The sequence below is a fragment of the Paenibacillus sp. SRL342 genome (assembly GCF_984798905.1).
In genome coordinates this window covers 1,730,144-1,960,829 of the sequence record NZ_OZ481790.1, presented here as the reverse complement: position 1 = coordinate 1,960,829, position 230,686 = coordinate 1,730,144, and the positions used below count along the sequence as shown (strand labels likewise).

General features: G+C 44.8%; 247 protein-coding genes, 1 tRNA gene and 1 pseudogene (2 of these 249 cut by a window edge). 39 read left to right on the top strand and 210 right to left on the bottom strand.

Features of this window, described 5'->3' with window-relative positions:
* The 7 genes from AC4E8D_RS09010 to AC4E8D_RS08980 form a co-directional block, all read right to left on the bottom strand.
* Positions 1–464: the 5' portion of an ROK family protein gene (locus tag AC4E8D_RS09010; RefSeq protein ID WP_215076947.1), read on the bottom strand. 415 nt of this gene lie to the left of the window's left edge; only the first 464 of its 879 coding nucleotides appear in the window; it begins with the start codon at positions 462–464; its stop codon lies off the left edge, out of view.
* Positions 465–537: 73 nt separating this feature from the next.
* Entirely contained in the window at positions 538–1,224 is a 687-nt protein-coding gene (locus AC4E8D_RS09005) for an MOSC domain-containing protein (protein ID WP_490206103.1), read from the bottom strand.
* A 31-nt stretch (positions 1,225–1,255) separates the two neighbouring features.
* A complete protein-coding gene (locus tag AC4E8D_RS09000) occupies positions 1,256–2,362 on the bottom strand; it encodes a phosphodiester glycosidase family protein (protein WP_152417041.1) in 1,107 nt (368 codons plus the stop codon).
* A 5-nt stretch (positions 2,363–2,367) separates the two neighbouring features.
* The gene (locus AC4E8D_RS08995) at positions 2,368–3,261 is read right to left on the bottom strand and encodes a 5'-3' exonuclease (RefSeq protein WP_017689620.1); all 894 of its coding nucleotides are present in this window, start codon (positions 3,259–3,261) and stop codon (positions 2,368–2,370) included.
* 138 nt (positions 3,262–3,399) lie between these two features.
* Positions 3,400–3,765, bottom strand: a complete 366-nt coding sequence (locus tag AC4E8D_RS08990) for an arsenate reductase family protein (protein ID WP_221822951.1) — start codon at positions 3,763–3,765, stop codon at positions 3,400–3,402.
* A 353-nt stretch (positions 3,766–4,118) separates the two neighbouring features.
* Positions 4,119–5,102, bottom strand: coding sequence for an RluA family pseudouridine synthase (locus AC4E8D_RS08985; RefSeq protein WP_490206102.1), 984 nt, complete (start codon positions 5,100–5,102; stop codon positions 4,119–4,121).
* Positions 5,099–5,674 carry a cob(I)yrinic acid a,c-diamide adenosyltransferase gene (locus AC4E8D_RS08980; protein WP_036610088.1) on the bottom strand — a complete coding sequence of 192 codons (576 nt, stop codon included), beginning with the start codon at positions 5,672–5,674 and terminating at the stop codon, positions 5,099–5,101. Before AC4E8D_RS08980 ends, AC4E8D_RS08985 begins: the two co-directional genes overlap by 4 nt.
* Before the next feature lie 149 nt (positions 5,675–5,823).
* Between AC4E8D_RS08980 and AC4E8D_RS08975 the strand changes: the two genes are divergently transcribed.
* The gene (locus tag AC4E8D_RS08975; RefSeq protein ID WP_074094303.1) at positions 5,824–6,435 is read left to right on the top strand and encodes a DedA family protein; all 612 of its coding nucleotides are present in this window, start codon (positions 5,824–5,826) and stop codon (positions 6,433–6,435) included.
* 85 nt (positions 6,436–6,520) lie between these two features.
* Here AC4E8D_RS08975 and AC4E8D_RS08970 read toward each other — a convergent pair whose 3' ends face one another.
* The 7 genes from AC4E8D_RS08970 to AC4E8D_RS08940 form a co-directional block, all read right to left on the bottom strand.
* Positions 6,521–7,063, bottom strand: coding sequence for a bifunctional adenosylcobinamide kinase/adenosylcobinamide-phosphate guanylyltransferase (locus AC4E8D_RS08970; protein ID WP_076209196.1), 543 nt, complete (start codon positions 7,061–7,063; stop codon positions 6,521–6,523).
* 37 nt (positions 7,064–7,100) lie between these two features.
* Positions 7,101–7,652, bottom strand: coding sequence for a type 2 periplasmic-binding domain-containing protein (locus tag AC4E8D_RS08965; RefSeq protein WP_221822945.1), 552 nt, complete (start codon positions 7,650–7,652; stop codon positions 7,101–7,103).
* Between the two features lie 168 nt (positions 7,653–7,820).
* Entirely contained in the window at positions 7,821–8,042 is a 222-nt protein-coding gene (locus tag AC4E8D_RS08960) for an aspartyl-phosphate phosphatase Spo0E family protein (RefSeq protein WP_176872852.1), read from the bottom strand.
* Between the two features lie 187 nt (positions 8,043–8,229).
* On the bottom strand, positions 8,230–9,438 hold the full coding sequence (locus AC4E8D_RS08955) for an aminotransferase class I/II-fold pyridoxal phosphate-dependent enzyme (RefSeq protein ID WP_036610094.1): 1,209 nt from the start codon (positions 9,436–9,438) through the stop codon (positions 8,230–8,232).
* Between the two features lie 13 nt (positions 9,439–9,451).
* Complete coding sequence (locus AC4E8D_RS08950; RefSeq protein ID WP_024628343.1) at positions 9,452–9,952, bottom strand: Lrp/AsnC family transcriptional regulator; 501 nt, start codon at positions 9,950–9,952, stop codon at positions 9,452–9,454.
* Positions 9,953–10,112: 160 nt separating this feature from the next.
* Positions 10,113–10,508, bottom strand: coding sequence for a spore coat protein (locus AC4E8D_RS08945; protein WP_490206101.1), 396 nt, complete (start codon positions 10,506–10,508; stop codon positions 10,113–10,115).
* Positions 10,509–10,553: 45 nt separating this feature from the next.
* Positions 10,554–10,787 carry a hypothetical protein gene (locus tag AC4E8D_RS08940; RefSeq protein WP_047842262.1) on the bottom strand — a complete coding sequence of 78 codons (234 nt, stop codon included), beginning with the start codon at positions 10,785–10,787 and terminating at the stop codon, positions 10,554–10,556.
* A gap of 97 nt (positions 10,788–10,884) precedes the next feature.
* Here AC4E8D_RS08940 and AC4E8D_RS08935 point away from each other — a divergent pair, with 97 nt between their 5' ends.
* Positions 10,885–12,105: an NAD(P)/FAD-dependent oxidoreductase gene (locus AC4E8D_RS08935; protein WP_490206100.1), complete on the top strand. Its 1,221-nt coding sequence runs from the start codon at positions 10,885–10,887 to the stop codon at positions 12,103–12,105.
* A gap of 95 nt (positions 12,106–12,200) precedes the next feature.
* Here AC4E8D_RS08935 and AC4E8D_RS08930 read toward each other — a convergent pair whose 3' ends face one another.
* The 4 genes from AC4E8D_RS08930 to AC4E8D_RS08915 form a co-directional block, all read right to left on the bottom strand.
* The gene (locus tag AC4E8D_RS08930; RefSeq protein WP_490206099.1) at positions 12,201–13,415 is read right to left on the bottom strand and encodes an MFS transporter; all 1,215 of its coding nucleotides are present in this window, start codon (positions 13,413–13,415) and stop codon (positions 12,201–12,203) included.
* Between the two features lie 129 nt (positions 13,416–13,544).
* Positions 13,545–14,111 (bottom strand): hypothetical protein, encoded by a 567-nt coding sequence (locus tag AC4E8D_RS08925; protein ID WP_490206098.1) that lies wholly within the window; start codon positions 14,109–14,111, stop codon positions 13,545–13,547.
* A gap of 120 nt (positions 14,112–14,231) precedes the next feature.
* The gene (locus tag AC4E8D_RS08920) at positions 14,232–14,672 is read right to left on the bottom strand and encodes a DUF350 domain-containing protein (protein ID WP_083656925.1); all 441 of its coding nucleotides are present in this window, start codon (positions 14,670–14,672) and stop codon (positions 14,232–14,234) included.
* 50 nt (positions 14,673–14,722) lie between these two features.
* A complete protein-coding gene (locus tag AC4E8D_RS08915) occupies positions 14,723–17,089 on the bottom strand; it encodes an endonuclease MutS2 (protein ID WP_124113694.1) in 2,367 nt (788 codons plus the stop codon).
* A gap of 188 nt (positions 17,090–17,277) precedes the next feature.
* Here AC4E8D_RS08915 and AC4E8D_RS08910 point away from each other — a divergent pair, with 188 nt between their 5' ends.
* Both AC4E8D_RS08910 and AC4E8D_RS08905 read left to right on the top strand, forming a co-directional pair.
* Entirely contained in the window at positions 17,278–17,637 is a 360-nt protein-coding gene (locus AC4E8D_RS08910; protein ID WP_017689637.1) for a phage holin family protein, read from the top strand.
* Positions 17,638–17,857: 220 nt separating this feature from the next.
* A complete protein-coding gene (locus AC4E8D_RS08905) occupies positions 17,858–18,244 on the top strand; it encodes a cupredoxin domain-containing protein (RefSeq protein WP_237176224.1) in 387 nt (128 codons plus the stop codon).
* A 104-nt stretch (positions 18,245–18,348) separates the two neighbouring features.
* On the opposite strand, the gene AC4E8D_RS08900 is transcribed toward AC4E8D_RS08905, so the two are convergent.
* From AC4E8D_RS08900 to leuB, 14 genes are all read right to left on the bottom strand, one after another.
* The gene (locus AC4E8D_RS08900; RefSeq protein ID WP_490206097.1) at positions 18,349–21,057 is read right to left on the bottom strand and encodes a hypothetical protein; all 2,709 of its coding nucleotides are present in this window, start codon (positions 21,055–21,057) and stop codon (positions 18,349–18,351) included.
* Between the two features lie 138 nt (positions 21,058–21,195).
* Positions 21,196–23,649, bottom strand: a complete 2,454-nt coding sequence (gene pheT, locus AC4E8D_RS08895) for a phenylalanine--tRNA ligase subunit beta (RefSeq protein ID WP_490206096.1) — start codon at positions 23,647–23,649, stop codon at positions 21,196–21,198.
* Positions 23,650–23,731: 82 nt separating this feature from the next.
* On the bottom strand, positions 23,732–24,766 hold the full coding sequence (gene pheS / locus AC4E8D_RS08890; protein ID WP_017689641.1) for a phenylalanine--tRNA ligase subunit alpha: 1,035 nt from the start codon (positions 24,764–24,766) through the stop codon (positions 23,732–23,734).
* A gap of 633 nt (positions 24,767–25,399) precedes the next feature.
* Positions 25,400–27,292, bottom strand: a complete 1,893-nt coding sequence (gene abc-f / locus AC4E8D_RS08885; RefSeq protein ID WP_490206095.1) for a ribosomal protection-like ABC-F family protein — start codon at positions 27,290–27,292, stop codon at positions 25,400–25,402.
* A gap of 554 nt (positions 27,293–27,846) precedes the next feature.
* A tRNA-Gly gene (locus tag AC4E8D_RS08880) sits at positions 27,847–27,917 on the bottom strand.
* 160 nt (positions 27,918–28,077) lie between these two features.
* Positions 28,078–30,204, bottom strand: coding sequence for a bifunctional diguanylate cyclase/phosphodiesterase (locus tag AC4E8D_RS08875; protein ID WP_490206094.1), 2,127 nt, complete (start codon positions 30,202–30,204; stop codon positions 28,078–28,080).
* A gap of 289 nt (positions 30,205–30,493) precedes the next feature.
* A complete protein-coding gene (locus tag AC4E8D_RS08870; protein ID WP_047842252.1) occupies positions 30,494–31,450 on the bottom strand; it encodes an aldolase catalytic domain-containing protein in 957 nt (318 codons plus the stop codon).
* Between the two features lie 83 nt (positions 31,451–31,533).
* Complete coding sequence (locus tag AC4E8D_RS08865) at positions 31,534–32,847, bottom strand: DUF4129 domain-containing protein (protein ID WP_490206093.1); 1,314 nt, start codon at positions 32,845–32,847, stop codon at positions 31,534–31,536.
* Positions 32,844–33,959, bottom strand: a complete 1,116-nt coding sequence (locus AC4E8D_RS08860; protein WP_047842250.1) for a DUF58 domain-containing protein — start codon at positions 33,957–33,959, stop codon at positions 32,844–32,846. The genes AC4E8D_RS08865 and AC4E8D_RS08860 overlap by 4 nt, the downstream gene beginning before the upstream one ends.
* Before the next feature lie 4 nt (positions 33,960–33,963).
* The gene (locus AC4E8D_RS08855; protein WP_490206092.1) at positions 33,964–34,929 is read right to left on the bottom strand and encodes an AAA family ATPase; all 966 of its coding nucleotides are present in this window, start codon (positions 34,927–34,929) and stop codon (positions 33,964–33,966) included.
* A 121-nt stretch (positions 34,930–35,050) separates the two neighbouring features.
* Positions 35,051–36,157, bottom strand: coding sequence for a PAS domain-containing sensor histidine kinase (locus AC4E8D_RS08850; protein WP_076209212.1), 1,107 nt, complete (start codon positions 36,155–36,157; stop codon positions 35,051–35,053).
* Between the two features lie 448 nt (positions 36,158–36,605).
* A complete protein-coding gene (locus AC4E8D_RS08845; protein WP_017689649.1) occupies positions 36,606–37,022 on the bottom strand; it encodes a hypothetical protein in 417 nt (138 codons plus the stop codon).
* 356 nt (positions 37,023–37,378) lie between these two features.
* Positions 37,379–37,918 carry a peroxiredoxin gene (locus AC4E8D_RS08840; RefSeq protein ID WP_036610146.1) on the bottom strand — a complete coding sequence of 180 codons (540 nt, stop codon included), beginning with the start codon at positions 37,916–37,918 and terminating at the stop codon, positions 37,379–37,381.
* 277 nt (positions 37,919–38,195) lie between these two features.
* On the bottom strand, positions 38,196–39,281 hold the full coding sequence (gene leuB, locus AC4E8D_RS08835; RefSeq protein ID WP_036610148.1) for a 3-isopropylmalate dehydrogenase: 1,086 nt from the start codon (positions 39,279–39,281) through the stop codon (positions 38,196–38,198).
* A 233-nt stretch (positions 39,282–39,514) separates the two neighbouring features.
* Here leuB and AC4E8D_RS08830 point away from each other — a divergent pair, with 233 nt between their 5' ends.
* Positions 39,515–40,495, top strand: a complete 981-nt coding sequence (locus AC4E8D_RS08830) for an aldo/keto reductase (protein WP_221822893.1) — start codon at positions 39,515–39,517, stop codon at positions 40,493–40,495.
* Between the two features lie 259 nt (positions 40,496–40,754).
* Here the strand turns inward: AC4E8D_RS08830 and AC4E8D_RS08825 are convergent, their stop codons facing one another.
* The 4 genes from AC4E8D_RS08825 to ilvB form a co-directional block, all read right to left on the bottom strand.
* Positions 40,755–42,296, bottom strand: coding sequence for a 2-isopropylmalate synthase (locus tag AC4E8D_RS08825; protein WP_076209215.1), 1,542 nt, complete (start codon positions 42,294–42,296; stop codon positions 40,755–40,757).
* A gap of 140 nt (positions 42,297–42,436) precedes the next feature.
* Entirely contained in the window at positions 42,437–43,429 is a 993-nt protein-coding gene (ilvC, locus tag AC4E8D_RS08820) for a ketol-acid reductoisomerase (protein WP_036669754.1), read from the bottom strand.
* Between the two features lie 261 nt (positions 43,430–43,690).
* On the bottom strand, positions 43,691–44,173 hold the full coding sequence (gene ilvN, locus AC4E8D_RS08815; protein WP_024628317.1) for an acetolactate synthase small subunit: 483 nt from the start codon (positions 44,171–44,173) through the stop codon (positions 43,691–43,693).
* On the bottom strand, positions 44,170–45,921 hold the full coding sequence (ilvB, locus tag AC4E8D_RS08810; protein ID WP_490206091.1) for a biosynthetic-type acetolactate synthase large subunit: 1,752 nt from the start codon (positions 45,919–45,921) through the stop codon (positions 44,170–44,172). Before ilvB ends, ilvN begins: the two co-directional genes overlap by 4 nt.
* 604 nt (positions 45,922–46,525) lie before the next feature.
* Here ilvB and AC4E8D_RS08805 point away from each other — a divergent pair.
* Positions 46,526–46,969, top strand: a complete 444-nt coding sequence (locus AC4E8D_RS08805; RefSeq protein ID WP_237176231.1) for a GNAT family N-acetyltransferase — start codon at positions 46,526–46,528, stop codon at positions 46,967–46,969.
* A gap of 6 nt (positions 46,970–46,975) precedes the next feature.
* Here AC4E8D_RS08805 and AC4E8D_RS08800 read toward each other — a convergent pair whose 3' ends face one another.
* From AC4E8D_RS08800 to AC4E8D_RS08760, 9 genes are all read right to left on the bottom strand, one after another.
* Positions 46,976–47,365 carry a hypothetical protein gene (locus AC4E8D_RS08800; protein ID WP_047842246.1) on the bottom strand — a complete coding sequence of 130 codons (390 nt, stop codon included), beginning with the start codon at positions 47,363–47,365 and terminating at the stop codon, positions 46,976–46,978.
* Positions 47,366–47,580: 215 nt separating this feature from the next.
* Positions 47,581–48,543 carry an ABC transporter permease gene (locus AC4E8D_RS08795; protein WP_062833426.1) on the bottom strand — a complete coding sequence of 321 codons (963 nt, stop codon included), beginning with the start codon at positions 48,541–48,543 and terminating at the stop codon, positions 47,581–47,583.
* A complete protein-coding gene (locus tag AC4E8D_RS08790; protein ID WP_074094292.1) occupies positions 48,544–49,623 on the bottom strand; it encodes an ABC transporter permease in 1,080 nt (359 codons plus the stop codon).
* Positions 49,616–51,154 carry an ABC transporter ATP-binding protein gene (locus AC4E8D_RS08785; RefSeq protein ID WP_036610171.1) on the bottom strand — a complete coding sequence of 513 codons (1,539 nt, stop codon included), beginning with the start codon at positions 51,152–51,154 and terminating at the stop codon, positions 49,616–49,618. The genes AC4E8D_RS08790 and AC4E8D_RS08785 overlap by 8 nt, the downstream gene beginning before the upstream one ends.
* Before the next feature lie 298 nt (positions 51,155–51,452).
* Positions 51,453–52,493 carry a BMP family lipoprotein gene (locus AC4E8D_RS08780; RefSeq protein WP_221822889.1) on the bottom strand — a complete coding sequence of 347 codons (1,041 nt, stop codon included), beginning with the start codon at positions 52,491–52,493 and terminating at the stop codon, positions 51,453–51,455.
* A gap of 579 nt (positions 52,494–53,072) precedes the next feature.
* Positions 53,073–53,432: a 50S ribosomal protein L20 gene (gene rplT, locus AC4E8D_RS08775; protein WP_017689664.1), complete on the bottom strand. Its 360-nt coding sequence runs from the start codon at positions 53,430–53,432 to the stop codon at positions 53,073–53,075.
* A gap of 88 nt (positions 53,433–53,520) precedes the next feature.
* Positions 53,521–53,724 carry a 50S ribosomal protein L35 gene (rpmI, locus tag AC4E8D_RS08770; protein ID WP_017689665.1) on the bottom strand — a complete coding sequence of 68 codons (204 nt, stop codon included), beginning with the start codon at positions 53,722–53,724 and terminating at the stop codon, positions 53,521–53,523.
* Between the two features lie 24 nt (positions 53,725–53,748).
* The gene (infC, locus tag AC4E8D_RS08765) at positions 53,749–54,243 is read right to left on the bottom strand and encodes a translation initiation factor IF-3 (RefSeq protein ID WP_017689666.1); all 495 of its coding nucleotides are present in this window, start codon (positions 54,241–54,243) and stop codon (positions 53,749–53,751) included.
* 336 nt (positions 54,244–54,579) lie between these two features.
* The gene (locus tag AC4E8D_RS08760; protein WP_339307616.1) at positions 54,580–55,818 is read right to left on the bottom strand and encodes a glycosyltransferase family 2 protein; all 1,239 of its coding nucleotides are present in this window, start codon (positions 55,816–55,818) and stop codon (positions 54,580–54,582) included.
* 711 nt (positions 55,819–56,529) lie between these two features.
* Between AC4E8D_RS08760 and AC4E8D_RS08755 the strand changes: the two genes are divergently transcribed.
* Both AC4E8D_RS08755 and AC4E8D_RS08750 read left to right on the top strand, forming a co-directional pair.
* Positions 56,530–57,057, top strand: a complete 528-nt coding sequence (locus AC4E8D_RS08755) for a phosphatase PAP2 family protein (RefSeq protein ID WP_017689668.1) — start codon at positions 56,530–56,532, stop codon at positions 57,055–57,057.
* 50 nt (positions 57,058–57,107) lie between these two features.
* Positions 57,108–58,259, top strand: coding sequence for an MGDG synthase family glycosyltransferase (locus AC4E8D_RS08750; protein ID WP_221822887.1), 1,152 nt, complete (start codon positions 57,108–57,110; stop codon positions 58,257–58,259).
* Positions 58,260–58,399: 140 nt separating this feature from the next.
* Here AC4E8D_RS08750 and AC4E8D_RS08745 read toward each other — a convergent pair whose 3' ends face one another.
* From AC4E8D_RS08745 to AC4E8D_RS08735, 3 genes are all read right to left on the bottom strand, one after another.
* The gene (locus AC4E8D_RS08745; protein WP_490206090.1) at positions 58,400–59,953 is read right to left on the bottom strand and encodes an ABC transporter substrate-binding protein; all 1,554 of its coding nucleotides are present in this window, start codon (positions 59,951–59,953) and stop codon (positions 58,400–58,402) included.
* 100 nt (positions 59,954–60,053) lie between these two features.
* On the bottom strand, positions 60,054–60,917 hold the full coding sequence (locus AC4E8D_RS08740) for a carbohydrate ABC transporter permease (protein WP_405132409.1): 864 nt from the start codon (positions 60,915–60,917) through the stop codon (positions 60,054–60,056).
* A 96-nt stretch (positions 60,918–61,013) separates the two neighbouring features.
* On the bottom strand, positions 61,014–61,919 hold the full coding sequence (locus tag AC4E8D_RS08735) for an ABC transporter permease (RefSeq protein WP_017689672.1): 906 nt from the start codon (positions 61,917–61,919) through the stop codon (positions 61,014–61,016).
* 408 nt (positions 61,920–62,327) lie between these two features.
* Here AC4E8D_RS08735 and AC4E8D_RS08730 point away from each other — a divergent pair, with 408 nt between their 5' ends.
* Positions 62,328–64,580 carry an AraC family transcriptional regulator gene (locus tag AC4E8D_RS08730; RefSeq protein ID WP_490206089.1) on the top strand — a complete coding sequence of 751 codons (2,253 nt, stop codon included), beginning with the start codon at positions 62,328–62,330 and terminating at the stop codon, positions 64,578–64,580.
* Positions 64,581–64,712: 132 nt separating this feature from the next.
* Here the strand turns inward: AC4E8D_RS08730 and trmB are convergent, their stop codons facing one another.
* On the bottom strand, positions 64,713–65,468 hold the full coding sequence (gene trmB / locus AC4E8D_RS08725; protein ID WP_076252463.1) for a tRNA (guanosine(46)-N7)-methyltransferase TrmB: 756 nt from the start codon (positions 65,466–65,468) through the stop codon (positions 64,713–64,715).
* Between the two features lie 152 nt (positions 65,469–65,620).
* The gene (locus tag AC4E8D_RS08720) at positions 65,621–65,821 is read right to left on the bottom strand and encodes a hypothetical protein (protein ID WP_017689675.1); all 201 of its coding nucleotides are present in this window, start codon (positions 65,819–65,821) and stop codon (positions 65,621–65,623) included.
* A gap of 318 nt (positions 65,822–66,139) precedes the next feature.
* On the opposite strand from AC4E8D_RS08720, the gene mnmL reads away from it, so the two are divergent.
* The 4 genes from mnmL to AC4E8D_RS08700 all read left to right on the top strand — a co-directional run bounded on the left by mnmL (position 66,140) and on the right by AC4E8D_RS08700 (position 69,867).
* Positions 66,140–67,093 (top strand): tRNA modification radical SAM protein MnmL/YtqA, encoded by a 954-nt coding sequence (mnmL, locus tag AC4E8D_RS08715; RefSeq protein ID WP_036610193.1) that lies wholly within the window; start codon positions 66,140–66,142, stop codon positions 67,091–67,093.
* A complete protein-coding gene (gene mnmM / locus AC4E8D_RS08710; protein ID WP_339307607.1) occupies positions 67,094–67,678 on the top strand; it encodes a tRNA 5-(aminomethyl)-2-thiouridylate-methyltransferase MnmM in 585 nt (194 codons plus the stop codon).
* Between the two features lie 189 nt (positions 67,679–67,867).
* Complete coding sequence (locus tag AC4E8D_RS08705; RefSeq protein ID WP_339307605.1) at positions 67,868–68,845, top strand: type I phosphomannose isomerase catalytic subunit; 978 nt, start codon at positions 67,868–67,870, stop codon at positions 68,843–68,845.
* Positions 68,846–68,886: 41 nt separating this feature from the next.
* Positions 68,887–69,867, top strand: a complete 981-nt coding sequence (locus AC4E8D_RS08700; protein ID WP_339183447.1) for an alpha/beta fold hydrolase — start codon at positions 68,887–68,889, stop codon at positions 69,865–69,867.
* Between the two features lie 130 nt (positions 69,868–69,997).
* Here the strand turns inward: AC4E8D_RS08700 and odhB are convergent, their stop codons facing one another.
* The 6 genes from odhB to AC4E8D_RS08670 form a co-directional block, all read right to left on the bottom strand.
* Positions 69,998–71,269, bottom strand: a complete 1,272-nt coding sequence (gene odhB, locus AC4E8D_RS08695) for a 2-oxoglutarate dehydrogenase complex dihydrolipoyllysine-residue succinyltransferase (protein ID WP_405131784.1) — start codon at positions 71,267–71,269, stop codon at positions 69,998–70,000.
* A gap of 5 nt (positions 71,270–71,274) precedes the next feature.
* Positions 71,275–74,148 (bottom strand): 2-oxoglutarate dehydrogenase E1 component, encoded by a 2,874-nt coding sequence (locus AC4E8D_RS08690; RefSeq protein WP_339183443.1) that lies wholly within the window; start codon positions 74,146–74,148, stop codon positions 71,275–71,277.
* A 634-nt stretch (positions 74,149–74,782) separates the two neighbouring features.
* On the bottom strand, positions 74,783–75,217 hold the full coding sequence (locus AC4E8D_RS08685) for an NUDIX domain-containing protein (protein WP_339183441.1): 435 nt from the start codon (positions 75,215–75,217) through the stop codon (positions 74,783–74,785).
* Between the two features lie 52 nt (positions 75,218–75,269).
* Positions 75,270–75,755: a GNAT family N-acetyltransferase gene (locus AC4E8D_RS08680; RefSeq protein ID WP_490206088.1), complete on the bottom strand. Its 486-nt coding sequence runs from the start codon at positions 75,753–75,755 to the stop codon at positions 75,270–75,272.
* Positions 75,756–76,141: 386 nt separating this feature from the next.
* Positions 76,142–76,624 carry an 8-oxo-dGTP diphosphatase gene (locus tag AC4E8D_RS08675; RefSeq protein WP_490206087.1) on the bottom strand — a complete coding sequence of 161 codons (483 nt, stop codon included), beginning with the start codon at positions 76,622–76,624 and terminating at the stop codon, positions 76,142–76,144.
* A 238-nt stretch (positions 76,625–76,862) separates the two neighbouring features.
* A complete protein-coding gene (locus tag AC4E8D_RS08670; protein ID WP_339183435.1) occupies positions 76,863–77,651 on the bottom strand; it encodes a DUF3891 family protein in 789 nt (262 codons plus the stop codon).
* A gap of 192 nt (positions 77,652–77,843) precedes the next feature.
* Here AC4E8D_RS08670 and coaA point away from each other — a divergent pair, with 192 nt between their 5' ends.
* Complete coding sequence (gene coaA, locus AC4E8D_RS08665; RefSeq protein WP_036610217.1) at positions 77,844–78,773, top strand: type I pantothenate kinase; 930 nt, start codon at positions 77,844–77,846, stop codon at positions 78,771–78,773.
* A 64-nt stretch (positions 78,774–78,837) separates the two neighbouring features.
* Positions 78,838–79,200 (top strand): DUF423 domain-containing protein, encoded by a 363-nt coding sequence (locus AC4E8D_RS08660; protein ID WP_076252477.1) that lies wholly within the window; start codon positions 78,838–78,840, stop codon positions 79,198–79,200.
* Between the two features lie 69 nt (positions 79,201–79,269).
* Here AC4E8D_RS08660 and AC4E8D_RS08655 read toward each other — a convergent pair whose 3' ends face one another.
* The 17 genes from AC4E8D_RS08655 to AC4E8D_RS08575 form a co-directional block, all read right to left on the bottom strand.
* Entirely contained in the window at positions 79,270–79,821 is a 552-nt protein-coding gene (locus tag AC4E8D_RS08655; protein WP_405131782.1) for a histidine phosphatase family protein, read from the bottom strand.
* A 24-nt stretch (positions 79,822–79,845) separates the two neighbouring features.
* Positions 79,846–80,628, bottom strand: a complete 783-nt coding sequence (gene murI / locus AC4E8D_RS08650; RefSeq protein WP_405131781.1) for a glutamate racemase — start codon at positions 80,626–80,628, stop codon at positions 79,846–79,848.
* A 115-nt stretch (positions 80,629–80,743) separates the two neighbouring features.
* Positions 80,744–81,130 carry a hypothetical protein gene (locus AC4E8D_RS08645; RefSeq protein WP_490206086.1) on the bottom strand — a complete coding sequence of 129 codons (387 nt, stop codon included), beginning with the start codon at positions 81,128–81,130 and terminating at the stop codon, positions 80,744–80,746.
* Between the two features lie 66 nt (positions 81,131–81,196).
* Positions 81,197–81,337: a hypothetical protein gene (locus tag AC4E8D_RS08640; RefSeq protein WP_221822843.1), complete on the bottom strand. Its 141-nt coding sequence runs from the start codon at positions 81,335–81,337 to the stop codon at positions 81,197–81,199.
* A 78-nt stretch (positions 81,338–81,415) separates the two neighbouring features.
* Positions 81,416–82,132 carry a GNAT family N-acetyltransferase gene (locus tag AC4E8D_RS08635; RefSeq protein ID WP_490206085.1) on the bottom strand — a complete coding sequence of 239 codons (717 nt, stop codon included), beginning with the start codon at positions 82,130–82,132 and terminating at the stop codon, positions 81,416–81,418.
* A 2-nt stretch (positions 82,133–82,134) separates the two neighbouring features.
* Complete coding sequence (locus AC4E8D_RS08630) at positions 82,135–82,347, bottom strand: hypothetical protein (protein ID WP_490206084.1); 213 nt, start codon at positions 82,345–82,347, stop codon at positions 82,135–82,137.
* Between the two features lie 248 nt (positions 82,348–82,595).
* On the bottom strand, positions 82,596–83,480 hold the full coding sequence (locus tag AC4E8D_RS08625) for a serine/threonine-protein kinase (RefSeq protein ID WP_490206083.1): 885 nt from the start codon (positions 83,478–83,480) through the stop codon (positions 82,596–82,598).
* Positions 83,477–84,055 (bottom strand): GNAT family N-acetyltransferase, encoded by a 579-nt coding sequence (locus AC4E8D_RS08620; protein WP_339183417.1) that lies wholly within the window; start codon positions 84,053–84,055, stop codon positions 83,477–83,479. The genes AC4E8D_RS08625 and AC4E8D_RS08620 overlap by 4 nt, the downstream gene beginning before the upstream one ends.
* Complete coding sequence (locus AC4E8D_RS08615; protein WP_237176254.1) at positions 84,052–84,633, bottom strand: DJ-1/PfpI family protein; 582 nt, start codon at positions 84,631–84,633, stop codon at positions 84,052–84,054. The genes AC4E8D_RS08620 and AC4E8D_RS08615 overlap by 4 nt, the downstream gene beginning before the upstream one ends.
* A 214-nt stretch (positions 84,634–84,847) precedes the next feature.
* Positions 84,848–85,768: an SDR family oxidoreductase gene (locus tag AC4E8D_RS08610; protein ID WP_339183414.1), complete on the bottom strand. Its 921-nt coding sequence runs from the start codon at positions 85,766–85,768 to the stop codon at positions 84,848–84,850.
* A 69-nt stretch (positions 85,769–85,837) separates the two neighbouring features.
* Positions 85,838–87,166, bottom strand: a complete 1,329-nt coding sequence (locus AC4E8D_RS08605) for a F390 synthetase-related protein (RefSeq protein WP_339183412.1) — start codon at positions 87,164–87,166, stop codon at positions 85,838–85,840.
* Complete coding sequence (locus AC4E8D_RS08600) at positions 87,163–88,023, bottom strand: MBL fold metallo-hydrolase (RefSeq protein ID WP_449004155.1); 861 nt, start codon at positions 88,021–88,023, stop codon at positions 87,163–87,165. The genes AC4E8D_RS08605 and AC4E8D_RS08600 overlap by 4 nt, the downstream gene beginning before the upstream one ends.
* Positions 88,017–89,012, bottom strand: a complete 996-nt coding sequence (locus tag AC4E8D_RS08595; protein ID WP_221822829.1) for an NAD-dependent epimerase/dehydratase family protein — start codon at positions 89,010–89,012, stop codon at positions 88,017–88,019. The genes AC4E8D_RS08600 and AC4E8D_RS08595 overlap by 7 nt, the downstream gene beginning before the upstream one ends.
* Positions 89,009–90,301: an ATP-grasp domain-containing protein gene (locus tag AC4E8D_RS08590; RefSeq protein WP_221822826.1), complete on the bottom strand. Its 1,293-nt coding sequence runs from the start codon at positions 90,299–90,301 to the stop codon at positions 89,009–89,011. Before AC4E8D_RS08590 ends, AC4E8D_RS08595 begins: the two co-directional genes overlap by 4 nt.
* A complete protein-coding gene (locus tag AC4E8D_RS08585) occupies positions 90,291–91,292 on the bottom strand; it encodes a beta-ketoacyl-ACP synthase III (protein ID WP_221822824.1) in 1,002 nt (333 codons plus the stop codon). The genes AC4E8D_RS08590 and AC4E8D_RS08585 overlap by 11 nt, the downstream gene beginning before the upstream one ends.
* Positions 91,293–91,609: 317 nt before the next feature.
* Complete coding sequence (locus AC4E8D_RS08580) at positions 91,610–92,500, bottom strand: TIGR01777 family oxidoreductase (protein WP_221822821.1); 891 nt, start codon at positions 92,498–92,500, stop codon at positions 91,610–91,612.
* A gap of 116 nt (positions 92,501–92,616) precedes the next feature.
* Positions 92,617–93,138, bottom strand: coding sequence for a hypothetical protein (locus AC4E8D_RS08575; RefSeq protein WP_221822819.1), 522 nt, complete (start codon positions 93,136–93,138; stop codon positions 92,617–92,619).
* Positions 93,139–93,305: 167 nt separating this feature from the next.
* Here AC4E8D_RS08575 and AC4E8D_RS08570 point away from each other — a divergent pair, with 167 nt between their 5' ends.
* Both AC4E8D_RS08570 and AC4E8D_RS08565 read left to right on the top strand, forming a co-directional pair.
* Entirely contained in the window at positions 93,306–93,680 is a 375-nt protein-coding gene (locus AC4E8D_RS08570) for a BlaI/MecI/CopY family transcriptional regulator (RefSeq protein WP_221822817.1), read from the top strand.
* Between the two features lie 6 nt (positions 93,681–93,686).
* On the top strand, positions 93,687–95,024 hold the full coding sequence (locus AC4E8D_RS08565) for a M56 family metallopeptidase (RefSeq protein WP_260632885.1): 1,338 nt from the start codon (positions 93,687–93,689) through the stop codon (positions 95,022–95,024).
* 93 nt (positions 95,025–95,117) lie between these two features.
* Here AC4E8D_RS08565 and AC4E8D_RS08560 read toward each other — a convergent pair whose 3' ends face one another.
* The 3 genes from AC4E8D_RS08560 to AC4E8D_RS08550 all read right to left on the bottom strand — a co-directional run bounded on the left by AC4E8D_RS08560 (position 95,118) and on the right by AC4E8D_RS08550 (position 97,514).
* Positions 95,118–95,852, bottom strand: a complete 735-nt coding sequence (locus tag AC4E8D_RS08560) for a YdcF family protein (RefSeq protein ID WP_221822812.1) — start codon at positions 95,850–95,852, stop codon at positions 95,118–95,120.
* 50 nt (positions 95,853–95,902) lie between these two features.
* The gene (locus AC4E8D_RS08555) at positions 95,903–96,454 is read right to left on the bottom strand and encodes a nucleotidyltransferase family protein (RefSeq protein WP_221822802.1); all 552 of its coding nucleotides are present in this window, start codon (positions 96,452–96,454) and stop codon (positions 95,903–95,905) included.
* Between the two features lie 214 nt (positions 96,455–96,668).
* Entirely contained in the window at positions 96,669–97,514 is an 846-nt protein-coding gene (locus tag AC4E8D_RS08550) for an AraC family transcriptional regulator (protein WP_221822799.1), read from the bottom strand.
* Positions 97,515–97,716: 202 nt separating this feature from the next.
* Here AC4E8D_RS08550 and AC4E8D_RS08545 point away from each other — a divergent pair, with 202 nt between their 5' ends.
* Positions 97,717–98,247 (top strand): TetR/AcrR family transcriptional regulator, encoded by a 531-nt coding sequence (locus AC4E8D_RS08545; protein WP_221822797.1) that lies wholly within the window; start codon positions 97,717–97,719, stop codon positions 98,245–98,247.
* An 88-nt stretch (positions 98,248–98,335) separates the two neighbouring features.
* Positions 98,336–99,442, top strand: a complete 1,107-nt coding sequence (locus tag AC4E8D_RS08540) for an MFS transporter (RefSeq protein ID WP_490206082.1) — start codon at positions 98,336–98,338, stop codon at positions 99,440–99,442.
* A 25-nt stretch (positions 99,443–99,467) separates the two neighbouring features.
* On the opposite strand, the gene AC4E8D_RS08535 is transcribed toward AC4E8D_RS08540, so the two are convergent.
* Together AC4E8D_RS08535 and AC4E8D_RS08530 are read right to left on the bottom strand one after the other, a co-directional pair.
* Positions 99,468–100,076, bottom strand: coding sequence for a DUF1349 domain-containing protein (locus AC4E8D_RS08535; RefSeq protein ID WP_490206081.1), 609 nt, complete (start codon positions 100,074–100,076; stop codon positions 99,468–99,470).
* A 133-nt stretch (positions 100,077–100,209) separates the two neighbouring features.
* Positions 100,210–100,797: a hypothetical protein gene (locus AC4E8D_RS08530; protein ID WP_490206080.1), complete on the bottom strand. Its 588-nt coding sequence runs from the start codon at positions 100,795–100,797 to the stop codon at positions 100,210–100,212.
* A gap of 157 nt (positions 100,798–100,954) precedes the next feature.
* Here AC4E8D_RS08530 and AC4E8D_RS08525 point away from each other — a divergent pair, with 157 nt between their 5' ends.
* Entirely contained in the window at positions 100,955–101,221 is a 267-nt protein-coding gene (locus tag AC4E8D_RS08525) for a SunI/YnzG family protein (protein ID WP_490206079.1), read from the top strand.
* 148 nt (positions 101,222–101,369) lie between these two features.
* Here the strand turns inward: AC4E8D_RS08525 and AC4E8D_RS08520 are convergent, their stop codons facing one another.
* From AC4E8D_RS08520 to AC4E8D_RS08475, 10 genes are all read right to left on the bottom strand, one after another.
* On the bottom strand, positions 101,370–102,332 hold the full coding sequence (locus AC4E8D_RS08520) for a glycosyl hydrolase (protein WP_490206078.1): 963 nt from the start codon (positions 102,330–102,332) through the stop codon (positions 101,370–101,372).
* 28 nt (positions 102,333–102,360) lie between these two features.
* Entirely contained in the window at positions 102,361–103,371 is a 1,011-nt protein-coding gene (locus AC4E8D_RS08515) for a carbohydrate ABC transporter permease (protein WP_339307558.1), read from the bottom strand.
* Between the two features lie 28 nt (positions 103,372–103,399).
* Complete coding sequence (locus AC4E8D_RS08510; protein WP_339307556.1) at positions 103,400–104,299, bottom strand: carbohydrate ABC transporter permease; 900 nt, start codon at positions 104,297–104,299, stop codon at positions 103,400–103,402.
* Complete coding sequence (locus AC4E8D_RS08505; protein WP_339307553.1) at positions 104,296–106,881, bottom strand: DUF5696 domain-containing protein; 2,586 nt, start codon at positions 106,879–106,881, stop codon at positions 104,296–104,298. Before AC4E8D_RS08505 ends, AC4E8D_RS08510 begins: the two co-directional genes overlap by 4 nt.
* A gap of 14 nt (positions 106,882–106,895) precedes the next feature.
* Complete coding sequence (locus AC4E8D_RS08500) at positions 106,896–107,516, bottom strand: YIP1 family protein (protein WP_221822782.1); 621 nt, start codon at positions 107,514–107,516, stop codon at positions 106,896–106,898.
* Entirely contained in the window at positions 107,497–108,963 is a 1,467-nt protein-coding gene (locus AC4E8D_RS08495) for an NHL repeat-containing protein (protein ID WP_221822780.1), read from the bottom strand. Before AC4E8D_RS08495 ends, AC4E8D_RS08500 begins: the two co-directional genes overlap by 20 nt.
* Positions 108,964–108,974: 11 nt before the next feature.
* The gene (locus AC4E8D_RS08490) at positions 108,975–109,838 is read right to left on the bottom strand and encodes a carbohydrate ABC transporter permease (RefSeq protein WP_017689719.1); all 864 of its coding nucleotides are present in this window, start codon (positions 109,836–109,838) and stop codon (positions 108,975–108,977) included.
* Positions 109,839–109,840: 2 nt separating this feature from the next.
* On the bottom strand, positions 109,841–110,752 hold the full coding sequence (locus tag AC4E8D_RS08485; protein ID WP_047842211.1) for a carbohydrate ABC transporter permease: 912 nt from the start codon (positions 110,750–110,752) through the stop codon (positions 109,841–109,843).
* 75 nt (positions 110,753–110,827) lie between these two features.
* The gene (locus tag AC4E8D_RS08480; protein WP_490206077.1) at positions 110,828–113,755 is read right to left on the bottom strand and encodes an extracellular solute-binding protein; all 2,928 of its coding nucleotides are present in this window, start codon (positions 113,753–113,755) and stop codon (positions 110,828–110,830) included.
* Positions 113,756–113,880: 125 nt separating this feature from the next.
* Positions 113,881–115,263, bottom strand: coding sequence for an ABC transporter substrate-binding protein (locus AC4E8D_RS08475; protein ID WP_445253544.1), 1,383 nt, complete (start codon positions 115,261–115,263; stop codon positions 113,881–113,883).
* Positions 115,264–115,789: 526 nt separating this feature from the next.
* Between AC4E8D_RS08475 and AC4E8D_RS08470 the strand changes: the two genes are divergently transcribed.
* Positions 115,790–116,827, top strand: a complete 1,038-nt coding sequence (locus AC4E8D_RS08470; protein ID WP_221823514.1) for a LacI family DNA-binding transcriptional regulator — start codon at positions 115,790–115,792, stop codon at positions 116,825–116,827.
* Positions 116,828–116,987: 160 nt separating this feature from the next.
* Here the strand turns inward: AC4E8D_RS08470 and AC4E8D_RS08465 are convergent, their stop codons facing one another.
* Positions 116,988–118,166, bottom strand: coding sequence for a DUF4272 domain-containing protein (locus AC4E8D_RS08465; RefSeq protein ID WP_221822775.1), 1,179 nt, complete (start codon positions 118,164–118,166; stop codon positions 116,988–116,990).
* 249 nt (positions 118,167–118,415) lie between these two features.
* On the bottom strand, positions 118,416–119,636 hold the full coding sequence (locus tag AC4E8D_RS08460) for an RtcB family protein (protein WP_221822774.1): 1,221 nt from the start codon (positions 119,634–119,636) through the stop codon (positions 118,416–118,418).
* Positions 119,637–119,934: 298 nt separating this feature from the next.
* Here AC4E8D_RS08460 and AC4E8D_RS08455 point away from each other — a divergent pair, with 298 nt between their 5' ends.
* The 3 genes from AC4E8D_RS08455 to AC4E8D_RS08445 are packed head-to-tail and all read left to right on the top strand — an operon-like array spanning position 119,935 to position 122,186.
* Positions 119,935–120,441 carry a DUF6773 family protein gene (locus AC4E8D_RS08455; protein ID WP_221822770.1) on the top strand — a complete coding sequence of 169 codons (507 nt, stop codon included), beginning with the start codon at positions 119,935–119,937 and terminating at the stop codon, positions 120,439–120,441.
* Between the two features lie 23 nt (positions 120,442–120,464).
* A complete protein-coding gene (locus AC4E8D_RS08450) occupies positions 120,465–120,668 on the top strand; it encodes a helix-turn-helix transcriptional regulator (protein WP_175399435.1) in 204 nt (67 codons plus the stop codon).
* A 60-nt stretch (positions 120,669–120,728) separates the two neighbouring features.
* A complete protein-coding gene (locus AC4E8D_RS08445) occupies positions 120,729–122,186 on the top strand; it encodes an erythromycin esterase family protein (protein ID WP_260632881.1) in 1,458 nt (485 codons plus the stop codon).
* A 145-nt stretch (positions 122,187–122,331) separates the two neighbouring features.
* On the opposite strand, the gene AC4E8D_RS08440 is transcribed toward AC4E8D_RS08445, so the two are convergent.
* The 18 genes from AC4E8D_RS08440 to AC4E8D_RS08355 all read right to left on the bottom strand — a co-directional run bounded on the left by AC4E8D_RS08440 (position 122,332) and on the right by AC4E8D_RS08355 (position 135,620).
* Complete coding sequence (locus AC4E8D_RS08440; RefSeq protein ID WP_339307546.1) at positions 122,332–122,772, bottom strand: GNAT family N-acetyltransferase; 441 nt, start codon at positions 122,770–122,772, stop codon at positions 122,332–122,334.
* Positions 122,773–122,808: 36 nt separating this feature from the next.
* Entirely contained in the window at positions 122,809–123,234 is a 426-nt protein-coding gene (locus AC4E8D_RS08435; protein WP_221822766.1) for a GNAT family N-acetyltransferase, read from the bottom strand.
* 157 nt (positions 123,235–123,391) lie between these two features.
* Positions 123,392–123,985 (bottom strand): leucine-rich repeat domain-containing protein, encoded by a 594-nt coding sequence (locus AC4E8D_RS08430; protein ID WP_221822765.1) that lies wholly within the window; start codon positions 123,983–123,985, stop codon positions 123,392–123,394.
* 52 nt (positions 123,986–124,037) lie between these two features.
* Complete coding sequence (pgsA, locus tag AC4E8D_RS08425; protein WP_221822764.1) at positions 124,038–124,577, bottom strand: CDP-diacylglycerol--glycerol-3-phosphate 3-phosphatidyltransferase; 540 nt, start codon at positions 124,575–124,577, stop codon at positions 124,038–124,040.
* Positions 124,577–125,122: a ClbS/DfsB family four-helix bundle protein gene (locus AC4E8D_RS08420; RefSeq protein ID WP_221822763.1), complete on the bottom strand. Its 546-nt coding sequence runs from the start codon at positions 125,120–125,122 to the stop codon at positions 124,577–124,579. Before AC4E8D_RS08420 ends, pgsA begins: the two co-directional genes overlap by 1 nt.
* 196 nt (positions 125,123–125,318) lie before the next feature.
* The gene (locus AC4E8D_RS08415) at positions 125,319–127,244 is read right to left on the bottom strand and encodes an ABC transporter permease (RefSeq protein ID WP_221822762.1); all 1,926 of its coding nucleotides are present in this window, start codon (positions 127,242–127,244) and stop codon (positions 125,319–125,321) included.
* Positions 127,241–127,996 (bottom strand): ABC transporter ATP-binding protein, encoded by a 756-nt coding sequence (locus AC4E8D_RS08410; RefSeq protein WP_339183347.1) that lies wholly within the window; start codon positions 127,994–127,996, stop codon positions 127,241–127,243. The genes AC4E8D_RS08415 and AC4E8D_RS08410 overlap by 4 nt, the downstream gene beginning before the upstream one ends.
* A gap of 117 nt (positions 127,997–128,113) precedes the next feature.
* On the bottom strand, positions 128,114–129,118 hold the full coding sequence (locus AC4E8D_RS08405) for a sensor histidine kinase (RefSeq protein WP_221822760.1): 1,005 nt from the start codon (positions 129,116–129,118) through the stop codon (positions 128,114–128,116).
* Positions 129,115–129,804: a response regulator transcription factor gene (locus AC4E8D_RS08400; protein ID WP_221822759.1), complete on the bottom strand. Its 690-nt coding sequence runs from the start codon at positions 129,802–129,804 to the stop codon at positions 129,115–129,117. The genes AC4E8D_RS08405 and AC4E8D_RS08400 overlap by 4 nt, the downstream gene beginning before the upstream one ends.
* 191 nt (positions 129,805–129,995) lie before the next feature.
* Positions 129,996–130,760 (bottom strand): SDR family NAD(P)-dependent oxidoreductase, encoded by a 765-nt coding sequence (locus AC4E8D_RS08395; protein WP_221822758.1) that lies wholly within the window; start codon positions 130,758–130,760, stop codon positions 129,996–129,998.
* Between the two features lie 50 nt (positions 130,761–130,810).
* Positions 130,811–131,557, bottom strand: a complete 747-nt coding sequence (locus tag AC4E8D_RS08390) for a class I SAM-dependent methyltransferase (protein ID WP_339308647.1) — start codon at positions 131,555–131,557, stop codon at positions 130,811–130,813.
* Between the two features lie 192 nt (positions 131,558–131,749).
* Positions 131,750–132,133, bottom strand: coding sequence for a VOC family protein (locus AC4E8D_RS08385; RefSeq protein ID WP_339183342.1), 384 nt, complete (start codon positions 132,131–132,133; stop codon positions 131,750–131,752).
* Between the two features lie 130 nt (positions 132,134–132,263).
* Positions 132,264–132,779, bottom strand: coding sequence for a GNAT family N-acetyltransferase (locus AC4E8D_RS08380; RefSeq protein ID WP_339307540.1), 516 nt, complete (start codon positions 132,777–132,779; stop codon positions 132,264–132,266).
* A gap of 34 nt (positions 132,780–132,813) precedes the next feature.
* On the bottom strand, positions 132,814–133,338 hold the full coding sequence (locus AC4E8D_RS08375; protein WP_339183339.1) for a YfiT family bacillithiol transferase: 525 nt from the start codon (positions 133,336–133,338) through the stop codon (positions 132,814–132,816).
* Between the two features lie 48 nt (positions 133,339–133,386).
* On the bottom strand, positions 133,387–133,926 hold the full coding sequence (locus tag AC4E8D_RS08370) for a GNAT family N-acetyltransferase (RefSeq protein ID WP_449004282.1): 540 nt from the start codon (positions 133,924–133,926) through the stop codon (positions 133,387–133,389).
* An 8-nt stretch (positions 133,927–133,934) separates the two neighbouring features.
* Complete coding sequence (locus AC4E8D_RS08365; RefSeq protein WP_449004166.1) at positions 133,935–134,474, bottom strand: hypothetical protein; 540 nt, start codon at positions 134,472–134,474, stop codon at positions 133,935–133,937.
* Positions 134,475–134,495: 21 nt separating this feature from the next.
* A complete protein-coding gene (locus AC4E8D_RS08360) occupies positions 134,496–134,936 on the bottom strand; it encodes a cupin domain-containing protein (RefSeq protein WP_449004167.1) in 441 nt (146 codons plus the stop codon).
* A gap of 6 nt (positions 134,937–134,942) precedes the next feature.
* Complete coding sequence (locus tag AC4E8D_RS08355; protein ID WP_449004168.1) at positions 134,943–135,620, bottom strand: class I SAM-dependent methyltransferase; 678 nt, start codon at positions 135,618–135,620, stop codon at positions 134,943–134,945.
* Positions 135,621–135,801: 181 nt separating this feature from the next.
* Between AC4E8D_RS08355 and AC4E8D_RS08350 the strand changes: the two genes are divergently transcribed.
* Both AC4E8D_RS08350 and AC4E8D_RS08345 read left to right on the top strand, forming a co-directional pair.
* Positions 135,802–136,575: a sporulation protein gene (locus tag AC4E8D_RS08350; protein ID WP_490206076.1), complete on the top strand. Its 774-nt coding sequence runs from the start codon at positions 135,802–135,804 to the stop codon at positions 136,573–136,575.
* Between the two features lie 142 nt (positions 136,576–136,717).
* Positions 136,718–138,082, top strand: coding sequence for a hydroxysqualene dehydroxylase (locus AC4E8D_RS08345; protein ID WP_490206075.1), 1,365 nt, complete (start codon positions 136,718–136,720; stop codon positions 138,080–138,082).
* A gap of 91 nt (positions 138,083–138,173) precedes the next feature.
* Here the strand turns inward: AC4E8D_RS08345 and AC4E8D_RS08340 are convergent, their stop codons facing one another.
* Positions 138,174–138,458 (bottom strand): hypothetical protein, encoded by a 285-nt coding sequence (locus tag AC4E8D_RS08340; RefSeq protein ID WP_490206074.1) that lies wholly within the window; start codon positions 138,456–138,458, stop codon positions 138,174–138,176.
* Between the two features lie 27 nt (positions 138,459–138,485).
* Complete coding sequence (locus AC4E8D_RS08335; RefSeq protein WP_490206073.1) at positions 138,486–139,055, bottom strand: DMP19 family protein; 570 nt, start codon at positions 139,053–139,055, stop codon at positions 138,486–138,488.
* Between the two features lie 386 nt (positions 139,056–139,441).
* On the opposite strand from AC4E8D_RS08335, the gene AC4E8D_RS08330 reads away from it, so the two are divergent.
* Positions 139,442–140,596, top strand: a complete 1,155-nt coding sequence (locus AC4E8D_RS08330; protein ID WP_490206072.1) for a glycosyltransferase family 4 protein — start codon at positions 139,442–139,444, stop codon at positions 140,594–140,596.
* Between the two features lie 304 nt (positions 140,597–140,900).
* Here the strand turns inward: AC4E8D_RS08330 and AC4E8D_RS08325 are convergent, their stop codons facing one another.
* The 41 genes from AC4E8D_RS08325 to AC4E8D_RS08125 all read right to left on the bottom strand — a co-directional run bounded on the left by AC4E8D_RS08325 (position 140,901) and on the right by AC4E8D_RS08125 (position 166,945).
* Positions 140,901–141,572, bottom strand: a complete 672-nt coding sequence (locus AC4E8D_RS08325; RefSeq protein WP_490206071.1) for a DUF3298 and DUF4163 domain-containing protein — start codon at positions 141,570–141,572, stop codon at positions 140,901–140,903.
* Positions 141,559–142,098, bottom strand: a complete 540-nt coding sequence (locus AC4E8D_RS08320; RefSeq protein ID WP_490206070.1) for an NUDIX domain-containing protein — start codon at positions 142,096–142,098, stop codon at positions 141,559–141,561. The genes AC4E8D_RS08325 and AC4E8D_RS08320 overlap by 14 nt, the downstream gene beginning before the upstream one ends.
* A gap of 62 nt (positions 142,099–142,160) precedes the next feature.
* The gene (locus AC4E8D_RS08315; protein ID WP_490206069.1) at positions 142,161–142,823 is read right to left on the bottom strand and encodes an HAD family hydrolase; all 663 of its coding nucleotides are present in this window, start codon (positions 142,821–142,823) and stop codon (positions 142,161–142,163) included.
* The gene (locus AC4E8D_RS08310; RefSeq protein WP_490206068.1) at positions 142,810–143,271 is read right to left on the bottom strand and encodes a GNAT family N-acetyltransferase; all 462 of its coding nucleotides are present in this window, start codon (positions 143,269–143,271) and stop codon (positions 142,810–142,812) included. Before AC4E8D_RS08310 ends, AC4E8D_RS08315 begins: the two co-directional genes overlap by 14 nt.
* Before the next feature lie 94 nt (positions 143,272–143,365).
* Positions 143,366–143,536, bottom strand: a complete 171-nt coding sequence (locus AC4E8D_RS08305; RefSeq protein WP_094030640.1) for a YHYH domain-containing protein — start codon at positions 143,534–143,536, stop codon at positions 143,366–143,368.
* Between the two features lie 109 nt (positions 143,537–143,645).
* Positions 143,646–144,422 (bottom strand): Cof-type HAD-IIB family hydrolase, encoded by a 777-nt coding sequence (locus tag AC4E8D_RS08300; protein ID WP_490206067.1) that lies wholly within the window; start codon positions 144,420–144,422, stop codon positions 143,646–143,648.
* Positions 144,423–144,503: 81 nt separating this feature from the next.
* Entirely contained in the window at positions 144,504–146,066 is a 1,563-nt protein-coding gene (locus AC4E8D_RS08295) for a PH domain-containing protein (RefSeq protein WP_490206066.1), read from the bottom strand.
* The gene (locus AC4E8D_RS08290; RefSeq protein WP_221822741.1) at positions 146,063–146,560 is read right to left on the bottom strand and encodes a PH domain-containing protein; all 498 of its coding nucleotides are present in this window, start codon (positions 146,558–146,560) and stop codon (positions 146,063–146,065) included. Before AC4E8D_RS08290 ends, AC4E8D_RS08295 begins: the two co-directional genes overlap by 4 nt.
* 129 nt (positions 146,561–146,689) lie before the next feature.
* Positions 146,690–147,250: a GNAT family N-acetyltransferase gene (locus AC4E8D_RS08285; protein WP_221822739.1), complete on the bottom strand. Its 561-nt coding sequence runs from the start codon at positions 147,248–147,250 to the stop codon at positions 146,690–146,692.
* Positions 147,251–147,277: 27 nt separating this feature from the next.
* Positions 147,278–147,700 carry a YhfM domain-containing protein gene (locus AC4E8D_RS08280; protein WP_221822737.1) on the bottom strand — a complete coding sequence of 141 codons (423 nt, stop codon included), beginning with the start codon at positions 147,698–147,700 and terminating at the stop codon, positions 147,278–147,280.
* A 98-nt stretch (positions 147,701–147,798) separates the two neighbouring features.
* Positions 147,799–148,479 carry a protein kinase family protein gene (locus AC4E8D_RS08275; protein ID WP_221822735.1) on the bottom strand — a complete coding sequence of 227 codons (681 nt, stop codon included), beginning with the start codon at positions 148,477–148,479 and terminating at the stop codon, positions 147,799–147,801.
* A gap of 138 nt (positions 148,480–148,617) precedes the next feature.
* Positions 148,618–149,397 (bottom strand): hypothetical protein, encoded by a 780-nt coding sequence (locus tag AC4E8D_RS08270; protein ID WP_221822732.1) that lies wholly within the window; start codon positions 149,395–149,397, stop codon positions 148,618–148,620.
* A 107-nt stretch (positions 149,398–149,504) separates the two neighbouring features.
* Entirely contained in the window at positions 149,505–149,666 is a 162-nt protein-coding gene (locus AC4E8D_RS08265) for a hypothetical protein (RefSeq protein ID WP_221823555.1), read from the bottom strand.
* A gap of 171 nt (positions 149,667–149,837) precedes the next feature.
* Positions 149,838–150,170, bottom strand: coding sequence for an HIT family protein (locus tag AC4E8D_RS08260; protein WP_221822730.1), 333 nt, complete (start codon positions 150,168–150,170; stop codon positions 149,838–149,840).
* 39 nt (positions 150,171–150,209) lie between these two features.
* A complete protein-coding gene (locus AC4E8D_RS08255; RefSeq protein ID WP_339307499.1) occupies positions 150,210–150,800 on the bottom strand; it encodes an HD domain-containing protein in 591 nt (196 codons plus the stop codon).
* Positions 150,801–150,833: 33 nt separating this feature from the next.
* Positions 150,834–151,673 (bottom strand): GNAT family N-acetyltransferase, encoded by an 840-nt coding sequence (locus tag AC4E8D_RS08250; protein WP_221822725.1) that lies wholly within the window; start codon positions 151,671–151,673, stop codon positions 150,834–150,836.
* A 53-nt stretch (positions 151,674–151,726) separates the two neighbouring features.
* Entirely contained in the window at positions 151,727–152,179 is a 453-nt protein-coding gene (locus AC4E8D_RS08245; protein ID WP_260632879.1) for a GNAT family N-acetyltransferase, read from the bottom strand.
* Between the two features lie 4 nt (positions 152,180–152,183).
* The gene (locus tag AC4E8D_RS08240; RefSeq protein WP_221822722.1) at positions 152,184–152,945 is read right to left on the bottom strand and encodes an aminoglycoside adenylyltransferase domain-containing protein; all 762 of its coding nucleotides are present in this window, start codon (positions 152,943–152,945) and stop codon (positions 152,184–152,186) included.
* Positions 152,946–152,971: 26 nt separating this feature from the next.
* Positions 152,972–153,865 carry a PhzF family phenazine biosynthesis protein gene (locus AC4E8D_RS08235; RefSeq protein WP_221822721.1) on the bottom strand — a complete coding sequence of 298 codons (894 nt, stop codon included), beginning with the start codon at positions 153,863–153,865 and terminating at the stop codon, positions 152,972–152,974.
* The gene (locus AC4E8D_RS08230) at positions 153,858–154,523 is read right to left on the bottom strand and encodes a Type 1 glutamine amidotransferase-like domain-containing protein (protein WP_221822719.1); all 666 of its coding nucleotides are present in this window, start codon (positions 154,521–154,523) and stop codon (positions 153,858–153,860) included. The genes AC4E8D_RS08235 and AC4E8D_RS08230 overlap by 8 nt, the downstream gene beginning before the upstream one ends.
* Positions 154,524–154,543: 20 nt before the next feature.
* Positions 154,544–155,086 carry a GNAT family N-acetyltransferase gene (locus AC4E8D_RS08225; RefSeq protein ID WP_221822717.1) on the bottom strand — a complete coding sequence of 181 codons (543 nt, stop codon included), beginning with the start codon at positions 155,084–155,086 and terminating at the stop codon, positions 154,544–154,546.
* Between the two features lie 6 nt (positions 155,087–155,092).
* Positions 155,093–155,503, bottom strand: coding sequence for a DUF6979 family protein (locus AC4E8D_RS08220; protein WP_221822715.1), 411 nt, complete (start codon positions 155,501–155,503; stop codon positions 155,093–155,095).
* A gap of 24 nt (positions 155,504–155,527) precedes the next feature.
* Positions 155,528–156,043: a nucleoside deaminase gene (locus tag AC4E8D_RS08215; RefSeq protein WP_221822713.1), complete on the bottom strand. Its 516-nt coding sequence runs from the start codon at positions 156,041–156,043 to the stop codon at positions 155,528–155,530.
* A 94-nt stretch (positions 156,044–156,137) separates the two neighbouring features.
* A complete protein-coding gene (locus AC4E8D_RS08210) occupies positions 156,138–156,707 on the bottom strand; it encodes a histidine phosphatase family protein (RefSeq protein WP_221822711.1) in 570 nt (189 codons plus the stop codon).
* A 14-nt stretch (positions 156,708–156,721) separates the two neighbouring features.
* Positions 156,722–157,213 carry an NUDIX hydrolase gene (locus AC4E8D_RS08205; protein ID WP_221822709.1) on the bottom strand — a complete coding sequence of 164 codons (492 nt, stop codon included), beginning with the start codon at positions 157,211–157,213 and terminating at the stop codon, positions 156,722–156,724.
* 223 nt (positions 157,214–157,436) lie between these two features.
* Positions 157,437–158,276, bottom strand: a complete 840-nt coding sequence (locus AC4E8D_RS08200; RefSeq protein ID WP_260632878.1) for an adenylyl-sulfate kinase — start codon at positions 158,274–158,276, stop codon at positions 157,437–157,439.
* A 59-nt stretch (positions 158,277–158,335) separates the two neighbouring features.
* Entirely contained in the window at positions 158,336–158,800 is a 465-nt protein-coding gene (locus AC4E8D_RS08195; RefSeq protein ID WP_449004173.1) for a hypothetical protein, read from the bottom strand.
* A 458-nt stretch (positions 158,801–159,258) separates the two neighbouring features.
* On the bottom strand, positions 159,259–159,417 hold the full coding sequence (locus AC4E8D_RS08190) for a hypothetical protein (RefSeq protein WP_339183261.1): 159 nt from the start codon (positions 159,415–159,417) through the stop codon (positions 159,259–159,261).
* Positions 159,410–159,817, bottom strand: coding sequence for a hypothetical protein (locus tag AC4E8D_RS08185; RefSeq protein WP_221822702.1), 408 nt, complete (start codon positions 159,815–159,817; stop codon positions 159,410–159,412). The genes AC4E8D_RS08190 and AC4E8D_RS08185 overlap by 8 nt, the downstream gene beginning before the upstream one ends.
* Before the next feature lie 85 nt (positions 159,818–159,902).
* Positions 159,903–160,313, bottom strand: coding sequence for a hypothetical protein (locus tag AC4E8D_RS08180; protein WP_221822700.1), 411 nt, complete (start codon positions 160,311–160,313; stop codon positions 159,903–159,905).
* A complete protein-coding gene (locus tag AC4E8D_RS08175; protein ID WP_221822698.1) occupies positions 160,310–160,756 on the bottom strand; it encodes a LytTR family DNA-binding domain-containing protein in 447 nt (148 codons plus the stop codon). Before AC4E8D_RS08175 ends, AC4E8D_RS08180 begins: the two co-directional genes overlap by 4 nt.
* Positions 160,757–160,962: 206 nt before the next feature.
* Positions 160,963–161,463, bottom strand: coding sequence for a hypothetical protein (locus tag AC4E8D_RS08170; protein ID WP_221822696.1), 501 nt, complete (start codon positions 161,461–161,463; stop codon positions 160,963–160,965).
* Between the two features lie 24 nt (positions 161,464–161,487).
* Positions 161,488–161,991 (bottom strand): DUF4188 domain-containing protein, encoded by a 504-nt coding sequence (locus AC4E8D_RS08165; RefSeq protein WP_221822694.1) that lies wholly within the window; start codon positions 161,989–161,991, stop codon positions 161,488–161,490.
* Between the two features lie 33 nt (positions 161,992–162,024).
* Complete coding sequence (locus AC4E8D_RS08160; RefSeq protein WP_221822692.1) at positions 162,025–162,477, bottom strand: hypothetical protein; 453 nt, start codon at positions 162,475–162,477, stop codon at positions 162,025–162,027.
* 123 nt (positions 162,478–162,600) lie between these two features.
* Complete coding sequence (locus AC4E8D_RS08155; RefSeq protein WP_221822684.1) at positions 162,601–162,879, bottom strand: hypothetical protein; 279 nt, start codon at positions 162,877–162,879, stop codon at positions 162,601–162,603.
* 53 nt (positions 162,880–162,932) lie between these two features.
* Entirely contained in the window at positions 162,933–163,568 is a 636-nt protein-coding gene (locus AC4E8D_RS08150; RefSeq protein WP_221822682.1) for a hypothetical protein, read from the bottom strand.
* Positions 163,569–163,615: 47 nt separating this feature from the next.
* Positions 163,616–164,098: a hypothetical protein gene (locus AC4E8D_RS08145; protein WP_221822681.1), complete on the bottom strand. Its 483-nt coding sequence runs from the start codon at positions 164,096–164,098 to the stop codon at positions 163,616–163,618.
* Positions 164,099–164,247: 149 nt separating this feature from the next.
* A complete protein-coding gene (locus tag AC4E8D_RS08140; protein ID WP_221822680.1) occupies positions 164,248–164,658 on the bottom strand; it encodes a hypothetical protein in 411 nt (136 codons plus the stop codon).
* 17 nt (positions 164,659–164,675) lie between these two features.
* The gene (locus AC4E8D_RS08135; RefSeq protein WP_260632876.1) at positions 164,676–165,206 is read right to left on the bottom strand and encodes a GNAT family N-acetyltransferase; all 531 of its coding nucleotides are present in this window, start codon (positions 165,204–165,206) and stop codon (positions 164,676–164,678) included.
* Positions 165,207–165,687: 481 nt separating this feature from the next.
* Entirely contained in the window at positions 165,688–166,182 is a 495-nt protein-coding gene (locus tag AC4E8D_RS08130; protein WP_221822679.1) for a cysteine hydrolase family protein, read from the bottom strand.
* 52 nt (positions 166,183–166,234) lie between these two features.
* Entirely contained in the window at positions 166,235–166,945 is a 711-nt protein-coding gene (locus AC4E8D_RS08125; RefSeq protein ID WP_221822678.1) for an AAA family ATPase, read from the bottom strand.
* A 297-nt stretch (positions 166,946–167,242) separates the two neighbouring features.
* On the opposite strand from AC4E8D_RS08125, the gene AC4E8D_RS08120 reads away from it, so the two are divergent.
* Genes AC4E8D_RS08120 through AC4E8D_RS08110 form a run of 3 tightly spaced genes read left to right on the top strand, consistent with a single transcriptional unit; the run spans position 167,243 to position 170,115 of the window.
* Positions 167,243–168,127: a PRD domain-containing protein gene (locus AC4E8D_RS08120; RefSeq protein WP_313771479.1), complete on the top strand. Its 885-nt coding sequence runs from the start codon at positions 167,243–167,245 to the stop codon at positions 168,125–168,127.
* Positions 168,124–168,630 (top strand): PTS sugar transporter subunit IIA, encoded by a 507-nt coding sequence (locus AC4E8D_RS08115; protein WP_221822677.1) that lies wholly within the window; start codon positions 168,124–168,126, stop codon positions 168,628–168,630. The genes AC4E8D_RS08120 and AC4E8D_RS08115 overlap by 4 nt, the downstream gene beginning before the upstream one ends.
* 30 nt (positions 168,631–168,660) lie before the next feature.
* On the top strand, positions 168,661–170,115 hold the full coding sequence (locus tag AC4E8D_RS08110) for a PTS transporter subunit EIIC (protein WP_490206065.1): 1,455 nt from the start codon (positions 168,661–168,663) through the stop codon (positions 170,113–170,115).
* Between the two features lie 151 nt (positions 170,116–170,266).
* Here AC4E8D_RS08110 and AC4E8D_RS08105 read toward each other — a convergent pair whose 3' ends face one another.
* From AC4E8D_RS08105 to AC4E8D_RS08075, 7 genes are all read right to left on the bottom strand, one after another.
* Entirely contained in the window at positions 170,267–171,280 is a 1,014-nt protein-coding gene (locus AC4E8D_RS08105; RefSeq protein ID WP_221822675.1) for a bifunctional glycosyltransferase family 2/GtrA family protein, read from the bottom strand.
* Entirely contained in the window at positions 171,277–172,290 is a 1,014-nt protein-coding gene (locus AC4E8D_RS08100; RefSeq protein ID WP_221822674.1) for a phosphodiester glycosidase family protein, read from the bottom strand. The genes AC4E8D_RS08105 and AC4E8D_RS08100 overlap by 4 nt, the downstream gene beginning before the upstream one ends.
* A gap of 426 nt (positions 172,291–172,716) precedes the next feature.
* Positions 172,717–173,673 carry a radical SAM protein gene (locus tag AC4E8D_RS08095; protein ID WP_221822673.1) on the bottom strand — a complete coding sequence of 319 codons (957 nt, stop codon included), beginning with the start codon at positions 173,671–173,673 and terminating at the stop codon, positions 172,717–172,719.
* A 340-nt stretch (positions 173,674–174,013) separates the two neighbouring features.
* Positions 174,014–174,589 (bottom strand): GNAT family N-acetyltransferase, encoded by a 576-nt coding sequence (locus AC4E8D_RS08090; protein WP_221822672.1) that lies wholly within the window; start codon positions 174,587–174,589, stop codon positions 174,014–174,016.
* Positions 174,590–174,670: 81 nt separating this feature from the next.
* The gene (locus AC4E8D_RS08085; protein WP_221822671.1) at positions 174,671–175,330 is read right to left on the bottom strand and encodes a pyridoxine/pyridoxamine 5'-phosphate oxidase; all 660 of its coding nucleotides are present in this window, start codon (positions 175,328–175,330) and stop codon (positions 174,671–174,673) included.
* A gap of 38 nt (positions 175,331–175,368) precedes the next feature.
* Positions 175,369–175,983, bottom strand: a complete 615-nt coding sequence (locus tag AC4E8D_RS08080; RefSeq protein ID WP_221822670.1) for a histidine phosphatase family protein — start codon at positions 175,981–175,983, stop codon at positions 175,369–175,371.
* Between the two features lie 126 nt (positions 175,984–176,109).
* Positions 176,110–176,616 carry a DUF2569 domain-containing protein gene (locus AC4E8D_RS08075; RefSeq protein WP_221822669.1) on the bottom strand — a complete coding sequence of 169 codons (507 nt, stop codon included), beginning with the start codon at positions 176,614–176,616 and terminating at the stop codon, positions 176,110–176,112.
* Positions 176,617–176,970: 354 nt separating this feature from the next.
* Between AC4E8D_RS08075 and AC4E8D_RS08070 the strand changes: the two genes are divergently transcribed.
* A complete protein-coding gene (locus AC4E8D_RS08070) occupies positions 176,971–177,915 on the top strand; it encodes a hypothetical protein (protein WP_260632875.1) in 945 nt (314 codons plus the stop codon).
* 19 nt (positions 177,916–177,934) lie between these two features.
* On the opposite strand, the gene AC4E8D_RS08065 is transcribed toward AC4E8D_RS08070, so the two are convergent.
* The 9 genes from AC4E8D_RS08065 to AC4E8D_RS08025 all read right to left on the bottom strand — a co-directional run bounded on the left by AC4E8D_RS08065 (position 177,935) and on the right by AC4E8D_RS08025 (position 185,130).
* On the bottom strand, positions 177,935–178,228 hold the full coding sequence (locus AC4E8D_RS08065) for an RNA polymerase alpha subunit C-terminal domain-containing protein (RefSeq protein WP_221822667.1): 294 nt from the start codon (positions 178,226–178,228) through the stop codon (positions 177,935–177,937).
* Positions 178,229–178,246: 18 nt separating this feature from the next.
* Positions 178,247–179,254: a phosphotransferase gene (locus AC4E8D_RS08060; RefSeq protein WP_339183217.1), complete on the bottom strand. Its 1,008-nt coding sequence runs from the start codon at positions 179,252–179,254 to the stop codon at positions 178,247–178,249.
* Positions 179,255–179,296: 42 nt separating this feature from the next.
* Positions 179,297–179,890: a DUF4304 domain-containing protein gene (locus AC4E8D_RS08055; RefSeq protein ID WP_221822664.1), complete on the bottom strand. Its 594-nt coding sequence runs from the start codon at positions 179,888–179,890 to the stop codon at positions 179,297–179,299.
* A 60-nt stretch (positions 179,891–179,950) separates the two neighbouring features.
* Positions 179,951–180,463 carry a DUF4275 family protein gene (locus AC4E8D_RS08050; protein ID WP_260632874.1) on the bottom strand — a complete coding sequence of 171 codons (513 nt, stop codon included), beginning with the start codon at positions 180,461–180,463 and terminating at the stop codon, positions 179,951–179,953.
* A 45-nt stretch (positions 180,464–180,508) separates the two neighbouring features.
* Positions 180,509–181,045: an NUDIX hydrolase gene (locus tag AC4E8D_RS08045; protein ID WP_221822662.1), complete on the bottom strand. Its 537-nt coding sequence runs from the start codon at positions 181,043–181,045 to the stop codon at positions 180,509–180,511.
* Positions 181,046–181,207: 162 nt separating this feature from the next.
* On the bottom strand, positions 181,208–181,885 hold the full coding sequence (locus AC4E8D_RS08040) for an ABC transporter ATP-binding protein (RefSeq protein WP_339307479.1): 678 nt from the start codon (positions 181,883–181,885) through the stop codon (positions 181,208–181,210).
* Positions 181,882–183,012: an ABC transporter permease gene (locus tag AC4E8D_RS08035; RefSeq protein ID WP_339307477.1), complete on the bottom strand. Its 1,131-nt coding sequence runs from the start codon at positions 183,010–183,012 to the stop codon at positions 181,882–181,884. The genes AC4E8D_RS08040 and AC4E8D_RS08035 overlap by 4 nt, the downstream gene beginning before the upstream one ends.
* Before the next feature lie 67 nt (positions 183,013–183,079).
* Positions 183,080–184,456 (bottom strand): sensor histidine kinase, encoded by a 1,377-nt coding sequence (locus AC4E8D_RS08030; protein WP_490206064.1) that lies wholly within the window; start codon positions 184,454–184,456, stop codon positions 183,080–183,082.
* Positions 184,453–185,130 (bottom strand): response regulator transcription factor, encoded by a 678-nt coding sequence (locus AC4E8D_RS08025; RefSeq protein ID WP_336761239.1) that lies wholly within the window; start codon positions 185,128–185,130, stop codon positions 184,453–184,455. The genes AC4E8D_RS08030 and AC4E8D_RS08025 overlap by 4 nt, the downstream gene beginning before the upstream one ends.
* A gap of 290 nt (positions 185,131–185,420) precedes the next feature.
* On the opposite strand from AC4E8D_RS08025, the gene AC4E8D_RS08020 reads away from it, so the two are divergent.
* The gene (locus tag AC4E8D_RS08020) at positions 185,421–186,404 is read left to right on the top strand and encodes a cation diffusion facilitator family transporter (protein ID WP_221822653.1); all 984 of its coding nucleotides are present in this window, start codon (positions 185,421–185,423) and stop codon (positions 186,402–186,404) included.
* 197 nt (positions 186,405–186,601) lie between these two features.
* Here AC4E8D_RS08020 and AC4E8D_RS08015 read toward each other — a convergent pair whose 3' ends face one another.
* The 12 genes from AC4E8D_RS08015 to AC4E8D_RS07960 form a co-directional block, all read right to left on the bottom strand.
* Positions 186,602–187,639, bottom strand: a complete 1,038-nt coding sequence (locus tag AC4E8D_RS08015; RefSeq protein WP_339307468.1) for a glycine-rich domain-containing protein — start codon at positions 187,637–187,639, stop codon at positions 186,602–186,604.
* A 141-nt stretch (positions 187,640–187,780) separates the two neighbouring features.
* Positions 187,781–188,164, bottom strand: a complete 384-nt coding sequence (locus AC4E8D_RS08010; RefSeq protein ID WP_490206063.1) for a hypothetical protein — start codon at positions 188,162–188,164, stop codon at positions 187,781–187,783.
* Positions 188,165–188,327: 163 nt separating this feature from the next.
* A complete protein-coding gene (locus tag AC4E8D_RS08005) occupies positions 188,328–189,299 on the bottom strand; it encodes an aldo/keto reductase (RefSeq protein ID WP_490206062.1) in 972 nt (323 codons plus the stop codon).
* A gap of 25 nt (positions 189,300–189,324) precedes the next feature.
* A complete protein-coding gene (locus AC4E8D_RS08000) occupies positions 189,325–189,741 on the bottom strand; it encodes a MerR family transcriptional regulator (protein ID WP_490206061.1) in 417 nt (138 codons plus the stop codon).
* Between the two features lie 255 nt (positions 189,742–189,996).
* Complete coding sequence (locus AC4E8D_RS07995; RefSeq protein WP_490206060.1) at positions 189,997–190,560, bottom strand: MepB family protein; 564 nt, start codon at positions 190,558–190,560, stop codon at positions 189,997–189,999.
* Positions 190,561–190,631: 71 nt separating this feature from the next.
* On the bottom strand, positions 190,632–191,495 hold the full coding sequence (locus AC4E8D_RS07990; protein ID WP_490206059.1) for a phosphotransferase: 864 nt from the start codon (positions 191,493–191,495) through the stop codon (positions 190,632–190,634).
* 88 nt (positions 191,496–191,583) lie between these two features.
* Positions 191,584–192,057, bottom strand: a complete 474-nt coding sequence (locus AC4E8D_RS07985) for an NUDIX domain-containing protein (RefSeq protein WP_490206058.1) — start codon at positions 192,055–192,057, stop codon at positions 191,584–191,586.
* A 23-nt stretch (positions 192,058–192,080) separates the two neighbouring features.
* Entirely contained in the window at positions 192,081–192,296 is a 216-nt protein-coding gene (locus AC4E8D_RS07980) for a hypothetical protein (RefSeq protein ID WP_490206057.1), read from the bottom strand.
* Between the two features lie 342 nt (positions 192,297–192,638).
* On the bottom strand, positions 192,639–193,502 hold the full coding sequence (locus tag AC4E8D_RS07975; RefSeq protein ID WP_490206056.1) for a DUF4085 family protein: 864 nt from the start codon (positions 193,500–193,502) through the stop codon (positions 192,639–192,641).
* A 121-nt stretch (positions 193,503–193,623) separates the two neighbouring features.
* On the bottom strand, positions 193,624–194,013 hold the full coding sequence (locus AC4E8D_RS07970) for a hypothetical protein (protein ID WP_490206055.1): 390 nt from the start codon (positions 194,011–194,013) through the stop codon (positions 193,624–193,626).
* Between the two features lie 69 nt (positions 194,014–194,082).
* Positions 194,083–194,550, bottom strand: coding sequence for an NUDIX hydrolase (locus AC4E8D_RS07965; RefSeq protein ID WP_490206054.1), 468 nt, complete (start codon positions 194,548–194,550; stop codon positions 194,083–194,085).
* 36 nt (positions 194,551–194,586) lie between these two features.
* Positions 194,587–194,973, bottom strand: coding sequence for a winged helix-turn-helix transcriptional regulator (locus tag AC4E8D_RS07960; protein WP_076209362.1), 387 nt, complete (start codon positions 194,971–194,973; stop codon positions 194,587–194,589).
* 245 nt (positions 194,974–195,218) lie between these two features.
* Between AC4E8D_RS07960 and AC4E8D_RS07955 the strand changes: the two genes are divergently transcribed.
* Complete coding sequence (locus tag AC4E8D_RS07955) at positions 195,219–195,806, top strand: NAD(P)H oxidoreductase (protein ID WP_490206480.1); 588 nt, start codon at positions 195,219–195,221, stop codon at positions 195,804–195,806.
* Positions 195,807–195,935: 129 nt separating this feature from the next.
* On the opposite strand, the gene AC4E8D_RS07950 is transcribed toward AC4E8D_RS07955, so the two are convergent.
* The 4 genes from AC4E8D_RS07950 to AC4E8D_RS07935 all read right to left on the bottom strand — a co-directional run bounded on the left by AC4E8D_RS07950 (position 195,936) and on the right by AC4E8D_RS07935 (position 200,509).
* Positions 195,936–196,577, bottom strand: a complete 642-nt coding sequence (locus AC4E8D_RS07950; protein ID WP_490206053.1) for a FusB/FusC family EF-G-binding protein — start codon at positions 196,575–196,577, stop codon at positions 195,936–195,938.
* A gap of 301 nt (positions 196,578–196,878) precedes the next feature.
* Positions 196,879–198,003, bottom strand: coding sequence for a hypothetical protein (locus AC4E8D_RS07945; RefSeq protein ID WP_490206052.1), 1,125 nt, complete (start codon positions 198,001–198,003; stop codon positions 196,879–196,881).
* Positions 198,004–198,657: 654 nt separating this feature from the next.
* Entirely contained in the window at positions 198,658–199,530 is an 873-nt protein-coding gene (locus AC4E8D_RS07940) for a carbohydrate ABC transporter permease (protein WP_490206051.1), read from the bottom strand.
* 16 nt (positions 199,531–199,546) lie between these two features.
* Positions 199,547–200,509, bottom strand: a complete 963-nt coding sequence (locus tag AC4E8D_RS07935) for an ABC transporter permease (protein ID WP_372238352.1) — start codon at positions 200,507–200,509, stop codon at positions 199,547–199,549.
* A 169-nt stretch (positions 200,510–200,678) separates the two neighbouring features.
* Between AC4E8D_RS07935 and AC4E8D_RS07930 the strand changes: the two genes are divergently transcribed.
* The 3 genes from AC4E8D_RS07930 to AC4E8D_RS07920 all read left to right on the top strand — a co-directional run bounded on the left by AC4E8D_RS07930 (position 200,679) and on the right by AC4E8D_RS07920 (position 206,185).
* Positions 200,679–202,490 (top strand): sensor histidine kinase, encoded by a 1,812-nt coding sequence (locus AC4E8D_RS07930; RefSeq protein ID WP_490206050.1) that lies wholly within the window; start codon positions 200,679–200,681, stop codon positions 202,488–202,490.
* Positions 202,491–202,757: 267 nt separating this feature from the next.
* The gene (locus tag AC4E8D_RS07925; RefSeq protein WP_490206049.1) at positions 202,758–204,368 is read left to right on the top strand and encodes a response regulator transcription factor; all 1,611 of its coding nucleotides are present in this window, start codon (positions 202,758–202,760) and stop codon (positions 204,366–204,368) included.
* Positions 204,369–204,502: 134 nt separating this feature from the next.
* Positions 204,503–206,185: a type 2 periplasmic-binding domain-containing protein gene (locus AC4E8D_RS07920; protein WP_490206048.1), complete on the top strand. Its 1,683-nt coding sequence runs from the start codon at positions 204,503–204,505 to the stop codon at positions 206,183–206,185.
* A 105-nt stretch (positions 206,186–206,290) separates the two neighbouring features.
* Here AC4E8D_RS07920 and AC4E8D_RS07915 read toward each other — a convergent pair whose 3' ends face one another.
* The 3 genes from AC4E8D_RS07915 to AC4E8D_RS07905 all read right to left on the bottom strand — a co-directional run bounded on the left by AC4E8D_RS07915 (position 206,291) and on the right by AC4E8D_RS07905 (position 207,696).
* Positions 206,291–206,890, bottom strand: coding sequence for a hypothetical protein (locus AC4E8D_RS07915; protein WP_490206047.1), 600 nt, complete (start codon positions 206,888–206,890; stop codon positions 206,291–206,293).
* 286 nt (positions 206,891–207,176) lie between these two features.
* Positions 207,177–207,479 carry a hypothetical protein gene (locus tag AC4E8D_RS07910; RefSeq protein WP_490206046.1) on the bottom strand — a complete coding sequence of 101 codons (303 nt, stop codon included), beginning with the start codon at positions 207,477–207,479 and terminating at the stop codon, positions 207,177–207,179.
* A gap of 31 nt (positions 207,480–207,510) precedes the next feature.
* A complete protein-coding gene (locus tag AC4E8D_RS07905) occupies positions 207,511–207,696 on the bottom strand; it encodes a hypothetical protein (RefSeq protein ID WP_036610538.1) in 186 nt (61 codons plus the stop codon).
* Between the two features lie 166 nt (positions 207,697–207,862).
* Here AC4E8D_RS07905 and AC4E8D_RS07900 point away from each other — a divergent pair, with 166 nt between their 5' ends.
* A complete protein-coding gene (locus AC4E8D_RS07900; RefSeq protein WP_490206045.1) occupies positions 207,863–208,114 on the top strand; it encodes a helix-turn-helix domain-containing protein in 252 nt (83 codons plus the stop codon).
* Between the two features lie 216 nt (positions 208,115–208,330).
* On the opposite strand, the gene AC4E8D_RS07895 is transcribed toward AC4E8D_RS07900, so the two are convergent.
* The 8 genes and pseudogenes from AC4E8D_RS07895 to AC4E8D_RS07860 all read right to left on the bottom strand — a co-directional run.
* Positions 208,331–209,137, bottom strand: coding sequence for a radical SAM protein (locus tag AC4E8D_RS07895; RefSeq protein ID WP_490206044.1), 807 nt, complete (start codon positions 209,135–209,137; stop codon positions 208,331–208,333).
* Positions 209,100–209,891, bottom strand: coding sequence for a hypothetical protein (locus AC4E8D_RS07890; RefSeq protein WP_490206043.1), 792 nt, complete (start codon positions 209,889–209,891; stop codon positions 209,100–209,102). The genes AC4E8D_RS07895 and AC4E8D_RS07890 overlap by 38 nt, the downstream gene beginning before the upstream one ends.
* Before the next feature lie 179 nt (positions 209,892–210,070).
* Positions 210,071–211,399, bottom strand: a complete 1,329-nt coding sequence (locus AC4E8D_RS07885; protein WP_490206042.1) for a hypothetical protein — start codon at positions 211,397–211,399, stop codon at positions 210,071–210,073.
* Between the two features lie 140 nt (positions 211,400–211,539).
* A complete protein-coding gene (locus tag AC4E8D_RS07880) occupies positions 211,540–212,358 on the bottom strand; it encodes a hypothetical protein (RefSeq protein ID WP_490206041.1) in 819 nt (272 codons plus the stop codon).
* Between the two features lie 224 nt (positions 212,359–212,582).
* Positions 212,583–213,080: a hypothetical protein gene (locus tag AC4E8D_RS07875; RefSeq protein ID WP_100529651.1), complete on the bottom strand. Its 498-nt coding sequence runs from the start codon at positions 213,078–213,080 to the stop codon at positions 212,583–212,585.
* Between the two features lie 244 nt (positions 213,081–213,324).
* Positions 213,325–213,951 (bottom strand): hypothetical protein, encoded by a 627-nt coding sequence (locus AC4E8D_RS07870; RefSeq protein WP_490206040.1) that lies wholly within the window; start codon positions 213,949–213,951, stop codon positions 213,325–213,327.
* Between the two features lie 349 nt (positions 213,952–214,300).
* On the bottom strand, positions 214,301–215,152 hold the full coding sequence (locus AC4E8D_RS07865; RefSeq protein WP_490206039.1) for a putative phage abortive infection protein: 852 nt from the start codon (positions 215,150–215,152) through the stop codon (positions 214,301–214,303).
* 171 nt (positions 215,153–215,323) lie between these two features.
* Positions 215,324–215,503, bottom strand: a pseudogene (locus AC4E8D_RS07860) (tyrosine-type recombinase/integrase); the annotation flags it as partial.
* A gap of 183 nt (positions 215,504–215,686) precedes the next feature.
* On the opposite strand from AC4E8D_RS07860, the gene AC4E8D_RS07855 reads away from it, so the two are divergent.
* On the top strand, positions 215,687–216,067 hold the full coding sequence (locus tag AC4E8D_RS07855) for a hypothetical protein (protein WP_490206038.1): 381 nt from the start codon (positions 215,687–215,689) through the stop codon (positions 216,065–216,067).
* 193 nt (positions 216,068–216,260) lie between these two features.
* Here AC4E8D_RS07855 and AC4E8D_RS07850 read toward each other — a convergent pair whose 3' ends face one another.
* The 13 genes from AC4E8D_RS07850 to AC4E8D_RS07790 form a co-directional block, all read right to left on the bottom strand.
* Positions 216,261–217,994 (bottom strand): serine hydrolase domain-containing protein, encoded by a 1,734-nt coding sequence (locus AC4E8D_RS07850; RefSeq protein WP_490206037.1) that lies wholly within the window; start codon positions 217,992–217,994, stop codon positions 216,261–216,263.
* Between the two features lie 185 nt (positions 217,995–218,179).
* Positions 218,180–218,554 carry a hypothetical protein gene (locus tag AC4E8D_RS07845; protein ID WP_490206036.1) on the bottom strand — a complete coding sequence of 125 codons (375 nt, stop codon included), beginning with the start codon at positions 218,552–218,554 and terminating at the stop codon, positions 218,180–218,182.
* A gap of 103 nt (positions 218,555–218,657) precedes the next feature.
* Positions 218,658–219,152: a hypothetical protein gene (locus AC4E8D_RS07840; protein ID WP_490206035.1), complete on the bottom strand. Its 495-nt coding sequence runs from the start codon at positions 219,150–219,152 to the stop codon at positions 218,658–218,660.
* A 224-nt stretch (positions 219,153–219,376) separates the two neighbouring features.
* Positions 219,377–219,607, bottom strand: a complete 231-nt coding sequence (locus tag AC4E8D_RS07835) for a hypothetical protein (RefSeq protein ID WP_310333564.1) — start codon at positions 219,605–219,607, stop codon at positions 219,377–219,379.
* 172 nt (positions 219,608–219,779) lie between these two features.
* Positions 219,780–220,181: a DUF4279 domain-containing protein gene (locus tag AC4E8D_RS07830; protein WP_490206034.1), complete on the bottom strand. Its 402-nt coding sequence runs from the start codon at positions 220,179–220,181 to the stop codon at positions 219,780–219,782.
* A gap of 548 nt (positions 220,182–220,729) precedes the next feature.
* A complete protein-coding gene (locus AC4E8D_RS07825) occupies positions 220,730–221,278 on the bottom strand; it encodes an SMI1/KNR4 family protein (protein WP_339307407.1) in 549 nt (182 codons plus the stop codon).
* A gap of 575 nt (positions 221,279–221,853) precedes the next feature.
* Entirely contained in the window at positions 221,854–222,336 is a 483-nt protein-coding gene (locus AC4E8D_RS07820) for an SRPBCC family protein (protein WP_339307405.1), read from the bottom strand.
* A gap of 18 nt (positions 222,337–222,354) precedes the next feature.
* Positions 222,355–222,663 (bottom strand): hypothetical protein, encoded by a 309-nt coding sequence (locus AC4E8D_RS07815; RefSeq protein ID WP_339307403.1) that lies wholly within the window; start codon positions 222,661–222,663, stop codon positions 222,355–222,357.
* A gap of 131 nt (positions 222,664–222,794) precedes the next feature.
* Positions 222,795–223,481: a hypothetical protein gene (locus AC4E8D_RS07810; protein ID WP_339307401.1), complete on the bottom strand. Its 687-nt coding sequence runs from the start codon at positions 223,479–223,481 to the stop codon at positions 222,795–222,797.
* Positions 223,482–223,608: 127 nt separating this feature from the next.
* A complete protein-coding gene (locus tag AC4E8D_RS07805; protein ID WP_339183111.1) occupies positions 223,609–224,025 on the bottom strand; it encodes a hypothetical protein in 417 nt (138 codons plus the stop codon).
* 207 nt (positions 224,026–224,232) lie between these two features.
* Complete coding sequence (locus AC4E8D_RS07800) at positions 224,233–224,598, bottom strand: hypothetical protein (RefSeq protein ID WP_339307399.1); 366 nt, start codon at positions 224,596–224,598, stop codon at positions 224,233–224,235.
* A 401-nt stretch (positions 224,599–224,999) separates the two neighbouring features.
* The gene (locus AC4E8D_RS07795) at positions 225,000–225,305 is read right to left on the bottom strand and encodes a WXG100 family type VII secretion target (RefSeq protein ID WP_490206033.1); all 306 of its coding nucleotides are present in this window, start codon (positions 225,303–225,305) and stop codon (positions 225,000–225,002) included.
* Between the two features lies 1 nt (position 225,306).
* On the bottom strand, positions 225,307–226,695 hold the full coding sequence (locus tag AC4E8D_RS07790) for a lipase family protein (protein ID WP_339307395.1): 1,389 nt from the start codon (positions 226,693–226,695) through the stop codon (positions 225,307–225,309).
* A gap of 82 nt (positions 226,696–226,777) precedes the next feature.
* Here AC4E8D_RS07790 and AC4E8D_RS07785 point away from each other — a divergent pair, with 82 nt between their 5' ends.
* A complete protein-coding gene (locus tag AC4E8D_RS07785) occupies positions 226,778–227,119 on the top strand; it encodes a hypothetical protein (protein WP_339307393.1) in 342 nt (113 codons plus the stop codon).
* A gap of 252 nt (positions 227,120–227,371) precedes the next feature.
* Here the strand turns inward: AC4E8D_RS07785 and AC4E8D_RS07780 are convergent, their stop codons facing one another.
* The 3 genes in view from AC4E8D_RS07780 to AC4E8D_RS07770 are tightly spaced (at most 45 nt apart) and all read right to left on the bottom strand, a layout consistent with a single transcriptional unit that may run on beyond the window.
* Positions 227,372–229,093, bottom strand: coding sequence for a helix-turn-helix domain-containing protein (locus AC4E8D_RS07780; RefSeq protein WP_490206032.1), 1,722 nt, complete (start codon positions 229,091–229,093; stop codon positions 227,372–227,374).
* 45 nt (positions 229,094–229,138) lie between these two features.
* Complete coding sequence (locus tag AC4E8D_RS07775) at positions 229,139–229,915, bottom strand: IucA/IucC family C-terminal-domain containing protein (protein ID WP_221822539.1); 777 nt, start codon at positions 229,913–229,915, stop codon at positions 229,139–229,141.
* A 1-nt stretch (position 229,916) separates the two neighbouring features.
* On the bottom strand, positions 229,917–230,686 hold the 3' portion of the coding sequence (locus AC4E8D_RS07770) for an ABC transporter substrate-binding protein (protein ID WP_490206031.1). It continues 271 nt past the right edge of the window; the window shows 770 of its 1,041 coding nt (coding positions 272–1,041); its start codon lies off the right edge, out of view; it ends in the stop codon at positions 229,917–229,919.

Genomic DNA, 230,686 nt, shown 5'->3' with positions numbered 1-230,686 from the left:
TGTCCCATCTCAGGATGTGACAATCCATGGACCATTTTACCACCAACCACAGCGCCAGCACCAATGCCTGTACCCACAGTGATATACAGACAGCTCTCAAGACCTTGTGCAGCGCCCCAAGTTGCTTCTCCAAGTGCCGCACCATTCACATCCGTATCAAATGTCATCGGCACATCAAAATGCTCCTTGAGCTTGCCAATCACGTTATACTGTCCCCAATGTGGTTTTGGTGTTGTTGTGATATAGCCATATGTTGGGCTTCCTTCAATCGGATCAATCGGACCGAATGAACCTACACCCAGAGCTTCAATGCCTTTGCCTTCAAAAAATGAAATCACTTGAGCCATGGTCTCTTCCGGTGTTGTTGTTGGAAAACTTACGCGTTCCAGAACTTCTCCGTTCTCTGTGCCAATACCACATACAAATTTGGTTCCGCCTGCTTCAATTGCGCCTAAGATCGTCATGTTAGTCACACTCCCAAGTTAGTTTAAAAAAGGAATTCGGATTACTTTACTTGATGACACAATAATTACCCTGCTACTTGTTCTCCAGCTTGGACAACCGTTTCATTAACGTCTGCCTCCAGCTGTCTGACAGCGCAGGTATGGCCAGTAACGCCTGAATATCTTCCATATCTTCTTTCCCCTGATGCATAATTCGATTGGCTTCAAGAACCGTCATGGATGAAGGATCGGTGCTGATTCGTCGAAATATCGGTGAAGGCCGAACCTCCCCTTCTTGCAGTACACGAAAGTAAAAGCCGGTATGTCCACTCTCCTGAAAATAAACAGGCAACTCCTTATAGTCATACCTCGCACCCAGTTTGAAGCAAGGTTGTCTGGGCTGACTGACCTGTACTGTGGCTTCGCCCAACTCGTACACATCACCAATCCGGACATCTTCTTCGGCACAACCTTCAACTGTCAGATTTTCTCCACAAGCTCCCCAGTTCAGCTTGCGATCCATCAGCTGTTCCAGCACCGTATAACGACTGTAATCGTATACACAAACGGCTTTGTCAGGGCCGCCATGATGCACCAGATCCGCCTGCGCGTCCCCTGTCATTCCAGTGAATGACAGGAAAACCGCGTCGGATACAGGATGTTTCACAATGCCGCTCAGCACTTCACGCTTCTGCCCAGGGAGCGGCTGCGGCAACCCTACATTAATGGCCAGAACAGCTGTATTACCCTCCCCTGGCTTTCGATCAGATGTGAGTGTCATTTGCGTCATACCTCCCATTAATCACTTTCTTTTAACGCACAGAGCCGCCAAATACCAGTGTATTACTCAAGAGCCGGCCTGGAGAAGTCAGCATTTTGCCCCCGGCATACATACCCGAGGAAGCACCGCCATCCAGATTCATGGCCTGTTTGGCACCAAGCTTCTGCATCACCGCTGCCCACTCCTTGATTGTTGCTCCGGAAACGGTAGCCAGCATAACAGAACCGTCCGCCATAATCGCAATACCACTTCTGGCTCCAGAAGCATTAAGAATCTTGGCATCCTTGAAACCTTCGCTCGTCGGATTGACAGCTACCTTACCGTCTTTTACCAGACGTGGTCCTGCCCCAACAGCAGTCACTACATCTTGCCAAGGGATCTCTTTGCCTGCTGCGTTCGTATACTTATAATTCATTTCTACAGTTGAACCAACGGTGAAACGATCCGAAGAAGACTTTTGGTTGCCTGTAAAGACCAGTACCGAGCCATTCTTAGGAATCGCTACATTTGTATTGGGCACTTTTTTGGTCACGATACCTTTCTCCATGACAACCGCAGTGCCACCTTTGAACCCGACTGTGGCACCTCGTTCAGGCGTATACAGCATTGTTATGCTCGCGTTCGCTGAAGGTGTTCGATTAATAAAGGTGGCATACCAACTGCGTGATTTACCTTTTGTATCCGTTACTTTACCTGTCAAACTCACCTGAAGTGAATCCATGATCGCTGAGCCGTCTTCCTTAAATCCGATGGATGTTCCGTATCTTCCAATATGTATGACCTTACCATTTGCTATTAACATACCGTATGGATCTGGTGCTCCGTTATATGCTTCAAAAAATGCTCCGTTAATGGCTGCTTGCGCACCATAGGCTTTCACAATCGATGGCAATGTTGCCGTCTGGCCAACTTGCTTCTTCGCGAGTCCCACGGTAACCGGTGTTCCCTTTGGAATCGAAACGGTCTGTACGGTAAAATTACGTCCTGCTGCTTTTACTTTCTGTACTTTGGTGCTAATTGCTGCTTTGGCATCCACTGTCTGTGGTGCACTTACTGCTCCCGAAAGAATTACGGGCAAGGCCAGGACGAGGGCCATAGCCCCTGTCCACCACTTTTTGCCTGTTCGTACGTTCTGCATGTTGCTCACCCTATTGCCACTCCCATCCAAGAGCCAAGGCTCTTCATCTCAAGTTGTTCAAACTTGTCCATCACCATATCCGGATCAAGACGCAATTCACAGATATCCAGCGCACAGGCAACCGGAACAGCACAATGAATCTCTGCCAGTTTGCGGGACAGATGAAGCATGTCCAGATCATTCTCAATCTTGTTACGCACCGAAGGGGTCAGTTTATCCATGTTGCTCAGAATCCCTTCAATGGAGCCGTATTCCTGTACAAGCTTCAACGCTGTTTTCTCACCAATTCCCCGCACTCCAGGATAATTGTCGCTGGCATCTCCCATCAGACCCTTCATGTCAATCACTTGACGAGGTGTCAGTTGTTTCTCAGCCATGAGCGTTTCAGGGTTGTACACCATGTAGTTGCCATGGCCTTTTTTCATAATAATGATACTTGTGCGATCATTGATCAGTTGCAACATGTCGTGGTCACCCGTCAGTACCATAACATTCATATCTGTCTCTTCGGTATAATACTTCGCAAGCGTCCCGATACAATCGTCGGCTTCGAATCCTTGTGCACCTATATTCGGAATACCCAGGCTATCCATGACTTCACGAATCAGAGCAAACTGGGGAATCAGGTCGTCCGGAGCTTCGGCCCGGTTGCCTTTGTAGGCTGCATATTCTTCACCGCGGAACGTCTTACCGCCCATATCCCAACAACATACGACATGACTTGGCCCAAAAGTCTGAACCGCATCCCAGAAATAACGGATAAATCCGTAGACTGCGTTGGTAGGCAATCCTGCCTTTGTACGTCTGATATATCCGCTTGCAGATGTCGCATAAAAAGCACGGAACAACACCGCCATACCGTCTACCAGCAACAAAGTAGGTTCATTACGTTGATTCACTTGAATTTGTTCTCTCCTATCTAAATCTAGCATATAAAATACGAAACTAATTCTATCATTATAGCATAGTTCCGCCAACCATCGTTCAGCCAAAAAAGCCCTGAATTTTGAACAATTCAAGGCTGACATTCAGCGCATTTATGCGTTATTCCATTCCTGCTCGTACGTTTCTTCCTTGAATCCAACCGTCACCTTTTCTCCATCTGTAACGATCGGACGTTTGATGAGACGACCATTGGAAGCCAACAAACGAATCTGTTCATCAGCGGACATGCCGGGAAGCTTGTCCTTCAGTTGTTGTTCTTTGTACACTTCCCCACTCGTATTAAAGAACTTTTTCACTTCGAGTCCGCTCTGTTGGATGAGTTCTGTTAGTTCAGATTCGGATGGCGGTGAGTCAAAAATAGGGATTAACTCCAGCTCATGTCCTTGAGCTTCAAGCCATTTTACAGCTTTGCGGCATGTGCCGCATTTGGCATATTGATATACTTTTAAGTTACTCATGGTATGTGTTCCTCCAAATGCTCCGGTATCGACTTCTCGCTTCCCTTGGTTTGCTTCGCAAATCCAAAAGTCGCTCCAAATCGATACCATCGCCATGTAATTTTACTGACTTTTGCGAATGAGATCAAAACACATTCGCTATATTTTTTGGATCAAGACCTTAAAACTTTAAGGACTAAAGAGTCTACAACCATAATGATTAGCCTACGGCATGTTGTTCAGGTGCATTAAGCCCCCTCACATGGAATAGCCCACCAGCGTTGACCTCAACCAAGGCTTGCCGTACAGAAAGCTACGACACCTACTACACAGAGGGCGTATCTAAGGAAATCTAAGAGCCGCGTCGCAGCTTCCTACAATTCTTCTCTGGAAGCTGCCTCATCATTCAAACGCTTCTCCAGCGCAGCCATATCTGCTGGAAAAGGAGCCTCGAACGTTATGCGTTCCTGTAGAATGGGATGTTCGAACGTCAGCTCACAGGCATGCAAGGCCTGGCGTTCGATCCAGCTGTCCCGTTCATCCCGAACAGCTAAGGTCTGCTCATCGATCTCGTGCACAGGTAGTGTCTTGTACATTCGATCACCGATTAATGGACAACCGATGGACGTCATATGTACCCTGATCTGATGGGTTCTGCCACTTTCCAACTTGAGGCTTATCGCACTGGCGCTGCCCCCTGACCAACGTGTTACGGTTGTGTATAACGTTCTTGCAGCGTAGCCATCAGGTGTTACGATTCGGCGGTGTGGCTCTTCAGGATCACGATCGATCGGTCCGTCCACCGACCCTTGTTCCGGGACAGGACTGCTGTGCACAAGTGCAATATATTTCTTATCCACTGTTCCAGCGATCATCTGTTCAGAGACGTGCTGATGCACATAAGGGTTCTTGGCTATTGCGAGCACACCGGACGTTTCCTGATCAAGTCGATGAATCGGTCTAAACCGAAAGCGCTCGCCCTTGGTTTTCCAGTAATGAACAACGCCATTTGCCAAAGTACCCGTGTAATGTCCATGTGTCGGATGAACGATGATGCCCGCATCCTTGTTAACAATAAGCAAGTGCTCATCTTCATACAGAACGGTAAATGGAATAGGTTCAGGCAAAATATCATCCGATTCCTCTTGCTCCATCCGAACTTCAACGACATCACCCGCAGCTACCTTGACGCTAATATAAACGCGCTCTCCATTTAACATGACACCTTGTTCAGTCAGCTTAATTTTAGACAAAAGCTTACGCGACACCAGCAGCCGCCGCTGAAGCACGGTCTTCAGCAGCCAGCCATCTTCTTGTTCGGTCACCGTGTAGACAATTGGCGAATAATACTGGCTCATTCTTTACGGCGGAATACTTTTTTGCTCCGCACATATTCAATATCCGCCACCTGTTGTCTCGCGTTGGCCGTCCGTGCAACCACGAAGAAATAATCAGACAGTCGGTTTAGATACCTCCGTACAGACGGATTAATATCTGTATGTTGTCCAAGTGTTACCGTTCGACGCTCTGCGCGACGACATACAGTACGGCACACATGAAGAGCAGAAGACAGCTGACTGCCACCAGGAATAATGAACCGTTCCACTTTTGGATTCTCTGCATCATACTGGTCAATCCATTGTTCCAGACGTGTGACCATCTCATCTCTCACCTTATATTTGGTTTCACTAATCTTCACAAAGGCCAGATCCGATCCACAATCAAACAGTTCCTGCTGAACTTCCAGCAGATGTTCACGCAGATCTTCAAATTCGCCTTGAGCAGAGTCAATAAGGCTGATCGCCTGGCCTACAAAACAGTTCAATTCATCAATCGTGCCATATGCCTCAACTCGGTCATCATCCTTGATGACGCGTCCACCGATGACCGAAGTCTGTCCTTCGTCACCTGTTCGTGTATATATGCCCATCGTTATCCCTCCAATTGGTAATATAATCATGAATACGAGAATGCCATTTTTTTCAGAAACCCGTCTATCGCTTTACACGTATATAAGAATTGGTGTGCTCTGCCGAGTATACGACAAATCGAAGCAAACCAAAAGTAAAGGAGACGATTATGCAAAACTGGATAACCGATTTCATGGAACAATACGGCTACATAGGCATTGCACTCATTATTGCTCTTGAGAACGTATTTCCCCCGATTCCATCCGAAATCATCCTGCCGTTTGGCGGATTCATGACCACCTATACCAGTCTCACTATTCCAGGAGTTATTATCGCCGCAACTATTGGCTCTGTCCTTGGTGCTGTGATCCTGTATGGTATTGGTCTACTCATTGACGTCGAACGCCTTGAGAAAATTGTGGAACGTTGGGGACATGTTCTGCGCATCAAAAAAGAGGATATTCACCGTGTCGATGCATGGTTTGACAAATATGGCATGTGGACCGTATTATTCTGCCGAATGGTTCCCCTCGTCCGTAGTCTTATCTCCATTCCCGCAGGCATGTCCAATATGAAATTTGGTTTATTCCTTCTCTTTACAACCATTGGTACATTGATCTGGAATGTCATTCTTGTCTGCGTTGGTGCTGCGCTTGGCGCATCATGGGAGAGCATTTTGCACTTTATGGACGTCTATTCCATTGTAGTGTACGTCATTCTGGCCATCATTGTCATCGGATGTATCATCTGGTGGATCAGACGTAGCAAAAAGCAGAAATAAAAAGGATAGCTCAATAAATAAAGCCTCCTCGCCACCAATTCGTGGTTAAGGAGGCTTCTTTATGTCACCCGTTTATGTCATCTCGCTATCGTTCATCTTCATTTCGCATGCCCTGACTTTTAAGATCGATAGCCAGACCAGATACCAGCATGTACATCTTTTCAGCATGTATCTGCAGCATCCGGTTCACCGAAGCCATTCTCGCTGTAAATATTCGTTCTTCCTCGGTAGGATGCAATGTACCATGCATTTCATTGGTAATCACAAGCAACTTCCCCTGATAAGACAATAAAGCATCAAGCAAAAGCTGTGTCTCTGAACGTTGATGATCCAGATCCTCTGTTGCCCTGAAACCGGCAGCCATCCAAGAGGTCAGACTGTCTACAATTACAATTCGCTGATCCGCCAAAAACAGATTGGATTCCCGATTAATCTGGGTGATCACCTCTGTCAGATGCTGACCGTTCCCGGCATGAATGGCACGATAATGAGCGGATGGCAATTCGGGAATAACGGGATCGTGATCACCAGTGGATAAATATACACCCTCCCGGCTAATTCCGGCTGCGTACTTGAGGGCAAACCGGGTTTTACCACTACCTATGCCGCCTGTGACCGTAATCAGCAATCCGCTTCCCTCCTTCCATAGCCATTCTGAATTTTCTTTACTCTGTCAGCGCCTTCAGCACTTTTTTGGATTCTTCGACATTGGAAGATGACACTGGAATGGTGGCGAACAAATTGCTCGCAGCATATTCTACATCTTTAAACATTTTCATATCTTCGAGTGGAATGCCGTAAAGATGTGATTCTTGCTTAAGATCTGAACCTGCATCTCCTTCACCCTTCTCTACCAATACTCCACCCTCAAATACACCCCGTTCAAACTTCTTGGGATCAAAAGTATCATCCAGCGGAACATTGGAGCCATTACTTCCGTATTGTTTCATGTCGGACTCAGGCAAAATGAAGATATCATGTCCTCCAGCCGCATATTCCACCATAATTTTCTGAACATCATACATTGCACTGGTAATCACTTCCACCTTGGGTTCCTCACCCAGTTTCTGTTGCAGATTAGCCTGTAACTGCTCTGAGATTACAGATGGATTTCCTTGGTTATCAATGATGAATATGGAAAAACCATCTTTACCTCCACAACCAGCAAGCAGAAAAACGATAGAAATGATTGCAGTAAGCCCCCAAAATCTCTTCATTCCAGTTCCCCCTTTAGTCTCCTATGTCCAATATATCACAATTGTTCCACGCAAAAAAATAACCTGGCTTATCGGAGGATCACCTTGCCTTTACACACAAAAAAAGAAGACCTTCTCAGGTCTCCCTTTCTAATTCAATTAATGAAACGTTTCAATCCAGCATAAACGTTATTTTCCTTTAATCGGGTTAGCCTTCATATATTCATTAATCTTTAAATCCAGCAAACTGCTGATTTCAATTACAATATCGGATGTGAATGATTTCTCTTCGAGGAAGATCTGTTCCATCTTGCGACGAAGCATATGAATTTCATCTTCCAAGGAAATGTCATGCAAAGATGCGTTATCGGGTTTCACCGACCATCGGTCGCCATGATCGCCTTCTGCCAGATAGTGCCCACGATTCGTCGGTAAATCATATTCAACACAAAACAAAGCTAACCCCTCCTTGGAAAAATGGTTTCCAAATTTATGAAAACTTATTTCAAATTGAAATTATATCACATTATTTTGTAAAAGAAAGTTATTTTTTTCCAATATAACCATGTCACATTTGTAAAAAGATTCTATTTTAGTATTAACCCTCTTTTTGCAGTTTGTAAACAAAGTTTCCGATTCGTTCCAAAGCTTCATTTAATTGGGTTACGGAAGTAGCATAAGAGCAACGCAAGAAGCCTTCTCCCTGAGGACCAAAAACATTGCCCGGAACAGCAGCCACTTTATTCTCCGTTAACAATCGTTCAGCAAACAGGTCGGAACTCATACCCGTCTTTTGAATGCTCGGGAATGCATAGAATGCTCCCTGAGGTTCGTGACAATCAAGTCCAATATCCCTGAATCCCTGCACAATTAAACGTCTACGCTGATTATACGATTCTACCATCCGATCTTTCTCACCCAAACCATTCGTCAACGCCTCAAGTGCAGCAACCTGACCCATGGCCGGCGCACACATTACCGTATACTGATGGATTTTGAGCATGGCTGCAATAAGCTCAGGATGACCACACATGTACCCAATCCGCCAACCTGTCATTGCAAAAGCCTTTGAAAATCCGCTTACGAGAATGGTCCGCTCCTTCATGTCAGGGATAGCTGCAAAGCTAACATGTTTTTGCGTATACGTCAATTCAGCGTAAATTTCATCCGCGATAACAATCAGATCATGCTTTTTAATCACTTCAGCAATAGGCAGCCACTCTTCATACGTCATGATGGCTCCAGTGGGATTACTCGGATAACACAGAATAACCACTTTCGACTTCGGTGTGATGCCAGCTTCAAGTGCTTCGGCAGTTAACTTAAACTGATCTTTCGCGTAGGTTTCAACACCAACCGGTATACCGCCACCGATTGAAGCGATTGGTGAATAAGCCACGTACGAGGGTTCAGGAATGAGAATCTCGTCGCCAGGTACGATTAATGCTCGCAAAGCCAAGTCAATCGCTTCACTGCCACCCACGGTAACAATAATCTCATCCTTGGGATCGTATTTGGTATCAAACTGCGTATCCAGATATTCACTGATGGCTTCTCTCAACTTCGGCATACCTGCGTTGGATGTGTAGCTGGTCATGCCTCTTTCCAGCGAGTATACACAAGCTTCACGCATATGCCAAGGGGTAACAAAATCAGGCTCACCCACACCCAATGTGATAATATCCTTGTTGTCTCCAACCAGATCAAAAAATTTACGAATTCCGGATGGAGGTATCTGCTGCACGAGAGGTGCCAGATATGATGTCATTTTCTTGTTGTTCCCGGTTGTCTGTTCATTCACTATCATGACACATCTTCCTTTACGGCGAGATCATGAGACGGTTGTCTTCCTGATGGTCTTCAAAAATAATCCCGTCCTGCTTATATTTTTTAAGAATAAAATTCGTTTTGGTTGAAAGTACAGAGTCTATCGGAGACAGTTTCTCCGACACAAAATTAGCGACTTCACGCAGGTTGCCACCTTCCACTTCAACGAGCAGATCGTATGCACCGGACATGAGATATACGGACTTCACTTGCGGATAGAGATAAATACGTTCGGCAATCCCTTCAAAACCACGTCCACGCTCCGGCGTGATCTGCACCTCAATCAGGGCCGTTACTTTCTCATCATCTATTTTGCTCCAGTTCACGACGGTTGCGTATTTTACGATGACGTGGTCTTGTTCTAGCTGTGCCACGGCGTTTTTAATCTTGTCTTCCGACTCCCCCAGCAGCGTCGACAGCAGTGCGGGAGTCCTTCTCGCGTCTTCCTTTAGCAGATCCAGAACTTTTAATTGCAGATCGTTCAAATCTTTCATGGTTTTCCCTCCAGCATCATCCAGGTTCCTGAAAATGAATTAATACTTATATTACATGAATTTGACGTTGATGCATAGACAAAAGACCGCCTGCCCTGAATTCAGGCAAGCGGTGGTATGGTCCAGTAACGTTAGGTGCTTCAAACCTCTTTTGCAAAGGTTACATGTAATAAGGGTTACCGTAATTCGGTTGATGCTGAGGCACATTAGGAGCTTGGTTGTATGAACTGTTCTGCGTGTTCTTTTCTTGAATGAATTGCTGACACTTCTGTTGGGTCTGGTGTGCGGACTGGATTTGTTTGTCCACATCCTGACGAAGTGCTTTGGATGAAGCGGAATACATGTTGTTTTGTTGCATCAGGTTGAACAGTTCACCTTGCAGTCTTAATGTATCGTTCGTTAAATCATTGAACATTCTACGGGTCGTGGGGCAAGAAGATTCAGTAGTTGCCGTTGTATATTCACGTGAAGTTCGTCTTAAATCTGCAAGAATCGACTTCAACAAATCTTGCTCTTGCATAAAATTCCCACCAGATGACAAAGATTGAGTGTACACGTATTTTCCTCCTATGCTTTGAAATAACTTGTCATGTTTTGAGCTTTACTGTGATTGCGCCGGAGCAAGAGATTGATGTTGCTGTAACGCATTGACAAGCGTGTTCAGATGCTGTTCATGTGAGCGAACATAATGATTCAGCGCCTGTTGAATTTGCGGATTATGTGTGATGGAGGCTGTAGCTGCACATTGTTTGATTAACATTTCCTCATTGGAAATTGAATCCGCAATATAGTTCAGTTCCTTGGGGCTCAGTGCTTGCATTTGTGAGTTTTGCATGTATGTCTGACCTCCTTAATCTAAAGTTATTGCGAATTTATTGTTACCTTAACCTGAAAAAGTATACTTCAACTATATTCAACAGAGGTGATCAATTATGGAACTTATTAACGGAAAAACATTTTGGCCAACTACCTTTGCTTCTCCTCCCCATTATCCTGTTTTGCAAGAAAACCTGTCCTGTGATTGTCTAATCATCGGTGGTGGAATGGGAGGCGCGTTGTCTGCCAAGCTTTTGACGGATCAGGGGATTGACACCGTTGTTATTGACAAAAGAGATATCGGTCATGGCAGCAGCATGGCTAATACGGGCCTGCTCCAATATACGAATGACAAAACGCTCACCTCTTGTATCCAGACATTTGGGGAAGAAACCGGTGTTCGATTCTACGAATTATGCCGTGATGCCATGCAACATCTCGAAAAAATTTCATCGAAGCTTGAGATTGATCCTTGGTTTGTGCCTCGCACAAGTCTGTATTGCGCCAGTCACGAGGAAGATGTACCGTTGCTGGAGGAAGAATATCGTAACCTGAAACATTATGGATTTGATGTAGAGCTGTGGGATCAGGAAAAAATCAGTGCAGTGTTCCCGTTCAGCAAACGTGCTGCACTATACACAAGCGGAGATGCTGAGGTTAATCCATTTCGTTTGGTTCACTCACTATTCCATTCAGCCTCACGTCAAGGAGCAAGAGTCTACGCTCATAGTGAATTAACCCATTGTGATTATGATGAAAATGGCTTCCTATGTTACACACCTCATGGCACTGTACGTGCCAAACATGTTATTTTCTCAACAGGCTATGAAACACAAGAAATTAAAAAGGACAGAGGCGCATACCTTCAAAGCACATATGCTATCGCTACCAAGCCACTACAGGATCTGAGCAGCTGGCATAAGCGAAGCTTGATATGGGAGACCGAACGACCTTATCTATATATGCGCACAACTCCAGACGGAAGAATTATTGCTGGTGGACTTGATGAGAATCGTCCTCGAGAAGAACAACGGGCGATCAAGGCGATTCATAAAGGTGAGATTTTGTTACAGAAGATTGCCGAGTATTTCCCATTACCTGATCTCGAAGTTGATTACGCTTGGGAAGCTGTTTTTGGAAGCACCCATGATGGTCTTCCGCTAATCGGTCCACACCCAGACTATCCGAATTCGTACTTTGTTGAAGGGTATGGAGGCAACGGTACCGTGTACAGTATGATTGCCGCCTCTCTCATTGTGGATGCCATTACGGGCAAGCAGAACCCTGACATGGATCTATTCTCACTTACACGTACAAGTAAACCATCTCCTGTATAACCACCAACTGAACCAATACAACGACAAACAGGGTTACAGCACACGGAAAGTTCTCTTTTCCCGCCGCTGTACCCTGTTTATATATTTGAAAGTTGCTAAGCCGAGGGGTCTTGCCCTTCCGTTCGATTCAATAACTTGCGCATAAAGATCCATCCAATTAGCGGAAAAGCACCCAGAACGATAATAAGCCAGGTTAACATGCGCAGGGACGGACTATTCATGACCGTTATAATAAATATGATCAACCCAAAAAGTCGGCCAACCATCAGACATAACTCCCTCAATACGACAAGTTCAACCCTTTTCTCCACATTTTCGCCAGTCGTGCCCATCATGTCGAATCCCGCTGATATCATAGGTAAAATATACAATGGCATCGCAACTGCACTTCCGATCCCCATGATTAACAGCGTAACATAGGTCACTTTCCACAGAAGAGGAATCAGCACAATCAGCAGAATCAGAGCTCCGATGAACATGCCTCTGGATCTATACTGTGGTTTGGACCATTTCCCTACTGCCCAATAACTTATTAATGCCACGGCAGAAGTGATGAGTGAGAACTGTCCCAACTTATACTCCTGTGCAGTGGCCACGTATACAAGCAGTGCAATCAGAAAGGCAAAGACCCCTTCACGCGCACCCTGAGCGAACAAACCCAAAGCCAAGGTCCTCCAGGGACTATCCGGTTTGGATATCTGTATCCAAGGCTCGGACCAGCGGTATGTTCCACTTACCTTTCTCTTTTTCAGAAAAAAACTAAAGACTACCGCGATAACATAAATGACGAGTGATACCGTAAATATGAGTCGATATCCTGTATTGTCTGTCATACGAGTAATAATCAGACCAGAGAACCATGGGCCTATAATTCCGGTCATCGAGCCAAGTAATCCAACCCAGCCATTGAATAGATCCCTGTTTTCCCGATCTGTTATTTCAAAATACACAACATTAAATGCGATCCAGAACAGCCCCAGGGAACAACCCAGTAGTATACCCAGAGGCCATATCCAGTCTACAGCTTTGGAACCAGCCCAGAGGACTATCATATAAAATATGCCGGACAGCGCAGTACCTAATCGTAGTGCACTCATTTTATTGTGTTCCTTGACCCATTTGCCAGCAAGCCAGAATGTCAGTCCAATGGCAAGTTGCTGGCTGAGAGTGAACCACCCCAACATGGCATAATCCGGACGGCTTTTCCACAGAAACACATTCAAAAAGGTTCCCGACAACGCTCCGGCTAACGCAAACAATCCATTCACGCCCAAAAGCAGAATGGATTGTCGGCCTAAAGTAATCTTCATCTGCTCCTCCTTCATCCACCTGAAGTGAACTGTGTACAGGTAGGTCTTAGGGTTAACGTGCCCCAACCAAGAGGAAAACATGATGAATCTTCAGGATTGCTATGAAATTGGTTTGAATCTCCTAAATGTTTATTCCTGCGTACTCAGATTTTTAATCAGACGCAGACGATCTTCCTCAGACAGACTGTATTGAACTTGGAAACATCCCGAGCATACATAGGTCAATACCTTAAACGGTGGTGACAATAGTGACCCTGCGCCTGAAGCTGCGTTAGCAACTGGAGTAAAGTTATCCTGCGTTGCAGCTTGAGTACCAGCAAGAATCATGAATTCCCGACAATTCGGGCACTCCGGTACTTCTTCCTGATGATCAAGTTGCTTCTGGACACCTTGTTCATATTGAATCAGGTCATTACCTTCATCCGCGTATTTGGTTAACGTTCGCAACTCCGGCAATTTGAGCTCAACTTCATCCCCCCACAGATCTGAAAGATCCGTAGTCTGTTTATCATCGTTTGCATGATCCACATCATAAATGTCGTCTTCAGCTTCATCTTGCTCTTCATCTCCGATGTCAATGTTGAGCGTACGATATCCCTTCAATTCATTGTGGCAATATGGACACTCTTCTTCAGGACCGAGTTCCTCATCCCATACAATCTCCGTGTGACACCAAGGGCATACTGTTGTCTCCATATTAAATCAACCTTTCTCTTTCAAATCATCATGTATTCATCACATAGATCACACCGATGGCAAAAAACACAATTGATGCCGCAAACAGAATCCGTATCAATATCTTCATGACCGGTCCCCCTAGATAATACTCGCGCCAATAACAAACGACAATGAAACGGAAATAACCATGGATATCAATCCAACAGCTCGGTTGTCCGCTGCGATCTCCTTATCAATGGAGAACACGGGTGTCAGGAATTCGAACAAAAAATAGGCAACGAGCAGAAGGAAGAACCCAACAAACGACCACGTCATGGCTTCATACACCGAAGATTTAGCCTGTATGCAGAAACGCAGTACGTTGCATATCCCGAAGATCTTACCTCCTGTAGCCATCGCAACGGCCACATTGCCCTTTTTGATCTCCGTCCAGCATTTATACTTGGTCACCAGTTCGAAGCAAGCCAGAAATACAAGCAGCTCCATAATCGCTACCGAGAAAAAACCGAGTACCATCCCCAAGGGATGAGACAGCAATTGGTCAATGCTTTCTATCACGCACCGTTCCCCTCTCCCCATCTGCGACCTTCAAGAATAAGGTCACAGAATATCATTGATTCATGGACCGGCTATTCCAATTCTGCGACGGTCACACCGTTCCCGCCTTCTCCGTAATTGCCCAGCCGGTAGCTTTTAATATGTTTATGCTTACGCAGGTAATCCTGAATACCGGAACGTAAAATCCCCGTACCTTTACCGTGAATAATATAAACTTGGCCCAGGTTGGCAAGGAAAGCTTCATCAATGAATCGATCTGTCTCCATCAGGGCTTCTTCCAGGTTGGTACCACGCAGATCCAATTCACTTTTCACATTGTCATCACGTGTGCGTTTCATACCCGTTACCGGTTTTTGTTTCGGTTTGGCTGCAGGAGCCGATTGCTGCAGTTCCAGGTCATCCAGGGATACTTTCATTTTCATAATCCCCAGTTGTACCATAGCGTCTTTGCTGCCCGACATCTCTACAACATGGCCTTTTTGATTCAAACTGTAGACAAGCACTTCATCACCAGGACCGATGGCACGAGTCTTCGGCGCGGTTGCCGTCTTCTTGACCGTTTTTCTGCGTTTCTCCGGTTCCGCCTCGTCCAGCTGTTTGCGGGCAGCAATGAGTTTGTGCTCCTTCACGGAAGCACCTTCTTCCATAGCCAACAGGCGAAGATCGGCTATAATCTTCTCCGCTTCCGCACGAGCCTTGTCCACAATGCTGCGTGCATCTTCTTCTGCTTTTTCAATCCGGCGATCACGCTGCTGTTCCAGCTTCTCCAGTTCGGTCTGATGACGACTGCGTAATTTCTCCATATCCTGGCGCAAGCTCTCTGCCTTCTCACGCTCTTGTTCAGCCGTAAGACGGTTCTCTTCAAGAGAAGCAATCATGTGCTCAATCCGTTGATCCTCTTCCTTCACTTCGCCACGAGCGTAGTCGAGAATGTAACCCGGCAGTCCCAGTCGCTCTGCAATGGCAAATGCATTACTTCGTCCAGGTACACCCACCAGAAGGCGATAGGTTGGACTCAGTGTGTTGATATCAAATTCCATGCTGGCATTAATGACACCTTTACGCTCATATGCGTATGCTTTCAGTTCACTGTAGTGGGTAGTTGCAACCATGCGACATCCCGTCCGGTGCATATGCTCCAGCATGGAGATCGCCAGTGCGGAACCTTCAGCAGGGTCTGTCCCTGCTCCAAGTTCATCGAGCAACACCAAACTTTTCGGCGTCATGTTTTTCAGAATGCGAATGATGTTGGTCATATGACTGGAGAAAGTACTCAGATTCTGCTCGATACTCTGCTCGTCCCCAATGTCTGCATAGATCGCATCAAATACACATAACTGACTGCCATCCTCAGCCGGAACAAATAAACCGGACATTGCCATCAGGCTCAGCAATCCAATCGTTTTGAGCGTTACCGTCTTACCACCCGTATTCGGACCTGTCACGATAATGGATGTGTAATCATTGCCCAGCTCTATGTCGATTGGAACCACATTTTCGATCGCAATCAGTGGATGACGGCCTTTCTTAAGCTTCAGGAACCCGCGGTCATTCATGCGAGGCAATGTTGCTTTTAGTTCTCGAGCGAGACGTGCTTTGGCAAAGATAAAATCAAGTGATCCCAGCAAGTCGACATCATACAACAGCCACTCTCCCTGCTCACTGACAAGTGCCGTCAATTTCTGCAAAATAATTTCTATTTCGCGTTCTTCCCGAATCCGGGTTTCACGTAATTTGTTGTTCATGGCAACAATGGATTCCGGCTCAATGAACAATGTCGCACCCGAACCGGATTGATCATGCACAATCCCGCCAAAGTACGAACGATATTCAGCTTTCACCGGGATTACAAAACGGTCTCCTCTGATGGTGATGAGCTGATCCTGAAGCATCTTGGATACGGTAGAGGATCGTATCATGGAATCCAGTTTTTCGCGAATCCGTGCTTCTCCGCCTCGCAGCTCACGACGAATCTGCGCCAACGTTACGCTTGCACTGTCGGCAACCTCTGCATTATCGTCAATACAGATTTTGATGGCATCCTCAAGCGTTTTTTGCTCTGACAGTTGATCACTGATATAGAACAATGATTCGATGGGTTCATCTTCATGCAAAGTACCAATCTGACGTTTCAATCGCCGCGCCGCAAAGGTTGTATTGGATATTCCCAAAAGTTCGTGAGGGTTAAGTGTGCCTCCAATTTCAGCACGTTTGATGGAAGCCGTAATATCTACAATTCCCCCAAACGACGGCGAGCCTTTCAGGCGATCAAATGTGAAGGCTTCATCGGTTTGCTGCAACAAGCGCTTCACTTCTTCAAGTTCACTGCTTGGTTCAAGTTGCTCCGCTTTCTTTTTTCCCATGGTCGTCTGAGCAAAGCTAAGCAATGTATTTAAAATTTTGCGATATTCCAGTGTGTGTAAAATTTTCGTGTCCAAGTGTACAACTCCTTCCAAACTATTATCTGTATTATAACGAAAGAAACTTTCTTACGCTATTTAACGAATCCTTCCACACATAACTTCAACCATAGCACCACAAACTACAGGTGTCAGGATTGTGCAACCTCTCCATCCCCCTGGAGTTGCCCTGCTCAGTTCAATCCGAATAAAAGGAGGTAAACACCATGAATTTCCTGGGACATGTCGTGCGATTTATCATCGCTGCAATTGTATTAATGGTGGTCAGCTGGATCGTTCCCGGATTCGCCGTTGGTGGCTTCTGGAGCGCCCTGTTGCTTGCTCTCGTCATTGCCCTGCTCGGCTGGATCGTTGAAGGTATCTTCGGCAAAAGGGTCAACCCGTTTGGTCGCGGTATTGTCGGATTTATCGTAAGCGCACTGGTGATTTGGCTTGGTCAATATGTTGTAGATCATGTTGAAGTCAGCCTGCTCGGTGCCATTCTCGCTGCGCTGGTTATCGGGATTATCGATCTCTTCATCCCGGTATCCACCCCTTTTGATGCCGGACGAAGCTCCAAAAGTTAATCTCCACTTCACCTTAACGCCCCCATGAATTCTCCTAAACCTCTGAAGGCCCTAGGCCGGAAGGGGTTTATTTCATTCGGGCAGTACGCATGCTCTGCCGTACACGTACAATTTTCAAAAAAACGACATACGCAGCGTGTACAGGCATCCACATATTGCGGTATGATGACTGGAGCAATCATTCAAATTTTATCCATATCACGCTTTAAGGAGGCACATAATGAAGAAAGGCATAACATGGCTCACTGCCTGTATGTTAATTCTGGTCCTCACTGCATGTGGAGGAGCGAATCCGTCCGCAGACTCTGACAGCAACGGGTCGGATGCTGGCGTTACAGCCAGTGAAGAACTGGTCATCAAGGCAAGCAACTACAAATTTGATCAACCCGAGTACCATCTTAAAAAAGGTGTCCCGGTTAAGATTGTTTATGAAAATGTGAACGGAAACCACGGTATTCTTGTGCCTGAGCTGAATCTTACGCTCGACACCAGAAATAGTTCCAAAGTGATCACCCCGGACAAAGTCGGTGAATTTGAAATGTCCTGTTCGGTCTTCTGTGGTTCCGGACACAGCAGCATGATCTCCAAAATTATCGTTGAAGAATAGTATTCAAGACAAGGAGCCCCCGCAGCGACGGGAGCTCCTTCTTTAGTATAACAAATTGTACCAGAGTGCGTTGCACACGAGCCAGTTCTGCTACAATCAATCCGCTAGGTCTGGTCCTGTTCAATCAATTCAATCCATTCGTTATATTCCGTCTGCAATTTCGTATATTCATCATGCAACTGACGATATTCCGTGTTCAGCTGCTCAGCCTTCTCCTGCTCCATTTCACGTTCAACCTGTAACAATCGTAATTGGTTGGCCGCTAGTTCGTAACGCTCCCCCATCTCAAGCAGTTCAGTTTCCATGATCTCTTTCTCTTGGGTCGCTTCTGCACGTAACTTGTCCAGCTGCTGTCGTTCTTGCTCCAGCCCCTCCAGCAACTCACTACTTGCCGCACTTTCTCTCTTCCAAACCGTTAGTTCATTCTCAAGTGCAGCCCAGCGCTCCTGCCAGGATTGTTCCTGAGCCGCCCATTCGTCTGCACGGCGTTGCCACACCTGGTTGTTCTGCTCTGCTTGTTCAACGCTTGAGCGAAGTTCTTCTTCACGTCTTGTCAACTGCTCCAGACGGGATGCCAACTCGGTCTGTTTGGCTGACAGTTCTTCGTGTTTGATCTGCCACTCCAATGCTTCTTCCTCAGTCTGGGCTAGCCGGCTCTCTTGCTCCGAGTAGCGCTCGGAAAGTTTCGCTGAAGACTGTCTCGCTTCTTCAAGTGCGCTCACAATCTCTTGTTTCTCTTTGCTCAATTCATCCAGCTTGGAACTGTAATTCTCTTCCCGTTGTAACGCATCACTGTAATCATTACGGATTTGTTTATAGTTATCCTGAAGTCGGTTCAGCTCTTCCCGAACAACATTTAGCTCAACTTCAAGCTGATTGCGTTTCTCTTCCAAAAGCTCTGCATCCTTCTGGTATTGCACAGCTTCTTCATGGTTGAAACGAGATTCTTCCTTCACCACGGACAATTCGTCATGGAGGGATTGCACACCAGATTCCAACGTTTCATTTTGTTCAGCAACTTCAAGAATCTGATTCTCCAGGTCTCCGATCTCAGCCAATCGCTGCTCAGCAAGGTTCTTCCAGGACTGCTCACGTTCCGTAAGCGTACCGATCTCATTCTGCAATGTACGCACCGCAGCATGAGCCTGTTCAAGCACTTTTTGCAGTCTGCGCTGTTCCTCTTCCGACTTCACTTCAGCCTCACGAAGCTTTTGGGCTTCCTGTTCAAGCTGTGCATGTTGCTCCTGAAGTTTGCGCAGCTGTGCTGTGAGAGAGGTTTCTCTATCCACAGTTTCATTATACTTCTGCTTCCATTGTTCCTGTGAATCACGGGATTGCTGGGCAGCCTGTTCCGTCTCACGCAGAAGCTCCTGCAACTGGGAACGGTCCTCTTTCAACTGCTCCAGTTGTTGTTCCAGTTCCGTAATTCGGCGAGTCTGAACTTCCTGCTCTTGTTTACGGACCCCATGCTCATGACGTAACGATTCCAATTGACCACGCTCGTGCTGAAGCTGCTGTTCTTGCTCTGCAACCATGTCCTGTGCACTGATGAGCTGGGTCATTACTTCTTCTAATTGCTCTTCGACATCTAATAGTCGAGCCTCCGCCTGTTTACGTTGTTCCTCAAGTTGCTGTTTGAGCTTGCCCTGTTCTTCTTGCAACAAGGCCTCTGCCGCCGCTTCGGCTTCTTTCGCCTGGGACGCTGCTGCTTCCTTGGCTTGCTGTAATTGCTCCTCGAGGGCTGCTTCTTTCTCCATCCATTCGAGTTCCAACTGCTCGGATAACGCCTTGAACTCCGCATTCAACTGATTTATCTCAGTCAGGCGCTGCTGCTCCGCTTGTTCCTGCAAGTCAGCCCGTTCCCGATTCGCCTGAGCCGTGAGCTCTTGTGTCTGTTGCAACGCTTTTTCTTCAGCCTGTTGAAGACGAAGTTCCATTTGTTGCTGAAGTTCCTTATATTGCAGCGTTGCTTCTTCCTGAGCTTTCTTCAGATTGCTCTCTGCCTGCTCCAACTCGGACAAAATGGCCGACTCGGCTTCTTCCTTGGCTGTCTGAACCTGCTGCGCAGCCTTGGCTTCAATCTGCTGACGTTCTGCAACGGCACGGCTTTCGACTTCTTTTAATTGAGCTGCAGTCTTGTCCTGCAGCTCTTTATATTGTGCCGCAGCTTTGGCCTGCGCCTGCTGCAATTCGGCTGCAGAACGGTTCTGAGCTTCTTTGAGCTGGGAAGCAGCCTGTACCTGTGCATTTTTAAGCTGGTTAGCCGCTTTCTCTTCCATTTCCTTCAGCTGTTTCGTTCCCTTGGCTTCTGCTTCCTTCAGTTGTGCCGTCGCTTGCGCCTGCAATTTCTGCACTCGCTCCGTTGCTTGAGCGCGTTCTTGCTCCAACAGCGTATTCAACTTGGCTATCTCTGAATTTTTGTCCGATTCGGACTTTTGCAACGCCTGCTCGGCTTCAATCTTCAGCTTTTGCAAATCAGCAAGAGCCTGGTCACGCCGTTCCAATTCTTGTTGATGTTCATTTTGTATGGCGTTCAACCGATTCAATTCGTTTCTCAGTTCTGTACGTTCTCCAGTGAGCATCTTCAGTTCATTACGGATTTCCTGAGTCTGAAGAGACTGTTCAGCCATATGTACAGCCGCCAGTACCGCAATACGCGGAGTATCCAGACGGGAATTTTGCTTGGAGATTGCGCCCATACGCTCATCTACCAGGTTAGCTACTTGTTTCATATAGTCGGCACTGCTACCAACCAGTTTATAGGAAGTCCCGTAGATCTCTACGGTGACGCGTGTACGATCAGGTGTAGTCACAGTTGTGCCCTCCTTCAAGTCTGTATGTTGATTCTAAGCTGTAATCACAAAAAAGTCACATCGATCCTCTAATGCTAAGGATTCGATGTGACTTCAAACAATTCCTGCTAATCTTTGTTCAAAAAATCTTCTTTTGTCCTATTTACGCAATTCCGCTCCGAATTGCTCTTCCAGACGAGCCACTACACGGGCATGAACTTCAGTAACTTCCTCATCGGTGAGTGTACGTTCACGATTCCGGTATACCAGTGCCATCGCCACGCTCTTCTTGTTTTCACCCAGTTTACTGCCAGTAAACACATCGAATACCTGTACGTTTTGTAACAATTCACCCGCCGATTCACGAATGGCGCGCAGCATATCTCCAGCTTCAACATCCTCATTCACAACAACCGCGATATCACGTTCCATGGCTGGGAAACGTGGAAGCTCACGATAACGAATGTCAGCGTCTGCTTCGCTGTAGATCGATTCAAGTGCAATCTCTGCGATGTATACATCATTCAGATCATACTGCTGTTGCAGTTCCGGATGCAATTGACCCAATGTACCGATCAATGTGCCTTCCCCGCCATCCTTACCTTCCAGGTAAACCGATGCGGAACGTCCCGGATGGAATCCTTCAGGGCTGTTTGCTACCAAGCGAATGCGTTGTTCAAGCCCCACATAGGCGAACAGATGCTCAAGCGCACCTTTCAGATCGAAGAAGTCTACTTTCTCCGCTCCAACATTCCACTGCTGGCTTGCACGATTTCCGGTGAGAAGCAGCCCCAGTACTGGGATTTCATGTGGTTGCTTGGTCAACTGATCTTCTTCGGTGAAGAACACATTGCCCACTTCAAATACAGCCAGTGAATCCTGTTTACGGTTCATGTTATACACCGCTGCATCCAGCATTTGCGGCAAAATACTCGTACGAAGCACACTGCGGTCCTCACTCATAGGCATCGCGAGTTTCACAGCATTACTGCCTTGTGTCAATGCCGGGAACAATGTCGCTTTATCCGGGTGTACAAAGGAGTAACTGATCATTTCCTGCCAGCCACTGCCTGAGAGCAATCCACGAATCGTGCGACGCATCGCTTGAGAGCGTGTATATGCTCCCGGTGTCGTCGGTCCTTCAATCCATGTGGTCGGAATGTTGTCATATCCGTACAGGCGTGCAATCTCTTCAAACAAGTCTACATCAAGCGTAATATCCCCTCTGCGTGTTGGCACTTCCACATCCAGCAATCCTTGATCAGCATCACCACATGCAAAGTGCAAACGAGCGAAGATGGTTTTTACCTCAAGCAAAGACAGATCGGTTCCCAGATAACGATTCAGTCTGTCCAGCGACAATTGAATCACACGTTTCTCCGCAGCTTCTGCTCCAGCTTCCACGATTCCCTGATGCACTTCACCTTCAGCATAACGCTGAATTAGTTCAGCCGCACGATCCAAAGCTGTAATGACTGCACCCGGATCTACTTCCTTCTCAAAACGCATGCTTGCTTCGGAACGCAGCCCCAGTTGGCGCGACGTTTTCCGAACGGTTCCGCCGTCGAACTTGGCGGACTCCAGCAACAGATTCACCGTGCCCTCCGATACCTCGGAATTCTCGCCACCCATAACCCCAGCGATGGCTACAGGTTTCACGCCGTCCGTGATGAGCAACATGTGCGGCTCCAGCTTGCGCTCCTGTCCATCCAGTGTAACAATCGTTTCGCCTTCTTTAGCCATCCGCACTTCAATATGGCCCTTTTCCAGCTTATCCGCATCGAATGCATGTAGCGGTTGACCGTATTCCAGCATGACATAGTTCGTGATATCAACGATGTTATTGATTGGGCGAACACCTGCCGCCATGAGACGGTTTTGCATCCACAGCGGGGAAGCACCCAGCTTAATGCCGGTTACATAACGAGCTGCATAGTGACTGCATTGCTCCTGTGCCTTAATCTCTACAGAGATATGATTCGCGGCTGCATCACCAATTTCAACCAGTTGGTCTTTGGGACTTGGCAGCTTCACTTCACGACCCAGAATGGCACCCACTTCATAAGCCGCACCACGCATGCTGAGACAGTCGGAACGGTTCGGTGTCAGGTCCAGTTCAAGCACATGATCGTCAAGACCAAGAACCTGACTAATTGGCGTGCCAACCTCTGTTTGTTCTGGCAGAACGAGAATACCTTCCTGCTGATCTTTGGGCAACAATTTATCGTTCATGCCCAGCTCTTTGGCGGAACAGATCATGCCAAGGGAGACAACACCGCGCAGTTTGGCTTTTTTGATATCCAATCCACCAGGGAGCTTCGCTCCAACCAGGGCTACGACTACTTTTTGGCCTGCATCCACATTTTTTGCACCACACACGATCTGCAGATCTTCTTCCTGGCCAGCATCAATGACACATACATTCAGTTTGTCTGCATCGGGGTGTTTCTCCTTGCTCTTCACATAACCTACAACAACTTTATTCACGCCCTTGTTGCGGTTCTCCACTACATCAATTTCGACACCCGCACGGGTGATTTTCTCAGCCAATTCCTGTGGCGTCACACCTTCAAGGGAAATATAATCAGACAGCCAATCTGTCGATACTCTCATGGACGTTCACTTCCTTCATCTATAAATTGGTGTTCCCGGTTCATTCGCTTGCTCTATATGGTTAATCTTTCTTGACTTAAAGTTACAGCCGCCCAAATTGCTTCAGGAAGGTCAGATCACTATTGTAGAAGTGACGGATATCATCGACACCATACTTCAGCATCGCGATACGCTCTACGCCCATACCAAATGCAAAACCACTGTATTTCTCCGGATCATAACCACCCATTTCCAGTACTTTGGGGTGAACCATACCGCCGCCCAAAATTTCAAGCCAGCCTGTTTGCTTACATACCCGACAGCCACTGCCGCCACATTGTACACAAGTTACATCCACTTCCGCACTTGGCTCTGTGAACGGGAAGAAACTTGGACGCAGACGAATTTCCGTGTGGGAACCGAACATTTCGCGCACGAATTGCAGCAGGGTTCCTTTCAGATCGCTCATACGAATGTTTTCGCTGATGACCAATCCTTCAACCTGGTTGAATTGGAAAGAGTGCGTCGCATCGTCGTCATCACGGCGGTATACTTTACCTGGGCAGATGACTTTGACAGGCACTTCGCCCTTCATGCTCTGCATGGTACGTACTTGAACCGGAGATGTATGGGTACGCATCAACAAGTCTTCGGTAACATAGAAGGAATCCTGCATATCGCGCGCCGGGTGATTCTTCGGCAGATTCAATGCTTCAAAGTTGTAATAATCCATTTCGACTTCAGGACCTTCCGCAACGCGGTATCCCATACCGATGAAAATATCTTCGATCTCCTGTACCACTTTGGTCAGTGGATGCAGTCCGCCTTGACGTCCACGACGTCCTGGCAGAGTCACATCAATTTTCTCGGATTGCAGACGCTTCGCCGTCTCTTCCTTCTGGAACTGATCCTGCTTGCTGTCGATGACTTCCTCAATGGCAGCCCGAACATCATTGGCTACTTGACCAATAACTGGACGTTCCTCCGCACTAAGCGCACCCATACCACGCAAAATCTCAGTTAATGCACCCTTTTTTCCCAAATACTTTACACGCAGATCACCGAGCGTCTGCGGATCATTCACACCAGACAACTGCTCCAGCGCTTCGATCTTCAATGCCTCTAAACGTTCTTTCATGTGTAATTGCCCCCTTTTTGTGGTGTTTTTGCAACAAAAAAAGGCCTTCTCTCCCCTGAAGGGACGAAAAGACCGTGGTACCACCCTTGTTAGACATCCATTGTTGCGTGGCCCTTCTGGCCTGCAACCGATTCTGTCTCACTTTGTACGGAATAACGACCGTTAACCGTTTGCCCCTACTATTGCCTCTGTGTTTGCACACAAACAGGTTCAGGGAACCGCTTCGGAGTGAATTTCGGCAGCCTTGTTCTACAGAAACGCTCTCAATCTACGGCGCTTCCTCCCTGTCCAGAGGCACTGCTTACTTATCTCCATCATCACGTTTGCTTTTAAGTTAAACCTCTAGAGGTTGTCAAAAAGTCCGCTTATGATTACGAATGATGCCTAGCGGCATGATCAGCGTCGAATATGGCATTCAGCCGAATAAGCAGATGCTTACGAAGTATGTTTCCTTCGGAAACATTGTAGTTGCTCACGTAGTTTTCCTACGCTCCGCTACTCCATTTCTATCTTCATCCCATCTTCTTGGTACTGAAAACCGATCTTTTTAAACACTTACCTATATTGATGTAATCATCAATGATCGTTCATAATTATATGCAAAATAGATCGAAATAGCAAGCCGTCCATGTTCTAATTTATGCTTGCACCCTTATCTTTCAATTGTTTCAGGCGCTGCTGGATTTCCCAAATCTCAGCTGCCTCGACTGCTCGCTCATTCGAATGCTCGGGCTGTGTCAGACTGTCCTTTCCAGCAGTGCTTACAGGAGACAGCAACTCCGATAGGCGCATCTCCAATCGCAATCGCTCGTCATCGGATTCCCGGGTCTCCAGCGCCATCTCCCGAAGTTTGTTGGACTGCTCCCAATCGGATACCCCCCCTTCAAACAGGGTTGCTGTGCCTCCTGCCTCCAGATCGCACAATCGATTCGCGAGTGTCTTCGTTAGCATCCGGTCATGGGATACAAGCACCAAAGCACCTGAAGCCTGTTTTAATACATTTTCCATGACTTCCTGGGTATCGATGTCCAGATAGTTCGTTGGTTCGTCCAGCACCAGCAGATTCGCTCCGCCAAAATACAGTCTCAGAAATGCCACTCTGCACTTTTCCCCCATGCTCAAATCCCCAATGCGCTTGAATACATCATCCCTGGAAAATAGGAAACATCCCAGAATGGTACGTGCCGCACTTTGTGTCATGGATGGAAGGGTAAGCAAGCTGTCCAGCAGCGTCAGATTTTCGGGAAGCCCTTCCAGCTCCTGTGAAAAGTAACCGATTTTCAGCTGTGGATGCCGTGTGACCTTGCCTTGCGAAGGTTCCAGTTCACCAATCATCAACTTCAGCAGTGTTGTCTTGCCCGTTCCATTAGGACCTCGTACAGCAAGCCGATCTCCACGTTCCACAGCAATCCGAAGATCGCGCAGCAATGGTTTGTCTCCCGTATATGAAAAACTCACCTCTTCCAGCGCAAGCAGCTGGCGTGCAGCCAGTGGATTCATCTGTAATTCCATGTTCAACTTTGCGGCTTCACGAGGTTTATCCACCCGTTCCTTTTCCAACCGCTCCAGCTGTTTTTGTTTCGCATGGTAACGAGAAATATTTTTATTGGCTTTGGCCTTGTAGAAGCTCTGGGTGATCTTCACCTCCACATCGGTCGCTGAATTATGCGCTTTATGGAACCACTCCTGATAATTTCGAATCGTTTCTTCCAGCGCCTTACGCTCCAATTCCTGCCTGCGGTAGATCGTTTCCTGTTCGCGTAATTCACGCTCTTTGTGGATCTTGTAGTCGGAGTATCCGCCCTTGTATTTGGTCAGGGCATCTGGACTGAACTCAATGACTCCTGTTGCTACCTGATCAATAAACGTACGATCGTGTGATACAAATAACAGCGTACCTTCATATGAGGACAACCACTCTTCCAGCCAGCGCATGCTTCCCTCATCCAGATGATTTGTCGGTTCATCCAGGATCAGGAACTTGGGTTTGCTGACAAGCAGCCCCGCCAAACGAGCCTTTGTTTTTTGTCCACCACTCAAGGAATGATAGGGTCTATTCCAATGTTCTGCGGATAATCCAAGGCGGGTCAGTACTTTCTCTACCTCAGTCTCCCACATATAACCGTTCAACTGTTCGTATTGCTCCATCACTTGTGTATAAGCTGCAAGCAGCTCTTCATCCCCTTCAGTGCTCATGCTCAACCGTTGTTCCAGTTCTTCCAAGTTCCGTTTCACTTCATAGATCTGACCGCTCTCACGCCGGACCGCATCCAGTACATTCATCCCGGCCTCAATCTGTGAGCGCTGGCGCATGAACCCCCATTCCTGCTGAGGAATATGACGTTCAATCCGTCCACCACCATGCTCCTCACCCAAAATGATGCGTAACAATGTTGTCTTGCCGCATCCGTTGCGACCCAAAATGGCGATTCGTTCGCCCTCATTAATCTCCAAATTCAATCCTGTAAACAATTCAATACCGTTCCATTCTTTTGATACTTCATGTAAGCGTACCAATGTCATCATGAGGCCTCATCCTTCCTGCATCCTTTTTGCTGAACAAAAAAACCGCTGGCATCAGCCGGCGGTTTGGCAATTCAGGGTTGGATCAAGCATTCAAAGACAGATCTAAGGTAAGCTACGGCATGAACAAAGAAACCCCAAACACAGGGTACACGTAAACCTACAAGGCTTACTTGCTCCATACCTTTTCCCATAGCTGAATTTGGACACACGAATCCCCTCATTGCTCAGCCGCTCTGGCTGACTGCGTCATAAAACCGTCTGCAGTTAACTGGGGTTCAATTCATGTGTTTTACTTCATGGGACGTATGGTTACCTCTCATTCATGTGTAGTATCAATTTCTCCGTTATTGTACCAGATCATTGTAAAAAAGCAAAGGGTATATAAATTAAACTAAAGCATACTTACTTACTTACTTACTTACTTACTTACTTACTTACTTACTTACTCGCTACTCCGAAGACAGAACAATCTTCTGTTCGCTGTTACCACGGGATTTCCTTTAGGGCAATAGAAAAAGCCCCTGCATCGCAAGGGCTCCGGTACTGCTTCGTTAAGCGGGTGATGGGAATCGAACCCACGCTATTAGCTTGGAAGGCTAAAGTTCTACCATTGAACTACACCCGCATGATTGAAGATTTAATTGTTAAGTTCCTTAGGAATTTAACAGTGTTTTTACAAAAAATAATATACCATGATCCTCTATAGCATGCAAGTCACATTTCCCATTTTTTTCATTACACATCCATCAAAAAAAGCAGGAGCACCCTCGCGCCCCCGCTGTTTCCTATCCTGTAGGCTTATCCACATCTCTCAAAAACTGCTTTTCAAATTCAGCGGCTTTAATCGGTTTGCTGAAGAAATAACCCTGAGCCTCGTGACAATGTTGATTGCGAAGAAAGACCATCTGATCTTCGTTCTCCACGCCCTCAGCTGTGACTTTCAGTTGTAAATGATGCGCCATTGAAGTGATGGTGGATACGATCGCGGCGTTATTGCTGTCCTCCATGACTTCATTGACGAATGAACGGTCAATCTTGAGCCGATCAATCGGCAGATCCTTCAGATAGTGCAACGAGCTGTACCCCGTTCCAAAATCATCAATACTGATATGCACACCAATTTCTTTGATTTTGCGCAACTGTTCGAATGACCGGTCTTTATCAAATGTCATGCTCTCTGTAATCTCCAGTTCAAGCCATACAGGCTCTAGTCCCGTCTCTTTGAGAATGCCATTGATATTGTCCAACAAATGGGAGTGCCTGAATTGTCTCATCGACAGATTCACCGAAACACACAGTTTACGATAACCGGCTTCCTGCCACTGTTTGTTCTGTGCACATGCTTCACGAAGCACCCATTCGCCAAGCGGTACAATGAGCCCACTCTCTTCAGCCAGAGGAATAAATTCCGCCGGAGATACCGAGCCTCGCTGCGGATGCTGCCAACGCACCAAGGCTTCCATGCCAACGATTAGCCCACTTTGCAGATTAACCTGCGGCTGGTAGACCAGGTAGAACTGACCCCGATCCAACGCCTTGCGCAGATCATTCTCAAGCTGCAAACGCTCCTGTGCCTTCATCTGCATCGCATGGGCAAAACGATTCAGTTCCATTCCTTGTTCCTTGGCACTATGCAAAGCCGTGTCTGCATTCTGAATAATCTCCAGTGGTGACTCCCCATCATGTGGGAAAATGGCCATCCCGATTCCAAGTGTAAGATGGTACTCATTGCCATCAACCAAGACGGGCTTCTCAAAAAGTTGCAAGATGGATCTTGTCCGACGCAACGCTGTATCGGTTGAACTGAAATCTGTCATCGTTAATGCAAACTCATCTCTTCCCAATCCAAAGACTTCTTCTCCTGGAAGTGACGAATGTTTCAGTCGTTGACCTACCTGACGCAAAACCCGGTTAGCTGCTTGCTGTCCGAGCGAATCATTAATGGTTTTGAACCGATTAATATTCAGGACCAGTACGCCAACAAGCTGTTCTTGCACCACGGCATCATCCATCATTTTTTTCAACCGCTGTGAAAGGCGACGACGGTTTGGAAGTCCCGTTACATCATCATGATGAGCAATATAGTTCATCTTGGCTTCCGCGACCTGCTGTTGCAGGAAAGGCGTGTCCACTACGGACGTATACAGTCCTTTTTGAATGAAAAAATATGCCATACAATTACTCAGCAATCCTAATAACAGATTGAGATCGTTCACCCCAGTTGCTGAAACAAAATAACATTCACCAAAAAAGAAACACAGAATGCCACATAGAATGGTTGGTAGATCAGCATCTTTGGTTTTTTTCCATTGCACAAACATAAGAACCGCAATAATGCCATAGAGCAATCCAACCATAAGATGAACTCGGGTGAAGATACCACCCAGCACTTCCCCGTCAAGCATACTCGGCAACATGCTCCATTCCTGAATAGCCAGTATGTACAGAATAACAAAGGTACCCAATGTCCCACTGAACAGTAAGAATTTGCGTGGTAATGCAATTTCTTTCTCATTTAAGGTATACACGAGCAGTAAACCTACTGAACATACCAAAGATCCCATGGTTGACATCATTAAGGAGAACTCCGATTCCATCATGGCTCCATTTGGAATCTCTTCTGCAAATGAAACAATATGAACCAGTTCAAACAGACCAATCAATAAAAAGAGTGTTGTCAATAATGTCCTCCGAAGAGTTAGCTTCTGTGTCCGAAACAACCAGCTTTGATTGTAGATGCCGATACAAGCCGCTGCCGCAGCGAATCCACCCAAGAGTGTCAAAACCGGGTAACCCGATATGATCAGATCAGAGCTTGAAGAAGAACGAAACCATTGACTTGCGAGGAAACACAATAAGCCGCACACAGCGACCCAACTTATTTTTCTCTGATCTTGCAGATTAACCTTCATGCCGTGTTTTCCTTCCCGGGATCACCTATCCTGAATTACATTAACCAAACTTAAAAACTTACTACACGATTCGACAAAAATCATATTAACCAACGTTCAATTCACATGCATACACATGCTATCTGGTACATAATAACATTTAATTTTGTATACGTGAACTAAAAAATAGTTACTCCTAGGAATATTTATTCATAAATATAGAGAAAAACAAGGCATTAAGAACTAAAAAAACATGGATCTCCAGTTAGAGTCCATGTTTCCCTATTTTACAACTGTATTTCAGACTATATTACTTATCAAAATTCACTTCTGGTGTTGTTAATTTATCATAAAAATCAACAACCTTATCCTTGTCTTCCGATGAGCGAATCGCCATCGCTGAACGTGGATGCTCGTCCAACGCACCTGTAATCATGTAAGGCAGAATGTAACCCCATTCTTCTTTTTCTCTCAGTGGAACCATCAACTGTTCCAATACACCAAGTACTGGACGCAAGTTGTATTTTGTTCCTTTGAGATGAGCTACAAGCAATTCGGTTGGACAGTTTCCAGCAGCACGGCCCATACCATACACAGAAGCATCAAGCAGTTCAACGCCAAGTTCTGCAGCAACCAATGTGTTAGAAAACGCAAGTTGCATATTATTATGTGTGTGAACACCAAGACGCTTGTTAGGCAAGTGAGTCTTGAACTTCTCTACCAGATATTTCACATCATTATGGTCCAAGCTACCGTAGGAGTCTACAATGTAAACAACATCCACAGCGCTTTCTTTGATCAATTCAAATGCTTCCAGCAACTCATTCTCCATAACATTGGAGAGTGCCATAATATTAAGTGTAGTTTCGTATCCACGATCATGGAATGTTTGAACCAGTGCAAGTGCCTTGTCTACATCTTTGCTGTAGCAGGCAACCCGGATCAGATCCAGCATGCTCTCACTGCGAGGCAAGATATCATTTTCGTCCACACGACCTACGTCAACCAGTGCAGACAGTTTGGTATTGCCTTTTTGAGGGATAACTTTACGCAGGAAATCATCGTTCAGGAAACGCCATGGTCCTGCTTCCTCGGCGCCTTTAAGCAACTTCGGAGAGTTTTTATATCCAATTTCCATATAATCAACGCCAGCTTCATTCAATCCAGCATATAGCTGTTGAACAAAGTCCACGCTAAAGTCCCAATTATTCACCAATCCGCCATCACGGATCGTACAATCTACAATTTTACAATGATTTGTCTTCATTAATGTCTGCTCCTTTTCTGACCAACTTGTGTATTCCTCTCATGATACTTGAACGTGACAAGAAAAGTAAAGGGATTCCGGACTTATTTACTTCGATAAGATCTCCAGATTCGGTCAATCTCAACCATATCGGAACGATCGGGAGCTTTCTCTCCATAACGAACGGCATTATACGTATCTGGCAGTCTCGCAGACAGCTCATCTTCTTCTACCTTCACACCATTCTGAATAATGGTCTGTGCAGCCTCCAGCGGAGTGTGCGTCCCCTGTATTACCACGCCTCGATGAGCAGCTCTTTCAATCCAAGTCCGATAGTAATACCGAACACGTTCAGCATCCTGTGCAGGTGGCGCTTCTTTCTTTCGAAACCAATTCTTTCGGACTTTTGCTGGCGCATCAAGCGTCTCACTGACATCGATATACTCCGTCCGTGGTTCTGCCTTCTTTTCACCTGGTTGTAACATCCCCTTGAATCGATCCATAAGTCTGTTTATCGTTTTTTGTCCCAACCTCAGAAGCAGCCACAGAATTGCTCCTGCTACAGCACACATCACTACCCATCCGAGGATGTCCCAGAAGACTGATGGCTCGGATGGCGGCTCTCTCCAGTCATTCGGTATATTTAGCGGCTGATTGGGGTTGTCCATTGGTAATCGTGGCTCCTCGCCAGAAATCGGACCAAACCATCCCCTGATCCATGCAAGCAAGCGGTCACGTAGCGGTCCCAGCCAGGCAGCCAGACTTGGGAAAGCACCGATCGCAACGATAACAATAAACATCCACATGAACCGCTGATGATTCGCACGTGCAAAATCTTTTAATACCAATCTTCTCTTGCCATCATTGAGTATTGCCTGATCCAGTTGCAGCATATATCGTCCAACCAGCCAAAAGGCAAAGCTGATCACTCCCGCAATATAGATCCATAGGGTATAGGTTCTTATCGGCTGCATGAATCCCAACGAGTTCGAAGCAATCATAAGCACGATTGCACTGATTACACCCATAATCTGCAAGCGCCATAACAACACTGAATGAAAGACTGGCTGGAAGGTCAGACCTGCATAAGCCGAGATGACCCCACACAGTACCAATGTGATGATTTCCGGCAACGAGAGAATAAGGCTCATCCCAACAACGAGTGCGAAGAGAAATCCTATGACGAGTGCCGTTACTCCATGAATGAATGTATTCTTCTCGCTAAAACCTGGAATTTTATGCTGAATGAACTGTCCCAACCAACCTACAAGAACAACCAGGATGAATAATGTGAACGGCAAATGTTCCATTGCGTAGAATGAAGCAAGCGTAAATATCGGAAAAAGGTATATGCCAGCCATCAAGACGGCAAGCATTGCTATGAGTCCTTTGGTCGTCGCTACCGGTCTGTTCCTCATGCACTCACCGCCTTCGTATTACCCTTCACGTCCTCAACCGGGAGAATCGTTACACGATGTCCTTGTTCGTGCAGACGTGCAATCTCGTGCTCCATAGCGGCAGATACATAGGATGTAATCAGCAGATAGCTGCGGATTTGCTGTGCTTCTTCATTCAGACGTACTTCATCGTTCAGGAATTGCTCCATGGGCACCATGCATTTCAACTCTGTCTCTGCCATAGCTTCCAGTAACCGTTCCAGATGGGGCGTGCCATAATCCGGCTCAATCCGAAGTGTATCGCGGCCTCCACCCACATGATAACCATTATGGGCGAAGCCTGCCGGCAACCCTCTACCGATGGCATCCACTGCAGCCGTGGCAGCGTAACGGAGAGCCCGTTCAATCTTCTCCGGTCGAGTTACAACACTCCACATATCTGCCGATTCCTGAATGTTGACTACAATCCAGGATTGCGGATCAGCTGTCCATCCCTGCTTGTAGACTTGTAATTCACCTGTACGTGCACTCGCTTTCCAGTGAATACGATTCATGGGGTCCCCTGCACCATAAGGCCGAACACCCAGGATCAAGAAAGGATCTTCAACAATCCATCGTGATACTTCCACTTCTCCCTGCCATACCTGATAAATTGCAGGAAGATCCTCTGCATTCACTAATGAAGGATACACAATCATAGACATTTGCAAAGGAATCGGTTTGGTGGAACGCCACACGCCAAAGAGATCCCCACCTGTCATCGTTGCTGTATTTAATGGATAAATCCCACGCTGAGTACATGTAAAAGGATGCTTGCGCGTAATACGAGTAAACGGTTTTAACGTAAAAATACTCTTATGGTTCTGATAGATCTCGCCTTGGCTAATATCCATACCTGAGCCGGAACGAAATACAAACGACACTGGCATCATCGATTCAAGTCTGAGCCACGGTACGGAGACCCGTTTTTCATTTGATATCGTCTCCACCATCTCAAGTTCATCTCCAGCGTAACAACGCAGCTTGCTGAATTGTCTGCTGTACTTGAGCTTTCGCAGTGCAGGTCGTCCAAACCACACACCATGTATAACTACGACAATGCCTCCAACAAGGACAAGCCATAATAATGCCATAAGATTAACGCCCGCTTGTAGCGAGATTCTCCGTAGGCACTTCTGTCTGATTCAGAAGTTCCTGGATGATACGCTCCGCCAAGCCCTCTTGTTGTCTGATCCGGTTACGGAATACAAGTCGGTGGGCCAGCACAGGTTCCGCCAGAACTTTAATATCATCAGGTAAAACAAAGTCTCTGCCATGCAGCGCAGCCCAGGCCTGACTTGCCTTGAGTAATGCCTGAGCCCCTCGTGGACTTACGCCAAGCGAGAGCTCGGGATGTTGCCTTGTCGCTTCGGTTAACTGAATGATATATCGTAGCAAATCTTCGTTGATTTGCACTGTTTTATACGTATCCTGTGCCTTCAAAAGTTCTTCACGACTGATCACTGCCGAGAGATCATCAACTGAACGACTGGCTACCGTACGTCTCAAAATTTCTACACTCTCTTCACTGCTTGGATAACCCATGCGAATTTTCATCATAAAACGATCCATCTGCGCTTCAGGTAGCGGAAAAGTTCCTTGGTTATCTACAGGGTTCTGGGTGGCGATAACGATGAATGGCCGTTCCAGCTGTCTCGTTGAACCGTCGATACTGATCTGGCGCTCTTCCATACACTCCAGCAAGCTTGATTGTGTACGCGGTGTAGCCCGATTAATCTCATCGGCTAGTACAAGATTGGCAAACAAGGGGCCGGGTCGGAATTCAAAATCCCCTTCTTTTTGATTAAAAAAATGAATTCCTGTTAAGTCAGAGGGCAGCAAGTCCGGTGTAAACTGTATGCGTTGGAATGTGCAGTCCAATGAAGAGGCTACCGATTTGGCGAGCATCGTTTTCCCGGTACCCGGTACATCCTCCAGCAGCACATGTCCTGACGCTATGATCGCTGTCATCACCAGCTCTATGGTATGCTGTTTTCCCACAATCACTTTTCCCACATGATCCATCAGTTGTTGATTCATTCGTTCCATTCCTTGGATTTCCATCTGCATCTCATCCTTCCGTTATGGAGCTTATGTATTCGCATTCATTACTAACTATAACCCTTATTGGCAACATAAAACAAAGGAGTTGGCAAATGGCCAACTCCTAGACTCCCCGCTTTTCTCAATATACCAAGGGTAACATAATCATAAACCGCGTGCCTTCGCCCTTTTTGCTATCCACAGAGATGGTGCCTCCATGATTCTTGATGATTCGGTAACTCACCGAAAGTCCAAGCCCCGTTCCGCTCTCCTTGGTCGTGAAGAATGGATCAAACAGACGTACAAGCGTGTTATGGTCCATCCCATGACCGTTATCCGCGATGGAGATCTGCACGAACTTGTTTTCAGTGGCGGTAGATATTCGAATTAGACCCGTGTGTTCTTCACCGACTTCCTCAATGGCATCCATTGCGTTTTTCACCATATTCAAAATAACCTGCTTAATCTGTTTGACATCAATGGATACATTCAGCGGGGCATCCCCTTCATCCAGTACGATCTCGCATCCCTTCATCAACCCTTCGCTTTCGGTCAGCAAGACCACCTCTTTGAGCAAAGAGTCGACGGACATCACGGTCTTCTGTGGAGCTGACGGTTTGGAAGAATTCAAAAATTCGTAGATGATGTCATTCGCCCGATCAATCTCCGTCAGTATGATTCGAGCGTACTCGTCTTTGCCGAGCTGCAGCAAATGGGGCCTGAGCAGTTGGATGAACCCACGGATTGCAGTCAACGGATTACGAATTTCATGAGCAATAGATGCTGAAATTCGCCCCAGCATCGCAAGTTTGTCATTTTGATAAGCGGTCTGTTCAATTTGTTTATAATCAGATACATCTTTGACGCTGAACAAGAAGTCGCCATCCATCTGATCACCGTACGTCACAGTAACCAACCAATGCCTTCCGTATTCATCAATCAATTCATGATAGCGCTTACGGTGAAAAATAGTTTCCCGATAGATACGTAAAATTTTCTTTTTCTTGAATCGGCTCATCTGCGGATGATGCAGCATTTGCATCAGGGTGCAGCCGCTCAACAGACTTCTTGGAAGTTCCAACAACTTTGCCATCTGAACGTTAATAAACGTCAATACACCGTGACTGTCAAACAACATAATACCGCTATCCAGATGTTCCAGTACATTCTCGTACTTGTTGTTATCCAGATGCACAGGCGGGAATCCATCCGTTGGTTGAGGCACTGTATCCTGAAATTCACTAATCATGTCAGGTTCCTCCTTTTCACGTAAATGATAAACTTGCCATTCGGACATCATATCATCACAGAAACAGGAAGGGCCGATTTTATTTTTCATTACCGGTGCCCTTTCGTTGGGGGGCTGAGCCGAAAATATGGATGGCATGGCCGGAACTCATGCTGGTCTATTCCCGGTAACCAACAGTTGATCCGGAAAATCATATACGTTTGTCCCATTCTGACCTTCTCCTATTCCCAAACACGAACATTTTTTGCTCCGCCTCTTTTGCAAGTCTGTTTTTATCATAGACAAGTTTATAGAAGAGAGTCAATCGGAGAAAGTGTCGAATGGAAATTATTTTAAAAAAAACCTCGAATTAGTTCCAGAACACAGCACAAAAACGAAGCCGTTTCACCCAGTTAGGCAAATCAGCTTCGTTTTTAATATCTTTAATTTGTGATATATCCAAGTTCATCTATAGTCCGGTCTTATTATGCTGAATTTTCAGTCTGCGCTGACTCATCACAGCTAATCGACGTTTAAGTTCGCTTTCCCACTTCTCGTCTTTGGTTTCCTTCGCGAGCCTGAGCAAATCCAGAGCCATATCAATCTGGCGCTGCACAATGACCATGGCATCCTCACTCTCACGGTTTACACAGTTTTCGAAAATCGCATCTTCATCTTCTGTTACATAATCCTGAAAATCGATCTCGGATGCACCGTCTCCATGCGCATATTCAGCGAGAATTTCATATTCATTTTCCACTTTATAATGCACCTCAACCCGGTGACACACCGGGCAAAACAGCAGGGGAACATTATGAACCTGGGTGCGGTAATGCTTCAGCGTGCCCTTCGTTCCAACCATACTTGCCCCACAACAGTAACTCATTTTTGTTCACCCTCCTTATTCGTGCCGGGACTTTTTTGATAAACATTCAATCCCGTACACTTCCAGCACTTCCGAAAAGGAATAGTTCCATCAGTGTATCACATTCATGTACAGATTATAAATGCAGAGCACCGGAATATTTACCGGGTTTCCATACCCTATTCGCCTTAAAGGCCATCAATTCCTCTTTCAACAGATAAAAAGAAGACTTTCTTCTAATATATTATTAACACGCTTAGCTGCTTGTTCAAACACTTTTGATTAACTTCGTGATAACTTCCGTCAAAAGGGTGCAAAAAGCCCTCAATCCCTAACGGGATGAGGGCTTGAACAAAAACCGTTCAAGTTAATCTGGCTTACAGGTTAGTGTCGCCTGGTTTCCAGTTCATTGCACACAATCCGCCGGATTGCAGTGCTTGCAGTACGCGAAGTGTTTCTTCAACACTACGGCCTACATCGTTGTGGTTAACTACTTGATATTTCAATTCGCCTTCTGGATCGATGATGAACAGACCGCGCAATGCTACGCCTTCTTCTTCGATCAGAACGCCGTAATCTTTAGCCACTTGCTTCGTGATATCGGAAGCCAGTGGGAAGTTCAATTGACCCAGACCATTGCTGTCTACAGGTGTATTGATCCATGCTTTGTGGCTGTGTACGGAGTCTACACTCACGCCAAGGATTTCTGTATCCAAAGCTTTGAATTGCTCGGAAGCAACGCTCAAAGCTGTAATTTCAGTTGGGCACACAAATGTGAAGTCCAAAGGATAAAAGAAGAATACAAGCCATTTGCCACGATAATCGGACAGTTTAACGGAACCAAAGTCTTGTCCGTCTCCCGATACTGTTTCCATTGCGAAATCCGGTGCTGGTCTACCTACCAAACGTTCTGCCATAACTAAAAATTCCTCCTTTGGGATTATGTAAGCATCCTTGCGGATTGCTCATCATCAAGAAAAACGCGTACGCTTTTCCTGTAATTAAATTGATTTGATACTTGATAACAAGTACAAGTAAAATGTTATCATCCGGACTTCCCAAAGTCAAGATTATAAACATTATTTTTTTATAATCATTATAAATAAGGATTTTTCGTGGCAAAAATGATAAAGGAACAGCCCTCTGTACATTCCATAACTGGAAACAAAGGGCTGCCTGTAGTTGGTAATATAATTACGCCTGTTTCTGAATAGCCGCCACGATCAAATCACCCATTTCGGTCGTGCTGATCGCTGTGCTCTTGTCTACAGCAATATCACTCGTGCGGTGTCCTGCGTTCAATACATCCGATACAGCCGCTTCAATGGCATCCGCACCTTCCGTATAACCAAAGGTTGTACGGAACATCAATGCCAAAGAGAGAATGGTTGCAATCGGATTAGCGAGGCCTTGACCTGCGATATCCGGTGCAGAACCGTGTACCGGCTCATAGAGTCCGAAGCTGCCCTCTCCCAGTGATGCAGATGCGAGCATACCGATGGAACCTGTCAACATCGCTGCTTCATCACTCAAGATATCTCCAAACATGTTTTCCGTTACGATGACATCGAAGCTGGACGGACGACGCAGCAATTGCATCGCGCAGTTGTCTACCAGTACATGCTCCAGTTCAACATCTGGATAATCCGGTGCTACCCGGTTCACGACTTCACGCCATAGACGGGAAGTTTCCAATACGTTGGCTTTGTCTACAGAAGCCAGCTTTTTGCGACGTCCTTGCGCAATTTCGAACGCCTGACGAACGATCCGCTCCACTTCTGTTACATTATATGCACATGTATCCACAGCCTCTTCGCCCTGTGCACTTTCACGTCTGAACTTCTCTCCGAAGTAGATCCCACCTGTCAACTCACGTACCACCATCAGATCTGTACCTTCCAGTACTTCAGGCTTCAGCGTTGAAGCATCCTTCAAGCAATCAAATACGACAGCCGGACGCAGGTTGGAGAACAATCCAAGTGCTTTGCGAATACCCAGCAGGCCTGTTTCCGGGCGAAGCTCTTTGCTGTTGTTATCCCATTTTGGACCACCAACCGCTCCAAGCAGGACTGCATCTGCACTTTTACATACACTCAGTGTTTCTTCTGGAAGAGGTGTACCCTTCTCATCAATCGCAATTCCGCCAAACAACGCATGCTCTGTCTCAAAACGATAACCGAATACTTCCTCCGTACGTTTAAGAACTTTCTCAGCCTCAGCTACGACTTCAGGGCCGATTCCGTCACCTGCAATAACTGCAATTTTTTTTACGTCTGCCATTGGGTTGTCCACTCCTTATATTTCATTCATTAATTATTCATAAAGTAACGTCTCATATTAACTCTCTCTTTTGTATCATATTCCAAGGTCATTTGACCAAGATATACAATCTATGACTTTAATAGATTTTACCTATAAGCCAATAGAGATTGGCCTTTCCAAGTTGTTCTGACCTCCCGTCTGAGTTAAAATATAGCTGAATTCAAATCAGGTACGCAGGAGGGATAAGCAACATGCAATATTCGTATTTGGGTAAATCAGGCCTCAAGGTCAGCCGAATCTGTCTCGGTACCATGAATTTTGGGCCAGCTACAGATGAAAAAGAAGCTTTTCGCATTATGGACGCAGCACTTGATGCAGGCGTGAACTTTTTTGATACCGCTAACATCTACGGCTGGGGTGAGAATTCCGGTCTTACCGAAGAAATTATCGGACGCTGGTTCAACCAGGGTGGTGGCAGACGTGAGAAAGTGGTTCTGGCCACCAAAGTCTATGGCTCCATGCATGATGATACAGACGGCCCCAACAACGAAGCTGGCCTCTCCGCCTACAAAATCAGACGGCATCTGGAGGGTTCCCTCCGCCGCTTACAGACCGATCATATCGAGCTATACCAGATGCATCATGTAGACCCAGCCGTATCATGGAATGAACTGTGGGGTGCATTTGAGAATGCCGTTCATCAGGGTAAAATCGGTTATGTAGGATCGAGTAACTTTGCTGCATGGCAGATTGCAATCGCTCAAAGCGAAGCCAAGAATCGTCATTTCCTCGGCCTGGTTTCCGAGCAACATAAATATAGTCTCAACTGTCGTTTGCCTGAGTTGGAAGTACTGCCCGCTGCCAAAGAGCTGGGCCTCGGCGTCATTCCATGGAGTCCACTGGATGGTGGATTACTGGGACGTAACGCTCTGCAGAAGCTGGAAGGAACACGCAGCGGGGGCATCGCTGGACGGATCGAGCAGCAGCAAACTCAGCTTGAAGACTTTGCTGCACTCTGTCGTGATCTCGGTGAACCACAGGATACGGTGGCTTTGGCATGGGTTGCAGCCAATCCGGCAGTGACCGCCCCGATTATCGGACCGCGTACACTGGAGCAGTTTGAGACCGCACTCAAATGTCTGGACGTGACTTTGGATGAAGCTGTGCTCAAACGTCTGGATGAGATTTTCCCGGGTCCAGGTGGACATGCACCTAATGCATACGCGTGGTAATAGCTTAATAGTGTAAGCCAATGCAATAGGTAAGCGTTGAAAAGGTTCTGTGTTTACTGCCATAATCATATAAATATAAGCAAAAGAGTCTGACCCTCCACAGGAGAGTCAGACTTTTTACGTACCTCATTGAACGTAACAAAGTAAGCCGAACGATCTACTAAATTAATTAAATTAAAGATTAATCATTCTAGCAGCATACATGTGTCTCGGCTTATAGTTAAGTTCAAAGAAGGCTGCGTGCTTCTTGCATCGGAGCCTACAGGTTAACGTTTACACGGTTCGTATAAGTCTTGCGCTTCTCAATCAATTGATTCAGGCCGTCTACATAGGCACGTGCACTTGCACCCAATATATCTGTGCTTACGCCACGTCCTTGTACCGAAACCTGATTCTGAGTCAGCACAACATGTACTTCACCCAATGCATCCTTACCATGTGTTACCGATTTGATGGAGTAGTCAGACAACGTTACGTCTTCCCCACTCACTTGGTCAATCGCATTGTAGATTGCATCTACCGATCCGTTACCCTCTGCTTGCTTCTCAATTGTATCCCCGTCAAGCGTCGCAATGCGGACTTTGGCTGTTGGTATCGATTCATCTCCGTACGTTACGAAGATGGATTCCAGTTTATACACCTCAGGTGCATCCTGCAATTTCTCTTCAATTACGGCAAGCAGATCTTCGTCAGTAACTTCTTTTTTCTTATCAGCCAGATCTTTGAACTGGGCGAAAGCACGATTCAATGCTTCTTCTTCCAGCTCATACCCCAGATCAATCAACCGTTCACGGAAGGCATGACGACCAGAATGTTTACCCAGTACAAGTTTGCTTTCCTTCAGACCGATGGACTCTGGAGTCATAATCTCATACGTTGTTTTTTCCTTCAACATGCCATCCTGGTGAATGCCGGATTCATGTGCGAAGGCATTTGCCCCAACAATGGCTTTGTTTCCAGGTACAACCATACCTGTCAAACGGCTAACCAAACGACTGGTCCGTGCAATCTCAGACAACTGCAGCGAAGTTTTCGCCTGGAAAAATTCCTGACGTGTCTCCAGTGCCATAGCAATTTCCTCGATCGCCGTGTTCCCGGCACGTTCACCAATGCCATTGATCGTACCTTCGATCTGATCGGCTCCGTTGAGAATGGCTGCAAGTGTATTCGCCGTCGCCATACCCAAGTCATTATGACAGTGGGCACTCAGCTGTACCTTTTCAATACCGTGTACATTCTCCTTGAGGTGTTTGAAAATGTTGCCGTATTCATATGGGCTCAGGTAACCAACCGTATCCGGAATATTCACAACGGCTGCACCTTCTTCAACAGCCATATTTACCATTTCCACGAGGAAATCATACTCGGTACGACCTGCATCCTCAAGTGAGAATTCAATCTTCGAGAATGTTTTCTTGGCATAACGAATCGCGGAACGAGCTGTATCCAGTACCTGCGCTTTGTCCATGCGCAATTTATGCTGGCGGTGAATGGGTGAAGTTGCCAGGAAGACGTGAATGCATGGGTCCTGTGCACCTTTAAGTGCTTCCTTAACCGCATCAATGTCTTGTTCTCTGGAACGGGACAAGCCAATTACAGTCACATTTTTGACTGCATTTGCTACTGCATTGACAGCTGCCAGGTCACCTGGAGATGCCGCGGGGAAACCCGCTTCCATCCGGTCAATGCCAAGCCGCTCGAGCTGATGGGCAATTTCCACCTTTTCACGAGTGTTCAGATTGACTCCCGGGGATTGCTCTCCATCACGCAGCGTTGTGTCAAATACATAGATTTTACGCACGCTTCGCACCTCCTGTACTTGTTATTATATGTTTCTCTGAAACCAGCAATAGCGGCTCACGCATAAGCACGGCCGCTATTCCCAGTTAAAGCTCTAAGTTTACTTGAATACCTTTAAGTGCATGTTCTAGAAGTTAATGCTTACTTCTTGATCCAGTGCATCATCTCACGCAATTGTCCGCCAACCACTTCGATTGGGTGTTCAGCTTCGTTACGACGAGTTGCTGTCAAGAATGCACGTCCGGATTGGTTTTCCAGAATGAAGTCACGTGCGAATTTACCTTGTTGGATATCCGTCAGTACTTCTTTCATTGCTTTCTTCGTATCTTCAGTTACAACGCGAGGTCCAGTTACATAGTCACCGTACTCAGCTGTGTTACTGATGGAATCACGCATGCTTGAAAGTCCGCCTTCATACATCATGTCAACGATCAGCTTCAGTTCGTGCAGACATTCGAAGTATGCCATTTCAGGAGCGTAACCCGCTTCTGTCAATGTTTCGAATCCAGCTTTTACCAATGCACTCACACCACCACACAGAACAGCTTGCTCACCGAACAGATCTGTTTCTGTTTCTTCACGGAAGGAAGTTTCGATAACCCCTGCGCGTGTACAACCGATACCTTTAGCATAAGCCAAACCGATTTCTTTCGCTTTACCCGTTGCATCTTGCTCAATCGCGATCAGGCCTGGTACACCAAAACCTTCCACATAAGTACGACGTACCATGTGACCAGGGGACTTAGGAGCTACCAGCAATACATCGCTGTTTTTTGGAGCAACGATTTGACCGAAATGAACGTTGAAACCGTGTGAGAAGAGCAATGCAGCGCCTTCTTTCAGGTTTGGTTCGATTTCGTTTTTGTATACAGAAGCTTGAGTTTCGTCTGGCAGCAAGATTTGAACTACATCTGCGCGGCTTGTTGCTTCAGCCGGGGACAGAACTTCAAATCCGTCATTTTTTGCAGTGTCGAAGGATTTACCTTCACGAAGTCCGATGACTACGTTCAATCCACTATCACGAAGGTTTTGAGCTTGGGCGTGGCCCTGGCTACCATAACCGATTACCGCGATCGTTTTTCCTTTCAATACGTTAAGCTCTGCATCCTGTTCATAATAAGTAGTTACTGGCATGTTTATAAGTCCTCCTTTGTATTGTAAAGAACCCTTCATTAATGAGCGGGTGTCTCAAGGGACCGCCTCGCTTGGAGTGTCAAAAGCATCTCTGGTCTGATCCGATCCGTTCAGACACCCGCCCATTAATGCGGGAATGTAGCTATATTTTCAAGCGTTACATCACTAAAATGTTAAATTACAACTGTTAGGGGACTGACACTCACATAAGATCAACTGTATATGTTAGCTAACCGTCGTCCCTTTTCATTCATTATAGCTTTATACGTTGCCGCGTACCAATGCAGTGATGCCTGTACGTGACAATTCGCGAATGCCATATGGCTTGAGCAATTCAATCATAGCATCAATTTTGTCCGTATCTCCGACTACTTGCACAATCAGGCTGCCTGGACCAACATCTACAACGGATGCGCGGAATGTTTCTACCACACCCAGAATTTCAGGTCGCTCGGAAGGCTCTGCTTTCACTTTGATCAGGGCGAGTTCACGGGCTACCATCGGTTTCAGGCTGAAATCTACCACTTTAATAACATCGATGATTTTGTACAATTGTTTCTCAATCTGCTCTAGTGTTTTATCGTCACCAATGGTAACAATAACCATCCGGGAGAGTCCAGGTTCTTCCGATTGACCTACTGTAATACTCTCAATGTTAAATCCGCGTCGACCGAACAACCCTGATACCCGCTGAAGGACGCCTGGCTGATCGTTTACCAATATTGAAATCGTATGTCTAATCATTCGTCAGCATCCCCCATCAGCATTTGATCAATTGTTGCTCCCTGCGGAACCATTGGATACACATTTTCATCCTTGCGTACTACGAATTCTACAACGACTGGTCCTGGTGTATCCAAAGCTTCCTGCCAAGCACGCGCTGCTTCTTCTTTATTCGTTGCACGTAATCCTTTCACGCCATATGCTTCAGCCAGTTTTACAAAGTCCGGACTTCCTGCCAGATCAATGTGGCTGTAACGGTTCTCATAGATGAGTTCCTGCCATTGGCGAACCATTCCAAGTACCTGATTGTTAATGATCACAATTTTTACCGGTATATTGTTAATGGCACAGATTGCGAGTTCTTGGGAACACATCTGCATTCCGCCGTCACCGTTAATGGAGATAACAAGTCTGTCCGGATTGGCCATCTGAGCACCAATTGCAGAAGGGAATCCAAAGCCCATCGTTCCGAGACCACCCGAAGTTACCCATGAACGTGGTTGATTAAACTTGTAATACTGTGCTGCCCACATCTGATGTTGTCCCACATCCGTAGTTACAATTGCTTCACCTTTGGTTGTATCATTCAGCATTTCAACAACCCACTGCGGTTTCAGCACTTCGTCTGAATCCGTATAGCTGTAAGGCTTCTCTTGTTTCCACTGTTTGATCTGGTCTCTCCATGCATCTGCACGCTCTGCACGTCCAACTTCTTTGTTGGCTATTTCAAGTACGGTCTTCACATCACCAACGATTGGAATATCGGTTTCAATGTTTTTACCAATCTCAGCCGGATCAATATCGATATGGACGATTTTGGCATGTGGAGCGAATCCGTCCAGCTTACCTGTTACCCGATCATCGAATCGTGCGCCGATATTAATCAGCAGATCCGACTGTTGGATGGCCAGGTTGGATGTGTATGTTCCGTGCATTCCTGGCATCCCTGTCCATAGTTCATGCCCACTTGGGAATGCACCAAGCCCCAGAAGGGTTGTCGTAATCGGAATGCCTGTCTTCTCAACAAACTCGAACAGTTCTTCATGTCCTCCCGAGTATACCACACCGCCACCGGCCAGAATCATTGGACGTTCTGCTTCCTGAATGGCCTGAGCCAAACGGTCAACCTGCAGTTTGTTTGGTACTGTCCGTGGATTGTACCCTCTTAATGTAACAGGTTCAATACTCGGTTCAAATAAGGTTTTGTTGGCTGAGACATCTTTTGGAATGTCGATCAGTACAGGACCTTTACGGCCGGTGTTGGCAATATGGAATGCCTCATGAATGACACTCGACAAATCCTTAACATCTTTTACCAGATAGCTGTGTTTGGTGATCGGCATTGTAATCCCGGTAATATCCGCTTCCTGGAAAGCATCCGAGCCGATCAGGCTGGAATTAACATTTCCCGTAATGACAACCAGCGGCACAGAATCCATATATGCCGTGGCTATTCCAGTAACCAGATTGGTTGCTCCCGGCCCGGAGGTAGCGATACAAACACCAACTTTGCCGCTTGCACGTGCATATCCGTCAGCTGCATGAATTGCACCTTGTTCGTGACGGGTTAAGACGTGTTTGAAATCCTCGAAACCATACATTGCATCGTAAATGTACAACACTGCGCCACCCGGGTAACCAAATACGCAATCCACACCTTCAAGCAACAAGCTTCTCAGCAGAATCTCGGAACCGCTAATGACCTCCGGCTTCATCCATTTTTCACGTAATTCATCTGTTGATCGTACTTCTGGAATTTGAGCTCCCATTAGTCATCCTCCTCTCGGAATTTACACCATTCTGACATTTAAAGTTACAAAAAAAACCTTCCATCCCCTGCAAACAAGTTCATGCTTGCGAGGGACGAAAGGTTATCGCTTCCGTGGTACCACCCAACTTTGTCCGAAATTTCGCAATAACGGACCTTACCAGGTACAACAAAACGAATAGCTCAAACGAACATAGTCGTTTCCCATACCTGTTGTCTGTAACGCAGACATACGATTTTCCCTAATACGCGAAAGGAGTGACATCCAGTGCTTTTCAGGAAAACAGCTCCGAGGTGAGCTCGTATATAAGGGATAATGGTGGTGGTTTCAGCAATTCCAGCCACTCTCTGAGCAAAAGAGCCCTTAAAACTTCGTCCTCTTCATAGCCGATGAAATATTCTCGTTAAATGTTAGGAACATTATATGATTCCTCCAACCGATAAGTCAATACCTGTTTTGCATAAAAATTCAGAGAACCTTCCTTCCCCCCTCTTCAGCCTATAAGGTTGCCCTAATCCCAGCGCTTCATTCAGTCACCTTTTATCTTGCTTCGGGCATAGGATATACGAGCAGCACGACTGGTCCTGAAAGGAGGCTCCGCATGGTGATTCGGCAACGCACATCCAAGCTGGATGATGGCGCCATCATGAAGCTGATTGACACTCAACTTGTTCCTTTATCCCATATGAGCGAAAAGGAAATTAATAAAATCCGCAAAGAAATACCCCTGCGAATGAACAGGGGCATGACCTTTGTTGTCTCGCCGGAGCCAGACAAAGCTGCTGTGGCATTCATCCATTTTCTCATGCATGGGGAATTGCTCTATGTCGATATGATGGCCGTTAGTCCGAAAGAACAACGCAAACGTTATGGGCAAACTTTGTTGCTCAAAGCAGAAAGCTTTGCGGCATCCCGGGGTTGTCGAAGGTCTAAAGTTATGGTAGATGAAGGCAATACCAAAGGGCTTCAGTTTTATCAAAAAAATGGATACAGCGCGATTCGATACATCATGATAAGCCGCTGCTACGAATTGGAAAAAACATTATAGAATGTCCTAGAAAAATCCTGGTGGACGTGGACCTGGACCATAAGGGCCGAATCCAGGACCAGGTCCATATCCGCCACCAGGTCCTCCAGGTCCATATCCCGGTCCGTAGCCTGGACCATATCCAGGGCCTGGTTTTGGTCCAGGTCCATATCCGGGACCGAAGCCGGGACCACCTCCATAAGCATACGGCAGTGTGGCAATAGCAAGCAGATCAAACAATACCAGTGGCAGTATCGCTTTTGTACGTACTTTTTTGCCATTCAGACGCTTGAGTACCAGTTTGTTGCCCGATACTTTCAACAGCTTTCCCGTAACCCGAGTGCCGTCTTTTTTGATTGCAACAATATTTTTGCCTATTAATTTCATCGCTTCATCACGCGTAACTTGTTGTTTCATACTTTCCCCTCCTCCTCGGATCGTTCAAAACAGTGTATTCGTCCATCACTGAATTCGCCTGTTTCTTTGTCCCTACCTGAAAATATGGGTACTTGCACGAGAACCAATGTAAACATGAAAAACTGGCTTGGCAACGATCAAGAAAACAAAAAAAGGCCCGCACAAGGCGGACCCTTTTATCAAGCTTTTGGATAGTAAATTGACATATTGCAAGTTTACCTTTTACCCGGGTCATAAGCTTCACCGAGTGCAGACGGAGCCGAAGAACGTCCAACCGCTGCAACGAGAACGATGATGGTAAGCAGGTAAGGCAACATGAAAATAATTTCCTGGGGAATACTTTGCGACCATTCAAACAATTGTACATAGTTTCGGATCGCTTGTGAGAATCCAAAGAAGACAGCCGCACCAAAGGCACCAATCGGATTCCACTTACCAAAGATCATAGCTGCAATGGCAATATAACCTTGACCGGAAACCGTATTGTGTGAGAATGTACCCGTAGTCGTCAACGTAATCGCAGCTCCACCAATAGCGGCTAGTGCACCACTGATCATAACGCCAATATAGCGATAACGAAGCACTTTAACACCAACCGTATCCGCCGCACTTGGATGTTCACCAACAGAACGAAGGCGCAGACCAAATGGCGTTTTGAACATGATGTAATACGTCAGGAATACGAATAGAATGGCCAGATATGTCGTTGGATATACGTTCTTGAAGAAGGCTTCTCCCAGCAAAGGAATGTCTTTCAAGAATGGCACATCAAACTTGCTGAATCCTTGAACCAACGGTGAATCGCCAGAACCTTCAAACAACAGTTTAACCAAGTACAACGTACTTCCTGCTGCCAAAAAGTTAATGACGATACCACTGATAATCTGGTCTGCCTTAAATGTGATAGACGCAACGGCATGAATCAGAGATACCAGTACGCCCAATACAATCGCGAGCAAAACCCCCATCCAGGCCGATGTCGTTCCACCCATGCCCGCTTCTTGAGCATAATGCGCCCCGATTCCAGCTGCAAAGGCACCAAAGACCATAAAACCTTCAAGTCCAAGGTTGGTTACACCTGATTTTTCCGAAAAAATTCCGCCGAGTGATGCAAAAATCAATGCCGTAGCAAAGACAAGCGTCGTATTGATAATTTGCCCAATTGTCAACAAGTCCATCTACAACACCTTCTCTTTCTTACGCTTCGAATAGAACGGTTTGAGTATCCAGCGCACGATGCCTTGTGCCGCAATGAAGAAGATAATCGAACCGATCACAATCCGAATAATCTCAGGCGGAACATCTGCAGCAAAACTCATACCTGCAGATCCGTACGTGAGGGTACCAAACAACACTGCACCCAATAACACCCCAAACGGATGATTCAAACCAATCAGGGCAACCGCTATTCCGTCAAAGCCTGTACCGGGTGAACCCGACATTACGGTTTGGTAATGGAACACACCAAGAACCTGGAAGGCACCACCAAGACCAGCAAGCATACCACTGATAAACATCGCTTTTACAATATTCCGGTTAACATGCATACCTGCATATTCAGCCGCATTAGGGTTGTAACCTACCGCGCGGATTTCATAACCTTGTTTTGTTTTCCACATATAGATATAAAAGAGCACAGCCATCACAAGGGCAATCAACGTCCCCATGTGTACACGGGAATTGCCCATCAGTTCAGAGAGCCATGTCAAACTAATCGAAGCCGATTCGCTGATATCCACGGAACGATTCTCGCCCTTCAACAGCAAGAATTGGCGAACGATAAGGTTGGCCAGATACAGACCAATCCAGTTCAACATGATACTACTGATAACTTCATTGACCCCACGTGCCGCTTTTAGATAACCAGCAATAGCGGCCCACAGACCACCAAACAATGCACCGGCAATCAAAGCCAGTGGCGCATGAAGGTAGATCGGCAAACCTGCAAATTTAACACCAACAAATGTTGCAGCGGTCATACCGACGAGAAATTGACCTTCTCCCCCGATGTTAAACAACCCTGCACGTGATGCAAATGCAAATGCAAGTCCAGTCATAATTAGTGGTGTCATTTCCCGTACTGCTTCACCAAAGTTGTACATGTCGCCAAATACCTTGGTGAACAATGCACCATAGGCTTCAATTGGATTGTAGCCACCAATCAGCATGACAACTCCACCGAGAATAAGACCCATAATAATAGCTACTACAGGCAAAATAAATGAATCTCGGGTAAACCATTTCAATACGTTATTCATGCGCAGTACCTCTCTTTTGGGTGCTGCCCGCCATCATCAAGCCGAGCTCCCTATCATTGGTTTCTTCCGGCAGCACCTCGCCAACGATCTGTCCTTCATAAATAACAGCAATTCGGTCAGATACATTGATAATCTCATCAAGCTCAAATGAAATCAGCAGAACAGCCTTCCCTTGATCGCGCTGTGCAATCAATTGCTTTTGCACGAATTCAATAGCCCCTACATCCAATCCACGCGTTGGTTGCGCAGCGATAAGCAGTTCAGGGTTTTTATCAACCTCACGGGCGATAATGGCTTTTTGCTGGTTTCCTCCGGACAAGGACCGAGCCTTGGTCTCGATGCTTGGTGTACGCACGTCAAATGCCTCAACAAGCCGCTTCGCCTGCTGTTTGATGGCATCAAAGTTAAGGAACCCTTTACGGGTATATGGTGCTTTATAATACGATTCCAGAACGATATTTTCACTCACTGAAAAATCAAGTACAAGTCCGTGTTTATGGCGATCTTCCGGAATGTGGGCTACACCCGACTCCGAGATATGGCGTGGAGAATGATTGGACAGCTCCTTGCCCTCCAAAAGAATCGAACCGCTCTCTACTTTACGAAGTCCGGTAAGGGCTTCAATCAGTTCACTTTGACCGTTGCCATCCACGCCTGCGATTCCGACAATCTCTCCTGCACGTACGTTCAGGTTAAGTTGGTTCAGAACCGAAATACCTTCTTTATTCTTGGCCGTTAATTTACTGACTTCGAGCACATTGGCTCCAGGTGTAGCCGGTTTTTTGTCCACTTTGAATGTGACATTCCGCCCCACCATCTTCTCTGCCAGCTCATTTGGATTCGTTTCCGAAGTTTTGACCGAATCAATCACTTTACCCCGACGGATAATCGTTACCGTATCGGAGATTTCCATGATTTCTTTCAGTTTGTGCGTGATCAAAATAATGGACTTTCCTTCAGCTACAAGTTTCTTCATGATGATCATCAGTTCTTTGATCTCTTGAGGAGTCAATACGGCTGTAGGCTCGTCAAAAATCAGAATGTCTGCACCGCGATACAACGTTTTAACAATCTCTACACGTTGTTGCATTCCGACAGAAATATCATGAATTTTGGCATGAGGATTCACCTTAAGTCCATACTGTTCGGAAAGACGCTGAACTTCAGCCGCTGCTTTTTTATAGTTAATATTGAGACCCTTCGTTGGTTCAGATCCCAAAATAATGTTCTCTGTTACCGTGAACGGCTGTACAAGTTTAAAGTGCTGATGCACCATGCCTATGCCAAGATCGATCGCTCGGTTAGGGCTGTCGATGATGACAGGCTTGCCATTCACTTCAATGGAACCTTCATCTGGCTGATATAGACCAAATACAATATTCATCAACGTTGACTTACCAGCGCCGTTTTCGCCCAGTAGCGCATGGATCTCGCCTTTACGAAGCTGAAGGCTGATGGCGTCGTTGGCAACAATGCCTGGGAAACGCTTCGTAATTTGTTTTAACTCAACGACGGGGGTTGCTGCACCCATGTAATCACCCTTATAACTGATATAGTGTGGTTCCGCAAACGTAAAAAAAACGTCTATCGACGTACTTTCAAAGAAGACAGACCGCGCTTAGCTGAAGTTTTTCTTGCGATAATCGAATGGTTCAGCTGATTAATAACATATCAATTCCATTATCTTAAGAAAAGCTCCTACCGGAGCGTTGGTGCACAGTGACCTTGTACAATTGTTATGATGACTTGATCAAATGTTCCTGTTCTTGCAATCATAAGGCCGGTCAAGACCGGCCCCAATGATTATTCATTTGCGACTAAGATCAAAATTACTCCGTAGGAACTTTGATTTCGCCGCTGATGATTTTTTCTTTGTACTCTTCCACTTTTGCAAGTGTATCAGCAGATACATTGGCAGTAGAGGTATCAGCAATACCTACGCCGTTTTCTTTCAAAGTCAGGTTCTCGGAACCACCAGCGAATGTACCATCAACTACTTCTTTGTTAACGCGCTTAACTGCTTCGTCAACTTTTTTGATCATGGAAGTCAAAGTGATCTCATCGCCAAACTCAAGAGATTGGTCTTTGTCAACACCGATAACCCATACATCTTGACCTTGTTTCTTACGAGCACTTGCTTCGTTAAACACACCGTTACCTGTTGCGCCAGAAGCGTGGAAGATAATATCTACGCCTTCATTGTAAAGTGTTGCTGCTGCTGCTTTACCCAAGTCAGGTTTATCAAATGCACCTGTGTAGTTAGAAATGAATTGAGCATCAGGGTTAACTGCTTTAACCCCTTCTCTGAATCCTACTTCAAACTTTTTGATCAGTGGGCTTTCCATACCGCCTACAAAACCAATTTTGTTGGATTTTGTTGTCAGACCAGCCACAACACCAACCAGATAAGATCCTTCTTCTTCAGCAAATGTTACGGATTTAACGTTAGGAGAATCAACAACACTGTCGATGATCGCGAGTTTAGCATCAGGGTTTTGCTCAGCTACAGTTTTGATTGCATCAGCCAATTGGAAACCGATACCCCAAGTCAGATCATATCCGCCTTTAACGAATTCGTTCAGGTTAGGAATGTACTCTTCATCGGATTTACTTTGCAGATATTTAACAGCAGTACCTGTTTCTGTTTCAGTCGCTTGCAGAGCTTCCCAAGCGGATTGGTTAAAGGATTTGTCATTAACTCCACCTACGTCAGTAACCATACCGATTTTGAGGTCGGATTTCGCTTCAGTGGATGTGCCACCTGTATCTCCTCCGGCATTTGTTTCTTCTTTCGGTTTGCTACCGCAACCTGCGAGCATAACCGATACCGCCAGCAACATTACCAAAGACAAGCTGAGCATCTTTTTCATTTCTCTTTTTCCCCCTTAATGATATATCCCTCATTCCAATCCAGCCTACAATTTGAACGGTTAACAGATAGCAGGAATGACTTTTATGCAGAATGTATGGTTTCTTCGACATTAAAAGCGCATTCTCACCCTTGTAGCATCCTATCATCTGTCGAAAAACCGAACATTATGACATGGAGAGAAAAATCTAGGACTAGCCTACTAGAGGTGATTATACAATCAACCAGTGTTAAAATCCAGATGTTTCATCACCAAATATCACATATTTTTGTTCTTTTTTTATTGAAAACGCTTAATAATTTAGCGTTTTAACACACTAACGTTACAACGATGTGATGTTATATAACAAAAACATATCGTGAACTTTAGTGATGAGTGGGATTTACCTGTTTTTATTTGTATTATTTCACCGTTCGTATTTTATGTATTCTCATGGACCGTTATTCATCAGTTATCTGGTTTCATTGTTCCCTTCCAGACTACAGCCTATTCGCTCTACTCATTCAGAGATTCATCTCCGAATTTCTTCCAAGCCGTAAAAAAGCCGCCATATAGGTACGGCGGCTTGTATCATACAATTTAAGCGTTGATTTTGCCTTTAGCTACAGTAGCCAAAGAGTTGAACGCATTGATGTCGTTAACGGCCAGATCAGCCAACATTTTGCGGTTCATGTCTACTCCAGCAAGTTTCAAACCATGGATCAGTTTGTTGTAAGACAAACCATTCATACGTGCTGCAGCATTGATACGAACGATCCACAGTCTGCGGAAGTTACGTTTCGTGTTGCGACGGTCACGGTATGCGTATACCAGGGATTTCATTACTTGCTCGTTAGCTGTTTTAAAAATACGGTGTTTGGAACCGAAATAACCTCTTGCCAGTTTCAAAACCTTTTTATGACGACGACGTACTACAAAACCGCCTTTTACTCTTGCCATATTAAAGAACCTCCCAAATAAATATAAATGTATCCGTGGTATGTGTACGGCCGTAGCCGATCCCCCATACGGAATCTACTAATTAAAATTAGCCTTTCAAGTTAGCCAAGCCTTGTTTCAAACGTCTAACATCCCCGGCAGCCATAACTGGGTTACCGTTCAGAACGCGCTTAGCACGTTTGGATTTGTGGGAAAGCAAGTGGTTTTTGTGAGCTTTGTAACGAAGGACCTTACCGGAACCGGTAATTTTGAAGCGTCCTTTCAAACTGCTGTGTGTTTTCATTTTAGGCATTTTGTGTTTCCTCCTCCAATGTTATCAGGCTTTAGGAGCCAAAATCATGATCATACTGCGGCCTTCCAGTTTTGGTTGACGTTCAACAGTACAAAGTTCTGCAACTTCTACCTTAACGCGCTCCAAAATCCGTTGACCAATCGCGGCATGTGCAATTTCACGTCCGCGATAACGAACAGAACATTTCACTTTGTCGCCTTCGTTCAAAAACTTAACTACATTACGAAGCTTCGTTTGATAATCGTGCTCCTCAATATTGGAACGGAACCATACTTCTTTAATATCAACAATTTTCTGGTTCTTACGGGCTTCTTTATCTTTCTTTTGTTGCTCATAGCGGAATTTGCCATAGTCCATAATACGACACACCGGCGGTTTAGCCTGTGGTGCCACATTGACCAGATCCAAATTCAGGTCAATCGCCATTTGCAGTGCTTCGCGAATGGGCGTAATCCCAATTTGTTCTCCTTCAGCTCCGACAAGGCGTACTTCCTTCGCCCGAATCTCATCATTAATCATGTGATCTTTACTAATAATCGTCCACCTCCAGGTCATTTTGAATATCCATTTAAACAAAAATAAAAGGGATGCCGGTCAAGCTACCGACATCCCTGTAATCAACACAATTCTTCATGAGTATACACTTCATAAATTATTGGGATCGTTGACCAGCCAACATGTTTGTTGATCAGGTGAGAAGTCGGACTTCTGCTTGTGATTCCATTTCTATTCGTTTTAAGGCACTTGAATACTATATCACCCACAAAACACATTGTCAACATTCTACACAACTTTTTTTTCGCAAATTATACATTTGTGATATCAAATGTCAACAAGGTATCGCATGCAAGTTCCTTACCCTTGTTTGCTTTGCACCTCATCCAACCGTACAACACGTGTATGTTGAGTGTGGCTCCACTGTTTGTTGTTCTGCGTAAAGAAAGCGTAGAACGTAATCGGGTACCAAGACAGCAGGTAGATCGGGAACAAAATCAGATATAGATAAACTTTGGCAAAGGTAACCTTCTCCAGCGCCATGGACAACAGGAACGTCAGAATGTTCAAACCAATAGCCATGAACCCAACCCATAACGGGAAGTACCCATAAATATTAGCAATGTGCGGACCACTGAATATAGCCATGTCTACCCACATCACAGCCGTCATCAGGAACGTAAGCAACACCACATAGACATTGGCTCCATAGATAGCAAGGTCAAATTTCACCAGGCTTCTTTCCTTAATGGATTGCCAGAGCAGCGGGAAGAAGTATCTACGCGCAACTGTAAAGTGACCTTGCATCCAGCGCAGACGTTGTCTCGCTGAAGCTTTGAATGTTAATGGCTTCTCATCAAATACTTTGGCGTCATAGTTGAAAACAGGATACACATTACGTTGCACACTGCGCATTGTAAACTCCAGATCCTCAACCAGACTTGTTGCACCCCAACCAATTTCCTTCAACAGGTTGGTCTCAAAGCACATTCCGGTTCCTCCGAGGAAATTCGCCATATTCAAGTTATGACGAGACAACTGCCACAGACGGTTGATGTACCAGTAAGATACTCCGTAAGCTGCAGTAATCCAGGAATCCTCCGGATTTTTTGTATCAATGTATCCTTGGATAACACGTGAACCATTGTTCAAGTCATCATTCATCTCAAGCAAGAAGTTACGGTCAACCAGGTTATCCGCGTCAAACATAACAACTGCGTCATACTGACGTGGCAATTTCCACAGGTACTTAAGCATCCATTCGATGGCATACCCTTTACCTCTCAGATCGGCGTTGGTACGTACACATGCGTTTAATCCATGCTCTCTGACAATTTGAGCCGTTCCATCCGTACAGTTGTCACAGATGACAAACACATCGTACAGATCTTCCGGATAGTCAAGTTGTTTCAAGTTCTCCATCAAGGCACCAATGACTTGTTCCTCATTGTGTGCTGCGACGAGTACAGCGAATGATTTTGTCGCCGGATAATGTTTCTTTTTCTTTTTCTTAATCAGACCGAACAGCGAAAACGTGAATTGGTACACGGCTAGCAGTGCCAGAATGACCTGCATCGTGACGAATATAGCGTCCAACATCGTTCTCTGTTACCCCCTTTTTTTCAAAACCCAGTTTACTCAAGCATTTCTCTTCCTGATTCTGCAATTTATTTTTTTTTGATCTGCAGAATATGACCCTGTTCTTTTGTGTACTACGTGAATATATCAGGCAATGTTTCAAAGCTTGGTTGCTATCAGTTGGCTGCTTTATCGATTCTGTATCCTTTTCAGTCATTTGTCAAAACCCCAATTCCACTTTCTGAAGCAGAAATGTGATCTTTAAACGCTGAATAGACACTTCGTGATACCGCAACCTCGCATTCATGCCTGTTATATCTTATTTTCAGCCGTTTACTTGATTTTTATTTCTAAAGTCCCTGCTTTTTTCATCAGCATGTTATTCTTCGTCAGAGGCTCTATAACAAATAACGCAAACAGACCTCAAAAAGTTTGAAACAGAACTCACATTTTTTTTACCTCATTTCAGCCATGTTGAATCATTGTATCTTTTTTGGCTGGCCCAAGTCAAAAAGTTAAGATGGGTATATATCCACTCTTTAACATGAATTTTACGTTCTTTACATGGGTTCTTCTTGAAAAGGACAACATTTAAAAATATGATAAACATATACCTGAAATAACCTCAAGTTCATGAAAAACGGTTATATACTAATCAGGACGAAACCGGATGTAGAAAATCACCGGAAATAATGCCGCCATTACGGGCGGCCTGACTGGCAGGAGGCCAATATGAGCCGTTTATTCTTAAAGTTTCAAGATTATGATCGAAATGTTTTTATGTGGATCAACGGCCGGCTTCATAATCGTTTTATGAATTTTTGGCTGTATTATTTCACCCATCTGGGTGGAGCAACTTCTTCTATTGCAATATCACTGTTAATCTGGCTGCTTGCTCCAGCTCCATGGAGCACAACAGGACTCCAGGCTTGTATCGCTCTTGCGGTCAGCCACATTCCTGTAGCCATCGCGAAAAAATTGTATCCCCGCATTCGACCTTATCTGGCCTTGCCGGATACAATTACGTTCCGTAATCCCCTGACGGATCACTCGTTTCCTTCAGGACACACAACTGCCATTTTTTCGGTCACGGTTCCCTTTATGACCACTGATCCGATCTTATTGCTAATATTGTTGCCTGTGGCCCTTATTGTCGGATTCTCTCGAATTTATCTGGGATTACACTATCCTTCCGATGTTCTGGCAGGTGCCACAATAGGTACTTTAGTCGCACTTGCAACAGTTGCATTCTGGTCTTAAAGCCGATATGTTAGACTCAGAAAAACCTAGCAGGAACAGGTGAAGCAAGCGTGGAGAAAAAAAGAGTATTACTATTATCTGAAGGCTTTGGTACGGGTCATACTCAAGCCGCCTATGCACTGTCCAGCAATTTGCGAAAGCTCTCGCCAGACGTGCAGACAAAAGTGCTTGAACTGGGAAGTTTCTTAAATCCCAAGGTTGCACCTCTGATTATAACAGCATACAAAAAAACGGTTACCAATCAACCCAAACTTGTCGGATACGTATACAGACACCAATATAAAAAATCATTGAACAGGCTGACAACACTGGCGCTGCATAAACTGTTCTATACACATACACGCAGCGTTGTGCGCCAGTTACGTCCCGATGCGATCGTCTGTACACATCCGATTCCAAGTGCTGTCATATCCAGACTGAAACGTCTGGGTGTACAGGTTCCCCTATGCACAGTCATCACCGACTATGATGCACATGGGACGTGGATTAACCGTGAAGTAGACCTTTATCTGGTTTCTTCAGATGAGGTTAAGTCCAAACTAATGCTACGCGGCGTACCTACAGACAACATTCGAGTCACGGGCATTCCGGTGCATCCGAATTTCTGGGAGCATCCCGGGCGAGAAGAGATTAGAAGCAGATTCAACCTCAAGAACATGCCCACTGTACTGGTGATGGGCGGCGGTTGGGGAATGCTCAGCGACAAGCTGGTCCATCCGTTGCTGACACGCTGGCATGAAGATATTCAGATCATTTTTTGTCTGGGTCGCAATGATAAAGCACGGATCAGCATGGAACAGAACCCCATGTATCGCAAAGAAAACATTCATATTTTGGGATACACCAACGAAGTGGACAAATTGATGGAAGTATCCGACCTGCTGATCACCAAACCTGGGGGAATGACATGCAGCGAAGGCTTGGCCAAAGGAATTCCAATGTTGTTCCACAACCCTATACCTGGTCAGGAAGAAGAAAACGTCCACTATTTTACCGCAAGAGGGTTGGGAGAACCCATAACATCGCTCGACGTAGTGGTCAAATGGATGAACAAGTTATTGCATCACTACCCGGATGTTGTACGTAAACGCAAACGTCATCTGGCGGAAATCGCCAAGGTTCATCCGCTGCAGAGTGCTCAAAGTATTATCGATCTGCTGGAGGACGTTCGTCCTTCATCCGCAGAAGAGGCCCGTTTATGAATTTATCCCATTAGGATGTCGCTTCCCGTATTCTTCGTCTAATCAAGCCTCTAACCAACGGCTTCAAACAAGACTGCAACCACATTGAAAAGGTGCCTTCGAATCCGAAGGCACCTTTTCTTTATGAAGGAAAGTACAAACTATTGTATGCCTGTAGACTTCAAGTACTCCTGCCACTGCTTGGTGTAATCTGCCTGAATTTTTTCCAATCCTGCTTGTTTAGCCTTCTCCATAAATGTGTTCAATCCAGCCTCTACGTCTGCCACCAAACCTACATTAAGCGGATACAAATATTGTTTTTCCACTTGCTCCAATGCAGCCTTCTCGGCTTGGTACGGAGTCCAGTCTTCAGCAAATCCTGTAAAGATATCCGGCTTTTTGATTTTGTCGAGATCTTCAAACATGGTCAGGACATCATCAAAGGTTTTATCATAGAGCATGAATTCCGGATTACGCCAAGCCCAGCCATTCATGCCCTCACGCGGGAAGCCGTTTGTTTGTGCATCTCCGACCATTTTGTAATATCCATTATCTACCTCGAAGTTTTTGCCTTCAATACCGTATTCAGTCAACCAATTATATCGTTTGTCTGTCACAAGTTTCTCATAAAATGCCAATGCTTTTTCCGGGTTTTTACTGCTACGCGGAATCGCAAAACCATTGTGGATCGGGTGAACCGGTTGTGCAAACCCTTTCGCATTCGGGTAAGGGAAATAAGCCAGTTTCCAATCTGGATGCGTAGACTGTACCTTGATTACATCTGCATTAAATTTGTTAGGGTTTTCCCCGGACAGAACAACGGCCGCTTTTCCATTTTGCAGCAACGAGTTGGATGTATCTTTTACATTCAGTACGTTTTTCGGGAAAAATCCTTTGTCCATCCAACGTTTGTATGTTTTCAGGTCTTCCAGGTGTTGCGCGGATCCCCAATAGGACGTCACAGTTGATGGTGTGTCATACATAATATCCAGTCCATATGGAAGTTGACCTGCTGTATTAACCAGCTTGGATGTCAATTGACGAATACCATGGGTATGGTTGGCATTGCTATCCGCAATCGGAATCATATTGGGTTCGTTGGCTTTGATGCCCTCCAGATATGCTTCAAGCGTTTCCAAGGATTCCGGTTTTGGAAGATTGTACTTCTCGCGCAAGTCCTCACGGTACGCAATTCCCTCCGTTACATACTCAATCCAAGTGGATGGAACAGTATAGATTTTGTCATTGATTTTGACAGCATCCCACATATCATCAGGGACATGAGCTTTCAGTGCTGGCGCTGCTGTAGGCAACATTTCATCCAGTGGCAGAAACGCGCCCTTCTTGGCATAGGACTGGTAGAATGTCCAATCCGCTGTGAAAATCAGATCGATCGGCTGTCCGGAAGACAGCAGCAGTTTATATTTTTGATCCCAGTCGGTCCATGAGGTGTAGTTGAATTTCACATTGACGTTCAGATCAGCCTCCGCCAGCTTATTGATCTCGGATTCAATAACAGGCAGATCTTTCGGAGCATCCCCAAGCATGTAAAACTGAAGCGTGACTTTCTCGCCTTTGTTCCCGGATGTTCCTCCCTGCTCGCTTCCTTGCGTCGATCCCCCCGAACCGTTATTACATGCGGCAAGTACCCCGGCGAACAACATCAGAGCAAGTACCAGAGACAGGTGCCGAATTGTTTTGTTACGCATACGCATCCTCCCTTTTTGTGGTGAACCTTTATATGTTAGCGCACACTCGCCATGTTTCAGACCTGAAATGATATCAGTGGCCTGACGCCCACAGCGCGTTCACGTTCTAACCTTTCACTGCACCAATGGTGAGTCCTTTAACAAAATAACGTTGTACAAACGGATACAGGAACAAAATCGGTCCCGTTACAACGATAGCCATTGCCATCTTGGTTGATTCGGTAGGCACATCCTGACTGAGTGTGATCCCTGTGCCAATCGCCATCTGGTCAATGAATGTTATCGTGTTCATCGTGTTGTAGAGATAAAATTGAAGTTGGTACATATCCGGGTTGTTAATGAAGAGGGATGAGGTAAACCAGTCATTCCAGTAACCCAGTGCCAGAAACAGACCTACGGTGGCGATACCAGGCATCGCCAGTTTCAACACAATGCTGACATAGATGCGGAAGTCATTCGCTCCATCAATTTTGGCGGACTCAATCAATTCATCCGGCACTGCCGAGCGAATGAAGTTTTTCATCAAGATAATGAGGAATGGCGTCATCAACCCCGGGAAAATCAGTACGGTGTACGTATCTGTGAGATTGAAGTAGTTCGCCAGCATAATGTACCAAGGTACAAGTCCCCCACCAAACAGGGTTGTGAAGTAGATAAAAAACGAGAATGTGTTCCGATATTTAAAATCCTTACGCTGGAGCACAAATCCGGCCATCGTGATGAGGAACAGCCCTAGCGTAGTTCCCACCACCGTTGTAAAGACCGTTACCCCATAAGCCTTGAGTACCTGAGTCGGGAATTTGAACACCATTTTGTAACCTTCTAGGGAAAAGTCCGTTGGAAAGAGGTGATAACCATCCCTCACAATGGACTCGTTGCTGCTGAATGAACCGGATAGAATCAGCAGAAACGGTAGCAAGCACATGATTGATAAAATGATGATGAAGCTGTAGGAAATCAGTTGAAACATGAAAGTGAATTCCGAATCTCTGAGACGCGTATTCGTACGAGTGTGAGTATTCATTGGCGTGTTCATGATCGTTCTCCCTCCTGCCCTGCGGGCGTTCTAGAACAAGGCGTAGTCCTCATTTACTTTGCGGATAATATAGTTGACGGTCATGATCAAAATGAATCCAAACAAGGACTGATACAGACCCGCAGCCGTTGCCATCCCGATATCAAACGTTACTTTCAGTGAACGATACACATACGTATCTATAATATCTGTAGCGTTGTACAGTACCCCGTTATTACCGATCAGTTGATAGAACAGGTCAAACTGCCCCTTCATAATGCTGCCGAGTGAGAACAACAACAGGATGACAAAGGTTGGCTTCAGCATTGGTACCGTAATGTACCAGATCCGCTGAAATATATTCGCCCCGTCGATTCGGGCAGCTTCATAATACTCGTCACTGATACCCGTTATGGCGGCCAGATAGATGACCATGCTGTATCCAAGATTTTTCCATAGATAAAAGATGATGATCAGGAACACCCAGATCCAGGGTGTGTTATAAATGTCGACCGGGCCGGCCTCAAAACGTTTGAGCACCGTGTTCACAAAACCCGACTCGTAGTTAAACATGTTGTAAGCGATTACACTTAATAGTACAAATGAGATGAAATACGGCAAGAACATGACGGATTGCGTAATTTTTTTGAATAACCTGCCCCGGATCTCGCTAAGCATAATCGCACAGAAGATCGCAAGACCGTTTCCTAATATAATGAAGGCGAGATTGTAACCCACGGTATTGGTTGTGAGCTTGAGCAACATTCCGGATTGCCATAGGAACTTAAAGTTCTCCAGACCGACAAATGGACTGCCAAATAATCCGCCTTCAAAATCATACCGGGTGAACGCATAATAGATGCCGACCATCGGAAAATACGAGTTAATCAGAAAAAAGATCAGCGTGGGCAACAGCATCAGAAACATGATTTTGTTTTTGTTCAATTCTTTGAGCATGGCTCGATCCCTCCCGAATTTCTTGCGGTGCTGCGTGGTGGAGCTCTCTTTTTATTGTAGATGCTCTCTTCACTCACGGATACTGAAGCTTCCCTTCAGAAAATGAACGATTCTGCGAAATGAACTATGAACAAAATGAACGAACCATGAAATGAACAGACATCCACACACATCCGTTCACAAATGTTGATATCGTGCATAGGCTACACCTAGTGAACAATTCAGCGAAAGTTGAACTTTATGTAGACAAAACAGGCAAAATGGCTTGTCCACCATTGATGTAAACGCATACATAATATATAATTCAAGTTACTCTTGCTCTTCTGCTCATCCATATATGAAGCCTCACGTATGTACATGAATTTCTATGTTATTCACCCAAAACAGGAGGTCCGAGGGGGAAGATGAATGCGTAAACGTTCAGAGGACAGTCAGAAAGTCTTCACACGGATTCTGATCGGCATTATTATCAGTACCGTCGCTACCTTACTTGTGGCTTCTTCTATTTTGTACGTCAACTATAATCGGATTGCTCTTCGCCAGGTGTATCGTACAGATATGAACAGTCTTACTCAAACCAGCCGTGAAGTGGCCAAAATGACCGAGACTGCGAAATCATTGTCATATCAGATTTATCAGGACTACACCATCTCTTCATTACTGCTCTATTCCAAACCAAATATCTATGAGATTACATCGGCGATGGAGCAGCTAGACAACTACCGTATGTCCCTTCCCTTTATCGAATCCATCTATGTATATAACTCCAAAAGTAAAGAATTCTTTATCAGTTCCAACATGCGCAATGGGCAGCAGTCCATCTCGGAGATCGATGATCAGGGGATTACAAGCATCCTTCAACGCTTCCATGACTATAAACCTTTTGTGCCCATCCCTCGTACATATCAGGTCGGCTCTACCGAAGCAACAGAGGTTAACAGCTACACCTATCTCTGTTATGACACGATTAATGATAACGCGAAGCTAAACTATGCTGTCATCGTTAATATCAAAGATGATTGGCTCAGTCCGAATATGAATGCTGTGGATCAACCCGGCAAAACCTTTATCGTGAATGAGAATGGAGACCTTTTATCTGACTTTGGCGACCGTGCATTGATGAGAAATCTCTCCAGTGAAGCTTTTATGAAGCCAATTATGCAGGATACGGAGCAGTCAGCTTACTTTACCGAGAAGGTTGACGGAGAAAAATCCCTCATCACCTATACCGCTCCCGATGACCTGGGTTGGCGTTATGTGAGAATAACACCTTATGATCTGATCACCTCAGATATACGGAGCATGCGCACACATACCGTTCTGTTTTGTGTTGGACTTCTCTTCGCAGGGTTACTGCTCTCTTACCTTGTGTCCCGAAAATTATATCACCCTATTGATAAGGTGATTGTTCGTTTACGTGTGATGGAAGCAGAGCGCCGTGGCAGTCTTCATTTGTTACGGCAGGATTTTCTGCGGGGGGCTCTGCAGGGCCGTGAAACAGTAACTGGAGGTATGCTGGAAGAACGGATGAAGTTCTACGGCTCCTCCATTGATGTTCGGCGTGCATCCAGACTGGTATTGCTACGTATTGACCATTTTACCGAATTCAACGAAACGTATCGTGATGAGACCCAGCTTGTAAAATACGCCATGATGAACATCTGCACCGAGACAGCCGATCTTCACTACAATGCGGAAGCTGTCGACATGGGCGGTGATCTGATCACACTCATCTTCAATGAAAAAACGGAAAGCCATGAACTTGGGCAACCTGCTCATAACCGGATCGAAGAGCTGCTACGTATGATGCAGGCAGCTGTAATGACCCATTTGAAATGCTCCATCTCCTGTACAATCGGCACGGAAGAAGATTCATTGGAAGACAGTATTGCATCCTATACCAGATCAGCCGAAGCCTCACTGCATCGTTTGTTCATGGGACCGGGCTGTCTGATCTATACCTCTGACATCATGGCGTATCACGCCAAGGAGTACGCATTCCCAGCCGGTAAGGAAAGACAACTTGTCGATCACCTAATGACAGGTAAGACACGCGAAGCAAAACAAGTCTATGCAGACATCGTCGGCGAGACAGCCGCATATCCATTTACCGTCTTCCAGCTAGCCTTATCCCATCTGACGATGACACTGAACCATGTACGAAATACCCTCAAGAAGAATAATCAACTCACGCTTGATTCAGTCTCGGATGGTCTAATGCTGCCTGTCAAAGACGCGGAAGACATCAGTGAAGTACATGAACACTTCTATCGGATGTTTGATGAGCTTGGCTCCAAAGTGGAGGAGAAACGTACACTGAAACATGAAGAATTGATTCGTAAAATCAATGGCATTATTGAGCGGGACTATGCGGACCCCAATCTATGTCTAACTTCTATCGCAGATGAGTTGGGCATGTCGCCCATCTATGTAAGCAGGCTCTACAAACAGCTTACCTTGAAAGGACTTACGGACGTGATTAATGAAACCCGCATAGCCAAGGCCCAGCATCTGCTGGTAGAGACAGAGAACTCTGTTGCCGATATTGCCGAGAGAACGGGATTCACCAACAGTTCATACTTCTATCGCATGTTCAAAAAGTTCAACGGGGTTACACCAAACGATTATCGCCGCAAAGAGTTTCATTCAGAGAACTTTTGAAATCATCCCAGACTTGAGTTTATGGAGCATGGCATATTGATTGTTCATGCAAAAAAAGAGCGACCTATGAGAATGAAACCATTCACCTCATGTGTCGCTCTACCTAATTGAGTTTAAGTTAGATTTTTCGAATTATTCCTGTTCCTGATCTTCACCAGACTCATCAGAAGCTTCACGAACTTTATACTTGTCCAGACGTGTCTGCTGATACTCACGCAAGGCCTCTTCACCCACAATCACTTCAACCCGGTGAATGTTCATACCTTTACCCATGAATTTCTGCTCGTACTCCGTCATCACATGTTCTTCATTCAAACCATCACGATGCAGATTCAAAGAAATATTGGTCATTTGCAGGCCGAAGTCGGCAATGGCGTTGAGTGAGAAATCAAACAGCGTCTCCGAATCGGTTTTGAAATGAATCTGACCTTTGGGATTAAGCAATTCTGTGTATTTCTTCAGGAAGCGCGGATGCGTCAACCGACGACGTGCATGCTTTGCTTTTGGCCAAGGATCACTGAAGTTCAAATAAATGCGCTCCAGTTCTTCCGGTTCAAAAACTTCTTCGATCTGTTCGATATTTGCCAGCGCAAGCTTCAGGTTCGGAGGTGTCTCCACATCAGCCTGGCTCCACGCATTACGAGCTTTCTCACTGGCACGACGCACCAGTTCATCATACATATCAATACCGATGAAATTAAATTCCGGATATTTATAACTCATTTGGCTGATAAATTGACCTTTACCCATACCAAATTCCACGAAGATCGGGTGATCATTGCCAAACAGTTCAGACCATTTTCCTTTATGTTGCTTGGGGTCCAGTACAACAAGATCAACTTGTTGCTCCAGATTTTCTCTTATCCCTTTTCTGCCACGTAAACGCATTTTATTCCTCCGTTTGTCCCATACTTGTCTCAGAACTATTTTGCCGAAGAACTGGCAAATTGTAAAGAGCAATGAAAAGGGAATCTTCGGATCTGCCACTTTGGGCAAATCTCAAAGATTCCCTCTTCGATTTATTTGGAATTGGGGTCCAACTACTTTAGTAGTTCATAGTCTACCTTATCTTGGTGTGAAAAATCAAATGTCTTTTCGAAAGCATCGCGAACTTTTTGTCTTGCAGCCGCTTTCACTTTCGGATTTCCATTAAAACGAACACCTGTTAAAGCCAGCGCTTCTTCTGCCGTCAATTCAACAGACACATGATTCAATTCTTTGTTTTTAACTTGGGAATTCATTCATATCACCTCACGGTATAGTATGGTCCATGACGTCAACGTTGATTCAAATGCTATGATGAATAATACCCATTAGATGGTGTCTGACGCTGATTTAAATATAACATAAGGTGTAAACTATAGCAAGGAGAAAACCTTGATTTTACGGCCTATTTTTGCGTTTCGATTCCCTTTTTTTTTCGTTTTTTGATACAATGATAAAAGTTCATGAAAACACCTAAAATCGCTATCCATCGTCTATGACGGAAATCGCATAGCGCTTCTTCTTTTGTTCACGTATGATTACGGTAATTCGACAGCCAAAGGAGTACCCTGAAGATGAATGCACCTGCATTACAGTCCCCTCTGTTGTGGGGAGATAAACGATTCCATACCTGGAATTATGAGATGCGCGATCAATTTAACAATAAGGTTTTCAAAGTGATGCTGGATGCTGGGTTCACCTGTCCCAACCGCGACGGTTCCATTGCCAAAGGTGGTTGCACCTTCTGCAGTGCGCGTGGATCAGGCGATTTTGCTGGTAGCAGACGTGAAGATCTGGTCACCCAGTTCAATACAATTCGAGATAAACAGCACCTCAAATGGCCTACAGCCCATTATATTGGCTACTTCCAAGCCTATACGAACACGTATGCTCCGGTCGAGGAGCTGCGCGAATATTTTGAAGAAATTCTTGAGCAACCCGGTGTTGTTGGTTTGTCCATCGCCACTCGCCCGGACTGTTTGCCAGATGACGTTGTTGATTATTTGGCTGAACTCAATGAGCGTACCTACCTGTGGGTTGAGATGGGGCTTCAGACGATCCATGATTCCACATCCACATTGATTAATCGCGCGCACGACACGAAGTGTTACGAAGAGGCGGTTGAGAAACTGCGCAAACGGAATATACGTGTGTGTACACATATCATATATGGTCTGCCTCAAGAGACACATGAGATGATGCTGGACACTGGACGGGCAGTTGCCAATATGGATGTACAGGGAATCAAGATTCACCTGCTGCATCTGATGCGCAAAACACCAATGGTGAAGCAATACGAAGCCGGTCTTTTACGTTTTCTGGATCAGGACGAGTATATCAAGCTGATCGTAGATACACTGGAGATGCTTCCACCGGAAATGATCGTACACCGTCTTACAGGCGACGCACCACGTGATCTGTTGATCGGACCGATGTGGTCCATGAACAAATGGGAAGTGTTGAACTCCATTGATCGTGAGCTGCGAGAGCGGGATTCATGGCAAGGTAAGTATTGGAGGCGAGCATAGATGGGCTTTCTTTCGGTTCTCAGCTGTGCACATCAGTGGATTGCTTCCCGTCTGCAGCCAGGTGATCTGGCGATAGATGCAACGGTTGGCACAGGAGCAGACACACTATTTTTGGCACAACAAGTAGGCAGGCGTGGTCAAGTCATTGGATTCGATATTCAAAGTGAAGCCCTCACGCTGGCACAGGCCCGGATTCGAAAACAAAATGATGAAGCCAAGCTTGGCTCCATCTCCATGCTTCAACTAAGCCATGATCGAATGGCAGAAGCAGTTCCTGAGTCATGGCTTGGTGCGGTTGGTGCAGTTATGTTCAACTTGGGGTACCTGCCCTCAGAAAGTGCAGATTCCTCCATCATCACCGAGACAAACAGCACAATCGCTGCACTCGAAGCTGCACTCGCTTTATTACGTCCTCGCGGCATTATTACGGTTGTGCTCTATCCTGGTCATGACGGAGGTGCACAGGAAGCATCAGCCGTATTGGAATGGTCCTCTGCCCTGCCGGTGGAACAGGCACAGGTTGTGATGTATCGCCAATTGCAGCGAGAAACTTCTCCTTTCCTGATCGGAATCGAGAAAAAATAATTTCCTTTGTTCACCAAATACAATAAACTAGACACAATCGCAAGGCGAGCTATTAACGGCTTTTTCTTACTGCGATCTGTGTTCTACTTCTACATATGCAAACGTATTCACTTGTTTGCTCATGGCGACCACAAGCCCATGACTGATTAAAGCGATCCACCATTTCATATACTAGAGGAGAGATTACTGATGTCTACGCCATACCCATTACAATTCCAACCTGAATTCAAAGAACGTGTGTGGGGCGGTCGTGCTCTGGAGCAATTCGGCCTTACGCCCCCTGAAGGACATATCGGAGAAGGATGGATGATTGCAGATCATCCCAACGGTACAACCAAGGTATTAAATGGAGCCCTGGCTGGCAAGGGTCTGGATGAAGTTCGTGAACAACTTGGCACCGAATGGCTTGGAACCAAAGGCGTCTCTGAAAAAGGCGGCCGTTTCCCCCTCCTGATTAAGCTGCTTGACTGCAACGATGACCTATCCGTTCAGGTTCATCCAACTGACGAGTATGAGGCACTTCCTCCTGGCGAGCTTGGCAAAACAGAAATGTGGTATGTACTCGACGCAAAACCGGGCGCGCACATCATCTATGGCTTGAATGAAGGCGTTGATCGGGCAACATTAAAAGAAGCATTGGAAAACGGCACGGTGATGGATACCCTTCGTCAGGTACCTGTAGAAGCTGGTGATACGTTCTTTATCCCTGCTGGAACAGTGCATGCGCTCTGTGCAGGTGTTGTTGTCGCTGAGATTCAGCAAAACTCGGATACGACCTACCGGATATACGATTACAATCGTCCAGGGCTAGACGGCAAACCACGTGAGTTGCATGTTGAAGACTCATTAAATGTCACCGCCTATGAAGGCGCAGGTGCCTCAACAATGAAAACAAATAACGCTACTCCTGGTGAATGGCTCAAGCTTGCGGAATGCCCTTATTTTGTGGTGGAAAAAGGAATTGTGACTGAACGGTGGGAACTCGCCACCAATCCTGACAGCTTCACGATTCTCGTTGTCTGTGAAGGAGAAGGAACTTTGGAGTGGGCACATGCTGAATCAGACAGCATTGAATTGAAAGCTGGACAATGTTATCTCTTGCCAGCCAATCTGGGTTCTTATACATTGAACGGGAATACCACTGTTCTTCGCTCTTATCTGCCCTAAATAAAGCTTATATGTAACCTGTGAAGGAGGAATTACACGAGATGCAGGAATCTACCTTTGCCTTGGTCGCTAGTGAAGGTACCCGTATTCATGTGTACCGCTGGCTTCCCGATCCGGAATGCAACGTTAAAGGTGTAGTGCAAATTGCACATGGCATGGGCGAGACGGCAGCCCGATACGCCGAATTTGCCGACATTCTTACCCAAAATGGCTATGCGGTCTATGCCAATGACCATCGGGGTCATGGCAAAACTGTGGAGAATGCCAAGTTGCTTGGTAATGCTGGTATCGATGCCTTCCGCTGGATGGCGAGTGATATGATCAATCTGGGCGAAGTAGCCGCCAAAGAAAATCCTGGGGTCCCCATGTTTCTAATGGGACATAGCATGGGCTCATTCTTGGTACAACATCTCATGTACGCGGGTCATGAGCAGTACCATGCCTTTATTTTATCCGGAACAAACGGAAGACGCGGTCTGCTCCGGTTTGGAGAGAAGCTGGCCTTCTTGCAGTGTGGCATTCAGGGTGCTACCCACCCCAGCATGCTGCTCAACGCGATTGTATTTGGTGGATTTAACCGCTCTTTCCGCCCCGCGACGACACCGTTTGATTGGTTGTCCCGGGACTCACAAGAGGTTCAGCGATTCATTGATGACCCCCTGTGCGGAGCGGTCTGTACAGCAGGCTTTTTCCGCGACTTCTTCAAATTGCTGCTTGAAGTCCATCTTCCACACAATATGGAGCGCATACCCAAACACAAACCCGTATACCTGTTCTCAGGTGAGAAGGACCCTGTTGGACTTCATGGCAAAGGCGTTCTTAATCTGGTCTCGCAGTATAAGAAGCTTCAGCTGGAGAACATTGAGTATCGCCTGTATCCGGATGGACGCCATGAAATGCTGCATGAGATCAACCGAACAGAAGTAGCCCAGCACGTTGTGAACTGGCTAGAGCGGAATACCCCTGGCTCGAATACACACCCTAGTCCGGTGAGTCCTACTGAGACCGCTGACTCTATATAATAGATTCAGAGAACAACATACCAAAAGCCAAAAGAAACCCCTGAATCGGATGCTCAGCTCACGCTGCACTCCAGTTCAGGGGTTTTCTTGTTAAGCGATATCAATAATAGCTATATTCAAACGAGATGGATTAACCTTCAATCAACAGGGATTCCGGGTCTTCAAGCAGTTCTTTCACGGTCACGAGGAAACGTACCGCTTCACTACCGTCGATGATCCGGTGATCATAGGACAACGCGATGTACATCATTGGACGGTTCTCCATCCGCTCTGCATCAATCGCCACTGGACGAAGCTGGATCTTATGCATTCCCAGAATACCCACTTGCGGTGTATTCAGAATTGGCGTAGACAACAAGGAACCAAATGTTCCGCCATTGGTAATGGTGAACGTTCCGCCTTGAAGATCAGACAACGCCAGTGTGTTGGAACGAGCTTTGGATGCCAGGTCTGCAATGCTCTTCTCGATCTCGGCAAAGCCCAGACGATCGGCATCACGTACAACCGGTACAACCAGTCCTTCCTTCGCAGATACGGCAATGCCGATATCATAATACTTTTTGAGAACAACATCTTCACCATCAATCTCTGCGTTGATTGTAGGGAATTTTTTCAAAGCTCCCACAACCGCTTTGGTGAAGAAGGACATAAAGCCCAGGTTGATCTCATGTTTCTCTTTGAACTTGTCCTTACGGCGTTTACGTACATCCATGATCGCAGTCATATCAACTTCATTAAACGTAGTCAGCATGGCTGCTGTCTGCTGAGCCTCTACCAGACGTTTGGCAATGGTCGCACGGCGGCGAGACATCCGCTGACGCTCCACTGGTTTGGTATAGGTAGAACTTCCAGTTGCCGGAGCACTTGGTGCTGCTGGAGCTTTACTCGCAGGTGGAGCAGCAGGAGCAGGAGCCTGATTGTTATGACTCTTCACATCGTCCTGGTATACCCGTCCAATCGGATCTTTACTCTGAACCTGATCCAACTCGATACCACGTTCACGTGCAAGCTTACGGGCAGACGGTGAAGCCGTCTTGGCACTATCAGATGACTCTGGCGCTGCCGCAACAGGTGCCGATGGTGATGTTGGAGCTTCAGGTGCAGGAGTAACGGCTTTTTTCTCTTCAGCTACTGGTTCGGAAGCGGGTGCACCGCTTCCTCCTCCAGAACCAGCTGAGAGTGTACCGATCGTTTCACCGATCTCGACCGTCTCTCCTTCCTGACGAATGATCTTCTCCAGCACGCCACTTTCTTCTGCGCTGATCTCAATATTTACTTTATCCGTTTCCAGTTCAAGAAGCACATCACCCTGATTAACGGTATCCCCTTCTTTAACCATCCATCTGGATACAGTTCCCTCAGTTATTGACTCACCCATTGCAGGTACTTTAATTTCACTCACAGCTGTTACCTCCCCAGTGGAATATTATTCTTCGTCGTTTGTTTCAACGCAGATGTAATAATCTGTTGCTGTTCCATACTATGCACAAGCTGATAACCGCTGGAAGGACTTGCATGTTCCGGGCGACCTTCATATCTAACGGTTGTGCCTTCCGGGGCGACTTCACGAAGACGAGGCTCCATGTATGTCCAGGCACCCATGTTTTTGTTCTCTTCCTGTACCCATACCAACTCTTTTACATTACTGAAACGGGCAAGGACACGTTTGATCTCTTCTGCCGGGAACGGATACAACTGTTCCACACGAATAATGTGAAGCCATGACCGATCTGCTTTATCTTTTTCAATAGCATCTTCCAGGTCAATGGCAATCTTGCCACTGCACAAAATAATGCGCTCTACACGATCCGGCTGTGTCCCCAGTCCAGCTTGTTCCAGTACAAGTTCAAACTTGCCTTCACTGAATTCAACTGCCGGTGATGCAACACGCGGGTTACGAATGAGACTTTTCGGTGACATCATCACAAGTGGACGAGCATCTTCCGTTTCAGTCAACGAGGCTTGACGACGCAACAAGTGGAAGTACTGAGATGCACTCGACAAGTTGGCAACCGTCATGTTGTCTTCTGCACAAAGCTGCAGGAAGCGTTCCAGACGAGCACTTGTATGCTCAGGTCCTTGACCCTCATTCGCATGTGGTAACAACATCACCAGACTGGACTTCTGAGACCATTTGGCGCGGCCCGCTGATACAAACTGGTCAAATATAACCTGTGCACAGTTGGCAAAGTCTCCGAATTGAGCTTCCCAAATGACCAATGTATCTGGTGAATATACGTTATAGCCATATTCGAATCCAACAACGGATTCTTCAGACAACGGACTGTTATAGATTGCAAAGGATGCTCTTGCCTGTGGCAAGTGATGTAATGGGCAGAACTTTGCTCCATTCTCCGAATCATGTAACACCAGATTCCGATGAGCGAATGTAGCACGCTCGGCATCCTGTCCACTAATCCGAATTGGCTTGCCATCTGCCAGAATGGTTGCAAATGCGAGTGTCTCCGCAAGGCTCCAATCCACTTTTTCCCCTTCGTTCAGGGAAGTGCTCCGGCGTTGCAAAATCCGCTGTAACTTCGGATACACATTGAAGTTCTCAGGCCATTTCAGCAAATCAGCATTAATGCTGCGCAGATTCTCCAGTGGTACCGCAGTCGGAGTAATCGTAACAGCCTCCGGCTCACTGATTTTCCGTTGATAATATTCATGTACTTCATTTTTCTTCATCTGGTCATAAGCTTCTTTTAATTTGTTCGTTACTCCATCGCGAATGCTCGTAATGGATGCATCATCGATAATCGATTCTTCTTTCAACTGATCCTGATACAAGTGGCTTACCGTTGGATGGTTTTTCACCTTGTCATAAACGATAGGTTGAGTTGTTTCGGGATCATCGGTTTCGTTATGGCCGTAGCGACGGTAACCGATCAAGTCGATCAGGAAATCCTTTTTGAAACGATTGCGATACTCGGCTGCCATACGAATGGCTGCAATACAAGCTTCCGGATTGTCCGCATTCACGTGTACAATCGGAATTTCGTACCCTTTAGCAAGGTCACTTGCGTAATACGTTGAACGGGAATCACCGCTATCTGTAGTGAAACCCAGACGATTGTTGACGATAATATGGATGGTTCCGCCATTCTGATATCCTGGCAGAGCTTTGAAGTTAAGCGTCTCGGCAACGATCCCTTCGCCAGGGAATGCTGCATCACCATGCATCAAAATGGTAGCTGCCTTCGTCACGTCCTGCTTCGGATATCCAGGGTCACGACGGTCATCCTGAGCCGCACGAGCAAACCCTTGTACAACCGGATTAACGTATTCCAGATGGCTCGGGTTATTCGCCAGAGTAAGGCGTGCCTGTACAGTTTCCCCGTCTTTTACAAAACGGTTGGCACCCATATGATATTTGACATCCCCCGTCCAACCGTAGTTGATTCCAGTCGAACCTTCCGATGGAACCAAATCTTTGTTCGGAGCATGATGAAATTCAGAGAAAATTTTGCTGTACGGTTTGCCCAAAACATGAGCCAGTACGTTTAACCGTCCACGGTGGGCCATACCCATCAGAATGTGGCTTGATCCGGCTTCCGCCATGATGCGAACAGCTTCATCCAGCATCGGCACAAGCACATCGTTACCTTCGATGGAGAAACGTTTCTGACCAACAAATGTTTTGTGAAGATAATCTTCAAATTGCTCGACTTCAACCAAACGTTCCAGCAAAGCCTTACGTTCTTTCGACGTAAGCGGAGCTGGTGATGTCCGGGATTCCGCGCGGCGATTCAGCCACTCACGTTCTTGAACTTCGTGCACATGACTGAATTCATAGGCCATGGGTCCAGTGTAAATCTGACGCAAGCGTTGGATTGCATCCCATCCGGTTGCTGTCTGCCCATCTGCTCCTTCCCAGATCAGGGAAGCAGGCAAAGCTTTCAGATCTTCTTCGTTTAATTCAAAATGCTGAGGTTCCAGCAAAGATGTGTCTGTATCTTCACTGATTCCAAGCGGATCTATATCTGCAGCAAGATGACCATAGGTACGGATGTTCCATACCAGTTTACCCGCTGTAACCGCTTTCTGTAATAATTGAATGTCTACGCTTCCGGAAGCCAATTGGGCGTTGCCGGAATTCGAAGTTGTGCGTGCATCCCTGCCAGACATCGGCGGTGCACCCCATTGTTCAAATAGTTCACGATAAGCCGGTGTAACCGAACCAGGGTCTTGAGTGAATAATTCATATTGTTCCTGTACGTATCCCATATTGGGGCCATAGTAACTTTCCCAGGGCTTCTTGTTGCCTTCCACGATCGTCATCGACGTTCCCTCCGTCTTGATTTAGTCATAAGTTTTTGACGGAAATCATTGACTAAGCCGTAATTTGCGTTCGTTCAACATTTTAAGCGAAATTTTTCATGAAGTCCAATAATCGTGCTGTTGGTGGTAGTAACGTTAGTCCGACGCTCCCGTCAAGGTTTGTCTGCGTTTTCAAAATCAAAGTAAAACAATGATTGTATATACCGTCGCACAGATGTCGAATACTGTCCTGATCCGTTCGAAGGTTACACTTTCTCCACTTCTTCAAGTGAAGTCCGTGTTCTACTATCTATTCTATAAACTTTTACGCTCAGGAGCATTTCCTATTTTTAGTCCAATTGATGCATAAATTAGATGAATCGAATAAATCGATCAATTTGGGTAGAACAACAAACGCTTAATTACAACAAAATAGGCATACGATCTCCCATTTTACCTCCTTAATTGAATTGTGGTCCATTATGTTCAAAAACAAACCGTCAAGTTAAACATTAACCATTTGACGTCACATTCAACAAGTAATTGGGGTTTTCTTCAAGTGACCAACAGCAAAAAGCTGGCCCAGACATGAATTATCCGAGCAGCTTCTTTGGATTCAGCAAATTTAAGTTAACAATAGAGTTGATGATGCGCCTCAAGCTCTACTTTGACTAATCATATACTCTGCAAACGGCGTTAGAGACAGTTCTCTAACCTGCTCCAGTGTAAACCAGTCCGCTCCTAACGAATCTTCACCATCGGGTTCCTTTTTGATATGATTCGGCTGACTGGCTGCGGTCAAAGCAACATCATACAACATCCCGATATGGTGCAGCTCTTCCGGCTCACCTTGATGCACCCATTCCAGTAGACATGACTCCGCAGAATTAATCACCAATTGTAGATGGGTCAGGCCCGTCTCTTCTTCAATCTCACGATGAAGAGCAGCCACTGGCTGCTCACCAAATTCCAGCCTTCCGCCTGGTAAATCCCATTGCCCCTGATATGCTCCCCGAGCCTTATGAATCAACAGGAATTTGTGCTCCCAAGCGACCAAGCCATATACCCCAATATGTGTATATCGATCCACTTACATCTCTTCCTCTCGTCCGTAAGATGTACCTTACTTCAGCGATTACTTCCTATTTCTTTTCATCCTCTGTAAAAGCATCCAGATCTATGGCCATACGGATCATATCCACACAACGGATACCATCCTCTATAATCTCTTCCTCATATTGCCTCACAAAGAAGTCACGATCAACCCCAATGATGCGAAAACCGCAACGTTGGTATAACTTCAATTGATGAAAGCTGGAGTTGCCCGTTCCAATCTCGAGAATCCGGCAGCCCAATCTACGTGCAGCTTCCATCGCTTCCTTAATCATGTGTTTGCCTACACCTTGTCCCTGCAGTTCTTCCTGTACGGCAATATTAACAATCTCCGCAGTCTCTGGACGAGTCTTCAACAATACGAACTCCCCAACCATCTCTCCTTCATATTCGGCAATAAAACAAACCCCCCGACTCAGGTACTCATCCACAATTGCTTTTGAAGGATCAGCCATCAATAAAAGTTCGTAGGGTCTCTCTTCTTCCCAGTCCAAAATCCGGAACGACAATTTCATGCCAATCTCCACCTTTTCATCGTACAATATTCATTTACGTCTTGTTTGCAGAAGCCTATGTATGGCAAATCCACAAATATATCATTCTTCATTTCAACAAACTAGTTTACTCAATCTATTAATCACACACTATTACCCACAGACTAGTCATCTCCTATAAAAATAGTAAACTTCATTATATCATAATATTTGGATATAAATATATAGATATGGATGATACATTTTGAGGCATTATTTTTATCCTAACCCAAGCTTAAATGCTCATGAATTAATTTCCATTCCCCATCAAGCGTCGCCGCACTGTATCCTTGCAGGGCATGCTAGTATCCCATGATTTTTACTCCTTCTGACGGTTTAACTTATTGGGTCTAACTCTGTTCAAGTACTCAATCGCTATAAATCATAAATGTCTCTTGCAGTGTACGTCCGGATGACTTCTCCCAGATCACACTCCGCTCAAAAGTACCTTTTTGGAAAAAACGCGGGAGACGTTCAGCAAACCAATCCTGCATAGGCAGCTCAAAAACCCGCTTCATAGGCACCCATAACAGTTCGCCTTCGGGCGGATCTTGCAATAATTGACCCTCGAATGAAGTCGCCAAATAGTTAAATACCATGTACCGCAACCCTTGTTCGGGATCACAGAACTCATCAAGCCCTTTATACGTAATCTCATTGACTACTAGCCCCGTCTCCTCCAGAACCTCCCGCACGGCACCATCCACGATACTCTCCGGAAAATCTACCTTCCCCCCAGGAGCGATGTATCCCGGAAATCCTTTGCGATCCGGCCGATTCATTAACAACACCTGATCATTCATTTTGTCCCATACCATACACATTGTTAATATCTCTATTCTAGTATCCATATTCGTCCTCCTGCTAACATGCGCTTCTCTGCTGTACACTAACATTTCTGGGAATAACCTGTGTTTTCCTGCTTTATTCCCACTCTGATTCATTCGTATTTACACCGGTCTCACAGTATAGTCTATGATGATATATATGCATACGAAAGGCGGACGCCTTGTACACCTGTACATCAGAAGCCCGCCTGTTTTGTGATATTCTATGCTGGTCTTTCCTCAAGCCTGGAGTTTCCAGTTCTCAGTTTAATTCCGTAATCAACACCCGGCGTTCCTTCCATTCAGCCCGGCGATAAGCCTGTTGCATACCAAATTTGCGGATACTTGCCTTTGGCACCGATTTATATGGTAAAACGATCGTAAAGTCCTCATCAAACGGGAAAAAAGACAGGCCTACTTTTTCATTCGATAACCACTCTGCCTGAATCGGCTGTCTGGAACAGGCATCAAACGTACAACTGAGCCCCTCTGCAAAAAAATCATAACGCGCAGCAGGTGTTCCAGGTTCCTCCATACAGAGGAACAGACTGAGCTGATCACAGAAAAGCATGATCTCCACATCACTTTGCAGCCTCTGTTTCAGTGCTTCAGCATCACCACCAAGCTGTTTCTCCCAATCCAGCTGACGTTTGTGTTCTTGCTGCAGATAATCTCGGATGTCATCATCATCCTGAGCATTGGCCCCCAGATTTTTCTGAAATAGCTCCGTGTACATCAAGCTACACAATAATCCGGCGTAGAGGTTTTTCTGACGGACTTCTTCAATCCCTTTATGGTAGAATACAAAACGCGGACGCAATGGATAATCACGAAACGAATACGGCGATTGACTGAAATCATTCCAGAACGGAGATGAATCCAGTTCAATCCAGCCACGGTCATGTTCCTTGGCCGCTAGAATCAATTCATCCCGATGCGAAGCATCAGCTAATAATTCATTTTTCCAGTGGAAAGCCATCTCTCCGGCTACTAATCCATGCTCATGCTGTGCGGTCAAAACAAAATCATGCTCTCTCTCATATACGATCATGTGCTGTCACCCTTCCGCATGGTATACGTTGACTTTAACATAAATTGGGTTAAACTTTCCTATAAGTTGTATTTCGCTCCATTTTGACGAAAGGCATTATGAAGTGCACAATGTAAAGGTGTTGTCAGTTTCCTGAAATTTGATACACTAGGTTATGTCCACAATTATATTACATACAGAAAGCGGGATCTCATGAATTTATACTCTCCTTACATCGAGTTTAACCGCAAGGAATGGGCTGAACTTAAAGAACATCAGACCACTCTTCCACTGACGGAAGCCGAATTAGAACAGTTAAAGGGATTGAATGAAGAGGTATCGATTCAAGAAGTCGAAGATATATATTTGCCTCTTACCCACTTTATTGACCTATATGCAAGAGTTTCACGAGAGTTGAATCAACTAACGGCCTCCTTTATGAAAAAAGAAGCTCTCCCCACCCCCTACATCATTGGAATCGGGGGAAGTGTTGCCGTGGGCAAAAGTACAGCGGCCCGTTTGCTACAGGCACTGCTCGCCAGAGGTAAGAATAGTCCGAAGGTTGACCTTGTCACCACCGACGGTTTCTTATATCCCAATGCGGTGCTGCAAGAGAAGGGCATCATGAACCGCAAGGGATTCCCGGAAAGCTATGATATCAAATCCCTGATTCAGTTCATGGGTGATGTGAAATCTGGCAAGCCGGAAGTGAAAGCACCCGTCTACTCTCACCTCGCCTACGATGTCATTCAAGGAGAAGAGAAGCAGATCTGTCAACCGGATATTCTCATAATTGAAGGTATCAATGTACTTCAGATCAAAAAGGAAACGCCTTTGCTGGTTAGTGATTTCTTCGATTTCTCCATCTACATTGATGCGGAAGAAGAGCATATACGACACTGGTACGTTGAGCGTTTCAAGCTGCTTCGCAACACAGCGTTCCAGAACACGGATTCCTTTTTCCATCAAAGATTCGCCAATATCGATGAAGAAGAAACCGTGCGTACAGCCAACCAGATTTGGCAGGATATCAATGCCAAAAACCTGCATGAAAACATTTTGCCAACCAAAGGGCGTGCCAGACTGATTCTGAAAAAGGAAGCCGATCACTCCATTGGGCAGATTCAATTGCGCAAACTGTAGACAACACTCGTGCAGTACACTTTGTTGTTATATCTAATTACCCTTAAAAGGAGAGAAAGACACATTGCAAACCCTGATTATACTCGGCAGTATTATGATGTTCCTGGCTGTTGCTTTGGGCGCTTTTGGCGCACACGCGCTCAAGCGCAAACTATCCGCTGACATGATCAAAATCTATGAAACCGGTGTTCAATATCACCTCATCCACGGACTTGGGATCATCCTGATCGGACTGCTGGCAGACCGCCTTGAATCCTCTTCGCTCGTCATGCTTGCCGGGTGGCTGATGTTCGCCGGGATCATCCTGTTCTCTGGCAGCCTGTACGTTTTAAGTGTAACGGGTGTTCGCAAATTGGGAGCCATTACCCCACTTGGCGGAGTCGCATTTTTGGCTGGATGGGTTATGATCATGATTGCCGCATTGTAAACTTGCCCCGTGGATAAACGAAAAGAGTGTTCTGGCTGATATAATATCGCTGGAGCACTCTTTTACTGTTTAATCTGTCCAAATTCTTCGAATGGTGGATAGCCCTGCATCTGGCCGTTGTCGCTCCAGCACATACACATCCGGGTTAGACAGTTTGGTCCACTCTTCATAACCAAAGGATGGTTCATACTCACGAATAAGCAGTGATAATAAGTTCCCATGTGTAACCACGGCCCCATGCTGTTCCGGTCTGCTCCACAACTCTTCCAGTAGTGCCAGCCCCCTTGCAGCAGCGTTTCGAGAAGATTCCCCGCCTTCTTCCACCCAATCCACATCATCGTATGTACGTTTCAGTACATCCATCCAGTTAGGCAGATCAAGAGAGCTAAGTACCCTCTCCTGGAGACGTTCATCCGTATGTATATGTTGCAGCATTGCTATGCCCAGTGGCATAGCCGTCTGAACGGCCCTTTTCCATGGACTGGAGACAATATATGTTATGGCGTGATGAGCCAAGATATCTGCAAGTTTTTCAGCCTGCCTGATCCCTTCATCTGTAAGCTCTGCATGGGGTTCCTGCCCTGTGGCCTTAGCGTGACGGATAAGATAAATGGACTGCATAGCTATCACCTCCTATGGCGTAACCTACTTGGAGTTCATCTCAAGATATTGAAGTGCACTGTACATCTTCTCCTGCTCTTCCGGTCGGCCTGATGAACTGAGGAAAGTGACCTGATCCCCTGTTCTGTCTCCATGTTGAGCCACCAGCCCAAGCCGCTGCTTCAGATGGTTCACTGTGCCTGTACTGCCATCAATAATCTGTATATGATCGGGCAGAACCGTGCGCAGAATGGACGTATAGAATGGATAATGCGTGCAACCAAGCACCACTGTGCCATACCCATGAAGATCGAGATCTGCCAGCTTGAACCGGAAATAATCAGCGATTTTGCCCGGATCAAAATCCAGCTGTTCACACCACTCCACAAGTTCCGGCAGCGCAATGGAATCCACACTGTGGTGATCATCAACACGCGATACCAGTTCGTTATACTTGGTTTGGCTCAAAGTGAGGGCCGTGGCAAATACAAGCACTCTTTTCCCACTGTCACGATTCATCTCCACGGCTGGTTTCACCGCAGGCTCCATGCCAATGATCGGGATATCGTACTTGGCGCGCAGATCCTTCACAGCCAGACTTGTTGCTGTATTACAAGCAATCACGATTGCTTGGACATCCTCCTGAATGATGGCTTCCACACAATCAAAAATATGTCCTCTAACCTCATCCGCAGACTTCGTTCCATATGGGACATGCAGGGTATCCGCGTAATACAGGAATTTTTCTTCCGGAAACTGTTGTAATGCCTGATGCAAAACGGTTAAACCACCGATGCCTGAATCAAAAAAGGCAATTTTCTTAGTCAAGGATTTCACCTCTATAATGTATTCTTTCGGGTTCCAAGAACCTCTCAATGCTGCTCATGCTGACTGGAGGTGAGGTTTGTACTTCCGGCTCATCACCCACTAAGATGATAAGCCATTATTCTACGCTCATTTTATACTGCTTGAACCAGTCCTTGCCACTATGCCACGCCTCTACAGGGTTATGCTCTCCAAGCAGTTCAGTACTTGCCTGAGCCATGATCCATTCCTTGAGACCATTATCCGGACTGGATTCGAGCTGCTGTAACAGGAGAAGCAGTCCGGCCTCACCCGTATGCAGGATGTCCTTGTAAGCCTCCCGGTTACCAGCAATATAATCATTCGGATTGCTGCTGGTCAGGAGAACAGGGTCGCTAACCATCTGCTGCAGGTTGCTTTCAATGGTTGCTGATAATGCTTGTTCTTCTGTCCGAGTCGAACATGCTGCTACCGTCAATGCTGTGCATACGGATAACAAACCCAGAATCAGTCTTCTGCGATTCACCGTCCCACTCCTTTCAACAACGAGTTAACGCAACAGATTCGGCTTTCATGCTCAAGCCCCGGCCAACTACAGAACAAGTTCCCATTGTTCTTCGGTAAGCTCCTGACCTGACAACATCTGCTTGCGGACTTCCTTCACTTCAAAGCCCACAGATTGATATAATCCACCCGCCCCTATGGGTGATAAATTCAGCAAAGCTATAATCATAATTATACTCGTTTCGATAGATTCGGATATGCGCATCAATGACATACTGCAGATCCTTTTGTACGAAAGTGCGGATCATCAGACATCACAGTCCTTCCTCAAATCCACAGTTGTGATACTGAAATCCACACCGAACTGAATTAATCCGAGTTTACGGGCAACTTGCTGTGAAGCGAGATTATCCCAAGATGTACTGTAGATTGGCATGCGTCCACGCTCCTTGACATAATACTGCCAGCACTTTACCGTTTCCGCTGCATATCCATGTCCTCTATAACCGGGTGCCGTATATAGACTCGCTTCCGCCCCATGATCGGAGAGCCTTGCGGAGCAGCACACTGCCACAGCAGAATTCCCAATGACATAAGCGGCAACGGGACTTTTTTCATACAAGTAGTCTGTTAATTCAGGGAAATGCTCTGCCAGCAAATAACGCTGCTCCTGACCAATCAACTGAACCCTCAGGTTCCACTCGTCAGATATCTCAGGAAAAGCATAGGCGGGTCCCATCCATACACGGTTAACTGGCTCAAAGGTTTCCACCTTGCGAATCAGTTTTGGAATATCCAACGGAAGCTCGCAATCCTTCCCCAACTCATCCATTAGATCCGGCGGTAACTGCTCATGATAATAGATCAGTGAACCGGCAGAAGTCATGCCAATAAAAATGGCTGGAGCCTGCCCACCACCCGGTTCGTTAATTCGTAGAAGACGCTGCTGTTCGTTGATCATATATAAAGTGCTCGCCTGTATTTTCAACATCTCCATAGGCGACAGGTTCGAATTGGGAACCATAACTAAGAAGTTAACCTTTGCAATAATCGTTTGCCTTCACTGGCTTTACCAGCTTCTTGCTGCTCCAGAAAATCGGATAATTCACGTAAATCAGCCGGGCGATATCCAGCCCCGCACCCGCAATTATGATAGGTATAACCATGACGATACAGCATCATCACTTTGGCCCATTGTTTGGTATCATTTTGCTTGGGCGCCTGGAAATCCTGTCCCATGCTAACCATAGACGTGGCACATTGCGGGCATTTATATTCAAGTTGGGCCACCACCTCAGGGCTTAGGTCATGTCTGGAAACTTGTTTAAATGATTTGCGACAAATGAAACATGCATAGATGTCTTTATATGGTCCTGACATGGCATATCTGCACATCGTCTGCACCCCCTTAATAATTTCCATTATACGGGATTTCACACGCACATACGAATGGAATTTGCACATTTGCGAAAATCACACTGCTCCACTCATTGCCTTTGCACGGCAGCTTGTTCCCAGGCCTCACCAAGTTCCGCAATCGATGCGTACCGCTCGGACCGCTCGTCGCTCACTGCACGCATCACAACGTGATACAACGCTTCTCCGGCATCCCATCTCTCATAGGAACGATCCGTCTCCCCGCCAAGCAAACCAAACGCCATTGCCCCCATGTTGAATACATTGGTAACCACATCTATGGGTGCGTCTAGCTCAAACTCTTCGGGTGACATAAAGCGGGAAGATCCCCACATACGCCCCATGGTATTGGTAAAAGAGCCCTTCCGATACAAGTCGATATCACAAATTTTCATAAAGTTTCTGTCAAAATCATAGATCAGACTGCCATCATACAGATCAACAGCCACATAACCTCTTCGTTCCACCTCGATATGAAAATTCAGAATCTGCTCCATCGCCTGAATACGTGTCTTCACTGGGAGTTGTCTGAACCGATAGTAGGGCGAACGCGGATCTTCATACTTAGCCGGAGGCGGAAAATACCAGTGGGAGTGAAGACACTCCCCATCCACCCAATCGAAGACACAGGCATACCCCTCATCCGTTGCAAAATGATCCGTTAGTCGAATCAACGTGTCATGCGCGAGATCCTCATAGACGGAAACAGATGATTTCAGATTACGAATGGCTTCCGGGGGACTTCCCGTATGATTCGCATGAATTGTATGTGCTCCCGCATACTTTACGAACAATCGCTTTCCATCCTTTTGCACAATACCGAAGGAGAGATTCCCTGAATCCTGCTGATCGAATACACGAAAGACCGTACCCAAGGGCCGTAACCAATCGAAAGAATGAGACTCTTTTAAAACAAAGGAAACACTATCTATCTCATGTTTAACCTGATCTGTCATAGGACTCCTCCTGTGGTGATATCATCATCCAATCTTGAGGGCTCTGTATAAAAGTAATTCATATGCGCCTCATCATATCCCTGACCGTTGACTTCCAAGGCATTACGCTCGATGCCATAAATTTCAAATCCATATCGCTCGTATAAACGTCGGGCTGATTCATTGGTTGTCACTACACTCAGATTAATCTGCTTGATACCTTCCAGATGTCTTCCCCGATCCAGCACCTCGCGGAGCAAACGTGAAGCCAGCCCACTTCCCCGATATGGCGGAGCTACATAGACGCCCCAGATCATGCCTTTGTGCCTGAGCTTTAGGCCGTGTTCCCTTTTGAAACCCATCATTCCCGCCAGTGTTCCTTCTGTTGTATATGCTCCCAGAATATAATCATCGGGCTCATTATGTATGCGTTCCCGTACTTCATTTATGGGGATCTGAATGGACAATTCAAACGAAGCCCCGAAGGCTTCAGGATGTGTTTTCAATGCTTCCAGTCGCAAAGGCCAGTAGAGGTCTGCTTCATCCCGCTGAATATTGCGAATGGTATAGGTCTCTTGCTTTCGGCCTTCATTCATTCTTCGACCACTCCCTGCATCTCATAAGGATAATCGATCTGAAGTTTTACATTCGCTGCCGCTTCCTGTCCTGCGAGCAACCCAACAACATAAATCCCCAGATCAATAGATGTAGCTACACCACCGGCAGTAATTACATTTCCATCTTTTACAATCCGCTTCTGAATCACCTCAGTGACATACGGCTCAAGCAAATTATATGCACGGGGATGTGTTGTTGCTTTTTTGCCGGATAAAAAACCAGCTGCACTCAGCAGCAGAGAGCCTGTGCACACCGAAACCTTCAAAGGCACAGACTCAGCCTGTTCCAGCCAACCTACAAATGCCTCGTCATATCGAAGCTTGCGCGTTCCCATGCCCCCGGGGATAAACACGAGATCATATTCCGACAGGTCAGGCTTCACCCGATCCACCTTCAACGTTAGACCAGACTCATCCGTGACCTGATCTGTCATTGCACAAGTTTCCCACGTCGTTCCTTTGGTAGGTTCAAAGAAATTCAACCGATTGATCACATCATAAAACCCTGCAAAATCAAGAAAAGTCAGTCCATCAAACAAAACGAATGCAATTTTCATTGGTAACCTCCGCGTTTTAATTTGGAGCATCCTGATTAAGTTTCTGATTCCGATCCCGTTCCATTGCTTCCTTCACCCGGTCACGATCTGGCAGCTTGCTATTGATATGAAAGAGCAGACCCACAATCACAAGAAGTAAAATAATGACGATGAATTCGAATATGGCTAACCCCTCCCATTCGCAAACTGTACAATTTTGGCTCCTACCAAATCTCTATTTTAAACCACGGGCGATGATCCACTCCAGCCACTTCCAGGGTAGCAGTGCTTTACCTATGATGAGCACACGCGAACCTTTCCCCAAAGCATATCGAAGTCTTGGTGCACGCATCCGTGCTATTCGGCCAATCAGATCAGCTACCTCCTGTGGATCAGGTGCCGTCTCGCTCGCATGTTTGGAATAACGAAGAACCGCGTCCAGCTTATGTTTATACGGAGAGTCCTCGCTCCGGTGAATCTCACCCAAACCTTTATTCCAGATCGGTGTACGATAAGAGCCAGGCTCAACTAATACCACCCGAACACCAAACGAAGACATCTCATGACGCAGACTTTCCGTAAATCCTTCCACAGCGAATTTGGAGGCAGCATAGGGCGCATACCCCGGAAAACCGGACAACCCACTGACGCTGGACAAGTTAACAATTAACCCCTGCTTCTGTTCACGCATCACAGGCAGGACGGCACGTGTCACAGCGATTAATCCAAACAGATTCGTTTCCATCTGGCGCCGCCAATCGTCCATCGATACTTCCTCAATGAACCCACCCACCGCAAATCCCGCATTGTTCACCAGCATGTCGATTCGTCCATTGGTTTGAAGAACGGTCCCCACCGCTTTGTCCACTGATACAGCATCGGTTACATCCAGTTGTACATATTGCAAACGTTCAGATATCCCAGCCTGCTCAGCCAGCCTTGCCAATTCTTCTTTCCGACTCAGATCACGCATTGTAGCAACAACGCGATACCCCTGCTTGGCAAGGGTGATTGCGGTAAGCATACCGAAACCACTGGAGGTACCCGTAATTAAAGCCACCGGAGCGTTCACTCCTCCCTTGGTCTTCTTCACTGCATCAAGACCCGTGTTGGTTCGTCCCTGCCCGTCCTTAGTTAAATGTTCCTCTGCTGTCACGGTGTGTCCTTCTTTCCTCGGTAAATTACTTACTTCCCGTTCCTACCTATACCGCACGGCCCCTACTGCTTAATCCGCCACTCCATTATGCCGTCTCTCCACCCTGCGCAGCTTCGTAAGTCCCGGTTCAAACGTATACGGTACAAATCTGATCTCAGGTAAGGTGCATTCAAGCCGCTCTCCCAGCTTCATCAGTTCCAGCAGTACATTGGTCTCTACGTGAGCCATCACTGCGCTCCCGCCAAGCCGAAGGGATACCTCCATTGTTCCGTCCCCTTGCTGCACCACACGATAATGTTCAATATCCGGCGAAGCCGCAATGACCGAACGGGTAACGAAATCTGGAAAGACAGGTACCGACTCACCCGTATGTAGTTGTGTAAAATAAAGCGTGTCATCACAGCGGCCTTCAATCCGCTCAATGGCAGTAAACGGGGAACCACAGGCACATGGCAGCGCCGCCTCGGTCAGAATATCATTCAGCCGATACCGGATGATCGGCTGTGATGTTCTGGAGAAGTCCGTAATAATGGGCACAAACCGCCGGGTGGCGGGATCAATGTACTCTTTTTCAATATGCACGATGTCTTCATTCAAATGCAGTGTGCCATAACGACAGGTCGCACCCAGGAACCCTTCTGTACACTGATAGACTTGACTAACGGTTTGTCCGAACACCTGCTCCAGCACCTTGCGATCCAGGGGGTCCAGCACCTCGGCAACCGAGATGATTTTATCCGGTACAGCAGTCAGTTGGCCTGCCACATAGGCATCCGCCAACAGACGCAGCATGGATGGAGGAGCTACCCATACAGTAGGTTGGTATTCTTCCAACCGTCTCACCAAGGTCTCCACACGCTCTAGCAGATCAAAATACTGAAACTGCAATTTGCCACGCTGCACCGATTCATACAGATTACTGTTGGCACGCAGGAAAAACGCAATCTTGGCAGGTTTCCTCAGTCCACCGGGCAGCAACTTAGCCAGCACTGTGCCCGTCCACGCATCCTGCTCCCGATCACTCACCAGAAATATCCCCCGGTTCCCTGACGTGCCCGAAGACAGTCCAACCGTCACGCCTTGAATGGAAGGTTTGAAATCACGCGTTTCTTCACTTTCACCTGCAAGAGCCAGCGCTTCGTCCTTGGTAATACCCACCGTGTTCAGTGTATCGAAGTGCTCCATCATGATTGATTTGTTAATCAACGGAAAGCTTCTCCAGTCGGATGCGTCCACGTCACCCCACCACTTCCGGTAAAACGGAGATCGGGCACGGATCTGATGAACATGCCGAATAATCCGGCGCTCTTGCCAGCGCTCAAGTTGTTCTCGCGTTTTCCATGTTCGCAGCCCACGTGCGAGTGCATAATGAACTACAATGCGAAAGGTATTACTCATCGTTTCTGCCCTCCCGTGCCCCAAGCGTCCAGTACATCTCGACAATGACTCGGCACAATCCGAATCTGGGGAAATTGCTGATGCAGCTGAACCAGCTTGTCAAAGTTACGGTGGTATTCCTGTCGATTCGACATAATAATACCCGCGAGCGCATGAGGTCTGCGCTGTTCACGAAAAGCCCGACTTGACCACACCGCATCCGCGCAAAGAAAATAATCATGTTCTTCTGTACGCAGCAGGAGTCCCATCATACCTTCCGCATGACCGGATACATCCACCCCAAGCAGACTGCCATCACCAAAGATGTCGTAGACCTCATCAAAAGGGAACTCTTTCCCCGCTCTCGTCCATCGCTCAGGCTGACGCGTAACAGGCCATGATCTGGCCATAAAATCCTCAGGCAACAGCCCCGCAAGAAAACCTGCTTTTACAGCCTTAATTGGACCGAGTGAGCGCACAGCATCATAGGCTCTTGGCAGATAGATGAATTGTGCCTCCGGGAAATCTCGTACACCTGCGATGTGATCACCATGAAAATGAGAGAGGATGATATACCGAATATCCGAAGCTTTCAGTCCAATTCGAGCCAAAAAATGAACGGCACTATCCTCTTCACGATAGACCACAGGTGTAATATGACGATACAGTGCGTTGGGCAAATGAGCCGTTTCTTCGAAAAAGCGGGAGCTATATCCCGTATCCAACAGGATAGGTCCGTGTACGGGATGAATGATGCAGGCAAATCCTGCCGGGAAAGGTACTGGGCTTAACCGACCACCGCGCAGCGTCAGAAACTCTGGATGTGTACAGTAACCCGCCGCACCCAAATATAGTTCTACTGGAGTTGTCGTCAGCATGATTCTGCCCTCCACCAGTCTGCAAATTGTTGTAATCCCTCTTCAATGGACACCCGAGGGACGTACCCCAATTGCTCCCTTGCATCCGTAATATCCAATGTCTGTGGAATAGATAAGGAGCCGACTGTATACCGTGTCAACGCAGGTTCACCCAACGCAGGAATATAGCCATGAACTCGCTCTAGCAACGCTGCCACACCATATGCCATCCGATAAGGAATGTTTCGACAACGCAAGGGCATATCCAGCATGCCAAACAGGCTGCTCACCAACTCACTGAACGCCCTTGGATCGCCATTGGAGATATTGTAGGCTCTACCAAGTGCTTCTGTAGAGGCATCGCGGCACAATAATAAGGCGTCCACCACATTATCCACACAGGTCAGATCGATTAACGCCTGTCCACCACCGATCATCGGCACGCCCGATTTTGCGTTTGCTGCGACAATTCTGGGAAATAACGTCTGATCATACGGACCAAAGATCGCTCGCGGTCGAATCATGATCGACGGAAGTCCCTTCGCATGCCCCTCCATTACAACCTGCTCAGCGAGAAGCTTCGTGGCTGCATAATGATTGGCTGGTTTGGATGGCAACGGATCATTCTCATGTACGTTATACCGCGGGTTGTAGTTAAAATATATACTCGGAGTTGAGACATGTATGAATCGCTGCACCTCATTATGCAGGCAGCCATCAATGAGGTTTTGTGTGCCTTCTACATTACTGCTATAAAAGTCACGATATTTACCCCATGGCGATGATAGTGCCGCACAGTGAAACACCATATCCTGTCCTGCACACGCTTCGTTTACTACTTCCTCATCCCGTATATCTCCATTCAGGAATCGGATTCCTGCCAACTCAAGTTCTGCACCAACCTTTGCCTGTCGGCCCATGCCAGTGACTTCCCATCCCTCTTTGGCAAGCCGCATCGCGAGGTGCCTGCCCAGACATCCCGTAGCTCCTGTAACCAATGCTCTATTCATTGTTGTTCACCGTTCCATTCTATGTCATGAGTCAAAGCTTCAGTCAGCGAGCACTTCTGCGATCTTGCCAGACGCCATGCGGCCAGCACCACTCCGAATTGTTCCATTAAAGGCTGGATATCCTGCCCTACATAGACCACATCCCTGGTTCCACGCCACGCAGCTATCCATGCACGGAGTTTCCCTTTGCCAAAGATCTGCTGTACTCCACTTCCCAACATGGGAAGCATGAGCATGGCTTTGCTGTCCCGTGCGGGCGTGATCATTTTTCTTTCTTTTACCAACGTCTCCGGTTCAGTCAGTGCACGCACCAAGTCATCTCCAGGGTGAAACAGATGAATCCCACTCGTTGCCCTCGGATTACACTCAATTGCGTACACCTGCCCATCCCGACCTTCTATAAAATCAAACCCAATCTGTCCACTAAAACCTGTTGCCTCAACAAATTGTCTCACCCACGCAAGGGCACCTTCATGTTCTACCTGTTCAAAAAAAACACTCGCTCCCACGCTACCTGTACGATAGCGGCTGTCGTAAGTGGAATGCGCAACCAGTTGCCCTTCATGCGCTATGCTGTATGTACATAACATCTGACCAGGAATGTAGGCCTGTGCAACCCAAGGCGAAACAGAGGATAATTCCCCTTCTTCCGGTGGGTCGTTACGGATATGTCGACGGCTCTTTTGGCTTACGTTTCCTTCCTGATCAATCCCTGTCCCAGCGTCATCGGTCATGAGTATTGGCATGCGAACTTTGGCTGCGAAACGGGAATACACCGGTTTCCACACCCAATCTCCTACTTTTCCCAGAACAGACTGAGCTTCCATCCATTCCTGCCGACTGTTGATCAGGCGTGTATCTGGAACTGAAAGACCGAGTGACCCTGCAAGCTGGATAAAATCATATTTATGATGCAGCTCATGCAGCTGCTCCAGAGTTGTAACCAGAACACGGCAATATGCACGCAGTCTGTCTGCCCCTTGAGCAACATAGAATACTTCTTCACACATCGGAATCAACAGGTCAATCTGCCAATCCTGTGTCAACCGTTCCAACTCCGCCAGATAAGCATGTGTCTCATGACGTGGCGACGGGACCACAGCACACTGTTCCACTGCACGAGATAATCTGGTCAGATGCCGTACGGCACTCTCCGCAACATAGACCCGATGGCCTGCCCGATGAAGCATCCGTGCCAGATCCAGCGTTACGGGAGCCCTTCCGCCTGTAAGCAGCACACGGAGAGAAGCAGCTGTACGATGTCCTGTTTCCCCAGATCTAGTACTCAAAAATGAGTCCTCCCAATGATAATCCGGCAGCCGTGCCAATCATCAACACCCGATCTCCACGCTGAATACGCTGTTGTCTAATCGCTTCATGCAGACCCATCGGGATCGATGCCGCAATCGTATTGCCGTGATTTCGTGTGATGTCCATAAACCGATCTTCAGCAATGCCAAGCTTCTTGCGAATCAGTCTCATCGCCATGGCACTTCCCTGATGGGGAATAACCAATTGGAAATCCTCCATCTGACACCCAGTCGCCTGCAACATATCACCAATGAATCCAGGCAAAAGTCTGGATGCCATGCGGAAGATCGCCTGTCCATCCATATGAAAAAGGTAGGGTTCAGGCTGATCCGCCTTATAATTCGAAGCATGCAGCCGTGTACCTCCACCTGCAATCTCCGAGAAGCGAGCACCTCGGCTGTAGGTTTGAAGGGAAGCATGTACAATCTGGGAGGATGACCCTTCAGGCGAACGTTCAATAATAACAGCGGCCGCTCCATCTCCAAACAGGGCCGCACTTTCTTTATCAGACCAATTTAGCCCGGCTGAGGCAATCTCGGTGGCTACGAGCAATACTCGCTGGTAACGTCCAGCATCTACCATATAGGAGATCACATCGAGTCCGTTCAGGAAACTCAGGCAGGTTGCATCCATATCAAAAGCAGGCACGCCTGAATCTTGCTGCCCCATGGCCTGCTGGATAAATACCGCCGTACTTGGCAACGGTTGTTCCTTCGTGCCACTAGTACACACCAGACAGTCGATATCACTGAATTGTAATCCTGCATCCACCAGTGCAGCTTCCGCAGCCCGCGCGCCCATGAAAGAGGAGGTTTCTTCACCCGAAGCATAATGGCGCACACCTACACCTGTGGCTTTGCTGACCCAGCCCGCAGGCACGTCCAAGCGGCGATCCAGTTCCTCATCGGTGACTTCCTGTTCAGGCAGGTACTTCCCTGTTCCTGCGATCCTTACTCTTCTAAGTTGCATTTCCCCAACCTCTTTCTGTTCATCTGACTGATATATTTAAGTTCAGCTAATTGTATTTACACTTACACTGCGATGACAGAACAACTTTCCGATCACTGTTATCCCCAGATTTTTTTGATTCCTTCTTAAAAAGGGAAAATCTGGGGATAAGCATATGCTTCCGATGCAGCTTTCTTTCAGAAAGCTTTTAGGCGAACGCTTCGCTTCTTCAAGTTATTTCTGTCCTCTCCGTTATCGTGTAAATGTTTAGTTGAACATATATAACAAAAGGGCAGATGCCTCTGCCCTTCCTGTTGTGTTTTCTTTTGTATAAAGTGTCATTTCTTCTTATTCAAAATCTCGGCAAGAGCGGCATCTAGTGTACCGTAAGTGAACGTGAATCCTTCTCTCTCCATTCGCTCGGGAATCACCCAACGACTTTTGAGAACCAGTTCCGTCTCGGTCTGAATGAAACGTGCGCCCAGTTCAAGCATCCAGCGAGGAGAAGGCAGGCCGATCCGAACACCCATCTGTTCTCTCAGACGCGCCATTAGCTCCCGATTCGTCACTGGATGCGGAGAGGACGCATTGAACACACCATTCAAGTGTGGATGCTCTTGCAGATAAATTACCATGCGGAAGAGATCCTCGATATGAATCCAGCTGAACTGCTGTGTTCCTGCGCCTTGAGATCCTCCCAGTCCAAAACGGACGAGGTTCGTCATGGGCACCATCACACCACCCTCGCCCAGCACAATCGCAATCCGCAGTGCAATCTGACGCGTAGACGGCAGACTGAATTCAAAGAAAGCCTGTTCCCACGCCTTGGCAACGTCGACCGAGAATCCGGAGCCAATCTCGCCCTCTTTTTCCGTCATGGGACGATCTTCAGCATGTCTGTATATGGTTGCTGTACTCGAATTAATCCATAGTTCAGGAGGATGATTACAAGCCAGAACGGCTTCGCCGAGAATGCGCGTGGTACGGGTTCTGGATTCCAGAATGACTTTGCGATTCTCATCCGTATAACGGCAGTTCACCGATTTACCCGCCAGGTTAATCAACATCTCTGCTTCTTCCAGTGCCTCTATGATTCCTGCACGATCCTCCCAGGCAATATGACCGGGCTGACGCGAGATAATTAACACCTCATACCCCAGCTTCCTGAACCTTTGGGCAAAATCCTGTCCGACAAATCCCGTTCCACCAGCTAATACAACCTTCTTCACGGTATCCCCTCATTTCCCATACTGGGTAAAGAATTCGTAAGGTATAGATTGGAATGCTTCTATGCATGCAAAATGCAGATATTAGATTAACACCGCCGGTGACCCGTTGGTTTGATTTAATTCGCACCCAGGGCTGCGTACAAGCGATCCCGCTCTTCAATAGCCCATGCGTTTGCAGGATTTTGTTCCAGCTGATATCGGAGTTCATCATAAAAATCATGGATCATGAATCCGTCCGGCAAGTTCCCAAGCATCGCTGAAAAGTTGTACTCGGGCAGTGTTCTCTTTCCTTCACTGATCTGCTTCAACCAATCCATCCACTTTGCAAGAGTAAGCACTTCCTCCTGCCATAACTCAGCCTGTAACCCAAGCGCATCCTGAAGTTGCTCGTACGCCAATGGATCGGCGAAGACGCGGCAGGCCTGAACAGCCAGTTCGTACAACTCGGTCACTGCACGGCGTACCTCATGCTCAAGTTCGACCTCCAAGCCTCCCATGTAATCCTGAACCTGAATGCTCTGTCCATCATCGTATAATAGCGGTGTCTGGGCCAACAGGCGTACAATCTCTTCCATCTCGTGCATTGAAACTCGCTTCTGCTCATAGAGAGCAGGTAATTGATATGCTGTAATGATCATTCACTCCTACATCGTTCTTCTATTAATGACCTATATTATAACATGGTTTGGCAATCATCTATCAGGATAACTTGACTATCCACTACAAGTTGTAATAGTTTATACGTACTACGTAGTGTAGTAATACGATCGTTATGGACGCATAACGATGTTAAGGAGTGTTCACTGTGAACCAGATTCAAAAATTATCCGAAACAGAAATGGAGTTAATGGTTGTTATATGGTCATGCGCCCCACCGGTCACCTCGACAGAACTATTAGACATATTTGCCGAGAAGGGGAAAGCGTGGAAAGCGCAGACCATGTCTACCTTTCTGTCACGGTTGGTGGATAAAGGCGCACTTACCGTCACGAGACGTGGACGGACCAATGATTATGTACCTCTTCTACAGCCCGAAGATTACAAACTACAGGAAACGCAACATGTTCTTGATGGACTGTATCAAGGTTCAGTCAAGAATTTGGTTTCGGCCATGTATGATGGCGACAAGCTTTCAGACGATGACATTTCAGAACTGAAAAAATGGCTTTCGGAAAAGTAGGTGCAGATGATGAACATCTTTTTTGAAATTCTGTGCAGCCTGACCGTGGCGGGAAGTATCGTTTCTGTTTGTATTTTGGCACTACGACTTATACCCGGTTCTGTTTTTCCGACCAAGTGGCTCTACAGACTCGGTAAACTGGCTCTCTTGTTTTATCTCTTCCCGGTATCTCTTGGCCTTTCATGGCTTTTGGATATTGCATTCCAAACGACATCAACTATACCGAATACGGAGAATGCAGCAGCTTCGGGTGTAGTTGCAGGAACATTTATCCCCGAACAAACCATTTCGGTAACCACTGCCTGGTTCTTGTTATGCGGATGGGGCATTGGAGTCATCAGTTTTTCTGCATGGCAGGTGTACTGTTATCGAAGATTTCTGAATGAATTATCTCGTACACGTACCCCAGTCCTCTGTCATAGTGAGGCAGCTATACAGCTACCATTAATCAAAGAGGCTTTGGGTCTCAAACGCAATATCACGCTTGCTCACAGCACGCTAGTACGAAGCCCTATACTGGTTGGCTTGTTTAAACCCACGATATATCTGCCACCCGAAAATACGGTGAAAATGGACATCAGCATGGTAATTCATCATGAGTTGGTACATCTAAAACATAAAGATCTGTGGGTCAAGGCTGTGACCTTGGGGGTTAGTGCCCTGCACTGGTTCAATCCCCTGATTCATATGATTCGCCGGGACATTCATACCTGGAGCGAGTTGGCCTGTGATGAAGATGTCGTGAAAGAGATGTCCCATGAAGAGCGGAGACGATATGGTGAGACAATTTTAAATGTGATGGCGGGAACCAAGAAGATGCCTGCTCAATTTTGTTCATCCCTATCGGGTGAAGGCAAACAATTAAAAAGGAGATTGATGATTATGTTTAATGTAAAGAAACTGAAAAAGAAACATTGGATGATAAGTATGGGAGCCCTCCTGCTTATTACAGGAGTAAGTACGTCCACCGCAGTATGGGCATCAAACCATACGGTTAAAGTAGAGGCTGAAGCTTCTGAAACTGTGCCTGTTCCTTCTACTGATGGATCTTCTGAAATCGTAGCTTCTCCCAACAAGGTCGGAATTTCCGAAGCTGTAACTGCTCCTTCTACTTCCGAAACCCCTGAGATCGTGGCTCTCCCTGAGGATGAAGTTTCCGAAGCTGTGCCAGTTCCGTCTGCTACTGAACCTTCTGAGGCTAAAGTTGGAGAATCAGCCACTGTTCCTTTTACGGGTGAATCTCCTGAAATCGTAGCCGTTCCTTCGAATACCCAATCCCCCGAAATGGTAGCTCTCCCTGGGGATAAGGTTTCAGTAACTGTACCTGCTCCTTCAGAGAAATAACCTATACATTAAGGAGCAGTAACATCCTTATATGCAAACAGGACGAAGCATAGATCTCCAGCTTCGTCCTGTTTCCGTTTTCTGTCATGTGCACTAGATAAGTGTTTTGATCGTAGCAAAATATTCACGGATCATGTTGACGGGTTTCAGATAACCCGGTGACGGGGCCGATATGCCATATTCTGCCGCATAACCGTTCTTGGCAGCGATATACTTGGAGCGAAACATATGATAGTCACTGGTGACAATCATGATCTCAGGGTGTTCTAACCCGGATTCAAGAATGATTTTTTTGGAAAAGGCCAAATTCTCCTGTGTACTTGTGGAGCGATCTTCCATAATGACTTGGGCAGGGTTAATCCCCTGTTCAATCAGATAGTTTTTCATGGCGAGCGCTTCGGGAATCGATTCCCCCGGTCCCTGCCCACCCGATACAATGACGGGTGTCTGAGGGTGACTGCGAATGTAGTCCAAACTTGCATCTAACCTTTGTTTTAGGGTCAATGACAATTCCGTTCCACGGATGCCTGAACCCAGAATAATGACATAGTCCGCTTCTTCCGGATCATTCGCACCAAGCTGTGTAAATACAAGCGCTTCGATAATGACAAAAGAGACGACAGCCACGCTAAATCCGGTAAGGATAATCCGTTTCAGAATAACATGCTTCTGATAGTCAATCCGCCTTAGTACGATAAAAGCCACCGTGATCATTCCGAAAAACATGACTGGGAACCTTTGGCCCCAGAAGGCCAGGAACGCCACAAAACATGCCAACAGGACAAGATCAATGATCAGCCCATTTTTGTGTAAGAACTTTTTTATCAAATCCGTAGACACTCCTTCTTGTACCCGCTATTCCGCAAATCACTTATTATTCAAGCTGTTATTATCGTTAGTTTCGGCCATTGTTCCTGCCAGCACTTCTTCTGTACTCTCTGATTATAATAGTCAGCATCCGTGAAGAACGGACTTTTGCGGACTACGAGATGATACAGATCATGCAAACCATGCGGAGCACAGATGTTCACCCGATCCTCTTCACCCAACTGTACGCCTATAGCAGTCACAACTTCTGGCCAATAGCGAAGAGCATCTTCAGTAGAATGATAAGGAGTTGTGCCATTGCGCAAATGCATTCTCGCCTGATTTTTGACCGACCACTTTGAATTGCCGGTCTCCTCTCGAAGCTGTTGTTCGAGCTGTATGTCTCGCTCCTCACGCAAGTCTTGCGCATCATAATAGACAACATCAATATCGCTGTGAAGTTCACGAAGATCATATCCATGCAGAACATCCCAGATATAATTACGAATATATCCTGCACCTATGTAACTTTGAGGCAAATGGAGACTACGAACTCTCCGCAGGTCATGCATTAATTGCTCGTGTTTGATGATCGTCTGAATGAATAAGTCCTCATGTAACATATCTGCCTCCTGCAGTTTACCTCATTGTCCTCTTATAGAGATAAACTCTCGTTCCAATATATCATGTTTACCTGGCTGCAATAAAATGAACAACGCTTGAACATCCTCTGTACAACTTCGAATCTCTGACTAATCACAACCAAATAACCCATAAACAGCTTCGATGATCCGAATGTTTATGGGTTACAATGATCGAGTTTGAAACGGTTAAAATTTATTTAATTGGTATCCAGATTTGTGGCGGTTGATTGGGGCCCGGGTATACTTCCAGCTCCGGCATATATGCGTGCTCATAAGGGTTGGATGGAAACCATTCCGAAATAATCCGTTTCCACAGAAGCTGCATACTCTCCGGCATCGGGCCTTCTACTTCAAATACACTCCATTTGGAAGCAGGCATGGTGAAGCTTGATAATCCTTCCGGTACTTCACCATCGTAAGTTGTAGCGATCCAGTATTGCATCTGTTTTTCCTGAATTTCGCTCTGATCCACAACGACACCGAGTAAACCTGGAATATCCCCATTGTTCAGTTCAAACAAACGATCCTCTGTGCCGCTCGTCCACGCTTCCTGCCACATCTTCCCGATGCCTTGCAGATGTTCTTGATCTGCATAGGAGAAAGTTTGCTCTACTCCGACCAACGTAAATTCGGGATGTTCAACGATTTTATATTTCATCGGCTCTGCTCCTTTTAGACTCACTTGAATCACCAGACGATTATACGATTGGACAGTGTTACTATTCTTTCGAGCCTCACTGGGTGCGATCCCATGTTGTCTACGAAATGCTTTGGAGAAAGATTCCGGTGTGTCGTAACCGTATTTAAACGCCAGATCAATGATTTTGTGATCACTTTGCAGAAGCTCATGTGCCGCCAGTGTCAATCGTCTGCGTTTTATGTACTCAGCTACAGTAACATCAGTTAATAAGGCAAAGGTACGTTGAAAGTGAAAAGGAGAGATATGGGCCTGCGCTGCAATCTGCTCCATCGTCATATTTTCGAGCAAGTGGTCTTCCATATATTGAATAGCGACCTGTAATGCGTTGATCCAGTTCATGTAATAATCACTCCTTGATGTCTAATATAACGGATAAACCACCCAACAACCTGTCATGTTGTGCTTTCATATGTCCGGTTAATGTGCAAAGACGTTGTTCATATAACACCTGCTCACAGAATTTGACAATATAAACAAATTACTATAGCCTACGAGTATAATGATCGTTCTATCTTATTTTGAAGGGAGAGTATCACTGATCATGAGCAGCAAAAAGGAAATGCTTTTGAACGTGGCTGAAGAATTGTTCTACCTTCACGGTTTCCATTCCATCGGTTTGAAGCGGATTATCACGGATGCCGGGATCGCGATTATGACGCTATACAATCATTTTGAGTCGAAGGATGATCTCATTGTCCAGGTGCTCCTGCGGCGCGAACAGCGTTATTTGGAACAACTCCGGCAATATGCAGACAATAAAGCACAACCCATGTTCCTCAATCTGGCTGAAGGACATGCAACCTGGCTGAAGGAACACGAATCAAGAGGTTGCTTATTTCTACGCGCCAAAGAAGAATTCGGAGGTTATACAGATCATATCATCGTCCAGACAGTGAATGCGCATAAAAGACATATGAGAACGTTAATCCAAACATTGGCGCCTGCTGCAAGTGATCGAGATCTATTGCGATTCTCCCTGCTGCTGGAGGGTTCCACGGCACTTGCTGAGACAGAAAATGTAAATGACGTCTGCCGTGAACTGATCCATATGACGCAAACCAGTTTCAAATAAAGCTATTCCGGGTGAGTTAATATTTCAACTCACTTTTTTATTTCATAAGAAATATAATGATCGTTCTATCTAAAAGGCGGTGGATTAAATGAAAAAAATTATCTTTCCAGGCATTGCACTAATCGCTGTATGTTATGCATTCGGGCGATTCGGTTATGGACTGTTTATGCCGGAAATTTCGGAAGCTTTACAATTAAATGATGCAGCCTCTGGCGCGATTAACTCAGGAACGTATATTGCCTACTGTCTGTCCCTTCTAACTGCACCACTGTTGATTAATCGCAAGGGACATCATTATGTCATTCAATTGGCAGGAATCAGCGCAGTGATCGGATTAACCGGCATTGCCCTGGCTCAGAATGCATGGGTTCTTACATTTAGTATATTTCTAGCAGGTTTGAGTACAGGCTGGGCCTCTCCAGCCCTCGGTAACACGGTTAATGCCGAGCTTGCTCCCGAGCTACAAGCAAGAGGCAACAGCTGGATTAACACAGGGACCAGCTTCGGGATTGTAATATCAGGTCCACTCTACTGGCTGTTCACGGATTACTGGCGTCTAACCTACATCCTGTTTGCTGTGATCGGTGTTGTTGTTCTGCTGTGGAACAGACGTGTTATTCCACCTACGAAGACACTGCCTTGTACCAAGTCTCTCTGGGCATGTATGAAACCAACCAGACCAGGGTCCGCTCTGCTCATGGCTTGTCTGTTGACAGGTTTCAGTTCTGCAATCTACTGGACCTTTGCCCGCAACTTCCTCACAGACGAGAAAGGGGCCTCCGATTCGGAAGCCGTGTTGTTCTGGATTGTGATGGGGGTTATGGGGATACTCGGTGGATGCGCCGGTCGCATTATTGAACGGTTCGAGATTGGGTGGTCCTACCGAATGGGCATACTTTTATTGGCGATCTCACTGGGGGTAATCCTTCTTCCATCCATGACTGCCAGTCTCATCTCTGCGATCATATTTGGCAGCACGTATATTTTCCTGACCAGTGTATTTATCGTTTGGGCGACGAGACTATTCAGTCCAAATGTGTCCATCGGAATTAGCCTTGCCTTTCTCGCGCTGGGTGTTGGGCAATTTCTTGGCTCATCCATGGCAGGGTATACGATCGAAATGTTTTCCAATACAACGGCATTTCTGGCCTTTGCTGTACTCGGCCTGTTTGGATTGTTAATTCGGGTGAAATGAATGACATAGCAACCTTCTGCTCGTGTTATTCTACTCGGCGCACACTTCCGGTCACTCCATGTTGAAGCTGTACATCTGTAAAAGTAACCGTCGTCCCTTGCCCAATGGGGGACTGGGCCACAATGCCAACTTTGATTTCATCCGGGCAGTCGAGGCCGAAATAACGTACCAACTTCCACTTCTCTCCATCCTGAGAATAATGGAAAGCAAAGCTGTTGCCTGCCCGGGCTACACGTAAATAAGGCTTGTTAACCTCTACAGGTGCTGATACACAATCATCCGAGTTACCACGAGTAACGACACTAAGAATGGACGGCTGTTCTTCGAAATACTCAAAGCAGACTTTAGCCCAATTCGTATCGTCCACCCTCACCATCAGGCAGCCTGAGTCATACTGTTCTTTCATGTCCACCTGTACTCGAGTGACGATGCTGAAATCTCCCTTGACTATCGTATGTAAAAATGGAGCTGAAGCTTTCACCGGCTCACCTCCCGGATCAATGAAAAAGTCACTGATCGGCGAAACAGTTATCGTTACTTTGCCGTCTTCAATGGACCAATCTGCTGGCTCGTTCAGCCATCTCAGGTTGGCAGATAATGTTTGACCTGAACAATGTTCGAATAGATTCGTCATGTGGCACACCCTTTGTGTTGGAGTATAAGTTCTCTAATTTCTCTATTTGTATTCGATATGTATCATGGTTAATCCTGTATGTTTTACATCAAGTTCCCATACCTCGATATCGTACACTGATATCTCCGCATGATCACTTCTTGGAATCGATGATAATATCAAATTTCTTCATAACGGTCTCAGTCATGCGTGCACGATTGGATATACGTTCGTCCCAGACCTGTACCTCAATATATCGTTCCGGCCCCTTATCACCTTTACGGTTCCATTCCTGAGGCCACCCATAGAACTGAATAACTTCCATGATTTCATCCTTGGTATAGATCTGCTTACGATAAGGTTTAGCATCGTCAAACCTCATTGTTGGAAACAAGTCCCCGTAGGTAAAACTCACAACTTCAACTGGAAGGTCACCCCATGGAATGATTACATGATCCGGTTCTGAATACCAGGACAACAGCCATTCGCATGCACCGAGCGTCAGATAATGGGGATATGATTGTACCGGCTTCCCACCTTTGGCAACAAACTGCTCATAAGCCCTTTGTTCAAGTGTTCTGCGAATTGTCATGTAATCTGCGGGTCGCCGACTGGCAAAGTTCCGTCCCTGAAGACGAACCTTCTGGGTAACTGTTTCTGCTTCATCCGCAGACAGGCTGGAGAGATTTCTGAAAGGACCAAGACTTTGTTCAAAATAATGATAGGCATTCCAGTTGTTCATACATTCTCCTCCTTTGCACAGGCTAGATTTGGACTTTCGAAATCAGTTGATAGAGATCGTCATTCTTTATTATTAATAAGGTAATTTTATCCAAAATATGATAGACTGGACAAACGAGATTACTTCAATAATTTGAATCACAACAGGAGGTCATCCTATGTTTGGTGTTAACGTGAAAAAAGTAGAAGATCAACTGGTCATCCGGTGGCAGTTTTCCAAAATTGAAATTCCCATCACACATATCACATCGGTCACCCTGGATGATACGTACGGTGGAAGCGAACCATCTGCGATTCGGCTCGGTCCAGTCAATGGCACAAGCGAGAGGATTCTGATCCGCACAGTGAATCAATCGTATATTTTATTCACTTCCAGCGTGACTTTACATACCAATATCCAAGCTATGTTACACCCGTCAAACTAAATGGTTGTTCAAACCAGATTTTCATGTTTCTCGGAAGAGGGCTCCATGTACATATGCACACCAACAAATGAAGCGTTAGTATTCGCTGTAAGAATTAATGCGAATACTAACGCTTCATTGATTCCAATTTAAGTTGAAAGTGGGGTTCTTATAGCCAACTCCATTTCGGTAACTGATCGAGCGTAATAACCTTTGCGCTATGGTACACTTCCTTCAAAAATGCCACATCATTATGCGTCCCGTCTCTCAGGAATCCACCTGTCCAGGTACAGAACCAACTCCAGTGTACATCCTGTTCCTTCATCTGCTTGGGGTCCGGAATGGAGCCATTCTCGGCGAGTGCAATGATTTTGCTATCCTTCACAAGCTCACGCAGGTTGGCGTAACGCGCAGCCAACGGGCTGTGGTCTCCTGCTTCCGGGTATACATCCACACTGACAATATCCACGACATCATCACCCGGATACCATTCCGGTTTTTCCGAGTTCCAGACCCAGATGAGATTGTTCAGCTGATGTTCTTGAACCAATCGATCATACAACAAACAATATAGCTGTTTGGCAGGTTCGGGGCCTTTCGCTCCCCACCAGAACCACCCACCTTCTGCTTCATGAAGCGGTCGAAATAATACAGGTACACCCGCATCCTTCAACTCTTGCAAGTGAACTGCAATCGCATCGATATCCCGGATCAATAACTGATATGTTTCCGATTCAGTATCAGCAAGCGCATAGGCCAGATCATAGGTTGTGGCATCCGTATAGAACCCCCGCCACCACTCTTTACCTGGTTCATCGATCAGATCCGTCGGTGCGTTCCAGTGCCAGCATAACGTCACGATCCCGCCTTGTCTGTGCCAGTCTATCGCATCCCGAATCTCCTGGGAGACCGCACCACGCTCTGTTCTTGATGGGGAATATTCCATGAGATCAAAGCCAATCACAGCTGGCTTTCGGCCTGTATTTTCATTAATCCAGTTAAGATTGCTGTAATCCTGCTGGCCTGACAACATTCCTTTTCGATAACGCTCGACCAGGAACGCCATCAGCTCTTTTGCTTCGGCTGTCGCTGCTTTATTCACCGGAACTCTGCTGATCTCACGCACTGTCATCTCTACACCTCCAATTGGATTTACCATGTTAACCCACTACACCAGAACGTTCAATGCTCTCAACGAAATAGCGCTGAACAAACAGATACAGAATAATCAGCGGTGCAATAGCCAGCAAAATGCCTGTATCCACGATCATCGCCACATAGTTCGGATCAGCCTTGATGCCCGAGTTAGAACCAAAGCCCATCAGTTGCGGAATCAACTGGTTCGCCTGTGCAGGCAAGGAAGCCACCTTCAGGGAGATCAGTGGACTTTCACTCATGAATAACGCCGAATAGAAGGTATCGTTGTACTGCCAGACAAACGAGAACAAAATGACCGTAATCAGCGGCGAGATTGCATTGGGCAGCATGATACGGGCAAACGTTTTGAATCCACCTGCGCCGTCAATCAGTGCAGCCTCCTCGATCTCCTTCGGCATGCCCTTGAAGAACTGACGGAAAATATAGATGAACAGCCCCGCCTTCAGCCCTCCCGCCGTAGCAGCCGTAATCATTGAAGGCCAGTACGTATTGAGCAGGTTAATGCCGTTCTTCCCCGTGAACAACTGGATAATGCCCATAAAGTCAAAGCTACGGAAATGCAGATACATCGGTACCATAAGCGTGCTTGTCGGCACCAGAATCGTCAGAATCACCAGGATAAAGAGCACATTACTACCCGGAAACGAAAACCGGGCGAAGCCGTATCCGGCAAGTGCACAGGATATCGCTGTCAGAAGCGTTGTGATGGTAACGAACAATAACGTGTTCGCCAGCAAAGGCAGATAATCCATCACTTGCGCCGCTAGCCGGATGTTATCCAGTGTAAAATGCTGAGGAATCATATAAATCGTTGGATTGTAGATATCCTGCTTATCCTTGAACGCAACTGACACTTTGAGAAATAACGGATATAAAATAATAAATGAAATGCCGATGACCAGTGCATATCTGAATATGGAATAGAGAAGGTCCGATGTCTTGTTTCGTACCCGCTGCATGTGGTAATTCTGTTTGGGAACCACCACCATGCGATCTGTTCCTGACGCAGCCATAATCTGAAGCCTCCCTCAACGTTAACCGTCAGTTGTAATGAACCCGCCGTGACAACACCCAGCCCACTACGATCAGTACAAGGCCAATCACCAAGGTATATAACCAGGACATCGCCGAGCTTAAGCCAAAGTTCTGGGTTTTGAATGCGGTCTGATAGATAGCTTGTGTGACCGGACTTCCGGCAAATGAATCAATAATGGTATAGATGACATTCGTCAGAATCAACGGACTGACCATGGGAAATGTAATTTTCCAGAATGATTCATAGGCTGTCGCCCCTTCGATCTTTGCAACCTCATACATCGATCCCGGCACCGATTGCAGCGCGGCGAGGAAGATCAGAATCTGGACGCCAGAGCTGCTAATAATCTCATAGATCCGCATGATGGCTTCTACAATGTAATCCACATAGGCCATCGGCAATCCCACATCCGCCAGCATACGCACAATGGATACCACGTTGAACGAAGCCCCGCCATCGGCAGATGCATCGACCGCACTCGCATCTCCCATCAGATTGATTAATCCCGCAGACTCAGCAGCTGCAACTGCACTGGAAGCCAGAATAACCGGCAAAAAGAAGATTGCACGCGCCATCGTTCTGCCTCTGAACTTCTGGTTAAGCAGTGTCGCCGTGAACAGACTGAAAAACAGTATCATCGGCACATTCAGCAGCATCGCTCCAACCGAGTCAACCAGAATCCGGTTGAACGTCGCGTCAACCAGAAGCGCATCCTTGAAATTTTTAAATCCAACGTATTCCAGGACGTATCCGCCCGGAGCAACAGACAGGTTACTCATGCTGAACCGGATGGATTGCAGGAGTGGCGTGGCAAAGAGGAAGATGAAGCCGATCAGCCACGGCGATATAAAGGCAAGTCCAAGCAGCGCTCTCCGTGACTTCAGCGATAATCGAATGGTTCTCATCGGTTCACTCCTTCCACCACATAGTCCGTCCCGCCAACTGTTGTTCCACCAACAGTAACTGAATCCACATTGTAATTCACAAGAATGGATGTACCGCCCGTATAAGTGATCCGGACCACGCCATCCTGGATGCGTTCATGCTTCAGGATCTGCTCATTCTCCAGTTCTCCCAACACTTCATTCGCCTGCTTATACAAGGCAACAGCGTCATCCACCCAATAGCCATACTCGGTCGCGTAGGCCGAATCATAATTCGTAAGTTTCAGCCGGGAAGATGGTTCATATGTCCATTGAAAATACGGAGCTGCCCCAAGCTCCAGGCTGCGCAGCAATTGTTTGCGGAGATCCTGATCCCCCGACGTGTTCATCGGAGATGCAGCATAGTTCATGTAACCATGAATAACCATCGCATAAAAAGGAACTTCTTCATCGGTAATATTGAACCGACTTGACCCTGCGGGTACATTCACAACATGTTGTGCACTTCCCCAAGCGTAGCTATTTGCAGCAGATATCATCAAGTTGGGATAGGACTGTTCCAGCTGTCCCAGCTGTTCCTTCACAATGTTCTTCGCCGTCTCCCGATGAATCACCCGACTATCCCGATAATCGGAAGTCAGGACTTGCCCAAGATCACGGAGGGATAATCCACCGAGGTCCAGTTTATTGAATTTATCAGCAAACTCAGTCACCACATATGGAAGCTTGGCCGCTGAGAGCAGATAATAGCTGTCCTTGCTCTGATTCATGCGATTAAGGGCAGGACTGTATGGATACAGTTCCGCTGTCTCTTTCGTTACAAAGCGTGCCGCATCCGAAGAGGGAGCAAAGCGCATATCATCGTGATAAATGTGCTGGAAAGCCACATCCGGGAACAAGGCTCCGCCAGACTGCCCAAGCTTAGCGGACAACGCCTGAAGTTCGGAACGACTGCCTACCTCACTGTCCAACTTCACCTGGGTTGGCATATGATGACTGATCCCACCGCCGAACCATCCCTGATACCGCATTTGCACGCGGTTTACACCTTCCTGCTGCAACTTCGCCGCCATTTCAGTAGCCTGTTCGTACGTGGTCATAGCTAAGGTGGAACGATATGGCACGCCCAGGAACGAAGCCTCTTTGTCCACCGCACCAAGTACATCTACATAGAACGGCAACTCCGTCTGTTCTGCGAGTGGCTTCAATACATCCTGCTCTATCAATTGCTGCTGATACAGGCGGGCCATACCCGAGTAACTGGCATTTTCTCCATGAAGGAAATGATAACGCACCTGGATATCTCCACGGAAAGGCTCTTCGCTAAGCAGCTGAATCTCCTGCATTTTCTGCGAGGTGTACATCTCCAATTCATCCTCACCCCGCAGGGAGAAGGTCGCATGCACATGATTGTAACTGTTCTGCCTGCCTCCAATATCTGCAGTGATACTGGCTATGCCGTCCCCTTTTTCAATCACCGCAAACCAGGCATTCTCCCCGTTCTTCAGACCAAACACAGGCATATACGCGGATTCACTAACCTGAGGACGACTGAGCGAATTATCATTTTGGTCTGCGCCGTATACGCGCTGTACATACTGTTCTTCCTGGGTTTTCCCGTTGTTCAGGTGGATCAGACTGCCTGAACCGTCAGGTACGAGCATGTAGCCCTTACCCTTCGTATCCGCAGCACCAAAATAAGCGAGCAAATCAATATTCCGAATGCGGTATTGCCCACTTTCCTCTATCTGGCTCAGAGGCACGGTCACAACAAGTGCTCCCTGCTCCAGTCGGTATTCCACAGGAATCACGAAGCTGGGTTTATCCGATACACCTCCGCCTTCGACACCATTCTCCTGATTGTCAAAAGCCAGATCGTCCGCCGTGTAACCCGCCGTCTCAAAGGCTGCCAACATCTTGTTCAGCACAAGTTGCTTCGAGATCTGTCCATCCAGCCGCTCCAGAATATCCGGATTGTTCTTGGTTGGATAATAACGGGCAGATGTGTATCTTGCGACAGTTGCGTCCAGTTTGGAAAGCACTTTCTCCTCCAGGCGCTGCTTGCTAATCAACTTCGGCAGTGCGTCAATGCCAAGCGACGTATCACCAAGCGTATAGTTCACCCGAATCCCCTGATCGATCTGCCCCACAGTGAATTGCTTGTTGCTGATGCTGGAACTGAAATTCGGGAAGTTCTCCAGTGTTCCCATCGCATCCCGGAAAGACACGTTCAGCTGGGAGAACAGCACTTCTTTTTCATATGCGGAAGCGAGACTATCCCCATCCCGTTCTTTCGGGTTGCTATACCAGATCTCTCCACTTTTTCCGTCACGTACTGCAATTTCTGTTGTCTCCTCGTTGTAGTACAGGGCCAATCCCTGATCTTCGGCGACCAGTTGCATACCAGGCACCCCCTGCGAAGAGTCGTCAAGGAATTGCAACGGTTCCTCCGTGACGGGCATGGCTTGGGTTGTTGTATCCAGATAAGCCGCAGCTTCCACGGCTGGAACCCCCCTGTTGTTTATATACAGCAGCCCGGCTGCAATCATGATTACAGCTGCACCACCAGCCAGCACCGTATATAGTCGTTGCCTTTTGTTCACGGATGCCGCCTCCTTTAGGTCCGGAAAATCAACTCACGGTAGATGTTATAACCGAATTCGTACAACTGTTGGAGCATGCTGAAGACGAGGGCACCAAGGAATACGATAATGCCCATCACAATAAGCGTTAGCACCATCGTAATGATTGTTTTAATCACGGTGTACTGATGAACCGTCATCATGCCAATGAACAAAAGCAACACAAACCAGAAGAACGCGATGCTATTAAAAAGATAATAAAAAGCAGTCTCCTCCTGCACCATGAAGCGGCTGATCACGATCATCGGGGCATAGATCAGAATAACCGGAATGAGCGAGTATCCTGTCGCCAGAACGATTTCTCTGAATTTCCCTTCCCCTTCCATCAAGGTCGTTACTGCCCAATTGGCTGTGCACCATAGAAAGAACGGGAGAGCAACTGTGGCGATCTCGATGATGCTGTTAATCGTACGAGGATCGATGTAATTGACGAGAAATCCTGCGTACTGCTTCTGCAAAATCATCATGATGATGGTGAGCACGAGCGCTGCAAAAGCAACGAGCAGCCGTCCCCGGTTATCCGACTTGAGGTCCCAGAATGCATCAATGGGGTGAAAAATGAGATGCAGTGGAAACTTAATGAAATCCTGCTTCACGATCAACCTGCCTCCTCCGTCTCCATTTAACCGCCAATCGGGTCAGGATCAGAATGAAAATTAGCGCGATCGCAGCGGTCAGGAATGTACCGAAGTGTTCCTTCATCATCTCCCGCCGGTGCCTCTTGAACGCGACAGAATAACTCTTGCGATCCATCCCAAGTTCGAAGTAACCCAGCGCTTCCTCGTTTTTCTTCTCCATTAATAAGGACTTGCCGATACCGATATAGGCGATGTCATAGTTGGCATTCAGCTTCAGCACTTCTCTCCAAATATTCACGGCCTCAGTGTCCTCTCCGCGATAGTGGAGTGCCACCGCTTCGTTCACACGGGCACCAAAACGGGTTGGCTCATAGACGACAAGATTGTTCTTGCCCCGATCCAGAACCAAGTGGCGCTCACCGGATTGTTCAATCGCAACAGGCGTCTTGAGGGTACCCACCTGATTTCCTTTGCCACCGTATATGTAGAGCAGATGACCTTCATCGTCGTACGTGAACACCCGGTTTTGTGTCGCATCCAGTACACTGTACATGCCGTTACCCAGCACTTTCACATCAATCAGTTTCGATGGACCAGGATTGTTGCGAAACCGGATATCGCCTTTGACGTCAACATAACCAAACCGCTTCAGTACATCTTCCCCAGACGGGTTGAGACGTTTGATCGGTTCATTCGAGCCAGGATCAATATTCGTCGCATACACGAATCCTTTGTGGTCGATATCCGCATTGGAGAACTCCGTTGGGACAAACAGGACCATCTGTGCGCGTTGCGCTTTGGTCGATAACATGCGCCAGATATATTCGCCGTAGTCCCGCTCCACTTTGTTCGTACCGACGTATCCGATAAATTTTCCGCTCTCGTCAAACTGCATAATCCCCTCGTAGACCCCCTGTGCCACAACGTACACCCGGCCCACATGGTCAACCGTCAACTTCAAGGGCTGGAACTGGAATTGGGTCGACAGGATATCCGATTCTGGCTTCGTGATCGTATGAATCAGCGCTCCTTCTCCATCCAGGACAACCACACGACTGTTGCCCGTATCGGCAACATAGATGTGTTCTTCTTCATCCACAAACAATCCGCCCGGAAGGTTGAAGGTCTCCTTGCTACCATCCATCATGAATCCATCGATGACGCGCAGCAGCTTAAAACTGGTGTCCAATACGATAATTCGGCTGTTGCCGCTATCCAAAATATAGATCAACCCGGAGGGAGAAACGTTCACATCACCGGGGTCTTTGAACTCACTAATGCCAAGGTCACGACCTGATAGGGTACGCTCGGGCAGATAGGCATCCGGTGAGGGAACAGCCTCTTTCCAATAGTTGTAATTGTAACTCTCATACGGCGCCGGGGAGGCCGCCGCAGGCACGGCATTCACCAGCAGCAGAGATACTGCCGCCAGGAGAACAAGCCATCTTTTCACTGTGCGTGCCATATCGTTCCCCCTTAATCCTTCATGCCCGAGCTCGCCATCGTCTCAATGATTCGGCTCTGAGAGAAAATAAATAGCGTGATCGGCACACTCATCAAAATCAGTGCTACCGCAGCACCCGCTCCTGCCCGGGATATGCCGCCCTGAATTATCTGACCCGCTGCATAATGCAGGGTCTTGAGCTGCTCACTGTAGATGTATCCATTCCCATCACTGCCCCATAACATCTGGAACAGCAGAATGATCAATGTAAGCCAGGCTGGCTTCACATTGGGCATCACAATGGACCAGAAGATTCGGTATTCACTGGCACCGTCAATCTTGGCTGCTTCCAGCAGCGCATCCGGGATCTGCTCCATGAACTGTTTCATCAGGTACAACCCGAGTGAATAGGCAAATGCCGGAATAATAACAGCCCAGTATGTGTCGATCCATCCGAGCCATGACATGATCATATAGTTCGGAATGGCCGTCACCGCTGGTGTGAACATCAGTGAGAGTACGACCACCTGGAACATGAATACTTTGCCTGGGAACTTGTGCTTGGCAAGCGGGTAGGCCGCTGCGGAAGCTAGCAGCACATGGCCTACAATTCCGATACCTGTAATAAATACCGTGTTGAATATATAACGTGAGAACGGCACCCACGAGTCACTCAGCAGATTCAGTAGATCCGTAAAGTTGCTGAACGTGGGATTTTTGACAAATAGCGTTGGTGGAAAAGTGAAGATCTCATCCAATGGTTTGAATGCATTGTTGATCGCATAGATCAACGGCAGTACCATGAAAGCACCGAATACGAGCAGAAGGGCAAACAGGGAGAGGCTTCCCGATAGCGAGCGATTCACCCGCTTTTTGCCTGTCGCAATTGCAGCCATAGCTATTCTCCCACCCTTCGAAGCAGTTTCTGTACCAGCAAGTTGGTGCCCACCATAATCATGAACAGCACGGTGGCAATCGCCGATGCGTATCCCATCTCAAACCGCGTTGTACCAAAGTCGATCAAATGGGTCACCACAGTCTCTGCTGCATAGTTCACGCTTGGGAACCCGGCCAGCGCGATCGACACATCGGCCACGGCAAACGAGGTTGTCAGCTGAATGACTGCGCCGAACATCAACTGTGGACGCATCGAAGGCAGGGTAATGTACCATAGTTCCTGCCAGCGATTTTTGATCCCATCTACCGCTCCTGCTTCATATAGCGTCCGGTCTACAGTCTGCAAACCGGCGATAAACGCCAGAAATCCGGTTCCCAGACTCAGCCACAACTGCACGAGAATGAGGATGGGCATAATGTAAGCTTCTGTCTTCAGCCATTGAATCGGCTCCAGCAGAAAACCCCATTTGATCAACAGCCCATTAGCAATACCATAACGATCTCCCGAGAAAATCATCAGCCAGATAAAATACACATTGCCTGAAATGGAGGGCGCGTAGAAGATCAGCGTCATGAACGCTCTCCATTTCGGAGTTAACTCATTAATGATCCACGCGAAGACAAAACAGGCAATATAACTGATCGGCCCGGTAATGATGGCAAACAGCAGCGTATTCTTGATTGCAATCAGGAATACATCATCCTCCAGAAACAGGCGGGTATAGTTCTGCCAGCCAATAAAACGTGGAAATTCCAGCATGTTAAAGTAGGTGAAGCTGAGTATGATCGAGATGACAACCGGAATCACGGTAAACATGAGGAACAGGAGCATATAAGGTGCAAGCAGAACATAGGAATGTTTGCTGGCCTTCATTTCCTGGAGTTTCCAGCTCCACCACGATTTCATGCCCATCCTTGACGCTTTCTCAGGAGGACTGTTTTGTCCGTCTCGGAGTGATATTTGTGGCACGATTAACCCTCCCTCTGCTTACGGAAGACCAAATTCAGTACGCTTGACGCGAATCTCGTCCTGAATATATTGGGTATAATCCATGATGGATTCCCTGGCTTCCACTTGGCCAACAACGGTTTTGTAAAATGCATTGAACAGATGGCGGCCTGTAAAATAACCACCAGGTACTTCGGGAATACCCTTCACGGTTTCGAATTGGGCTTTGAGATTCGCATAATCCTCCGCAGGCCAAGGCAGGGAATCCAGTGCCTTGATGTTGGCCGTTGGATAACGGGCAGCCGCACCCATCAGTCCTTCCATCTCCCGTCCGAATTCCGCCTGAATCGGTGTACTGGTCCACCACTTCATGAACTCCCACGCCGCATCCTGATCCTTGGCACCCTCCAGCATCATGACCGCGCTACCTCCACCCGGTACGTCCCGATTCAAGGTACCATTTGCCTGAACGGTTCCCGGCACTGGAACGAATCCCCATAGTCCGCGAATCTCCGGTGCAAATACAGACAACTGGTTGTACATGGTGTAATCCGTTAGTCCAATAGGCATCTGTCCTGTCCGGAAACGATTGGCAAAATCATATTCCCGCTCCAGCTTGTAATCGGTATAGAATTCCGTCCACTGCTTAAAGGTCTCGATTCCGATCCGGGAATCCAGATCCGATTCCTTGTCATCGTTACGATAGAAGGCGCCGCCATTCTGGAGCAGCATCGTTGCATACTGCGAGTTCGGCGGAATATTGACACCCTGCATATTCGCCTGGGTCACAACCGGCATGCCGAATTCCATGTGATTTTTGCTCAGAATCGCGAGTAGAGCCTCGACATCCTCCCAGTTCTGAGGCACTTCAAGTCCGAGTTCTTCGAGCACGTCTTTACGATAAAACAGCATGTTAAAGGTTTGCGTTTCCGGTAGGGCATATACGCCCGAATCGTAGGCATACGGTACAATTGCACTTTCCCTGAACTCCTGTTCTACGATGCTATAGTCGCTGAATTGCGTCAGATTTACAGCCGAGTTCCGCATCGCAAAGTTCACGGGCAGGTCATTACCGATCTGCATGGCAACATCGGGTCCTTCACCGGACAACGTCGCTGGCAGCAAGGTTCCCATGTTGACCAGCTTCAGATTCACGTTAATGCCACTGTCTGGTGTGAAGGTCTTGTCAATCATCGCCTTCATCGTATTCGCCTGGTCTCGTCCGCTACCAATCCAGACCGTTACCGTGCGCTGATCTTCTGAAGTGGCTACATTGCCGATCTGGTTATAATCAATGAAGAACGAATGATAGAATATCTTGGCTTCATGACCAAGCTTCGCGAGTGGTCCCATGCCTGTTCCGGGAATATCACGATCGATCGAAGTGACGTACAGTGCGTCGATCTCAAGGGGTTGCTCTCGTGCCTGCTGCACCCATGTTCCGAGACCACCCGTGTTGGTTTTATAAGCCGCAAGCCGTCTTGGAATGGTATCCGGCTTGTCAATCATCTCGTCCAGTTGCAACGCCATCGTCTTGATCAGCGCTTCCTGATCACTGGACTGTCCTGACAGGAGTCGAAGCTGTGCGGCCACGTCTTTGAGTCGTTTACTTTCCCCGCTGAACACTTCCAGCAGGTTCGGAATCTGTTTCTCCACCCGGTAATCCCGGAATTCATCAGGCTTCGTGCCTGTAATCATCAGAATTCGTCGGTACATGGAGTTCAAGTTGTACAGACTGTCCTCCACATTGCGGATAAGGGGGGCAAAATCTCCGAGGCTGTTCTCCAGCCGTAGCACATGTTTTCCTTTTTCCAAGTGAAACTTGTATGCTTCCTTGCTGCCCATGACGTCAATGCGATAGTCACTCTGATAACGGAAAGGGGCTTTGGCCATCTCTGCAAACGGAACTTCACCATCAATGGTGAGCTTGCGTGTGGAATAGATGCCTTTGACAAAATTCTGCTGTCCGGTAAAACCGATATGATAAAGTCCACTCTCCGGCACATCCACTTCCCATTCAATCCATTGTCCTGGCAGACGCCAGTTAAAGCCGCCAATTGTATTAATGCGTACCTGGGAAGCGCTGTAAGGAGATACAGCAGAACTTGACCTTTCGCTGGTCGGGTATAACGTAGGTGAAGATTTGGCAATCGCGGCTTCTCCTTCAATGCGAATAAGTACATCCTTCGGCTGCCCGGAGGAATCCGACTGTTGTGCACCTGCAGTTTCCGCGTAAGGAACAGCTGTCTTCTCATTGAAAAGACGAATGGACCGAATCACCATGGGTTCACGTGATGATTTTAGCGTTAGCGTGTGTTCCCCTTTTTCCAAATAAAACTTGAATGGAGTCTGTTCGTACCCGTCGGAGTCCTGAAACGTTTCTTCCATCCAGCGTGGTTGCTCCACTTGTCTCGGGCGAAGGTCATTACCTTGATTGTCCTGCTCCACAACATCTTTCTCATTCGCCCACACCCGATCAAACTGCAAATAGGCGGCTTCCGCAAAAGGAAGTTCACCATCAATGTACAATGCACGCTCAATGGCCGAACTCTTGCCTTCAACGGGATAATAGGTGGCGGACAGGTTATACAGCCCGGTCTCCGGCACGTTAATGGTCCAATCGACTTGTCCGGTCTCTCCGGTATGGAGAGATACACCATCCATTCCCTCATAATTAGTCAGTTTGCGGACGTCTTCACCTTCGGCTTTTATATAATCTACTGCTTCAATGGTGATGTCCACATTCGGCTGTGTAGCCTGATCCGTTCCGGATCGATACTGTTCGTACCCCTTTTTCTGCCGGGTCTGCTGCAAGACTGCATCCACTTCAATGGCAGGCAGACTGCCAGGCGGAATGTTTGCACTCTTCACATCAGCGCCGGAAGTTACATATAAAATGATGCAGGCTGCCGCCACGATGATTACTGTGGACAATATCCATGTCTTACGTTGTAGAATTCCAGCCATCCTACGAGTCCTCCTCATCAAGGCTGATGCCAGCAATGCCGATTTGGTGGTTCAGGAAAAAGGGACTCCGTGCAACCTTGCCGACACGAGCCCCTGCCTGAATCGTTTGCTGGTGATAAGTGTTTTTATTGTTTGCCGAGTTTATCAATGGCAGCTTGTGCCTGTGCTTTGTATTTCTCCGCTGTTGCTGTCACGGAAGCGTTGTTTTTGATGATATCGTTCACGTAATCTCCAAATGGGTAACCCGTGTAAGCATCATCCAGTAAAATGCGGCCCGTTCCAGCGATGTGCTCGCGAATGATCGCAATATCCTTCTCATCGGTATAACGACTCTCCAGATAATCTTGACCTGGATACTCTTCAATCTGCGGGATGTCGAAGGTCTCTTCATAGATTTGGTAGACGATCTTCGGATCCTCCACACCTTTTGGAATGAACTTCGCCGATGCCGCGTTGTTTGCATACGTTACCTCTTTGCTACCCTGTGGCCCATTCGGAATCGGTACAACGCCGACAGCAAAGGTGAGATCGCCCAACTGCCATTCAGCAGCAGTGAACAGAGCTACGTCTCCATCCTTGAACGTATTGCTTTCCTCCCAGTTGGTTTTGTCGCCGGTTTTGACCTTCACGACATTCTCCACGTTATACAGGCGTTTGACGAATTCAGCAGCTTCAATCGTTTTCGGATCGGATAATCCCTCTTTGCTATTGGTATCATCCACGATGGTTCCACCGTTGGCTGCAGTAAAATGACGAACGACATCAAGGGCCCACCCAGAAAAACCGTATACATCTGTTTTGCCGTCATTATCCGTATCTTTGGTTGCCTGTTTGGCGAGTTCCAAGAATTTATCCCAATTCCATTCACCTTGGTTATACAGGTCCTGCGGATCAGGTAATGACAGTTTTTTGAACAAGTCACGATTATAGTGAAGTCCCAGACCGATGCTGGTTGGAGATTCGAAGGCGTACTCGTTGCCCGCAATGGCAGGGAATTTAGCAATCAGGTTTGCCTCTTGATTGATGTTGTTCTCAGGTGTAGTGAATTCGGAGATGGGCAACAATTGCCCTTTGAGGATGGCAGGTAGTGCGGATTTGTATTCCATCTGAACGATGTCAGCGAATGGTTCGCCGGCTAGTGCAGACGTTGTGAATTTGTTCATGTATTCTTCGAAAGGTACGTTGACAAACTCCAGTTTCACGTTGTATTTCTTCTCTACCTCTGCAATTTTATCGAGTCTGGCCTTATCCGAGGCCGTCTCTCCCGCCGGTTTCAGATCCCACCAGGCCGCAACCTTGATGACACGTCCACCCAGATCAGGCACATTCGCCACAACTTCTTCAGCTACGTCTTCTTTCTCTGTTTCAGCGACTTCGGTGCTGTTGCCTGAATTCGTTGTTCCCTCTGCATCAGTCCCCGTCTGCGTTGTCCCCCCACCACTGCAAGCGGATACAAAAAGAATCACAACCAATAACATCAGAGGTAGAACATTCCATCTTCTCATCATGATTTTAACAACCTCCCCGAATGTGTATACCAATCATGGTTCACCCTAAATCATTAACCCCACTCATCAACCAATCGAAAATAAACGACCACCACCATTTGTTATTTTCTTGTTTGTTTTTGACAAACAAAATTTAACACAGCGAAATGTAAGCGTCAACATTTTTGTTGTTAACATTTTCTAATTATTCTGATAAAATGCTGATAAAGCTATATTTTAGCTGTATTATAGCTTATTCACCAGGTCATTCCCTAAGTACACACTTGTTATAATCAGCACTACATTTCAATCATTTGTTATTTTATTTAAATAACAAAATAATAATTCTTAAGACAATATTCGTCATACTATCTGAAAATATGCTTACCTTCACGTTGGATGGCTATCGTAAAATGCTGCGAATCACTAACATTTTGAATTCTCTATCCGTTATTAGATTAAGAGAAATACATCATGCTATACTAGAATCAGTTGGATATCGCTCCAAATAGGAATACGGCAGAACTACGAGTGTAAGGATGGTATGATGAAAACGAAGGTAACAATTCAGGAAATTGCACATTTTACGGGTTTGTCGAAATTCGCGGTGTCACGAGCTTTGTCTGGAAAATCGGGAGTTAGCGATCAGACGAGGGATGTTATTCTCAAGGCCGCCGGCAAACTTGGATATTTCAAAGATAACAGCATCTTGTCTGGTGAACTGTCTCACAGCAGTGAATCACATGACCCGAAGAACACACGTTCAAGCGGTACCATCTTGATTTTGTTTCCCAATGTTCGTTATCAAAATCAAGAGTCCGTATACTGGGGACCTGTCTTTAACGGAATCTCGTCCAAGCTGAACCAGAAAGGTATAAATATCCTGACCTTGACGGAACCTTCAGCAGATCAGTTGTTCACGCTGTTGAATCCGGATGCTATTCGGGGAATTATTACCGTTGGTTCTATCTCGACGCCGATTCTACTTGAAATCAAGCGGCTGGGCATTCCGGTTGTGATGGTAGATCATCTGGACCCTGTTTTCCACAGTGACAGTATATTTACCGATAACTTTGCTTCCATGCGCGAGATCATGCTCTATTTGCTCCGCAAGGGGTTCAAAACCTTCCAGTTCGTTGGCAATATCAGTGATGCTCATAGCTTCTATGAACGCTGGATTGCTTATACTTCTGTGCTCATGGGCCATGGAATGGAGATACACCAGATTCCCGAGCTAAGTAATCAGGCATTGGATGAGTTCCGCCAGACGTTCACTTCAGTGATCCATGAGGATAACCTGCCTGAAGTGTTTGTATGTGCGAATGATTTCTATGGGCTATACACCATAGAAGCTCTTGAAAGTATGGGCATTCGTGTACCCGATCAGTGTGTTGTGACTGGATTTGATAATCTATACGACAATATTCCCTTACTGGCCACAGTTAATGTGAACAAGGAATTGCTGGGGTCACGTGCAGTGGATCAGATGTTATGGCGCATTGCGAACCCAGAGAGCAGCGTAGAGAAAAAGCTGATTCTTGCTGACGTTATTATTCGTGAACAGTTCAGCCGGCATAGCGGCTAATAAGGTAGGATACATGGTGGTACATATGTGAGTGCACATACTGAAAATCATATATGGAATAACACTTATGCCACACAGAACAGCAAGCCAAATACCCTTTTAACCGTGTAATCATACGGCTTTTGGGTTATTTGGCTTGATTATTTTATGTTGGGCCGTTCTACGTATCCGTGCGCACATCATCCCAGTCCTGATCCAGGTAACAGATCAGCCAGTTCAATGCACGGTGACGTTCATAGGCCACCCCACCATTCAAACCAGCGGGAGGCGTTCTGTCATTTACCCGACTATCCACACACACCCAGTTGTAACGGTAGATCAGATCTGCTTCATCCAGAATCTCACTCTTGCTACGCAGGGATGCATCCGTGAGAAAGTCCGTAAAGCTATCCTTCTGCTGTAAATAACCGACATCCTTCCCTACGTTACACAACTCCGTTGGTGCGCCCAGTTCCTTCACGTAACCAAGCGCCCACAACATCACGTGGTACGCTTCATATCCCCAGGAGAACGATATGATCTCCTGCTGCTCTGCTCCGTGCTGATCGATAAACCTCTTCTCTACGGGTGAGAAAAAGGATTCAGCCTCATACTTGTCAATTACTTCCTGAACCAACGCTGCCGTATCTTCCGCACTTTCGCCTGCTCCCAGACACTCACCTTTAAGAGCGGCAAGACATAGGGCAACCGCACGGCGCGCGACCTCCGCTTCACTCCGAATCGTCGTGTGCTCGTCTCCGGCTCTTGCGGGCAAGTTCGCATTAAACGGAACCCCTTGTTCGGTTAAGCGTTGCTCTGACCGCACTTTACGTTGAATTGCAGACTCGGACTGGGGTGTATCGCCATCCAGGAAGCTGGTGTGTGCTGTCACGGTGTAATCCTCCACCTCAGAATCTCCATTTACATCCAGCAATAGCTGGCCTTGTGCATTGAGCAGAGATCCACCTCCCCAGAAGATAACAGCATCCAGAGAGTCCGCCAATCGCAATAACTCGCCGAAGAATTCTTCCGATATGTCCTCTTCCGTCTCAATACCAACCACCATATTCAATGTGGAACATTTGATCAGTACCTTTTCCTGGAGCGAAGCATTGCGCCCTTCAATCTGACTCAAAAAACCAAGCATCCCTTGAATCATTGTCGTAAATTCCTCAGGATGTGTCTGGCTGGTCATGATATTAAAGCCTTTGGTTTTCTTACTGAGCCATTTTTTCTGCGTCACTTGAATATGGGTCTTGTCTTCCCGGCGTTCAATCGTACCCTCAGGATAAATGGATAGAATCACTTCAAACAGCTGATCCAGGTCAAATTGAGAGCTATATATCGCACAATTTCTCATGAAGTTCACCCTCTCTATATATAGTACAACTAATGAATATTTACACTGGCACTCCGATGGCAGAATAACTTTCCGATCGCTGTTATCCCCAGATTTTTTTATTCCTTTTTTTTGGAAAGGGGAAATCCGATGATAGCGTATGCTTCCGATGTAGCTTTCTTTTAGAAAGCTTTTAGGCGAACGCTCCGCTTCTTCAAGTTATTTCTGCCCTCTCCGTTATCGTGTAAATGTTCAGTTGAACATATATGACTAATCCTTATACGGATCGAATTCATTACCTCCGGCCATGGCGACACCAACGGGACGCAGCACATGGTTGATTTTCAGCGTATTGGCATGTGCGTTCAGTACGTCTTGCAGTTTTTTGTACACAAACGGACTTTCGTCTGTGCCCGCTCCCCGGAGCTCAACGCCATAGGCACGAATTGCTTCATGCATCTGTGCTTCACTAATCTCACCGCCCATGCGTGTGCGCAGCTTGTAGTTCATTTTGCCAGCCGCCTGCGTTCGGCTCATCGTACGCCCTGCTCCGTGCACAGTGCTGCGGAATGATTCGGTATTCTCTTCGCTGTGGATCCCCTCCACAATTACCGAGATATCTCCCATGCTTCCACCGACAAAACCGAGCTGCCCGGGTGCCAGCGGCGTTGCGCCTTTGCGGACCACGACTACCTCTTCACCCATGTGCTGTTCTTTCCAGGCAAAGTTGTGATGGTTATGAACGGCATATTCAGCACTTGCCCCGAGAATTCCAAGCACCTGTTCAATGACATAGTCTCGTCCTGCATAGGCATACCGGCCCGCCAAAGTCATTGCGTCCCAATACATATCACCCATTTCGCTATTTAGGTCAAACAATGTAGGCGGCTGATCCATCGATTCACCAGGAGCTTTGCCACTGAACTCGCGTCCTGCAGCGAGGTTAAGGAATCCACTCGCCACTTTGTGACCGAACCCGCGACTGCCAAAATGATTCGCGATCCATACCTCTCCCGTTGTCTCTTCTACAAAAATATCCACAAAATGATTGCCACTGCCTACAGTTCCAAGCTGGTTGCGTGCGAGTGTCTTCAGCTTATGTTGTAATCCCGGTTCAATGGTATCAAACAGCTTCCAGCTCGCGTCGTCGAACAGCTCATGATCCACGGGTGTTGGATTATTGCGGCCCACACCGAAAGATATGGTCGAATTGATGTCATCCATAATCTTTACAATCTGATCCCGAATATCGTCCCACATCAGATTTGTGCGCACAGCCTTGTTACCACAGGCAATATCGTATCCGACACCTGACGGACTGATCATATTCCGGTAAGCGACCACACCACCGATGGGTTGCGAGTAGCCTTTGTGATGGTCGGCCATGAGAGCCACACCCAGTACATCCCCATATTGCGAGCAAGTCACCGCCTGACTTACGGCGTTCTCCAGCGGCTCCCCCCAGACTTTAATGTTATCCACGATTCTCATACTCTATATAAACCTCCTGTCTTATCAAACACTTTGTATATATTACCAAAATTTATGCCGTATGGGCAGTCAATCAATTCCTGCCGGATGATACACAATGCCACTTCGATTGCAGTGTCCTCTACCAGTCGCTGTACGTTATTGTGTAACTTTAGATTTGTTTTATTTTCACAGATTGTATTTTATACCAAACAAAATGACATATATATATTGCAAAAAGACTCGAATAATATTATCATGAAGCTCATAAGAAATATTTACCACATTATTTTCAATCTCTATGAAGGAGAGGTCAATCATGAAATGGTTTAAAACAAATGGCAATCAGGATGAGCGTATCGTCAATCTGAAAAACAAGGTGTATAAGGAAGCTTACACTTTAATCATGTGGATCTGCGGCATCTCCATCCTGATCAAAAGCTTTCTCAGTTGGGAGACTTACTCCATGCTGACGGAAGTGATCGTACTTCTCGCAGGAAGTATCTATTTCGGAATTCGTTCCGTCATGCTGGGCATTTATTCGGATGAAGTTGAGGTCCATGACCAGACGAGCAAAATTTCATATAGCCTGCGCAACATAATTACGGGTCTTGTTATCGGTTTTTCTATGGCCTTGTTCCTGGGCATCCGAAGTTCTGTTTTGTTTGCCGAAACGGCGAATGAGAAGTGGTGGTTTTTCTTCTTCGTTTTTATTATTTCACTGCTGCTTTATATTCCGCTCTTTGCAGGATTCAATGTCATCGTTCATCACTTCGCAAACAAGGCGAGTCAAAAAGCCGCTCGAAAAGATCAGTGGGATTCATAGAAAGGATACAAGGGTGAATGAGCATGAAAAACATACGATTGAAAGTCGCCCGGGTCGAAAAGGATCTATCGCAGGACGATCTGGCACGGATCGTTGGTGTATCGAGGCAAACCATTGGTCTCATTGAACTGGGAAAGTATAATCCGTCCCTCAGCTTATGTATTGCCATATGCAAGGCACTCTCAAGAACACTGAATGACCTGTTCTGGGACGAAGAGCAGACATAAGCCGGATGGTTCCATTACGAAATCATTTATTATCACGCATATGATGAAGGAGGCATTATTTTGAACTATTTCAGGAAAAGAAAAACGGGTGCTGTACTTGCTCTGACTACCGCCATACTGGCCAATTCACTCTATCCAGCCGGACATGCAGGTGCTGCAGCATCAGCTACCATGGAGACCATTCAGGGGCAGGTAACCCAGGTGCAATCCGCGAAAACGTCGGATGAGAAAATTGCAGAATGGAACGAATGGGCTAGAGATCACGCATATCGACTGGATAGCATCCAGCCTGTGAAGACAGGTCAGGAGCCCGATTCCTTCTCGGATCTGGAGATGCTGAAACCTCTACTCTATGACAAGCGAATTGTGTTTCTGGGTGAAAGCTCCCATGGGGTTGCCGAATTTAATCTGGCGAAGACCCGGCTGATCCAGTTTTTGCATCAGGAAATGGGATACAACATTCTTGCCTTTGAAAGCGGTCTTTCCAACACATCGCTTGCTAATACCATGGTAAAACAGCAACTTCCCGAACAAACGATGAAAAACTCCATCTTCGGCGTCTGGTGGTCCAAGGAAATCATGCCTTTATTCGATTATCTCAAAACGAGCGCACAGACTGAACGACCCCTGATTCTAACCGGTTTCGACATGCAACTGCAATTCCCACTGTTGGACGGTAACTGGCTGAAGGATAAAGAGCTCGCCAAGCGACTCACACAAACGGAACAAAAGATGTCCAATTTCTCTGCCGGAACGGATCTGAAAGCCTATCGCGCTGAGAAAAATGAAATTATCAAGGTATACAAAGATGTCCTTCAATCCCTGAAATCCAAATCTAACCAGGCCTATCTGCAAAAAGAATACCCGGATCAACCGAAACTTTCCATGCTGCTGGAGCGAAGCCTCAGTGATCGAATTCGTGTAGCAAGGGAATATGTCGATCTTTCGATCCGTGCAACGGCTGAAATGGATGAAGGAAAATATGAGTCGTTTTTTGATTCCATGGAGTGGCGTGATCAGGCGATGCATGACAATCTCATGTGGCTCGCTACCGAAGTGTATCCCAACGAAAAATTTATTGTATGGGGACATAACGATCACATAAGAAAGGCGCATAGCGAAGTCATGGGCTCGCCCTATCCCATAACCATGATGGGAGAAAAACTTTCGGAAGAAATGAAAAAATCAAGTTATGTTTTGGGATTGTATGCATCCAGCGGTCAAACGGCCGATAATTCCGGCGGACTTCATGCCGTTGAGCCGGCAAAACCCGGTTCCATTGAAGGCATCATGTCAGCAACGAATACACCCTACAGTTTTCTGGACCTGCGGTATCAGAACAGGGAAACAGGCAACTCATGGATGTTCGAACCACGATTTGCATACAGCTGGGGCATGATCCCTGAGAGTTTTGTCCCACGCGATCAGTATGACGGCATTTTAATGATTGATGATGTTCATCCACCGCAATATATTCGATCATCCTCATCCGGCTCCAAAGAACAAAGCAAGGAATAAATACAAAAAGAGAGCTGCCAGCTCTCTTTTTTTTGTTTTCCAACTCACGTGTCTCTATTTACCTTGGTCGACTGCACCATAACTCCACGTCGATGTGTTAGCTAATAACAATCGCTGTTTTCGGTCACGAAAACAGGAAGAATAGTCAATTAAGATGCTTCCGGTAACCCTGAACCTTCTCATCCTTGAAACCTAACTTCTCATAAAATATATGTGCTTCCTTACGCTGATCACCAGACACCAGAATCATGTAACCACAACCCATATCTTTGGCAATCCGCTCAATCTGGAGCATTAACCTCTGCCCAATGCCCTGCCTGCGTACCTGATCCGATACAATCACATTCTCCACAACCATGAACGGTTTGCATGGACCCACCAGATCCATACACTCAATCCCCATAACGGACCCGACCAGCCTGTCATTGTAAAATGCTCCAAGCACATGATAATGACCATTCTGTTGTATGTAATGAAACATCTTTTTCATCTGTTGCTCATTGGTAGGCGTTCCCATCAACTCATTGTATAGCTGGCTTAGTGCCGGTAAATCTTCAAGTTTGATTCCTTTAATGGTAATCATCATAACCCTCCTGATTTTTCCTATTTCGCATGCTTTGTCTTAAGTAAGGTCCTTTTTAAAATAATAATGACTGTGTCCAGTCGGTGCATTCTCGATCGTTGTGATCAATTGGTAGCCATGTTTCTTGTAAAATTCCGGTGCTTGATAGGAGAAAGTGTTCAACATGACAAAATCACAAGATTTCTCTCGTGCAATTCGCTCAACTTCAAGCAACAACTGTGAACCATATCCCCGATGCCGTTGTTCAGAATCCACCCAAAGAATATCAACCTCCAGCCAGTTCCAGCAAAGTGTACTAAGCACACCTGCAACAATCTCGCCAGTCTCATTTTTGATATTGAAATTCAATTCTTCGTACCGATGCCTTAATTCCTCGCTCACATGTGCAGCATTATATGCGACTAATTGCTGGCGAACATACTCTGAATCCTTTGAAGTACTTGGATTGATATTGATTTGGGACATCCTCTTCTCCCCCTATCATCATTACTCACAGCCTCATTCATTTCTTGCATATTTTAACATAAAGTTATCCTTTACAAAAATAAAAAAACGTACCTTCCATAGCGGAAGGCACGTTGATGTAACTTGCATTTGTTCACATATGCTGTTTTAAAATACGCTACTCTATTTCTCTCAGATCAACGTACACGTGACCTACACCAACTTTGCCCAGAAGGTCCGTAACCTTCAACTCTATCCGAATTGGCTCACTACTCGTCCCCAGTGCAGTAATGTATAGTTTCTGTCCATCCATTCTGACATCTGCCAATTGTGGATCAGGGGAGTCAGCCAGTAGGATGAGGGTCGACCTAGCGTCATCTTCATCCTCAAACATAAAGGACAGGTCGATCTCAATCTCATCTCCATGAACATAAGCGATATTACCCGCAGGTGCCTCCACCAGCACAGGGGCAGCATCATCAAAATTATACATGTACACACGTTGCAGCAACGTGTGATGCATTGTGAAGTCAGGCTCTTCTCTCAGGGGGATGGAATTGTTCCTCACATCCAAGTATTGCAGATCAGATAGTCCGGCAATTCCAGCTGGCAGATGAACAAGCTCATTACTGTTCAGATCTAGTTTTTGCAGGGAGTTCAGCCCTGTCACATCGGAAATACCCGCATTTCTTGCATACAATCCTCCATTAGTCTGAATGAGAGCTGCCGCCAATTCATCTTTGGTCAGCGGATCATCCACATCATTTTGCAACCAATTGCGTTGTGAAGCCGTAGTTCATGGGTCTTCCTATATTCCTATATTCCTACCTTCCTGTCTGTAGCAACTTATAGTTTACTAGAATATAATTCAATCCCGATAACAGCGTAACTCCTGTTGCCAGCCATAATAAAATCACATCAACCCGCACCTCAGTTAGCAAACTAAACGGAACATGGTTCAACAAAATCGCAATGATGGCTGCCACCTGAAGCACCATTTTGATTTTTCCATACCGATCGGCTGCGAGAGCAATGCCCTGCTCTGTTGCTACCATTCGTAACGCTGTAATCACAATTTCACGTCCTATAATGATTACAGCAATCCATGAACTGATCATATTCTCCTGAACCATCATGACGAGCGCTACCGCAATCAACAGTTTATCCGCCAGTGGATCGAGCAGCTTTCCCAGATTCGTGATCTGATTATATTTCCTCGCCACATATCCATCCAATTTATCCGTACCTGCTGCTACTGCAAATATAATTAGTGCAATCATCACGTTTTGCTGATTGAGAAAACAGATCATAAACAATGGAATCAACGCGATTCTAGCCAACGTGATTTTATTTGCCAGATTCATTAGATATCTCCACTCCTCACATCCATGTTGGCTAACTGACCTTTTTTCCATTTTCGAATTCGGGTCCGAAAAGATTTAAAAGGGGCTACCGAATTAATCTGGATCCACTTCACCATAGCCCACCCAGGCTTGGTACCCGTCCACTGTCTCATCCCTTGTACAAATAACTCCTCTTCGCTAAGGGAGTTAATCCAGTTCTGCCATTGTTGTTCTGTCTCCCGAAACAAAGAGCGCAGCTCCTCCAGCGTATAACCTGAATACTTTTCGTAAAATGATTCATTTAACGGCCCCAATTGGTTCCATTTATACCCTGGTGCAGGCATATGACATTCATGTCCCAACTGTTCCTTTCGCTCCCAATCCATCACCAGGTTCATCCATCCCAGCTGGTAGGCGATCATCTGGGCAGGGGTTTTATCCACACCTTCAACCCACTTATCTTTGTCACTGTTATGGATGTCATTGAATTCTCCCTCAAATAATACATAGGTGCGTCGAATCGTCTCACTTAATTCTTTCTTCGAGGCATATAGAATTCCAGGCACGCTGCTCCACTCCCCTCGTTCCACAGTTTTACACGAATCAGAAGCATGGACTCTATCATCATTTCGACTCAATTCCATCATCCTTTTTTTTCAGTTTGCTTTATTCATTTCTGTAAGACAAAGGGCAGTCTGTAAACAATACAGCTGCCCTTTACTCAACCTATTTTGCTATATCAGCATACTCCTGTACCCAATTCTACAAGGCTTCCTTAATCACCCGTTTATAGTACCACACAGACAACAGGCCAAAAATCGAATATAACAATGTATAAACTATCATGACAATGACCGTAGGTGTCGCCAGCTCCGTACCAAAGAAAAACCAACCTGATTTCACGGCAAAGTAACTATGACTCAATCCCACCACAAGCGGAATACCGAAGTTAAACAACTGCTTGATCTGAATTCCCCTCAACAGATTGCCTTGCGTAAATCCAAGTTTACGAAGAATGGTATAATTACCCTTCTCCTCTTCGCTCTCGTTCATTTGTTTAAAGTACAGGATACATCCCGATGTAATCAAGAACGTCAAACCAAGGAAACCAACAATGAACATAATCAGTCCCATATTATTACGTTGGTTATTTCTGAACTCAATCTGGGAGAAGCTCGGTGCTTCCAACTGCAGCTCCTTATATACGGCATATGCCTCTTCAGCCTGCCCCTCTTTCAGAATACGTACACCATAGTAGTCAGCCCACTCGGATTTTTGCAGCTCGGGATCGAGATCCTGTCTCAGCTGTTGGTATACCGTTTCATCTACTACCGCTACAGGCGTGCCCCTAGTATAATACGCAGGAAGAACTCCCTGTTTGGTGGTTCCGATCAGTTGTTGGTCCAACGTTCGCTTCAACCCATGCAAGACGATTGGACCTGTCTCCTGAATGTAAATCAACTGCTTAATAGCATTTCCATATCCCATGAAGATCACTTCACCTGGTTGCAGATCTATGTTATCTACCATGTTGTCACTCAACACACTGCTGAACAGGTACTGTTCCGTCATGGACTCATCCATCACTTCATGAGCATCAATTTCAATATAAATAGGCTGTCTATGATTCTCCTCATATGGAATCTGTTTATGTTCCAACTCCGTTACAAAGCGATTTTTCACCTCAACCTGAGCAAATGAAAAATCCTCCGGCAAGCTTTCCTTCGCCTGAGCCTCTGCCGAATAATACGAAATGTAACTGAGTGACAGCATACCAATAGCAAGCGCCGACACGGTTGTAATAATCGTGAGCAACAATGCATTAGATTTCATGCGGAACATGATTGAAGATAAAGACAACACCTCATGAATAGTAAGGTATCCGTTTTTACTTTTGCGAATCAGATTAAAAATAAAACTTACCGAACCCTTATAGAACAGGTATGTCCCCAGTATGACCGAGAAGAGAATCAGGATCATCGTATACATCAACTGCTGCATGTCCATTGCCTCACCGCTGAACAGCCGTGCAGACATGAAGTATCCATACACAATCAGGGCAATGCCCAAGACGCCAATAATCATCTGTCCGACAGACATCTTCTGCACCTGCTGCTCCGAAGTGGCAGACACCCGAAAGAGTGAGAGAATGCTCTGTCTCTTGATAAAAGTGTAGTTCATCAGCATGATGAGCAGATACATTATCGTAAAGACAATCACCGTTTGCATCAGTGCCATCGGAGAGAAATACAGTTTCGTAATCGCATCCACACCGAGAATTTTGAACAATATCATCAATACCAGCTTGGACGCAAGAAACCCAATTAACACACCGATAGCCATGGAGCCAAAATAGAGGATACTGTTCTCCGCACTCAAAATACCAAAAATTCTGCCTTTCGTCAGTCCAATCAATTGGAATAATCCAATTTCTTTGCTGCGCCGCTTGATAAAGATCGTATTGGCATAGAGCAAAAAAATGCCGACAATGACGATTAACAGTACTGAAGATGCACCTATGGCCGCCGCACCTTTTGTTGAAGCAGCCACCTCATCCATGGAAGGATCATACTGTAACGTCACAAAGGAAAAATATAAGGCCACACTGAACACAAGCGCAAATACATAGAGATAATAATTCTTTAGATTTTTCCTGAGATTGCGGAAGATGATATAATTCAAGCTCATTGCTGTACACCACCCAATACGCCCTGGGTTTTGATAATATCGTTGAAGAACGATTGCCGGGACTCGTCTCCTTTATTCAACTGGGTGTAGATCTGACCGTCTCGAATAAAGATCACTCTGCTGCAATAACTTGCGGCAACCGGATCATGGGTAACCATAATAATAGTCGCTTTTCGTGCGCTGTTCATATCACTTAACTTGCCGAGCAGATCCGAAGCGGACTTGGAATCCAGCGCTCCTGTCGGCTCATCCGCAAAAATGATACTCGGCTCGTGGACAAATGCTCGTGCTGCCGAAGTCCGCTGCTTCTGACCCCCTGAAATCTCAGATGGATACTTGTCTTTCAGTTCATATATCCCCAGTTCACGGGCGATCTGTTCAAACTTCCGGTGTGCCTCCTGCTTTGGAATGTTCGTGATGGAGAGCGGCAATAATATATTTTCCTTCACCGTTAGCGTATCCAGCAGATTGTATTCCTGAAAAATAAAGCCCAGATGATGTTTGCGGAACTCAGCCAGCTGTTTCTCCTTCATTCCGGTAAATTCCTTGCCCTCAATATCAATCGTGCCCTGGCTCACCCGATCAATGGAGGAAAGTACATTAAGCAGCGTCGTTTTACCCGAACCCGAAGGCCCCATAATACCAACAAACTCTCCCTTGCTCACTCCAAGATCAATGCCCTTCAGCACTTCCTGTTTATTCAGTTTATTACCATAGACTTTATGAATTTTTTTGGCTTCCAGTATCCACATATCCCACTCACTCCTCTTAAATCTTCTGCAAAAATGCTCATGTCTATATCATAATCGGGATGTGCAGTGTTATCGTGTGATTCACCGAACAAAACCAAAAAGCATGTGACATTGTTGTCACACGCCTGCAAGATGCACCATGTCGTTTTTTCGCGGAAAAGTAAGTGTGACGGTTGTGCCCTCGCCAAGAGAAGATTCTACATGAATGTTCATATGAAGCGTCTGGACCACTTGACGAACCAAATATAGTCCCATCCCGGTTGCCGCCCCATCCATTCTGCCTCGGGTAGACGTAAATCCTTTATCAAATATACGCTGCAGATCTTGTGTCTCAATCCCTCGCCCGTGATCCTGAATGATCAGTACAATATGTCCATCCTGTTCCCGCGTTTCGATGAGGATATCCGATGAATCACTATACTTCACCGCATTGCTCAGCAACTGCCGGAGGATGAAGCCTAACCATTTGCTGTCTGTGAGCACGCGCGATACCATCAAAGACATATCAAAGCCAACACCCTTGGAAATGCACCACGATTTCAACGCTCGTATCTCGCTATTCAATACCGGTTCAAGTTCCGTCTCTTCGATGAACAAGTCATTGTGCATAAATGGAATACGCTTCTGATGAAGTTGCTGATCCAGTAACTGATGGATTCGTAACCATTCATATGTCATTTGGCTCTGTAACTTGTCATCTGGCAAGCGCTCGATCATCAGTTGCAACGCTGTCAGTGGGGTCTTCACCTCATGAATCCAGGATAACATCTCGTCCTTCTCCTGTTCTAGAGCGATAAAATGGTGTGACGTCTCCTTACGGTACCGCTGTGTCTGGGAACTGACCGCCTCATGTACAATCTGCTCATATGGACTTTCGGCGATATCGAGTTCTCTCAGATCATAGGTATGATCCCAGAGGCTCAATTTTCTATAGAAACGGGTCTCTTTCAGGTATCTCGCCCAGATAAAAACAAGACATACCACCACATTCAGTCCTACGATATACATCACAGATTGGAATGGAATGGACGAGTCCAGGTAGGCCACCAATAAAATAATAAGTTGCATGCTTATCAGTAGCCATAACCAACTAGCCCTTTCTCGTATGTACTTTCCGATCATGCTTCTGCCTCTTCCGTTGCCATGTATCCCTGACCTACTTTGGTTTCAATGTACTGCTCCAAGCCGATGGGTTCTAGTTTCTTCCGTAACCGATTAACGTTAACCGTCAGCGTATTGTCACTCACGAAATGCTCATGATCCCACAAGCTCCGGATGAGGTCCTCACGGGAAACAATCTGATTTTTGTGCTCGACCAGCACTTTAAGGATGAACATCTCATTTTTGGTTAACAGAACAGATTCATCCCCGCAGGTTAGTGTATTTTTCACATATTCAATAGCAGCACCGCGCCAGGTTCGGAGTTCAGTATGCTCTGTGTTATAGTTATACACCCTCCGCAAAGTCGCTTGGATCTTGGCAATCAATACATCGAAGTGAAAAGGCTTCTGGATAAAATCATCTGCACCCAAATGCATGGACATGACCATATCCGCAGGATGATCCCGTGAGGACAAAAAGATAATCGGCACATTGGAGTGCGAACGAATGATCCGGCACCAATGGAACCCGTCATATTGGGGTAACTGAATATCAATAATGACCAGTTGCGGCTGAATTACGCTGTACTCCTGCAATACCTTTCCAAAATCCTGCACACCATACACGTCATACGACCATTGGGACAAACGTTCCTTGATTTCAGTGAATAACGATTCGTCGTCTTCAATGAGCATAATTTTAAACAAGAGATTCACCACGTTTCTGATCTTCTAAGGTTGAATAAGGTAATCAGGCCCCATTGTTGCAGGATCACCTTTACCGTTACGAATCGTACTTCCGATCGCTGTTACCAGTGTACAGGGAAATTGGGCTTATATCAAAAAGGTATCCTTACTTATTACTTCACAAGAAAACAGGCAAAACGAAGTATACGATATTAACTCTCGGTGGAGTGTATAACATGGCTTGCATCACTGTGTTCATCGATCCGCACGATCAACTGCTTCGCTACATCTTGTGGCGATCTTAATTGTCCTGTTTCATATACTTGATTGAACATACCCGCAAGGGCGAACTCCTCTGCACTTTTGCCTCGTGCAACAGCCTGCAATTCCGTATCGACCATCCCCGGATCAAAAGCAATAATCTCAACAGGGTTCTGTTGCCCCGTTTGCTCCAGAGATACGCATTGGGTGAACATGTTCACGCCTGCCTTGGATGTACAGTACACTGCCATTGAAGGCGCGGGATAACTTCCCGAACCCGATGAAAGATTAACAATTTTACGTCTGGCGGACAGGTGATTTGTTTGTTGAATAAAAGATGAACTCAATATCATTGGCGCTGCGAGGCTGATGTTAAGACTCTGACTTATCTCTGCCGCACTGCACTGATCGATAGGTCTTAGTGGCTCCAGCATCGCTGCATTATTAATGAGTCCAATGAATTCAGCTTCCTGAGACGGAATTTGGTCCAATATGCGTGTAATCAAATCATCGATCCCATTCAGTTCGGCAAGATCGTACTGAACATGGCGGTAACGTCCGCTCCATTCCTCGCTTGATTCCAACAGATCCGAACCCCCGCGTGAAATACCGTAAACGTAATCCCCCTTAGCCAATAATAACTCTGCAAGTTGTAAACCAATCCCTTTGGATGTGCCTGTAATGATAAAGTGTCTTCTTCCTGTTTCTGTTCCCATTTCGATACTCCCCCTCCTCTATCTTCAATCGATCATATCCCCATATAAGCTTATGAATCTTTCTTTCTCCACAACGTGGCCCAGAGAAAAGGTACACCAAAACATAGTTCATGCTGCTCCATCGTCTTCATCGCACGGAACTCCACACATTCAAAGCCATCTTCCAGCATGTAGCGAAGCTTCTCCTCCGTGAATGCAAGACCACCTCGCATCGACTTCTCTTGATACACCTGCCAATCATTCATAACGATCTCTGGCCCACCAATATCTCCATAACCAGGAGCAAAACAAGTCATTCCAAAGTATCCTCCAGGCCGGAGTGCATTGTGGATCATTTCTATGTAAGGAATGCGCTGATGTGGTAACAGATGATGCAGACAACCCGAGTCGTAGACAAGATCATATTCTTGCTCTGGGGACAATTCGAACACAGATCGACATTCAAAATGCACGTCCAATTGCTCTTCTGCCGCCCTCTCCTTAGCCCAGGCAATCGCTGTCTCCGAAAGATCATAAGCATCTACCTGATAGCCTTGGCGGGTTAAATACAACGCATTTCTGCCCGGGCCACACCCCAGTTCCAGTGCCTTGCCACCGCTTAGCACACCTGCGTTCAGATGCGCTACCAGATTTTCATCCGGTTTGTTTGGGAAAAAGGGTATTGGTCTGTTCCGATCCTCATAGAAAGGTTCCCAAAACTGCTTGGCAGATCTGAAGTCCGCATCGAGCATATCATATAGATCCTGTACACTTTTAATCGTCTTTTCCACAACCACATTCCTCCTTAATCGCTCCATCCAAACCTTCACTTCCGACTATTCATTCCTCGTCATTTTCAATAAATCAGCCACACTCTATTATAACATTTTTACCCAGTAATTCTCTATTTTCCTTGCATGTTTCTACTCCAAAACATAAGCTTTTTCCCAACAAAAAACGACCGACATGAATGTCGATCGCTTACAGGCATAGCGGTTTTGAGTTGTAATTTACTTCGCCCGTTCCAAAACTGCAAAGTAATTTCCTTCATTATCAGCAAAGTTGAAAACTCGCCCGGTTGGCATCTCTACAATCTCTCCGACCGTTACATGTTTACTAGCCAAGTCGGCATATAACTGATCCAGATTATCGGTGAAGAACATTAACGAAGGTGTGCCCAGATTTACACCCGCCGACATCCGTTCAACGAACTCTTTGTCATGGAGAATAATACTCGTCTGCGAGTCTGGGGTAGGCGCAATCTCAATCCATCTCATGCCCTCGTCAAGGTTTACTTCATCCACAATGTGGAATCCTGCAACTTCCGTCCAAAAAGCCAGTGATTCATCTTGATTGTTGACATACAACATAACCTGGCCGACTTTGCTAAACATGGATCAATCACTCCTCTGCTCATCTAATCTCTCAACATCCTGCTTATCATTCTTCAAATTCCAATAGAGTATAACATGCAGGACCGCTTTTTTATCATCTTTCTTTGCAAGTACTAACTACACATTAGACTTATTGCGTGGCTTTTAGCTTCTTCGTAAGATAAAGTACAACATCGTCGTCCATAATCGTTTCTTCACCCGGCTGAATGTAATGATCATGTTTGTGTACACCGTGACCGTCTGGTATGTATCCGCGATGGGCATATAGAACTTGCGCTTTGCCATAATCGGAAAACACACCTACACCAATGCCTGCTACATCCGTTCGTTCCAGAATAACTTCCTCTGCTCGGTCCATCAACCGTGAACCAATACCTTGGCGCTGGAACTTCATCAACACATTAAAATCGTTAATTTCGGGAATACCTTGTTCCCTGAAAGACGGGTAGCTGGAATACCACAATACATTCACGTATCCGGCAAATTCTCCATTCAACTCGGCTACCAAGGTTACGCGTTCCCCATTCTGTTGTTCAGCCAAGTAATGAGTATACTGCTCAGCGAATCTCCCCCAACCCTGCTCCTGAAACGCCTTTGATATGATTACAGGATCGCTCTCATTTAATAGTCTGATATGTACACTCATTGATAATTTCTCCTCAACAAGATATTTTTTCTAGCTATATTCCCAGCCGATCCCGAAGCGATGTGATGTGAGCAACATGATGTTTGCCATGCCAAGCATACATGCCCAGATTGTAATCCAGTCTTGTCGTTTCTTTCGATGAGGGATGATAAAATTGTTTGGCATAATCTGCATCTGTCAACGCGTTTAACAGAAACACCCAACGACGATGGAGGGCATCCAGAATCTGAAGCGAGAATTCAACATCTAGGTCTCTTGAATCACTCAGTTCAGCCCAGCGCTCTTCATAATAAGGTCGAATCGTAGGTGTATCCTCTGTCAGTGCCAACTTGAAACGTATCATACTGTTCATATGGCTATCTGCCATGTGGTGAATGACCTGTTTGAGCATCCATCCACCTTCTCGATACGGCAGACTTAATTGCTCTTCACTTAGTCCCTTTACCGCTTCTCGTGCGCGTTCAGGCAACTCAGCAATGTCCCGAATCCACTGTTCTCTCTGCGTGGGCGTAACTTCGCCCGTGTGTACAAATGGTCCTAATGGAAATCTTTCATCCATCCATCATTCCTCCTTGTTTGTATGATTCAAAATAACTTTAAACAGGATCTACAGGGTATATTCCATAAGCCAACAATCTCGCATCTGTCCTTCATGCTGCTCATGTTTCTCCAACAGCTTAATCTTTTGGAAACCACATTTCTCGTAACAGGATATCGCTCGCAAGTTCCAGGATTGAGGGTCCATAACCACTTTACGGGCTTGTTTTTCATTAATCAGATAAGCCAGCATGGACTGCATCAACCGTGTACCAATGCCTTTATTCCAGTAGTCTGCCTGACAAATAAACTGATCCGTTCCATAGATGATCTCATCCGTGTCTCCATAACCATACTCCGTTCGTTCTTCTTCCTCAAGCTCATAGAACTGAATGTATCCAATCGGATGTCCTCCATATTCAACGATACAACGAGTAGCATCATCTTTCTGATTGTAGTAATGCTCTCTCACCTGTTCCAGGTCATGAGGCCGATCACGCCCTTCATAGTATTGAAGAACTTTCGGGTCTGACAGCCATTTCACCAGATGGTGTTCATCTTCTGTTTCCAAGAAACGTACGGTGATTTCATTCAATTCATATACATTCATCATTCGAATTACTCCTTATTGATCTCCAGATTCTCACCCGTAACCCAACTCAGATCCTTCCCTAACAAATGCTCGTTGTGAACATAATACACCATGGGATTCTCAAGCGGTTGAGTCGTTCCATCCGAAGATCTGAGCGTTAACCGCAACTTGTAGCTCCCTATCTCATCAGGTATCGCAAATCCTATCAGATTATCAGCTGATTTCATGGTTTTCCCCTGCGCCTTCAGATACTTTTCCAGAATGACTTGATCAAGATAGGAGCTGCCTACAGACGAAGGCAGGTACCACGCATCATCTTGTTCTTCAGTGAATGTGACCCCTTCCCATCCAGGGACAACAGGATACACCATATGTCGATCCTTGTCTTCTCTTTTTCGCGTTATCTCTAACTCTACCTCAACTGCGTCCGTATCAATCTGCCTGATTGTACCTGCCATCACAACATCCTGTGCACTCACACTTGGAATAACATAGCTGTATATGAGCAGAGTCACCAAGAGGATTATCGTTATTCCCGTAGTCCAAAATATTGTGCTTTTACGCATCTGTCTGATCCTCCCGTCTGGTTAATCATACTTCTGGAGTAGCTCCTTCTCTGTTAAAGATTGAGTTAACCTATCCAACTCAGGGGATGCCGTCCAATCACTGGAGGTATTCAATCCATGCTTGATGGTATGTATCGCGCTATGTGCAGACATGTATATATTATGGTGGATTCCAGGTTGGACAATGATGTGCTCTCCTGCACGCATCACTCGAATCGAAAATATCTGATCGTCTCCATAACTGGCATACGCAATCCATCCGGTTTGCACCACATAAAACTCCGTTAAGTTGATATGTACATGACTGTTTTGCCATGCTCCGTGGGGAGAGGCAACAGTTCTACAATAATAACTGCCATCTTCTGCTATCATTTTATATTTTTGTTCCCCGTTCGCCATCTGTTCGAAGCTGGTTTTGACACCCGTTTCACCATATTTCTGTTCTGAAAATTTTGTGTTCAATCCGCTTCACCTCCTTATGGCCTGCCAAATATACTTGCATTCTCTTACAGCAATCCTACCATCAACCTGGTTCTCCTTCAGCTTGACTTCCAGCTGTTCCCGGTACTCAGGCTGTGTATAATCCGAGTTTCCGGGGATATCGGAGAGAAAGATGGCAAACTCTTTTTCATCTGAGAAAATCATAAATGCCTCGTTATATTCCTCAATCTTGATCTCCTTAAATGCATTTCTTTCCAAACGCTCACGTACCTTTGTTATATCCGTATGAATACCAATCATAACTCCATCCTTTTGCAGCAATCTCCCATGCTCAATAATGGAAGTTGGACCTCTGCGATCATAGATCAGACCAAATTGCTTATCTTCAAATGGCATCTTTTCTTTTGTGCTGACACAGAAAAATTCTACATTTGTTATCGTGCTTGAATGAAGACTGTTCCGGGCTATCTTTATCATCTCTTCCGAATTATCAAATCCCATAATGTGATCGGTATATTCCGACATTTTCAACGTAAACTCCCCATGTCCACAGCCTGCATCGAGCACGGATGTATACTGAGGCAAAAGCTTAATCAACCTCTCTTCAAAAATATCTTCAGCAGAGTTACCTTCAAGCGTATATAAAGCTCTACCCTTGTATCCTCCATTACGTCGTGCAATCATATCGTACCATTCCATGCTCATAGAGTTCCTCCTGACAAAAAATCCCTTTATTTAAACATTCGACATAGGTAAGTCGATTCTCCTGTTTGGATATGTGATATATCTTTGCTAAAATATGAAACGCTTCTCTTCCAGCTTCCGTATTAAGGTCGAAGCCGTATGTATCCCATATAATAAACCATCTGATCTGGAGGTTGAGCGCATGTCATTTTTCAAGAAAATGTTAGCCAGTGTAGGTGTTGGAGCAGCCAAAGTAAATACGGAATTGCATACACCAGAGGTCACGCCCGGAGGAATCATCTCGGGGGTTGTGTACATTGAAGGTGGAGATGTGGAACAGAACGTAGATCGAATCTATCTTTCAATCAAAACCCATTACATACGGGAGCGCGATGATCGTAAAGTAAAAGAAACAGCCGTTATAGCCAAATATTTGCTCACCGAAGGTTTCACATTACAGCCTGGAGCCAAATTGGAGAAAGACTTCTCATTTGACTTACCAGAAAACCTGCCTATTACGCTACATCGTGCAGAGGTGTGGGTAGAAACGGGCCTTGATATTTCAAGCGCTGTAGACCCCTCAGACCGGGACAGATTGCATGTTGTTCCTAGCAAAGACATGAACACCGTGCTCGATGCAATGGATATCCTCGGCTTCAAACTCCGTGAAGTGACAAACGATTATGCACCGAAACTGGGCGGCAATCTGCCATTTGTTCAGGAATTCGAATATGTGCCAACCAACAAATTCCGTGGGCATCTGGATGAGCTGGAAGTCATGTTCTATCCGATGGGCGATTCCCTGGAGCTACTATTACAGATCGACCGCCGCGCTCGCGGACTCAGTGGAATGTTCTCGGAAGCGATGGGCACAGATGAGAGTTTCGTCCGCCTGCATCTGTATGAAAGACATCTGGCACGGGGTGCGCATTCTGTTGCTCAAGGACTGGAAGAAATCATTTCCAAACATATCTGATTGTCATCTGTACCAACAGCACTTTGGCACATCCGTGTCGAAGTGCTGTTTTTTTGTACTACGATAACTCGATCTCAATTATGTATAGAAGCTTTTGTACAGGAGTTAATGGGTATATTAGATATAAAAGGAGGGAATATGATTGTCTACACAACCCAACAATTCTCAGATGAACAAAGATCGAATCATTGTCATCGGTGCAGGGCTCGCAGGTTTGAGTTGTGCCTTTGAACTTGTGGAACAGGGAAAGTCTGTACTGGTCCTCGAAGCTGCCCCCTATGTAGGCGGACGCACAGGGAACTGGAATGAGCGGGGAATGGAGGTGGAGTCCGGGTTCCACAAATTCATTGGATATTACAAAGCACTGCCAGATCTGCTTGAACGTGCTGGCATTGACCTTGATGATATGTTGGTATGGGAAACCACGATGGAAGTCCGTCACCCAAATGTCGATGAGCATGGTGAATTTGGACTTGACGTTATTCATGCTCCCCTCAAAACACTATCAGGTGTGCTGGGAAACAATAATTTCATCACGCCAGCCGACAAGGCTTCACTTATTCCTTTTTTAACTGCTGGCTTCAAGGAGTGTGTATCCAGCCCCGAGGAACTCGATTCAATATCGGTACTTGATTTTGCGAATCAACATGGGGTAAGCGAACAGGCTCTGCAACGAATCGTTGAACCGTTATCTTCAGGCATTTTTTTCATGCCACTTGAAAAATATTCTGCGTATGCCTTCTTTGGCCTGTTCCTGCCGGGTATTCCTCGGATTCATAAAATGCGAATTGGTGCCTTTACTGGCGGTATGACGGATGTCATGTGTGCACCTTTGGCTGCTGCCATCACGCAAAAAGGGGGACAAGTACGAATCAACGCCCCAGTAATCCGACTACTCTATGATTCGGAGGGTCTGAAGGGTGTTGAACTGGAAAATGGTGAACAGCTCTCCGCTACACGTGTTGTTGTAGCTACCAATATCCGACGTTCCCAACAATTACTTGAAGAGCACTTCAGTGAACATGAATGGTTTCAGCCCTTTTTGAGTCTGGATTCCATGCCACACGTTACAGCACAGTTCGAATCAGAGCTGCCGCTCCTTCCCGAGGACCGTACAACCTTTGGGCCAGGCACCGACATCGGTTCATTTGGGGAGCAATCCCGAACAACGTTTCGCGGGCGTCCTGGCAGAGCTTCAATCATTCTGGTTAATCCCGACGAACTCATTGATCTGCCCGATGAGGAAGTATGGGAGCGTACCAAACAAGGGTTGGTCGATATCGGACTTGCCGAAGGTGTGTCTTCCGTAACGGATTACCGGATTGTTCGGGGGAATGAAAACTTTTATCGGATCTCACCAGGCAATGAGCCCAAGCGACCCGAACAAGTGACTCCAATTCAAGGGTTATACCTCGCTGGGGATTACACTAAACAGCCCATGTTCACCACCATGGAAGGTGCTGTGATATCTGGTCAGAAGGCTGCGGCCGGCATTCTTAATATATGAGGCTAACGAAAAGCAGCCCTATTATCAGTGATCTGACAATAAGGGCTCTTTTTAGTGTATAAAGAAACATGTGTTACGAGATTACTATCGACTAGGGGCGCTGCTTCCGCTGCTGGAATTGTGAGAGGATAACATAATAAGCAGTTCCAAACAGGATAACTGCGCCTATGCCAACGATTATCATGGAAGAATCCCACCGAACAATAGTTCCAAAAGCAACCTTGGATTGCAGTGGGGTACCCAAAGAAGCGGTGTTTGTCAGATCAGGTACGTAATTCATAGTCATGATCATGCCTTGAACGACATTCCAAGCTGCATAACCAATGATGAATAACAGGGTAACCAGAACGGATTCCATCGCTAATCGTTTGTTCATGTTTGTCATTTACCCCCTCTTCCCAATTCAATTAGACAAGATGTGCTGCATTTCCTGTTTTAAACGATCTTTATTTTCATCCACATATTGATACAGCAAGTCGAAGCTTTCTTCGTTATCCGATTGCATGCTCAAATTCGCGGCTTCCAGTTCAATCTGCTGTAATACCTCATGAATCTGTTCCCCATGTGTTTGCAGGGTTGTCGTGATGTCATCTTCAGACAGGCCATTCACATTATCTCGTAATTGTCCGTGCGTTACCCCGCTTTCGGACAATATCTGCTCTATCTTTTTCAGGATCACGACATCTGCATCATTGCCGATCCGCCCCATCGCTGCTATTGTCTCACCGAGATACTGTCCGCTGATATTCTCAAGGAAACCGGTCATCCCGTTCATGGACAGCTCGGTATCCAGATCAATGATTAGAATGATATCTTGCAATACTTGCGGAAGTTCCGGCCCACTTTCTCGAATCGTCGCAAATTCAGCCCGATACAGGTCCATGGCAACACTCCCCACCACTTCTTCACCCGACATCTCTTCAAGCTGATCGAGTGGTAACAACTCCTGCAATTCTTCTTGTAACTTGTTCATCTTTCTCTGCCTCCTGTATCTCTCTGTCTAAATAGTTTGAACGTGTTTTTTACACTGGACCACTACGCGGTCAGAATAAACTTCCGATCGCTGTTATCCCCAGATTTTTTCAATCCCTTTATTAAAGGGTAAAATCCGGTGATAAAGGCGAACGCTCCGCTTCTTCAGTTTTTTTCTGCCCTCTCCGTTTCGTGTAAATTTCAAGTTCAACTACGCCGACACGTTATTACATCATAGCAGAATACGCTATATAAGTTGAACTTATGGAAGTTTACATGTTCGTGCAGAAGTCATTTTACAGGGAATATCGTCAAGTTAACGTGCACTTGACCTCTGGAAAATGTTCCGCTGTTATGATCTTGGCATCACGAGTCTTGGGAGGGGTAATGATGCGCCTGGCCTTGTTCACAGACACCTATCTTCCGGAAACCAATGGTGTTGCTGGCACGCTCCACCGCTTGAGTAATCATCTGAACCGCAGAAGAATTGAACATCTGCTGTTTACTCCGAACTCCGTCATTGAAGGAAGCCATGAGACTCAAGTCCGATCGGTTGCCAACATCCCTTTTTTTCTGTATCCCGAATGCCGCATTGCTCTACCCAACAGAGCAAACACACACAAACAGCTACAAGCCTTTCAGCCCGATCTGCTGCATATCGCTACGCCTTTTAATATGGGGCTGCTTGGTCTGAGGTATGCGCTCAAACACCATCTTCCGCATGTTGTCTCCTACCATACCCACTTCGATCGTTATCTCGAATACTACCGGTTGAAAAGCATGATTCCTCTCTACTGGAAGTATATCCAGTGGTTCCACCGTGCCTGTGATGCAACCCTAACTCCATCGCAGGAAACATTAAACACCCTTCAAGCCCAGGGCATTCAACGTCTGAAACTTTGGTCTCGCGGGATTGATTGCAACCTGTACTCCCCTGATAAACGCAGCTCGGATATCCGTGAACGATACCACATCACCGCTCCCCTTATTTTACTCTACGTTGGACGCATTGCCCCGGAAAAAGATATCACTACACTCACGACTACCATGCAGCAGTTGCCCCAGGAAATGCAGTCCCGTGTACACTGGATCATCGTTGGCGACGGCCCATCTCTCCCCAAAATGCGTCTGCAATCCCCACCGAATGTCACCTTTACAGGCTATATGCATGGCGAAGAACTTGCTGTTATGTATGCTTCGGCAGATCTGTTTGTGTTTCCTTCCTCTACGGAGACATTTGGCAATGTGGTACTGGAAGCGATGGCTTCAGGACTCCCTGTGGTGGCGGCCAATGCCGGAGGTGTAAAGGATCTGATATCCCACAACGGTGTATTATTCGAGCCAGGTCAGGCTGATGCACTGATTCGGGAGATATGTCTCTGGGGAAATCACGTGAACCAATTGAGGATAATGGGACTGGAAGGCAGAAAGCTGGCTGAGCAGCGGTCGTGGGAGCATATTTTTGATACACTAATCGGGGATTATGAGGAGGCTATAGAACATCGGAACAGACGAACGAAAGATCGAATTATTACAGCGTAGTCGGACGAAATCAGCTTCTTCCAACAACCCATAATAACCGCCTCTGCCCTCTGTTAAGTTAAACTGGTTCGCCCCGTTCAGGCCGACCGTAGCAGCATGTGCACGCTACTACAGTCGGCCTGAAACATGTTTCCAATACACTTCATAACAAAACCTACATATTGGAATGGGTTGAGCTGTTACACGGTATGTAGAAACATAGGAGCCGAAGTTATTGAAATTATTTAGAGTATTTTGAATGATTGTATATATAGAAAAAGACATGACCTCATTGAACTGGATCATGTCTTTTATTGCAAAAACTCTATTGGTTGAATTTACTGAACGGGACTTTGATATCTACAAACCCTTTAGCGTAGGGTGCAACCTCATAAGGGTAGAATCGGATGACGATCCCCTTATCATATAAAAAGAATTCAGATGTTTGATCAAGCTGAAAATCATAAATATTTTCTTCAAAAATAGAAACTCCTGCATTATACATGGCTAATAGACTGTTGGAGATTGATTTCTCTACCTTCTCCATCTGAGTATCGTCTTTAACATACTCGCTTAGCTTCAGTTCTTTCCCCGTTCTTAAATCATAGTTATATGTTTTTGTTGCATCCATTCCATGTGCTCCGCCAGTGTACACATGATCTTCATATACCACAGATAACTTTTCTTTTGCATTGTATTTTACACTGGCCATGGTAATGTAGAAATAATTTTTGTTTGATTTCTTTTCTTCCTTGTCCAGGCGAGCTGCTTTCACTGCGTGGAGTTTAAATGTCTTGTTCAGCTTATCCGTTACAGATTTATTACCACCTGTTAGATGTATGTATGGCTGTCCTTTGTAATACTGGACCTTCGTTTTCACTGTAATCGTGCTGCCTGCCTCTACATGACTACTCGGAAGAATGATAGCAATCAGTACAGTGATCAACAGGTAATTGATCCATCTCAATTTTTTTCTTTCAGTTCTATATTTCAACATTATTGATAACCCCCTTTGGCTCAAATGATTTCGTTTCCTGCATTCTGTTCCATATTACCTGTGGAGTGCCCTTTAGGTCTGTTCCGCTCTGAACGTTGCCAATCCAGATGTCTTCTGCTCCCGGGTGTTGTAAATAGTGCCTGAGCGTTGCTTTGATCAGAATAGACAAATGTACGTCCAGCACCTCATCCAGCGGTATCCAGAATAACTCGCCTTCATCCGAGGGTACAAAATGTCGATGCGTGGTCTCTCCGAAATATACAAACTGCTGCCAAATCTCACCACCGTTAACTTCCAACAGAATATATCGAAGCCGAAAGTGTTCGACATCCTCTTGCTTGAACCCGGTCTCTTCTTCAATCTCCCGATAGCTTGCGCCCATGGGTGCGTTCAGTTCCCCTTGTTCCAGATGTCCGCCAATGCCACCCCAAAATTCAAAGTTAAATAATCTGCTGCCCGCCTTCTTCATCATCAGCATGTCTGAGCCATTGCCCAAAAACGCTGTAGCCATCTGTCTAATCTCCATATGTATGTTCCTCGCTTTCCAGACTGTGATTATAGGAGTCTACTCGTCTATATAACCGCCTTCTAAAGCAGTTTCTTCAACTCACTTAGATGTTCAATCGTATGTAAAGGACCAGTCATAATGCTGTCCTGCCACGGCTGGTTAACCTTCATCCAGATCGTACTCATGCCAACGCTTGCCGCTCCTTGAATATCGTTCACCGGATGATCGCCAATGTAGATGCATTGCTCTGGGCTTAGACCGAAATGATCGAGCGCAAGCTGAAATATGCGTGGATCGGGCTTTTTGACTCCTGCCTCTTCTGAAACAATAATATGGTCGTAATCCTCCCGGATACCGAGTTGATCGATTTTTCCATACTGAATATCGGTCTGCCCATTGGTAATTAACCCGGTTTGATATTTCCCCCGCAGATGCTGAACGACTTCTCGCGCTTGTTCCATCAGAACTGAACTTCGCACATACTCTCTGCCATAGAACTCCATCAGTTCTGCATGTGGCGGATACTCTGCCCAAGGCAATTCATTCAACAACTCGTTGAACAGAAGGGGTTTGTCCTTATAACCATCCTGGTCGAGTTCAATAATTCGCTTGCTTATATCTTCGGTTGACTCCAGGTGACCAAAATAGGTCTTGATTAAACGCTGCGTGAAGCCGCCAAAGGTCATCGTTCTGTTCAGAATTGTATTATCCAAATCAAAAATAACCGCTTTAATATGCTCCATCTTCCTTCTCCCCCAATTCCAGTACATGCGTTATCTTCTCCGTACTCGTCACTTCTCTAAATCCCAAGTCGCGATAAAAAGATTCAGCAACCGGTTGATCCGTGTACAGAACCAGTCGAGCGTAATGATTTCCCGCTTTTTGAATAACCGCATCCATCAGCCTGCGCCCAACCCCATGTCTTCGAAATTCTCTCATCACATAAAGCCTGCGAATCCTTCCGGTATCAGTCATTTCAGAATAAGGATCTCTGTTCAAACCGCAGATCCCAACCACCTTATCGTGCACTCTGCATTCAAAAAGCGCTTCATCTTCTTGCTGGAATGTATTGATTCCTGTCTCATATTCATGGATTAATCGCTCGATATGTCTGAACCCCTCATTGGAGCTTTCGGCGAGCATCGCCACTAACTCTTCATAATTCCATACCGATATCTCCTGTATCCGCATGGTGTAACCGCCTCCATCATTTTAAATCAATGGTACACATGCAAACCCAACCATACATTGAACGATGGCCGGGTTTATCTTGTAAAGCTCATTCTCATTTTTTCTTTTTGTGATAGTGATAACCCGTGCACAGACCCTTTTGTTTGGATTTGGCTGAACAATTATGTCCACCATTCTTATCCAGTCTGCCTGGATGAGCATAAGCGGACGAGGATACACCAACAAGTACGACAAGAGACAGGATTACGATAACAACCTTTTTCATAAGTCACCCTTCGATCAACACCCTATGCTTTAGGGCTTAATACGTGCTATATCATTCTACAATAAAATCCACAATTTGGATATAATCCACCTTTTTAGCCGATCCATTCTCATAAAATCTTAAATTGCTTTAATGCACGGGTGACTCCATCTTCACTTGCCCGCAGGGTGACATAATCGGCGCTTTGTTTAATTCGTTCTCCGCCATTTCCCATCGCAATTCCGATTCCCGCATACACTAATAGATCCACGTCATTCTCCCCATCGCCAAAGGCCATTGTTTCCTCTCTGGATATCTTCAGGTAGTCGAGAACTTTCTCTGCGGCTATAGATTTGCTGACTTCGCTCGCTTCCAGCACATTCACTACATACGGATGGAATCTCACGAATCGTAAAGAAGGAAATCTAGATTGGAATTTCTCCGTCTCCGCTTCATCTGCATATAAACAGATGCAATATACGTCCTGTTCCAACGTGCTAATTTTCTGCGGGGAATCCATGAGTCCAAGTGTATCTCTTAACGCCTCAGCAACACGACCATCTACTGTACACAACCCGTTTGTCTCAAATGACTCTGTAAAATATGAAATACTGTGCCCCTGCAACTCGGCAAACTCACTGAATGCTCTAACCATCTGTGCTGAAAGTACAGACTTATGTATCACTTCATCACCTGCTTTGATCAATGCTCCATTAGCCGAAATGATCGTATCGATTCCGAGATTTCTGAATTCTTCGCATAAATTATAGGGCCTGCCTGTGACGAGTACGACTCGAACGCCTTTACGAATCAATCCCCGGATCGACTCAGCTGTACGCGGTGATAAACTCCGATCTATTTCGCTCAACAATGTACCGTCCACATCAAAGAACACAGCTTTCAGCAAATTGCTCTTCCTCCTCTATTTTCAATTAAAAAGAGCAAGCACAGAATAACCTGATGTGGTCTTCCTGCACTTGCTCTGCAATTAACGGGTCTGAACATCTTGGGTACGTCCCATGTACCATGATTGAAATGATTTGGCCGTATCCAGGGAAATGTCATGTGCCCGATGATGCAGTACTGGTTTGGCGCGGTTTACCGTATGAATGGAAGCCACACCGAACCAACGCTGTAACACATTACGGGTGATCTGCACTTCGATGACTTTCTCACGTTTGGAGATGAAGAGTGTTGAAGTGAGCGCTCCGGTTCGAAGTTGAATGAAATTCTGGTGCAGAATGTATCGGGTATGGAAAAAGTCCATCACTCTGCATGTTCCAATCCACACGAGCAGAATCGCGGAAATCATCCACCAGGCATGTTTCTGCCCAAACACCACTGGTTTGAAGTACCACAGTAAACCCGTGATAATGATCCATCCCCAACTTGGTTTGAGCAGGCGCAACCATAATGATATTTTCGGAAGTTTTTCCATCTCCTGTGTGACCCGATAGGATGGTAGAATCTCCTTTATCAGGATATAGGCTTGCTTCACAGGCAAGAAAGGATAAAGCGAATTCACCTCCTGCTCGGATTCCCCCAGACTACCCGCAGTCGTCAGTTCTACTTCCGCCAGTCCAAGCAGCCTTTTCATCGGAGACTGTGTAATTTTCACGGCCTGTACTCGTTCTTTCAGGATTGAAAATGACGTTTGCTCCATCATGCCCTTCGAGATATAGATCCGCTTGGCATCCGAGGTGATCTGGAAATTCCCATATTTTACGAAGGTTCTGACTATGCCCAGAGCAATAGATATAATCAATAAAACTAAAATCATCAAACCGGCAATCCACCAGGAATCAAGCCAGGTTAATAACAAACTTTCCGTTACTTCTTCATCAGGGAAGAAGTCCTTCACCCAGGAATAAAGCGTAGCCAAGACCGGAATCAGTACGAGAAAACTAAGCGAGGTAAAGGATGCTTTGAATATGTCCTTGCGGGTGGAGTGATAATGAACAATCCGTTCCTGTTTTTCTTTTGCAGGTAGAGACATCGCTTCAACAGTTATAAAAGGTTCGGATTGCGCCTCTCTCTCTTCCATAACCTGAACTGCATCCAACGTATCATGTTCCTCTGCTGCCCCTGCTGTTTCTGCTTCTTCAGCCATATGACCTGCTACAATTTTCTCCAGCTGTTCCGCTTCGGAAAGTGAAACAACGTGTAACTGAAAGGTAGCATCTTCTCCCTTAATTCCGGTCTCGAATCGAATCGACGTCACGCTGAACAACCGATGAAACAGCGTTGTATGACGATTCACATTCTGGACCTTCGTATAAGGTATCGTTCTTCGGGTACGGTTAAACACACCACTGTAGATGTGAAAAGCCTTAACGTCTGCTGTATAACGAGAAGTAAACCACTTCCAGATGATCGACACAATGCCGATGGAAATCCCCGCATAAAAGGCGATCCTTCCATAGAAAAGCCATGGGGACTCTGATCCCTGACGGAAAACAAACAAAAACAGGACGATGGCGAACGAATTCTTCACCAGTTTCCACAGACTCCACAGCATGGTTAATGGATGATGTCGCTTCAGATCGATCATTCATCCACCTCATTAATCCGCGCATAGGATGCAATCTGATGACGGAGTGCAAGCGCGACTTCCTCTGGCAATGCCGGGATTTCATGCGATGAACCCATCGTGCCAACCGATACGGAATAGAGTCCATATTTTCGCATCAAAGGTCCCTGATTTGTTGTAACCGATTGCACTTTTGCCATGGGGATGATCTGATGTACCTTGGTTAGCGCCCCACGCTTCAGTTGCAGGAACTCCTCATTCACATCATAGTACCAATGCTTGTATAACCATGTCGGCTGGATCAAAATATCCCACACCGCGTAGAGCACAGATATGGCTGTAACGCCCCACAAGATCCAACCAATCCACGTCTTCCATCCATAGATGGAGTCGAGTATTAACAGTACGGCAAGGATCAGAAAGCCTATTACATTCCATATGATGGCGCTAATTCTCCACAAGTTTACCGCATAAGGGGAAAGCCTCTGCTCGGGTATATTCCACTGTATTGACATATGTTCACTCCTTTTCCTCGGGTACATAAAAACACACATGATACACTGTACGAATAATCGTCCACGATCGATGCAAAAAAATAAAGAGATGACCCCTATACAATACAGGTCGTCATCTCTTTTGTTCATTCATTTTACTATAAAATCCTGTACTTCACACAGCCATACCATATGGTCAGTTCCTTCGCCCCAGTAGTTCTTCGCCACCACATAGGGTTCACCGAATTTGCGTTGCCACTTTTTCTGTGCGATCTGGTAACCGCTATCCAGGCAGAATTGCTCAATTCCCAGCCGCTGCAGTTCAGTAACCAGGGCGAGAATCAGCGCCGAACCAACCCCCTGTCCTTGAACCTCGGGCAACACATACAGGCTACCCAGTTCTCCGATACCGTTTAGCCGACCCTCTGTACATTCTCGAATCTCCTTACCACACGGTCCATACGAGATTGTGCCTACAATAACATCTCCCATTTTGGCGACGAGGAAAAATACACTTGGTTCTATGTTGTCCTTTGCTTGCAATGCCTTGTGAATCATCGCTTTTTTCTGTGCTATTTCATCCTGAATATCATCCAGAAGCGAGCCAATCCCCTCCTTATCAAATGCTGAGGGAATGGTTGTCTCGAACACCTGATACACTCCATCTGCATCCGATCGCGTCAAAGGTTCAATGGTAATTTTGTCATCCACAGGTTCTTCTCCGTTCCATTTACCTTCTTAATCTGTACGTCGCTGAATCAGTCTTCTTATTTGATTCGAATCCTCAAGAGGAATGCTATATCCAGTGTGCGTGTCTTCATGGTTTACTAACACGCCTTGCATCTTGGGATCCATTCCTAATGAAAAATCATACCGTGTTATCGAGCCATCCACATTGGTTATGCTCAGGTCGTACTGTGTACCATAATCGAGAATGCCGGGCATACGCTCAGCCTTATGTATGGCCTCCATCATGATCCGTATCTCGTCAGATCGATCAAACTTAACATCTTGGCATGGTTCCAAAGTGAGGTTTGGATTACAGGTTAAGGTGATCAGCACAGGAAGCCCCTCTTCCGCGTTCGATTCATTCGGTTTACTGCACCCTGCAATGAATGCGGCAATGACACATACGAGCAACACTCCTACATATTTCACCATACTGCACGCCTCCCTGACTTAGTATTAAATAAACTAGTAATGAGTAGAGAAGTAATAAATACAGTATATAATGACTCAACTGCACTAACTATTTATATTCATATCAAGTTACGTAACTCCGGGTCCCATGAAGACAACAAAGCGATCAGTCGCTCTAAGGTCTCTTCCACAAATACCTGAACTCTCTCACCCGTGATGAACTCAGGAGTAATTCCCGGTTCTTCCCCATTAAGAAAAGAAAACGTGTGGTCCCGCCAGCGTACAATCTCATCAGCAGTTAAACGATCCGTCATGTCATAACCCGGTGAACTGTTGAGCACCTGCCATACCTCTTCGCTCCAACTTGAACCTTGATAGAGATTAAAATCGATCTGGTCCGTCTCCTGGTAATATAAACGCGCTAGTTCATCCTTCGATCTGCTACTGCCTGTATGTTGGTCTACCTTGTTGACCCGTTCGACGAATTCGGGATGCACACTACGGAACCAGTAATAGTCTGTTAGCACAAGCATAAAGTATCCTCGCACAAACCACTTCCATCCTTCATCGGTAAGTTGGTGCATATAGAATGAGTAAAGATCCTTCAATTCACCAACGTAATCTCCATCATCTTTCGGGTTGAAATGGGTGTACTCCTTATCATCTCTGGTTGTACCTTCACGCATATGTATGGAATCCGGGGCGATATTCCCCAGATAGAATGAACCTCGATCAGTCTGCATTTGCAGCGAGTCTGCAATCAGATTAGCAATATTGAGATGAACCATAGGTAACGGCATAGAGTTAATCTCCTTTTATCGGGAAGTATTCTACTATACTTAGTAAAAAGAAACGATATAACCTACTGGTGCAACGTACAGATCACTGGAATAGTGAGACTTCGCTAGGTTCCATCCTTTTTCACCGTAGATGCGTGATTATCCCTGAACTCTCTCCACTTGCATGCGGTCAAACAGCTGCTCCAGATCCGTATGGTACTCCGGGTGCTCCTTCACAAGCAGACTAATATATTCCGACCCACATTCATAGAACATCAAGCGGTTAAACGGAGCTGTATCTCCAAAATGATTGCTTTCCTGCCCAAATTTTGCCCGAATCAGATTCTCAATATAACGAGCGTAACCCTCGTTCCACTCCAACCAGCTCCAGTACTCGGCTTGTTCTTCATTTAATGAAGTGAACAACGCCTTTCTGGCTGTGTGTACTTGTATCAGGTCTTTACTCTTCAAAGCAGACAACAATGAGTTAATCCGTTCCACAACGACTTCATTTTCATAGGGAAACTCATAATCCAGTTCCCATGTCACACGCTTCAGTTGGTCCATTTTATGCTTAATCTGAAGACGGTTGACGATCCGTTCATCATATTTCTCATATACATAACAATGAACATATTCATGGAATAGATAGACTTTCTGCTCCAGATCTTTGAACGCTGCATCCGTTACAATCGCACACATTCGTCCGTTCATATGATGCACCGGCATTGCCGCAAGGCACTCATCTGGAATATATAAATCGTCCGGTACCGTCTTCACCCACTCATATTGCTGCGTTTTGGACGAATAATCATAGATATATAATAAAGCTTCATAGGCTACAACTACTGGATAATGTTCTGCAAACAAAGGATGTAGACTAACCAAGTCTTTCTGAAGCTCGTTTAACTCGTTAATTTGCTCTAAAAAAGCATCCATATCATTAACCTCTCTTTACTGGATTGATGCGTTAATCATACTAGAATAGAAAAGATAAAACACTGAGAGAAAAATGATAATTCTGTTCGAGTATGAGATGCTGAACGTTAGAAATGCTCTCCGCGTTTCTCATACAGGTAGATATCCAGTGCCTGAATCCCACGTCGGGCTAGCTTAATAAACAGGATCAGCGCATACACGCCCAGTCCATATAACAACACATTAATCAACATTGCGAATATTGTAATGATAGAACCAAACATCATCATTATTCCTCCTAATTAGTCTATTAAATTATCACTCCCTATTCTAGCATATTTTTCCTCAGTTAACTTTTCTGGTAGATGTAAGGGCATTTAGAGTACTTATAATTAAAAATAAAAAAAACCTTCCATACCCGTGTGAGAAGGTGGGAGATTTATAATCCGGTATACAGTTTCCTAAGTTCGTTCACCACTGACTATATGCCAATGTTGATGCTTCGAGTCTTGATAGTTGCCCAAGTTAGTTATAATCTTCGACGAGCCTGTCTGGTTCACCATGTCAGCAGCAATCTTTTTAATGACACGCATCATTTCCAATAAAAGTTCATCATTATTCTCTGCTTCTTGGGAAATGAATGACCGGATATGAATCTTGGGAATTACCACGATATGGTGTTCGTAGTATGGTCGGGTATGGTGATAGGCTAATACTTGATCTGTTTCCCAAACAATATTTACTTTTGTTTTACCACTGAGCACTTCATCACAATAAAAATCCTCTGTCATCATGCTCCTCCTTCTTCAAAGTACATACGATTAAACGTATCCTTATGATTTGGTCAAGATTCCCTGGTCCACAGATTTCTGAATAAGCTGCTCCGCATACTCCCACAATGTTTCGGAACCGTTTGCAATCTCACGGTTTCTGTTTAACACCTGATCACTTGTAATGTTATATTTCTGCCACGTATCTCCCTCATTCTGATGATTGTGGATCAGAGGCTGCAACCGATCAAGAGATGAGGCAAATTGTGCTTCAGGAGTCTGCTTTGCTTCAAACTCTAACCATAATTGGAGTAGTTCTTCAGCCTGTTCCTTAGGCAACATACCAAACAGCCGATGAGCCGCCTGGAGTTCACGATCGTATTTATCCGTGTGTCCCACCGTATCGTAAGCGAATGTATCTCCGGCATCAATCTCGACCAGATCATGAACGAGAAGCATCTTAATGACTTTGAGGATATCCACATCCTTGTTGGCATGACTCTGCAAAACCAAAGCCATCATCGCCAGATGCCAGGAATGCTCCGCATCATTTTCAAGTCTCTCACCATGCATAATTCTCGTCTTTCGTTCAATCGTTTTGAGTTTATCAATCTCAATGAGAAAGTGAATCTGATCCTGTAATGAGTCGCTCATAGCACATCCTCCTTCATTTTTCCGATTCACAATCTATATAGAGAGGTCATACCAGTAGACTTTATAGTTAAAATCGAGTGACATCCCCATGCCTTGTGCCAGATGAATTGAGCCTGCATTGTCCGGTGAACAATCCCAATACGGATGTATGCCTACACGACCGCATTCTTCCACAAAAGCTTTTGCCACCTTCGCACCATAATTCCTTCTTCTGTAGACTTCAACCGTTTCAATATCAACTGCATGTGTCTGATCTGCGATAAATGCCGAAAGGCAAACACACGCGATATCATCGTTATGCACTGCAATATAGCCAAATCCATGTTGTAAAAAATCATCTATTGTCGTCCAGAAGTAAGAGATTTTATCCTTCAGGAATTGAGAATTGTTATATCTTTTCTCTCCTAATAGTACTTCATCTATCCTGAGAATTCTGACTTCCTCGTCCTGTGAAGCACATATGTCGAGAGGTACTTGATGACTTATCGAATCTGGATTCAATTTGAATACATGTTGAATATCACTGGAAATCTCTCTTTTCCCGGAGATGTGCCGAAGAACATCTTCCCAGGCTTCGTCCACCACACCAATTTCAACAGCATGCATATGTAAGTCCAATAACTCAGGTTCAATACGTTCCCGCATGTACTCTTTCAATTCATTCAGAAAGGGCTCACTTCGAGAGTCGCCGATCAACTGAAAACCGGACTGTCCATGTATCCAAATTAGTGCTGCTGTGATATTCTCTGCATCATCTACATAGATCCGTCCCGGGTTCAAGCCAGACGCCACCGCCTTGACTTCAATATTCTGACACGAGTCCGTGAGATGTTTTACTTTATGGAATTCATGTTTATTAATCTCGGTAATCATAGATTCATTCCTCCCGAATTCAAGACAACGCCCTAAAGCGTGTGTAACCTCTATTAAATCTTATATTCATAGATTCTCGTCTCTTCATCATCAAGCAGATATCCTTTGCCGATATAGGCCCAGTTATTTTTTTCATAATAATCGGTCAGATCAGTACACAAATACAGCTTGTCATACCCTTTTGCTTTCACCTCATTCAATGCATGGGTCTGGAGTTGTCCACCCAGATTCTGGCCCCGATATTCTGGATCAACATGAAGACACGCAAACCAGGGAAAAAGATCCTGCCTGCTATTCAGATCACTTCGCAACAAAGCGCACCCACCGATAATTCGGTCTCCGTCCAACATCACATAAAATCTTGGTACATCACTCTCTGTATCCACAGAACGCTCTATACAATCCCGATAGAAATGGAAGCTTGATTCCGAGCCCCATTGTTTCCAGAAATACTGTACTGCTTCTTGCAGCACGTCCGGCTTCTGCCGAATATCAATAATTTGCAAAATGTTAATCTCCCTTCAATTGGATCTGATTCAACATATATTCCGCATACTCCCGAAGTAAGGCTTCACTCAAATTCACATTCTCCAAATCACCATTGTACTTTGCAAGACATTGTGAGATGACTTCCTTGTATTTAGTGGGAAGGTTTGTAAGTGCCCATTCTCCTGCTTCTCGCTTGGAATGAATGACTGAATCTTTCACGTACAAAAGAACCCGGGATAGACTCAATACATAGTAGACTGGGTTGTCCGCAATTTCTTCCATAGCTGAACTCACGTCCGATGTAATTGAGGCAATCATATGTTCACGATTTTCCGGTTGGAACAGATCCTTAATGGGTTTACCATCCAGCACAATACCTCGATCATAGATGACAGCCATATGTGCTACCAGATCCGGATCTTCATATCCACCACAGAGATATTGCTCTTCCGTTCGATATTTCTCCCGGTGATAGGCAGAATAATGAAATTCGAAAGGAGTAGGGTATGCCATACTTACAATCGTAGATTCCAGCACAATACTGAGTTCAAAACCTTTCGTAATGTGCATCTCATCTTCAATATGCATTAACTTTTGTGCAATCCTTCGATAAGTGTCGGCAGATCGCTTTTCCCGGCTAACGACCAATATATCGATATCACTCTGATTTGGATGAAAGCATCCCATGGCCATAGAACCGTGTAAATATATTCCCACCAAGGCATCCGTTAATTCTTCTTTCAAGACACGAGTAACGCTATCTAAAACAGTCTTTTCATTCAACAAGATCAACTCCTTTAGGTATATGATCAGGTGTCCAATTCAACGTTCAGTTCACGCACAAATACAGCTGTCCCCTTTATTCTGACATCCATATCCTCACCATCCCGAATCACACTCACTTGAATCTTTCCATCTCTTCCAATCTCATGCCCTTGCTCTACCACAAACTGTACCTCATCAATCTCCGGTTTCACATAGGTTAAATAATAAGCACCCATCACCCCGGAGGCTGTTCCAGTCACTGGATCTTCAGTCGTACCAGAGTAAGGTGAAGAGAAATGTCTGGCATGCATCATCGCATCGGAATCACGGGTTTCGAAACAAAAGGGATGCAGGGAAGCTTTGGGAGTCTCAATTAAAATTCCAGGGAACAGGGAAGAATCCGGTTTCATTTTCATAAAAGAGTTCAGTTCACGAGTCGGGATTAATAACGTCCAGGTTCCTGTACTTCCATAAACGATTGGCGTGGAAAGGTCAACATCATTCAGAGTGAGATTGATGGCGCTTACCAGCTTCTCGATATCCCCCTGGAATGGTATAAACTGCGGCTGATCCTGTTTCATTTCCATGTAAATGGTGTCGGCATTGCGCTCAAATCGTATGGGTAATGTACCTACATTGGTTTCAATTGTGATCAATTCTTTGTCACTTAACATACCACGCGTCTTCAAACCATACAGTGATGCCATTGTGGCATGACCACACAGATTAATCTCATGCCCCGGTGTAAAATAACGTAGTCTGACGTCAGCTACTTCAGAGTTCAACACAAATACCGTCTCATTAAAACCAACCTTATAAGCGATCTGCTGCATCTCCGTCTCACTGAAATGATCAGCATCAAAAACCACTCCTGCCGGGTTACCTTGACCCGGAACGGTAGAGAAAGCATCATAATGATAGACCGTAATATTACTCATCAACAGACCCACTCTCTCTGTAATCTACGAGACTCACATTTCCATATAACTCTACGCTTTCACCATCCATTACAAGCCCGCCACCATCTTGGCACACATAAACAGCCGTACGATTAACACGGGTATACTCTCTTAATGAATTCAGGGTGTCTTCCGAACCATCCCAGTGCGGTGCAAACTCAAAATCAACGAGCCCCAGCGCTTTTATATCATTCAAACCCACTTTATTTTCATCTGCATCTTCCCCATACCCGGCTATCTCTATCGTAGGTGTAGTCAGAATACTGCCTGCGCTGACCCCAATCAGAATGCCGCCACTCTTCACATAGGAACGCAGCAAACCAACCATATTTCTCTTCTGTAATAAACTTAGAAAATAAAACGTATTTCCGCCGGATAGATGAATCCCATCACATTCGAAAATAGCGCCAAATGTGCTCTCCTCATACTCCAGATCAAGATCATAATATTGAATGTTATCTACTCCTAATTTATTATAGTAACGTCTAGTGTGTTCAAAATACTTTCGCTCCGGATCGGAGCACGAAGGGATATATCCGATGGAAGGCTGTGCACTTTCGAATAAGCTTCGTATTCTCTGATCCAATTTATCATTAGACTCGAAGAGCAAATCACTTAACAGAACCAACGTAGTCATCTTATTTCCTCCCGTACCTATTAGACAGACTTAAATTCTCTATCCAAAATCGAGAAAAAGTACTGGTCGGTCCACTGATTGTTCCACCATAGCTCTTCCTGGAAGATGGCCTCCCGTGTCATACCCACATGCTGCATCAGTGCGGCAGAGCGAACATTTTGTGAATTGCACATGCCAACGACCTTATGAGCTTGTAACTCTTGAAATACAAATTGTAACAAAAGAAGGGTAGCTTCACTCCCGTATCCTCTCCCTGCATATTCCGAAAGTACAGCGAATCCAAGTTCCCAACTTTTGCGGTAATCCACATAACTCCACATCTGAACTATACCAATGGGGGTATCTTCCGGATCATTTATGCGGCGTATAACGAAATCATAGGCATATGGTTTCTCATCTGCGAGAGCAAAATGGCTGCGATATTTCTCACGGACCTTTTCCTCATCCGTTTCAACAGTTTCCTCAAAGCTCCATATATTTGTGTCACATTCAAGTTGACATATGAAGTCGAGGTCCTGTTCTGTGACTGATGTTATTCTTACCTTCTCTCCCACGAATTCCATGTGAATTCATCTCCTTTCTGTAAGGATCATTCCTTTTCCCCATAGTCCTTTAACAATATCGACCTGATAGTTTGACTTAATCACTTTGCCCTCAGTGACTGCTGACCACAATCTCTTACTATCTTCATGAACCATACTAGAGTTCTTATAAAATAATTTAACCGTGTTAATGGCATATCTTTTATTTAACGAGTTCTCTCTATGATTATATCTCCCTTGGGGAATACCTCTGACATAACCATCCTCACACAGACCTAGAAAAGCAGTTCTGGGACAGCCTTTCCGTTGTCCCCAACTTCCCTCACCGAATAACTCTCCAGTTGCAAAACTCCAAGCCTCAACTGGGTTACCAAATTTCTTGGTCTCTACGTAATGAACTGCATTAATAGCGGCTTGAACATATTTGTTTTGAGACATACGAACATCCCCTTTATAAAAAGATCATTGTTTAGGAATCTCCCATTCTGTATCAAGCAAACCTCTACCAATGTTCCATTTGGCGAGCAAAGCTCTCTGTCTGTTTTCCAGATCAAGATAGGGTGCTGCAACACAGGATAACGTGTCAAACATATGGATAAAATGAGGTCCTTCCTTGAAACGTCGAAGCCCGCCATATTCTTCATCATCCGCTGCCCATACAATCTTTTTAATACCCGACATTAATATGGTACAAGAACACATAGGACAAGGTTCACAGGTAGTATAGAGCGTCAGTTCTTTCTTCTTCATGAATCTCTTCTTGTCTACATCCAGCAAATGTTTTCCTGCCCGACGAATGGCATCCACCTCAGCATGTGCTGTAGGATCGCAATCCGAGAAGACTCGGTTTCTGCCTTTACTCACGACATTCCCATCCACATCCACGATTATCGCACCAATCGGATACGTTCCTTCAATAAGTGATTGTTCTGCTTCTTCCAGAGCCAAAGTTAAATATTCATAATCCGATAACTTCATTGAAAGTCCCCCTTAGTACAGTTATAGACCACTTACAAAACAGAAGCCTTGTGTAATGTGTAGTAGAAGAGATTGATGAGATCTCCTTAGATCGTTAAAAGTTCCTGATCGTGTACTGCCCTGCTTCACCAAGAAAATCACTTTTGGTTAACCCTTTTTCTCCGAGTAACATCCTGTAGTTCGATATCGTACCATCATGTGAAATGATAAACGTATTGCCGCTCTGTTGCCTGCACCATTCAAGAAGCTGCTCAGCTAATTCCTTGAATCGATGTGCATCCATCTGATTAATACTTTCTTTCCAACAATCAAAACCCAAATCAAGCATTCTTATGTCAGTATACTGATGGCTGAGTTCTTCCTTGGAATAGATCTGATCGCAGACGAAAGGTACAAACTCTGGATTCTGAGGAAACATTCTTGGGCCAACCAGCGGGCTGAAGAACGCAAGATTTTTGTTAGAGGTTAGGAGTTGTGCTGTTTCAATAGTACGTTTCGTTGGACTAATCAAAATGACGTCTTCAGGCGAAAAAAACACTTGTTTACGCAACGCTATAACCTGACTTTTCCCCAATTCAGTGAGGCCAGGGTGCAGGCAATTTAATTGATTAGGGTAATCTACCAAGTGTTCGCCATGACCATGACGAATAAATGTAATGTCCATAGGCACCTATCCCTCTATTTCTGAATGAAGTGTTTGATGCCTTTTGCATCAAGGAGATTAGTCAGTTCCTTTTTCAAAAACACAGGATAGACTTCCATCTGCTCTAGTTCGTCCAAGGGAAACCATCGGAAGAATAACTTACCGTTATCCTCTAGACCTTTGAATTCAATTTCATTATAGAGCTTATGGGCTTCCGGCAATGTGATGAGATAATAAAAGCCAACTTCATGATATTTCAGGCCATCATATTCAAAGAAATCTTCACTAACAAATGCGAGCCTTTGCGCTTCTACATGAACACCCAGTTCCTCCGCCATCTCTCGCACAATAGCCGCTTCTGTTGTCTCGTGCAATTCCACCCGCCCTCCGGGCAGATTCCAGAAATCATCCTGTTCAGTCGTATGCAAAAGAACTCTTCCCGCATCCATCACAATACCTGCCACACGGAAGTTGAATTTGTTGTTATTTTGTTCATACGATACATTATTGTTATCTGCAGTGGTCATCTCGCTGACCACCCATCAGCAAATCCGTCCATGAATCCCATGATGAATGAGGGAATGATGAGTACGAGCAATAAAATTAAACTGGCTATGCCCCATCTAAAAATTACTTTCCGTTTGCTTCGAACACCTATAATAATTAAGATTGCGGTTGTTGCAATTAGGGCTACTTCATAAAATGTCATAAAACTGACCTCCGGTATGTATTCGTATTTCATTAAGGTTATTACAGAATCTTTTCTAGTTTGCGCCTACAAGCCTCGAGGTCATAATCCGAATTATCCAGCCATACCTTATCCATCTCAAGTAAGCCATAGATTTCGGACTCCAGCTTCTTTCTTTCCTGCAAAACCTGTACCGTACCCTTAACACCCTGATAACCCTGTGCCTGTCCCAAACCCTGGTTCGTATAATAATTAATGAATCCCTCTGACCATTCTTTTGGTCTTTCACTAACCGCCTTATCGAATGTATAGGATATATCTTTCTGGTCGATATAGATGAGAAGCGGGTTCAGAGCATGAATGAATCGCCCCAGTTCCAATACATACTGAACGTTCTGCTCTTTGGATTGATTACATTTGACAAGACCCATGGTTAGTGGATTCTGGATAAAACAACACTCAAATATCGTGATGCAGTCATCATTCGTGCTTAACACGTTTTGGGTGAAATCTTGCCACTTCTCGGTGATCAGCTTCACATTTTGCTCAAAAGGAATTTCGTAAATATCTCGGCTGAAAATATCCTGTACAATGTGATCGGGAAGCTCTATTCCCCATTGCTCTTTCATCTTACGGTATGGAATCAGGAAACCTTGATCATGGGCAATCGCATTACTTTCCAGAATCTCTCTGTATTCTTCATGCGTTTTCAATAAAGCCTCGAAGTCTCCTGTATAATAAAAAGATACGCCCTCGTAATCAGCAGGGTGATCCAGGTTTCCTTCCTGAAATAGTTGTACCTTCTTGCCTTGTTCTATCAAAATTTCGGATACCATCTTGGCAACCGTTGACTTGCCTGAACCCGGTAATCCTTCAATCAGTATTAATCGCCTTGTCATCATTACATCACCCTTTATTTTGTGTGAAGATATGGATCTTCCATGTGTCAGACAGTAAGTTATTAATCAATATCCGCAATAACCCATTGCGCAGAATCGCCATCTTCTTTCTTTTTCCAAAACACCATCGTATTGTTATACTCTTCGTTGTTCTCTTTTAACTCGTTAACCGTCACCACTGCCTGGTAGAGCTTCCTTTGCTCCTGTATAGTTATATCGCTCATAAAAGTAACTTTGAGAACTTTGTATCTTCCCATACCTGATATAGGAGATTTTGGATCAAAAAGATTCATATATCGCTTTTCATCCTCTTCGTATAAATAACGCAGACGGGTATTCATAAGTTTGACGATTTCCAATTTGTCCCCTGTATAGTTTGTTTCATCAAGGTACTCTGGTGGGATGTCTTCATTCTCTTGGGATGTCGATCTTTCTTCATCCAGTTGTGCATCTTCAGTGTGTTCCTGGTTCTGACAGGCCACCAGAAGTAGAAGTAATAATGAAACTACGGTTAACTTTTTCATCATCAATCCTCCATTCAATCATGGATAACACTCCCCTAGTAAAGAGCTTAAATACCTTTAATTTAGAACGAAGACTTCCTATTGTATGTAAAATTTTCTCTCAAGGTACATCATAACCCATAATGTGGAATTTGCGAATAAACGAAGTTAACCATCTCTGTTTCTAGCGCATTTCATGCAAAAAACCACGTTTCTCTGCACAAGCTATATCATGCAAAGCGCGTGGTTATTAGCAGAACTTTCACTCAATTTTTGTAACTGTCCACAATCAATCTAGCTATCTATTAAATAGCATATTCATTATGCCGACCGCTTCAATCTGGGCCTCGTTTTCTTCATTATCCGCAAAACGGTAACTATATGTTGAATAGATCCCCCTATGCCGTATATGTCCAGCTTTATAATGAAGCGTCTTTTCCTCACCATCGATTTTCTGCACAAACGTCCTGCCTTCATTCACATTATACGAAGAATGGATAATGTTCAGTTGCAAGCCATGCAACAAAATCTTCTTCGTTTGGATGGGTCATGACTAGAATAAGGAGCAGGACAGCAAACACAACAATGTACGTTTTTAGTCCTGCGCCCCTCTTGCTACCATGCTGGGTGTACTCACCCATCAACCCGTTCACCCGATTCTTGAACAGAAATATCTATCCCCTTCGCCAAAACCCACCCATTCAATCCATACGAGGATGAGATCACCATATACTTGTATTTCTCCTCTATCAGCCGGATTTGCAATTCGTCATAGGAATCATAATTGACAGGCCAACCACTACCCTTTCCCGATTCTAACAACTCTCGATTATAAGGAATAAAATGCTCTATATCCCACTCATCCAGATCCAAAATAATGCTGCCATGGAGCGATATATCAAACGCATGAGCCATTACACCAGAGAATAAGACATCCATATTTTTCGGTACAGCATGACTTGAACGAGTGCGCATCCTGATTCTATTGTTCTCTAAATCAACTTCGTAACTTAAGATGATGTTGTCATGCAAACTTGGCATAGTCCCCCTCCTTCCGGTGTACCTCATCAGGTTCCACCCCGTACAACTGCAACATTTCTTCCTCGTTCATATTTGTTCCCCTTAGCTACTTTAGAATGTTATTTAACTCTTCCGCTTTTTTCCTGCTATCCATTCTAGCATAAAAATAGAAAGCGATGATGTGCAGCACAATGGATAACAACCACATGCCGGGGAACCAGGGAGCAATCAAATGGAACATTTCCGTGGAGAATAACCATACGATCCCCATGCCTCCTGCAATATTGAATGTGGAAGAAATGGCGATATTCCATACCGGTTTTAACGTAAAATGGTTCCAGAGCGCATTGTACATCACGCCAAACAACACAGCGGCAATAGCTGAAATGCCGGCAATATTCCACAGATAGCCCATTTCGATAGGTTGATCATTATAGAATAGGGTCAATAGCAAGGTCACCCAGAGTGAAGTAACGGTGAATACTTGAAAAAAGGAAAGCCTAAGCTGCATCATCATGATAATTTCCCCCTAAAGTTTTTAATATAAAATCGACTGACAAAGTAACTGGAGCTATCGCTCAGATCTACCTTAATCCGAGCATGATCTGTTGCAGAGAATGCGGTGATATACCGTGTGTTGATGATCGTTTGATTATTAATTTTCACAAAATGAACGTCATCCAGGTCTTCTTCCACAAATTTCAAACGTTTGTTAAGCAGGTATCTCTCGCCTGTAATCACACGTACACAACACATCCGATCCTCTGACTCAATGGCGACCACCGAGCTCAGTTGAATCTGTACGTTGCGATTGTTCTTGGCATGGATGACCGTTAGTTGAGTTTCCGATTGGCCGATCGCTTTTTCAATACGATCCCACTTCGACCTCTCTTCAGGATGAGTTATGACTTTGACCACCCTTTTTTCAATTGCTGTGTTCTCTTCAAAAATGACTTTCACGTGTTGCCCTCCTCTCACAACTCATATTACAAGCATAGTTATGACTATCCCACTGTATTGCGTTTTGTTGCATGATTTTGCAGGTTTGTTGCATCGGCACTACGTAGACAATAAAAAAACCACTCCATAGGAGCAGTTCTTCCATGTACTCATCCAGAGCATTCAAGGCATGAGCTATTCTATTATTTCGAGGTGCTACGTTATCCTTATACGATCTCCAGATACATCTCCTGATTTTGCAGGATCATCTCATTCATATGTGCAATTGTTGCTTGCGCCACGGTCTGATAGGTCGCATATAACACCTCTGTTCTCTGAAGCAAAATCGGGTCCTTATCCAGATCCGTTGCTAACACCTCACGCCACTCTTCACCCACTCTATTTTTGTCCGTAATGAGACTTTCAATCTGGTCCAATACGGTCGCCATCTCAGCTAAATGAAAAAAGTGCATCCCTTTTTTGATCCCATTCCAACTCTTGATCTCGATGATGTTATACGCCGAAAACCAATAAAATTCTGCCAGACTTTTCGTGTGATTGTGATAGGAATAGAACAGAAATAAGGCTTGTTGCCCTTCGTGTAACTGTCGGTATATCTCTGTTTTGGCGGCCATATCTCTGCCCCGTACAGAAACAAGCATCGGTTTAATACACAACCAGCTAAGTTGCTTTGAATGTACATCTTCTGCTTGCACTCTAGCCTTCATAACATTCTCCTCTCTGTTCAACGTTTAAGGATTCTCTGGTGCTTCCACTGCCGGGTCATTCTCTCCGCCCATTCTGCGTCTGGATGTTTCCATCCTGCCTGTCGCTGGCACATGTTCAGACGCTTTAGCTAATCCGAACTTTGGCATGTTGGCGTATATGGTTTCGAAGGAACCCGACTGAGTCTTGTATGTTTCATGATAAATCCCTACTGTTCCGTCAGTACCAATGGATCGGTTGAATTTTTTCCAAGCTTCCAAGTGTAGTCCGCCCCGTGCGTATTTCTCCAATTCATCGTAAGAGCGCCAGTATTGTAGTAACGTCACCCCGCGCCAGCTTATAAAATACTCTGTACTCAGAAATCCGGTCTCCGGATTCGTATACAGTTCTTTAATCATCGGGCCCATGGACTTAAAGACAGGCAGCCATTTGTGTATAGCCCACAAACGATTGACCCTCATTCCGATAATAAAAACAACAAATTCCCCCTCAATCTGAGCGGAGTATCTTCCCTTGTATACGTTTGCCACGTCACCCCTCCTTCTCGTCAAACACACTCGATTTCATCGGATCTGGACGACCCTTCCTATCCGCTCATAGGCATCCAGAGGGAAATCAAAACTCCACCGTTTGTGATATTCCTCCAGTCCCATTTCCTTCAATTTGCTTAGCTCTCTGTAGAACAGCTTAGTCAACTTGACCAAGGTTAACTCCTCGGACATAAGTAAACGGCCCTCTGTAACGGCTTCCGTGCTAAAGTTATCACTCATCTCATACACCATAAATTGAACGATTACCTGTGAACGTTTCTTGATCCAGAAACGATATTCTCCAGGTTCGGTCTGCATGGTCATGGTTACCTCTGTGGCTCCCTTGTGCAATGCAACGAATTGACGTGTTATCTCCTCAACCCCATCCGACAAAAAAGAAACCGGAATCTCTATCTGTTCTCCTTGATTAGGTTTAACCAGGATATCCAGCCATCCGTGCGGTTCAAGCGTCATAACGATGTCCATGTCCTTCCTCCTTTATGTGATTCTATGATGCAAGATTAACTGGAAATTATGCCTTTCAGTACATATATCTTCTAATTTGAGTTGTAGAGCAGTAGACCTGCTTTCAATTTGTGTTCAAGTTCCTTATGATCGTGTTTGTTTCTCTGCCATTAGAATTCTTACAATGCTGGTCGCATTGTTAAATTTCATTTTGTTATTCTTCTCTTGGTAGTCCCACTCTTGTTTTATAGCATATTGAATAAGGTTGGCTATCAGTTTTGGTTCATAGACAAATATATCCCATGTATCTTCCCAAGCAACATCGAACTCTACAAATGTAGATTTAAGCGCATTCGAATAAACCCGAATGACGATATCGTAAGCTTGCTCATCCACAACGTACAGGAACAGTGTATCATTCACTACAATTTTGCGTACTTGTTTCCTGTATACCTTCAGGTAAATCCCTCCCTTGCTTACACAGTGCTGCGTAAATCTTCATACACATTCCATTTTGTATACAATTCTTTTAGCGCTAACGCAGTTTTATGTATGAACTCTTCCATAGCTTCCATGGATAAAATATTTAAGTCGCCCAAAGGTTCGTAGTCAGAGTTAGCTAAAAACTCAAGTTTCTCCTCCCTATACTGATACACCTCAGATTCCAGCAATCCACCTAAACCAAATGCTTTTCCCACGTTCAGCTCATTTAACCATTCATGGGCCTCGTTCCAATTCCGTAGAATCATAAACTCCAGCTTCGTGACATCCTGTGTATACACGCTTCTTCCATTGGGGTGGACTTCATATTCAGGATAAATATCGAAAGTCCACACGCGATCCGTATAGATATGGGCGATGTATCCGCACAGATATTGCATGAATTTGGGATCCCTATAAGCTAACTTCTTGTTGGACTCAAAAAATTCTTTAAGTTCTTCGTCTGTTGCGAACCTTCCTGCCTCTGGCATGAGGTGGGTTTTTGCCTTCTCAGTACGAAGATTAGTTCTTACGTGGATGGAATCAGGAGCGAGGCTTCCCAGTAACAATTCAGGGGATGGCTCGGATATCAACGCGGATGCAATTGCAAAATGTACCATAGGCCAAGGCAATATAAAAACTCCTTTCTTTAGTCAATTGGTCTTAAAAGAGTTAAATTTCATATCCCGAAATGCACAATACATTTCTCATTTACCTCAGCGTACTTTGCCATGTTCGCAAGCTTGTTTAATTCGTTGATTAATTCGACTTTGTTGTATACGAGTTTCTCGTAGTAGCCCTTCTGTTCGCCTCCAGCAATGCTGTAATTCCCTGTAAGAACGATCGGATCCGTCGCATGGCTGAATAGATCCATCCAGGCTCGAATCAGTTGATGAAACTTCAACAAAGCATCCTGCTCTTCAATAACGGTTATTCCATAGTTGTTCAGTCCACTACATCTCATACAGGTAGATGGATTCCATGTATCCAACCAGCAAAGGGAATCATAGATGTACGCAATGAATTCGTCTTCCAAGGTCGCATGATTCTCTGTGGTTAATCCACTTCGATGTATTCTCCCTTTTGAATCCCATGAGTAGGAAGTATGAATATTCCCGTTTACTCGCTCTTTGTTTTCGATAACAAAATGATGCTTTGGCATTCCTGCGTACTTCCCCCTTACACGTCACTCCCATAGACCCTCTTAATTCATCATAACCCATGTATTGGTAAATGGAAATTGAAAAAGATCCTATCTACCTCCCAAATCAGGAGAAGTAAAATAGGACCGTGATAAAAACTTCCTTACATTCATAAAATCCTTCGTCTACTCAGAAACGCTGTTCCTTCTTCTCGGTACATCTCTATAGATTCATTGGTCACATGATCATGCCTCAGTGTTCCCATATAATCTGTTCCAGGGTTCTTTGGTCTATAATCTGAATCCACCGTGTAGATATTGAAGTGTACCTCATCTTCGTCCTCTGATACATCTGTTTTATCAAAAAGTGAAATCATCTCATCTTTACCAAGAAACCTAAATGGAGAATCCTGACGCTCTATAATATAAAATGGATATGTGATGTTCTCTATCTGAATGAATTCCTGGAATGCCTTAAGCTCATCAGGTATTAGATCCATGTACTGTCTAGCTAAATCTTCTGCCTGAAATACACCCGAAACCCACTTCAAACTTCCCTTGGTTGCTATGATAATAATCAAACTAATCACCTTCTATTTTAAATAGGATCTATCTCTTTCCCACGCACAAAAGTCTGGGACAAAATTCGGTGGCTGCCAGCGATGTTGTCAATCTCAATGTTATATTCAGACTCAGTATATTCAATCTGATGCTGCTCATAATATTTTTTCCAGAATGAAACTGCTGCTGCATTATTAGCAAGCTGTTCCACTTTGAATTTACCCTCAAATTGAGCAAAAACCAAGTCAACCGCTTGTGCTGCCAGCCCCTGTCCGCGATACTTTTTGACCAGGAACAGCTCTTGCACGGTATAATCCACACCTTCCGGCACATATGGAGGTGAGCACACCAGTACGAATCCAATAACCTTTCCTTCATACTGAATCAAAAATGGATGTAATTCATCGCGTTCCAGATATAGATAGGTGTTCGTTGGATCATATTCCCCCTCTTCGAGTAGATCCTCGCCAGAAAATTCAGACAGATCATATAAATACAAGTTGTACAGGTTGAGAAACAATTCCTTTTGTTCTGCGAAAATACTCGTAATTTGCACATTCATCTTCATTGCACATCTCCCTTAGTCAAAGAGTTGGCTAGTGATCAATACATAACCTTACCGATGTCCACAACGAGTTTGCTGTGCCCTGTTCTCAATATATCCTTTCAACCACAGCAGATATAGGCAAAGTTTGGTTTAAACCATGGAGTAATCTTAACTGTCGTAGTGGAAGTGTACATTTGTGCAAAAAAAAGACTCCCTACAGAGTCCGATTATTGGTCTTGTCTTTATTTTTCACCAAGTATCCATTAGCACTTAGCTAATGATTATTGAATTATATAGGTTCAACTAAACTTTTTACACAAAACAGAGAGGACAGAAATAACCTGAAGAAGCGGAGCGTTCGCCTGAAAGCTTTCTGAAAGAAAGCTGCATCGGAAGCATACGCTATCACCGGATTTCCCCTTTAAAAAGGGAATCAAAAAAATCTGGGGATAACAGCGATCGGAAGGTTGTTCTGTCATTGGAGTGCTCAGTGTAAACCTCTTTAGTTGAACTTATATAGATAATCAACCACAGGATATGAGATCACATTGCGATCTCTGTACGTAGAAGTCACCGCTTCATGATGAGTGCTGAGAATTCCGTTTTGCAACATGACCGGCAGTAAACCTCGCTCCATCGCACCGTTGTAGGTGAATAGAACACATTCCTCTGCGGCAAACCCGGCAATAATCACCAATTCAATTCCGTGACTCTTCAACACCTGCTCCAGATCAGTTTGCCAGAAAGCATTGGAAGCTTCCTTGGTAACTATGATATCCTTCTCATTCACATCCACCTCGGGAATAATACGATATTCTTCCGGTGGTGCCTCCTCCATACCCTCCACATCCTGCACGTGAACGACCACATGATCATTCAAGCGCAGTACGTTAGCTACATGGTTAATGTACTCGCAAGCATCGTCTATCGAAGTCTGGTCCATCTTTTTTCGCACAATACTCTCTTGCATATCAATGATTATGAATCCTACTTTCATCCTATCTCTCCTCATACAAAATGTAGTTTTACTCTTGGTATCACAATCTCATTTAATCTTTAAATAATTCATTCAGCATCCGGTCGCGGTTCTCCAGAAAGCTGCGGGTAATCTGGTAGTGATCGGTATCCTCATAGACTACCTCTTGAATATGGTTATCGTCAAAACTTAAAATCTCTGCCCCCGGATATCCCAGCAAAATCGGTGAATGCGTCGCGATAATGAATTGCGAAGTACCTGACAGATCATGAAGGATACGCAATAAAGAGAGCTGCCTTCCTGGGGACAATGCGGCTTCGGGCTCGTCGAGCAGATAGATGCCTTTGGAACTGAAGCGGTTGACGAACAGACTGAGAAAAGACTCCCCATGTGATTGTTCATGTAGTGAACGCCCGCCATAGTATTGAAGCGACGCCGGCATCTCATCGACATGTGATGCGAATTGATAGAACGATTCAGAGCGCATGAAGAAACCATTCGTTATTTTGGGCAACCAGGCCAGCCTGAGATAATTCCCGAGCGAGGATTCCGAAGCATGTGTCTCATAGGTATTATTCCTGCCACCCCCTGCGGTATTGAATCCACATTGATGAGCGATGCCTTCCAGCAGCGTAGATTTCCCTGAACCATTTTCACCTACAAAAAAAGTAACGTTATTCGTGAGCTCCAATCGTTCCAAGGATCGGATCGCGGGGATGTCAAAAGGATATTGATCCCGATTCTCGATCTTGGCCGACATGAGTTCCACACTTCGAAGATACATAGGCATACTCCTATTCATGTTAGATTTGGCTCCATCTATGACAGGTACCTTTTCGTTTACACATTCCCTATATTAAACGACGAACAGTGGGATGACAAAATTATGGTTGACGTTGGCAGATCAGCTTATATATTATGTAGGAAGAACGTTCTGATAAAAACATAAAATGAATTGGCGTGTTACCACCCCAGAGGGCATGAGCCAAGAAGCGAACATGAGACTATACTCGCTTCTTGGCTCTTTTTGCGTTCCGGAGGCATGTAAGCGTTAACTTTAGAAACGAGGAGGCGGTGAACCGTGAGTAAAGGAATGATTCTGCAGGTGGAGCGGGTCGTCGGCAGCAATATTGTTCTGGTCCGGTCGCACCAGAATAGCAAGGAGTATGTACTGATTGGCAAAGGGTTGGGATTTGCGTTCAAAGTGGAAAGCACCGTGCAGTCCGATGATCCGCGGATTGAGAAAAGGTTCCGGCTGGAAGACCGGGAGGAATGGGGGCAGGCTCAGGAGCTGATGAGGGATTTGGACCCCCATGTCATCGACATCTCTGACCGAATTATCCGTCTCATCGCTGATCAGTTTCCCGGCAAGCTGAATGACAAGATCTATCTTGCTCTTCCGAGTCATATTCAGTTCACCTTATATCGTATCCGCAACGGGATGGAGATTCTGAATCCTTTCCTTACGGAGACAAAGCTCAGTTTTCCGAAAGAATTCGAAATCGCCTCGGAAGCGGCGGCCATGATCGGAGAGGCTTTTGGCGTAGATATACCGGAGGATGAGGCGGGATTCCTGACATACCATGTGTACTCCTCCGTAAATCACGTCCCTGTCGGACAGTTGGTTAAGGTATCTAATGTGATCAGCAAGCTTCAGTCCATTATTGAAGAGGAGGGTGGCGTTCGCTTTGATCAGGGAAGCCTTAGCCAGGCAAGACTCATGATACACCTGCGCTTCTCCATGGAACGCCTGTATCAGCAGCCGATGACGGCCCCCACCTTCGCACAATATGTGAAAAATGAATATACGTCCGAATACCAGCTAGCTAGAAAACTGAGCGCTGTAATGGCCGAGGATTTGGGTACAGAAGTGCCTGAGGAAGAAACGGCTTTTCTCGCAATGCATTTATACCGGCTTTTTCAAACCCATGCCAAAACCAACAACAGAAAGGACAACACACAATGATCTGGAAATGGAAAAACAACAAATCTGCCAAAACATCTGAAACAATATCCGTCGCCTCCCCATTAACCGGAACCTGCGTCAGTTTGGAAGAAGTGCCTGACGAAGCGTTCGCACAAGGACTTATGGGACCGGGCGTCGCAATGATTCCCCAGGAAGGCAGGCTGGTCGCCCCTATCGACGGCACTGTGGTACACCTGATCAAATCGCACCATGCCGTAATGATTGAACATGCTTCCGGGCTGCAGCTGCTGCTGCATATCGGTATGAATACTGTCAGCCTGAAAGGACAGGGCTTCACACCCCAAGTGCAGACCGGGGATCAGGTCACTATCGGTCAGACTCTAATTGAATTTGACCTGAATGCGATCGCTTCGGCCGGTTATCCGGTCATCACCCCTGTCATCGTTGCAAATGCGGCTGAACAACCGTGGGAGTCGCACCCAGAGTATGGCAGCGTAGAAGCAGGCATGGGAACTATCATGAAAGTCAGCTTGTCCAAATAAGCTAAATCAAAAAAAGAAAGGAAGAACAATATGCTGAAATCACTGCAAAAGCTGGGAAAATCCCTGATGCTTCCTGTAGCAACCCTGCCTGCATCAGGTATTCTTCAAGGCCTCGGTCTTCTAAATTATGAAAAGGACATTCCGCTCGGTCCCGTGATCGGGGGATTCCTTAATCAGTATGTAGTTCCATTCCTGAATGAAGGAGCGGGGGCGATCTTCGGCAACCTTGCGCTCATCTTTGCCATTGGGGTGGCAATCGGACTGGCGGGGGATGCGGTCGCCGCGCTTTCCGCCCTGATCGCTTATATGGTGCTGACGCGGATTCTGGGAGCCGTTCCAGGTGTATTCGGTTACATTCCTGACGATGTCAAGCTGGATATGGGCGTATTGGGCGGTATATTTGCCGGACTGCTTGCAGCCTATATGTATAAAAAATACCATAATATCAAGCTTCCTGACTGGCTCGGCTTCTTCTCCGGCAAACGCTTTGTGCCGATGGTCACCGCCGGCTCCATGCTGGTGTTGGCCATCCTGTTCGGCATGGTCTGGAGCCCGATTCAGGATGCCATCGGCGCTTTTGGCGCCTGGATTGTAGGTTTTGGCGGCATTGGCTCCATGGTGTTTATGATCGCCAACCGCCTGCTCATCCCGCTCGGTCTGCATCATGTCCTCAACTCCATCGCCTGGTTCCAGATCGGAGATTATACCAATGCAGCCGGGGAAGTCGTGCACGGCGACCTGACCCGCTTCTTCAACGGAGATCCTACAGCAGGCATGTTCATGTCTGGCTTCTTCCCGATTATGATGTTCGCTCTTCCGGCGGCGGCGCTAGCCTTGATTCATACAGCCCGGCCTGAAAAGCGTAAAATGGTCGCTTCGATCTTTATCGGCGCAGCGGTGGCTTCGTTCTTAACGGGTATTACCGAGCCGCTCGAATTCTCCTTCATGTTCGCGGCTCCTCTGCTGTATGTGGTGCACGCTATTCTTACCGGTGCGGCGGCCCTGATCATGTACCTGCTGAATGTTAAGCTGGGCTTCGCCTTCTCGGCAGGTCTGATCGATTACCTCGTGAACATGAAGCTGTCGACCAATCCGCTGCTCATGATCCCGGTTGGACTCGCATTTGCGGTCGTCTATTATTTCCTGTTCCGGTTCATGATTATCAAGTTCAACCTGAAAACGCCGGGGCGCGAGGATGACGCTTATGATGCCGATCCCCCCACTAATACTTCAGCCGTGGCTGCGTCTGCCGACACCAAGGCTGGCAAAGTGCTCGCCGAGATCGGGGGAACAGATAATATCGAGAGCATTGACGCCTGCATCACTCGCCTCCGACTAGTTGTCAGGGACGACAAAGCCGTCAACGATCGGGCGCTCAAACAGCTTGGCGCTTCCGGTGTCATGAGGCTCGGTGGTGGAGCTGTGCAGGTCATCTTCGGCACCCAGTCCGAAATCCTCAAGGATGAGATTAAGAAGCTGATGTAACGCTCGTTCTCCTATGAGTTTAAAAGGCCGAGAGCAAGGGTATGCTTACCCCTGTTCTCGACCTTTTTTGTTAACCAAAAAGCGCAGGATATTCTTTTGAAACGGTTTGGATTGAAAAAAGAGAGCAACCTATATGCCCACTCTCTCTGTGTTAATAGACAAATCTGCGCTGTGCCCAATAGCTGAACAGGAAGATGGACACCTCGGTCAACAGCTTGGCTGCGAGCAGTGGGATAATCAGTTTTTCATTATAAAAATACAGTAAACCGTAGTTTAATAGCAGCACCAGTAGAACAAGTGAGAAGTATTTGGGCAAAGACTGGCGAACCTTAGAGGTTCGTCCTGTGGAGAATACGTACTTCCGATTAATCGTATAGTTGAAGATGGAGCTGCACAGCCTTGCTGCAACAACCGACAGAAACAGATTATGCGTGAAATACTGGATAATGAACAGCAATCCAAAATCAATCAGAGCGGACAGCACCGAAGATGTGCTGAACATCAGGATTGGCATATAGATCCGGAACGAATCCATCAGCGGCCGGAAATGGGAGGACTCATTGTGATCCAGATACACCGTATCAATAAACTCCTCCGTAATCTCATACCCTTCCTTGTGTGCCGTTAACAGCATGTTCATCTCGTATTCAAACCGGTCCCCCGGAATCTGGTTCAGCCAGTCCAGCATGGAGTAAGGAAAACCTCGAAGACCCGTCTGCGTGTCATATACTTGGGTACCTGTCGTGAGCGAAAAAACTGCCCGGGTGACTGTGTTGCCAAAACGGCTGCGTGCTGGGATTTTCCCGCTGAAGCGACGGCTGCCAAGTACAATTCCCGGTGACGTTTGTGCGAGAAGCACTTCGAAGATACGCTTAATATCGTGTGGCAGATGCTGCCCGTCACTATCTCCGCACACTACACCGCCCTGAGGTCCGTACTCCTTAATATATTGAAAACCCGTCTTCAACGCCCTGCCCTTACCCAGATTGACGGGATGTGTCAGGACCGTACAGCCATAGGCTTCTGCCGTTTCAAAAATCCCACGGTACCCTGGGCCACTGCCATCATCCACAATCACAATGGGTCCAAGTTTAAATGTTTGCAGTTGCAGAACGAGATTCAGTAAACGTACATCCGGTTCGTATGATGGAATTAATATCGTCATGATCCTTGTCCCTCCGTCAGATATAAAATGTCACTTACACCACGTTCCTGGTTACGCCCCAGCGGGTTATTGACAACTCTGCCCATAAAATACATCGTGGATGAACCGCCTCCGTCCAAGTTGTAGGCTTCGGTTGCTCCAAGACCTTTCATGACATCGGCCAGTTCTGCCAAGGTCATGCCACGGCTGTCATCCTGCCGTCCGTCCACCACCACAAAGACGTAATGATTCGGAGCAATCATGCCGATCGCTGTTCTTGGATTTGTATCCTGGATGGAGCGGTTACCGAAGTTGTTATCGATTTTCACACTGCTAAAATCACTGACGATCTCGCCATCCTGAATCAGAATCGGTCCAAAGGATAGTGTATTGGTTGCACCTTCGGCCAGCAGTTCCGAGGAAGAAATCTCGTTCTCGTTATATGTTTTCATCGTTCCATTGTTGAACAGGGCAAGCGCATCCCGCGTTGGGCTGTCCCGATACAACGTTCCATTTCGGATAATGACACCATCATCACGGAATCCGTAATAGTCACCATTAATGGCAAAGATCGCATTGTTGGCTGAGGCAATCTCTGACGTATTTTCGGTAATGTTCGTTCCAAAACTATTGTCCGCCAGCGCAGTTCGCAGGCTGCTTGCATCCGTCAGCTGAACATCGGCGACATAATACGTAATCTGATCCGAGCCAGAACCGGTCTGTACCTTTTCAATACTGACCTTCATATCATCACTCGAGTAATTCCAATCATCCGATGTTGCATTCACTTCCGTCGGGATCGTCGAAGTACTGCTGGAATCATTGGTGTTGTCCGTTGATGCCATCGCCGTGTTCTCATCTGCTACAACCACCTGCACATGCCGGATCAGGTAACGGTCAGCCAGGCTGTACAGGATTCCACCTACCGCAAGCACGATGACAAGTGTGATGATGAGCCATCGGCGCTTTCTTAGGGAGATCGGTCTTTTATGTGGGTTTTTCCGGGTTGGTTTCTCATAGATCTTCATCATGTGAAGCTCACCTCTTCATCTAAGTTCTTAAGGCCATATTAGGCCGGATAACTTAAATGAATCTGAAACCACACGAATTGGACTAAAGATTATTACACTGACACTACGATGACAGAACAACCTTCCAATCGCTGTTACCCCCAGATTTTTTTGATTCCCTTTTCTAAAGGGGAAAATCCGGGGATAGCGTAGGCTTCCGATGCAGCTTTCTTTCAGAAAGCTTTCAGGCGAACGCTTCGCTTTTTCAGGTTTTTTCTGTCCTCTCCGTTATTGTGTAAATGAATAGTTCAATAAAAAAGGTGATCCGTTTTCCCATTGAGGAAACCAGATCACCTTGATTTATAATCTATACAATCCTAAGGCCACTAATATCGTGTACATATCTCGTTCAACATTCATATCACATATCTTCATCAGGTCTTCCTGTTATGCGTCTGCAAAAAGAGCATCGTATGCGGGACAAGGCCGCTTTTCCAAAAATTCCATTAACGCCGGGGGCTGCTGCGAATAGATATCCTTCAACGACGTTCCATTATAGATGTTACCAATCACGACAGGATGGCATAACTCACAGATGAGAATATCCCCGTTGCCGTGCAAGTGCAGCTGTTTCGTGCCATCCACACAATTAGAGAAATACACCCCAGGTTGTTCGCGCAAATTCAACTGTTCAGCAAACCGATCCATACAGGTAAAATAGAGCGTTGTATCCGGCTTCTTATGTTCAATCAGCTCCGTTACAGATCGAATAAGCGACTCTCTGGATACAATCTGGCTCCAATCCGTATGTGGCATCTTAATGCTGTTCTGGATCTCATGGATGCGCACACCCAGATCATACACCTTATCGCTAATGGCCTGCATGTTCGCTTGATTACCTTCAAATAGTAACGTTTCCAGCACCGTCTCCAGACCAGCTTCCGTACACAAACGAATATTCTGCTCCAGTCTCTCATACATGCGAGGATGCACACGGTAGTACGCAGCATACGACTCCGCATCCGTATAATTGAACGAGATATGAATGTTAGACAAGCCTGCATCACGCAACGCGATGATTCGTTCTTCATTCAGCAGGCTGGCATTACTGTTCAATTGTGTATCAATGCCATGTGCTGCACAGTACGTCACAATCTCCAGGCAATCCTGATATTTCAGAGTGACTTCACCCCCGGACAATCGCACTCGCTTGAGACGAGGAAGCTCACGAATAATACGGATGACTTCCTGACTATTGATGCACGCTCCATCATCCCGATTGTAGGCGCAGCAATAGTCGCATTTATAGTTGCAGTTCGATGTCACTCCCACCTCAAGCCCTTCCAGCTCATATACGCCGGGTGTCTCCAGTTCGAGTGATTTATATCTGTTTTTGGCTATCAATTCGTTGTACCTCCTGGTTCCTTCATTCAATCCACGTTTGGATAACTTGAAGATTATAGCGGATGGCACCAGGTTGACGATATGACATTATGTACGTTGGTTGTTAAAAACAACATAAACCCATTTCCCCAACGATCAGGAATGGGCCAAAGCTTGGCATATAATTATTGAATTATGAATTAGACAATATAAAATACGATACCTTGACCTTTTGAAGCAGATATTCAAGCTCTTTCTTACTTCTGCTTTTATTGTGTATCACTGATAAATTCAGGATTATAGGAAAATCCATGGCTCGCCAGCATGATAAATGACACACGACTTTTCAATAACACGTTCTTTATTTAACACGAGTATAGAAGTCTTCTTTTACGATAGCATACATCTTCAGATCTTGAAGCTCATTTTTTACCTTCATGTATTTCCTTAGCATACCTTCAAATTGCATGCCTGCCTTCTCCATGACCTTGGCGGAACCTGTGTTTTTCACCAAACATCTGGCCTGGATTCGCTCGAGCCCCACTTCGTCAAATCCAAATTGGATGATTCGTTTCACTACTTCGGTCATGTAGCCTTTATTCCAAAATTGATCAGATAACACATATCCCAGTTCAACTCTCCTGTTATCGCTGTCACACCCTAGATAGTTACAACTACCAATCAATCTTTTAGTGTGTTTATCTTCAATCCCCCATGGACCTATTAGATCCGTCTCATAACGACTCATGACAAAATCTAAAAAAGCTTTGGTGTCTTCTTTGCTCTGATGCGCATCCCAAGTGGTGAACTCCGATACAGCAGGTACAACGCAGTAACTGTACATATCCTCCAGATCATCATAGCTAAGCGGTCGGAGCAGCGTTCGTTCGGTTTCTAATATCGGAAATGGTTCGAAGAAGTTTTCAATCGTTTTCATAGATTTATCCTCCCTCAGATTGTTAGGAAAAAGAAACACACAGCGGTTCGGTCCGTATTACCTAGCTCATCTGTTGTAAAATCAAGGCCACAATTTGAGTGTCTTCCACTGCTGCCCATCTTGCTTTACATATTGAACTCGTACATGCTTGCGCTCCGAATCTCCCTGCCAAAACTCCACCTCTTGTGCATTCACGGCATATAAACGCCAATGAGGTGTAACAACACTAGGGTCACGTCTTATCTTTTCTTTCTGAGCTTTAATGGAACTATTCAGTAATTCCTCGCTATCCAAAACCTCACTCTGATGCCCTGTCATAGCAACTGCTCTTGCTCCAGCTGAACGTTTGCGGAAATCATCAGCGCCCGCTTCATCTCCCCGATCCTCGGCAATTCCCCTTATCCGAATCTGTCTTCCAAGGGAAGGCCAGTAGAATGTCAGAGCGACATGAGGATTCTCCTTCAACTGCTGCCCTTTGCGACTCTCCGAACTGGAGGCAAAATAAAACGTTTCGTCGATTACGTTTTTCAAAATCAATACTCTCGCATCAGGATAACTGTCTTGATCCACGGTTGAAATCGTCATGGCATGAGGTTCTTTCACTTCATTCTCAACCGCCAATCTCAACCACTCCAAAAATAGCTTCCCGGGCCGATCCGGTAACTGCCCCATATCCCACGTTGGAAATGGGCCGGATAAAGACTTCAAACGTTGTAGCAGTTCAATGGGTTTATCACTCATGTCATCGCCTCCATCTTCTCTTTAACATGGAAAAACAACTAATCTAGATGACTTAACACATTTACGCTGCTAAGTTTCCAACCATGCCTTCCCTTTTCAACGGTATGTACACTGGTGTTGTCCATGGGATAGAAGCTGGACTTATTGCTCCATTCCTTCTTCTCAAGCAGATAATACAGAATATTAATCACTCCGCCGTGAGTAATTAATAGAACATTGGACTCTACTGTTTTCTCCTCTAAACCCCTGAATAGACTCTCGAAAGCTGTACTTATCCGGCTATAAAAATCCCTTGGGCTTTCTCCTCCCGGAAACGGGGAGTCCATCTCAAGAGTATTGAAATAAATCCCTGGGTAATGCTCCTCAGCATCCTTATGGAGCATGCCTGCCAAATCTCCGTTATTCATCTCCCGCCAATCTTTCATTAGGCTAGCCTGCATGTTTAATCTCTTCTCCATTTCCCGTGTAGTCTGCACTGCACGAGGCAGATCACTGCTAATAATCGTATGTATGTTGTACTCCTCAGCATGATGATGCAAATGCTCTCCCAATTTCCTGGATTGATTGATTCCCTGCTCCGTAAGTCCACGATCGCTCCATCCGCCTCGATACCCTCCCTCATCCATCCCATGCCTTACGAGATAAATTTTCAAGATCTCTCCTCCTTTTCACTTCAATAATGAACAATATCCTTTACACTGTATGACAGCCCGGCATATATAAAATAAACCCGACCTCAGATAGCTTCTATCCAAGATCGGGTATTTCCTGCTTACCATTTATCTCACAAATGTGTTATGAACTCGCTCTGATTTGATAAAATAAGGAATCCAGATGGCACAAGTGATTACAGATTTAGCAATTTCTCTGATCGAGCTTCCATCTTCCAATTCTTTTGCTAACGGAATCTGGAGTAATAATAGGTAATCAATGATACCAACAGCTAGACTGAGACCATAGAAGATGATCATCAGACGGGGTAATATTGCCTTCTTGCTATAAAACGCAAAAATTGTGTAGACGCTGAATAATAAAAACAGCGTATTGTACACCATCTCAAAAATAAGTACCGGACCCCATAACGGGTGATAGTAGTCCGATTGTTTGGAGGTTAGCATTTCCCAAGTCTCCGTTGTGAATGTGGGTATTATCTGTTGAAATAATTGCACTACAAGCAGTATTACCGTTAGAAATAATCCAATCTGGATGAGAATAAGCCAACCACCCAATCCCGAGACGCCTAGTGGACGGTAATCTGCCTTTTGCTCTTGAATATGTGGTTCCATTTCGTAACACTTCCTTAGCCAGTTTTGTTTTTCTGAGATGAGTCTTCATCTTAATATTGCACATTGAACCTATGGGTGATTCTCACCCCTTACTTCACGTGCGTTGTATGTATTTTCATACTCTCCTTATAGCGATCTCTCCGCCTTCCTATTATATGGAATTTTACACAACTTCCTTATTGTACTACATATGTCAAGGACGAAGCAGCCATTACAAATCATACTCATACAGTAAAAACCAAATAAGGCTTTCGCTATACTTCCGCCATGTTCAGCAAAGTACACGTACGTCATAATCCTCTTATACAGATGCAGATGGTGACACTGTATTCGACTACGAAGGAGGATATGGATATGCCCAATCCCAAAGTAAAACTTTTGCCTTTCGCCGACATTTCAAATTATGTCGAGGGCTTCGATATCGTTTCCACCCAGTGGGGCGGTGATGGTCTTGTCTATGTGCTGCTGATGAACCAGATTCCAGAAAGAGAACGAGGTATGTTCGTTCAGACCACATTAAACCAAAGCTATACGTACAAAGTACTCATTGTGACAGATCAAACTATCGAGGAAGTTGTCATTTGGGGACAGACGTTCAATTATCATTATGTACAACCGTTACATGATCATCTGCTGCTCGTCGGAGCACGATGTACCAATTACGGGAATGAAAAGTATGATCTAAACGCCAAAGTGTGTGATTTAGACGGAAATACAATTCGCGAGTTTTTGCTGGGAGACGGTATTCAGAGTGTACAGGTCACAGAGAAGGGAACGATTTGGACCAGCTACTTTGATGAAGGGATATTTGGTAACTACGGATGGAGCGATCCAATTGGATCATACGGTCTGCTGGCCTGGGATGGACACGGTAATAAGCTGTACGAAAACCACGCAGCAGACATTGCGGATTGTTACGCACTCAATGTCGTAAATGATAACCAGGTCTGGTTCTACTTCTACACCGATTTCGAACTGGGTTGTATCTCAGGGGGCACCAGTGAACCCAAAGTGACATTTATGAATCCAAACATCTCCGGTTCCTCCGGCTTCAGTACGGATGGTTATCATTTTTTGTTTGATGCCGGGTACGGTAAACATGGTACGTTTGTCCTTAAGAAAATGGAAAAGCCCGGAAGATTGAGCAAAGGACAAAAGATTGATTTGCTAAATGAAGATGATCAGCCCTTCAAGCAGGTACGGCAGGATTTTCGTCAACATCGTCTGCTACTTAGTGAAGGTAACTTGTTGTATCGGGTAACGATGGAGGAGATTACTTCTGCTTCTGGTTTGGATTAGTGAAACCACATGAAGAGGGTTATTTCTTAAAAGACAATCCCTCTTCTTCCAATGCGTTTCGAAGTTTAGGCATGGCAGATGGTCCGATTCCGTGTAGTTTCAGGATTTCTTTCTCTGTGTAATCCGCAAGTTGCAGTAGTGTCGTAATGCCTTCATTCTCCAAGGCACGTCTGGCGGGAGCTGACAGCAAGGCTAGAAATCCTTCTGTCGGTTTACGTTCAGCTTCGCATGTCGGACAGGTTAGGCAATCACTTTTTTTATAATACGAATGGCCTTGTTCGCATGTTCTGAGTGTTCCTTTATCGTTGGCCATATGGCATCCCCTCCTGAATCAAGTATTCAACCAGTTCTTAATATCTGAAATCATATTTTCGTATTGTTTTAGAGCCTCTAAAGTCCAAATGACTTGTGATGTTCCTACTAACTGTTCCTCTATGTCCGTACATTCAATCCACAGTGACCGTTTAAGACTATATTCGAGCCAGTCCAACTTTCCAGCAAAACCATTATCCAGAACCACATCCCAATTGGCGGTTAGACTCCCCACTTGCTTCTCATATCCAGCTATAAAAGCCAAGAACTTTTCCTTGTTTATACTTCCGGAGTTATCTACTGACCAATACACAGCTGTTTCTACCAGATCATGCATAGGATTAATATAACCTGCCGATTCCCAATCGATAATAATAGGTATGTCTTGTCTCCACATCACATTCTTAGGCTCCAGATCTCTGTGACTAATAACATTCTCAGATGCTAACATTGAAGATGACTTCTTAGCCTTCATGCTCCACTCATATAGCTTATCCATACTGGAATTCAAAATCTCAATCCATTCCGAATTCTCATTTTTTCCTTTGTTCAGATAAAACATCCAATCTATTTTTTTAGAATTAGTCACCTGTGAACTATGCAATTCTAGTTGTCTAAAATCCGTTTTATGAATATCTGCAAGGATCGTTCCCATCAGAGAACTGTTATTGATAGTAACTTCATCTTGTTCCAAGCGTTGCCCCTCAATCCAATCAAAAATTAGATAGAATTGATTATCAATGTTATGCATAGAAGCACCCTTTAACCTTTTTGCAGGTTGAGCATGGATATGTTCAGCTGCCACGCTTGCGATTTTTTCTGAATCAATATAATTTTGCACAGCAGTAGGTCTTATCATGATCTGGGGATTCAATGCCTTAACTGCATAATTAGCTTGCGTCGTTTCAATGGCGTACATTCGATGAAGAAGTCCACCTGAAATCGGTTTGGGCGAACTGATCAATTCACCAAGCTGTAATTCATTACACAGTTTCTCAAAATTTAAATTATATTGAGTATCGTTCATATGTTATCCCCTCTCATTTTGGCTATTTGTCTGGAGCAAAGCCTATAATCCGTACTCGGCAAAAACGGCTGCATATTTCTTTTCTAATATCGTCCAGCGCTTTTCGGCTCCGTATTTGGCGTGCAGTTGCTGTAAATAATGCTTGGCTTCTTCCGTATCACCGGCTTTTAGCAGGAAGCGGAAGGTTACTTCGCTTAAATGTAGCGCTGTCTTGTCCATATAATAATGGACTATATCTCTGGCCCCTGTTAGCGAGTGCAGGAATGACATGCCCTCTTCCAAATGTGACACCAGTTCTTTCGATAAAGCTTCCGGATCGATATCAGGCGTTAAGGTATAGTGGGCCGGAGCGGAAGGGGCTATTGCTCTGATTCGGCAGGTAAAATGAGATATGTACTCCAATATGTCTCCATTCAATCCAACGGAATGCAACTCCGCAAGTTCGGTGGAATGAACACCACAATTAACATAAAACTGGACTTGACGACTGGTGTTATACTTTGCTCTTTGAATGTTGAACTTATATGCGAGGTTTCCATCCGCTTTGTAGAAATTCAGATTTTTCTTGGAATAACCGTGTTTGGCAAATACGGGTTTGACTTCTGTTTTGATGATCTTCTTAAAAAGTTCCTGCATTAGATATCACTCCCAAGGCAAATTTTATTTAATACGTTGTTATCTTTTTTTTGTTCAAAATCATGCTTGTTCCATTTTATAAAAATAAGGGCCACACATGGATTCGTGCGTATGCACGTACGTCCATGTAAACGCTCGGTCGAAGATATAGATATCCTGCTCCGAATCAAAATCCGCTGCAATAATCCGATTCGCGTTTTCGTATAAAAGCACCCAACCCCCACTTTCATACATCACATATACTTCATCTTTCGGCTCGGCATTGAAAGCATCTCGTGCTTGATCATGTGTCCGACATTTCTGTTGTTCATAACTGAACAAATGCCACTTGTACTCACTATAATGGATAGACTCTTTGACCACATCATCGATATTATGGGCAAACACGCTGTCCCATTGCTGTACAATCCCTTCGGATTCCTCATACAGTTCGGACACGACAACCCCTTTACCCTGCAAATTCTTCTTGAACATATATTCCTGATGGATACGCTCAATCCCCCAATATGCTCGGTTCAGTTCCATTTCGGGTAATGCATCCAGCAGCTCGTTAATTTTATCTCGAATCATCATTACCTCCGTAAGATATCGGAATTAGATCATCTGGTCCTTGCCTGACTATTTAGCTTCTTCTCGCAGCATATGAGCCAGTTTGTACATCTCCGCAATGTCATATCTGTTCTGTTCCTGGAATCTTCGGATCGCCTCATCAATCTCTACGACTTCCACCGCAACCACCTGCTCTCCATCCTCCGGATTCAGCGGATCACCAACAAGTTCAACGTCTCCATATCCGATGATTCGTACAAAATGGGGATGCGGGATATGCGGTCGATACGGTTTCAACGCACTGGATGCGCAATAGAATTGGCCAAAAATCTGATAGGACCGCATTTCAGCCCCAAGTTCCTCCATCAATTCGCGCTTCAGTCCATCCATGTAATGCTCACCCGCTTCAAGCGTACCCCCAGGAAGCTCCCAAGCTCCATTATCCAGTTGGAATACAACACATTGATCCCCGACAAACGGAATGATGCTAATATTGCTCACCAGCGTTTCATCCACGATGTCGTTTAATCTGAACTCCGCCTCAATAATTCCCCAATGAATCGACGTACTCAACGCCGGAAATAATTCCGCACTCAAGCTACTCATCCGCACCCGATCCTCTCTATCTAATTCCACTATTCTTCCAATTATATTCGAAAACACAGAAAGAAGGCCACCTTCCCACCGGGAATACGTGACCCTCTTCTTATGCGCTCTGCCCTTAGCCTTGGATCAGTGTTCTCTCCAGACTCTCAGACCATGCTCTCTCTAATGCTGCACCAGCTTTCCATTTTCCAAAAAAAGAACCCGGCTACAGAGCGGCAAAATCCGCTCATCATGTGTAACCATCACTGCACTCTTGCCCTGCTCTTTCACGAGCCGTGCAATCATGCGGACAATATCCAGCCCACGCTCCGCATCCAGGCTGGCTGTCGGTTCATCCGCGAGCAGGACAGCCGGATCATTCATCAACGCCCTTGCAATGGCGACCCGCTGTCGTTCCCCACCAGACAGCTTCTCCGCATATGCCTTCCGTCGATGGGTCAACCCCACCGTGTCTAATAGCTCATCCACTCTCTTCTCCGCCTTGTTTTTATCCGTTCCGGCGAGCTTCGCAACCACCATGAGTTGCTCTTCTACTTTCAAATACGGAATGAGGTTGGCACTTTGAAAAATAAAACCAAGCTGCTGAAGCCGCATATCGGATATATCCTGTTTGCTTTTGCCCATAATAGAGGCCCCGTCCAGTAGAACCTGCCCTTGGGTTGGTTCGAGCAGTGCGCCAGCAATGGACAGGAATGTGCTTTTACCCGAGCCGGAAGGCCCCATTACAGCGACAAGTTCCCCTTCTGTTACCTCAAGGTCCAGTTTGTCCAAAATCGTGCGTTTGCTGCCGCCATCTTCAAAGGTCTGTGTAATTCCCTGCAATACCAATCGGTTTCTCATGCTGCAGTCCTCCCAATCGCATCAAGTGCATCAATTTTGGTAACCTTCCACACCGAGAATAATGAACCCGCCACAGACATGAGTATGAATAACACACAGGTCAGCGCGAGGGTGGACAAGCCTAATTGAAACGGCATCGATGCTGGCAAGATAGACTCGAACAGTCGAACCGACAGTACGCTAATCACCAGACTACCAACCGACAGGAGCAAGACTTGTAACGAAACACTGCCCGCCAGATAACCATTCCGCGTTCCAATCGCTTTCAATATACCGAATTGACTCGTTTTCTGAATTGTAATGACATAGAAGAATACCGCAAGCACAAACGCCGAAATAACATATAGAAAAGCGATCATCATGAGCAACGATCCCTGCTCTTCCTTATATCCAGGAATGGCCGATACGGCATCCGACTTCGTAATAACTTCCGTATTAGGCAATGCAGTACTCAGGCGGTCTAGCTGATCGCCCCCATCCTTGATCGCAATAGCATTGTATATCGGAGCATTGGCATTGGTGTCTGCTGAAGCTTGAGAAGTCCGTGAACTTCCCTGGAGTGCGAGCCATTCCTGTTCATTTAGGAACACCACCGGGGAGTGACTGAAGGACTCATTTTGTACAAATCCACCAACGGTCCACTCCGTACCCGAAGCTTGATCGACCAGGACGGTGCCAATCGTGACACCAGATTCAGACAACTTTTGGTCCACCACAACCTGCCCGTCCGTTTGATCCGTAATCGGAGACCCTTCGGTCACCGTTGGAGCAAGCCAGTTCTCCGGGTTCACCATGAACAGCGTGACATCGATCTTTTTTGTGTCGCCGGTTGGACTGACGGTTGTCATTTTCACACCGAGCGGCTCAGCGTTCTCTTGCCCCACTACCGAGCGAGCTTGATCAAGCTGATTCTGATCCACTTGTGACCGGGTAAAACGATGATTCGAATCCTGCTCCAGTACAAAGTGGGTTGCTGCCATATTTTTGATCGAAGCTGCGTTATCATACGCCAGCCCCTGTGCAAGACCTGTAACAAATAGTACCAGAAATGAAACCAGTACCATGATTGTAGCAATTAAGGCATATCGCCCTTTGGCATACCTCATTTCCCGAATAGCCAAGTACATGTTCTGTGACCTCCCTCTTGATAACCCAAGTATAGGAGGCGAAAATGAACGGCAAATGAATAACAGATTACATCTGCGGAAGTGTCACGGTGAAGACCGTACCCTCAGGCGAACTGGAAACCTCAATTGTACCATCATGAATTCGGATAATTTTCTGCACAATGGCAAGTCCAAGACCTGTTCGTCCAGAAGAACGTTCCCGCGCACGGTCCACCCGATAGAATCGATCGAACAGGAAAGGCAGATGCTCCGCAGCAATCCCGTCTCCTGTATCCCGAATCTGAATCACACACTGGTTTTCCGTCTGCTCCGCGTGAATCTCGATGCTTCTTCCCTGTGGTAGATGGTTCACCGCATTGCCCAGTAGATTCATCCAAACTTGCATGAGCAGCACTTCATTGCCCACCAGCTGGATGGATTCGGGCACCGATATCCGAAGCAGAAGTTCTTTTTCTTCGAGTTGCCATTGCAGCACCTGAACCGCTTGCCTGAATTGATCTTGCAAAGAGAACTTTACTTTGGACAGATCTTCGTTACCTTGTTCAAGAGAGGACAGGAGAAGCAGTTGTTTGCTGAGCAAGGAGAGATGGCGGCTCTCCTCCTCAATGATCGATGCATAGTGCTCCCGTTCCTGTTCAGGCAGATCCCGATCCGCCACCAATTGGGCAAACCCCTGAATTGAGGTCAGCGGCGATTGAATCTCGTGGGATACGTTGGATACAAACTGCTGTCGCGCCTGATCTACCCTTTCCAATTCACGACTCATGGTCATGAAATGCTGTGCCAGTTGTCCAATCTCATCCCGCCTTGCGGTAGGCAATTTCAGATTATATTTTCCTTGAGCAATGCGCTTGGTCGCCTCGGATAGACGTTCAATCGGATTGACCAGATAGCGGGTACTGATCAGAAAGATCAGGATACTAATGCCTATCGTCAATGCTCCAATCAATGCAAAAAAGATTCGCAGCTCACCGAATTGCAGAATTACATCCGGGCGCATAAAGAGAGCGTAATTCGCATTGCCCAACTGTAGATGAACACCCACGGTATTGCTTAATTGATTATCGAAGAAACCGGTAATGAACGGTTTGCTTGGAAACTGGGCGACGCCATGGTACACCTCACCATTTAGTACCAGTTCTACAGCTTGCTTATCCAGATCTTTCTCACGGAATTCGCGGCCATAGAATCGGTCGCTGCCTTTTCCATCCGTCACATAGATTTCATACCCGAGTGCGGCGGCATTGTTCAGATAATCCTCCATCGTGCCAGGTTGCTGTTCCACAAATTGCTTCATTTGCGTCGCGATGCCCACCAGCTTCTCATCATTGAAATCCTTGAGCTTTGTATGATAGTAGATGTTGGACAAAAGAAAACCGAGCATGCCGCTGACCATAATCACTCCAATCGTAATAAGGAATACCCGGACATACAAGGTCCTCAAGGCGTTTTCACCTCCATCTTGTAACCAATGCCCCGCACAGTCTGAATGACGAAATCGTCCGTATAATCGGCAAACCGATCACGCAACCGCTTGATATGTACATCAACGGTACGGTCATCTCCTTCATAATCTGCTCCCCAGACGAGTCGAATGAGCTCATCCCGCGAGAACAAACGGCCCGGATACTGTGCAAGCTGTGAGAGTAATTCAAACTCCTTCATTGGCAAAAAGAGAATCGATTGCCCATCGGTAACCTCCACATTGTTACGGTCAATGACGATCCGGTTCATACGGATAATATCGCTGGATGTGCGATGGTACCGACGAAATAACGCCTTTACCCGATAGACTAACTCTTCCGGTTCAAATGGCTTGGTCACATATTCATCTGTTCCTTTCAAATAACCATCTCTCTTATCGGATAGCTGATCTCGTGCCGTCAGTAGCATGATAGGAATGTCGTAATGCTGCCGAATGAAATCGCATAACTCCAGTCCGTCCATGCCGGGCATCATCACATCGAGGATCGCCAGATCAATCGGCGTTTCTTGCATCAGTCTGACCGCTTCCAATCCATCCTGCGCTTCATGAACCCGATACCCTTCCTTGGTCATGACATGCCGCAGAAGTGCTCGAATATTGGCATCATCGTCTGCCAGCAGCAGATGTTTCATATCGTTGTCCGCCCTTCTATGTAGCGAGTACATCTCACTTTGATCCTGCACAGATGGTAGCATAAAAGCAATCTCATTCGCCAGCACATGCATGGAGACACCTTGGACATGTTTATATTTTCTTGAATCTGGTTGACACTACTATGTGGCGCAACTATAATAAAACCATAACATATGAACAAGCGCTCATATATTCATTTGTAGGCGATTAAACATTGCTTAAGCTCAGTTATAGTCACACTAGAAATCATATTACATAACGGAGCCGCGCTCCAAAGGAGAGGATTTATATGTCTGGACATCATCACAGTCACAACCATGGGCACGATCATGGACACAACCACGCTCACACCACCAATAACAAGAAAGTCCTGTTGTTTTCCTTCATTATTATTACCATCTATATGATCGTCGAAGCCATTGGTGGATTCATCACCAACAGTCTCGCACTTATCTCGGATGCAGGCCATATGCTGTCTGACTCCATTGCACTCGGGATCGCTCTGCTGGCGTTCACCTTTGGTGAAAAAGCCGTAAATACCGGCAAAACGTACGGGTACAGAAGATTTGAAATTTTAGCCGCTACGTTAAACGGAATTACGTTAATCGCCATTGCACTATACATTTTCTACGAAGCGATTGGGCGTTTTATCAATCCGCCGGAAGTTGCAACCGTAGGTATGTTAATCATCAGCATCATTGGATTACTCATCAATATTCTGGTGGCCTGGATCATGATGCGTGGTAGCGATACGGAAAATAATCTGAATATGCGCGGTGCTTATCTCCATGTCATCAGCGACATGCTGGGATCCGTTGGGGCTATTGCGGCAGCCCTGCTTATGATGTTTTTTGGCTGGGGTTGGGCCGATCCACTTGCAAGTGTAATTGTCGCGGCGTTGGTATTGCGAAGTGGTTTCTATGTCACCAAATCCTCCCTGCATATCTTGATGGAAGGCACTCCAGCCAATGTGGATGTGAATGAACTGGTGCAGACTATTAAACAAGTTGATGGCGTCAAAGGTGTTCACGATGTGCATGTCTGGTCCATCACCAGTAACCTGAATGCGCTGACCGCTCATATTGTGGTGGATGGAACGATGGATGTTTATGCATCCGAGATCCTGGTTCAGAAAATTGAACATATGCTGGAGCATAAAGAAATCAAACATGTAACGCTCCAAGTAGAGTCTGAGAAACATCTGCATGACACCTCAGTATTATGTACGGTCAAAGGCGACGCACCAGATGCTCACGCACATCATCACCATTGAATGTTTACTAAAAAAAAACTGCTAAATGAAAACAGGGCTGATTCCCATCACTGGGAAAGCCCTGTTTTTGATTTTTATAATTTTTTGGTATGTCCTACGGCTTGATGAACACATCCCTGCCTTCTTTTCTGACAGGTTATTCCGCTGTATCATCGACATCTTCTCTTTTTCCATTCATTCGCTAGCTTCATACTTCATTAATCTCCGCCACCACCACAAGATGAACAGCTGGATGAGCTGCAAGAAGAGTCGGAAGATGACCCCGAGGATGATCCAGATCCTCCCGAGAAACTACTATTGTCTGTACATTGATCCGCATAACAGCTGGAACTGCTCGTGCAGCCACTGCTTGACGAGGAACCATAGGCTGCCTTTTCCTGTGGAAGAATTTCCTGTTCCATCCGCCCCATGTGTAACCCATATGTCGCCTCGTTATGCATGGAGTAATACACCATGGCGCTAGCCATGACGAGAGCTACATCGCTACTTCCGGAAGATGATGGAGATAGCTCTTCCTCACTTAGCGTTGCGGATCTACGTAGTTGATCAATCAAATAGGCAATCACCTGAGCAGCTTCAGGATCTTCCTGCATGCGTCTGGCATGAAACAGCTCATTCACCAGTTCAGACTGATCTCCCTGTGCGATCAGCTTCTGTACATCACTGGATAATGGGTAAGTGAAAAAATCACCCCAGATTGCAGCACTGTAGGGGGTAAACTCGAATAATTGACAGTACACCCAGTCAAACCATGCACGCGCTCCTGGCGTTTCGCGGCGGGTGATTGCCGGCTCATGGTGCACGGTGGAACCCATGAATTCTGCACAAAAATCAGCGTAAGATTTCGTAAACATCAGCATCTCATGCCACAAATCATCAACTTCATCACTGAACATGGGCACCTGCTTAAGTAATGAAGCCATAATGAAATATCGCTTGAGCTCTATCAATTTCCACCGATACTCCAGCGTTTTCATGTGAGGATATTCCTGTTGAATTCGTATCTTGAGTTTATTGGCAAAATGCTTATTGTAACTCTTCTCCAATTGAAGAATGGTTTGCTGATAGGAGACTTCTTCTCGAAGTCCAAGATTCAATGGTGCTTTTTTTCGTCTGTACGTCACTTTCGTCTGTTTTCTGCGTCTTCCTGCTGGACGGAAAATCTTGAGCTTACGTCGAACCAAATAGGCTGTTACAACTAATAAAACTGCTGCAAGGTAGTAGTAGATCGGCATAAATAAACCGCTCCTCTCCGTTGATCTTCTCTATGTAGGGTTAAGCTATCATTAGTATAAATGAGGAACGGCAGTAATTCATAGAGCCCTTTGGCATACATGCCAGGGCTCTCGTTTAGTATATTCTATTGTTGCTCATTGTTATGAAATGGCAATGATTATACTGGTTATCAGCATCAACAACGTTACGGGCGCCCAGATTCTTCGTTCCCATACACTTCTCGTGATCAGATTCAAAATCGTCCCCAACACCAAATACCCAATGATAAACCAAATTGCGATATCTGAGAATGAAGACCATCCTGGCAAAAGCAATCCTGATTTACTCAAAACAACGATCCCAATGAATGCCAATATTGCGATCTGAAATATGCAGGAAAAACGCATGGTTACGGGGTATTTCCCGGGAAACTTCCCACCCATGGCGTACTCTCCCCATGGCACACCTACTGCCAACGCAACCTGAAACAGAATAACGATCAGAATCAAGACGGTGAATACGATTGCCGATGTCAATACAATCATGACCACACTCCAGTACTCAAAGTGGCAGCAGAATCACTCCCATAATAGGGATACCTTATTTTCCAATCGTAGATCCTTCATTCTCTACAGAAATGCAAACCTGATTGTTCTCTAAATTATACAGGATATGGCACTAAATCATACTTCCTTTTTCGCCTCATTTTTACCCGTTAAGCTGAGTCATCATTTCTTTCATATAACGTGTTCCATGGACCTTGTTTTGGGGACTTACCTTTTCAATGCGAGCTAAGTCATCTGGTGTAAGTTCAATCGTTGCAGCGTTCGCGTTTTCCTCCAAATATTTGATTCGTTTCGTTCCCGGAATCGGCAATGCGTTATTAGCCATTGTCCAAGCTAAAGCCAATTGTGCAGGCGTGCAACTCTTCTCCATTGCGATCTCTTTGATTTTATCCACAACTTCTATATTTTTGGCAAAATTTTCTCCTTGGAACCTCGGCATATATCTGCGCAGATCATTAACATCCAAATCTTCGAATTTCCGTATCTCACCTGTGATAAACCCTCTGCTTAATGGACTGTATGCAATATGGGTAATATTCAGTTCTCTCGCAGTTGGTAGAATCTCGTCCTCAATATCCCGGCTCCATAGAGAATATTCGCTCTGCAACGCAGAGATTGGATGAACGGCGTGTGCACGGCGTAAAGTGGAAGCCGATGCTTCCGACAAGCCAAGGCAGCGGACTTTCCCCTCTTTAACCAAGTCAGCCATCGCGCCAACCGTTTCCTCAATCGGAATCTGAGGATCTACCCTGTGTTGGTAATACAGATCAATATAGTCGGTGTCCAGCCTGTGAAGACTTGCTTCTACAGCCTTTTTCACGTAATCCGGATGACCATTCAACGCCTCATAGTTTGGGGTATACGCGAATTTGGTAGCAATAATGGCCTGATCACGACGTCCTTTCAGCGCTTTCCCCAGTAGTTCTTCATTATGACCATTCCCATACACATCAGCTGTATCCAGCAGTGTAACGCCAATCTCCAGCGCGTGATGGATGGTCTTTATTGACTCCTCATCATTGGTTTCGCCGTACATCCCCGGAGACATGCCCATAATTCCCAGTCCAATTGAAGATACGACGATATCGCTATTTCCCAGCACTCTTTGCTTCATATCTCCATCTCTCCATCCGTTAATATTAGTTTTTGCCGATGCTTTCCATTTGATCTAGCAACTTGCTCTCTGAAGGAAGCTTTCCTTTTTCTATGCCTTCATAGATCGTCAATTTGTTATTCACCGCTGCAAGTGCTTCGGCAATTTCAAGTTGGCGGCGATGTAATTCTTCTTTATATTCGTGAAGGATCGCTTTCCGTTGTGGAATCGTTGAATCCCCGTCCAGTGCCAGACTAACCATATGTTTCAGTGTAGATACCTTCATACCCGTTGCCCGGAAACAGGACATCAGTCTCATCCAATCCAGATGTTCTTCCTCGAACATCCGATTTCCATGTTGATCCCGTTGAATGTAAGGAAGCAGACCCTCCTTCTCGTAGTAACGAATTTTATGTGCAGGACAACCCAGCCGCTCGGAAGCTTCTTTTATCGAAAAAGCCATAATGCTGACTCCTCCTTTATGTTCATTTTTGGATGCATTTGGCCGGTTCTTTTACATCCTAAGGCTTAATGTTCACATTAAGGCAAGCACAAATTTCAAAAAAATTAAATGAACTGACGTTCACTATTTTTAACGAATGGAGGACATCGCACACGCTTCAGTACTGGGAAGTAACGATTAAAGGAGATATGCCGAAAAGGGTGAAAGCTGGAATTCAGAGGAGAAGAGTTTGGAGATGCTGGGCTACTGTTTCGCTTACTTCAATCGTTGGGTGCGATAAAGTACCCGGGCTTGATCACAGTTCAATGGTTCGGTAAAAGGTACTTCCAGAAAGTATTCCAGCTGCCACTGCTGCGATTTTTGAGCCTGTTTACTTGTTGGCTTGTCCCAAGGCGGATATACGCGTATGGCGCGCTTGCCACCTTTGCCTTGATCCGATACGATATCTCGCTGTAACAATAGATGCTTTGGAAACACAAACTGACCAAAGTTGCTGCCTGTGCGCGTACTAATGACATACATATCTGCTGGATCTGATACATCATATGGCTGTGTCGATCCATCCCCACTCCGCTGCCATAGGGTAACAAATTGTCCAATCTTGGTTGGTGTGGTTTTGGCGACGCGGAATCGAATGGAGAGAGAATTTATGGTGAACACATATGCCCCATATTCAGCATTTTGTGCTTCTTCATGTGGTTGTGAGCAACCAAAGCCACACTTGTCATAGATAAGTTCTTTACTGGAAAGTAAGTCGCCATGAAGCATCTCGGAGGTCGTCCAAGAATTCGGACGATTCAAAAACCTTTTGTTATCCAACTTGTGATATCTCTCCTGTCTTGTATAGTCTGAACTAAGGCATTTGCGATAGTTGTAAAAAGTTTGTTAGCTCAAAGTTCCTGGCATATTCGCTTCCATTCCTGCCATGCCTTTAAGTATTCAGGCAGATCATCCGGATGATGTTTGTTACTCAGCCCAATTCGGCAATATAGATGGACCAGAGCTTCCTCTATCAATCTGGATTTATCCATATCTACTTGCTCTAAAAGTTCGAACGTAGCAAATAATGTTTCGGTGTTGATATCATCCGGAGAGGAGCAAAAAGCATACAAGAAATCATAGAGGATAGGTCCAACCATTGGAGATGGGTCAATGACGCCGATAAGTTCATTTTGATCATACACAAAATTATGAACCCCCGTATCGCCATGTAATAGAAACTTTTCTTCTTCATCATGAAAGAGACGATCCACTTTGGATTGAACCAGATTATAATCATCTGTTGTTAAAATACTTCCGATATTCATTTTTGCCTCATGAATACTAATCTGATTGAATTCTTTCCATGTCCTCAGTGGGAACTCTATTCTGCCCCATGATTTCGTATCTGAAGAAAGCACATATGTATTGAACAGCTCGTTCACCAGACGAGTTAACCAGTCTCTTTTCTGTCCACGGTTGAAATGGGTCGTGCCTTCCATATACGTATAGATAAAATAAGTGTTATCCAGATCAGTGAACAAAACTTCAGGCAGTAACGAAGAATTCTTATACGTATCCAAAAACTGCTGGGCAATATGAATCTGTTCGGGTTCATCTGATTTCAGAATATAGTTCCTGTTCAGATCCGTACTCAACCGATAAACACGTCCAGCTGTGGTACCTGACAAACTTTGAATTTCAGATATCTCTTCGTTGATATAATGCCTCTTGAATAAGTCATTGATCTCATTAATCGTTGGATTAATTAACATAACATATGGTTCCCCTCATATAACTAGGATCTTGATTCATTTGTTGAAGATAAGGTGAGTTTAAATTCCAGTTGCACAGTGGGTTGGATTATTTTTCAAAATGGGCACGTTCTTCTTGGTTGGAGCTAAAAATATAATCTGGGTACTGGTTTGCCATGGCTGGGAGCTGATCCTCGGGGAAAAACTGCAGATCCTTCATCTCTTCATTATCGGGCGTGAGTTGACCAGTTTTGACACTGCATTCAAATACGATAGTCAAATATTCAACCTGATGACCATTACTGTATGTAAACTGTCTTGCTTCACCCCCATATACTCCAATAATCTTCTCGGGTTCAACAACTAGACCTGTCTCTTCCAGTGCCTCTCTTACCATCGTTTGCGCCGGTGTCTCACCAAGCTCGATTGCTCCAGCAATCAGCCCCCAGGTTGATTCGTTATGTTTACGACCGAACAGGATCTCCCCTTGTTCATTTCGGATAATCCCAGCTACACCCGGCATAAAAATAAGCTCGTTGCCGATCTTTTCCCTGAGGTTTTTGTAATAGTCTGACATGCCCATACAGATGTCCTCCGTTTTGCTTTTTATACTTTCTCATCAATAATATGCTTGCTACCATCTTGCTGATTATGGTGTTGCAATTTTTTAATTTCAGTTTTCAAATAGTGCACTTCTTTAACTAGGACATCCAGCTTTTGCGATGTTTTGGATGAATCTATCGCATAACGTACAATTGCAGCAAAGATAAGAACGACAATTAAACATATAAGTGATATGACTAAAGCCCAGATAAATTCCATATTGTTGTTCAACTCCTTGCTGTCAAAATAATAAGTCGTAAAACTCTTCTGAAAACCAAAACCATACAATCCCCAGGATCACCATAATGGTGCCTAGTACTTTTAATATTATTTCGATATGTTTAGGGATATCACTATTAGGTGGGTTATCTTCAAACTCGCTATTCGGTTTAATTTTCCGATATCTCATCAGGACAAAAATATTTTGTATAGAAAATCAGGAAAGAAGTAACATGTAATGCCCACGACAAATACGGGAGTAGATAAATAACCAAATGTACTAGTGGTCCATTCCATCTCTATTCCCTCCATACTCATCCTCTTGGTCTCTCTTGGTCTCTCTCATTCTTCCTCTACGAGAATATCAGCACAGCGAACAATCAGCTCAGGCATATTCTCTCCATCAAATAGAACATGAAGTTCATATCCGTTATCTATCCGATACAGCTCTTGATACAGCCAGTAACTGCCTACAATCTCACCCTCTTGCTTGATGATTTCGGGTGCAACCAGCATGAGTTTATTTATATTGGTGAAGCCCCCACGGGTGTCAAAACGAATGACCACTTCCTCTACCGTCAGTAATTCCGTTACCGTACAATCATGAAATTGAACCCGACTACGGATTTCATCGGGAATATCCTGCGCTAAAATGGCTTCCCTGTATTCATTCGATACACGCTCCATCTCTCTCCTATTTTCTGCACTCTGTTTCTTTAACTGTAGCATTACTTCTCTCGTGCAATAACCCAACGTAAATACACGGATATCCGCAATTTTCTCATAGATTTCTTTAGGTAAACGCTCTTTCTGGTTTTTGCAATCCCATTCCAGATTGCTTTTAAACTCTTGCTTGTAGCTCAACTCATCAAAAGGAGGCCTCACATCATAATCTGCGATTAATTTTTCGATCCGCTCTCTTTCTTCAGCAGGCATCTGGTATATTATTTTATCGTCTTCCAATATTTCATTTCCACTAAAAAACTTTTCAGCAGGCACAAAAACATGGCCATTTTGCTCCAGCAAAAAACGAGGATCTGTATTATACATCTCACGCTGAAACTCTACATACTCTTTTTCTTTTCTTTTATAACGTCGCAGGAAAAGTGCTTCGTCCAATTCGTAAGTTCCTCTATGTACCCTCATCCCAAAATGAAGCCCTGTCCGCTGACACAGCTCATACCATTCTTTCGTTCGATATCTCATATGCATCTCTCCTGTTGATTTATAGAATCTACTTTGCTATTAAAGCATAGACCTTTTTAATTTGTGACGAGAATTAAGCTGCACTTCCTCAACGATTCCTTATATTCACAAACGCACTGCTCTACCCCAATGTTTGAAAAAATTTGTGTTTGATCTCTTTGTCGTTTCGCGCCGCCCATTCATGCACAGCTTCTACGCCTGCAGACTCCTGACCTCGTTGAAAATAAAAACATAGATCCATCGGCACTAACCGTTTACCATAGAGTTTGATGCCAATCCGTCTGTAATTCATATAAATACACTCAATCTGAGATGCATTATATCTCTGATGTTTCATAGAAATCACATGATCGCTTTCCAGCGTAATACTGGGTCTAGTGAAAAACAAACGCCAGAGCAGAAAAACGATATAACCGAGAATAAAGGTCAATATAACGATCAGGAAGTACTTCATAATACCATTTTCATCATAAATAATATTTCTGAAAAACATAGCTTCAATGACCAACATACATAGTAGGCTCAACCATGCTCTTGGATAAATCGTCTTGTATGTGATGAGTTCCACCTCCTAATTATTCTAACCATTAATCCGAAGCCACTCGGAAGGGACTTTTCTGACAAAATGCTTTTCAACAAAATCCAAAATATCATCAATTCCGGGCAAAGCCGCATTTTCTTTAGCTTCGTCAAACGTCATCCATTGGTACTCGATATGTTCATGATTTAACCGGACAACCTGGCTTTCATCCACATATCCTACGAATACGGGAGCGGTATAGATATAATCCTCCATGGGTGAGTAATATTGTTCGAATTGATTGGCAGAATACAACCGGACTTCCGTAATACCTGTTTCCTCATGAACTTCTCTGAGTGCAGCTTCCCATGCCTTCTCGCCCTTTTCTATCCCGCCGCCAACATAACACCACTCGTTATGCAACATACGACCAGCCCGCTTTAGCATCAGTACACGGTATTGATCGAGGCTTTTCTTCAATAGAACTACAGCCACGCCTTCACAACGAATGGGAACTGCCTGTTTCATGTGCTCTGCACCATCCACCTTCTCGTGCCCCTCTCTTCAACTTTCCTGAGAATCGAAATCCTCCAATACTTTAAACCTGTCCCCGTGGATTTTGTCCAGATGCTCTTCTCCCCAATAACATAAATGGTCCAGGGCAGGCTTGAGTCCCCATCCGTAGTCCGTCAACTCATATTCCACTTTGGGAGGCACCTCCGAATATACCTTGCGCTGTACGATCTCATCCTTTTCAAGTCCTCTGAGCTGCGTTGTCAGCATCTTCTGCGTAATGTCCGGTATTAACCGCCGAAGCTCCGACGTGCGTTTACGTCCGGTCATTAAATGATAAATAATCAAAGGCTTCCACTTCCCACCCATTACTTCCAAGGCCGCTTCCACGCCTACTTTATATTTTTTTGGAGCACTCGTTTCTCCATGTTCTGTCATTTTTGAACCCCTCCATAAATAGGCTATATCAAGGTGAAGCATCATCTTTTTTCTGCTATTTTTTCCATTATTCAAGTCTATTTCAAGGCATTCATTTAGGGTACTTTGATGTTCCTATGGCACTTCATTCTTCCTATAGAACATCAAAGTGCGTACTTCCAGATGTTTTCATACCTGTTTATAATAGCATCAGCCATTGATTTATGGCTACAAGACTGCAATCCAGAAAGGTAGTGAAAGATAAGATGAACGTACTCATTGTAGTATCCCACCCAAGAAAAGACTCCTTGACCTTTCAGGTAGCTCAACGTTTTGCACAGGGTCTTACCGATGCCGGTCACGGTTATGAGATATTGGATTTGCATGGGATTGGTTTCGACCCGATTCTCCGAGAGATGGATGAACCAGACTATACCCAAGAAAATCAGGTGTTCTCGCCTGAGGTTGAAACCGAGATGAAGCGATTGAAGAAACACGATGCTGTGGCTTTTGTGTTTCCTCTCTGGTGGTGGCATCTGCCAGCCATGTTGAAAGGTTATGTGGATCGTGTCATGAACAACGGATTTGCCTACGGCGCGAACAAGCTCCCTCATCAGCAGATATTGTGGATCGCTCTTTCGGGTGTGACGGAAGAACAGATGCAGAAGCGCAACTATGGTCAATCGATCGCCAACCTGCTCAATGTGGGGATTGCCGATTACTGTGGGGTGTCCCAATCGAGGGTTGAGTTTATATATGAAACGTTGGAATCCAAGCCTGAGCATTATGAGGCCCTGCTGAACCATGCACATCACCTGGGACTGAATTATGCCAACGATATTCCGACTCCATAATCGTATGAGAAAAAAGGTATGACCCGAATATGAATTCTGAAGTTTTGTGGTACGTTCAATGGCGAATCACTACGCTTGAACACGGCAAAAAGGTCGCTCCGAAGAGCGACCCTGCCTGTGTGTCTTGCATTATTTTACTGTCGAGAGAAGAAACTTCTCCAGCATAGTGATATCGGTAATGCTATGGTTGCAAGCTGTGTTATCCATGCATACGTACTGGGCAATGGAAGAAAAGTTGTCCGGCGAGTGAGCCTTGGTCTTCACGTTGAAGAATCCCAGCTCCTGATGACGATGACAGAACATGCAGTACCCTTTTTTGTTCGTAGGTGTAATCCGTCCCTCAATACCGAGGAATCTGCCTTCATACGGGTACACGATGAACAAGCGACTCGTCGCGATGTCGGTCCATCTCAGATAGGTTGTATGTGCGTAATCGATGGATTCGAGATCCGGCACTTTGAGTTTCTTGGCCTTCGGAAAGAGCTTTTGGATCTGCTTTGCCGATATCTGCGGATATGGAATCAGATATGATTCAATCCGGTTCAGATAGGTCTGGAGTTCATGTGCCGTCTCATACGTCGATAACTGCTCCAGCAGTTGCTTCTGTTCCGAAGTCAACTCATCGAAGATGCCCACCGCATTCGTGCCAACCGTATAACGGACGGTTTCCAATACTTTTCGATCCACAACCGAGCGTAGCGTTTTGAGCAGGAAATCAGCTTGTTTTTGAATATAATTGAATTGATGATTCTGAATAAATGGTGTTTGCATGGCGTTCAGCCCCTTATTTTTATTAGAAGAACAAATAAGGTGCAAAGCCTGCGGGATGAAACGTTATGTTAATGTTGATTTCAGGGCAACAATCTCATTTTTGTCGCGCCCTACACAAAGTCCGCCCCTATTCAGGCTTTGCGTAAGGCTTTCTAGCGAACGAGCAATCCGGCATTATCCATATTGCCACGTCATAACCCCAAATACGATAGATATATCGAAATTATAGCAGGGCAGCATAGTGTAGGCAACGGCTTTGGAAGAGATAGCAAAGCTTTGAAATCCATCTTTACGAGTTATTTTAAACCGTTGGAGCCAAGCGATCAGACTGCAAGCTCAGTAACTTCGCTGGAGGGATGCTTTCTTGCAAATCTCCACTCATAACATCCATCGCTTCCCATTCGACGAATACAACAAAGTTCTCTGTGAGTATTGGATAATCGGACCAATTCGTCTTTTCATTAAGGGCATACGCGACTTCCTTCCACAAGCTCACGCCTTCCTCCCACCAATCTCCGTTGCTACGCCAATATATAATAAGAGTTCTAAGTTTCTGAATTAAATGTTGATCCGTAAGTTCTTGTTGATCGTTCATCGGATGATCTCCTGAATTCCAGAGCGTGTAATAATATTCTTCCTCATCATTATCATTTTCTTCTATTTGCTCTTCTCTTACTTCTTGCAAGCCAGGATGGAAAATAGGTGAATATACCGTATGCACTTCATCATGCAAGTAGATTGACATAAAACAATATTCTTTGCCTGACTGATTCTCACAGAGATCGCTAACGATTTCTTTTAAAGCTTGAATGAGTTCCTCTTTTACCTTTTCTCTGAGTACTAAAACTTCCTCAGATGGCATCCTTACGTAGATTACACCTCTGGTCCCATCTAACACTCGCAGGAGATTACCTTGCTCATCATATTCGAAATAGGTTCGAAGAAGGTGATCAAAACAAGCATTATTTTCGTATTGAGGTTGGTATATTTGAACCAGATTATTCCCCTCGTAGATGTAGTCTTCAACCTCTAATTTATCAAATCTCGGAAAATACTCCACTGACTGATGGATCAATTCATCTTGCAACAAGTACTCTTTGATGGAATCCAAAATCCCATCCACATATGTTCTAGTGGTCATTTTATTTTCTTCATAAGTAATGTAAGCATACCCATCAATTAAATCATCACAAGCCGAGACTCTAATTCTGTCATCCTTATCAAACTCATAATATGTATCCGTCTCTTCATCTGAGATATCACCAGAGATTTCACCTTGGCGGGCATACCAATACAGAGAGATGTCATAACGCTTGCTAGTGGTATATTCTCTTCTATGTATCGATGCTTCAGCCTCTTCCTTATAAAACGTATAATTCTCATTTGCCTCTTGACTAAGCTTTACATAATATTCTTTGTCGATCATGATTTTTGCTCCTCCGTGTTAAAATTCATGTCCCTTATAAGTAGCCTGTACTCTTTTTCTTGTCCATCATTCTTTCAAAAGAAAAAGAGAGAATTTCTTCTCTCTTTCCATTTTAGTAACTTAAGACAACTTAGTAAGACAACCAACCATACGTTCGATAATCATGAGGTACTGGACGATAAAATTCTTCAAGAAGCATGTTCTGTTTGAATTGTTTTCGAAAGCTTCTTTGGGTGAGTCCTCGAATGTCCTTAACCTCATTATTATAGTAATGCTTGGTTTTTCTGTGATTTCGATACTCATTTAATTTCTTGATTCTGGGGTCGAAATCTCTTTTAATTCTCTTCCATGTATCCAAGTGCTTGTCTAGCTGTTGCAATTCCCATGCTTGCATTTCATCGTTATCATTGAACAATAAGATCCCCGGCACGCACTTTAGATTTACCTAGAATCAGGTATGAGTAGTAACGTACCTAGAGGTCTACAACATATGGAGGTATCAAAACGATTAACCTCACTTTCTTTATGAATTGGTACTATCTTACAACAAATTAATAGGATTGAAAATATTTACACCAAAAAGAAGCCACCTCCCTGGCCTTCCCCAGTTCAGTGACTCCTTTTTCACAACCCTATTCTAACCCCTACATTCAACTACTCCTTAACAGCCCCAACCACGATCCCGGTTACGAAATACCGTTGCAGGAACGGATACACAAGCAGGATTGGCAGCGCGCTGATAAAGATCTGCGAAGCCCGAATGGTCCGTTGGGACAGGTTCTTCACCGCTTCTGGATCAAGCTTCGACATGTCGGCCTGCACGATGATCGTCTGCATGAAAGTCGCAAGTGGCAGCTTTTCCGCATCACGGATGTAGATAATCCCATCAAAGTATGCGTTCCAATGCCCAACCATCATGAAGAGTGAAACCGTTGCAATAACAGGTACGGAGACAGGCAGATAGATTTTGATAAACGTCTGGAAATGTCCTGCGCCATCGATAAATGCAGCTTCCTCCAGATCCTTTGGAACGGTACGGAAGAAATTCAGCAACAGAATGATGTTGAACACCGCAACCAATCCTGGCAAGATCAAAGCCAGCAATGTGTTCATCAGTCCCAGCTTCAGAATCAGGATATACCCCGGAATGAGGCCACCGCTGAACAACATCGTGATGACAAAATACCACAGATAGATGTTACGTGCACGGAACACCCGCGTCTCCTTGGAGAGCGCATAGGCTGCAATCGTATTAACGATTAACGCAAGTCCTGTACCCAGTACCGTCCGCTCCACGGATACCCATAAGGAGGAGAGGAAGTTGGTATTGGCAAATGTTTTCGCATACGCCTCCAGTGTAAATCCAATTGGCCAGAACGTTACGAGACCAGCATTTGCAGGTGCAGATGCGCTAAGTGATACCATGAGCAAGTGATACAAAGGCAGCAAGCAGAGCAGTGAAAGGATGGTCAATAACACATTGTTGAATATGCTGAATATGCGGTAAGGCATCGTTTTATGGTACATTCGTTTGTCATCCTTTCTAGAAAATTCGATATCCGGCGAATCGGTAAGCCAGTCGGTACGAGATCACAATCAGGATCAGGCTGATGACCGATTTGAACAGATTCACAGCGGTAGCGAAACTGAACTGCCCACTAAGCAGACCTTCTCTATACACAAACGTATCGATAATATCTCCTTGTTGGTAAATCAACGGACTATATAAGTTAAAGATCTGGTCAAAGTTGGCGTTAAGCACATTACCCAGTGCCAAAGTTGCGATTACGATCCCAATGGGAATCAGTGCCGGGATGGTAATATACATCGTTTGCTTCCAGCGTCCTGCCCCATCTACTTCAGCTGCTTCATAAAGTGCAGGGTTAATACCAGACAGTGCCGCGAGGAAGATGATTGTGTTGAATCCAAACTCTTTCCAGACATCACTCGCAATAATCGTGAAGCGGAACCAGCTGCCATCCCCCAGGAAGAAGATCGGCTTGATGCCGAATACGGATACCAGGAACTGATTGACAATACCCGTCTGGGCCAGAATGTCGATCAGAATGCCTGATAGCGTAACCCAGGACAGAAAGTGAGGAAGATACACGAGCGTTTGAATCGTTCTTTTCAGCGCCATCTTCCGTACCTCATTAAGTAATAAGGCGAAGACAAACGGAATGATCAGATTCATGACAATCTTGGAACAGGCAAAGAACAACGTGTTCCACGTAATTTGCAGGAAATAATCATTTTCCCACATGTACCTGAAGTGTTTCAGTCCTACCCATTCGGAATTGAAAAATCCCAGTGCAGGTTTATAATCTTGAAATGCCATCAAAATCCCGGACATCGGAATGTATGAAAATATAAAGACCATAATGGCCGCCGGCAACACCATAAAGTGCAGAATCCATGGCTGTTTGTAGCGTTTTTTTCTCTTTTTATCCAGCTTGTTCCCAACGTTTGCCTGCGGGATCCGCTTACCCTCCAATTTAGCCTCCATAGCGCTTCTCCTGTTCCCAAAAAAAGTTTTTGTGTGTGATCGGGTTCTCTGATATAAATAGTATCAAGCCATTCTGAGGTCTGCTATATAACATTGTTAGGCTTGATAGTGTTTTGTTAGGGTATCATCAGAAGAGGTTGTTTACACACGAATTAGAAGGAGACTTTTCATGTATATATGGAAGCGCTTAATGCCTTTTCAAGGTAATACCAGATCCCGATTCAGTCTTTTTGCCAAAATAAACTTATTAATTGTAGTCTTGTTCATCCCCATTCTGATCATGTACACCTACTCGAATAACGTCACCTATGATGTCGTCAGCAAAGAATTGCAGATCTCCAACACAAAACAGCTCACGTTTCTGTCCAGTCAGATCGACTCCCGTATCAATCAGATGATGGATTTCAGCCTGATTCTCTCCCGAGATCCGAATGTCAGAGCCTTCAACGGCCTGAACATGTGGGATGATCGATATGACCGGATGCAGACCCGTTATGTGATTCAGGAGAAAATGACGCTTCAGACGAGCGTTACCGATATATGGCCTACCCGATATGCGGTGTATTCACAGCAGAATGAGGATGTCATCGCCAACTACAATCGAACTACCGGATATGATGAGGCGTATTTGAAAAAAAATATGAGCGGACAATGGACCTATGGGGACCAAAGTGCCGAATCACAAGATGAGATGAAATCCTTCTACTGGTTCTTTACGGACTCCCTTGCCCAACCAGGAATGCTCACTGGAAGCAATCTGGTGATTGAAGCCAGCTTCAGCTATGAGAACATTCAGAATATGCTGGATACGTATAAAGCAGGCGGACAAGGTGATCCTTTCTTATATCACAAAGGAAATGCACCCATTCTGAATCGCAGCGCGGACAAACAGTTATCCGCAGCACTCACTCAGTATCTGGATACGCACTCGCCAGAGGATACCACACAGGACGTGGTCGAACTGAACGGAAAGAAATATCTGGTTAGCTCCGTGAAGTCCACCTATCTGGATTGGCATCTGGTTGACGTCATCCCGCTGTATCAGATTTTGAAACCCATCTCGCTCAGTCAGAATCTGTTCTACACCTGTATGATTTTGCTGCTGGTGGTGGGTATCTCTGCGTCAATCCTGCTGTACCGAAATGTTCAATATCCGATCAAAAAGCTGATCAAAGGTTTACGCCGTGTAGAACAAGGGGATTATTCTGTCCGACTGTATAGCAAAAACCAGAATGAGTTCTCATTCCTGTTCCGCCGATTCAACGATATGTCCCATCAGATTCAAGATCTGATCGAAAATGTATTCCATGAGAAAATTAGAGCCAGGGAAGCTACGCTGAAGCAATTACAGGCGCAGATCAATCCGCATTTCCTATATAATTGTCTTGGTTATATCATCAACATGGCCCAAATGAAGGACGAGCAAGCCGTGGTCTCCATGGCGCATAACCTAAGTGCGTATTATCGCTACACCACCCGTATGGAACGGGAGACGTCGTCGCTACAAGAAGAGATCAAGCTGCTGATCAACTATCTGGATATCCAGAAGCTGCGTAATGGTCGCATTGAGTATCACATCGATATCCCTGAAGATATGCTTGCCCAGTCGGTGCCACGATTAATGCTTCAACCGATGGTCGAGAATTCCGTGATTCACGGTGTGGCGAAGTCCTATTCATCCGGGGAAATCCGAATTACCGGGGAGCGCTTGAATGGTTTTGGCAGAATATACATCGACGACGACGGCCCAGGCTTAAGCCCGGAACAGTACGAAGCGCTGAACTTGAAGATGCAGGAACCTTTACAAGAAGAAATGGGCTGCGGCCTTTGGAATACGCACCAACGAATCACGCACCTGTTCGGCAGTCATTCCTACCTCCTATTCGGCCCATCCCCACTTGGCGGATTCCGAACCGAAATCATCTGGGAGATACCAAAAGAGGACACAGATTCCGATAAAGGTAATACCGATACGAATTGATACGATACAAACAATAAATTGACGATTTAATTTTGAACAAGATCACGTACACGATAACGCAGAGGACAGAAAAAACCTGAAGAAGCAAAGCGTTCGCCTGAAAGCTTTCTGAAAGAAAGCTACATTGGAAGCATAAGCTATCACCAGATTTACACATTATAAAATTCATTCAATAAATCTGGGGATAACAGCGATCGGAAGGTTATTCTGTCATCGGAGTGGCAAGTGTAAATATGCCTTAGTTCAACCACCAAGGGAGACATTATAATGCAAATGATGATCGTTGACGACGAAGCACACTGGGTCGATAACCTGTCCATGACCAAGCCATGGCACACGCTGGGGATCGAACATGTGCATAAAGCATACTCGGCACACGAAGCACTACAAATGATCGACACCCATCCCATCGATATCGTGATCTCGGACATTCAGATGCCTGAAATGACAGGTATTGAACTGATCGAGCGCATCCGCATCCGGGACAAAAAAATAAAATGCATTCTGTTATCCGGGTATTCCGAATTTGATTACGCCAAAAAAGCCATCCAATTCGAAGCCGTGGACTATCTGCTGAAGCCGCCCACAGACGAGGAAATAATGGGCGCTGTTCAGAAGGCCATCGATCAATTGAACAACGAATGGGAAATTGTCAGTTCACTGACACGAACGCAGTTTACGTTGCGAGAGAATCTCCCCCATTTGCAGGGACGACTGCTCCTCGGCGCTTTACAGGGACAACGAATCTCCGCTGCCGAATGGGAGCGTAAGCTAGCCAATTACAATCTCCCCTTTCACACCGGGGATGCCGCATTAATGCTGGTTCGTTTGGAAGAAGAATTCGGACACTATGACAGCAATGATCAGACCCTGATCGAATACGCAATCATCAACATGGCTGAAGAGATTATGGGTGAGTTTATGGAAGTGTGGGGCGTCAAGGAGGAGCACGGATATCTGGTGTTTTTGCTTCAGTTGAAAGATCGGAAAGGCGATATTGGCAAAGAAACCATTCTGGAGAAGCTATCGATTCAGCTTCAATCCAAAGTAAAACAATTTCTGAAAGGCTCCCTCTCCATCGTTATCACCGAGTGGTTCACCTTTCCGGATCAGCTTTACGATCGCTTCCGTCAGGCTTCCGCCTATTTCCGGCAGATCGTTGGCGATGAACGCGAATTTGTCATGCGTGTCAGCGATGTCGAGACACCTGCGGCACAAGGTCCCTTGGATGTACTGTATACCCCGCCCACCTTTATTAGTTTGCTAGAGAGCGGACAGTGGGATGCAGCGGAAGAGAAAATACGCGCGGTCTGCGCAGAGCTGGATGAGAAATGGTCGGAATCATGGGAGCATTGCATGGAGGCTGGTTTTCTCATTACGGCTTCATTCACCAATATTGCCCACCGGAACAAGCTGACTCTGACCACTTTAATGGGGAATGATGTCGAGGGTTTACAAAGTGGGGAAGTTTTCGCTACCATCAGCAAATTGCGGAAATGGTCGCTCAGTGTGCTGGGCAAACTCAAGGAAGGCACGTCCAACGAGATCAAGGACATCCGTTCCGAGTATGTGAAGAAGATTCAGGATTTTACAGATAAGAACCTGCATCTGGATGTGTCTTTGCGTGTGCTTGCTGACCATGTCAATCTGCACCCGACCCATTTGTCCAAAATCTATAAGATCGAAACGGGCGAAGGCATCAGTGATTATATCTCGCGCCTGCGCATGGATCGGGCCTGCCACAAGCTGGTCACGACCACCAAAAAAGTGTACGAAATCAGCATGGAGATTGGCTATATGGACCCAGCTTATTTTATCAAAGTGTTTAAGCGCCAGTTTGGCGTTACACCGCAAGAGTATCGCGACCAGCATAAATAACATGACTGAAAACCGATCTTTTGGAACATTCACTAATAGAGTCCTATCAAAACTAAAAAACTCATATAGATGCACTCCCGCACAAATTGGTACAGTTACACTGTAAAGATCATACACCGTAGGGGGATTGAACAATGATCAAATTCAAAAAAACATGGTGGTCACTGCTCATGGTTATCGCGCTCATTACGATCACTGCGTGCGGCAGTGGCGAGACAGCCAGTGACAATGGTACCAATAATACGCCGGGAACTGTCGGCTCAGCTGAAGCAGAAGCTGCTTTTGCTAAAGGAAAATATGATCCACCCATCGAGTTCAGTTCGGTATTAATGCCGAAGAAATACGTGCAAGGAGATACCAAAGAAAATAACGTGCACGATCGCTGGATGCTGGAAACGCTGGGTATGAAGCATAAAGATACCTGGTATCCGGCCAATGACGATCAATACAGACAAAAGCTGCAACTGGCTATCGCCTCTGGCGAAAAGCTGCCTGATTTTGTATCCGTACCCACCAATGCGGTACTGACCAATCAACTGATCGACTCCGGTCAATTCATCGCCATCGATGAGTTGTTTGACAAGTACGCGAGTCAGACCTTGAAAGATCACGCAGCAGCACATCCTGAACTGTGGTATCCGTTCACCAAGGACGGCAAGAAATACAACATGCCGATCATGGAGTACACCGATAACGACGATACACTGCTCTGGCTCCGCGAGGACTGGATGGAGAAGCTGAACCTGGAAGCTCCAAAAACCATTGCAGACCTTGAGAACATCATGGACAAATTCAAAAACGAGAATCCGGACGGTCTGTCTCCAGACAAAGTATTCCCGCTGGCGATCTCGCTGAAAAATAACACCAACACCTGGATGGGTCAGCTCGACTGGTTGTTCGGTGCATACGGCACAATCGAGGAGCAATGGAACAAAGACGCAAACGGCAACCTCGAGTACGGATCCGTTAACCCGGGTGCCAAACAAGCCCTTGCCAAGCTGGCTGAATGGATGGATAAAGGTTATATCCACGCTGACTCCGCTCTGTGGGACGAAGGCAAATCCGCTGAAAGCTGGACAGCTGGCAAAGCGGGCATTCTGCCTGGCGCCAACTGGGTACCGGACTGGCCTGCACCTGACCTGCTGAAGAACGTACCTGGCTCAAAGTATAAAGCTTACCCTGTTCCAGCTGGCCCAGACGGCAAGATCGGTACGAAGTGGCAGAACTCTGGTGTCAACGCAAGTATCATGATTAACAAGGATGCGAAGCATCCAGAAGCCATCTTCCTGTACTACAACTACTTGCTCGATAACCTGGCTAACCCGAAAGCGGGCAGTGAGTATGAATACGGCTTCGCCAAAGGTTACGACTGGGATATCATTGACGGACAACCGACCAGTGACAAAGAGAAGATTAAAGACTTCTCCAACGAATTCCCGTTCCTGACCGGCCCAGCACGTATCCCGGATCTGTACATGAAAACACTCGTGAAGCTGGCCAACGGCGAGAAGCCTGAAACACCTTACGAGAAACAAATGGCCGAATTCCGCAAACCGGAAAACTGGTATGCAGGTAAAGTCGTTATGTCCCAGATCGACGTCCGTAAACAAAACTATTTCACTGGTGCTGCAACACCAACCATGGTATCCAAATGGAACCTGCTCCGCCAGTCCGAGATGGAAACCTTCAACAAAATCATCTACGGCAATCTGCCAATTGATGCCTTTGACCAATTCGTCGCCAACTGGAAATCCAATGGCGGAGATCAGATCACGCAAGAAGTGAATGATTGGTTTAAATCGGTAAGTGCGAAGTAAGAATTAAAGAAGTAACAAGGGCCACAATAAAAGAATAAAAAACAAGCCGAAGCGTGCATTGCCATCGCTTCGGCTTGTTTTTCTATATCTAGTTAACCCAGCACTTTAAAATACAGGAACTTCAACAGAATCTGTACCCATAACTCTTTTCCCATTTTTTTCTTCTGATCCGACCTCAATACCAATTTTTAATGAATTAGAGGGGGACTCACCCTTTTGATCTGGACTTAATTCGATCACAATCGTTCCAGTACCCCCGCCATTCGCTATGTAATTTCGCTCTCTCCCAATTTCAATCATCGTGCACCATGAAGAGTCATCAGAAGAATTCATCCAGGTGGATACATACTCAGCAGGCTTTAACTTCGATTGATGTTCAGGATAACTGCTGGTGATGCTGGAGACACTCCATTGATCAGGGATATAAAATGCAACACCACCCCAGTCAGCAGGGTCAATCTCTACATGTGCTACTATCTTGATATGATCAATATGCTCCTTCTCACCCTCAACGAATATCGACCCTGCTGTCATAGTCTTTAAATTCGTTGATTTGGCATCCAGATCAAAGCTTTTGACGTGAATAATATTGCCGTTAACCACTGGCTCATTGGCTTCATTTTTATTGGTATTTAAAAAAAGCAGAATAAACACAATCAAAATAAACATAAAAAGCAGGATTAAGTATTTAGATTTTTTTTTCATATAACCATACCTCACTTCTGCCTTTGTTTGTTTAAGCTTAACACATCATTAACGCCCTCCTTTCCTTATCAGCTCCTCCCAAGCCTTCGCAGAATTAAATTCGTGGTGTACAGGTGCATACATGTTTAACGTCACAATCTGCATGAAAGTAATAATTTAAAATTTAGAATTTGGAAAAGTATAGCATTAAAAACTGGAGCGGAAGCGCTAGATTCACGCTTCCGCTCCAGTTTTTAAGTTAAGATCTAGGCAGCTTCCCCCTGACTTATGGGTTCGCCTTAGTGGATCAATCCTCTGTATCGGTCTCCTCTGGCATCGATTGACCTAACAAGGATACTGTGAGCTGAATGCCATCTCGTAGTCCCTGCATATACAACCGCTCATTTTCTATGCCCCTGCTGACAATATAACGATTCTCCCACTCGATATATTCAGGTGTCTGACTGACATCATTACCTGCAAACAAAACTTCAAATGCTTCGTCTGTTCCCCCACGTACTCGACTCAGTTCAGGATCATGTTCAATCCGGGCAGTCACCTCATCCAGCCTTGCTTGAATCGCTCGTTGCATCCACGGTGGAAAATCCATTGCTTCTCCTCCCCTATATGTACCGTACTCATCACCGTACCACTCGACTATGCTTCGCCCTCATTTCACTAACTCGTGCCACCAGTTCGTCCACCCTCCGGCTCTGTTCCTGAACCTCAGGGTTCTCCCACAACGGAATCGCTTGCTTCAAGGATGCCTCACCAAGCTGATTAAGCTTGCGCCGTTCCTCTTCCAATAAGTCAAGCAACCGGCTCATATATCCACCTCTCTGATGGGTCTAAACTGCGCCATGTCTTGTTAATGCTAGACGTGAGCAGTCAATTTTAATGCGAATATCGGTTTATTTTATTTTAATTCGATATCCGCATTAAAACAACCATTATTTCTCATACAATGTGGTTGAAATGAGGGGGGGAGACATAATGAAGCATAGACAAGAACCACCTGGCGACAAAAACATCATAGGCTCCAGAGTCGTAGCTATTCGTAAAAGTAAAGGTATTAAACAACGAGAATTCCTCGCCAGACTGCAAACATTGGGTTTGGATATCAGTCAAACGAGTCTCTCACGTCTGGAGGGTCAATATCGTCTTGTTCAAGACTATGAAGTGGTGATGATTGCGAACGCCTTGGAGATTTCAGTGGGTTATTTGCTCGGAGAAGAAACAAAGTAAGAAAGATTGTTATAAAACTTCATCATCTTTTACTATAACAATATATCATTCCCTTCATAATAATAGCCTTAGAAAGGGTAAGTCCGGCAAAGCTTCATACAGTTGGGATGGTGTTGAGGTGCCGAAACTCATATTTAAATCATCCATTTTGAGTTGTCATCCCAACAGATGGCTTTTCTTGCAGTAATCAGCACAAATTAACAAAGAATGGTCAATTTATACATAACGTTTTTTTGTTTTAGGATTAACGAAGTTTTCAAGCCTAGATAGTTTCTCTGCCACATCTATATCGAAAATTGAACAGATTGATCGGTAGTCTCCTTCTATACTATTCGTATATAGCTTTCCTTGTTCATCACAGAATATATATCCAGTAACTCTATCACTATATTTAAATTTTTCGATATTAAATTTGTTATTCTCCTTATCTAAAAAAGTCAATACACTGTCAAACTCATCTTTATTGATTTCAAACACATCTTTATTCTTTCTTGCAACGGATAAAGGAAAAAACTGATATATACTCCAACTGTCTATATTGTCATACTGCATTAAATATCTATATAAATCTTGAATAGCCCCTTTGTTTTGATTTGTGAGTATGGTATTTATTTTAATTCTAGTTTTTAATTCATTTAATGTTCCTAGAACCGTATCTATTTTAGTAAATAAATTCTTTGATTTCCTCATGGAATTATGAACTTCACCAATCCCGTCTAAGGAAATCCCAATTAAATCGACATACTTTTCAATAAATGCAAAATCACCTTTAGTTATTGAAATACCATTTGTATCCACTTGGGTAAATAACCCTCTTTCCTTTGCTAGTATACATGAATTTCTAAAACTTCTTTTACTAAAAGAATCACCACCACCGAAAGTGATGACGTTGAACTCCAATGATATTGCTCTTTTTACAACCTCATATGTTTTGTCTTCTATTTTTTGATGGTGGAAATTCACATAACAAAAATCACAAGTTAAATTACAACTTTGGTTGTAAGTGAGAATTATTCTTTTCATTTTTCACAACCTTCTCAAATGATTTGGAATTTTTCCAACAATTATCAAAGTGACTTTTTAATATATTGTAATTTCGGTTATTACGTTCGAATTCCAGAGCAATGAAATTATTTTCAATACGATCTGATGTTTTACCCAAATGGTAAGGATCATAGATCATATACTTATCCGTAAAAAATATTGAACAATAGACTTCGTCAGTAAACTTAATTTCCACATTTTCATATTTATCATTCAGTGTTATAAGACTCTCAATATCTAACTTTCGATCAACTCCATCAGCATTATTCAAATTATTTCTAACTTGTTTATTTTTACTATGAGGATCAAACAGCAAAACCTTAAAAAATACTCCTTTATTTAAACTTTCCTTTATATTCTTCCAATGTCTATCTGTAGAAATATCCAAATATGATTTCCCTGTTTCAGCAAGTAAAAACAATTCATTCGCCTCATCAATTGCTTTAGCTATTTCAGAATTCCTCTTATTTTTAGATTCATAATTGTCCATAAAGTAATGATTTGTAATACCATATCTCTCAATTTCTTTATTTTTTTCATCTCTAGCATTTGCTGACTTAATTATCGGATTGTACTCTTTGTTTTTTACAAAAATCTCAAGTAAAATGATTACAATTGATGTTATTAATACTCCCCAATAATAATTTTTGCTTAATAGATAGTTAATAATGACTACGGATAGTCCAAATAGAATTATTTCCAAAGCCTTGTTATATTTATAGAGTTTGCTCATAATTAAACCTCACTTTTTTTGTTTAACAAATTGTGGGACCAGTGTATTCTGCGTGATCGGCTGCTATAAATTCCCCAAACCTCCTTCAATGTTGGCCCCAGGGCGAATGCTTAATCCATCAGTTTGTTATTAAGCGGAGTATATTTACTCTATATCATTCTTTCTTTTATTTTGTCGCTTTAATTAATCTTGATGATCTCTTTCCAATTGTATTTATCATAGATTCCATTAGTGTTTAATAACTCATTTAGACATTCTTCTTTTTTTTCTGGGTTTTTCAAGCAATCAATATACAAACACAGCAATTGCAGACCTGAAATTAAACAATGATCCCGCTTCTCAGAGTAAGTGATCATTTGACTTGGAAAATCATCTTCTACTCGTTTATCCAATACTACATCTTTAAATGCATTAACTACTAATATTCCTTTGGGCATTAGATCATGGGATTCGAAGTATGTACTTACCCATTTTTCCAATTGTGCAGCATGTTTTTCAGCGGCGCTTTTAGAAACGCCTTTTACCTCTACTACTGAAACTTTATCTTTCCATGAAATAATTAAATCATCTCTGCCTGGTAAGCCTTCTTCCACATTAAATCCCAATTCTTCAAATACTTTAGCAACCTGAATTTCAAGAGCTTTGCCTGAACCTGTAAATAAAATTTTATAGCCTTCAATCATGTATATTTCTTCTTTTTGCTGATTTATCTTCTCAAGAATTGAAGCTAGTTCTTTCTCTAATACATCAAGTTTTTTGTTTTTCTCTGTTTCATCAGGTAATATAAATTCTTTGCTCCATGAAGGCTGCACGAAGTCTCCTGTGCTTCGCTTCAACTCATCTACAAGGACAATAACAGAATCAATAAACCCCTTTTGTAAGTCTTCATCATCGTCATTAGCAAACGTTGGTATAAATAATAGATTCCCATTTTCAATCTTTAAGTAAGATCCTACTGCTCTATCAGTACCTTTAACAAAATACAAGGGAGAACCTGTAGTTTGATTAAAATATGCTTCATATTGAAAATGCTTTTTATTTGTTGTGAAAAAGGATTTAAATGGCTCAGAAGCTCTACAATCTATATTTGAACCTTTAGCCTCTGTAACGTTTAACTTTTGAGGTAGAATAGATAAAAGATCTATTTGATTAACTATATTAGTTGTAACTCTATTCTTTCCAGTACCAGAAAACTGTTTCTCACCTGTATGATAATAACTAATTTGATTCGGCGCCATAAACACTATGACAGTTCGACCTAATTTAAAAAGTTCTTTTATTTCGTTTTTTCTTCTCTTAATATCGTATTGAATAGTAGTTGAATCTTTTTCGGAAAGATTTTTAATTCCCCTGTATGTACTGCTTGTTCTATCGGCTTCGTAACTTGACAAGGTAAAATTCGGATCCCATATTATTACATCATAATCTAAAAAAGTAATTGAAGAGCCAAACTCATCTGTAGAAACGTTTCCATGCTCAAAATAACAATCAACTGCTAATATATTCATTCAAATCCTCCTTGGATAATATTTTGCCTAACGTTCCTGAATTCACGGACCCCAAAGGTTTTTTTGCTGAAATGTCTCCTCGGAATCCAAGGTTACGAAGGAGTCACTACTTATATATTATGTTAAGCGATGTTTATTCCTCATGATTCAAACTTCAGAAAATCTCTTAATTCATTGATAGTATTAATATTCCATAGTTTATAATTCTTTGAACACTCTAATAATTTCTCTGTTTTAAATCTATAATTAAAGAAAACAATAACCATTGCATATATTTTTTTCGATTTACCAATTCTAGTCCTAATAATAATTTGTTCATAAAAACCTGCATATTTAAGAAAGTACAAAAGAGGAATATGCAAAACTATACCTATAATGTCGATAAACATCTTTATCCAAAAGTCTACTTCCAATGCATCATTTAGATGCAATATCAAGCCTATCAATGCAGTACATATAAATATAAATCCGAAAATCATTAATATGTTATTTAATAACTTTCTAGTTTGTACATATTGTTCTTCTCTTTCAGTTACAGCTAAAATCCCAGCAATTAACGCTAAAATAGGTACTACTACTAGTTCTGAAACGAGTGATAGAGTATATTCATTAATAACAAATAGGGGAACTATACTTAACTTAAAAGTATCTTTAAATATCTTATTTATATTTATTTCTTTATACTTTGAAGAAACACGAAAAACCAAAGGATATAATGCAGTGAAAATCCAAACTACATAGTCTTTAACCACTCCTACTTCAAGTATTCTAAAGAAGAACATTATGCAAAAAATAAATAGTATATATATATTTGTGAGAATAAAAATAGGGTGCCTAAACAAGCCAAAAAAAGATTTAAAAATTTGAGGTATTGATGCCCTAACACCCTTCATAGACAAAACATAAATTACGAATATTCCAATCCAAATTAATATTGCTTGTTCTCTAGGATTCAACAAATTTTACTTACCTCATACTTAGTTAGATTTTATGTTTCGCTTAACGTTTCTGTATCTACGAACCCAAAAGGCTTAAAGGAGCGTACTGACTGGGTGACTCCGCAACTTAGCCCTGTAGGACTCTCTGCCTGAATCCGCTTCTCTGAAAATCTTCGGGTAGACCAAGGAGCGAAAGTGACGCAGCGTAGATACAATGTTATACGAAGGACTTTTCATCATTGAATTCACTTGAAATAAATGTCTTTTATATATCCTCCAATAAATCCAGCAACAATAGCTGTAAATGCAATCTTCGAAAGATCCCACCAAAAACTAATAGTTTTTTGCTTCTTTTCTCTTAGTAAACGTTCAATTTGGATATTCATAATCCTCTTTGATTCTTTTTTTAAATGTTCTTGTTTCAAGTAAGTTGGTTCATAACTTGTACTTTTGGTCGCTTCATCTATTAACAATATACTTTGATTTTCTATTATTATATTTATTTGCTTTTTTAGCACTATGATTTCTGCCTTTTTAAGTAGTTTTAACTTACTGAATTCCTCAATATTATTAATAATCTGATTGTTTAGTTCCATGAATCCAGAAGTAATGATATTATCACTTGCAAATGATGCTGTAAGCATATTCCTTTTATTCAATTCACTAATTGTTTCCCCTATTGCATCTCTGATTTTATATTCAATAATCATTTCTAAATCTTCTACTAATTTAGTAAACTTCATCGACTTCTCCCATACTTATATTTATTCAAAAGTCTTTGTCTAACGTTTGGCATTCCTGACGTTCAAGCAGCTTAAGTGGCCGAAGGGAACTGGTCGTCATACTTAGCTGCTTGAATGTATCGCCTGAATAATCTTTCCTTGGAAATCCTTCTTAGCGATTAAGGGCGAATGCCCGCAGTAGGAATGCTTTCTTATATGATGTCATGACTCTTCCCCGAAATACATTCATTCTTGAGCTAGAGACTCATCTCCTTAGTTTTTGATTCTTTAGATAGTAATCGTAATCATCAATCAAGTCTTGTATCCGTTCAGGTATTGGTGTACCAATAAATAAATTCTTTATTTCATTCACCGAAGGAAAATGACTTGAAGAATAATCTCTTAGTTCAGATAGCTTTCTTCTATGCTCATCGGACAAAAGTTGTTCTTTATGTACTTCATCAGCAATACGTGAGATATGATCCCATGTATGATATCTATGAAAGTTACTCATAGCGTCCTCAAGTTCTGAATCAGTAATTAATAACTTATCAGAAATGATTTTTAGTTCATCTTTAAATCTGTGTTTTCTATGAGGATCCATGCCACCAAGACGTCCGGAATAAGTTAGATTGGTGACTACTGTAATAATTAATGGTGTGGCCAATTCTTTTAAATTCTCTATCGTAGCATATGCGTCTTCCACTGCTTTTTTCATTTCAGCTTCAAATCCAGCTCCTTTAAATCGCTGGATCTTATCAATATTCATAAAAGCTACAGCTACAGCACCGGATAAAATTGCAAGTCCCATTTCTGTTGATTTTCCAACATAACCAAAATATAGTCCTGGCCCAATAATAATTAGAATTGAAATTATGTTTTTAATATTCAAACTTCAAAGCACCTACCCTCTTAATTTAATGTCATGATTTTATATAGAACGGGTCGACAGACTTAGCCGATTGAATGTGTCGCCTGATTTACCATTCTATGTTTTGAAATGATCTTAAAATCAAATAATGAATCCATTGTTCCTTCATCACCCCTGTTTCAACAATTTTGTGATTGAGGCAATTTCTTATAACGTTCCTGTATTCACGACCTCGGCGAATGCCGAGGTGTCTAGCTGCCTTTACTCCCTCGAAATCCTTCATGTCAAACCAAGAGCGAATGCTCACAGCGTGAATATTATGTTAGGTGATTTCTGGCTCTTCAGTGGTACACCTAATGGTTTCTTAATGTTATTCTTGTTTCATACTTACAAATAGATCTCTAAGTGCTTTTGGCACTAATTTCACACTTAAATTGTTTAGTAATTTATATTTGATAATTAAAGTATGAAATTTTGAACCTTCATCTGTAAGTGAGTTATAAAACAACAAAAGTAATTCATCAGTTGAAAGTTGTGCTCGGATGATTCTTATATATTTTTTTCTTTCCTCAAATTCACTGTTATTGTCGTTTTCAAGTTCAGCACTTTCATCTATCAACTTAATAATGTGATATAGATTTCTGAAATAATGACCTAACTCACTTTGATTCTCTTGATAAATATTATTATATTTTTGTTTCAACGACCTCAGATCCAACGTATCTGACCATTCATATGAAACTAACGGCCGTGCAATATTAGATATGTATGCTCTACCCCGTATTATTTTGGATGTATACTGAGTTTCTGTATAGCTTTTACTATTTGATTCTATCTCAGTATGTTCAATACTATTAACAATACTGTGATGTAATGAGACCATATGAAAGAAAGTATTTTCAAACCGCTGTCTCGCTAACGTTTTGTTTTGTTCTTTAAACTCTTTCCTTGTTAAATTCATTTCCTCACGTGTTGCTTGAAGTTCTTCCTTTTGAGCAAGAAAGGCTGCTAATAAAATGATAAAACTAGCAAGAGTAATAATTGGCGTCGATGTTCCACCAATCCAATCACCAACAGGACCAAATTCCTTATATGTTTCATATCCATCTTTGTCTTTAAAGACCCAGCCAATGAAAATAGGATTAATGAATCCCCACACACCAATAATAGAAGCTACGATTATGAGAAGCTGATAAAGTTTATATTTTCTCTTTTCTTCCATGCTTAATTCTCCTTAATTTTTTTATTTTTTGTCAGATTTCACCTAACATCTAATCTATGTACTTCGTAAATACAACACATTCTGCCCGATATCTGAACTACGTATATGATAACCTATGCGGTGATATTTGCGAAGAAAAATTTGGTGAAAAAAGGAGATATATTAGGATACTCAATCTCCCATGTCCATACGATCCAGTGGGCTTTGAATACGTTGAATATTTTTTGTACTAACATGTGTATATCGCTGAGTTGTTCGTGCACTCGTATGACCGAATAATAGCTCCTGAAAGTATCGTAGATCTATCCCGTTTTCCAGCAACTGAGTGGCGAAGGAGTGTCTCAACGCATGGCCCGGAAAAATAGGTCAGAAACAATACGGTCTTATGTTTAGGGTTGGTTACCTTACTAGCATTTCATTCGGAATGAAACAATCCACTTAAAGATAACGGAAAATGCTGATAGAATATAACGGATGATAAGGTTGTTCAATGCAACGATACTGTTAGTAGTACAACATAAGGATGGGGTTTATTTGAATAACAAGAAGTTAATACTTAGCGTCGTCACACTTTGTATTCTACTCATATTGGGTTTTCTCAGGTGGGACAATCTTGAATCCAGCGCAGACCTTCAATATAAGTATGATAGATGGGCAGGTCAGAAATGGGTAGAATTCTATCCGCCGCTAGCTGCTTCTTCCAACAGCATGGAGTTTCCACTTATATATATGGATGAGATACATCCGAGTGATATAAATAAATATTTAGGAAAACAAGCTCTCTCTGGAGAGTTAGTGAATAAGTGGATTGAAAGAACAAAATTAACGGATGGATATATAGGTCTATTATTATTGAATATTCTAGTGGTCATTTACAGTTACATTAAATTATTTATTTTGAGAGACAAAAAATAGGATGATCTTGATCCCCTTCAATATGCCGAGGCACAAGTTGCCAAAGGGCGTATAAAACAAAGGCAGCAGTCCCACATAAGGAATTGCTGCCTTTACTCTTTATAATTTTCCCCACTTATAATTTCACTTATATATAGGAGTCATCCACGAGCCTGTGTAATACATGGAATATCTATATTCAGCGTTTAATCTTCTAAACATACAAATTCCATCCCACAATAAAAGCAGCCAAGATGAACGCCGAGATGCCAGACATGATGTACATCACCTTTTGCTTTTTACTGTAACTACTCTTTCGCAGTTTGTAAATAAGCAAGCCCAGATACGCCACTGCTAGAACCACATAAAGAAGGTTAAACATTAGATTCATGCGTAACGACGAATAAGCGGGATAATTCGGAAACCTCAACTTCGTTTGTATGATGAAAAGATTAAGAAGGAGTGCCACACCTGCAAAGTTAATTGCAAGATGGTATTTATTAAAATTGGTAGTAGGATTTCCTCGTTTATGTAGTTTGTTAAGAAGCCTCCGGATCACATAGCCGATCAAAGCACATAAACTGAAAATGGCGGCAAGCACAGCAGGAATAAAAGATATCTTAATCAAGTTTACCTTTACATTCGATATTGGCAAGTAATCAATGTAAGGAGTAAAGGAAATTTTATCAACAACCCCATTATGCTCGACAACATGATAAGAACTACTTAATTCAGCTTTGGTGAATTTCCTTATATCAAGAGCTGTAAATAAATTAGTAAATCTAGATGTTGCCCGTCGTGCGGATTGAAAATATCCTACCCCCTCCGAAGTAACTATATTAGAATTGGCGTTATCACCGAAAATCTCTTTAATAAGCCCATAACCATAAATTTCTTCAAAAGACTGGTTTGTCATGACCACCACCCCAAATTTAGATTCGGGATCAAAGACAACTTTGCTGGAGAATGCTTTCAAATTCCCCTCGTGCAGCAATGTAGGCACCCAGTATTCCATCTCAATGAACCCATGCGCAAATCGCGGAGTAGAAGTCCCGTCATAATATAGACTTGTTGACAACATTTCGTTCAACGTATCCCTGTTCTTAAATAATACATTGCTATCATCTACAGGCATCAACGCTGCAAGGAATTTGCCTAAATCTTCTGCTGTCCCAATCGCTGCCCCGGCAGGATAAAAGGTGACGTATCCTCTGTTCTGAGGGATCAGTTTCAAATCTTTTGTATACCCTTCAATCTCATTTCTTCTTTGTACTAGGTCTGGATGATCTTGCCCCGTTGGATGAATCGAGGTGTCGTTCATATAAAGTGGTTCGAAAATATGTTGATTGACATACTCATAAAAAGGTTGGCCACTTATCTCTTCTACGATGTAACCGGCTAGACCAACGCCGTAGTTGGAATAACCGACGACGCTATTCGGTTTATAGATCTGTTTCGGCTCATTTCTACGCAGCGTTTCTCCTAATTCTAACGTTTCATCCTCGGAGTAATAAAACACCTCGGCCGCTGTTTGATCTTCCCAACCCACATTGTGATGCATCAGGTTCATTAGGGTAATTGGATCATCATATTTCAGCTTTTTGAAAAATCCATCGGGCAGATATTCTTGGATATCCGTATCCAAATCAAGCTTTCCTTGTTCGACAAGCTGCATCACACTCGTATAGACCAACAGTTTCGAGATTGAAGCCCATTCAAAAACAGTAGAGGTATCCGCCTTCCGCTGATTCTCAATATCTGCGTAACCATATGCCTTATTCACAATGGTTTCACCATCTTTGATAGCCACAACCGAAACGGCAGCGGTATACTTCTCATACGAGGCTACATAAGCATCAATCGTTTCCTCTAACTTGGATAAAGGAATCCTGGATGGTGTAGTCTCAACCTGTTCCTCTTCAGCATGGGCAGGTACCGCTATTGCCATAATGATAAATATGAATGACAGAACACAAGCAATTACTTTGTTTACCGTGTGATGTCTACAATTCATCTGCATTTCTTCTCTCCTTTTATTTTAAATGTTAATTACATTCTCTTGTTTTCACGTATGCGCTCTCAAAAAGAGTCCACACGAATCTAAATTATTTCTCCAATGCAATTACACTCCATTCAGGAGAGAGGCCAAAGTATTTCACCTTTCCAATTAACGATGTTTATTTCTTTATCTTTTAAGAGGCACCAATCAATGATTTCACCTATCAACTTTGGCGTGATGATCTCATCGCTCCATTTCGGTGTGAGTACTCTTCTGTATCCTATATATTCTGTTGTCCAGCCTTCGAATTCTTCTCCGGTGATGACTATAAATGGGGTCTTGTTCTTAATACTGTGTTGTCCCACTTCATAAGTGACGATTAACTTTTTATCCTCAGAAACGATATGTAATTTGATTATCCCTTCATCGTCTATATCCGGTTCAACATACCAATAAAATAATCTATTGGAGCGAACGATTTTACGTTTATATTTTTTTCTTACGCCCATAACTCACCTCGCATATTTCTTTTTCCTTGGTTCGCAGTATTTGTTCAGTTCCAAGACACAGCTAGAGTAGCTTTGAGATCTGATATCAAAAGCCACACTAAGATTAAGGAGTAGTACTCTTGTAAAAATCAATTACTCTATCAAAGATCTCGCTCTCGCGTTTTTTTATGTCCGGTAATGTCTCGCTATGCTTTACAATATGATGTATATTATCTGCTACAGTCTCTGCTTTATGAATCCCTACATATCCTGGTACCAGTTCTTTAAGGTAATGGAAGTATCTCATTTGAGGTTCAATCATGCGTAGATGTTTATCAAAATTTCTTCTGGATCTTGTCTGATCCATCTCCTTTCGCTTGCGCAATCCATCTTCTTCTGCCCAGAATAGTACATAAGCATCCGGTAATGATATTTCATTCTCCAATAACTTCTCTCTAAAAAAGTTCGCTGTCTCATCTAAAGATAGGTGCTCAGAACCATATATCCAGCTGTACCAAATCTTAAATACATCGCCATCCAAAATCACATACTCATGTTGTTGATTCTTCTCATATGCTATATGCCATCTATCGATTTGTCTCTCCAGTAACCACATCATAAGTTCCTTACCTTCAAGTTGAGGAGATTCAAAAAGGAACCCTGTTTCTGGAACAATAAATGCATCTTATTGTGTAGCGAACTGCTGACAAGTAGTACTTTTACCTACAGAACTGGCACCTTCGAGACAAATTATCGTCATTCAATTACCTCCAGATATTACTCACAAAATGATTAATCAACCTTCACTGGCTCTTAAGCGATCATGTTGAATTACATATTAGACTATGCATTGTAGATTTCTTTGATCTTCAGCCATGTTTCATACCAAAATGTTTTTCGTTTAAGAGGTTTAATCACCTTAATCTCGACTTCTTTTCGTTTCAAATAAACCGTGCCATCCACTTCGATGAGTCTATCGCCAAATGCAAATGCCATATCCTTGCAGTCTTTGTGATAGTGGTTCTCTCTAGTTTCTGACCACTCCGCTTTTTCAATAGAATGTCGTTTTCTCAATTATTTAAGATCCTCCTTTAAGGGAAACACCACTATTTACAGCAAAAAGGAAGCCTATCCCTCATCATTAACACTTTGTTATCAGATATTGATGAGCCTTAAGGTTCGTTTATTCCTACATAATGTTATCTGATGTCCATTCCTTGGAAGCGTGTCTTACAAACTTTATTTCTTATTCTAATTCTTCATTATATGGATTTGCATACAAATCAACATCAATTTCAGCATGAATCATATTAACAAATTCAATAAAATCAGAATCGAAATAAAGAGCAGGCGTTTTCCCCTCTTCTATTCTTATTACAATGAAAAATTTTATTTTTAATTGATGTTCAATCCGAATCGAATTGATCTCTTTTACTTTGTTTCTCAACATATCGACTACTTTTATTAATTGGCGATTCACATCTAATGATTCTTCATAATCCGTACCTAATGTCCATGATGTTTCTTTGATTCGATGCTTTTTGTTAATTATATCGCCTTTATAAGCCGTATTCGTAGGTTCAATTTTAAGTATTGAACTTACATAATTCGGATCGAATTCATCTCCAAACAAGCTAAAATAAGCCATTACTTCAGTTTTGTCTTTCAGGAGTTCACCTCTTTAAGAATTGATGTATGGATCCTTTAGAAATAATAATTAATCAGAAAATATATACCAAGCGAATTCCTCATTTAATCCATAAATTCTTAATATCTTCTACTATGGTTTTTGAAATATGTTTGGATGAATCCTGTGGATACAACCACACTGTTACGATAAGTGTTAAACATATCGTTAATCCTAGAATAACTCGCCCAACAACTCGAAGTCTGGTGTATTTAAGCAAATAATAAACTAAACTAGATGAGATCAGAATAATCACACCATTCATCATAAAGGTCATGGGCAAGCTTATAATCCTGCCTAATCCGGTGTTAGGATATTTTAATAAAAGTAAAATCTCTCCTTCTACAAATGGAACTGACAGTAGAACAATATAAAAAAAATGACTTTTAAATTTCCTCTCCACCACTGAACTCACCTACTCCAACTCTTTCAATACAATTCCACATAACATTCCTGTATTCACGAATCCTCTAGTTTGAAAGTACTCCTCAGAAATTTCCTTCAATATTTTATCCTCTTAATCTATAATAATTTTCTGCCGTATATATTGACCATTCCCAAAACTTATCTCCTTGACTGATAATAAATCGTTCGAACCACAACTCGAAGTTCATATTCAAGGGTCTCGACTCATGAAAATGATCTATGTGCCCCTTAACCTTTAAGTAATTATTTGAGCCTTGGTTATATGCTTTCAGATCAATTATTATATTATCTTGATATATATAGGCTATCTTTAAGTACCCATCAGTTGGTTCCTCGTACGTTGATTCTTCAATACCCTGCCACTTATATAAATATGATTCTCCACTGTATTGCGGATGGTCACATAATGAACAACCATTGGTTATCTTCAAAAAGTTAAGATAATCATTGGGAAGTTTATACCCTAACTTCCTTTGGAATTCCAATAAATCACTTTCATCTGCTGCTTCATTAAACTGACAGGTAGCTTGAGTTAAATAACCTTCATGAAGTTGTAGTTCTAGTAATTTATTATTTTCTAATCTTTTCTTTAAAGAGTCTATTGTTTTATAAATTAATTCTCCTTGAATCAACGTCCATCAATCCTTTCGGCAATTTTGTATAACGTTTGGCATTTCTGACGTTCAAGCAGCTTAAGTGACCGTAGGGAACGGGTCGTTAGACTTAGCTGTTTGAATGTATCGCTTAATAACGCGCTTGAAAATCCTTTTTAGCGATCAAGGGCGTATGCCCACAGTAGGAATGCTGTGTTATCGGATGTCATCGTATTCTTTGTATACCCTCACCTGTAGTTATCGTTAATTATCGTATCACGGTAGCTGAATACTGGTTTTTGCGATGCTTCGTTCGTTGTTGGAAAGAATAGCTATACGAATTAAACACTGGAATGGCAATAGAGGTATAATCTGCTTTCACGCATATTTCCCCCAAATATAAGCAGGAAATATTATCACATCTAATCGATTACAGTCTATAGCGAATCAATCCCTTGATTCTGTATAGTCCTAGTATCATCTTTATTTCATCCCCATCATGTCGGTCTCAGATAACTAATCTGTATACACGAATCCTTAGTCACGATAACCCCCCAATATGGTGATCAACGTTGAGGTAGGATGTTATATTGAAATAACTTTTTTTAATTCTGTTAATCTTTTATCTTGAATGCTTCACTATAGATTTTACGCAACTCAATTGAGTTATCGTGCCACTGAATGGGCTTACCATTGATAATTTGAACCAATACATCCAGACACCTATGCCATCCCGCAGCGGTATTCACTGCCCATGAATCATCGTTAAACGTATGGGTAAAGATCATTCGACATCCTTTATCTTCTTTCTGCAATGAAATGTTAATCAGATCATCAACTTCACGGAAACCAAATACATATGGCTTTTCTAACTCTGTAATGGTCCCCTCATATGTCGTTCCTTCACCATCATCGAAGGCAATCCTGCCACCAATTCTCAGATCCATCTCTCCTGTTGCGAAAGGGTACCATTGGGCGAAGGAATTAGGCTTCGTGATCACAAGGAAAACATCTTCTGGATTATGATGAAGAAATCGTTCAAACCTCAAAGCATAACGACCGTTTGACTCATGTAATGTACCATATCCATTCATCATTACATCCTCCTTCATTCATCACATATATCCATGTTCAGGTTCACCAACATCAAAACCTAATATTTTTGACGCTTCCAACTTGAACGTTTCTATCCATGAAGTCCAATCATCGTTATTCATCTGTGCATAAAATGATAATCCACTAGGCTCAACAGATGCTTCAATAAAGACATCATCCTCTTCGGTTCCAAACCAATGTGGAATTCCACTTTTATAACCAATCCACCCTGGCATCCGCTCATATACTTTAGAAACTTTAGCCCACACCTCATCAGGCATGTCATACCTTATATTTAGGTTGCAATTATGAGAGTTTATGTTGTTCATTTACATTCTCTCCTTCTACCTTAGACGTATATCAAAATTTATCCTATATATATAGGTAAAGTACCACACTTCTCCCACTACTTGATCAAGGATGTATCTCTTGTTCTTTATATACTATTTTCGTTTATAGTTTACCAAATATCTTCTCCCTTTAAGATTTCTTTCGTAGGCTGATCTACAGCTAACCAAGTAGAAATATCCTCTTCTATTTTTCTCTTCCACGCTATTAAAAAATGTACTTGGCATATCTGGTGGGAATCAATCTCTGTCATAGATACTTCAATGCCTTGATCAGAATGTAAGACAAAACTATACTTCTCAAAAGCAGAGTTCAAAGCAAGAGATTTAGGAATCATATCACCTTGGTTTCTTTTTCCCATTATCAGTGGTTCTTCTTGGGTTCCTATGTGTAAGCGGTACTGTTCATTCTCATATTCGACAGCTTCAAGATTTTCTCCCGTGTCAGATCCGTAATCTTCCCAGCCGTATACCTCTATCCACGAAGCAGAAAAGCTACACGTGCTTGTCTGATGATATGCATTGGGTTTGATTCTAAATACGGCTCCCCAGCATTCGTCTACTTCCTGAGGTGAAGAAGGATTATGGTTCAGATTACAGAGCACTAACTCGCAATCAAACGAGTCGTAGTAATATTGGTAGAGTGATCCGCCATGTTTGAGCTGAGCACAGTGACTAGGAAGATAAAATTCGCTGGAGACAGCAAGAGAAAGTTCAATTGTTCCAAGAGGCGTATCTATTGAAGGTTTTATAAGATCAGTCCCTTGAATTAAGGCTTCTTTTCCACGAAAAAGCTTCATTATATCCCTCCTTATAGTCTTTCACTTAACTTCGTGAATCAGCGGTAATGCATCGTTATACCATACATTCTTTCAACATCTCTTCAAATCACTTCACATTAGCTCTCGCCTTCGTAAGAGTTACCTTCTAATCTTGATAATTTAAAAAGTATTTATTATATAGGTTGGGCTCCATTTCTTTTATTCTAATTCCATTCTCTCCTGCATCATCTATCCCTCTTATGTAGAAAAGACACTTAAAATTTTTATCAAAGACAATACAAGAAAAGTCCCAGTCTTGGTACCTATAATGATCTAATAAATCTTTCTTCGATTTGATATATGGTATAAAACTCATCTTATTTGAATTATCGATAATTTGTATCACATTATCTAACTTTAATATTTTATTTTTAGATAAGTAGGTATCGAGATCTTCTTCATGGTAAATGTCTAAAAATAAAATAGAATTATCTTCTATTAGTAATTCATCTAAAACTTTCGTGATATTACAATTTAGAATCTTAAAGTATGGAGGCGTTTTGATAATCTGTAATGGTTCCATCAGTTCTCCCCAAAAAGTTTTATTGATAACTTGTATCTACAAACCCTCACTACCCTTAAGAGTCCAGCGACTTGCCGCAATTCAGTAAGGTAGTGCATGGTTACCTGCTGACTCCATTTCTTCGAATATCCTCTATAGACCAAGAAGTGAAAGCAACACGGCGTAGATATGTTGTTATTAAGATATTAATTTCCTTACAAGAAATACTCATAGATTATATTTCGTTTTCATTCTTTCATATAACTTATAATCCGCATTTCTATTTACAATCTCTCCAATTAACTCTTTCCATTTGTTTTCAATCCACTTAGGACTTTGTTCTTTCAGAATATCCTCGTTAAATTGACTATCGATATACTCCAAATCTTGTTTAAGCACTCCAATATCCTTAATCAGTTGATTTCTCGATTCTTTTTCTAGCGATACCTTATTCGATAAAATGTCGTCTGTGATTTCAACACTTATATACGTATACATATCTTTAAACACATTATAGATTAAATCGGTTGATGATAATTGAACTTCCTTGAAGTCGGAATTCAGAAATACAAATGATTCTTCACCAACTTTCAACCTCCTACTAGTGCCTGAACTACATATATGATAACCCATATTGTTACATTTACGAAAGGAAATTGGCGAATAAAGGAGATTTATTAGTTTACTCAACCCCTTATCCAATCGATCCAATGAGCTTTAAATACGATGAATATATGCAGGGTTTTACAGAATGCGAGTACGCAGTGGAACCTTTCATTATAGTAATAAAACAAAAAGGTCCTTTTTCATCCCATAGGGAATCCGAAGACCTTCCGATGCATTTGGAACCTATCAACTTTAAAAAAGGTAGAGCGTATCGCTTCGCCACATCATCTGAATGTCATAACTTCGTGGATTGATATTCAGGCTTTCTACATTACAACCCTGTGCCGATCTTTGTTGCTGCAGAATCTGCATACCACTGTTCGAATATCTCAGCTCAGCAAGCAGTGCTCCCTCCGGTCTCTGAAGTCCTCACGGTCAGCTTCCTCCATTCTGTGAATGTATCGTCGCAATGCTTCTTTATGCGCCTCCAATTCATCCATTCGGCTGAATGTCCCGTTCAGGAAAGATTGCATTTTGAATCCTAGCGTTGTGGCAGCATTTCCTGCCCAATCTTGCTCCAGTCTACTATGTATTGAACGCATCTTCTGCTCCTGCTGCACTAAGCGCTCCTGCAACTGCTCACATTGCTGAACGGCTCTTCTCAGATCGGATAAAGATACCGATATTCTTCCCATGTCAATTACCTCCCGTTAAGAACTGGTCTGCTTGAACGAAATCTTCGTGCTTGCGTTCAATGTACTCGGCAATCTCGCTGATGGATTCCTGATACCAACGGTTAATTCGTTCCAGTGTCGCCGTAGCTTCGTAAGCGATTGACGTGAAGGAATGGCTTTCACTTGTGGAAGTATAAGCCTCGAACATTCGGATGGAAGCTTGTGCATCATTGGAAAACCCGCTCAGACTAAGGCGCATTTCCTTGGCTGCCTGTGCCAATTCCTCCGGCGTTAGTCGGATTGTCCCACCACCTTGACCTGACTTTCCATTGGATACAGCCGCAATCAAGGGAGCCACAAACCCTCCAACGATGTTTGACAAAGCCATCCGTGATTCCTGATAAGCATTCCAGCGTGGTGAGATGTCAATTTGTTTCCCCGTGGCGCGATCGATAAGTGGACCGTCCAAGTTTCCCTGTTCATCAAACTGATACTGGTTCATCGAGTGATATCCTTTGCCTTCTTCCTTGGAAAACGAGTCCATCAATCGAACAATATTACCGACCTGAAACTTGTCTAGGTCGATATCAATTGGGAAATTGTATGTTACTAACGGGCCGCTGGGCCCCATCGGACTAATCGGCACCATGAGCTGGAATTGCAGTCTCCAGTTTTGGTACATCGCATTGGCCGAGTCAAAATCCTGGCCTTTGTAGTACGTGCTGCCAACATGTCTGTCATATTCAAAAAGTCCTCCTGCACCTACTGAATCGTTTGGCTGAACGATGTTTACCACTTTTTTATCATAGTAACCTTCGTTCACTTTCGCCAAGCTTGCATCGTCCAGCAGATTGGTTACACTCGGAGCACTGTATGTCATGGCCGACAAATCCTGTCGCGCTGCCACATATTGCGCTAAACCACCTCCAAGCGAATGTCCCGTAAGAGAGATACTTTCGTCAGGATATTTTGCTTTGACTTGTTCATAAAGTACTTCCGCCTGATGAAATTGGTTGTTCTCCCAATCGATATCGTCCTTAATGGATTGAATAAAACTTTTCTTGAAAATGTTATGATGATTAGGATCAGTTACGGCATCCTCCAGTTCTCTGGTACGTCCACCTAAAACATCGAACACATCTGTTTCGTAATCGGCCGCTCTACCAAGCCAGCTCCCATCTGGCTCCGTTCCGCGGTAACCGATGACAATCTGATTCGTCTGATTGTTGTGGAGGATGACGGAATCAAAACCCGACACTTTATTGTGGAGCTTAGCACCTTCAGGTTCAATGACCTTCCATTGTGCATAATCACCCTCCTCCGTAAGGGATGTTCCAGCAGTAACGTTTTTCTGGTAGGCTAAGTCAGATATTTCCTTATACAACTCATCGCTAATGTAATCGTTCCGCATAAGTACCTCCTGAATTGAACATTTCAATATGATTATGTAAACTAGTGATAATTCAATCTTTATAGTATATTAATACCAGTATATGAAAGTAGAGGTGTCCCTTTTGAGAAAACCTTTCTTCCTGTTTGTAATCTTAATTATCTCATCTTTCTTGCTTGGAGCATGTGCCTCCAAAGAGGAAAAGATGATTGTATCCTCCGCCGAGAAGTTCGCTGCAAATTATATTCTCGAAAAGTACGGTGAAACCGTTCGTTTTACGGAGTATAGATTCTCTCCTCCCGATTTAAGCAAGTCGTTAGGCCTCCACGGCTACATTGAAGGCGATAAGAAAAAGAAGGTATTTGTTTTCGTGAACTACGATCCTTTAAGTATTAAGACACTATCACTTCCTGAAGGTATATCCAAAAAATCAAATTCCAAATAGAGAGTTGAAGTTATTTTTAAAACGATCAATCTATATAAACAATTTGAAACTATAGGGAATATATGGATTGTATCTTTCGTCAATTACTTCTGTCAACGTTCTCAGTAACAATAAAATGAAGAAACAAATGCGATCTACATAATAGAATGACTGCATTCTTAACTATGATACATCTCTGTTTGAAGAAGTTCTCCACTAATTCGATGAACTCTGAATATACTGAAATAAGGGGAGTAATTGTATAACTCCCCCTCACCCCAACAACGCCTGCTCGATCTGACCCACAATCCCATTAACACCTATCGGCCCATAACAGCCGATCCATGTTGCAGCATCAACAGAGTGTACACACTGTTGCTCACCCCCATCCAGCATTTCCAAAACCCTCGTCTCTGTCGCAGATATCCCATCCTGCATAAGCTCATTACTCAGCAAAAAGTAGTGGCTAGCTTGTACTGCAGGTAATCTCTCAACCGAGATATGATAGGCCGTGTCGGTGGTATCTGCAACAAATAACGGAACGGGCAGACCCAGATCCCGGTACAACACAGCGCCTGTGCGATGAGCAGCAGAATGGACGCGCACGAGGGAATCGAGTGGACGAATCAATGCCACACTTTTTCCTGCCAGTACAGAGGACAATTCCTCGGACAGCAAAGCTGTTCGGCGATGATAATTCGCAATAATCTGCTTGGCCTCTGCTCGCTTGCCTGTCAGTTCACCGAATAGACTCAGGATGGTCTGCCAGTTTTCATTACGCTTGAACATGAGCACTGGAGCGATCTGGCTTAACCGTTCATGATGCTGATCATGCACCTCGGTGCAAATAATCAGATCCGGCGCAAGTCGCTCTACTGCCGGGAGATCGGGGTATTCATACGTACCAAGTAATGCTGTATGCTGGAGTCCTGCCCGGAGTGATGGAGGGAACGTTAACACGGTACTTCCTAGTCCGACACTTCCTACCGGAGACAAGCCCAGTGCAAGCAAATGATCAGCATATTGCACATCGAGGACAGCGATACGCTGTGGTATTTCGGTGACGGTGTACTCCCCGCGCATATGGCAGATGACCGGGCCTTCGGCTGATTCATAGGAAGAAGCTGTACGATTTTGCAGCAAAGCATTCGCATAGTCTGCATCTCTTCTCGAAGCGGCGGCATGCCGGTAATGTAGCGGTGGGACGCCATGATATTTTTTAAATGCTCTGCTGAAGTAATACATATCGCGATAGCCCATTTTGTCCGCAATTTCACCGATGGAGGCATCCGTGTGACATAGCATGCGTGAGGCACTTTCCATACGCAGCTGAATGACGTATTCCATCGGTCCAAGCTGCTTCTCTTGTTTGAATCGTCGTTGCAGTTGTCTTACACTACAGCCCGCCAGGGCTGCCAGCTCTTTTAGCTCCAAGTTTTGACGATAGTGCGATGTGATATAAGAAGCGACTACATCCACCATGTCGGACTCCGCTCCCCCTTGACCACGTTCATACTCCATGATCAGCTCGTAGATCATTCCTTGGAGCAAAGCGTTGGCATAAAAACGTTCCAGTCCTTCACCGCGGCGCCATTTGGCAACGATTTTCTCGGCATTTTCGATCCATTCCGCATGGGCTGCCGAGTTTTGAACAAATGACCTGCGCAGCGGATGCTTGCGATATGAAGGCACAACAAGAGAGGCTCCCTCTATGGAAGAAGCCTTGTACATAATAACAATATAATGAATGTCCTCTGATCTGGCCGTCAGCGTAAAGGATGATCCCTTCACCACATGACAGGCAAAAGAAGCTCCAATGTGGCTATCCTCGCCATTCATTGCAAGCTCCCCTTCCCCTCCATATGCCAGCAGCAGCACATTTGAAGTTAAATCCGTTTCGTGTAAAACGCTGCCTGTCTGCAAAGTACCGCTATACCCATCAAGCATCTTGATCGTTGTATCACTCCATAGACTTGTCTGTTCTTGCAGCGGCATTTTTCTCATCTCCTGACAATAGCAAAGGTAAAGTTGTTGCTGTTGTCATTTTAGTTGAGATTCTTTCTCATTGTCAATTTTCGGACATTTGAGACAATATTCGCCTGACATCTGGTAATAGAAACAGCAGGTAATCCGCTCGCTTTTGGCAACATGCACATTGTCCTTACAATCGGTGAAGCGGGTTAACGGATTCTTCCTCTCACCAAACACTTCCCCGGATGCCACCTGCGTCAGATATGAAAAGTCCTCTCGAATGATCTTACTTTCCTGCTCAGTCTCGGCTTCATCAGGAGCGAATAGTCGGCCGATACGTACCATGATATTCTCCCAGAGAATACTCATCGAAAGAGGCGCAATCGCAGCAAGCGTCTTTAACAGGGGTGTAAGCTGTCCCGCAAAAATCTCCTCGAGCACCTTTTCCCGCCACGCTGCCCTGTCTCCCGTTATTCCTTCTGCCTGAAGCCCGTTCACCGCTAGAAAAGGAAATCGTGTACCGCCCTCATGATCTGAGAGCGCCGGATGATAGAGAAAGCTGTTCTCCAGCTGAAAAGAAACATGCTGATGATGAAAAGTCATCGCGGTCACCAGCGGAGCCGTCCACAGATAACCGATTCGCTTGGCTAACATCGAAGCGGCTACCTTCATGTCAGGCGCATCGATGTACTCCTGTAACCAACTGATATACTCTCGGCATGCCGCTTCGTCATGCAACTCACTTAGAGCAATGGTACGGACACTATGTTCAGGCGGCTTACCGAGCAAGATCGAATGATCCTCCACTGTCTCTTTCCATAAGTCTGTCGAGAGATACTGGTTCATATTAATTCGATCCGAGCAGGGCTTCCGATGCCTGATCTACAATAAGATTAATCGCAAGAGGTCCGTAATATGCAATCCACAATGTTGAGTTAACGTCATACGTGCGGTTATTTTTCACAGCATCAAGAGACTGCCATACCGGATTGTTCACCATCGCCTCCGCTTCTGCCGCAAACAGTTCATCCGACAGCACAAAATAACGATCTGCCCCGATCTCAGGCACTTTTTCCATCGAGATTTCTACGGAACCATCTTCATTAATCTCCTGTACCAAAGCAGGCATCTTCAGCCCCAAGTCATTGTACATAATACCGCCAATGCGGTGCTCAATACCGTGAACACGAATTCCTTCTTTTCGTGGACGAATGATCGCCACCGTTTCATCACCCAGCTTCTCTGACAATTTTGTCTTCAGCCCGGCAATTTTGTCTTCATACGCTGTACGCACTTTCTCTGCCTCGTCCTGCTTGTCTGTAATCTGAGCTACTGTAGCTAACGTCTCCCGCCAATCTTCGTAGAAATCGAGTACGAGGGTAGGTGCAATTTTGCTTACACTTTCATACTGTTTCTCCTGGAAGTCGGTCATGATGATCAGATCGGGGTCGAGTGCAACAATCGCTTCCAAGTTAGGCTCGTCCCGTGTACCCAGAACCTGTACACCACTCGGTTGATCGCCTAAGTATTCTGGATAATCGGTGTTGCCTCCAGCGATAACACTACCTGCTGGCTTCTCGCCAACGGCTAACATTTGATCCAGAAACTTAACATCAA

What these genes read in the sequence shown, in the direction of transcription:
- AC4E8D_RS09005 (WP_490206103.1), bottom strand. Translation starts at nt 1,224, where the DNA reads ATGACACTCACATCTGATCGAAAGCCAGGGGAGGGTAATACAGCTGTT.
- AC4E8D_RS09000 (WP_152417041.1), bottom strand. Translation starts at nt 2,362, where the DNA reads ATGCAGAACGTACGAACAGGCAAAAAGTGGTGGACAGGGGCTATGGCC.
- AC4E8D_RS08990 (WP_221822951.1), bottom strand. Translation starts at nt 3,765, where the DNA reads ATGAGTAACTTAAAAGTATATCAATATGCCAAATGCGGCACATGCCGC.
- AC4E8D_RS08985 (WP_490206102.1), bottom strand. Translation starts at nt 5,102, where the DNA reads ATGAGCCAGTATTATTCGCCAATTGTCTACACGGTGACCGAACAAGAA.
- AC4E8D_RS08980 (WP_036610088.1), bottom strand. Translation starts at nt 5,674, where the DNA reads ATGGGCATATATACACGAACAGGTGACGAAGGACAGACTTCGGTCATC.
- AC4E8D_RS08975 (WP_074094303.1), top strand. Translation starts at nt 5,824, where the DNA reads ATGCAAAACTGGATAACCGATTTCATGGAACAATACGGCTACATAGGC.
- AC4E8D_RS08965 (WP_221822945.1), bottom strand. Translation starts at nt 7,652, where the DNA reads ATGAAGAGATTTTGGGGGCTTACTGCAATCATTTCTATCGTTTTTCTG.
- AC4E8D_RS08955 (WP_036610094.1), bottom strand. Translation starts at nt 9,438, where the DNA reads ATGATAGTGAATGAACAGACAACCGGGAACAACAAGAAAATGACATCA.
- AC4E8D_RS08950 (WP_024628343.1), bottom strand. Translation starts at nt 9,952, where the DNA reads ATGAAAGATTTGAACGATCTGCAATTAAAAGTTCTGGATCTGCTAAAG.
- AC4E8D_RS08940 (WP_047842262.1), bottom strand. Translation starts at nt 10,787, where the DNA reads ATGCAAAACTCACAAATGCAAGCACTGAGCCCCAAGGAACTGAACTAT.
- AC4E8D_RS08935 (WP_490206100.1), top strand. Translation starts at nt 10,885, where the DNA reads ATGGAACTTATTAACGGAAAAACATTTTGGCCAACTACCTTTGCTTCT.
- AC4E8D_RS08930 (WP_490206099.1), bottom strand. Translation starts at nt 13,415, where the DNA reads ATGAAGATTACTTTAGGCCGACAATCCATTCTGCTTTTGGGCGTGAAT.
- AC4E8D_RS08925 (WP_490206098.1), bottom strand. Translation starts at nt 14,111, where the DNA reads ATGGAGACAACAGTATGCCCTTGGTGTCACACGGAGATTGTATGGGAT.
- AC4E8D_RS08920 (WP_083656925.1), bottom strand. Translation starts at nt 14,672, where the DNA reads ATGGGGAGAGGGGAACGGTGCGTGATAGAAAGCATTGACCAATTGCTG.
- AC4E8D_RS08910 (WP_017689637.1), top strand. Translation starts at nt 17,278, where the DNA reads ATGAATTTCCTGGGACATGTCGTGCGATTTATCATCGCTGCAATTGTA.
- AC4E8D_RS08905 (WP_237176224.1), top strand. Translation starts at nt 17,858, where the DNA reads ATGAAGAAAGGCATAACATGGCTCACTGCCTGTATGTTAATTCTGGTC.
- pheT (WP_490206096.1), bottom strand. Translation starts at nt 23,649, where the DNA reads ATGAGAGTATCGACAGATTGGCTGTCTGATTATATTTCCCTTGAAGGT.
- pheS (WP_017689641.1), bottom strand. Translation starts at nt 24,766, where the DNA reads ATGAAAGAACGTTTAGAGGCATTGAAGATCGAAGCGCTGGAGCAGTTG.
- abc-f (WP_490206095.1), bottom strand. Translation starts at nt 27,292, where the DNA reads ATGATGACATTGGTACGCTTACATGAAGTATCAAAAGAATGGAACGGT.
- AC4E8D_RS08875 (WP_490206094.1), bottom strand. Translation starts at nt 30,204, where the DNA reads ATGAAGGTTAATCTGCAAGATCAGAGAAAAATAAGTTGGGTCGCTGTG.
- AC4E8D_RS08870 (WP_047842252.1), bottom strand. Translation starts at nt 31,450, where the DNA reads ATGAAGACAAATCATTGTAAAATTGTAGATTGTACGATCCGTGATGGC.
- AC4E8D_RS08865 (WP_490206093.1), bottom strand. Translation starts at nt 32,847, where the DNA reads ATGAGGAACAGACCGGTAGCGACGACCAAAGGACTCATAGCAATGCTT.
- AC4E8D_RS08860 (WP_047842250.1), bottom strand. Translation starts at nt 33,959, where the DNA reads ATGGCATTATTATGGCTTGTCCTTGTTGGAGGCATTGTCGTAGTTATA.
- AC4E8D_RS08855 (WP_490206092.1), bottom strand. Translation starts at nt 34,929, where the DNA reads ATGGAAATCCAAGGAATGGAACGAATGAATCAACAACTGATGGATCAT.
- AC4E8D_RS08850 (WP_076209212.1), bottom strand. Translation starts at nt 36,157, where the DNA reads ATGATTAGTGAATTTCAGGATACAGTGCCTCAACCAACGGATGGATTC.
- AC4E8D_RS08845 (WP_017689649.1), bottom strand. Translation starts at nt 37,022, where the DNA reads ATGAGTTACTGTTGTGGGGCAAGTATGGTTGGAACGAAGGGCACGCTG.
- AC4E8D_RS08840 (WP_036610146.1), bottom strand. Translation starts at nt 37,918, where the DNA reads ATGGCAGAACGTTTGGTAGGTAGACCAGCACCGGATTTCGCAATGGAA.
- leuB (WP_036610148.1), bottom strand. Translation starts at nt 39,281, where the DNA reads ATGGCAGACGTAAAAAAAATTGCAGTTATTGCAGGTGACGGAATCGGC.
- AC4E8D_RS08830 (WP_221822893.1), top strand. Translation starts at nt 39,515, where the DNA reads ATGCAATATTCGTATTTGGGTAAATCAGGCCTCAAGGTCAGCCGAATC.
- ilvC (WP_036669754.1), bottom strand. Translation starts at nt 43,429, where the DNA reads ATGCCAGTAACTACTTATTATGAACAGGATGCAGAGCTTAACGTATTG.
- ilvN (WP_024628317.1), bottom strand. Translation starts at nt 44,173, where the DNA reads ATGATTAGACATACGATTTCAATATTGGTAAACGATCAGCCAGGCGTC.
- ilvB (WP_490206091.1), bottom strand. Translation starts at nt 45,921, where the DNA reads ATGGGAGCTCAAATTCCAGAAGTACGATCAACAGATGAATTACGTGAA.
- AC4E8D_RS08800 (WP_047842246.1), bottom strand. Translation starts at nt 47,365, where the DNA reads ATGAAACAACAAGTTACGCGTGATGAAGCGATGAAATTAATAGGCAAA.
- AC4E8D_RS08795 (WP_062833426.1), bottom strand. Translation starts at nt 48,543, where the DNA reads ATGGACTTGTTGACAATTGGGCAAATTATCAATACGACGCTTGTCTTT.
- AC4E8D_RS08790 (WP_074094292.1), bottom strand. Translation starts at nt 49,623, where the DNA reads ATGAATAACGTATTGAAATGGTTTACCCGAGATTCATTTATTTTGCCT.
- AC4E8D_RS08785 (WP_036610171.1), bottom strand. Translation starts at nt 51,154, where the DNA reads ATGGGTGCAGCAACCCCCGTCGTTGAGTTAAAACAAATTACGAAGCGT.
- AC4E8D_RS08780 (WP_221822889.1), bottom strand. Translation starts at nt 52,493, where the DNA reads ATGAAAAAGATGCTCAGCTTGTCTTTGGTAATGTTGCTGGCGGTATCG.
- rplT (WP_017689664.1), bottom strand. Translation starts at nt 53,432, where the DNA reads ATGGCAAGAGTAAAAGGCGGTTTTGTAGTACGTCGTCGTCATAAAAAG.
- rpmI (WP_017689665.1), bottom strand. Translation starts at nt 53,724, where the DNA reads ATGCCTAAAATGAAAACACACAGCAGTTTGAAAGGACGCTTCAAAATT.
- infC (WP_017689666.1), bottom strand. Translation starts at nt 54,243, where the DNA reads ATGATTAATGATGAGATTCGGGCGAAGGAAGTACGCCTTGTCGGAGCT.
- AC4E8D_RS08760 (WP_339307616.1), bottom strand. Translation starts at nt 55,818, where the DNA reads ATGTTGGACGCTATATTCGTCACGATGCAGGTCATTCTGGCACTGCTA.
- AC4E8D_RS08755 (WP_017689668.1), top strand. Translation starts at nt 56,530, where the DNA reads ATGAGCCGTTTATTCTTAAAGTTTCAAGATTATGATCGAAATGTTTTT.
- AC4E8D_RS08745 (WP_490206090.1), bottom strand. Translation starts at nt 59,953, where the DNA reads ATGCGTATGCGTAACAAAACAATTCGGCACCTGTCTCTGGTACTTGCT.
- AC4E8D_RS08740 (WP_405132409.1), bottom strand. Translation starts at nt 60,917, where the DNA reads ATGTTTCAACTGATTTCCTACAGCTTCATCATCATTTTATCAATCATG.
- AC4E8D_RS08735 (WP_017689672.1), bottom strand. Translation starts at nt 61,919, where the DNA reads ATGCTCAAAGAATTGAACAAAAACAAAATCATGTTTCTGATGCTGTTG.
- AC4E8D_RS08730 (WP_490206089.1), top strand. Translation starts at nt 62,328, where the DNA reads ATGCGTAAACGTTCAGAGGACAGTCAGAAAGTCTTCACACGGATTCTG.
- trmB (WP_076252463.1), bottom strand. Translation starts at nt 65,468, where the DNA reads ATGCGTTTACGTGGCAGAAAAGGGATAAGAGAAAATCTGGAGCAACAA.
- AC4E8D_RS08720 (WP_017689675.1), bottom strand. Translation starts at nt 65,821, where the DNA reads ATGAATTCCCAAGTTAAAAACAAAGAATTGAATCATGTGTCTGTTGAA.
- mnmL (WP_036610193.1), top strand. Translation starts at nt 66,140, where the DNA reads ATGAATGCACCTGCATTACAGTCCCCTCTGTTGTGGGGAGATAAACGA.
- mnmM (WP_339307607.1), top strand. Translation starts at nt 67,094, where the DNA reads ATGGGCTTTCTTTCGGTTCTCAGCTGTGCACATCAGTGGATTGCTTCC.
- AC4E8D_RS08705 (WP_339307605.1), top strand. Translation starts at nt 67,868, where the DNA reads ATGTCTACGCCATACCCATTACAATTCCAACCTGAATTCAAAGAACGT.
- AC4E8D_RS08700 (WP_339183447.1), top strand. Translation starts at nt 68,887, where the DNA reads ATGCAGGAATCTACCTTTGCCTTGGTCGCTAGTGAAGGTACCCGTATT.
- AC4E8D_RS08690 (WP_339183443.1), bottom strand. Translation starts at nt 74,148, where the DNA reads ATGACGATCGTGGAAGGCAACAAGAAGCCCTGGGAAAGTTACTATGGC.
- AC4E8D_RS08680 (WP_490206088.1), bottom strand. Translation starts at nt 75,755, where the DNA reads ATGAAATTGTCGTTCCGGATTTTGGACTGGGAAGAAGAGAGACCCTAC.
- AC4E8D_RS08675 (WP_490206087.1), bottom strand. Translation starts at nt 76,624, where the DNA reads ATGGATACTAGAATAGAGATATTAACAATGTGTATGGTATGGGACAAA.
- AC4E8D_RS08670 (WP_339183435.1), bottom strand. Translation starts at nt 77,651, where the DNA reads ATGATCGTATATGAGAGAGAGCATGATTTTGTTTTGACCGCACAGCAT.
- coaA (WP_036610217.1), top strand. Translation starts at nt 77,844, where the DNA reads ATGAATTTATACTCTCCTTACATCGAGTTTAACCGCAAGGAATGGGCT.
- AC4E8D_RS08655 (WP_405131782.1), bottom strand. Translation starts at nt 79,821, where the DNA reads ATGCAGTCCATTTATCTTATCCGTCACGCTAAGGCCACAGGGCAGGAA.
- AC4E8D_RS08640 (WP_221822843.1), bottom strand. Translation starts at nt 81,337, where the DNA reads ATGATTATAGCTTTGCTGAATTTATCACCCATAGGGGCGGGTGGATTA.
- AC4E8D_RS08635 (WP_490206085.1), bottom strand. Translation starts at nt 82,132, where the DNA reads ATGGTTCCCAATTCGAACCTGTCGCCTATGGAGATGTTGAAAATACAG.
- AC4E8D_RS08630 (WP_490206084.1), bottom strand. Translation starts at nt 82,347, where the DNA reads ATGGGACAGGATTTCCAGGCGCCCAAGCAAAATGATACCAAACAATGG.
- AC4E8D_RS08625 (WP_490206083.1), bottom strand. Translation starts at nt 83,480, where the DNA reads ATGACAGATCAGGTTAAACATGAGATAGATAGTGTTTCCTTTGTTTTA.
- AC4E8D_RS08620 (WP_339183417.1), bottom strand. Translation starts at nt 84,055, where the DNA reads ATGAATGAAGGCCGAAAGCAAGAGACCTATACCATTCGCAATATTCAG.
- AC4E8D_RS08615 (WP_237176254.1), bottom strand. Translation starts at nt 84,633, where the DNA reads ATGAAAATTGCATTCGTTTTGTTTGATGGACTGACTTTTCTTGATTTT.
- AC4E8D_RS08605 (WP_339183412.1), bottom strand. Translation starts at nt 87,166, where the DNA reads ATGAGTAATACCTTTCGCATTGTAGTTCATTATGCACTCGCACGTGGG.
- AC4E8D_RS08600 (WP_449004155.1), bottom strand. Translation starts at nt 88,023, where the DNA reads ATGCTGACGACAACTCCAGTAGAACTATATTTGGGTGCGGCGGGTTAC.
- AC4E8D_RS08595 (WP_221822829.1), bottom strand. Translation starts at nt 89,012, where the DNA reads ATGAATAGAGCATTGGTTACAGGAGCTACGGGATGTCTGGGCAGGCAC.
- AC4E8D_RS08585 (WP_221822824.1), bottom strand. Translation starts at nt 91,292, where the DNA reads ATGCAACTTAGAAGAGTAAGGATCGCAGGAACAGGGAAGTACCTGCCT.
- AC4E8D_RS08575 (WP_221822819.1), bottom strand. Translation starts at nt 93,138, where the DNA reads ATGATCATTACAGCATATCAATTACCTGCTCTCTATGAGCAGAAGCGA.
- AC4E8D_RS08565 (WP_260632885.1), top strand. Translation starts at nt 93,687, where the DNA reads ATGATGAACATCTTTTTTGAAATTCTGTGCAGCCTGACCGTGGCGGGA.
- AC4E8D_RS08555 (WP_221822802.1), bottom strand. Translation starts at nt 96,454, where the DNA reads ATGTTACATGAGGACTTATTCATTCAGACGATCATCAAACACGAGCAA.
- AC4E8D_RS08550 (WP_221822799.1), bottom strand. Translation starts at nt 97,514, where the DNA reads ATGAACTGGATCAACGCATTACAGGTCGCTATTCAATATATGGAAGAC.
- AC4E8D_RS08545 (WP_221822797.1), top strand. Translation starts at nt 97,717, where the DNA reads ATGAGCAGCAAAAAGGAAATGCTTTTGAACGTGGCTGAAGAATTGTTC.
- AC4E8D_RS08540 (WP_490206082.1), top strand. Translation starts at nt 98,336, where the DNA reads ATGAAAAAAATTATCTTTCCAGGCATTGCACTAATCGCTGTATGTTAT.
- AC4E8D_RS08535 (WP_490206081.1), bottom strand. Translation starts at nt 100,076, where the DNA reads ATGACGAATCTATTCGAACATTGTTCAGGTCAAACATTATCTGCCAAC.
- AC4E8D_RS08530 (WP_490206080.1), bottom strand. Translation starts at nt 100,797, where the DNA reads ATGAACAACTGGAATGCCTATCATTATTTTGAACAAAGTCTTGGTCCT.
- AC4E8D_RS08525 (WP_490206079.1), top strand. Translation starts at nt 100,955, where the DNA reads ATGTTTGGTGTTAACGTGAAAAAAGTAGAAGATCAACTGGTCATCCGG.
- AC4E8D_RS08520 (WP_490206078.1), bottom strand. Translation starts at nt 102,332, where the DNA reads ATGACAGTGCGTGAGATCAGCAGAGTTCCGGTGAATAAAGCAGCGACA.
- AC4E8D_RS08515 (WP_339307558.1), bottom strand. Translation starts at nt 103,371, where the DNA reads ATGGCTGCGTCAGGAACAGATCGCATGGTGGTGGTTCCCAAACAGAAT.
- AC4E8D_RS08510 (WP_339307556.1), bottom strand. Translation starts at nt 104,299, where the DNA reads ATGAGAACCATTCGATTATCGCTGAAGTCACGGAGAGCGCTGCTTGGA.
- AC4E8D_RS08495 (WP_221822780.1), bottom strand. Translation starts at nt 108,963, where the DNA reads ATGGCACGCACAGTGAAAAGATGGCTTGTTCTCCTGGCGGCAGTATCT.
- AC4E8D_RS08490 (WP_017689719.1), bottom strand. Translation starts at nt 109,838, where the DNA reads ATGGCTGCAATTGCGACAGGCAAAAAGCGGGTGAATCGCTCGCTATCG.
- AC4E8D_RS08485 (WP_047842211.1), bottom strand. Translation starts at nt 110,752, where the DNA reads ATGGGCATGAAATCGTGGTGGAGCTGGAAACTCCAGGAAATGAAGGCC.
- AC4E8D_RS08480 (WP_490206077.1), bottom strand. Translation starts at nt 113,755, where the DNA reads ATGGCTGGAATTCTACAACGTAAGACATGGATATTGTCCACAGTAATC.
- AC4E8D_RS08475 (WP_445253544.1), bottom strand. Translation starts at nt 115,263, where the DNA reads ATGATGAGAAGATGGAATGTTCTACCTCTGATGTTATTGGTTGTGATT.
- AC4E8D_RS08470 (WP_221823514.1), top strand. Translation starts at nt 115,790, where the DNA reads ATGAAAACGAAGGTAACAATTCAGGAAATTGCACATTTTACGGGTTTG.
- AC4E8D_RS08465 (WP_221822775.1), bottom strand. Translation starts at nt 118,166, where the DNA reads ATGAGAAATTGTGCGATATATAGCTCTCAATTTGACCTGGATCAGCTG.
- AC4E8D_RS08460 (WP_221822774.1), bottom strand. Translation starts at nt 119,636, where the DNA reads ATGAGAATCGTGGATAACATTAAAGTCTGGGGGGAGCCGCTGGAGAAC.
- AC4E8D_RS08455 (WP_221822770.1), top strand. Translation starts at nt 119,935, where the DNA reads ATGAAATGGTTTAAAACAAATGGCAATCAGGATGAGCGTATCGTCAAT.
- AC4E8D_RS08450 (WP_175399435.1), top strand. Translation starts at nt 120,465, where the DNA reads ATGAAAAACATACGATTGAAAGTCGCCCGGGTCGAAAAGGATCTATCG.
- AC4E8D_RS08440 (WP_339307546.1), bottom strand. Translation starts at nt 122,772, where the DNA reads ATGATGATTACCATTAAAGGAATCAAACTTGAAGATTTACCGGCACTA.
- AC4E8D_RS08435 (WP_221822766.1), bottom strand. Translation starts at nt 123,234, where the DNA reads ATGTCCCAAATCAATATCAATCCAAGTACTTCAAAGGATTCAGAGTAT.
- pgsA (WP_221822764.1), bottom strand. Translation starts at nt 124,577, where the DNA reads ATGAATCTGGCAAATAAAATCACGTTGGCTAGAATCGCGTTGATTCCA.
- AC4E8D_RS08415 (WP_221822762.1), bottom strand. Translation starts at nt 127,244, where the DNA reads ATGAGCTTGAATTATATCATCTTCCGCAATCTCAGGAAAAATCTAAAG.
- AC4E8D_RS08410 (WP_339183347.1), bottom strand. Translation starts at nt 127,996, where the DNA reads ATGTGGATACTGGAAGCCAAAAAAATTCATAAAGTCTATGGTAATAAA.
- AC4E8D_RS08405 (WP_221822760.1), bottom strand. Translation starts at nt 129,118, where the DNA reads ATGATCGGAAAGTACATACGAGAAAGGGCTAGTTGGTTATGGCTACTG.
- AC4E8D_RS08395 (WP_221822758.1), bottom strand. Translation starts at nt 130,760, where the DNA reads ATGGGAACAGAAACAGGAAGAAGACACTTTATCATTACAGGCACATCC.
- AC4E8D_RS08390 (WP_339308647.1), bottom strand. Translation starts at nt 131,557, where the DNA reads ATGGAGCGATTAAGGAGGAATGTGGTTGTGGAAAAGACGATTAAAAGT.
- AC4E8D_RS08385 (WP_339183342.1), bottom strand. Translation starts at nt 132,133, where the DNA reads ATGTTTAGCAAAGTCGGCCAGGTTATGTTGTATGTCAACAATCAAGAT.
- AC4E8D_RS08380 (WP_339307540.1), bottom strand. Translation starts at nt 132,779, where the DNA reads ATGAGTGTACATATCAGACTATTAAATGAGAGCGATCCTGTAATCATA.
- AC4E8D_RS08375 (WP_339183339.1), bottom strand. Translation starts at nt 133,338, where the DNA reads ATGGATGAAAGATTTCCATTAGGACCATTTGTACACACGGGCGAAGTT.
- AC4E8D_RS08370 (WP_449004282.1), bottom strand. Translation starts at nt 133,926, where the DNA reads ATGAATGTATATGAATTGAATGAAATCACCGTACGTTTCTTGGAAACA.
- AC4E8D_RS08365 (WP_449004166.1), bottom strand. Translation starts at nt 134,474, where the DNA reads ATGCGTAAAAGCACAATATTTTGGACTACGGGAATAACGATAATCCTC.
- AC4E8D_RS08355 (WP_449004168.1), bottom strand. Translation starts at nt 135,620, where the DNA reads ATGAGCATGGAATGGTACGATATGATTGCACGACGTAATGGAGGATAC.
- AC4E8D_RS08350 (WP_490206076.1), top strand. Translation starts at nt 135,802, where the DNA reads ATGTCATTTTTCAAGAAAATGTTAGCCAGTGTAGGTGTTGGAGCAGCC.
- AC4E8D_RS08340 (WP_490206074.1), bottom strand. Translation starts at nt 138,458, where the DNA reads ATGAACAAACGATTAGCGATGGAATCCGTTCTGGTTACCCTGTTATTC.
- AC4E8D_RS08335 (WP_490206073.1), bottom strand. Translation starts at nt 139,055, where the DNA reads ATGAACAAGTTACAAGAAGAATTGCAGGAGTTGTTACCACTCGATCAG.
- AC4E8D_RS08330 (WP_490206072.1), top strand. Translation starts at nt 139,442, where the DNA reads ATGATGCGCCTGGCCTTGTTCACAGACACCTATCTTCCGGAAACCAAT.
- AC4E8D_RS08325 (WP_490206071.1), bottom strand. Translation starts at nt 141,572, where the DNA reads ATGTTGAAATATAGAACTGAAAGAAAAAAATTGAGATGGATCAATTAC.
- AC4E8D_RS08320 (WP_490206070.1), bottom strand. Translation starts at nt 142,098, where the DNA reads ATGGAGATTAGACAGATGGCTACAGCGTTTTTGGGCAATGGCTCAGAC.
- AC4E8D_RS08315 (WP_490206069.1), bottom strand. Translation starts at nt 142,823, where the DNA reads ATGGAGCATATTAAAGCGGTTATTTTTGATTTGGATAATACAATTCTG.
- AC4E8D_RS08310 (WP_490206068.1), bottom strand. Translation starts at nt 143,271, where the DNA reads ATGCGGATACAGGAGATATCGGTATGGAATTATGAAGAGTTAGTGGCG.
- AC4E8D_RS08305 (WP_094030640.1), bottom strand. Translation starts at nt 143,536, where the DNA reads ATGAAAAAGGTTGTTATCGTAATCCTGTCTCTTGTCGTACTTGTTGGT.
- AC4E8D_RS08295 (WP_490206066.1), bottom strand. Translation starts at nt 146,066, where the DNA reads ATGATCGATCTGAAGCGACATCATCCATTAACCATGCTGTGGAGTCTG.
- AC4E8D_RS08290 (WP_221822741.1), bottom strand. Translation starts at nt 146,560, where the DNA reads ATGTCAATACAGTGGAATATACCCGAGCAGAGGCTTTCCCCTTATGCG.
- AC4E8D_RS08280 (WP_221822737.1), bottom strand. Translation starts at nt 147,700, where the DNA reads ATGGTGAAATATGTAGGAGTGTTGCTCGTATGTGTCATTGCCGCATTC.
- AC4E8D_RS08275 (WP_221822735.1), bottom strand. Translation starts at nt 148,479, where the DNA reads ATGCCGTTACCTATGGTTCATCTCAATATTGCTAATCTGATTGCAGAC.
- AC4E8D_RS08270 (WP_221822732.1), bottom strand. Translation starts at nt 149,397, where the DNA reads ATGGATGCTTTTTTAGAGCAAATTAACGAGTTAAACGAGCTTCAGAAA.
- AC4E8D_RS08265 (WP_221823555.1), bottom strand. Translation starts at nt 149,666, where the DNA reads ATGATGATGTTTGGTTCTATCATTACAATATTCGCAATGTTGATTAAT.
- AC4E8D_RS08260 (WP_221822730.1), bottom strand. Translation starts at nt 150,170, where the DNA reads ATGATGACAGAGGATTTTTATTGTGATGAAGTGCTCAGTGGTAAAACA.
- AC4E8D_RS08255 (WP_339307499.1), bottom strand. Translation starts at nt 150,800, where the DNA reads ATGAGCGACTCATTACAGGATCAGATTCACTTTCTCATTGAGATTGAT.
- AC4E8D_RS08250 (WP_221822725.1), bottom strand. Translation starts at nt 151,673, where the DNA reads ATGATTACCGAGATTAATAAACATGAATTCCATAAAGTAAAACATCTC.
- AC4E8D_RS08235 (WP_221822721.1), bottom strand. Translation starts at nt 153,865, where the DNA reads ATGAGTAATATTACGGTCTATCATTATGATGCTTTCTCTACCGTTCCG.
- AC4E8D_RS08230 (WP_221822719.1), bottom strand. Translation starts at nt 154,523, where the DNA reads ATGACTACGTTGGTTCTGTTAAGTGATTTGCTCTTCGAGTCTAATGAT.
- AC4E8D_RS08225 (WP_221822717.1), bottom strand. Translation starts at nt 155,086, where the DNA reads ATGGAATTCGTGGGAGAGAAGGTAAGAATAACATCAGTCACAGAACAG.
- AC4E8D_RS08220 (WP_221822715.1), bottom strand. Translation starts at nt 155,503, where the DNA reads ATGTCTCAAAACAAATATGTTCAAGCCGCTATTAATGCAGTTCATTAC.
- AC4E8D_RS08215 (WP_221822713.1), bottom strand. Translation starts at nt 156,043, where the DNA reads ATGAAGTTATCGGATTATGAATATTTAACTTTGGCTCTGGAAGAAGCA.
- AC4E8D_RS08210 (WP_221822711.1), bottom strand. Translation starts at nt 156,707, where the DNA reads ATGGACATTACATTTATTCGTCATGGTCATGGCGAACACTTGGTAGAT.
- AC4E8D_RS08205 (WP_221822709.1), bottom strand. Translation starts at nt 157,213, where the DNA reads ATGACCACTGCAGATAACAATAATGTATCGTATGAACAAAATAACAAC.
- AC4E8D_RS08200 (WP_260632878.1), bottom strand. Translation starts at nt 158,276, where the DNA reads ATGATGACAAGGCGATTAATACTGATTGAAGGATTACCGGGTTCAGGC.
- AC4E8D_RS08195 (WP_449004173.1), bottom strand. Translation starts at nt 158,800, where the DNA reads ATGATGAAAAAGTTAACCGTAGTTTCATTATTACTTCTACTTCTGGTG.
- AC4E8D_RS08190 (WP_339183261.1), bottom strand. Translation starts at nt 159,417, where the DNA reads ATGGGTGAGTACACCCAGCATGGTAGCAAGAGGGGCGCAGGACTAAAA.
- AC4E8D_RS08185 (WP_221822702.1), bottom strand. Translation starts at nt 159,817, where the DNA reads ATGCCAAGTTTGCATGACAACATCATCTTAAGTTACGAAGTTGATTTA.
- AC4E8D_RS08180 (WP_221822700.1), bottom strand. Translation starts at nt 160,313, where the DNA reads ATGATGATGCAGCTTAGGCTTTCCTTTTTTCAAGTATTCACCGTTACT.
- AC4E8D_RS08170 (WP_221822696.1), bottom strand. Translation starts at nt 161,463, where the DNA reads ATGAAGGCTAGAGTGCAAGCAGAAGATGTACATTCAAAGCAACTTAGC.
- AC4E8D_RS08160 (WP_221822692.1), bottom strand. Translation starts at nt 162,477, where the DNA reads ATGGACATCGTTATGACGCTTGAACCGCACGGATGGCTGGATATCCTG.
- AC4E8D_RS08145 (WP_221822681.1), bottom strand. Translation starts at nt 164,098, where the DNA reads ATGCCAAAGCATCATTTTGTTATCGAAAACAAAGAGCGAGTAAACGGG.
- AC4E8D_RS08135 (WP_260632876.1), bottom strand. Translation starts at nt 165,206, where the DNA reads ATGAAGATGAATGTGCAAATTACGAGTATTTTCGCAGAACAAAAGGAA.
- AC4E8D_RS08130 (WP_221822679.1), bottom strand. Translation starts at nt 166,182, where the DNA reads ATGAAAGTAGGATTCATAATCATTGATATGCAAGAGAGTATTGTGCGA.
- AC4E8D_RS08125 (WP_221822678.1), bottom strand. Translation starts at nt 166,945, where the DNA reads ATGTATCTTCGAAGTGTGGAACTCATGTCGGCCAAGATCGAGAATCGG.
- AC4E8D_RS08115 (WP_221822677.1), top strand. Translation starts at nt 168,124, where the DNA reads ATGATCTGGAAATGGAAAAACAACAAATCTGCCAAAACATCTGAAACA.
- AC4E8D_RS08110 (WP_490206065.1), top strand. Translation starts at nt 168,661, where the DNA reads ATGCTGAAATCACTGCAAAAGCTGGGAAAATCCCTGATGCTTCCTGTA.
- AC4E8D_RS08105 (WP_221822675.1), bottom strand. Translation starts at nt 171,280, where the DNA reads ATGACGATATTAATTCCATCATACGAACCGGATGTACGTTTACTGAAT.
- AC4E8D_RS08100 (WP_221822674.1), bottom strand. Translation starts at nt 172,290, where the DNA reads ATGATGAAGATCTATGAGAAACCAACCCGGAAAAACCCACATAAAAGA.
- AC4E8D_RS08090 (WP_221822672.1), bottom strand. Translation starts at nt 174,589, where the DNA reads ATGAAAACGATTGAAAACTTCTTCGAACCATTTCCGATATTAGAAACC.
- AC4E8D_RS08085 (WP_221822671.1), bottom strand. Translation starts at nt 175,330, where the DNA reads ATGAGTGATAAACCCATTGAACTGCTACAACGTTTGAAGTCTTTATCC.
- AC4E8D_RS08075 (WP_221822669.1), bottom strand. Translation starts at nt 176,616, where the DNA reads ATGGAACCACATATTCAAGAGCAAAAGGCAGATTACCGTCCACTAGGC.
- AC4E8D_RS08070 (WP_260632875.1), top strand. Translation starts at nt 176,971, where the DNA reads ATGCCCAATCCCAAAGTAAAACTTTTGCCTTTCGCCGACATTTCAAAT.
- AC4E8D_RS08065 (WP_221822667.1), bottom strand. Translation starts at nt 178,228, where the DNA reads ATGGCCAACGATAAAGGAACACTCAGAACATGCGAACAAGGCCATTCG.
- AC4E8D_RS08060 (WP_339183217.1), bottom strand. Translation starts at nt 179,254, where the DNA reads ATGAACGATACTCAATATAATTTAAATTTTGAGAAACTGTGTAATGAA.
- AC4E8D_RS08055 (WP_221822664.1), bottom strand. Translation starts at nt 179,890, where the DNA reads ATGCAGGAACTTTTTAAGAAGATCATCAAAACAGAAGTCAAACCCGTA.
- AC4E8D_RS08050 (WP_260632874.1), bottom strand. Translation starts at nt 180,463, where the DNA reads ATGATGATTCGAGATAAAATTAACGAGCTGCTGGATGCATTACCCGAA.
- AC4E8D_RS08045 (WP_221822662.1), bottom strand. Translation starts at nt 181,045, where the DNA reads ATGAGTAGCTTGAGTGCGGAATTATTTCCGGCGTTGAGTACGTCGATT.
- AC4E8D_RS08040 (WP_339307479.1), bottom strand. Translation starts at nt 181,885, where the DNA reads ATGAGAAACCGATTGGTATTGCAGGGAATTACACAGACCTTTGAAGAT.
- AC4E8D_RS08035 (WP_339307477.1), bottom strand. Translation starts at nt 183,012, where the DNA reads ATGTACTTGGCTATTCGGGAAATGAGGTATGCCAAAGGGCGATATGCC.
- AC4E8D_RS08025 (WP_336761239.1), bottom strand. Translation starts at nt 185,130, where the DNA reads ATGAAACATCTGCTGCTGGCAGACGATGATGCCAATATTCGAGCACTT.
- AC4E8D_RS08020 (WP_221822653.1), top strand. Translation starts at nt 185,421, where the DNA reads ATGTCTGGACATCATCACAGTCACAACCATGGGCACGATCATGGACAC.
- AC4E8D_RS08015 (WP_339307468.1), bottom strand. Translation starts at nt 187,639, where the DNA reads ATGCCGATCTACTACTACCTTGCAGCAGTTTTATTAGTTGTAACAGCC.
- AC4E8D_RS08010 (WP_490206063.1), bottom strand. Translation starts at nt 188,164, where the DNA reads ATGATTGTATTGACATCGGCAATCGTATTCACCGTCTTGATTCTGATC.
- AC4E8D_RS08005 (WP_490206062.1), bottom strand. Translation starts at nt 189,299, where the DNA reads ATGAAGCAAAGAGTGCTGGGAAATAGCGATATCGTCGTATCTTCAATT.
- AC4E8D_RS08000 (WP_490206061.1), bottom strand. Translation starts at nt 189,741, where the DNA reads ATGGCTTTTTCGATAAAAGAAGCTTCCGAGCGGCTGGGTTGTCCTGCA.
- AC4E8D_RS07990 (WP_490206059.1), bottom strand. Translation starts at nt 191,495, where the DNA reads ATGTTAATTAATCCAACGATTAATGAGATCAATGACTTATTCAAGAGG.
- AC4E8D_RS07985 (WP_490206058.1), bottom strand. Translation starts at nt 192,057, where the DNA reads ATGGGCATGTCAGACTATTACAAAAACCTCAGGGAAAAGATCGGCAAC.
- AC4E8D_RS07980 (WP_490206057.1), bottom strand. Translation starts at nt 192,296, where the DNA reads ATGGAATTTATCTGGGCTTTAGTCATATCACTTATATGTTTAATTGTC.
- AC4E8D_RS07975 (WP_490206056.1), bottom strand. Translation starts at nt 193,502, where the DNA reads ATGAGATATCGAACGAAAGAATGGTATGAGCTGTGTCAGCGGACAGGG.
- AC4E8D_RS07970 (WP_490206055.1), bottom strand. Translation starts at nt 194,013, where the DNA reads ATGTTGGTCATTGAAGCTATGTTTTTCAGAAATATTATTTATGATGAA.
- AC4E8D_RS07965 (WP_490206054.1), bottom strand. Translation starts at nt 194,550, where the DNA reads ATGAAACAGGCAGTTCCCATTCGTTGTGAAGGCGTGGCTGTAGTTCTA.
- AC4E8D_RS07960 (WP_076209362.1), bottom strand. Translation starts at nt 194,973, where the DNA reads ATGACAGAACATGGAGAAACGAGTGCTCCAAAAAAATATAAAGTAGGC.
- AC4E8D_RS07955 (WP_490206480.1), top strand. Translation starts at nt 195,219, where the DNA reads ATGAACGTACTCATTGTAGTATCCCACCCAAGAAAAGACTCCTTGACC.
- AC4E8D_RS07950 (WP_490206053.1), bottom strand. Translation starts at nt 196,577, where the DNA reads ATGCAAACACCATTTATTCAGAATCATCAATTCAATTATATTCAAAAA.
- AC4E8D_RS07945 (WP_490206052.1), bottom strand. Translation starts at nt 198,003, where the DNA reads ATGATCGACAAAGAATATTATGTAAAGCTTAGTCAAGAGGCAAATGAG.
- AC4E8D_RS07940 (WP_490206051.1), bottom strand. Translation starts at nt 199,530, where the DNA reads ATGTACCATAAAACGATGCCTTACCGCATATTCAGCATATTCAACAAT.
- AC4E8D_RS07935 (WP_372238352.1), bottom strand. Translation starts at nt 200,509, where the DNA reads ATGGAGGCTAAATTGGAGGGTAAGCGGATCCCGCAGGCAAACGTTGGG.
- AC4E8D_RS07930 (WP_490206050.1), top strand. Translation starts at nt 200,679, where the DNA reads ATGTATATATGGAAGCGCTTAATGCCTTTTCAAGGTAATACCAGATCC.
- AC4E8D_RS07925 (WP_490206049.1), top strand. Translation starts at nt 202,758, where the DNA reads ATGCAAATGATGATCGTTGACGACGAAGCACACTGGGTCGATAACCTG.
- AC4E8D_RS07920 (WP_490206048.1), top strand. Translation starts at nt 204,503, where the DNA reads ATGATCAAATTCAAAAAAACATGGTGGTCACTGCTCATGGTTATCGCG.
- AC4E8D_RS07915 (WP_490206047.1), bottom strand. Translation starts at nt 206,890, where the DNA reads ATGAAAAAAAAATCTAAATACTTAATCCTGCTTTTTATGTTTATTTTG.
- AC4E8D_RS07910 (WP_490206046.1), bottom strand. Translation starts at nt 207,479, where the DNA reads ATGGATTTTCCACCGTGGATGCAACGAGCGATTCAAGCAAGGCTGGAT.
- AC4E8D_RS07905 (WP_036610538.1), bottom strand. Translation starts at nt 207,696, where the DNA reads ATGAGCCGGTTGCTTGACTTATTGGAAGAGGAACGGCGCAAGCTTAAT.
- AC4E8D_RS07900 (WP_490206045.1), top strand. Translation starts at nt 207,863, where the DNA reads ATGAAGCATAGACAAGAACCACCTGGCGACAAAAACATCATAGGCTCC.
- AC4E8D_RS07895 (WP_490206044.1), bottom strand. Translation starts at nt 209,137, where the DNA reads ATGAAAAGAATAATTCTCACTTACAACCAAAGTTGTAATTTAACTTGT.
- AC4E8D_RS07890 (WP_490206043.1), bottom strand. Translation starts at nt 209,891, where the DNA reads ATGAGCAAACTCTATAAATATAACAAGGCTTTGGAAATAATTCTATTT.
- AC4E8D_RS07885 (WP_490206042.1), bottom strand. Translation starts at nt 211,399, where the DNA reads ATGAATATATTAGCAGTTGATTGTTATTTTGAGCATGGAAACGTTTCT.
- AC4E8D_RS07875 (WP_100529651.1), bottom strand. Translation starts at nt 213,080, where the DNA reads ATGAAGTTTACTAAATTAGTAGAAGATTTAGAAATGATTATTGAATAT.
- AC4E8D_RS07865 (WP_490206039.1), bottom strand. Translation starts at nt 215,152, where the DNA reads ATGGAAGAAAAGAGAAAATATAAACTTTATCAGCTTCTCATAATCGTA.
- AC4E8D_RS07850 (WP_490206037.1), bottom strand. Translation starts at nt 217,994, where the DNA reads ATGGCAATAGCGGTACCTGCCCATGCTGAAGAGGAACAGGTTGAGACT.
- AC4E8D_RS07845 (WP_490206036.1), bottom strand. Translation starts at nt 218,554, where the DNA reads ATGGGCGTAAGAAAAAAATATAAACGTAAAATCGTTCGCTCCAATAGA.
- AC4E8D_RS07840 (WP_490206035.1), bottom strand. Translation starts at nt 219,152, where the DNA reads ATGATGTGGTTACTGGAGAGACAAATCGATAGATGGCATATAGCATAT.
- AC4E8D_RS07830 (WP_490206034.1), bottom strand. Translation starts at nt 220,181, where the DNA reads ATGGCTTATTTTAGCTTGTTTGGAGATGAATTCGATCCGAATTATGTA.
- AC4E8D_RS07820 (WP_339307405.1), bottom strand. Translation starts at nt 222,336, where the DNA reads ATGATGAATGGATATGGTACATTACATGAGTCAAACGGTCGTTATGCT.
- AC4E8D_RS07815 (WP_339307403.1), bottom strand. Translation starts at nt 222,663, where the DNA reads ATGAACAACATAAACTCTCATAATTGCAACCTAAATATAAGGTATGAC.
- AC4E8D_RS07810 (WP_339307401.1), bottom strand. Translation starts at nt 223,481, where the DNA reads ATGAAGCTTTTTCGTGGAAAAGAAGCCTTAATTCAAGGGACTGATCTT.
- AC4E8D_RS07805 (WP_339183111.1), bottom strand. Translation starts at nt 224,025, where the DNA reads ATGGAACCATTACAGATTATCAAAACGCCTCCATACTTTAAGATTCTA.
- AC4E8D_RS07795 (WP_490206033.1), bottom strand. Translation starts at nt 225,305, where the DNA reads ATGGGAAGAATATCGGTATCTTTATCCGATCTGAGAAGAGCCGTTCAG.
- AC4E8D_RS07790 (WP_339307395.1), bottom strand. Translation starts at nt 226,695, where the DNA reads ATGCGGAACGATTACATTAGCGATGAGTTGTATAAGGAAATATCTGAC.
- AC4E8D_RS07785 (WP_339307393.1), top strand. Translation starts at nt 226,778, where the DNA reads ATGAAAGTAGAGGTGTCCCTTTTGAGAAAACCTTTCTTCCTGTTTGTA.
- AC4E8D_RS07780 (WP_490206032.1), bottom strand. Translation starts at nt 229,093, where the DNA reads ATGCCGCTGCAAGAACAGACAAGTCTATGGAGTGATACAACGATCAAG.
- AC4E8D_RS07775 (WP_221822539.1), bottom strand. Translation starts at nt 229,915, where the DNA reads ATGAACCAGTATCTCTCGACAGACTTATGGAAAGAGACAGTGGAGGAT.